The organism is Streptomyces sp. NPDC028298, assembly GCF_055565895.1.
This window is the reverse complement of record NZ_JBVHTL010000001.1, coordinates 1785862-1987966: the sequence shown is the minus strand read 5'-3', so window position 1 is coordinate 1987966 and position 202105 is coordinate 1785862. Positions and strand designations below refer to the sequence as shown.

The 202105-nt window shown below is 71.4% G+C and carries 163 protein-coding genes, 1 tRNA gene, 1 rRNA gene, 2 pseudogenes and 1 riboswitch (1 of these 168 cut by a window edge); of the genes and pseudogenes, 109 read left to right on the top strand and 58 right to left on the bottom strand.

What is annotated here, in order from left to right; genetic code table 11:
• Window positions 1-163 precede the first annotated feature (163 nt).
• The 3 genes from rrf to ACZ4TO_RS08535 all read left to right on the top strand — a co-directional run bounded on the left by rrf (window position 164) and on the right by ACZ4TO_RS08535 (window position 1212).
• A 5S ribosomal RNA gene (gene rrf, locus ACZ4TO_RS08545) occupies window positions 164-280 on the top strand.
• A 113-nt stretch (window positions 281-393) separates the two neighbouring features.
• A complete protein-coding gene (locus ACZ4TO_RS08540) occupies window positions 394-1056 on the top strand; it encodes a DegT/DnrJ/EryC1/StrS family aminotransferase (protein WP_382794384.1) in 663 nt (220 codons plus the stop codon).
• 83 nt (window positions 1057-1139) lie between these two features.
• A tRNA-Thr gene (locus tag ACZ4TO_RS08535) sits at window positions 1140-1212 on the top strand.
• A gap of 119 nt (window positions 1213-1331) precedes the next feature.
• Here ACZ4TO_RS08535 and ACZ4TO_RS08530 read toward each other — a convergent pair.
• Window positions 1332-4082 (bottom strand): SpoIIE family protein phosphatase, encoded by a 2751-nt coding sequence (locus ACZ4TO_RS08530; RefSeq protein ID WP_382794365.1) that lies wholly within the window; start codon window positions 4080-4082, stop codon window positions 1332-1334.
• A 387-nt stretch (window positions 4083-4469) separates the two neighbouring features.
• Here ACZ4TO_RS08530 and ACZ4TO_RS08525 point away from each other — a divergent pair, with 387 nt between their 5' ends.
• The 10 genes from ACZ4TO_RS08525 to ACZ4TO_RS08480 all read left to right on the top strand — a co-directional run bounded on the left by ACZ4TO_RS08525 (window position 4470) and on the right by ACZ4TO_RS08480 (window position 19663).
• The gene (locus tag ACZ4TO_RS08525) at window positions 4470-9965 is read left to right on the top strand and encodes a HAMP domain-containing protein (protein WP_468023758.1); all 5496 of its coding nucleotides are present in this window, start codon (window positions 4470-4472) and stop codon (window positions 9963-9965) included.
• Between the two features lie 333 nt (window positions 9966-10298).
• Window positions 10299-10982, top strand: coding sequence for a response regulator (locus ACZ4TO_RS08520; RefSeq protein ID WP_365869116.1), 684 nt, complete (start codon window positions 10299-10301; stop codon window positions 10980-10982).
• Between the two features lie 178 nt (window positions 10983-11160).
• Window positions 11161-13914: a DNA translocase FtsK gene (locus ACZ4TO_RS08515; protein ID WP_382794357.1), complete on the top strand. Its 2754-nt coding sequence runs from the start codon at window positions 11161-11163 to the stop codon at window positions 13912-13914.
• A 371-nt stretch (window positions 13915-14285) separates the two neighbouring features.
• Window positions 14286-15143: a helix-turn-helix domain-containing protein gene (locus ACZ4TO_RS08510; protein ID WP_382794354.1), complete on the top strand. Its 858-nt coding sequence runs from the start codon at window positions 14286-14288 to the stop codon at window positions 15141-15143.
• Between the two features lie 92 nt (window positions 15144-15235).
• Complete coding sequence (gene rimO / locus ACZ4TO_RS08505) at window positions 15236-16714, top strand: 30S ribosomal protein S12 methylthiotransferase RimO (protein WP_382794351.1); 1479 nt, start codon at window positions 15236-15238, stop codon at window positions 16712-16714.
• Window positions 16711-17514 (top strand): CDP-diacylglycerol--glycerol-3-phosphate 3-phosphatidyltransferase, encoded by an 804-nt coding sequence (gene pgsA / locus ACZ4TO_RS08500; protein WP_382794348.1) that lies wholly within the window; start codon window positions 16711-16713, stop codon window positions 17512-17514. The genes rimO and pgsA overlap by 4 nt, the downstream gene beginning before the upstream one ends.
• Window positions 17511-18056: a CinA family protein gene (locus tag ACZ4TO_RS08495; protein WP_382794345.1), complete on the top strand. Its 546-nt coding sequence runs from the start codon at window positions 17511-17513 to the stop codon at window positions 18054-18056. Before pgsA ends, ACZ4TO_RS08495 begins: the two co-directional genes overlap by 4 nt.
• Before the next feature lie 109 nt (window positions 18057-18165).
• Window positions 18166-18543 carry a helix-turn-helix domain-containing protein gene (locus tag ACZ4TO_RS08490; protein WP_037620346.1) on the top strand — a complete coding sequence of 126 codons (378 nt, stop codon included), beginning with the start codon at window positions 18166-18168 and terminating at the stop codon, window positions 18541-18543.
• A gap of 244 nt (window positions 18544-18787) precedes the next feature.
• On the top strand, window positions 18788-19258 hold the full coding sequence (locus ACZ4TO_RS08485; RefSeq protein ID WP_382794341.1) for a Dps family protein: 471 nt from the start codon (window positions 18788-18790) through the stop codon (window positions 19256-19258).
• Window positions 19259-19351: 93 nt separating this feature from the next.
• On the top strand, window positions 19352-19663 hold the full coding sequence (locus ACZ4TO_RS08480; RefSeq protein ID WP_468023757.1) for a hypothetical protein: 312 nt from the start codon (window positions 19352-19354) through the stop codon (window positions 19661-19663).
• Here the strand turns inward: ACZ4TO_RS08480 and ACZ4TO_RS08475 are convergent.
• The 3 genes from ACZ4TO_RS08475 to ACZ4TO_RS08465 are packed head-to-tail and all read right to left on the bottom strand — an operon-like array spanning window position 19611 to window position 26334.
• Complete coding sequence (locus tag ACZ4TO_RS08475; RefSeq protein ID WP_382794335.1) at window positions 19611-20372, bottom strand: SDR family NAD(P)-dependent oxidoreductase; 762 nt, start codon at window positions 20370-20372, stop codon at window positions 19611-19613. The genes ACZ4TO_RS08480 and ACZ4TO_RS08475 overlap by 53 nt on opposite strands.
• A gap of 32 nt (window positions 20373-20404) precedes the next feature.
• On the bottom strand, window positions 20405-21238 hold the full coding sequence (locus ACZ4TO_RS08470) for an Fpg/Nei family DNA glycosylase (protein WP_468023756.1): 834 nt from the start codon (window positions 21236-21238) through the stop codon (window positions 20405-20407).
• A 32-nt stretch (window positions 21239-21270) separates the two neighbouring features.
• Window positions 21271-26334, bottom strand: a complete 5064-nt coding sequence (locus ACZ4TO_RS08465; protein WP_468023755.1) for an ATP-dependent helicase — start codon at window positions 26332-26334, stop codon at window positions 21271-21273.
• A 402-nt stretch (window positions 26335-26736) separates the two neighbouring features.
• On the opposite strand from ACZ4TO_RS08465, the pseudogene ACZ4TO_RS08460 reads away from it, so the two are divergent.
• The 3 genes and pseudogenes from ACZ4TO_RS08460 to ACZ4TO_RS08450 form a co-directional block, all read left to right on the top strand.
• Window positions 26737-27698, top strand: a pseudogene (locus ACZ4TO_RS08460) (AraC family transcriptional regulator); the annotation flags it as partial.
• Window positions 27602-28438, top strand: coding sequence for an AzlC family ABC transporter permease (locus ACZ4TO_RS08455; RefSeq protein WP_468023754.1), 837 nt, complete (start codon window positions 27602-27604; stop codon window positions 28436-28438). The pseudogene ACZ4TO_RS08460 and the gene ACZ4TO_RS08455, both read left to right, overlap by 97 nt.
• Window positions 28439-28672: 234 nt before the next feature.
• Window positions 28673-28981, top strand: a complete 309-nt coding sequence (locus tag ACZ4TO_RS08450; protein ID WP_326785127.1) for an AzlD domain-containing protein — start codon at window positions 28673-28675, stop codon at window positions 28979-28981.
• A 42-nt stretch (window positions 28982-29023) separates the two neighbouring features.
• On the opposite strand, the gene ACZ4TO_RS08445 is transcribed toward ACZ4TO_RS08450, so the two are convergent.
• The gene (locus ACZ4TO_RS08445) at window positions 29024-29968 is read right to left on the bottom strand and encodes a hypothetical protein (RefSeq protein ID WP_467848073.1); all 945 of its coding nucleotides are present in this window, start codon (window positions 29966-29968) and stop codon (window positions 29024-29026) included.
• Between the two features lie 80 nt (window positions 29969-30048).
• Here ACZ4TO_RS08445 and ACZ4TO_RS08440 point away from each other — a divergent pair, with 80 nt between their 5' ends.
• Both ACZ4TO_RS08440 and ACZ4TO_RS08435 read left to right on the top strand, forming a co-directional pair.
• On the top strand, window positions 30049-30243 hold the full coding sequence (locus ACZ4TO_RS08440; protein WP_382794316.1) for a DUF3046 domain-containing protein: 195 nt from the start codon (window positions 30049-30051) through the stop codon (window positions 30241-30243).
• Between the two features lie 71 nt (window positions 30244-30314).
• Window positions 30315-31526 (top strand): AI-2E family transporter, encoded by a 1212-nt coding sequence (locus ACZ4TO_RS08435; RefSeq protein WP_468023753.1) that lies wholly within the window; start codon window positions 30315-30317, stop codon window positions 31524-31526.
• Window positions 31527-31529: 3 nt separating this feature from the next.
• Here the strand turns inward: ACZ4TO_RS08435 and ACZ4TO_RS08430 are convergent, their stop codons facing one another.
• A complete protein-coding gene (locus ACZ4TO_RS08430) occupies window positions 31530-32321 on the bottom strand; it encodes a hypothetical protein (protein WP_468023752.1) in 792 nt (263 codons plus the stop codon).
• A gap of 390 nt (window positions 32322-32711) precedes the next feature.
• On the opposite strand from ACZ4TO_RS08430, the gene recA reads away from it, so the two are divergent.
• Together recA and recX are read left to right on the top strand one after the other, a co-directional pair.
• Entirely contained in the window at window positions 32712-33833 is a 1122-nt protein-coding gene (gene recA / locus ACZ4TO_RS08425; protein WP_382794307.1) for a recombinase RecA, read from the top strand.
• A 3-nt stretch (window positions 33834-33836) separates the two neighbouring features.
• Window positions 33837-34811: a recombination regulator RecX gene (recX, locus tag ACZ4TO_RS08420; protein WP_468023751.1), complete on the top strand. Its 975-nt coding sequence runs from the start codon at window positions 33837-33839 to the stop codon at window positions 34809-34811.
• 309 nt (window positions 34812-35120) lie between these two features.
• Here recX and ACZ4TO_RS08415 read toward each other — a convergent pair whose 3' ends face one another.
• From ACZ4TO_RS08415 to ACZ4TO_RS08380, 8 genes are all read right to left on the bottom strand, one after another.
• Complete coding sequence (locus ACZ4TO_RS08415; RefSeq protein ID WP_468023807.1) at window positions 35121-35540, bottom strand: rhodanese-like domain-containing protein; 420 nt, start codon at window positions 35538-35540, stop codon at window positions 35121-35123.
• Window positions 35531-36052, bottom strand: coding sequence for a cupin domain-containing protein (locus tag ACZ4TO_RS08410; protein WP_468023750.1), 522 nt, complete (start codon window positions 36050-36052; stop codon window positions 35531-35533). Before ACZ4TO_RS08410 ends, ACZ4TO_RS08415 begins: the two co-directional genes overlap by 10 nt.
• A 141-nt stretch (window positions 36053-36193) precedes the next feature.
• Window positions 36194-36265 carry a putative leader peptide gene (locus tag ACZ4TO_RS08405; protein ID WP_318658241.1) on the bottom strand — a complete coding sequence of 24 codons (72 nt, stop codon included), beginning with the start codon at window positions 36263-36265 and terminating at the stop codon, window positions 36194-36196.
• Between the two features lie 121 nt (window positions 36266-36386).
• Complete coding sequence (locus ACZ4TO_RS08400) at window positions 36387-38135, bottom strand: FAD-dependent monooxygenase (protein ID WP_385040573.1); 1749 nt, start codon at window positions 38133-38135, stop codon at window positions 36387-36389.
• A gap of 268 nt (window positions 38136-38403) precedes the next feature.
• Complete coding sequence (locus tag ACZ4TO_RS08395) at window positions 38404-39303, bottom strand: amino acid ABC transporter permease (protein WP_468023749.1); 900 nt, start codon at window positions 39301-39303, stop codon at window positions 38404-38406.
• The gene (locus ACZ4TO_RS08390) at window positions 39300-39965 is read right to left on the bottom strand and encodes an amino acid ABC transporter permease (protein ID WP_382794379.1); all 666 of its coding nucleotides are present in this window, start codon (window positions 39963-39965) and stop codon (window positions 39300-39302) included. The genes ACZ4TO_RS08395 and ACZ4TO_RS08390 overlap by 4 nt, the downstream gene beginning before the upstream one ends.
• Window positions 39966-40144: 179 nt before the next feature.
• Window positions 40145-40987 (bottom strand): glutamate ABC transporter substrate-binding protein, encoded by an 843-nt coding sequence (locus ACZ4TO_RS08385; RefSeq protein ID WP_382794293.1) that lies wholly within the window; start codon window positions 40985-40987, stop codon window positions 40145-40147.
• Window positions 40988-41107: 120 nt separating this feature from the next.
• Window positions 41108-41884 carry an amino acid ABC transporter ATP-binding protein gene (locus tag ACZ4TO_RS08380; protein WP_382794291.1) on the bottom strand — a complete coding sequence of 259 codons (777 nt, stop codon included), beginning with the start codon at window positions 41882-41884 and terminating at the stop codon, window positions 41108-41110.
• A gap of 350 nt (window positions 41885-42234) precedes the next feature.
• Between ACZ4TO_RS08380 and ACZ4TO_RS08375 the strand changes: the two genes are divergently transcribed.
• Window positions 42235-42921: a response regulator transcription factor gene (locus ACZ4TO_RS08375; protein ID WP_382794288.1), complete on the top strand. Its 687-nt coding sequence runs from the start codon at window positions 42235-42237 to the stop codon at window positions 42919-42921.
• A gap of 9 nt (window positions 42922-42930) precedes the next feature.
• Complete coding sequence (locus ACZ4TO_RS08370; RefSeq protein WP_468023748.1) at window positions 42931-44337, top strand: sensor histidine kinase; 1407 nt, start codon at window positions 42931-42933, stop codon at window positions 44335-44337.
• Window positions 44338-44420: 83 nt separating this feature from the next.
• Here ACZ4TO_RS08370 and ACZ4TO_RS08365 read toward each other — a convergent pair whose 3' ends face one another.
• Window positions 44421-45419, bottom strand: coding sequence for a TAXI family TRAP transporter solute-binding subunit (locus tag ACZ4TO_RS08365; protein WP_468023747.1), 999 nt, complete (start codon window positions 45417-45419; stop codon window positions 44421-44423).
• Between the two features lie 83 nt (window positions 45420-45502).
• Here ACZ4TO_RS08365 and ACZ4TO_RS08360 point away from each other — a divergent pair, with 83 nt between their 5' ends.
• From ACZ4TO_RS08360 to ACZ4TO_RS08345, 4 genes are all read left to right on the top strand, one after another.
• Window positions 45503-45967: a pyrophosphohydrolase domain-containing protein gene (locus tag ACZ4TO_RS08360; RefSeq protein ID WP_382794280.1), complete on the top strand. Its 465-nt coding sequence runs from the start codon at window positions 45503-45505 to the stop codon at window positions 45965-45967.
• Window positions 45968-46167: 200 nt separating this feature from the next.
• Window positions 46168-47061 (top strand): alpha/beta hydrolase, encoded by an 894-nt coding sequence (locus ACZ4TO_RS08355; protein ID WP_468023746.1) that lies wholly within the window; start codon window positions 46168-46170, stop codon window positions 47059-47061.
• A gap of 115 nt (window positions 47062-47176) precedes the next feature.
• On the top strand, window positions 47177-48703 hold the full coding sequence (miaB, locus tag ACZ4TO_RS08350) for a tRNA (N6-isopentenyl adenosine(37)-C2)-methylthiotransferase MiaB (RefSeq protein WP_382794274.1): 1527 nt from the start codon (window positions 47177-47179) through the stop codon (window positions 48701-48703).
• 138 nt (window positions 48704-48841) lie between these two features.
• Window positions 48842-49591 carry a class III extradiol dioxygenase subunit B-like domain-containing protein gene (locus ACZ4TO_RS08345; protein ID WP_385040589.1) on the top strand — a complete coding sequence of 250 codons (750 nt, stop codon included), beginning with the start codon at window positions 48842-48844 and terminating at the stop codon, window positions 49589-49591.
• Window positions 49592-49657: 66 nt separating this feature from the next.
• Here the strand turns inward: ACZ4TO_RS08345 and ACZ4TO_RS08340 are convergent, their stop codons facing one another.
• Both ACZ4TO_RS08340 and ACZ4TO_RS08335 read right to left on the bottom strand, forming a co-directional pair.
• Entirely contained in the window at window positions 49658-49921 is a 264-nt protein-coding gene (locus ACZ4TO_RS08340; protein ID WP_382794269.1) for an antitoxin, read from the bottom strand.
• A 24-nt stretch (window positions 49922-49945) separates the two neighbouring features.
• Complete coding sequence (locus tag ACZ4TO_RS08335; RefSeq protein ID WP_382794267.1) at window positions 49946-50167, bottom strand: hypothetical protein; 222 nt, start codon at window positions 50165-50167, stop codon at window positions 49946-49948.
• Window positions 50168-50349: 182 nt separating this feature from the next.
• Here ACZ4TO_RS08335 and miaA point away from each other — a divergent pair, with 182 nt between their 5' ends.
• The 6 genes from miaA to hflX all read left to right on the top strand — a co-directional run bounded on the left by miaA (window position 50350) and on the right by hflX (window position 59046).
• On the top strand, window positions 50350-51288 hold the full coding sequence (gene miaA / locus ACZ4TO_RS08330; RefSeq protein ID WP_382794264.1) for a tRNA (adenosine(37)-N6)-dimethylallyltransferase MiaA: 939 nt from the start codon (window positions 50350-50352) through the stop codon (window positions 51286-51288).
• A 108-nt stretch (window positions 51289-51396) separates the two neighbouring features.
• Window positions 51397-51936 carry a hypothetical protein gene (locus ACZ4TO_RS08325; protein WP_468023806.1) on the top strand — a complete coding sequence of 180 codons (540 nt, stop codon included), beginning with the start codon at window positions 51397-51399 and terminating at the stop codon, window positions 51934-51936.
• Between the two features lie 70 nt (window positions 51937-52006).
• Window positions 52007-52876 (top strand): diaminopimelate epimerase, encoded by an 870-nt coding sequence (gene dapF / locus ACZ4TO_RS08320; protein WP_382794262.1) that lies wholly within the window; start codon window positions 52007-52009, stop codon window positions 52874-52876.
• Between the two features lie 326 nt (window positions 52877-53202).
• Complete coding sequence (locus tag ACZ4TO_RS08315) at window positions 53203-55422, top strand: RelA/SpoT family protein (RefSeq protein WP_385040597.1); 2220 nt, start codon at window positions 53203-53205, stop codon at window positions 55420-55422.
• A 244-nt stretch (window positions 55423-55666) separates the two neighbouring features.
• Window positions 55667-57163 carry a M1 family metallopeptidase gene (locus ACZ4TO_RS08310; RefSeq protein ID WP_468023745.1) on the top strand — a complete coding sequence of 499 codons (1497 nt, stop codon included), beginning with the start codon at window positions 55667-55669 and terminating at the stop codon, window positions 57161-57163.
• A gap of 386 nt (window positions 57164-57549) precedes the next feature.
• A complete protein-coding gene (gene hflX, locus ACZ4TO_RS08305) occupies window positions 57550-59046 on the top strand; it encodes a GTPase HflX (RefSeq protein WP_382794253.1) in 1497 nt (498 codons plus the stop codon).
• A 217-nt stretch (window positions 59047-59263) separates the two neighbouring features.
• On the opposite strand, the gene ACZ4TO_RS08300 is transcribed toward hflX, so the two are convergent.
• Both ACZ4TO_RS08300 and ACZ4TO_RS08295 read right to left on the bottom strand, forming a co-directional pair.
• On the bottom strand, window positions 59264-60445 hold the full coding sequence (locus ACZ4TO_RS08300; RefSeq protein ID WP_468023744.1) for a trypsin-like serine peptidase: 1182 nt from the start codon (window positions 60443-60445) through the stop codon (window positions 59264-59266).
• A gap of 118 nt (window positions 60446-60563) precedes the next feature.
• Complete coding sequence (locus tag ACZ4TO_RS08295; protein WP_385040606.1) at window positions 60564-61793, bottom strand: trypsin-like serine peptidase; 1230 nt, start codon at window positions 61791-61793, stop codon at window positions 60564-60566.
• A gap of 340 nt (window positions 61794-62133) precedes the next feature.
• Between ACZ4TO_RS08295 and ACZ4TO_RS08290 the strand changes: the two genes are divergently transcribed.
• The 4 genes from ACZ4TO_RS08290 to ACZ4TO_RS08275 all read left to right on the top strand — a co-directional run bounded on the left by ACZ4TO_RS08290 (window position 62134) and on the right by ACZ4TO_RS08275 (window position 68892).
• Complete coding sequence (locus ACZ4TO_RS08290) at window positions 62134-63600, top strand: diaminobutyrate--2-oxoglutarate transaminase family protein (RefSeq protein WP_468023743.1); 1467 nt, start codon at window positions 62134-62136, stop codon at window positions 63598-63600.
• A gap of 135 nt (window positions 63601-63735) precedes the next feature.
• Window positions 63736-65835, top strand: coding sequence for an IucA/IucC family protein (locus ACZ4TO_RS08285; protein WP_468023742.1), 2100 nt, complete (start codon window positions 63736-63738; stop codon window positions 65833-65835).
• A 62-nt stretch (window positions 65836-65897) separates the two neighbouring features.
• Window positions 65898-66665: a GNAT family N-acetyltransferase gene (locus tag ACZ4TO_RS08280; RefSeq protein WP_468023741.1), complete on the top strand. Its 768-nt coding sequence runs from the start codon at window positions 65898-65900 to the stop codon at window positions 66663-66665.
• A 220-nt stretch (window positions 66666-66885) separates the two neighbouring features.
• On the top strand, window positions 66886-68892 hold the full coding sequence (locus ACZ4TO_RS08275; RefSeq protein WP_468023740.1) for an ATP-dependent DNA helicase: 2007 nt from the start codon (window positions 66886-66888) through the stop codon (window positions 68890-68892).
• A gap of 702 nt (window positions 68893-69594) precedes the next feature.
• Here ACZ4TO_RS08275 and lexA read toward each other — a convergent pair.
• Entirely contained in the window at window positions 69595-70371 is a 777-nt protein-coding gene (gene lexA / locus ACZ4TO_RS08270) for a transcriptional repressor LexA (RefSeq protein ID WP_103549644.1), read from the bottom strand.
• 517 nt (window positions 70372-70888) lie between these two features.
• On the opposite strand from lexA, the gene nrdR reads away from it, so the two are divergent.
• The 3 genes from nrdR (at window position 70889) to ACZ4TO_RS08255 (ending at window position 75403) form a co-directional block, all read left to right on the top strand.
• A complete protein-coding gene (nrdR, locus tag ACZ4TO_RS08265; protein ID WP_467313061.1) occupies window positions 70889-71440 on the top strand; it encodes a transcriptional regulator NrdR in 552 nt (183 codons plus the stop codon).
• A gap of 162 nt (window positions 71441-71602) precedes the next feature.
• A complete protein-coding gene (locus ACZ4TO_RS08260; protein ID WP_382794232.1) occupies window positions 71603-74500 on the top strand; it encodes a vitamin B12-dependent ribonucleotide reductase in 2898 nt (965 codons plus the stop codon).
• A 219-nt stretch (window positions 74501-74719) separates the two neighbouring features.
• Window positions 74720-75403, top strand: coding sequence for a DUF6215 domain-containing protein (locus tag ACZ4TO_RS08255; protein ID WP_468023739.1), 684 nt, complete (start codon window positions 74720-74722; stop codon window positions 75401-75403).
• Between the two features lie 186 nt (window positions 75404-75589).
• On the opposite strand, the gene ACZ4TO_RS08250 is transcribed toward ACZ4TO_RS08255, so the two are convergent.
• On the bottom strand, window positions 75590-76123 hold the full coding sequence (locus ACZ4TO_RS08250; RefSeq protein ID WP_382794225.1) for a TerD family protein: 534 nt from the start codon (window positions 76121-76123) through the stop codon (window positions 75590-75592).
• A 154-nt stretch (window positions 76124-76277) separates the two neighbouring features.
• On the opposite strand from ACZ4TO_RS08250, the gene ACZ4TO_RS08245 reads away from it, so the two are divergent.
• From ACZ4TO_RS08245 to ACZ4TO_RS08235, 3 genes are all read left to right on the top strand, one after another.
• Entirely contained in the window at window positions 76278-76883 is a 606-nt protein-coding gene (locus ACZ4TO_RS08245; protein ID WP_382794222.1) for a YdbC family protein, read from the top strand.
• A gap of 128 nt (window positions 76884-77011) precedes the next feature.
• A complete protein-coding gene (locus tag ACZ4TO_RS08240) occupies window positions 77012-77695 on the top strand; it encodes a histidine phosphatase family protein (RefSeq protein WP_382794220.1) in 684 nt (227 codons plus the stop codon).
• Window positions 77685-78599: an ADP-ribosylglycohydrolase family protein gene (locus tag ACZ4TO_RS08235; protein WP_468023738.1), complete on the top strand. Its 915-nt coding sequence runs from the start codon at window positions 77685-77687 to the stop codon at window positions 78597-78599. Before ACZ4TO_RS08240 ends, ACZ4TO_RS08235 begins: the two co-directional genes overlap by 11 nt.
• 704 nt (window positions 78600-79303) lie before the next feature.
• On the opposite strand, the gene ACZ4TO_RS08230 is transcribed toward ACZ4TO_RS08235, so the two are convergent.
• Window positions 79304-79453: a hypothetical protein gene (locus tag ACZ4TO_RS08230; RefSeq protein WP_468023808.1), complete on the bottom strand. Its 150-nt coding sequence runs from the start codon at window positions 79451-79453 to the stop codon at window positions 79304-79306.
• Here ACZ4TO_RS08230 and ACZ4TO_RS08225 point away from each other — a divergent pair.
• On the top strand, window positions 79419-80843 hold the full coding sequence (locus tag ACZ4TO_RS08225; protein WP_468023805.1) for a DUF4153 domain-containing protein: 1425 nt from the start codon (window positions 79419-79421) through the stop codon (window positions 80841-80843). The genes ACZ4TO_RS08230 and ACZ4TO_RS08225 overlap by 35 nt on opposite strands.
• Window positions 80844-81209: 366 nt before the next feature.
• Here ACZ4TO_RS08225 and ACZ4TO_RS08220 read toward each other — a convergent pair whose 3' ends face one another.
• Window positions 81210-82757: an MFS transporter gene (locus ACZ4TO_RS08220; RefSeq protein ID WP_382794215.1), complete on the bottom strand. Its 1548-nt coding sequence runs from the start codon at window positions 82755-82757 to the stop codon at window positions 81210-81212.
• Between the two features lie 221 nt (window positions 82758-82978).
• On the opposite strand from ACZ4TO_RS08220, the gene ACZ4TO_RS08215 reads away from it, so the two are divergent.
• The 3 genes from ACZ4TO_RS08215 (at window position 82979) to ACZ4TO_RS08205 (ending at window position 85375) form a co-directional block, all read left to right on the top strand.
• A complete protein-coding gene (locus ACZ4TO_RS08215) occupies window positions 82979-83602 on the top strand; it encodes a TetR/AcrR family transcriptional regulator (protein ID WP_382794212.1) in 624 nt (207 codons plus the stop codon).
• 376 nt (window positions 83603-83978) lie between these two features.
• Complete coding sequence (locus ACZ4TO_RS08210; protein WP_468023737.1) at window positions 83979-84680, top strand: ribonuclease HII; 702 nt, start codon at window positions 83979-83981, stop codon at window positions 84678-84680.
• A 68-nt stretch (window positions 84681-84748) separates the two neighbouring features.
• The gene (locus tag ACZ4TO_RS08205) at window positions 84749-85375 is read left to right on the top strand and encodes a hypothetical protein (RefSeq protein ID WP_382794207.1); all 627 of its coding nucleotides are present in this window, start codon (window positions 84749-84751) and stop codon (window positions 85373-85375) included.
• Window positions 85376-85997: 622 nt separating this feature from the next.
• Here the strand turns inward: ACZ4TO_RS08205 and ACZ4TO_RS08200 are convergent.
• Together ACZ4TO_RS08200 and ACZ4TO_RS08195 are read right to left on the bottom strand one after the other, a co-directional pair.
• Entirely contained in the window at window positions 85998-86624 is a 627-nt protein-coding gene (locus ACZ4TO_RS08200; RefSeq protein WP_385040647.1) for a hypothetical protein, read from the bottom strand.
• 224 nt (window positions 86625-86848) lie between these two features.
• Window positions 86849-89053: a RecQ family ATP-dependent DNA helicase gene (locus ACZ4TO_RS08195; protein ID WP_468023736.1), complete on the bottom strand. Its 2205-nt coding sequence runs from the start codon at window positions 89051-89053 to the stop codon at window positions 86849-86851.
• A gap of 132 nt (window positions 89054-89185) precedes the next feature.
• Between ACZ4TO_RS08195 and ACZ4TO_RS08190 the strand changes: the two genes are divergently transcribed.
• From ACZ4TO_RS08190 to ACZ4TO_RS08160, 7 genes are all read left to right on the top strand, one after another.
• Window positions 89186-91462 (top strand): DUF4192 domain-containing protein, encoded by a 2277-nt coding sequence (locus ACZ4TO_RS08190; protein ID WP_468023735.1) that lies wholly within the window; start codon window positions 89186-89188, stop codon window positions 91460-91462.
• 290 nt (window positions 91463-91752) lie between these two features.
• Entirely contained in the window at window positions 91753-93882 is a 2130-nt protein-coding gene (locus ACZ4TO_RS08185; protein WP_468023804.1) for a glycogen debranching N-terminal domain-containing protein, read from the top strand.
• Between the two features lie 126 nt (window positions 93883-94008).
• A complete protein-coding gene (locus ACZ4TO_RS08180) occupies window positions 94009-94767 on the top strand; it encodes an NUDIX hydrolase (RefSeq protein WP_468023734.1) in 759 nt (252 codons plus the stop codon).
• Window positions 94768-94900: 133 nt separating this feature from the next.
• A complete protein-coding gene (locus ACZ4TO_RS08175; RefSeq protein WP_468023733.1) occupies window positions 94901-96754 on the top strand; it encodes an ABC transporter ATP-binding protein in 1854 nt (617 codons plus the stop codon).
• Window positions 96755-96916: 162 nt separating this feature from the next.
• On the top strand, window positions 96917-97804 hold the full coding sequence (locus ACZ4TO_RS08170) for a FadR/GntR family transcriptional regulator (RefSeq protein ID WP_385040655.1): 888 nt from the start codon (window positions 96917-96919) through the stop codon (window positions 97802-97804).
• A gap of 408 nt (window positions 97805-98212) precedes the next feature.
• Window positions 98213-99748 carry an RNA polymerase sigma factor gene (locus ACZ4TO_RS08165; RefSeq protein WP_382794189.1) on the top strand — a complete coding sequence of 512 codons (1536 nt, stop codon included), beginning with the start codon at window positions 98213-98215 and terminating at the stop codon, window positions 99746-99748.
• Window positions 99749-99880: 132 nt separating this feature from the next.
• Window positions 99881-100699, top strand: coding sequence for a serine protease (locus ACZ4TO_RS08160; RefSeq protein ID WP_468023732.1), 819 nt, complete (start codon window positions 99881-99883; stop codon window positions 100697-100699).
• 108 nt (window positions 100700-100807) lie between these two features.
• Here ACZ4TO_RS08160 and ACZ4TO_RS08155 read toward each other — a convergent pair whose 3' ends face one another.
• Window positions 100808-101038, bottom strand: a complete 231-nt coding sequence (locus ACZ4TO_RS08155) for a DUF7455 domain-containing protein (protein ID WP_121406526.1) — start codon at window positions 101036-101038, stop codon at window positions 100808-100810.
• Between the two features lie 441 nt (window positions 101039-101479).
• On the opposite strand from ACZ4TO_RS08155, the gene ACZ4TO_RS08150 reads away from it, so the two are divergent.
• The 6 genes from ACZ4TO_RS08150 to ACZ4TO_RS08125 all read left to right on the top strand — a co-directional run bounded on the left by ACZ4TO_RS08150 (window position 101480) and on the right by ACZ4TO_RS08125 (window position 108734).
• Window positions 101480-103603 carry a DNA gyrase/topoisomerase IV subunit B gene (locus tag ACZ4TO_RS08150; RefSeq protein WP_382794183.1) on the top strand — a complete coding sequence of 708 codons (2124 nt, stop codon included), beginning with the start codon at window positions 101480-101482 and terminating at the stop codon, window positions 103601-103603.
• 568 nt (window positions 103604-104171) lie between these two features.
• Window positions 104172-104723, top strand: a complete 552-nt coding sequence (locus tag ACZ4TO_RS08145; protein WP_468023731.1) for a DUF1453 domain-containing protein — start codon at window positions 104172-104174, stop codon at window positions 104721-104723.
• Complete coding sequence (locus ACZ4TO_RS08140; RefSeq protein WP_468023730.1) at window positions 104720-105871, top strand: sensor histidine kinase; 1152 nt, start codon at window positions 104720-104722, stop codon at window positions 105869-105871. The genes ACZ4TO_RS08145 and ACZ4TO_RS08140 overlap by 4 nt, the downstream gene beginning before the upstream one ends.
• The gene (locus ACZ4TO_RS08135; protein WP_468023729.1) at window positions 105868-106551 is read left to right on the top strand and encodes a response regulator transcription factor; all 684 of its coding nucleotides are present in this window, start codon (window positions 105868-105870) and stop codon (window positions 106549-106551) included. Before ACZ4TO_RS08140 ends, ACZ4TO_RS08135 begins: the two co-directional genes overlap by 4 nt.
• Window positions 106552-106656: 105 nt before the next feature.
• On the top strand, window positions 106657-107145 hold the full coding sequence (locus tag ACZ4TO_RS08130) for a DUF485 domain-containing protein (RefSeq protein ID WP_382794172.1): 489 nt from the start codon (window positions 106657-106659) through the stop codon (window positions 107143-107145).
• Complete coding sequence (locus ACZ4TO_RS08125) at window positions 107142-108734, top strand: solute symporter family protein (protein ID WP_468023728.1); 1593 nt, start codon at window positions 107142-107144, stop codon at window positions 108732-108734. Before ACZ4TO_RS08130 ends, ACZ4TO_RS08125 begins: the two co-directional genes overlap by 4 nt.
• Window positions 108735-108809: 75 nt before the next feature.
• Here the strand turns inward: ACZ4TO_RS08125 and ACZ4TO_RS08120 are convergent, their stop codons facing one another.
• On the bottom strand, window positions 108810-109502 hold the full coding sequence (locus ACZ4TO_RS08120) for a response regulator (RefSeq protein ID WP_468023727.1): 693 nt from the start codon (window positions 109500-109502) through the stop codon (window positions 108810-108812).
• 163 nt (window positions 109503-109665) lie between these two features.
• Here ACZ4TO_RS08120 and ACZ4TO_RS08115 point away from each other — a divergent pair, with 163 nt between their 5' ends.
• The 3 genes from ACZ4TO_RS08115 to ACZ4TO_RS08105 all read left to right on the top strand — a co-directional run bounded on the left by ACZ4TO_RS08115 (window position 109666) and on the right by ACZ4TO_RS08105 (window position 112538).
• A complete protein-coding gene (locus ACZ4TO_RS08115; RefSeq protein ID WP_382794165.1) occupies window positions 109666-110481 on the top strand; it encodes an ABC transporter ATP-binding protein in 816 nt (271 codons plus the stop codon).
• Window positions 110471-111334 (top strand): ABC transporter permease, encoded by an 864-nt coding sequence (locus ACZ4TO_RS08110; RefSeq protein WP_382794161.1) that lies wholly within the window; start codon window positions 110471-110473, stop codon window positions 111332-111334. Before ACZ4TO_RS08115 ends, ACZ4TO_RS08110 begins: the two co-directional genes overlap by 11 nt.
• A gap of 145 nt (window positions 111335-111479) precedes the next feature.
• The gene (locus ACZ4TO_RS08105; RefSeq protein ID WP_468023726.1) at window positions 111480-112538 is read left to right on the top strand and encodes an ABC transporter substrate-binding protein; all 1059 of its coding nucleotides are present in this window, start codon (window positions 111480-111482) and stop codon (window positions 112536-112538) included.
• A 103-nt stretch (window positions 112539-112641) separates the two neighbouring features.
• Here the strand turns inward: ACZ4TO_RS08105 and ACZ4TO_RS08100 are convergent, their stop codons facing one another.
• From ACZ4TO_RS08100 to ACZ4TO_RS08085, 4 genes are all read right to left on the bottom strand, one after another.
• Window positions 112642-113322, bottom strand: coding sequence for a response regulator (locus ACZ4TO_RS08100; RefSeq protein WP_468023725.1), 681 nt, complete (start codon window positions 113320-113322; stop codon window positions 112642-112644).
• Window positions 113319-115034: an ATP-binding protein gene (locus ACZ4TO_RS08095; protein WP_382794152.1), complete on the bottom strand. Its 1716-nt coding sequence runs from the start codon at window positions 115032-115034 to the stop codon at window positions 113319-113321. Before ACZ4TO_RS08095 ends, ACZ4TO_RS08100 begins: the two co-directional genes overlap by 4 nt.
• A 202-nt stretch (window positions 115035-115236) precedes the next feature.
• Window positions 115237-116181 (bottom strand): sucrase ferredoxin, encoded by a 945-nt coding sequence (locus ACZ4TO_RS08090; protein WP_468023724.1) that lies wholly within the window; start codon window positions 116179-116181, stop codon window positions 115237-115239.
• A gap of 163 nt (window positions 116182-116344) precedes the next feature.
• Window positions 116345-117604, bottom strand: coding sequence for a citrate synthase (locus tag ACZ4TO_RS08085; protein WP_385040690.1), 1260 nt, complete (start codon window positions 117602-117604; stop codon window positions 116345-116347).
• A gap of 97 nt (window positions 117605-117701) precedes the next feature.
• Between ACZ4TO_RS08085 and ACZ4TO_RS08080 the strand changes: the two genes are divergently transcribed.
• Complete coding sequence (locus ACZ4TO_RS08080) at window positions 117702-118892, top strand: citrate synthase (protein ID WP_468023723.1); 1191 nt, start codon at window positions 117702-117704, stop codon at window positions 118890-118892.
• 88 nt (window positions 118893-118980) lie between these two features.
• Here the strand turns inward: ACZ4TO_RS08080 and ACZ4TO_RS08075 are convergent, their stop codons facing one another.
• From ACZ4TO_RS08075 to ACZ4TO_RS08065, 3 genes are all read right to left on the bottom strand, one after another.
• Window positions 118981-119220: a hypothetical protein gene (locus ACZ4TO_RS08075; RefSeq protein ID WP_385040696.1), complete on the bottom strand. Its 240-nt coding sequence runs from the start codon at window positions 119218-119220 to the stop codon at window positions 118981-118983.
• Window positions 119221-119380: 160 nt separating this feature from the next.
• On the bottom strand, window positions 119381-119620 hold the full coding sequence (locus tag ACZ4TO_RS08070; RefSeq protein WP_385040699.1) for a hypothetical protein: 240 nt from the start codon (window positions 119618-119620) through the stop codon (window positions 119381-119383).
• 274 nt (window positions 119621-119894) lie between these two features.
• The gene (locus ACZ4TO_RS08065) at window positions 119895-120452 is read right to left on the bottom strand and encodes a DUF6082 family protein (RefSeq protein ID WP_468023722.1); all 558 of its coding nucleotides are present in this window, start codon (window positions 120450-120452) and stop codon (window positions 119895-119897) included.
• A gap of 320 nt (window positions 120453-120772) precedes the next feature.
• Here ACZ4TO_RS08065 and ACZ4TO_RS08060 point away from each other — a divergent pair, with 320 nt between their 5' ends.
• Window positions 120773-121846 carry a CobW family GTP-binding protein gene (locus ACZ4TO_RS08060; protein ID WP_468023721.1) on the top strand — a complete coding sequence of 358 codons (1074 nt, stop codon included), beginning with the start codon at window positions 120773-120775 and terminating at the stop codon, window positions 121844-121846.
• Between the two features lie 60 nt (window positions 121847-121906).
• Here ACZ4TO_RS08060 and ACZ4TO_RS08055 read toward each other — a convergent pair whose 3' ends face one another.
• Window positions 121907-124366, bottom strand: coding sequence for a DNA gyrase/topoisomerase IV subunit A (locus tag ACZ4TO_RS08055; RefSeq protein ID WP_385040707.1), 2460 nt, complete (start codon window positions 124364-124366; stop codon window positions 121907-121909).
• A 381-nt stretch (window positions 124367-124747) separates the two neighbouring features.
• Between ACZ4TO_RS08055 and ACZ4TO_RS08050 the strand changes: the two genes are divergently transcribed.
• From ACZ4TO_RS08050 to ACZ4TO_RS08035, 4 genes are all read left to right on the top strand, one after another.
• Window positions 124748-126109, top strand: a complete 1362-nt coding sequence (locus ACZ4TO_RS08050) for a M16 family metallopeptidase (RefSeq protein ID WP_382794130.1) — start codon at window positions 124748-124750, stop codon at window positions 126107-126109.
• The gene (locus ACZ4TO_RS08045) at window positions 126106-127494 is read left to right on the top strand and encodes a M16 family metallopeptidase (RefSeq protein ID WP_382794128.1); all 1389 of its coding nucleotides are present in this window, start codon (window positions 126106-126108) and stop codon (window positions 127492-127494) included. The genes ACZ4TO_RS08050 and ACZ4TO_RS08045 overlap by 4 nt, the downstream gene beginning before the upstream one ends.
• Before the next feature lie 215 nt (window positions 127495-127709).
• A riboswitch (cyclic di-AMP (ydaO/yuaA leader) is annotated at window positions 127710-127866 on the top strand.
• 12 nt (window positions 127867-127878) lie between these two features.
• Window positions 127879-128646, top strand: coding sequence for a M23 family metallopeptidase (locus ACZ4TO_RS08040; RefSeq protein ID WP_382794124.1), 768 nt, complete (start codon window positions 127879-127881; stop codon window positions 128644-128646).
• A 196-nt stretch (window positions 128647-128842) separates the two neighbouring features.
• A complete protein-coding gene (locus ACZ4TO_RS08035; RefSeq protein ID WP_382794122.1) occupies window positions 128843-129535 on the top strand; it encodes a GntR family transcriptional regulator in 693 nt (230 codons plus the stop codon).
• Window positions 129536-129761: 226 nt separating this feature from the next.
• Here ACZ4TO_RS08035 and ACZ4TO_RS08030 read toward each other — a convergent pair whose 3' ends face one another.
• Window positions 129762-130043 (bottom strand): HPr family phosphocarrier protein, encoded by a 282-nt coding sequence (locus ACZ4TO_RS08030; protein WP_382794119.1) that lies wholly within the window; start codon window positions 130041-130043, stop codon window positions 129762-129764.
• Between the two features lie 175 nt (window positions 130044-130218).
• On the opposite strand from ACZ4TO_RS08030, the gene ACZ4TO_RS08025 reads away from it, so the two are divergent.
• From ACZ4TO_RS08025 to ACZ4TO_RS08010, 4 genes are all read left to right on the top strand, one after another.
• Entirely contained in the window at window positions 130219-133047 is a 2829-nt protein-coding gene (locus tag ACZ4TO_RS08025; RefSeq protein WP_468023720.1) for a bifunctional acetate--CoA ligase family protein/GNAT family N-acetyltransferase, read from the top strand.
• Window positions 133048-133366: 319 nt separating this feature from the next.
• Window positions 133367-133954 carry a DUF5998 family protein gene (locus tag ACZ4TO_RS08020; protein ID WP_206300944.1) on the top strand — a complete coding sequence of 196 codons (588 nt, stop codon included), beginning with the start codon at window positions 133367-133369 and terminating at the stop codon, window positions 133952-133954.
• Entirely contained in the window at window positions 133954-135141 is a 1188-nt protein-coding gene (locus ACZ4TO_RS08015) for an alkaline phosphatase family protein (RefSeq protein WP_382794111.1), read from the top strand. Before ACZ4TO_RS08020 ends, ACZ4TO_RS08015 begins: the two co-directional genes overlap by 1 nt.
• 43 nt (window positions 135142-135184) lie before the next feature.
• Window positions 135185-135832, top strand: coding sequence for a thymidine kinase (locus ACZ4TO_RS08010; RefSeq protein WP_382794108.1), 648 nt, complete (start codon window positions 135185-135187; stop codon window positions 135830-135832).
• Between the two features lie 122 nt (window positions 135833-135954).
• Here ACZ4TO_RS08010 and ACZ4TO_RS08005 read toward each other — a convergent pair whose 3' ends face one another.
• The gene (locus ACZ4TO_RS08005; protein WP_468023719.1) at window positions 135955-136758 is read right to left on the bottom strand and encodes a VOC family protein; all 804 of its coding nucleotides are present in this window, start codon (window positions 136756-136758) and stop codon (window positions 135955-135957) included.
• A gap of 322 nt (window positions 136759-137080) precedes the next feature.
• On the opposite strand from ACZ4TO_RS08005, the gene ACZ4TO_RS08000 reads away from it, so the two are divergent.
• Entirely contained in the window at window positions 137081-137908 is an 828-nt protein-coding gene (locus ACZ4TO_RS08000) for a sulfurtransferase (protein ID WP_468023718.1), read from the top strand.
• 97 nt (window positions 137909-138005) lie between these two features.
• Here ACZ4TO_RS08000 and sepH read toward each other — a convergent pair whose 3' ends face one another.
• A complete protein-coding gene (gene sepH / locus ACZ4TO_RS07995; protein ID WP_382794100.1) occupies window positions 138006-139058 on the bottom strand; it encodes a septation protein SepH in 1053 nt (350 codons plus the stop codon).
• A 473-nt stretch (window positions 139059-139531) separates the two neighbouring features.
• Here sepH and ACZ4TO_RS07990 point away from each other — a divergent pair, with 473 nt between their 5' ends.
• On the top strand, window positions 139532-140317 hold the full coding sequence (locus ACZ4TO_RS07990; protein WP_468023717.1) for a hypothetical protein: 786 nt from the start codon (window positions 139532-139534) through the stop codon (window positions 140315-140317).
• Here the strand turns inward: ACZ4TO_RS07990 and ACZ4TO_RS07985 are convergent.
• Together ACZ4TO_RS07985 and ACZ4TO_RS07980 are read right to left on the bottom strand one after the other, a co-directional pair.
• Window positions 140241-141560: a D-arabinono-1,4-lactone oxidase gene (locus ACZ4TO_RS07985; protein WP_385040725.1), complete on the bottom strand. Its 1320-nt coding sequence runs from the start codon at window positions 141558-141560 to the stop codon at window positions 140241-140243. The two genes, ACZ4TO_RS07990 and ACZ4TO_RS07985, sit on opposite strands and share 77 nt — an antisense overlap.
• The gene (locus tag ACZ4TO_RS07980; protein ID WP_382794090.1) at window positions 141520-142758 is read right to left on the bottom strand and encodes an MFS transporter; all 1239 of its coding nucleotides are present in this window, start codon (window positions 142756-142758) and stop codon (window positions 141520-141522) included. The genes ACZ4TO_RS07985 and ACZ4TO_RS07980 overlap by 41 nt, the downstream gene beginning before the upstream one ends.
• 322 nt (window positions 142759-143080) lie before the next feature.
• On the opposite strand from ACZ4TO_RS07980, the gene ACZ4TO_RS07975 reads away from it, so the two are divergent.
• Together ACZ4TO_RS07975 and ACZ4TO_RS07970 are read left to right on the top strand one after the other, a co-directional pair.
• Window positions 143081-144208, top strand: a complete 1128-nt coding sequence (locus tag ACZ4TO_RS07975) for a ferrochelatase (protein ID WP_468023716.1) — start codon at window positions 143081-143083, stop codon at window positions 144206-144208.
• An 8-nt stretch (window positions 144209-144216) separates the two neighbouring features.
• Window positions 144217-145032, top strand: coding sequence for an inositol monophosphatase family protein (locus ACZ4TO_RS07970; RefSeq protein ID WP_382794084.1), 816 nt, complete (start codon window positions 144217-144219; stop codon window positions 145030-145032).
• Between the two features lie 88 nt (window positions 145033-145120).
• Here the strand turns inward: ACZ4TO_RS07970 and ACZ4TO_RS07965 are convergent, their stop codons facing one another.
• On the bottom strand, window positions 145121-145294 hold the full coding sequence (locus ACZ4TO_RS07965) for a hypothetical protein (protein ID WP_382794082.1): 174 nt from the start codon (window positions 145292-145294) through the stop codon (window positions 145121-145123).
• A gap of 415 nt (window positions 145295-145709) precedes the next feature.
• Between ACZ4TO_RS07965 and ACZ4TO_RS07960 the strand changes: the two genes are divergently transcribed.
• The 4 genes from ACZ4TO_RS07960 (at window position 145710) to ACZ4TO_RS07945 (ending at window position 149218) form a co-directional block, all read left to right on the top strand.
• The gene (locus ACZ4TO_RS07960) at window positions 145710-146363 is read left to right on the top strand and encodes a response regulator transcription factor (RefSeq protein ID WP_355766483.1); all 654 of its coding nucleotides are present in this window, start codon (window positions 145710-145712) and stop codon (window positions 146361-146363) included.
• A gap of 6 nt (window positions 146364-146369) precedes the next feature.
• Window positions 146370-147602, top strand: coding sequence for a sensor histidine kinase (locus tag ACZ4TO_RS07955; protein WP_382794079.1), 1233 nt, complete (start codon window positions 146370-146372; stop codon window positions 147600-147602).
• Between the two features lie 394 nt (window positions 147603-147996).
• A complete protein-coding gene (locus ACZ4TO_RS07950; protein ID WP_003997302.1) occupies window positions 147997-148293 on the top strand; it encodes a DUF4193 domain-containing protein in 297 nt (98 codons plus the stop codon).
• A gap of 13 nt (window positions 148294-148306) precedes the next feature.
• A complete protein-coding gene (locus ACZ4TO_RS07945; protein WP_382794076.1) occupies window positions 148307-149218 on the top strand; it encodes a hypothetical protein in 912 nt (303 codons plus the stop codon).
• Between the two features lie 102 nt (window positions 149219-149320).
• Here ACZ4TO_RS07945 and ACZ4TO_RS07940 read toward each other — a convergent pair whose 3' ends face one another.
• A complete protein-coding gene (locus ACZ4TO_RS07940; protein WP_385040737.1) occupies window positions 149321-149797 on the bottom strand; it encodes a DUF3093 domain-containing protein in 477 nt (158 codons plus the stop codon).
• A 58-nt stretch (window positions 149798-149855) separates the two neighbouring features.
• Here ACZ4TO_RS07940 and ACZ4TO_RS07935 point away from each other — a divergent pair, with 58 nt between their 5' ends.
• The 8 genes from ACZ4TO_RS07935 to ACZ4TO_RS07900 all read left to right on the top strand — a co-directional run bounded on the left by ACZ4TO_RS07935 (window position 149856) and on the right by ACZ4TO_RS07900 (window position 158054).
• Window positions 149856-150440: a PaaI family thioesterase gene (locus ACZ4TO_RS07935; protein WP_382794070.1), complete on the top strand. Its 585-nt coding sequence runs from the start codon at window positions 149856-149858 to the stop codon at window positions 150438-150440.
• A 44-nt stretch (window positions 150441-150484) separates the two neighbouring features.
• Window positions 150485-150976, top strand: a complete 492-nt coding sequence (dut, locus tag ACZ4TO_RS07930; protein WP_382794367.1) for a dUTP diphosphatase — start codon at window positions 150485-150487, stop codon at window positions 150974-150976.
• A gap of 1 nt (window position 150977) precedes the next feature.
• On the top strand, window positions 150978-151742 hold the full coding sequence (locus ACZ4TO_RS07925) for a DUF3710 domain-containing protein (RefSeq protein ID WP_382794068.1): 765 nt from the start codon (window positions 150978-150980) through the stop codon (window positions 151740-151742).
• Between the two features lie 269 nt (window positions 151743-152011).
• Complete coding sequence (locus ACZ4TO_RS07920; RefSeq protein WP_468023715.1) at window positions 152012-153232, top strand: alginate lyase family protein; 1221 nt, start codon at window positions 152012-152014, stop codon at window positions 153230-153232.
• A 301-nt stretch (window positions 153233-153533) separates the two neighbouring features.
• Complete coding sequence (locus tag ACZ4TO_RS07915) at window positions 153534-156077, top strand: sensor histidine kinase (RefSeq protein ID WP_385040744.1); 2544 nt, start codon at window positions 153534-153536, stop codon at window positions 156075-156077.
• Entirely contained in the window at window positions 156074-156757 is a 684-nt protein-coding gene (locus ACZ4TO_RS07910; RefSeq protein WP_382794056.1) for a response regulator, read from the top strand. The genes ACZ4TO_RS07915 and ACZ4TO_RS07910 overlap by 4 nt, the downstream gene beginning before the upstream one ends.
• A gap of 127 nt (window positions 156758-156884) precedes the next feature.
• On the top strand, window positions 156885-157283 hold the full coding sequence (locus ACZ4TO_RS07905) for an OB-fold nucleic acid binding domain-containing protein (RefSeq protein ID WP_078943188.1): 399 nt from the start codon (window positions 156885-156887) through the stop codon (window positions 157281-157283).
• A gap of 3 nt (window positions 157284-157286) precedes the next feature.
• Window positions 157287-158054 (top strand): DUF3159 domain-containing protein, encoded by a 768-nt coding sequence (locus ACZ4TO_RS07900; RefSeq protein WP_382794052.1) that lies wholly within the window; start codon window positions 157287-157289, stop codon window positions 158052-158054.
• A 182-nt stretch (window positions 158055-158236) separates the two neighbouring features.
• Here ACZ4TO_RS07900 and ACZ4TO_RS07895 read toward each other — a convergent pair whose 3' ends face one another.
• Window positions 158237-158917, bottom strand: a complete 681-nt coding sequence (locus ACZ4TO_RS07895; protein WP_037620032.1) for a potassium channel family protein — start codon at window positions 158915-158917, stop codon at window positions 158237-158239.
• Window positions 158917-159588, bottom strand: a complete 672-nt coding sequence (locus tag ACZ4TO_RS07890; RefSeq protein ID WP_326785032.1) for a potassium channel family protein — start codon at window positions 159586-159588, stop codon at window positions 158917-158919. Before ACZ4TO_RS07890 ends, ACZ4TO_RS07895 begins: the two co-directional genes overlap by 1 nt.
• 434 nt (window positions 159589-160022) lie before the next feature.
• Between ACZ4TO_RS07890 and ACZ4TO_RS07885 the strand changes: the two genes are divergently transcribed.
• On the top strand, window positions 160023-162071 hold the full coding sequence (locus ACZ4TO_RS07885; RefSeq protein WP_382797234.1) for an APC family permease: 2049 nt from the start codon (window positions 160023-160025) through the stop codon (window positions 162069-162071).
• Window positions 162072-162367: 296 nt separating this feature from the next.
• Window positions 162368-163696, top strand: coding sequence for a class I SAM-dependent RNA methyltransferase (locus ACZ4TO_RS07880; protein WP_468023714.1), 1329 nt, complete (start codon window positions 162368-162370; stop codon window positions 163694-163696).
• A 98-nt stretch (window positions 163697-163794) separates the two neighbouring features.
• Here ACZ4TO_RS07880 and ACZ4TO_RS07875 read toward each other — a convergent pair whose 3' ends face one another.
• From ACZ4TO_RS07875 to ACZ4TO_RS07860, 4 genes are all read right to left on the bottom strand, one after another.
• Window positions 163795-165687, bottom strand: a complete 1893-nt coding sequence (locus ACZ4TO_RS07875) for a DNA/RNA helicase domain-containing protein (RefSeq protein ID WP_468023713.1) — start codon at window positions 165685-165687, stop codon at window positions 163795-163797.
• A 304-nt stretch (window positions 165688-165991) separates the two neighbouring features.
• Window positions 165992-167068 (bottom strand): hypothetical protein, encoded by a 1077-nt coding sequence (locus tag ACZ4TO_RS07870; RefSeq protein ID WP_468023712.1) that lies wholly within the window; start codon window positions 167066-167068, stop codon window positions 165992-165994.
• Window positions 167068-167724, bottom strand: coding sequence for a hypothetical protein (locus ACZ4TO_RS07865; protein ID WP_468023711.1), 657 nt, complete (start codon window positions 167722-167724; stop codon window positions 167068-167070). The genes ACZ4TO_RS07870 and ACZ4TO_RS07865 overlap by 1 nt, the downstream gene beginning before the upstream one ends.
• A 195-nt stretch (window positions 167725-167919) precedes the next feature.
• Complete coding sequence (locus ACZ4TO_RS07860) at window positions 167920-168663, bottom strand: hypothetical protein (RefSeq protein ID WP_468023710.1); 744 nt, start codon at window positions 168661-168663, stop codon at window positions 167920-167922.
• Window positions 168664-168754: 91 nt separating this feature from the next.
• Here ACZ4TO_RS07860 and ACZ4TO_RS07855 point away from each other — a divergent pair, with 91 nt between their 5' ends.
• The 8 genes from ACZ4TO_RS07855 to ACZ4TO_RS07820 all read left to right on the top strand — a co-directional run bounded on the left by ACZ4TO_RS07855 (window position 168755) and on the right by ACZ4TO_RS07820 (window position 177572).
• On the top strand, window positions 168755-169252 hold the full coding sequence (locus tag ACZ4TO_RS07855) for a winged helix-turn-helix transcriptional regulator (RefSeq protein WP_468023709.1): 498 nt from the start codon (window positions 168755-168757) through the stop codon (window positions 169250-169252).
• A gap of 187 nt (window positions 169253-169439) precedes the next feature.
• Window positions 169440-169964, top strand: coding sequence for an SRPBCC family protein (locus ACZ4TO_RS07850; protein WP_382797228.1), 525 nt, complete (start codon window positions 169440-169442; stop codon window positions 169962-169964).
• Window positions 169965-169978: 14 nt separating this feature from the next.
• The gene (locus ACZ4TO_RS07845; protein ID WP_382797237.1) at window positions 169979-171040 is read left to right on the top strand and encodes an LLM class flavin-dependent oxidoreductase; all 1062 of its coding nucleotides are present in this window, start codon (window positions 169979-169981) and stop codon (window positions 171038-171040) included.
• Between the two features lie 269 nt (window positions 171041-171309).
• Window positions 171310-171768 carry a DUF7144 family membrane protein gene (locus ACZ4TO_RS07840; RefSeq protein ID WP_382797227.1) on the top strand — a complete coding sequence of 153 codons (459 nt, stop codon included), beginning with the start codon at window positions 171310-171312 and terminating at the stop codon, window positions 171766-171768.
• 114 nt (window positions 171769-171882) lie between these two features.
• The gene (locus ACZ4TO_RS07835) at window positions 171883-173232 is read left to right on the top strand and encodes a hypothetical protein (protein ID WP_382797226.1); all 1350 of its coding nucleotides are present in this window, start codon (window positions 171883-171885) and stop codon (window positions 173230-173232) included.
• Between the two features lie 211 nt (window positions 173233-173443).
• Window positions 173444-174949 (top strand): hypothetical protein, encoded by a 1506-nt coding sequence (locus ACZ4TO_RS07830; protein ID WP_468023708.1) that lies wholly within the window; start codon window positions 173444-173446, stop codon window positions 174947-174949.
• 95 nt (window positions 174950-175044) lie between these two features.
• Entirely contained in the window at window positions 175045-176331 is a 1287-nt protein-coding gene (locus tag ACZ4TO_RS07825; RefSeq protein ID WP_385040768.1) for an AAA family ATPase, read from the top strand.
• A complete protein-coding gene (locus ACZ4TO_RS07820) occupies window positions 176328-177572 on the top strand; it encodes a vWA domain-containing protein (RefSeq protein WP_468023707.1) in 1245 nt (414 codons plus the stop codon). Before ACZ4TO_RS07825 ends, ACZ4TO_RS07820 begins: the two co-directional genes overlap by 4 nt.
• A 27-nt stretch (window positions 177573-177599) precedes the next feature.
• Here ACZ4TO_RS07820 and ACZ4TO_RS07815 read toward each other — a convergent pair whose 3' ends face one another.
• From ACZ4TO_RS07815 to ACZ4TO_RS07805, 3 genes are all read right to left on the bottom strand, one after another.
• Complete coding sequence (locus tag ACZ4TO_RS07815; protein ID WP_468023706.1) at window positions 177600-178427, bottom strand: SDR family NAD(P)-dependent oxidoreductase; 828 nt, start codon at window positions 178425-178427, stop codon at window positions 177600-177602.
• A gap of 118 nt (window positions 178428-178545) precedes the next feature.
• A complete protein-coding gene (locus tag ACZ4TO_RS07810) occupies window positions 178546-180168 on the bottom strand; it encodes a hypothetical protein (protein ID WP_385041324.1) in 1623 nt (540 codons plus the stop codon).
• Between the two features lie 219 nt (window positions 180169-180387).
• Window positions 180388-180807 (bottom strand): TOBE domain-containing protein, encoded by a 420-nt coding sequence (locus tag ACZ4TO_RS07805; protein WP_382797219.1) that lies wholly within the window; start codon window positions 180805-180807, stop codon window positions 180388-180390.
• A 176-nt stretch (window positions 180808-180983) separates the two neighbouring features.
• On the opposite strand from ACZ4TO_RS07805, the gene ACZ4TO_RS07800 reads away from it, so the two are divergent.
• The 4 genes from ACZ4TO_RS07800 to ACZ4TO_RS07785 all read left to right on the top strand — a co-directional run bounded on the left by ACZ4TO_RS07800 (window position 180984) and on the right by ACZ4TO_RS07785 (window position 183736).
• Complete coding sequence (locus ACZ4TO_RS07800) at window positions 180984-181373, top strand: cell division protein SepF (RefSeq protein WP_382797217.1); 390 nt, start codon at window positions 180984-180986, stop codon at window positions 181371-181373.
• Window positions 181374-181576: 203 nt separating this feature from the next.
• Entirely contained in the window at window positions 181577-182734 is a 1158-nt protein-coding gene (locus ACZ4TO_RS07795) for an AAA family ATPase (protein WP_468023705.1), read from the top strand.
• Complete coding sequence (locus tag ACZ4TO_RS07790; RefSeq protein ID WP_468023704.1) at window positions 182731-183063, top strand: nucleotide pyrophosphohydrolase; 333 nt, start codon at window positions 182731-182733, stop codon at window positions 183061-183063. The genes ACZ4TO_RS07795 and ACZ4TO_RS07790 overlap by 4 nt, the downstream gene beginning before the upstream one ends.
• Before the next feature lie 193 nt (window positions 183064-183256).
• Complete coding sequence (locus ACZ4TO_RS07785) at window positions 183257-183736, top strand: DUF6099 family protein (RefSeq protein WP_382797211.1); 480 nt, start codon at window positions 183257-183259, stop codon at window positions 183734-183736.
• A 79-nt stretch (window positions 183737-183815) separates the two neighbouring features.
• On the opposite strand, the gene ACZ4TO_RS07780 is transcribed toward ACZ4TO_RS07785, so the two are convergent.
• Window positions 183816-184739, bottom strand: coding sequence for an LLM class F420-dependent oxidoreductase (locus ACZ4TO_RS07780; protein ID WP_468023703.1), 924 nt, complete (start codon window positions 184737-184739; stop codon window positions 183816-183818).
• Window positions 184740-184813: 74 nt separating this feature from the next.
• Window positions 184814-185530: an SDR family oxidoreductase gene (locus ACZ4TO_RS07775; RefSeq protein WP_468023702.1), complete on the bottom strand. Its 717-nt coding sequence runs from the start codon at window positions 185528-185530 to the stop codon at window positions 184814-184816.
• Window positions 185531-185751: 221 nt separating this feature from the next.
• On the opposite strand from ACZ4TO_RS07775, the pseudogene ACZ4TO_RS07770 reads away from it, so the two are divergent.
• The 3 genes and pseudogenes from ACZ4TO_RS07770 to ACZ4TO_RS07760 all read left to right on the top strand — a co-directional run.
• Window positions 185752-186327: pseudogene (locus tag ACZ4TO_RS07770) on the top strand (TetR/AcrR family transcriptional regulator); the annotation flags it as partial.
• A gap of 825 nt (window positions 186328-187152) precedes the next feature.
• Complete coding sequence (locus ACZ4TO_RS07765; RefSeq protein ID WP_382797205.1) at window positions 187153-188646, top strand: 3' terminal RNA ribose 2'-O-methyltransferase Hen1; 1494 nt, start codon at window positions 187153-187155, stop codon at window positions 188644-188646.
• Window positions 188643-191186 carry a polynucleotide kinase-phosphatase gene (locus tag ACZ4TO_RS07760; protein ID WP_468023701.1) on the top strand — a complete coding sequence of 848 codons (2544 nt, stop codon included), beginning with the start codon at window positions 188643-188645 and terminating at the stop codon, window positions 191184-191186. The genes ACZ4TO_RS07765 and ACZ4TO_RS07760 overlap by 4 nt, the downstream gene beginning before the upstream one ends.
• A 537-nt stretch (window positions 191187-191723) precedes the next feature.
• Here ACZ4TO_RS07760 and ACZ4TO_RS07755 read toward each other — a convergent pair.
• Window positions 191724-192617: a hypothetical protein gene (locus tag ACZ4TO_RS07755; protein ID WP_382797201.1), complete on the bottom strand. Its 894-nt coding sequence runs from the start codon at window positions 192615-192617 to the stop codon at window positions 191724-191726.
• Complete coding sequence (locus tag ACZ4TO_RS07750) at window positions 192614-193693, bottom strand: SPFH domain-containing protein (RefSeq protein ID WP_382797199.1); 1080 nt, start codon at window positions 193691-193693, stop codon at window positions 192614-192616. Before ACZ4TO_RS07750 ends, ACZ4TO_RS07755 begins: the two co-directional genes overlap by 4 nt.
• A gap of 161 nt (window positions 193694-193854) precedes the next feature.
• Between ACZ4TO_RS07750 and ACZ4TO_RS07745 the strand changes: the two genes are divergently transcribed.
• Window positions 193855-195078 (top strand): arginine deiminase, encoded by a 1224-nt coding sequence (locus ACZ4TO_RS07745; protein ID WP_468023700.1) that lies wholly within the window; start codon window positions 193855-193857, stop codon window positions 195076-195078.
• Window positions 195079-195278: 200 nt separating this feature from the next.
• On the top strand, window positions 195279-196286 hold the full coding sequence (gene argF, locus ACZ4TO_RS07740) for an ornithine carbamoyltransferase (protein ID WP_468023699.1): 1008 nt from the start codon (window positions 195279-195281) through the stop codon (window positions 196284-196286).
• 97 nt (window positions 196287-196383) lie between these two features.
• Here argF and ACZ4TO_RS07735 read toward each other — a convergent pair whose 3' ends face one another.
• Window positions 196384-196839, bottom strand: a complete 456-nt coding sequence (locus tag ACZ4TO_RS07735) for an ATP-binding protein (RefSeq protein ID WP_382797193.1) — start codon at window positions 196837-196839, stop codon at window positions 196384-196386.
• 441 nt (window positions 196840-197280) lie between these two features.
• Here ACZ4TO_RS07735 and ACZ4TO_RS07730 point away from each other — a divergent pair, with 441 nt between their 5' ends.
• Window positions 197281-198108: an enoyl-CoA hydratase family protein gene (locus ACZ4TO_RS07730; RefSeq protein ID WP_468023698.1), complete on the top strand. Its 828-nt coding sequence runs from the start codon at window positions 197281-197283 to the stop codon at window positions 198106-198108.
• A 7-nt stretch (window positions 198109-198115) separates the two neighbouring features.
• On the top strand, window positions 198116-200407 hold the full coding sequence (locus ACZ4TO_RS07725; RefSeq protein WP_468023697.1) for a bifunctional salicylyl-CoA 5-hydroxylase/oxidoreductase: 2292 nt from the start codon (window positions 198116-198118) through the stop codon (window positions 200405-200407).
• Here ACZ4TO_RS07725 and ACZ4TO_RS07720 read toward each other — a convergent pair.
• Window positions 200388-201242 (bottom strand): PaaX family transcriptional regulator, encoded by an 855-nt coding sequence (locus tag ACZ4TO_RS07720; RefSeq protein WP_468023696.1) that lies wholly within the window; start codon window positions 201240-201242, stop codon window positions 200388-200390. The genes ACZ4TO_RS07725 and ACZ4TO_RS07720 overlap by 20 nt on opposite strands.
• 15 nt (window positions 201243-201257) lie before the next feature.
• Window positions 201258-202105: the 3' portion of an AMP-binding protein gene (locus ACZ4TO_RS07715; RefSeq protein ID WP_468023695.1), read on the bottom strand. 889 nt of this gene lie beyond the right edge of the window; the window shows 848 of its 1737 coding nt (coding positions 890-1737); the start codon falls outside the window, past its right edge; the stop codon is at window positions 201258-201260.

Here is a 202105-nt window from a genome sequence, read left to right as displayed (position 1 = left end):
GGTTGATAGGCCAGATCTGGAAGCCCGGTAACGGGTGGAGGTGACTGGTACTAATAGGCCGAGGGCTTGTCCTCAGTTGCTCGCGTCCACTGTGTTGGTTCTGAAACCACGAACAACCGTCGTAGCCGTTTGGCCACGGCTCCGGTTGACAGTTTCATAGTGTTTCGGTGGTCATAGCGTGAGGGAAACGCCCGGTTACATTCCGAACCCGGAAGCTAAGCCTCACAGCGCCGATGGTACTGCAGGGGGGACCCTGTGGGAGAGTAGGACGCCGCCGAACTAAATTTAGAGAGCTGGTCCCCGAACTTCGGTTCGGGGACCAGCTCTTTTTTGTTTGACGTCACTTGAAGTTCACGTTACGCGACCAATATCCCCATCATGAGTACTGCTGCCATGCTCACCGCCGCGGGCGTCGGTGCCGGTGACGAGGTCGTCGTCCCGGCCTTCGGGAACGTGGAGGTCGCCGACGCCGTCATCCAGGCCGGCGCCACCGTCGTCTTCGCCGACATAGACCCGGTGACGTACTGCCTCGCCCCCGACGCGGTGGAGGCCGTCATAACCCCGCGGACGGCGGCGCTCGTCGTCGTGCACCGCTTCGGGCGGACCGCCGACCTGACGCGGCTGCGGGAGCTGGGGCAGCGGCACGAGGTGCTGGTGCTGGAACAGGGCGAGTCCGAGGCGCCGTACGACGAGATCGCGCAGCGCAGGGAGCGGGCCGCCTACCTCGACGGCCGGCTGAGGGGCGTCCGCACGCCGGTCAGCGGTGACGGACACACCTACCAGCAGTACGTGGTGCGGGTCCCCGGCAACGGACGTCCGGACCGTGACGCCTTCGCAGCGGCCGTACGGGCCAGGGGAGTCGAGTGCCGCGTGCCGGTCAAGACACCGGTGCACCGCCTCCCCGGGTTCCGCAGGGACGTACACCTCCCCGAGACCGAGCGGGCCGCCGACGAGACCCTCTCGCTGCCTGTGGACGGGACGTTGACGAAGCGGGAGATGCAGCGGATCGTCTCCGCGTGCAACGCGCTCGGCGGACTGCTGCAACCGGCCTTCTGATCAGGGCCGCACTGGTTGGGAGCACGGCCCAATTCAGGGTATGATCTCTCTTGTTGCCGCGAGGGAAACCTCAAAAGCGACAGGCCCCCCTAGCTCAGTCGGCAGAGCGTCTCCATGGTAAGGAGAAGGTCAACGGTTCGATTCCGTTGGGGGGCTCAAGAAGAAAAGGCCTCCGCCCTTGTGGGCGGGGGCCTTTCGCGTTTCCGGTATATCCGGCCGACGGACCTCGGCTCCCGGGACCCGGGTCCCAGGAGCGTCCGTCCCTCCCGGGGTACTCAGTCCGTGGGGAGGCCGGGGACACGCATCGCCAGGATCGCCATGTCGTCCGACGGGGCGTCGGAGGCGAAGCGCTCGACCGCGCGCATGATGCGCGCGGCGACCGCGCCGGCCGTCAGCCCCGTGCACGTGGTGAGGACGTCCGCCAGGCCGTCGTCACCGAGCATGCGGGTGCCCTCGCGCCGCTCCGTGACACCGTCCGTGACACACAGCAGGACATCGCCCGGATCGAGCGTGACCCTCTGCTCGTACAGCTCCAGGTCCTCCATGACACCCAGCAACGGCTGCGGTTCGGCGGCCGGTTCGACCGTTCCGTCCTGGCGCAGGCGCAGCGGGAGCGGATGGCCGGCGCAGACGACCTTCAGGACGGCGCTGCCGTCCTCCTGGGGCCACAACTCGCCGTAGAGGAGGGTCAGGAAGCGGCTGCGGGCGCCCTCGTCGAGGATCGCGGAGTTCAGCCGCTCCAGGACCGCGGGGCCGCCGTAGCCCTCGCGGGCCAGCAGGCGCAGTGCGTGCCGGGCCAGGCCCGTGACCGCCGCCGCCTCCGGGCCCGTACCGCAGACGTCGCCGATGGCGAAGCCGTACGCGCCGTCACGGATGGGGAAGAGGTCGTAGAAGTCGCCGCCGACCTCGTTGCCCTCGCCGGCCGCCCGGTAGATGACCTCGACCTCGACGCCCTCGATCTGGGGGAGTTCGGGGGGCAGGAGGCTGCGCTGGAGGGACTGGCTGATGGCCGTGCGCTCCGAGTACAGGCGTGCGTTGTCCAGGGCGAGAGCCGCCCGTCGGGAGAGGTCCTCGGCCAACTCCAGGATCTCCTGGCGGAAATGCTCGTCCGAGGGCTTGCCGAGGGTCAGCATGCCGATGACACGGTTGCGGGCGACCAGGGGCAGGACGACGGTCTCGCCGCCGACCGCCGCGGCCGTCGCCAGGGTCGGGCCGATGCCGGAGCTCACCGAGGTCTGCCCGCCGAGGCCGAGGCTGCGCATCGAGGTGCGGAGGGCGGCGTCGTGGGCGGCCGCGGCCGGAGCCGACCAGACCCGGGCGCCCGGGGTGGGCACCGGGTCCGGCGGGGCGACCTTGGAGAGCAACGCCTTGAGGCCGTCGATGAGTTCCTCGTCCTCGTGCAGGACGTACGAGAGGTACGGATCGGAGGCCTGGTCGGCGATCGTGTACACGGCGCACCAGGTGGCCAGGGTCGGGACCGTCATCTGGGCCATGAGGGCGAGCGTCTGGTCGCGGTCCAGGGTGCCGGCGAGCAGGTCCGAGGCCTCGACGAGGAAGGACAGCGAGCCGCGGCGCAGGCGTTCCAGCTCGCCGAGGCGGGCCGATTCCACCGCCAGGGCGATGCGGTCGGCGGCGAACTGGAGGCGCAGGGCCTCTTCGTTGGAGTAGCGTCCCGGCGATTCGGCGGCGACACCGAGGGAGCCGGTCAGCCGGCCTTCGACCTTGAGCGGGACGGTGACGACCGAGCGCATGCCGGTGCCGCCGAGGAGCGGTACGGCGCCGGGGACGAGGGTGAGGTCCTCGTGGACGGCGGGCATCCGGGCCGAGCCGTAGCGTCCTGGGCCCGCCTCGACCGGGACGCGGGCGAAGCGCTGGCGGGCGGAGGGCAGGCCCGTGGAGGCGCGCACCTCCAACTCCGTCTCGTCGTCGGTGGCGAGGAGCAGGAAGGCGGAGTCGCCGTCGAGCATGTCGCGGGCGCGTTCCACCGTGCGCTGGAGGAGACCGTCGAGGTCGTCCGGGGCCGGCGATCCGATGAAGACCTCGAACGGATCCGTGGCCTGGCCCTCGGTGTGGGAGCCCGAGTCGGAGGCGGGTCCGCGCAACGGGGTCTGCAGGACGGCGCGTTCGTGGTCGCGTACGAGGAGGCAGACGGTGGAGGGCTCGCCGCTGGTGTCGCGGACGCGCAGGTGCGAGGCGTACACGGGGGTGACGCGGCCGTCGGCGCAGCGGACGCCGTAACTGCCTTCCCAGCGGGAGAGTTGGAGGGCCTCGACGATGCCGGTGCCGGTGCCGGGGGTGTGCGGCCAGGCCGCGAAGTCGGTGAGCGGTTTGCCGGTGACCTGCTCGGCCGCGTAGCCGAAGAGTTCCTCGGCGTCCTCGTTCCAGGCGTTGATGGCGCCGGTGCGGTCGATCTGGACGACCGCCACGCGGACGCGGCCGTCGGCCAGGGGGAGCAGGTCGGCGGGCAGCGAGGGGCCGGCGGCGCGGGTGCCGATCGCGCGCTCGGGGAGGTCGAGCTGGAACCAGACCTGCTTGTGGGTGGGCGTGTAGTCGACGCCCCAGCGGCGGGCCAGGGCCGCGCAGAGCTGGAGGCCGCGGCCGCCCTCGCGGTCCGGGCTTCCCATGTTGATGGCCGCGGCCTGGAGTGGAATCTCACGTTCCGGGTAGCGGTCCGCCACCTCGATGCGCACGCCGTCGTCGCTGCGCAGACACAGGACATCGGCGGAGGTGCCCGCGTGCACGACGGCATTGGTGACCAGCTCGCTGGTCAGAACGACGGCGTCGTCGACGATGTCGGCGAAGCCCCAGCCCTGGAGAGTGTCCCGGACGAACGAGCGGGCGGTCGCGACGGACCGTCCCACGGGTTCGAAACTGGCGGCCGCGCGCGCGGTGATCACAGAACTCCTTGTCCGGTCGTCGGTGGCGTGCGGGGTTCCGTGGCCGGCCCGCTCCTGCGTGGGCAGAGCGTGGTGCCCTGTCTGCCGGGGATCCTGGGGTGTCTCCCCGGGATGCAGTCCGGTGGTCATGGTGCGGTGCCCCTCCGATGCCTGCCCGCTCGTACTCGTGCCACCGCCCAGGCCGGACGGGACCGGCACGGCTGGACAGCCGCTTGCAAGGTTACTTACCTCTGCGGCCCCTGCGGATGCCGGTCACGGGTGTTTCCGTCTTGAAGAGTGCGGTGTTCCGTTCGGACAGGTGCGTGTGATTGCCTCCGACCGGGGCCGAAGGATTGTCCCGCGGGTGTGCGGACGATGTGCGAAGCTGCCGAACTGTTATGGCCTGGTTCGGCCGGGGTGAAACACTGGGCAGGCTCCAGGAGAAGGTCCGGGCAGGTCGCATGCCTCCCGCGCACCACGAAAAGAAGTACCCGAGTACGCCGAGCAGTATTGGTCGACCCTTGCGGGAGGGACACAGTGGAGTCTGGCGCAGCGACGCGGGGCGGTAGGACGCGCGCGAAAGGCGGACAGTCCCTGAAGAGCGGGCGCACACCGCGCACCGGCACCACCGAGGTGGACACGGCGGCCCTGAACCGGCTGCTGACGGCCCTGGTGGCGATGAGGGACGGCAACTTCCGCAAGCGGCTCACTGTTTCCGGTGACGGCGTGATGTCCGAGATCTCGGCTGTCTTCAACGAGGTCGCGGACCGGAATCTGCATCTGACGGGTGAGCTGTCGCGGGTACGGCGCGTGGTGGGCCGTGAGGGCAAGCTCACGGAGCGGCTGGAGGCGGGCGCGGGCGAAGGCGCCTGGGCGGCCGCCATCGACGCGTCGAACGCGCTGGTGGACGATCTCGTACGACCCGTCTCCGAGGTCGGCCGGGTACTGTCCGCTGTCGCGGAGGGCGATCTGTCGCCGCGCATGGACCTGCGCGCGCAGGCGGCGGACGGGAACGGGCATCCGCTGCGCGGTGAGTTCCTGAAGGTCGGCCGGACCGTCAACAATCTGGTGGACCAGCTCTCGACGTTCACCGACGAGGTCACCCGCGTGGCCAGCGAGGTGGGCACCGAGGGCAAGCTGGGCGGTCAGGCGCGGGTCCGTGGCATGTCCGGTTCGTGGAAGGACCTCACGGACTCGGTCAACACGATGGCGTACCGGCTCACCGCCCAGGTGCGTGACATCGCTCTCGTGACCACGGCCGTCGCCAAGGGCGACCTGTCGCGGAAGGTCACCGTTCATGTGGCCGGCGAGATGCTGGAGCTGAAGAACACCGTCAACACGATGGTGGACCAGTTGTCCTCCTTCTCCTCCGAGGTGACACGCGTCGCTCGCGAGGTGGGCACGGAGGGTGAGCTCGGCGGTCAGGCGCAGGTGCCCGGTGTGGCCGGCGTGTGGAAGGACCTCACCGATTCGGTGAACCTGATGGCCGGCAACCTGACGGCGCAGGTGCGCGGGATCGCGCAGGTGACCACGGCGGTCGCGAGCGGTGACCTGTCGCAGAAGGTGACCGTCTCCGCGCGCGGTGAGGTCGCCCAGCTCGCCGAGACGATCAACCAGATGACCGAGACGCTGCGGACGTTCGCGGACGAGGTCACCCGTGTCGCCAACGAGGTCGGCGGCGAGGGCCGGCTCGGCGGTCAGGCGAACGTGCCGGGGGCGGCGGGAACGTGGAAGGACCTCACGGACTCGGTCAACACCGTCTTCCGCAATCTGACGACCCAGGTGCGCGACATCGCCGCCGTGACGACCGCCGTGGCCAACGGTGACCTGTCGCAGAAGGTCAGTGTCCAGGTCGCCGGCGAGATGCTGGAGCTGAAGAACACCGTCAACACGATGGTCGACCAGCTCTCGTCGTTCGGTGTCGAGGTCACGCGCGTGGCGCGCGAGGTCGGTGTCGAGGGTGAGCTGGGCGGCCAGGCCCAGGTCCCGGGAGTGGCCGGCACCTGGAAGGACCTGACCGACTCCGTCAACACGGCGTTCCAGAACCTGACCGGTCAGGTGCGCAACATCGCCCAGGTGACCACGGCGGTCGCCAACGGTGATCTGTCGCAGAAGGTCACCGTCGAGGTGGCCGGCGAGATGCTGGAGCTGAAGGTCACCGTGAACACCATGGTGGACCAGCTTTCGAGCTTCGCCGACCAGGTGACGCGGATGGCCCGTGACGTGGGCACGGAGGGCCGGCTCGGCGGCCAGGCCCGGGTGGACGGCGTTTCCGGTACCTGGAAGGAACTCACGGACTCCGTCAACTTCATGGCGGGGAACCTGACTTCGCAGGTGCGGCAGATCGCGCAGGTGACGACCGCGGTGGCTCGTGGTGACCTGTCGCAGAAGATCGACGTGGACGCGCGCGGCGAGATCCTGGAGCTGAAGAACACCATCAACACGATGGTCGACCAGCTCTCCGCGTTCGCGGACCAGGTGACGCGGGTGGCCCGTGACGTGGGTACGGAGGGCCGGCTGGGCGGTCAGGCGCAGGTGCCCGGCGTCGCCGGTGTGTGGCGCGATCTGACCGATTCGGTGAACGGCATGGCCGGCAACCTCACCGCCCAGGTGCGCAACATCGCGCAGGTCGCGACCGCGGTGGCTCGTGGTGACCTGTCGCAGAAGATCGACGTGGACGCGCGCGGCGAGATCCTGGAGCTGAAGAACACCCTCAACACGATGGTGGACCAGCTCTCGAACTTCGCCGAGCAGGTGACGCGGGTGGCCCGCGAGGTGGGCACCGAGGGCATCCTCGGCGGGCAGGCCGAGGTGCAGGGTGTCTCGGGCACCTGGAAGGACCTCACCCAGTCCGTGAACTTCATGGCCAACAACCTGACCATCCAGGTGCGCAACATCGCCGAGGTCACGACCGCGGTCGCCATGGGCGACCTGTCCAAGAAGATCACCGTCGACGCCAGGGGCGAGATCCTCGAACTGGTCACGACCGTCAACACGATGGTCGACCAGCTCTCGTCGTTCGCGGAGCAGGTGACTCGGGTGGCCCGCGAGGTGGGCACCGAGGGCCAGTTGGGCGGTCAGGCGCGGGTGCCCGGTGTCACGGGCATCTGGAAGGACCTGAGCGACAACGTCAACCTGATGGCCTACAACCTGACCATGCAGGTGCGGAACATCTCGCAGGTCGCGGCGGCCGTCGCCAACGGCGACCTGACCCGCACGGTGACGATCGAGGCGCGCGGTGAGGTCGCGCAGCTCGCCGACACCTTCAACACCATGGTCAAGACGCTGAGTTCGTTCGCCGAGCAGGTCACCAAGGTGGCCCGCGAGGTGGGTACGGACGGCATCCTCGGCGGTCAGGCGCACGTCCCGGGAGTCGCGGGGACGTGGAAGGACCTCACCGAGTCGGTGAACGGCATGGCGTCCAACCTGACCGGCCAGGTGCGCAACATCGCGATGGTCACCACGGCCATCGCCAAGGGCGATCTGACCAAGAAGATCGACATCGACGCCCGCGGCGAGATCCTGGAGCTCAAGACCACCATCAACACGATGGTCGACCAGCTCTCGTCGTTCGCGGAGGAGGTCACCCGGGTGGCCCGCGAGGTGGGCACCGAGGGGCAGTTGGGCGGTCAGGCGCGGGTCCGGGACGTCGACGGCACGTGGCGTGACCTCACCGAGTCGGTGAACGAGATGGCCGGGAACCTGACCCGGCAGGTGCGCGCCATCGCGCGCGTGGCGACCGCGGTGACCCGCGGTGACCTGAACCTGAAGATCGACGTGGACGCCTCCGGCGAGATCCAGGAGCTCCAGGACTACATCAACAAGATGATCGCCAACCTGCGCGACACCACGATCGCGAACAAGGAGCAGGACTGGCTGAAGGGCAACCTCGCCCGCATCTCGGCGCTGATGCAGGGCCGCCGTGATCTCGACGACGTGGCCTCGCTGATCATGAGCGAGCTGACGCCGGTCGTCTCCGCCCAGCACGGCGCGTTCTTCCTGTCGATGCCGCTGGTCGACGGCGCGGACGCGGGTACGGAGGACGAGGAGGCGTACGAGCTGCGGATGCTGGGGTCGTACGGCTACTCGATGGGTTCCATGCCCACCTCGTTCCGCCCGGGTGAGGCGCTGATCGGGACGGCGGCGCAGGAGAAGCGCACGATCCTCGTGGAGAACGCGCCGAGCGGCTACCTGAAGATCTCCTCCGGGCTGGGGGAGGCGCCTCCGGCGCAGGTCATCGTGCTCCCGGTGCTCTTCGAGGGAACCGTGCTCGGTGTCATCGAGCTGGCGTCGTTCACGCCCTTCACGCAGATCCAGAAGGACTTCCTGAACCAGATCGCGGAGATGATCGCGACGAGCGTCAACACCATCTCGGTCAACACCAAGACGGAGGTGCTGCTGCGGCAGTCGCAGGAGCTCACCGAGCAACTGCGGGAGCGTTCGGCGGAGTTGGAGAACCGGCAGAAGGCGCTCCAGGACTCGAACGCGGAGCTGGAGGACAAGGCCGAGCTGCTGGCCCAGCAGAACCGCGACATCGAGGTCAAGAACACCGAGATCGAGGAGGCGCGGCAGGTCCTGGAGGAGCGCGCCGAACAGCTCGCGGTCTCCATGCGCTACAAGAGCGAGTTCCTGGCGAACATGTCGCACGAACTGCGCACGCCGCTCAACTCGCTGCTGATCCTGGCCAAGCTGCTCGCCGACAACGCGGACACGAACCTCACGCCCAAGCAGGTCGAGTTCGCCGAGACGATCCACGGCGCGGGCTCCGACCTGCTCCAGCTCATCAACGACATCCTCGACCTGTCCAAGGTCGAGGCGGGCAAGATGGACGTGTCGCCGACCCGCATCGCGCTGGTCCAGCTCGTCGACTACGTGGAGGCGACCTTCCGTCCGCTGACCGCGGAGAAGGGGCTCGACTTCTCCGTACGGGTCTCGCCGGAGCTGCCCGCCACGCTGCACACCGACGAGCAGCGCCTTCTCCAGGTGCTGCGCAACCTCCTGTCGAACGCGGTGAAGTTCACCGATTCCGGGGCGGTCGAGCTGGTGATCAGGCCCGCGGGGGCCGACGTGCCGGTGGCCATCCGGGAGCAGCTCCTGGAGTCGGGGTCGCTGCGGGACGCGGACGCGGACCTCATCGCGTTCTCCGTGACCGACACCGGTATCGGGATCGCGGCGAGCAAGATGCGGGTGATCTTCGAGGCCTTCAAGCAGGCGGACGGCACGACGAGCCGCAAGTACGGCGGTACGGGCCTCGGGCTGTCCATCTCGAGGGAGATCGCGCGGCTGCTCGGCGGCGAGATCTACGCCCAGAGCGAGCCGGGACGCGGCTCCACCTTCACGCTGTACCTGCCGCTGCACCCCAGCGAACTGCCGCCTCAGGGGTACGGGCAGCTCGCCCCGGCGCTGGAGGCGGGGGAGTTGCTGGCCTCGGAGGGTGAACTGCACAGCATCGGGATGCCGGCCGAGGTGAAGTCGTACCAGGACGCCCAGAACGGGCCCGCCGCGCTGTTCAGGAGGCGCCGCAGGGCGCTGCCCGCGGCCGAGCAGCGCGCGGACGTCTCCGGGCAGCAGGACGGTGCCGCGGGCGCCGCTCAGGAGCCCTGGGCGGCCGCGGGGCAGCAGGACGCGGGAGCGCAGCGGGGCAGGGGCATCCGCTTCGAGGGCGAGAAGGTGCTGATCGTCGACGACGACATCCGCAACGTCTTCGCGCTGACCAGCGTCCTCGAACAGCACGGACTGTCGGTGCTGTACGCGGAGAACGGCCGCGAGGGCATCGAGGTCCTCGAGCAGCACGACGATGTGACGGTCGTTCTGATGGACATCATGATGCCCGAGATGGACGGCTATGCCACGACCACGGCGATCCGGCGGATGCCGCAGTTCGCGGGCCTGCCGATCATCGCGCTGACGGCGAAGGCCATGAAGGGCGACCGGGAGAAGGCGATCGAGTCGGGTGCCTCCGACTACGTGACCAAGCCGGTCGATCCCGATCACCTGCTGTCGGTGATGGCGCAGTGGATGCGCGAGGGGTGACACACTCGAAGGAGCGACGCGGGTCGTCACGGTGTGCCGGGCACCGGTACACCGTGCGGCACGGCCGTTTCCGGCGGCCCGGCGTCGGATGACGGACTGTGCCCGAAGCCGTGTAGAAGCACGGGATACGGGGAACCTTCTGGTCCCCTGCCGCGTTTCTGCTACGTGCACAGTGACATCACGGTGACAGGGTGTGGCGACGGGCGGGGTGCGGCTAGCATGACCGGCACAAGGACGGACGGCGCAAGGGAGTCGTCCCCAGGGGCGGCGCCCGGCGCTTCCCCTAGTCCTGCGGACAGGGGAGGCCCCATGCCGGGGCGAGGAGGGCGGGCCATGGTGCAGAAGGCCAAGATCCTCCTGGTCGATGACCGGCCGGAGAATCTGTTGGCGCTGGAGGCGATCCTCTCCGCGCTCGATCAGACACTGGTTCGGGCATCGTCCGGGGAGGAAGCGCTCAAAGCGCTGCTCACGGACGACTTCGCGGTCATTCTGCTGGATGTTCAGATGCCCGGCATGGACGGATTCGAGACGGCCGCGCACATCAAGCGGCGGGAGCGGACCCGGGACATCCCGATCATCTTCCTCACCGCCATCAACCACGGCCCCCACCACACCTTCCGGGGGTACGCGGCCGGTGCCGTGGACTACATCTCCAAGCCCTTCGACCCGTGGGTGCTGCGCGCGAAGGTCTCGGTGTTCGTCGAGCTGTACATGAAGAACTGCCAACTTCGTGAGCAGGCGGCCCTGTTGCGGCTCCAGCTCGAGGGTGGCGGCAAGGCGGCGCTCGGTGAGGCCAAGGAGCCCGCCGGACTTCTCGCCGAACTCTCCGCGCGGCTCGCGGCCGTCGAGGAGCAGGCCGAGGCGCTGTCCAAGCAACTCGACGACGACTCCGCCGACGCGGCGGCCGTGGCGACCGCGGCGCATCTCGAGCGCAAACTCACCGGACTGCGCAGGGCGCTGGACGCGCTGGAGCCGGGCACCGGCAGCGGGGCACCCTCGCTGCCCTCGCAGAGCTGAGGTCCGCACGGGCGTGCCGGACGGCGCGTCAGACAGCCAGAGGACTTCCGCCGCGGCGTGAGGGAACGCCCGCGGCGCTTTGAGGAAGCGTCAGTTCCGCTCCCCGCAACGGCGACACGATCGGGTGAAGCACTGGGCACACGTGTCCGCTGTCGTCTCCACCGGTAACCTCACACACATGGCCTCACGTCAGTCCGCAGCCAAGAAGCCGCCCGCGAAGAAGGCGGCCGCTCCGACGAAGGCTCCGGTGAAGAAGGCCCCGGCGAAAAAGGCCCCCGCGAAGAAGGCGGCCGCCGGCAAGGCGCCCGCCAAGAGGGCCGCCGTGAAGAAGCCCGCCCCCGCGCCGGCGCCCAACCCGACCGCGGGCGTGTACAGACTCGTACGCGCCCTGTGGCTGGGCCTCGCCCATGCCGTCGGAGCCGCCTTCCGCGGGATAGGGCGCGGCGCCAAGGGGCTCGACCCGGCGCACCGCAAGGACGGGCTCGCGCTCCTGCTCATCGGCCTCGGGCTGATCGTCGCGGCGGGTACGTGGTCCAATCTGCGCGGTCCGGTCGGCGATCTCGTCGAGATGCTGGTGACCGGCGCCTTCGGCCGCCTCGACCTCCTCGTCCCGATACTCCTCGCCGTGATCGCGGCGCGGCTCATCCGGCACCCCGAGCAGCCCGACGCGAACGGACGGATCGTGATCGGTCTGTCGGCGCTCGTGATCGGCGTGCTCGGGCAGGTGCACATCGCATGCGGTTCGCCGGCGCGGAGCGAGGGGATGCAGGCGATAAGGGACGCCGGCGGACTCATCGGCTGGGGGTCGGCCACCCCGCTGACGTACACGATGGGCGACGTCCTGGCCGTACCGCTCCTGGTGCTGCTCACGATCTTCGGACTGCTCGTCGTCACCGCGACCCCGGTCAACGCTATTCCGCAGCGGCTGCGGCTGCTCGGCCAGAAGCTCGGCATCGTCCAGGCCGACTTCGACGAGGACGCGTTCCGCGAGGACGAGGAGCGCTACGACGAGCAGTGGCGCGACGGGATCGCCGGGCGCCCCGGCGGGCGCTCGCGCGCCCCCGAGGCGTACGACCCCGACAGCGCCGAGCAGGAGGCGCTCACCCGGCGCCGTAGCCGCCCCAGGCGGCCCGGTGCGCAGCAGCCCGACATGAACCGTCCGATGGACGCCGTGGACGTCGCGGCGGCCGCCGCCGCGGCGCTGGACGGTGCCGTGCTGCACGGGATGCCGCCCTCGCCCCTGGTCGCCGATCTGACGCAGGGCGTCAGCGTCGAACGCGACGGGTACGAGGAGACGACGCCGGTACCGGCGGCCCGCGCCAAGGCCGTCCCGGGCGCCAAGCGGCCCAAGCAGGAGACCCTGCCGGCCGAGCAGGTCGTGCCCGACCTCACCAAGGCCGCGCCCGATGCGCCGCGCGAACTGCCCCCGCGCGCGGAGCAGCTCCAGCTCTCCGGGGACATCACCTACTCCCTGCCCTCCCTCGACCTGCTGGAGCGCGGTGGCCCGGGCAAGACCCGCAGCGCCGCCAACGACGCGGTCGTCGCCTCCCTGCAGAACGTCTTCCGGGAGTTCAAGGTCGACGCCGCCGTCACCGGCTTCACGCGCGGGCCGACGGTCACCCGCTACGAGGTCGAGCTCGGCCCCGCCGTGAAGGTCGAGCGGATCACCGCGCTGACCAAGAACATCGCGTACGCGGTCGCCAGCCCCGATGTGCGGATCATCAGCCCGATCCCCGGCAAGTCCGCGGTCGGCATCGAGATCCCCAACACCGACCGCGAGATGGTCAACCTCGGTGACGTGCTGCGGCTCGCGGACGCGGCGGAGGACGACCATCCGATGCTGGTCGCGCTCGGCAAGGACGTCGAGGGCGGCTACGTGATGGCCAACCTGGCGAAGATGCCGCACGTCCTGGTCGCCGGAGCCACCGGTTCCGGCAAGTCGTCCTGCATCAACTGCCTGATCACCTCGGTCATGGTCCGGGCGACCCCCGAGGACGTGCGGATGGTCCTCGTGGACCCCAAGCGCGTCGAGCTGACCGCGTACGAGGGCATCCCGCACCTCATCACGCCGATCATCACCAACCCGAAGCGGGCCGCCGAGGCGCTGCAGTGGGTCGTCCGGGAGATGGACCTGCGCTACGACGACCTCGCGGCGTTCGGGTTCCGGCACATCGACGACTTCAACGAGGCCATCAGGAACGGCAAGGTCAAGCTGCCCGAGGGCAGTGAGCGCGAGCTGACCCCGTACCCGTACCTCCTGGTGATCGTGGACGAGCTCGCCGACCTGATGATGGTCGCGCCGCGCGACGTCGAGGACTCGATCGTGCGCATCACGCAGCTCGCGCGCGCGGCCGGCATCCATCTGGTGCTCGCCACCCAGCGGCCGTCCGTGGACGTGGTCACCGGTCTGATCAAGGCGAACGTCCCCTCCCGGCTGGCGTTCGCCACGTCCTCCCTCGCGGACTCGCGGGTCATCCTCGACCAGCCCGGTGCCGAGAAGCTCATCGGCAAGGGCGACGGACTCTTCCTGCCGATGGGGGCCAACAAGCCCACGCGTATGCAGGGCGCCTTCGTCACCGAGGACGAGGTCGCGGCGATCGTGCAGCACTGCAAGGATCAGATGGCGCCCGTCTTCCGGGACGACGTCACCGTGGGCACCAAGCAGAAGAAGGAGATCGACGAGGACATCGGCGACGACCTCGATCTGCTGTGCGCGGCCGCGGAGCTGGTCGTCTCCACGCAGTTCGGGTCCACCTCGATGCTCCAGCGCAAGCTGCGCGTCGGCTTCGCCAAGGCCGGCCGGCTCATGGACCTCATGGAGTCGCGCGGGATCGTCGGGCCCAGCGAGGGTTCCAAGGCGCGTGACGTCCTCGTGAAGGCCGACGAGCTGGACGGGGTGTTGGCCGTGATGCGCGGGGAAGCAGAAGCCTAGGCGGTGCCGTTCGGACCGGTCCGGGTCGACACCGCCCGGAACCCCGGCGAGGGGGGACGGGCAGCCGGCAACGGCGCGGAGGGCGCGTGGCGGTCGCTCAGGGAGCGGCGGTGGTGTCGGGCGGATGGCGGAACGTCATGTTCCGCACCCGGCTGATATGTGAACGTGACTCACCCGTAAGGAGTCGGTGGGCAACCGTTTCGCCTTGTCGCACGTCAAGTTGAGCGAAGGGACGCCACCATGTCCCTATATCAGGATGACCGGCCATTCTGATGGCGTACAAAGTCCCACCGTCCGGTTGCCCCACCCTTTCGTACCCCCCCTAGACTGTACTTCCAGCACAGGTGGCTACACGCTCGAAAGGCGCCCCCGTGTCCATCGTCAACTCACCTGACGGCAACTCCCCCGAAGACGAGCGTCCGTTCGAAGACGACCCTGCGGCCGAACGGCTCTCGATCGGACGTGCCCTTCAGAAGGCACGCATCGAGGCCCATCTGACCGTCGACGACGTCAGCAACGCCACCCGCGTCCGTATCACGATCATCCACGCCATCGAACAGAACGACTTCGCCCCTTGTGGTGGCGACGTCTACGCGCGCGGGCACATCCGCACCCTGGCCCGCGCCGTCCGGCTCGATCCGGCTCCGCTGCTCGCGCAGTACGACGCCGAGCACGGCGGCCGTCCCGCGCCGACGCCCGCCGCCCCGCTGTTCGAGGCGGAACGTATCCGCCCCGAGCGCCGTGGGCCGAACTGGACGGCCGCCATGGTCGCCGCGATCGTCGCGGTGATCGGCTTCGTCGGGTTCACCATGGTCAAGGGCGGCGGCGCCGGCGACGACTCCAAGACCCAGGTCGCCGAGGGGTCCACGCCGACCACCAAGAAGTCCGCCGCGCCGTCCGCGACCGCCACCAAGCCCGCCGACCCGAAGCCCGAACCCTCCGACAGCGCCATCGCGGCCGCTCCGCAGGACAAGGTGACCGTCCAGGTCAGCGCCGCGGACGGACGGAGCTGGATCTCCGCCAAGGACCACAACGGGCGGATGCTCTTCGACGGGCTGCTCAAGCAGGGCGAGTCGAAGACCTTCCAGGACAGCTCCAAGATCAACCTCATCCTCGGTGACGCCGGAGCCATCCAGCTCTTCGTCAACGGCAAGAAGATCGAGGATCAGTTCCAGCCGGGCGCCGTGGAGCGTCTGACGTACACGAAGGGCGACCCGCAGGTCGGATAGGGGGCCCCGGTAGCACACCGTCGACGGGGTCGGCCAAGATCGGCCAACCCCGTCGACGTGGGGTGTCGGCCAGACAAAGTAGTCTTGAGCCCATGCCTGAACGCCGTACCGTCGCACTCGTCACCCTTGGCTGCGCCCGTAACGAGGTGGACTCGGAGGAGCTCGCAGGCCGCTTGGAGGCGGACGGCTGGCAACTCGTGGAGGACGCCGAGCAAGCGGACGTCGCCGTCGTCAACACCTGTGGGTTCGTCGAAGCCGCCAAGAAGGACTCCGTCGACGCCCTCCTCGAAGCCAATGACCTCAAGGGGCACGGCAGAACCCAGGCCGTGGTCGCGGTCGGCTGCATGGCCGAGCGGTACGGCAAGGAACTCGCCGAAGCGCTCCCCGAGGCCGACGGCGTGCTCGGCTTCGACGACTACGCCGACATCTCCGACCGCCTCCAGACCATCCTGAACGGCGGCATCCACGCCTCCCACACCCCGCGCGACCGGCGCAAGCTGCTGCCGATCAGCCCGGCCGAGCGGCAGAGCGCCGGCGAGGAAGTGGCCCTTCCCGGCCACGGCGCCCCCACCGACCTCCCCGAAGGCGTCGCCCCGGTCTCCGGCCCCCGCGCGCCCCTGCGCCGCCGGCTGGACGGATCCCCGGTCGCCTCGGTGAAGCTCGCCTCCGGCTGCGACCGCCGCTGCACGTTCTGCGCCATCCCCTCCTTCCGCGGCTCGTTCATCTCGCGCCGCCCCAGCGACGTCCTGAACGAGGCCCGCTGGCTCGCCGAACAGGGCGTCAAGGAGGTGATGCTCGTCTCCGAGAACAACACCTCGTACGGCAAGGACCTGGGTGACATCCGTCTCCTGGAGACGATGCTCCCCGAGCTCGCGGAGATCGACGGCATCGAGCGCGTGCGGGTCAGCTACCTCCAGCCCGCCGAGATGCGCCCCGGGCTCATCGACGTGCTGACCTCCACGCCGAACGTCGCCCCGTACTTCGACCTGTCCTTCCAACACTCCGCGCCCGACGTGCTGCGCTCGATGCGCCGCTTCGGCGACACAGACCGCTTCCTGGAACTGCTCGACACCATCCGCGCCAAGGCCCCGCAGGCCGGCGTGCGCTCCAACTTCATCGTCGGCTTCCCCGGCGAGAGCGAGGCCGACCTCGCGGAGCTGGAGCGCTTCCTCACCGGAGCCCGCCTCGACGCGATCGGCGTCTTCGGCTACTCCGACGAGGAGGGCACCGAAGCGGCGACGTACGAGAACAAGCTGGACGAGGACGTCGTCGCCGAGCGTCTGGCGCGGGTGTCCCGGCTCGCCGAGGAACTGGTCGCCCAGCGCGCGGAGGAGCGCGTGGGCGAGACCGTGCACGTGCTGGTCGAGGGCATCGACGACGAGGACGGCGCGTACGGCCGCGCCGCGCACCAGGCGCCCGAGACGGACGGCCAGGTCCTGTTCACGAGCGGCGAGGGTCTGACCGTCGGCCGTATCGTCGAGGCCAAGGTGGTCGGCACGGAAGGTGTCGACCTGGTGGCCGAGCCGCTTCTCCTCGGCTCGCTCGCATGTACTGAGGAGGCGGCCAGATGACCGGAGCCCCGGCATCCGCGGCAGGCGGCTCCCCGGGCGCCAAAGGCGCGACGGGCGCCCCCGGCGCATCCGGTGCTCCGGGCGCATCCCACGGCTCCGGCGCCTCCGGCTCGTCGAGCGCTCCCGGCACCTCCGGTGCCCCGGGGGCGTCCGACGCTCCCGGAGGCCCGAAGACGCCTCGCGGCGGGAAACTGGGCGCCGCGGCCGTCAACCAGGCCAGCCTCTGGAACATCGCCAACATCCTGACCATGATCCGGCTCGTCCTCGTGCCGGGTTTCGTGGCGCTGATGCTGGCCGACGGCGGCTACGACCCCGCCATGCGGGCCTGGGCCTGGGCGGCCTTCGCCGTCGCCATGATCACGGACATCTTCGACGGTCACCTGGCGCGCACGTACAACCTCGTCACGGACTTCGGGAAGATCGCCGACCCCATCGCCGACAAGGCGATCATGGGCGCGGCGCTGGTCTGCCTGTCGGCCCTCGACGACCTCCCCTGGTGGGTCACCTTCGTGATCCTGGGGCGTGAACTCGGGGTCACCCTGCTGCGCTTCGTCGTGATCCGCTACGGCGTCATCCCGGCGAGCCGGGGCGGCAAGCTGAAGACCCTGGCCCAGGGCACCGCGGTCGGGATGTACATCCTGCCGCTGACCGGGGCGCTGGCCAGTCTGAGGTTCTGGGTGATGGGCGTCGCGATCGTGCTGACCGTGGTCACCGGGCTCGACTACGTGCGCCAGGCCGTCGTGCTGCGGCGTCGCGGAATCGCCGAGCGGCGTGCGGCCGCCGCGGAGGCCGAGCGGTGAGTCCCACGGCCACCGAAGTGGTGCGACTACTCACGGTGAGGGGCGAGACGCTCGCCGTCGCCGAGTCGCTCACCGGTGGCCTGGTGGCCGCGGAGATCACCGCGGTGCCCGGCGCCTCGAAGGCGTTCCGCGGCTCCGTGACCGCGTACGCCACCGAACTGAAGCACGAGCTGCTCGGTGTCGACGTCACTCTTCTGGCCGAACGCGGCGCGGTGGACGCGCAGGTCGCGGCGCAGATGGCGGCCGGGGTACGGGCGGCGCTCGGAGCCGACTGGGGGATCGCGACGACGGGCGTCGCCGGTCCCGATCCACAGGACGGACAGCCGGTCGGTACGGTCTACGTGGCCGTCGACGGACCCTTCGAAGGCCCCTCCGACACCGTTCGCGGCGGGAAAGTGGTGCCGCTGCGGTTGAACGGCGACCGGGCGGAAATCCGTATGGAGAGTGTACGCAGCGTACTCGCGGTGCTCCTTCAGGAGCTCGCGGGCGAACAGACCGGGAATGAGCGGGCACAGGATACGGAACAGAACGGGGGGTTTTGATGTTTGCAGCCCTGAGTGAACACGACATCGCTCCCCGCACGGCCGCGGCGCAAGGCGGTACGGTGGGGCGTGAAGGATGCGGCTACGCGGTCCGAGGAGGGAGCCACCGATGATTCTGCTCCGTCGCCTGCTGGGTGACGTGCTGCGTCGGCAGCGCCAGCGCCAGGGCCGTACTCTGCGCGAAGTCTCCTCGTCCGCCCGAGTCTCACTCGGCTATCTCTCCGAGGTGGAGCGGGGGCAGAAGGAGGCATCCTCCGAACTGCTCTCCGCGATCTGCGACGCGCTGGACGTACGGATGTCCGAGCTCATGCGGGAAGTGAGCGACGAGCTCGCCCTCGCGGAGCTGGCACAGTCGGCTGCGGCCACCGAACCGGTGCCCGCACCGGTGCGTCGCCCGATGCTCAATTCCGTATCGGTGACCGGTGTGCCACCGGAACGGGTCACGATCAAGGCGCCTGCCGAAGCGGTCGACGTCGTCGCCGCCTGACGCTCACCAGCTCGCGCAACCCGAGCTGAGAGACGTATCACCGAAGCCCCGGCCAGGGCTTCCCCGGGGAGATCCGGAGAAGCCGGGCCGGGGCTTTCGTGTGCCACGAAGTCCCTCATGGGCCCGTTTGCCGGTATCCGGCGCGGCCTCCATGGTGGAGGGACCCGGCGAAGCCGATGCCGGCCGTCGTGAGCCCGCGGCAGCCGGACCGGCCACCGGAGTCGTCGTCGATCGGAGGATGCGGATGTACGTCGTGAAGAGCTCCCTGCCGGAGGCGGACCTGAAGACCGTCTCCGAGGCGCTCCAGGGTGCCCTGGTCGATCTCGTGGACCTCTCCCTGGTGGCCAAGCAGGTCCACTGGAACGTGGTGGGGCCCCGCTTCCGGTCCGTCCACCTCCAGCTCGACGAGGTCGTGGACGTCGCGCGACTGCATTCGGACACCGTGGCGGAGCGCGCCTCGACGCTGGGCGTCCCGCCGGACGGGCGGGCCGCGACCGTGGCGTCGAGCAGCGGCGTCGGACACACCCCCGACGGCTGGATCAAGGACACCGACGCCGTACGGACGCTCGTGGAGGCGCTCGGCGCGGTGATCACGCGGATGCGGGAACGGGTGGCCGTCACCGCGGACCCGGATCCGGTGAGCCAGGACATCCTCATCGCCATCACGGCCGACCTGGAGAAGCACCACTGGATGTTCCAGGCGGAGAACGGCTGAGCGCCCCCCGCCCGGCCCCGGCCCGTGCATCCCGCCGGTGTGCCCTGCTCGCGCGTGAGATCGGCGGCCCGGTGCCGCGCCGGAGGAGGTGTCATGGCGGGGCGGACGTTGCGCAGGGGGGCTTGTCTGGTGCTCGGTGCGCTGTGGTGGTTCAGCGTGCTCCGGCTCGCTCTGGCACCCGACGCGGGGGTTCTCGAAGGGGCGATAGCCGCCGGCGGATGGGGACTCAGCCTGCTGCCCGTGCACTGCGTGCCGAAGTCCCGGGCCGGCGGCGCCGTCGGATCGGACCGGTGGCGTGAGCACTGGCGGGGGCGCTGGCGGGAGATCCGGCGCCGGCGGGCCGCCGGGCGGCCTACCAGGGCATCGCGACCCCGCCGTTGGGACGGAGGATCTGACCCGTGGTGAAGACCGAGGCGTCCGAGGCCAGGTACAGCACGGCGTGGGCGATGTCCTCGGGTTCCCCGACGCGGCCCAGCGGCGACAGGCGCGCCATGAACGCCTCGGTGTGAGCCTGGCGCTCACCGTGACGGTCGGTCATCGGGGTGCGGATCCAGCCGGGCGCCACGGCGTTGACGCGAATGCCGTGCGGACCGACCTCCGTCGCCAGCGTCTTCGTGAGCTGTACGACCGCCGCCTTCGCGGCGCTGTAGCACAGCAGGCCCGGACCGCCGGAGTCGATCGCGCCCGACGCCATGGTGACGACGCTGCCGCGGACACCGTTCGCGATCATGGAGCGCGCGGCCTCCTGACAGGCGTACAGGACCCCTTTGAAGTTGACGTTCAGGACCCGGTCCAGATCCTCGTCCAGGGTCTCCAGGACCGGGCTGCTGTGCATGATCCCGGCGATCGCCGCCATGACGTCGAGGCGGCCGCACGCGGCCACGGCCCGCTGGAGCCCGGCCCGGTCGGTGACGTCGAGCGGGTGGAGGAGCGCCGTGCCGCCCTGGCCCTCGATCAGCTTCGCCGTCTCGCGCAGGCCCGGCTCGTCGAGGTCCGCGCAGTGCACGGTGGCACCCGCGTCCGCGAGCAGGACCGCCGTCGCGCGGCCGATGCCTCCGGCCGCGCCGGTGACGAAAGCGGTGCGTCCGGTGAGGTCGTACGCGGCGAGGCCCATGAAGGGACGGTACGAAGGAATCTGACGGGTCGTCAATTGGTCGTGCGCACATTGCCGCGCGGACGGGCGGGCGGCGGGGTGGGGCCCGTCTGACAGCGGGGGCACCAGTACGTGGGGCGCTCGCGGGATCCGTCGCCCTGGTTCCCCGAGCGGACCGGCGTCCCGCAGCGCAGACACGGGCGAGGGGTGCGCCCGTACACGAACAGGTTCTGTTCGCGGCGTCCGGTCGTGACACGGATCGGACGGTCGCGGTTGAACTCCAGCAGCCTCTGGGCGAGGACCGGCAGGTGGACGGCGCGGTCGGCGGGCAGCGCTCCGACGGGGAGCCAGGGCGTGACGCCGAGCAGGAAACACAGCTCGCTCTTGTACACGTTCCCGATCCCGGCGAGGTTGCGCTGGTCCAGGAGGGCTTCGCCGAGGGGGCGCTCGGGGTCGCGCAGGAGATTCTCCAGGGCCCTGTCCGGGTCCCAGTCCGGGCCCAGGAGGTCGGGTCCGAGGTGGCCGACCGCCCGGGCCTCGTCGGCGGTGCGCAGCAGTTCCAGGACGGGCAGGCGGTAGCCGACCGCGGTGCGGTCCGGGGTGCCGAGGATGGCCCGGATCTGATGGGAGGGGCCCCCGCTCCAGCGCCGGCCCGGCTCGTACACCTTCCACGATCCGTCCATCCGCAGATGCGAGTGCAGGGTCAGGCCGCCCTCGATCCGGGTGAGGAGGTGCTTGCCCCGCGGGGTGACGTCCAGGACGGTGCGACCGGTGAGGTCGGCCGTGGCGTACCGCGGCACCCGCAGGTCGGAACGGGTCAGGACCTTGCCCGCGAGGGCGACGTGCAGGCGCCTCGCGGCCTGCCAGACGGTGTCTCCTTCGGGCATGACTCCAGGGTGGCACGGTGGGGGTCGGCCGGTCAGGCGCGCAGGCGCAGCCCGCGCGGGGTGGCGATGAAGCCCGCTCCCTCCAGGAGCGTGCCGAGGGGGGAAGTCAGGGCCGAGACGCCGTTGACGCGCTCGACGGTGACGGTGCCGAGCGAGCCCGCGCGGGCCGCTGCGGCGAGCGCCTCCGCGGCGGCGCCCAGACGGGTGTCCTGCGCGAGAGAGGCGTCCGGGTCGGCCGGCCAGGCCAGCAGTGTCTTGCCACCGCGTTCCATGTACAGAGCCAGTTCGCCGTCGACCAGGACGACCAGGGAACCCGCCTTGCGGCCCGGCTTGTGGCCCGCTTCGGTCGGGGACTCGGGCCAGGGGAGGGCCGCGCCGTAGGCGTTCGCGGGGTCGGCGGCGGCCAGCACGACCGCGGGGGAGGCGGTACGGGAACGGGGCCGGGCGCCGGGGAAACCCGTGCCGGGATGGCCGGAGCCGTTCGACGGGTACCCCGGGCCGCCGCGGCCGGAGCGGTCGTTCCGGCTGTGGGACGCGTAGGGGTCGGGTGCGTCGGGGTGGGGGGCACCGGCCGCGAGGGCGGAATCGGCGGAGAACGTGTGGTCGTCCTCGGCGTCGAAGTCGAAGTCGAGGGCGGAGCCGGGCCCGAGCGGGGAGCCGGGGCCGAGGTCGAGACCGCGGGTGAGGTCGTTCAGGGAGTCCGGGCCGTCCGCGATGCCGTCCCGGTCGACGTGGTTCCCGCCGTGGCCCTTGCCGTCGAAGCCCGGGCCGGGGGGCGGGAAGACCGGAGTGTCCGGGAAGCCGTGGGCGGCGGGGGAGTTGTCCGGGACGGCGGGTTCGAGGAGGGCGGCGCCCCGGTCGCGCGCGTTCGCCGCGGCCCGGAGTCGGTCCACCGCGCCGTCCATGGCGAACTGGGCCGCGCCGAGCCCCTCGACCACGTAACCCCGCCGCGCCTGACCGCTGTCCTCGAAGGCCGACAGGATGCGGTACACCGCCGAGAAGCCTCCCTCGACGCCCTCCGCCGCGACGGCTCCCCGGGTCACCACGCCGTGCCGGTCGAGCAGGGTGCGGGCCAGGGCGTGCGCGCGGACGGTGGCGTCGGGCTCGCGCTCGGGCAGCAGCGACCAGCGGCCCGCCACGGTGGGTGGACCCGTACGCGACTGGGGGCGGGCCCCGCCCGTCAGGGAGCCGTAGCGCCCGCGGGGGACCGAGCGCTTGGCGCGGTGGGCCGTCGAGCCCGCGGTGCGGCCCGACCCCAGCAGGGAACGCATCGGCGCGAGCGTGTCGTTCGTCAGCCGCCCGGACCAGGCCAGCTCCCAGATCGCGTCGGCGAGCTGCGGATCCGTCGCGTCGGGGTGCGTCGTGGCGCGGACCTGGTCGGCGATCTGGCGGAAGAACAGGCCATAGCCCCCGGAGAGGGTGCCGAGAACCGACTCGTGCAGCGCCGTCGGCTCCAGGGGGTGCGCGGCCGGAAGGAGCAGGGGGGCGGCGTCCGCGAGATACAGCGACACCCAGCCGTCCTTGCCCGGCAGGGAACCCGCCCCGGCCCAGACCACCTCGCCGGCGGCCGTGAGCTCGTCGAGCAGGGCGGGGGTGTAACCGGCGACCCGGGACGGCAGCACGAGCTTCTCCAGCGCGGACGCCGGCACCGAGGCGCCCTGCAACTGCTCGACGGCGCGCACCAGTCCGTCGATGCCGCGCAGCCCGTGACCGCTGCCCACGTGCTGCCACTGCGGCAGGAACTGGGCGAGCGCGGCGGGCGGGACCGGCTCGAGTTCATGGCGCAGCGCCGCGAGCGAACGGCGGCGCAGCCGGCGCAGGACCGCGGCGTCGCACCACTCCTGGCCGATGCCCGCGGGGTGGAACTCGCCCTGGACGACCCGGCCGTTCGCGGCGAGGCGATGCAGCGCGCCGTCGGTGACGGCCGTGCCGAGACCGAACCGGGCGGCGGCCGTCGCCGAGGTGAACGGCCCGTGGGTGCGGGCGTACCGGGCGAGGAGGTCGCCGAGCGGGTCCTTGACCGGCTCGGTGAAGGCCTCCGGGACACCGACGGGCAAGGCCGTGCCGAGCGCGTCGCGCAGCCGGCCCGCGTCCTCGACGGCCGCCCAGTGGTCCGCTCCCGCGATCCTGACCCGGATGGCGCGGCGGGCGGCCGCCAGTTCCTTCGCCCACCGCGGTTCCGCGCCCCGCTCGGCCAACTCGGCCTCCGTGAGCGGTCCCAGCAGACGCAGCAGGTCGGCGACACCCTCCACGTCCTTGACGCGCCGGTCCTCGGTGAGCCATTGGAGCTCGCGCTCCAGCTCGGTCAGGACGTCCGCGTCCAGGAGCTCGCGCAGCTCGGCCTGGCCCAGCAGCTCGGCGAGCAGCCGGGAGTCCAGCGACAGCGCGGCGGCCCGCCGCTCGGCGAGCGGCGAGTCGCCTTCGTACAGGAACTGGGCGACGTATCCGAAGAGCAGGGAACGGGCGAAGGGGGAGGGCTCGGGCGTGGTGACCTCGACGAGCCGCACTTTGCGGGACTCGATGTCGCCCATCAGTTCCGTGAGCCCCGGCACGTCGAAGACGTCCTGGAGGCATTCGCGCACCGCTTCCAGGACGATCGGGAAGGAACCGAACTCGCTCGCCACCTGGAGCAGTTGTGCGGCCCGCTGCCGCTGCTGCCACAGCGGGGTGCGCTTGCCGGGGTTGCGGCGCGGCAGGAGCAGGGCGCGGGCGGCGCATTCGCGGAAGCGGGCGGCGAACAGGGCCGAACTGCCGACCTGGTCCGTGACGATCTGGTTGACCTCGCCCTTGTCGAAGGCGACGTCCGCCGCGCCGACCGGGGCCTGCTCCGCGTCGTACTCCGTGCCCGGCTTCGTCGGTGCCTGGTCCAGCAGGTCCAGGCCCATCAGATCGGCGTCGGGCAGCCGCAGCACGATGCCGTCGTCCGCGTGCATGACCTGGGCGTCCATGCCGTAGCGCTCGGAGAGCTTGGCGCCCAGGGCGAGGGCCCAGGGAGCGTGCACCTGGGCGCCGAAGGGCGAGTGCACGACCACACGCCAGTCGCCCAGCTCGTCGCGGAAGCGCTCGACGACGATCGTGCGGTCGTCCGGGACGTGCCCGCACGCCTCACGCTGCTCGGTGAGGTACGCGATGACGTTGTCGGCGGCCCAGGCGTCCAGGCCCGCCGCCAGCAGCCGCAGCCGGGCGTCGCCCTCGGAGAGCGATCCGACCTCGCGGAGGAACGCGCCCACCGCGCGGCCCAGTTCGAGCGGACGCCCGAGCTGGTCGCCCTTCCAGAAGGGCAGCCTGCCGGGGACGCCGGGCGCCGGGGAGACCAGGACCCGGTCCCTGGTGATGTCCTCGATGCGCCAGGAGCTGGTGCCGAGGGTGAACACGTCGCCCACCCGGGATTCGTAGACCATCTCCTCGTCGAGCTCGCCGACCCGGCCGCCGCCCTTCTTGGGGTCGGCCCCAGCGAGGAACACCCCGAAGAGACCGCGGTCGGGGATGGTGCCCCCGGAGGTCACGGCGAGACGCTGGGCGCCGGGGCGGCCCGTCACCGTGCCCGCGACGCGGTCCCACACCACGCGGGGCCTCAGCTCGGCGAAGGCGTCCGAGGGGTAACGGCCCGCGAGCATGTCCAGGACGGCGGTGAACGCCGACTCCGGGAGCGAGGCGAAGGGGGCCGCCCGGCGGACCGTGGTGAGCAGATCGTCGACCTGCCAGGTGTCGAGCGCCGTCATGGCGACGAGCTGCTGGGCCAGCACGTCCAGCGGGTTGGCCGGCACCCGGAGCGACTCGATGGAGCCGGTGCGCATCCGCTCGGTGACCACCGCCGCCTGCACCAGGTCGCCCCGGTACTTCGGGAAGACGACACCGGTGGACACCGCCCCGACCTGGTGACCCGCGCGGCCCACCCGCTGCAGTCCCGAGGCCACCGACGGCGGCGACTCCACCTGGACGACGAGGTCGACCGCGCCCATGTCGATGCCCAGTTCGAGGCTGGAGGTGGCGACCACCGCGGGCAGCCGCCCGGCCTTCAGATCCTCCTCGACCTGCGCCCGCTGCTCCTTGGAGACCGAGCCGTGGTGAGCGCGGGCGATGACCGGCGGCGCCCCCTGCGCCGCGCCCGAGCCGCCCATCAGTTCGGCCGGCGCGTGCGCCTCCTCCAGGGGCTCGCCCGTCGCCCTCTCGTAGGCGATCTCGTTCAGCCGGTTGCACAGCCGCTCGGCGAGGCGGCGTGAATTGGCGAACACGATCGTCGAGCGGTGGGACTGGACGAGGTCGGCGATCCGCTCCTCGACGTGCGGCCAGATGGAGGGCTTCTCCGCTCCCTCCTTGCCGTCGGCGGCGGGGGACCCGCCCAGCTCGCCCAGGTCCTCCACCGGGACCACCACGGACAGGTCGAACTCCTTGCCGGACGGCGGCTGGACGATCTCCGCCTTGCGGCGCGGCGAGAGATAGCGCGCCACCTCGTCCACCGGACGCACCGTCGCGGAGAGGCCGATCCGCCGGGCCGGCTTCGGCAGCAGTTCGTCGAGGCGCTCCAGGGTGAGCGCGAGGTGGGCGCCGCGCTTGGTGCCCGCGACCGCGTGCACCTCGTCCAGGATCACCGTCTCGATGCCCGTCAGCGCGTCGCGTGTGGCCGAGGTCAGCATCAGGAACAGCGACTCGGGGGTCGTGATCAGGATGTCCGGCGGGCGGGTGGCCAGCGCCCGGCGCTCGGCGGGAGGGGTGTCGCCGGAACGGATGCCGACCTTCACCTCCGGCTCCGGCAGCCCGAGCCGCACCGACTCCTGCCGGATGCCGGTCAGCGGGCTGCGCAGATTGCGCTCCACGTCGACCGCGAGCGCCTTGAGCGGTGACACGTACAGCACCCGGCAGCGTTTGCGGGGGTCCGCCGGGGGCGGCGTCGAGGCCAGTTGGTCGAGCGCGGCGAGGAACGCGGCGAGCGTCTTGCCGGAGCCGGTCGGGGCGACGACCAGCACGTCCGAACCCGCGCCGATGGCCGCCCACGCCCCGGCCTGGGCCGCGGTGGGCGCGGAAAAGGCCCCCGTGAACCAGCCGCGGGTCGCGGGGGAGAAGCCGTCGAGCGCAGGGTGCGCGGAGCTGACCATGCGTCCATCCTGCACCCGCCCACTGACAATCGCGCTGACCTGCGAGAACGCGCTGACCGGGCGCGGTGGGGGAGATCGGTGCCGTGCCGGACCGGGGCAGATGCGGGCGAAGGGGGCGGGTGGGGCGGTCGGTGGCGGTCGGCCGCGATGCGGTGGCGCCCCGGTCGGCGAGCCGGTGCTGCCAGGTGGTCGGCGCGGCGGGGTGGCGTGGTGAGCCGATGCGGCCGGGTGACAGGGCGAGGCCGTCGGTGAGGTGCCGTGGCGGGGTGGCAGGGCGAGCCGGTCGGCGGGGTGGCGCCGCGGCGTTGCAGGGCGAGCGGCGTGGCAGGGCGGCGTTGCAGGGCGAGCGGGGCGCCGAGGTGCCGCGGTGAGGTGGTTCGGCGGGTGGCGGACAATGAGGGTGTGGCAGGTTCGGGGCAGGAGCGGGCACGGCACTGGCAGTACGCGGAGCTGCCCGGTGTCGATCTGCTGCGCGCCCGCTACGTCGAGAAGATCTTCGTGCGGCACACCCACGAGAACTTCGTCATCGCCGCCGTCGCCGAGGGCGTCGAGGTCTTCCACCACGGCGGTGCCGACCAGTACGCGGGCCCTGGGTCACTTGCCCTGGTCAACCCCGACACCCCGCACACCGGGCGCGCCGGCGTTCCCGAGGGCTGGAAGTACGGGGCCGTGTACCCCTCGCCGGAGACGGTCGCCGAGATCGCCGCCGAGACCACCACCCTCCGCGGCACCCCCGGATTCAGCCGCCCGGTCCTCGACGACCCCTACGCGGCCGGCCTGGTCCACCAGGTGCTGAGGGCCGCGGAGGAGGGCAACGCGCTGGCCGCCGACACCCTGCTGAGGGTCGCCGTCACCCGGCTGCTGCGCCTGAACGGAGGCACGCTGCCGCAGCGGGCCGTACGCACCGCCGGCGGCCGGCTCGCGGCACGCGCGCGTGGCGTGCTGGACGAGAGGATGGCCGAGCCGCCGACCCTGGAGCGGCTCGCGGCGGATCTCGGCACCAGCTCGTTCGCGCTGCTGCGCGCCTTCCGGGACGCCTACGGCATGCCGCCCCACACCTGGCTGACCGACGCCCGGGTACGCCGGGCCCGCCACCTCCTGGACGCCGGGTCCACACCCGCGGAGGCGGCCGTCGCCGTCGGCTTCACCGACCAGCCGCACCTCAACCGCCACTTCAGCCGGATCGTGGGCGTCCCTCCGGGCGCCTACCAGCGAGAGCGCAAGAACGTACAAGACGCCGGCGGGCGACTCCTCGTACCGTCCGAGCGTGGCACAACAGACAGCTCTCCCAGACATACGCAGTGAAGAAGGCGGAAAACCCGACGCGGCCGTCGTCCGCGACGCCCTGGGCGTCGGGGTGGCCGTCGGCCTGTCCGGGTTCGCCTTCGGGGTGACCTCGGCCGGCAGCGGGCTCAGCCTGCTCCAGACCTGCGCCCTCAGCCTCCTGGTGTTCACCGGGGCCTCGCAGTTCGCGCTCGTGGGCGCGCTCGCGGCCGGCGGCAATCCGCTCACCGCGGCCGCCGGCGCGTTCTTCCTCGGGGTCCGAAACGCGTTCTACGGGCTGCGGCTGTCCCAGCTCCTGGCCCTCCCGCGCGCGGTGCGCCCGTTCGCCGCCCAGTGGGTGATCGACGAGACCACGGCCGTGGCGCTCGCCCAGCCCGACCGCCGCAGCGTCCGGATCGGCTTCACCGTCACCGGCCTGTCCCTCTACCTGCTGTGGAACCTCACCACCCTGCTCGGCGCGGCCGGGGCCGAGGCCATCGGCGACACCGACGCGTGGGGCCTGGACGCGGCCGGTCCCGCGGTGTTCCTGGCGCTGCTCGCGCCGATGCTGAAGACCACCACGGAACGCGCCGTCGCGGGAATCGCCGTCCTTCTGGGACTCGGCCTGCTGCCCGTGCTGCCCGCCGGAGTCCCCGTGCTGGTGGCCGCCCTGGCCGCCCCCGCCGTGCTCTGGGCGACGGGGCGCCGCCGCGCGGACACCGCCCGAGACGCCTCCTCCGGCGCGGGGGGGGGGGGGGGGGGGGGGGGGGGGGGTGGGGGGTGGGGGGGGGGGGGGGGGGGGGGGGGGGGGGGGGGGGGGGGGGGAGGGGGGGGGGGGTGAGGCGGGGGATGGGNNTACGTACGACCCCCCCCCCCCCCCCCCCCCCCCCCCCCCCCCCCCCCCCCCCCCCCCCCCCCCCCCCCCCCCCCCCCCCCCCCCCCCCCCCCCCCCGCTGCCGGCCGATGCGGGCGACGGGCCGCCGTCCGAGGTGGAGAACCGTTCGCGAGCCCGCGCGGAGCACGGCTCACCGGCCGGTACACACGACGACGGGCCGGACGCGTCAGGAGAGGTACGTTGAACATCTGGATCGCCATCGGCGTCACCGCCGTCGGCTGCTACGCCGTCAAGCTCATCGGTCTGCTGATCCCCGCGGGCGTGCTGGAGCGACCGCTCGTCCAGCGCCTCGCCGCCCTGCTGCCCGTCGCGCTCCTGGCCGCTCTCACGGCCCAGCAGACGTTCGCCGACGGACGGGTCCTCGTCCTCGACGCCAAGGCCGCCGGGCTCGCCGCGGCGGCCGTCGCGCTGATCCTGCGAGCCCCGTTCCTGGTGGTCGTCGCCGCCGCCGTGGTGGTGACGGCAGGGGTCCGCGCGCTGACCGGCTGACACGGACACCGCCCGAGCACCGCACCGCCGGACCCGTGGGTCTCAGTTGACGGCCCTGCCGTACGCCCGGAGCGTGCGCAGGGCCTCGACGGTCACCATGGGGCGGCACTCCAGGGCGGTGCCCGGCGCCCACTGACGCCAGTGGATCGGCCACCCGCCGTCCTCCTGCTGCTCGGCCGCGAGGTGGTCCAGCGAGCGGGCCATCTCCTCGTCGGTGAACCACGCGCGCGCGAGCGAGTCCGGCGTCCGCGCGTAGTCGTGCGGGAAGTGGTGCTCGCCCGGCGCGTAGCCGGGCGCGACGGGGTAGGCCTCCAGGCGTCCGGCGTCCAGCACGGCGAGCCGCTGCTCACGGACGAGCCGGCCCAGCCGGTCGGCGCTCGCCTCCGCGCGCGGGCGGTCGGCCGCCGAGTCCAGGAAGGCGACGGCCGCCTCGATCTCGTACGGATGCGACTTCTCCAGGGACTCCACCGCCTGCCAGCAGAAGTCCGTGGCCCGGAACAACCAGGCGTTCCACACCTCGTTGCGGTGCAGCAGCCCCACGATCGGGCCGGTGGCGAGGAGTTCGCTCGGCGGATCGTCGACGACCGGCACGAACGGAGCCGCCGGATAGCCGCGCTGGCTGGGATGGACGGCCGGCAGCGCGCCGTCCGCGGTCGACACTGAGGTCAGATAGCGGCACACCCGTTCCACGCGCTGCCCGCCGCAGCGCCCGATCGAGTCGAGCACGCGCAGCGCGTGCCCCGTGTGCAGCGGCTGGCTGACCGGGCCGCGCAGATCGGGTTCGAGCGCGTGACCGTACCCTTCGTCGTCGTTGCGGTAGGCGGCCAGTGCCGTCTCCACCGCGTCGGCGTCGCCACCGAGGAAGTGATAGGCGAAGCGGCGCTGTTCCAGCACGCGCGCGGTGAGCCAGACGAAGTGCTCGGCGCGGGCGAGGGCGGACTGCGCGGGGGGCGTCTGGGGGAGTCGGGATGCTCCGGTTTCGGCCATGCGTCAGACCGTAGGGCGGAAAGCGGTCTCGCCACGCGGCCCCGGGCCGGGGCCACTCTCAGGGGCGGGATACTGGTGTCATGCGGTTGACGGTCTTCTGGCAGCGAATGGCTGATCACTTCGGCGCGGGGTACGCCGAGACGTTCGCGCGCGATCATGTGATGACGGAACTGGGCGGGCGCACGGTCCACGAGGCGCTGGACGCGGGCTGGGAGGCCAAGGACGTGTGGCGCGTGGTGTGCGCGACCATGAACGTTCCGCACGAAAACCACTGAACCGGACCGAAGACCGGGAAAGTCCGGGGGGACGTGGATCCGGTGTCGGTGGCGTGGGCCAGACTTGGCGCGTGGCCCCGACAGACGAGAACACGCAGGTCGATCAGCAGTCATCACCGCTCGGCACGACGCCGCCCGGTCCGCCCGCCGCCGACGCGGCAGAGGCGGGTCCGCGCATGCCGCGCTGGCTGCCCCGCGCCATGGTGCTCGCCCTGGCGCTGGTCGCCGTGTTCCAGCTCGGCAGTTGGGCGTTCCACCAGCTCACCGGCCTGCTGATCAACATCCTGATCGCGTTCTTCCTCGCGCTCGCGATAGAACCCGCGGTGAGCTGGATGGCCTCCCGGGGCATGCGCAGGGGGCTCGCCACGTTCCTCGTCTTCCTGGGCTCGTTGATCATGATCGCCGGGTTCGTCACGTTGCTCGGCTCGATGCTCGCGGGCCAGATCATCAAGATGATCGAGGGCTTCCCGGACTACCTCGACTCGGTCATCAACTGGATCAACACGCACTTCCACACCGACCTCAGACGGGTCGACATCCAGGAGGGCCTGCTCCACTCCGACTGGCTGCGCAAGTACGTCCAGAACAGCGCCACCGGCGTCCTGGACGTGTCCGGCCAGGTCCTCGGCGGTCTCTTCCAGCTCCTGACGGTCGCGCTGTTCTCGTTCTACTTCGCCGCCGACGGACCCCGGCTGCGGCGCGCCCTGTGCTCGGTGCTGCCGCCGGCCCGGCAGGCCGAGGTGCTGCGCGCCTGGGAGATAGCCGTCGACAAGACCGGCGGCTATCTGTACTCACGCGGCCTGATGGCACTGATCTCGGGCATCGCCCACTACATCCTGCTGGAGGCGCTGGGCGTGCCCTACGCGCCCGTGCTCGGTGTGTGGGTCGGCCTGGTCTCGCAGTTCATCCCGACCATCGGCACCTATCTCGCGGGTGCCCTGCCGATGCTGATCGCGTTCACGATCGACCCCTGGTACGCGCTGTGGGTGCTCGTCTTCGTCGTGGTCTACCAGCAGTTCGAGAACTACGTGCTCCAGCCCAAGCTGACCTCCAGGACGGTGGACATCCACCCCGCGGTCGCCTTCGGGTCCGTGATCGCGGGGACCGCGCTCCTCGGAGCCGTCGGCGCGCTGATCGCCATCCCCGCCGTCGCGACCCTCCAGGCGTTCCTCGGCGCGTACGTGAAGCGCTACGACGTCACGGACGACCCGCGGGTGCACGGGCACCGCGTCCGCAGCTCGGCGGGCCTCCTCGCGCGGGTGCGACGGCAGCTCGGCCGGTGACGGTCACCAGGTGAGGACCGCCTGGACGCCGGTGCCGACGACGGCCGCCGCGTAGAGACCGACCGCCGCCCACACGATCCGCTGCCGGGTCTCCTCGCCCCAGCCGGTGCGGGAGAGCAGCCAGGCCAGCGCGGGCAGCACCAGCACGGCGTGCAGGCTCACACCGTGCAGCGGCTTGAGCGGAGCCGTCGAGTGGTACGCGGCCTCCTGGTGGCCGGTCCTGGTGAGGACGACCCCGCGCGCGATCATCGCCGCGCCCGAGGCCAGCGCTACGAGCAGGATCGCGAACCCCGAACGCACGGCGAGCGGCATGCCCACGGGCCCCGAGGGCCTACGGCGGAACGAGGCGACCGCGAACGCGGTGAGCACCACGACCAGAATCCCGCCGCCCACCGCGAGCATCATGGAGACCGCGGTGTCGAAGCCGGTCTCCATGTCGAGGTGCGACGGAACCCGGCGCCACGCCTGAAGGGTGATCCCGCCGACCTCCAGCACGCAGTCCGCGGCGAACACGACGAGCAGCACGCTGCGCCGCCTCGCCTCCATCCGCACGTACGAGGTGACCCACGTGACCGCGATCAGGGTCAGCCCGAAGGAGACTCCGAAGGTGACGGGCTTGCGCCAGGAGACGGGGCCGTCCCACGGGCCGCCGTCGACGGCGAAGACCAGCAGATGCAGGAGGCCCGAGAGGACGAGCAGGGCGCCCGTGGCCCGGCAGAGCCGCTCGGCCGGCCGGAGCGAGGACGGCGGTGTCGGCAGGGGGCGCGGTGTCGGGGGGCGCGTCGTCGTCGGCATGGCCCACAGCCTGCCGGGCGTTCCCGCCGGTGTCGTCGTCCGCCCGGAGGCACCGGTCCTGCGCCCCGGGGAGTAGCCGGAGTCCGGGGCGGGTACCGGGCTTCGGGAGATGTGTCGGGGCGGCCGCGGGGCCCGAGGGCGCCGGATCCCCCGTCGTTGTCGGAGGGCGACCGTAGTCTCGGAAGTGCCGCGTGGTGCGCTTGACACAAAAATCGAACATCCATTCTTATGGAGGTTCCGGCAGAGCTCGCGACGGGTGATTCGGCATGGTTTCGGCAGGGATGTGCCCGAGTTATCCACAGGCCGGACGGGCGTCGGGGCGCATTGTCAGTGGCAGGCGTTAGCGTCTTTGACGTGAAGCGATCGACTCAAGCAAACCGGGTGGAACCCATGGCAGGAACCGACCGCGAGAAGGCGCTCGACGCCGCGCTCGCGCAGATTGAACGGCAGTTCGGCAAGGGCGCCGTGATGCGCCTGGGCGAGCGGCCGAATGAGCCCATCGAGGTCATCCCCACCGGGTCGACCGCGCTCGACGTCGCCCTCGGTGTCGGCGGCCTGCCGCGCGGCCGCGTGGTGGAGGTGTACGGCCCGGAGTCCTCCGGAAAGACGACCCTCACCCTGCACGCGGTGGCGAACGCGCAGAAGGCCGGCGGCCAGGTGGCGTTCATCGACGCCGAGCACGCCCTCGACCCCGAGTACGCGAAGAAGCTCGGCGTCGACATCGACAACCTGATCCTGTCCCAGCCGGACAACGGCGAGCAGGCCCTGGAGATCGTGGACATGCTGGTCCGCTCCGGTGCGCTCGACCTCATCGTCATCGACTCCGTCGCCGCTCTGGTGCCGCGGGCCGAGATCGAGGGTGAGATGGGCGACTCGCACGTGGGTCTCCAGGCCCGGCTGATGAGCCAGGCCCTGCGCAAGATCACCAGCGCGCTCAACCAGTCGAAGACGACGGCGATCTTCATCAACCAGCTCCGCGAGAAGATCGGCGTCATGTTCGGCTCTCCGGAGACGACGACGGGTGGCCGGGCGCTGAAGTTCTACGCCTCGGTGCGTCTCGACATCCGGCGCATCGAGACACTGAAGGACGGCACCGACGCGGTCGGCAACCGCACCCGCGTCAAGGTCGTCAAGAACAAGGTCGCGCCGCCGTTCAAGCAGGCCGAGTTCGACATCCTCTACGGCCAGGGCATCAGCCGCGAGGGCGGCCTGATCGACATGGGCGTGGAGAACGGCTTCGTCCGCAAGGCCGGCGCCTGGTACACGTACGAGGGCGACCAGCTCGGCCAGGGCAAGGAGAACGCCCGCAACTTCCTGAAGGACAACCCCGACCTCGCCAACGAGATCGAGAAGAAGATCAAGGAGAAGCTGGGCGTCGGTGTGAAGCCCGAGCAGCCCGCCGCCGAGCCGGGCGCGGACGCAGCGGTCTCGGCCCCGGACGACGCCGCGAAGACGGTGCCCGCTCCGGCTGCCAAGGCCACCAAGTCCAGGGCCGCGGCGGCCAAGAGCTAGTCCATGACACGACGAACCGACTGGGCCGAGTACGCCCGTCCCCAGACCCCCGACACGCGGCCGGGGCAGGGGTACGGCGGGGGACACGGCGGTCCGGCCGGAGACGGTGACGGGTCGTACGACGGTGCCGGGGGGTACGGCAGCCGGTCGTACGGCACCGACGACGGGCTCCACGAAGCCGACGGTGGGCTGTACGGCACCGGCGGCGGGTTCTACGGAGCCGATGGTTTCCACGGTGGCGGTCCGGACGACGGGGATCCGGACGGCGGAGGTTCGACGGGCGGTGACGCACGGCACGGTGACGGCCCGCCGCGCGGTCACGGTTCGCCGGACGCGGTCTCCCGACGCGGTGGACGTGCCGCTGGCGGACCGCGTGGTGGAAGAGGTCGTCGACGGGGCGGCGGTTTCGGCGAACCGTCCGACGGCCGGCGGGACGGAGACACCCCCTCCTCGTCGAGGGCCGAGAAGGGGGAGTCCCCGGGGGACCCGGCTGAGCGGGCGCGAGCGATCTGTCTGCGCCTGCTCACCGGGACCCCGCGTACGCGCAAGCAACTGGCGGACGCCTTGCGCAAGCGCGAGATCCCGGACGAGGTGGCGGACGAGGTGCTGTCACGGTTCGAGGAGGTCGGGCTGATCAACGACAGCGCCTTCGCGGACGCCTGGGTAGAGTCACGGCACCACGGGCGGGGGCTGGCCCGGCGCGCGCTCGTCCAGGAACTGCGGACCAAGGGCGTGGAGTCGACGCTGATCGACGAGGCCGTCGGACAGCTCGACTCCGAGCAGGAGGAGGCGACCGCTCGTGAGCTGGTCGCGCGCAAACTGCGCTCCACCCGCGGACTGGACCGGGACAAGCGGCTGAGACGCCTCGCCGGCATGCTCGCCCGCAAGGGCTACTCCCAGGGCATGGCCCTGCGCGTGGTCCGTCAGGCGCTGGAGGAAGAGGGCGAGGACACGGAAGGGCTCGACGAGGGATTCTGATCCCACGGTCGTCCGTCACCGTGCCCTCGCGGGCCCCCGTACGAGGGCGGCTCGTCCGGGGGGCCGGGCCCCGTGAGGCGGAGACGGTCGGCTTTTCGTGCAGGTCTCCGCCAGGCGGAAGCGGCCGGCCTTCCGCGTCGGTCTCGGCGAGACGCAAGCGGCCGGCTTTCCGCGTCGGTCTCGGCGGGGCGCAAGCGGTCGGCTTTCCGCGCGGGGCTCCGCGAGGCGCAAGCGGTCGGCTTTCCACCCCGGGCTCCGCGAGGCGCAAGCGGTCTGCTTTCCACGCCGCGCTCCGCGAGACGAAAGCCGTCAGCTCTCCGTGTCCGCAGCCCTCACCGGGAGGCCCGCGTTCTTCCAGGCCTGGAAGCCGCCGATCAGATCGGTGGCCCTGTGGAGTCCCAGACGGCGCAGGGACTCGGCGGCCAGGCTGGAGGCGTACCCCTCGTTGCAGAACAGCACGACCCGCAGGTCGTGACTCGTGGCCTCCGGCACGCGGTGACTGCCCGTGGGGTCCAGCCGCCACTCCAGTTCGTTGCGCTCGACGACGAGAGCGCCAGGGATCAGGCCGTCCCGGTCCCGCAGGGCGGCGTACCGGGTGTCGACCAGAAGCGCCTCCCCTCGCCGCACCGCCTCGAAGGCCTCCTCGGCCTCCACCCGGTCCAGGCCCGCGCGGACCTGTTCCAGCAGGGCGTCGATACCGATGGGCTGCCCGGTGCCGCTCACTGCCAGTCCTCCGGACGCTCGACGTGCTCCAGGCGCAGGATCTGCCCCGTACGGCTGTAGCGGCGGATCTGCGGGAGCGGTGGGTAGTAGGCGTGGACCGAGATGGCGTGCTCCTCGGCGGACTCGTTGAGCACCTCGTGCACGTGATGCCGGCCGAAGGCGCGGCCGGTGCCCGCGGGCAGCTTCCGCTGCCGGTCGATCTCTTCGGCGAGTTCCAGGGTCTTCCAGCCGTCGGCGGGCAGCCGCGCGGCGAGGGAATGCTCCTTGAGCTCGCCGGCCGCGGTGAGGAAGGCGCCCACCGATTCGGCGTGGTCGTGCCAGCCGGTCCCGGTCCCGGGCGGCCAGCCGATCAGCCAGGCCTCACTGCCGGCGGGGCCTTCGAGCCGCACCCAGGTACGGCCCTCGGGGTCGAGGGGGAGCGAGGCGATCAGCTCGGCGTCGGCCGCCGTACGGCGTACGAAGTCCAGGAGGTCGGCCTGGGTGGGGATCCGGGGGGCGCCGGAGACGGCGGAAGGCACGGCAGCGGCGACGGGGGCGGCGGCGGAGAGGGGGACAGACGTGGAGACAGAGGGTGGCACAGACACTCGGACCGTCCTGAGAGTTCGCGAGAGGAGCGCGCGGGGGCACGGCGGCGACGCGCGGAAGAAGAGGATGCGAAGTCAGAAGGACGGGCGACACACGCAGCCCGCATAGCGGACGAGGTCCATATGGACCCTCCGCCACAGGCGCACACAGGTGTCGGTCACGATCCGGAGTAGACCATGGTGGCGCAGACCGGTCAACTCACCGTCACTATATGGACCATGAAGGCCCGGGAAGCCGGGAGACCCGGGCCGTACGGTCACGGAGCGTTCAGCGCCTGCCCGCGGTCGCCTCCGCGGCGCTCTCCGCGTCCACCCGTGCCGGCCCGCCGAGGGCCGCCTCGGCCGCCTCGTACAGGTCGGCCGGCCGGACCCCGCCGAACGCGGCGACGAGGTGTCCGTCGGGGCGGACCAGCAGCACGGTGTGCGCCGCCGCACCCGGGTAGCTCTCTGCGACGAGGAGCTCGGCGGGGTGGGGAAGCGCGGTCACGGCGGCGGCGAGCCGCGGCATGACGCCGGCCGTCACCCAGTGTTTGCGCTCCCACACCCCCGTACCCGGAGCGATCAGCACGACGAGCAGCACCCCGCGCCCGAGCCGCTCGCGCAGCGGTACGAACGAGCCGTCCTCCGCGGTCACCCGCACGTCGACGACCGGCGCGCCGGGCTCGGTGTCGACGACGGCGTGCGACTCGGCGGGCGGGGGCATGAGCGGGGATCCGGTGTACGCCCCCGGCGCGCCGAGCGGGCCGCGGCCCAGATGGCCGTCCGTCAGCAGCGCGTCGTGTCCGCGGGCGGTCCCGGGGACGTAGGCGCGCAGGCCGCCGCCGCTCCGCAGCAGGGGCAGCGCCTGGTCCGCGGCGCGCAGCCGGGCGGCGACCACCGCTCGCCGCTCCGTCTGGTAGCTGTCGAGGAGCGCGGCGTGCGGACCGTGGTGCCAGCCGAGCGCCAGCTTCCAGGCGAGGTTGTCGGCGTCGCGCAGCCCTTCGTCCAGGCCCTGGGTTCCGAGGGCGCCGAGCAGGTGGGCCGCGTCCCCGGCGAGGAAGACCCGGCCGGCGCGCCAGCGGCGGGCCAGTCGGTGGTGGACGGTGTGGACTCCGGTGTCGAGCAGTTCGTACGCGGGTGTGGCGCCGCCGCTCCAGCCCGCGAGGGTCTCCCGGACGCGTGCCACCAGCAGGTCGGGCGTGACGAGGTCCTTGCCCGGGGGCAGCAGCCAGTCCAGCCGCCAGACGTCCTCGGCGAGCGGACGGGCGCTCACCTCGCCGGCCGAGGGTCCGGAGGAGCGCCACGGCGTCATCCGGTGCAGCAACGCTTCGCCGGGCCAGGGGAGTTCCGTGCGCAGGGCCGCCACGGCGTGCCGTTCGACGGCGGTGCGCCCGGGGAAGCGGATGTCCTGGAGCTTGCGCACCGTCGAGCGCGGTCCGTCGCAGCCGACCAGATAACTGCCGCGCCACCAGGTGCCGTCGGGGCCCCGGGTGTGCGCCGTGACGCCGGAGGCGTCCTGTTCGACGGAGTCGAGGCGGCTGAGCACGGCGACCTTGATGAGCCGCTCGTGGATGATGGCCTCGCGCAGCGCGCCGGTCAGCGCGTGCTGGGCGATGTGCAGCGGAGCGGTGAACTCCGTGCCGTCCACCGGGTCTTCCAGGAGCCGGGAAGCGGCGGTGCCGCGCGCGGCGACGGTCCCCCGAGGAGCGTCGCCCCGCACGGCCTCGCCGCCGAGAGGATCGGAGGCGCCGTTCGCCCCCGCGGACCCCTGCCCGTCGAACACGATCTCGCGCATCACCTGCCTGCGCCGCATCGACCGCCATCCGGCCCAACGGAAGCCTGCGTCGTCGAGCGGCAGGCCCGTCAGCCGTTCGACGAGCGCGACCGTGTCCTCGCGCAGCACCACGGTCCGCGCGAGCCGCTGTTCGTCCTTGCCGGGGCCCTCGTCGAGGACGATGGAGGGGACCTCCTGGCGGGCCAGCGCAAGGGCGAGGGTGAGCCCCACGGGCCCGGCTCCGACGATGATCACCGGGTCCACGGCGCGGTGCCCCCTGCACGGAGCTGTGTCCTGAGGGACGTACGGGAACAGGCAGGTGGAGCAGGGTGCACGATCACAGAACGTATGCAACCCATTGCCGCTGCTTGCGTCAAGTGACGGGGTCAGTGGCGGTCCCGTCACTGACCCCTTCGGTCACACTGATCGACCGATGTTCGGACGATCCGTCAGATCGTGCCCCCGATCGGTCGGATCGCGCCCCAGCTCGTCGGATCGCGCCCCGGCTCGTCGGACCACGCGCCCGGGCGCGTCACTCCATACCCCCGCCCCCGCCCGCGCCCGTCGCCGCGGTACCCGCGATGGTCGCGTCGTTCGCGGAGAGCACCGCGCCGGTCGACTTCTTGCCGCGGCGCAGCCGGCCCTCCAGCCAGGAGGCGAAGCTGGTGATCGTGAAGTTCACGACGATGAAGATGACGGCGACCACGATGAAGCTCGGGATGACGTTCGCGTAGTTGGCCGCGAGGGTGCTGCGCGCGGCGAGGAGCTCCTGATAGCTGATCATCACACCGCCCAGCGCGGTGTCCTTCACGATGACCACGAGCTGGCTGACGATCGCCGGGAGCATCACGGTGACCGACTGCGGCAGCAGGATGCTGGTCATGGTCTGGCCCTTGCGCAGGCCGATCGCGTACGCGGCCTCCGTCTGGCCCTTGGGGAGCGCGAGGATGCCGGCGCGGACGACCTCGGCGAGGACCGAGGAGTTGTAGAGCACCAGACCCGTGACGACCGCGTAGAACGGGCGGTCCTCGCTGGCGACGTTCGCCGACTGGGCGTACAGCTCGTTCGCGAACAGCATGAGCAGCAGGACCGGGATGGACCGGAAGAACTCGACCACGGCGCCGACCGGGACGCGCACCCAGCGGTGGTCGGAGAGGCGCGCGATACCGAGGACGGCACCCAGCGGGAGGGCGATCACCATGCTCAGCCCGGCGGCCTTCAGGGTGCCCCAGAGGCCCGGCAGCAGATAGGTGTTCCAGGCGTCCGCCGTGGTGAACGGCTCCCACAGGTCCCACTTGAGCTGGCCCTTGTCGTCCATCGCCGTCCAGATCCACCACAGCAGCAGCGCGACCAGGCCGGAGAAGAGGACCGAGAGGAGCAGATTGCGGCGCTTGGCCCGGGGACCGGGGGCGTCGTAGAGGACGGAGGTCATCGCTTCACCGCCAGTCGCTTGCCCAGCCAGCCGAGGAAGAGGCCGGTGGGGAGGGTCAGGACCACGAATCCGAAAGCGAAGACCGAGGCGATGAGGACCGTCTGGGCCTCGTTCTCGATCATCGTCTTCATCAGGGTCGCGGCCTCGGCCACGCCGATGGCGGCGGCCACGGTCGTGTTCTTGGTCAGCGCGATCAGTACGTTCGCCAGCGGGACGACGGCGGAGCGGAACGCCTGCGGCAGGACGATCAGCCGCAGCGTCTGCCCGAAGCCGAGCCCGATCGCGCGGGCCGCCTCGGCCTGGCCGACCGGCACGGTGTTGATGCCGGAGCGAAGCGCCTCGCACACGAAGGCCGCGTGGTAGACGACGAGGCTGAGCACCGCGAGCCGGAAGCCCTGGACCTTGAAGTCGTCGGACCCCATCGTCACACCGAAGATGTCCGCGAGACCGAGCGAACTGAACACGATGATGACCGTCAGCGGGATGTTCCGGACGATGTTCACGTAGGCGGTGCCGAATCCGCGCATGAGCGGGACCGGGCTGACCCGCATCGCGGCCAGCAGTGTGCCCAGGATCAGGGAGCCGAGGGCGGAGTAGACGGTGAGTTGCACCGTCGTCCAGAACGCCCCCAGGACGTCATAACCTTGAAGAAAGTCGAACACGATCTCCCGCGCTTCCGGGTGGTGGCGTACGTGGCGGACGGGGTGGGCGCGGTGTGCCGCCGCCGTGATCGCGACGGGCGGCGGCACACCTGCGAAGCCCCGTGTGAACCGCGGTCTCCCGCGTTGCCCGAGGGCCCCGAGTTACCCGGTGATCCCCCTGCTGCTGGGCTGTGCCCGCGTTACTTGACGATGACGCCGATCTTCGGGGCCTGCTCGTACTGGTAGTTCGCGGGGCCGAAGTTCTTCTCGACCGCCTTCTTCCAGGAGCCGTCGCTGACCATCTTCGCCAGTGCGGCGTTGATCTTCTTCTCCAGCTCGGCGTCGCCCTTCTTGATGCCGACGCCGTAGTTCTCGTTGCTCAGCTTGAGGCCGGCGAGCTTGAACTGGCCCTTGTACTTGTCCTGCGCCGCGAAGCCCGCGAGGATCGAGTCGTCGGTGGTCACCGCGTCGACGGCGCCGCTCTGGAGGGCGGCGATGCACTCCGAGTAGCCGCTGTACTGCTTCAGGTTGGCCTTCGGGGCGATCGTCTTCTGGACGTTCTGCGCCGAGGTCGAACCGGTCACGGAGCACAGCTTCTTGCCGTTGAGGTCCGTGCCCTTGGCGATGGTCGAGTCCTTCTTCACGAGAAGGTCCTGGTGGGCCAGCAGGTACGGGCCCGCGAAGTCGACCTTCTGCTTGCGCTCGTCGGTGATCGAGTAGGTGGCCGCGATGAACTTCACGTCACCACGGGCCAGCGCGTTCTCACGGTCGGCGCTCTTCGTCTCGATGAACTCGATCTGGCCGGGCTTGTACCCGAGCTGGCCGGCGACATAGGTCGCGACGTCCACGTCGAAACCGGCGAAGGATCCGTCCGGCTGCTTCAGGCCGAGACCGGGCTGGTCGTACTTGATGCCGACCTTGATCTTGCCGCCGCCCGAGGACGAGGAGCCGCTGTCGTTGTTGTCGCTCGAACCGCACGCGGTGGCGGACACGGCGAGCGCGAGTACGGCGGCCGAGACGGCGGCTGCCTTGCGGAGCTTCATGATGAACATCCTTTGAGTAAGAGCGGAGTACGGCCGTCGACGGGCGGTGGCGCGCGTGGGCCCTCGGAAGGGGGGCGCGTGATCCCCCTGGGCGGGGCGCGTGGCCCCTGGACGGGAACGTCAGTGGTGAAGGATCTTCGAGAGGAAGTCCTTGGCGCGGTCGCTGCGCGGATTGCTGAAGAACTGGTCCGGCACAGCCTCTTCGACGATGCGGCCGTCGGCCATGAAGACGACCCGGTTGGCGGCCGAACGGGCGAAGCCCATCTCATGGGTGACGACGATCATGGTCATGCCGTCCCGGGCGAGCTGCTGCATGACCTCGAGCACCTCGTTGATCATCTCGGGGTCCAGCGCCGAGGTCGGCTCGTCGAAGAGCATGACCTTGGGGTCCATCGCCAACGCTCGTGCGATGGCGACGCGTTGCTGCTGGCCGCCCGACAACTGGGCCGGGTACTTGTCGGCCTGCGTGCCCACGCCGACGCGGTCGAGCAGGGCGCGGGCCTTCTCCTCCGCCGCCTGCCTGCCGGTCTTGCGGACCTTGATCTGCCCCAGCATCACGTTCTCGAGCACGGTCTTGTGCGCGAAGAGGTTGAAGGACTGGAAGACCATGCCCACGTCGGCCCGGAGCCGGGCGAGCGCCTTGCCCTCCTGGGGCAGCGGCTTGCCGTCGATCGAGATCTCGCCCGAATCGATCGTCTCCAGACGGTTGATGGTGCGGCACAGGGTGGACTTCCCGGACCCAGAGGGCCCGATGACCACGACGACCTCACCACGGGTGATCGTCAGGTCGATGTCCTGGAGCACGTGCAAGGCCCCGAAGTGCTTGTCGACGCTCTTCAGGACGACCAGTTCGTCGGTCCCGGCCATGGCGTCCTTGGCCACCGATGCATCGGTCATCGCTTGGGGGCTCCGTCCTCCTCGGTTTCCGAGGACAGTAGTGACCCCTTACGACCAGCGTCATTACATCTGAGGGGAATCTGAGCATCACGATCCGATAGCAATCGGACACGTGTCGTAGCGATCGCGCGCATGCGCGTACCGGCTGGATAACGGAAGCCCCGGGCAACCCGAAGCCCCTTGACGCCGTCCTTGTCCATCGGCGTGACTTCCTTGGTGCACGCGCGCGTGCACCACTTTGTTGAAACGGGGACCGTTCGACCGATGAGACCCGAGACCGTACGACCGAGACGGTACGACCGAGACCGTACGACCAGGACGGTACGACCGATGAGCCGGAGGGGGCCGGGATGAGACTGCTCCTCGTCGAGGACGACAACCACGTCGCCGCCGCCCTGTCCGCGGTGCTGGCACGGCACGGCTTCGAGGTCACCCATGCCCGCAGCGGCGAGGAGGCCCTCCAGGCCCTCGTCCCGGAGAGCGACGGCTTCGGCGTCGTGCTGCTCGACCTCGGACTGCCCGACCAGGACGGCTACGAGGTCTGCGGCAAGATCCGCAAGCGGACCGCCACACCGGTGATCATGGTCACCGCGCGCGCGGACGTCCGCTCCCGCATCCACGGCCTCAACCTGGGCGCCGACGACTACGTGGTGAAGCCGTACGACACCGGGGAACTGCTCGCCCGGATCCACGCCGTCAGCAGGCGCACCGCCCACGACGACGGGTCGGCGCCCGGCGAGGACCTGGTGCTCCTGGGGCCCGTGCGCATCGAACTCCCCAACCGCCAGGTCACGGTGGACGGTTCGGCGGTCCAGCTCACGCGCAAGGAGTTCGACCTGCTCGCGCTGCTGGCCCAGCGCCCCGGAGTGGTCTTCCGCCGGGAACAGATCATCAGCGAGGTGTGGCGCACGAGCTGGGAAGGAACCGGCCGCACGCTGGAGGTGCACGTGGCGTCGCTGCGTTCCAAACTGCGCATGCCGGCGCTGATCGAGACCGTGCGCGGCGTCGGGTACCGGCTCGTCGCCCCGGCCGCGTAGCGGGCACCGGTGCGTACCCGACTGCTGCCGCTGCTCATCGTCCTGATGGCGGCCGTGCTGCTCGCGCTCGGCGTCCCGCTCGCGGCGAGCGTCGCCGCGCAGCAGCAGCAGCGCGTCGTCGTCGACCGCATCGACGACACCGCGCGGTTCGCGGCCCTCGCCCAGTACGTCACCGACTCCCCGAGCCGCTCCCGGGCCGGCTTCCCGGACGAGCGCGGCGAGACCCTGCGCACCGAACTCGCCCGCTACTACGAGGTGTACGGCATCCGGGTCGGCGTCTTCTACCGCGACGACGAGCCGATGGCCAACGCCCCGGAGAGCTGGCTCCTGCCCAAGACCGGACCGGCCCGCGACGCCTTCAACGAGGCGCTCGTCAGCCGTCGCAGCCACGATCCGGAACAGGTCTGGCCCTGGCAGCACCACCGTCTCGTCGTGGCCTCCCCGGTCATCAGGGACGGCGACGTCATCGGGGTCGTCGTCACCGACTCGCCCACCGGGCAGATGCGTTCGGCGGCCCTGCACGGCTGGCTGATCATCGGCGCGGGCGAGATCGCCGCGATGCTCCTCGCGCTCGGCGCCGCGCTGCGCCTCACCGGCTGGGTGCTCAGGCCCGTACGCGTCCTCGACGCCACCACCCACGACATCGCGACCGGCCGGCTGAAGTCCCGGGTCGCGCCCGCCGGCGGGCCGCCCGAACTCCAGCGGCTGGCACGGTCGTTCAACGAGATGGCGGACAACGTCGAGAGCGTGCTGGAACAGCAGCGCGCCTTCGTCGCCGACGCCTCGCACCAACTGCGCAACCCGCTCTCGGCGCTGCTGCTGCGGATCGAGCTGCTGGCCCTCGAACTCCCCGAGGGCAACGAGGAGATCGCGTCCGTACGCACCGAGGGCAAGCGGCTGACCCAGGTGCTCGACGATCTGCTCGACCTGGCACTGGCCGAGCACGCCGAAGCCGATGTGCGCCTGACCGACATCGGCGCCCTGACCGCCGAGCGCGTGGCGTCCTGGCAGCCGGTCGCCGACAGCAGGGGCGTCCGGCTGGCGGGGAACTGCCCGCCCACGACCGCGTGGGCCGACCCCGTCACCCTGTCCAGCGCCCTGGACGCGGTCATAGACAACGCGGTCAAGTTCACGCCGGAGGGGGAGAGCGTCGAGGTGACCGTCGCCTCGAACGGGGCGTCCTCCACCGTCGTGGTCACCGACGGCGGACCCGGCCTCGGCGACGAGGACCTGGCCCGCATCGGCGACCGCTTCTGGCGCAGCGCCGCCCACCAGAACATCAAGGGCTCGGGCCTCGGCCTCTCCATCTCCCGGGCCCTGCTCGCCGCGGGCGGCGGTTCCATCGCGTACGGCCACCACGAACCGCACGGTCTTCGGGTGACGGTGACCGTGCCCAGGTCGGAGCCGGCGATCTGACGGATTCCCGGCGTGCCCGGATCCCCCGGCGTGCCCCACCGCGGCGACGCCGGTCCGGGCGGAGGGGAAAGGTCGGACAGGCCCTACGGCTTGATCGACCGGTAGTACCGCCGGGCGCCCTCGTGCAGCGGCAGCGGGTCCGTGTAGATCGCCGTGCGCAGGTCCACGAGCTGGGCCGCGTGCACCACGGCGCCGATGCGGTCGCGGCTCGCGATCACCGTGCGGGTGAGCTCCTCGGTGAGATCCGCGTCCGCGTCCTCCCGGGTGATCAGGAAGTTCGCCACGGCCAGCGTCGGCACGGCGGAACCGCGCTGCGACGCGGGATAGGCGTCGGCGGGCATCACGGCCGAACGGTAGTAGCTGGAGGCGCCGCCCTGCTCGTGCAGCTTCTCGACGAGGTCGCTGCCGATCGGCACCAGCCGGATGTCGTAGGACCTGGAGAGCTTCTGGACGGCGTTCGTCGGCAGACCGCCCGACCAGAAGAACGCGTCGATCTTGTGCTGTTCGAGCAGTCCCGGCATGGTCGCGATGCCCTCGTCGAGGGGTGTTATGTCCTTCTTGGGGTCCAGGCCCGCCGCCTCGAGGACGTGGTTCGCGATCAGCCGCACCCCGGATCCGCCCGGCCCCACGGCGACCTTCATGCCCTTGAGGTCCTCGACGGACTGCACGGGCGAGGAGCGCGGGACGACCAGGTGCACATAGTCGTCGTAGAGCCGCGAGCAGCCGCGCAGCCGCTTCGCGCCCGGCTTGTGCTGGTGGAGGTATGTCTCCACGGCGTCGGCCGCCGCGATGGTGAAGTCGGCCTTGCCGGTGGCCACCCGGCTGATGTTCTCCTGCGATCCGTCGCTGTTGAGCAGCCGCACGTCCAGGTCGGGCATGTCCTTGGCGATGGCGCTCTGCAGGAGCTTGCCGTACATCTGGTAGACCCCGGTCGGGGTGCCCGTGCTGAAGGTGATCGTCCCGCTCGGGGACTCCTCGCCCAGCGGCAGCAGCCACCACAGCAGCAGCCCGGCGAGCGCGCAGACGGCCGCCGAGCCGAACAGGGCGCGACGCCGGCCGATACGGGTGAGTGCCTGGAACATGCGCGCGATCCTGCCAGCCCGGGCCCGGTCCTGGCCAGGGCCGGACCCGGGAGCGGGCCCCCGCGGCTGGGTAGGCTCGCCGAATGCAGCCGTCCCCGCCGTCGCACGTCCCGCCGTCCGGATCCGCCGCGTCCCAGCTCGCGCCGGGGCCCTCACCGGCCTCCTTGGTCCGTGAGTTCCACCTCGCCTTCGGCCTCGACGTCCGCGGCACGCCGACCGAGGTCTCCCCGCAGCTCGCCGCCCACCGGGGCGAGCTGCTGGCGGAGGAGGCCGCCGAGGTCGCCGAGGTCGCGGTCGGCGGCCCGCTCGACCGGCTCGCGCACGAGCTCGCCGATGTCGTGTACGTGGCGTACGGCACCGCGCTCGTCCACGGAATCGACCTCGACGCGGTGATCGCCGAGATCCACCGGGCCAACATGACGAAGCTCGGCCCCGACGGGCACGTCGCCCGCAGGGCCGACGGCAAGGTCCTCAAGGGGGAGCACTACCGGGCACCGGACGTGTCGGAGGTGCTGCGGCGGCAGGGGTGGAGCGCACCGGACGCGTGACATCCGGAGCGGGGGACAGGGGAAGGCCCTCCCCGGGCGTTGCCATCGGCGCCGCCATGGGGAGGCCATGGGGAGGCCATACCCGGGGCGCCGCCATGGGGAGGCCGCATCGGCCCGCCCCCGGCAGGAAGGCCGCCCTCTGCCGGGAGGCCACGCGGGCGCGGCCACCGTAAGGGCACCAGCGACGAGCAGGAGAGCGCATGAACGAGCCGGCCGAACTCGATCTGCCCGTCGAGGGCGGAACCCTCCGGGTCCTGAGGTTCGGAAAGGGCCCGCGGACCGCCCTCGCGGCCCACGGCATCACCGGATCCGGGATGTCCTTCCGCGCCGTGGCCCGTCATCTCCCCGACGAGTGGAGTCTGTTCGCGCCCGACCTGCGCGGGCGCGGCGGAAGCGCGGACACCCCCGGCCCGTACGGCCTCGACCGGCACGCCGGGGACCTGTGCCGCCTGGCCGAGGACCTGGGCGAGGGCCGGCCGGTCGCCCTGACCGGGCACTCGATGGGCGCCTACACCGCGCTGCGGGCGGCCACGCGCCGACCCGGACTGTTCGACCGGCTGCTGCTCGTCGACGGCGGCCTGCCGCTGCCCGTCCCGCCCGGAACGGACCCCGACACCGTCCTCGACACCACGCTCGGACCCGCGCTGGCCCGCCTCGGCCGGACGTACGAGAGCGACGAGGCCTACGTCGACTTCTTCCGCGCGCACCCGGCACTCGGACCGCACTGGAACGCGGACATCGAGGCGTACGTGCGCTACGACGTCACGGGGACCGGCGGCGCCAGGCGGTCGAAGGTGCGGGAGGAGGCCGTGCGGCACGACGGACGCGACCTGCTGACGTCCGCCGGCCCCGTCGCCGCCGCCCTCACCGGCCTGAGCGTCCCGGCCCTGCTGCTGCACGCGCCGCTGGGACTGCTCGGCCAGGAGCCGCCCATGCTCGCTCCGTCCGTCGTCGAGGACTGGACCGGCGGCCCCGGCCGTCTGCCCGCCGAACTGATCGAGGGCTCCAACCACTACACGATCCTGCTCGGCACCGCCGCGAGGACCGTCGCCGAGCGGTTCGTCGCCGAACCGTTCGCCGCACCGGGCGGCTGACCGGCGGCGGTGCGACCGCACGCCGGGTACCGGAAACCGCACGTCGTGTGACGGACGACGGCCGGCGCCCGCTCCGGCGTCCGGACGCACTCCCGGCACCGCCTACCCTTGTCCCATGAGCAGCGGCGACCGGAGTCAGGCAGTGGACGTTCAGGAATCCAAGACGTACGAAGTGCGCACCTACGGGTGTCAGATGAACGTCCATGACTCCGAACGGCTCTCCGGGCTCCTCGAGGACGCCGGTTACGTGCGGGCTCCCGAGGGCGCGGACGGCGACGCGGACGTCGTGGTCTTCAACACCTGCGCCGTCCGCGAGAACGCCGACAACAAGCTCTACGGCAACCTCGGCCGCCTCGCCCCGATGAAGACGAAGCGCCCCGGCATGCAGATCGCCGTCGGCGGCTGCCTCGCCCAGAAGGACCGCGACACCATCGTCAAGCGGGCACCCTGGGTGGACGTCGTCTTCGGCACGCACAACATCGGCAAGCTGCCGGTCCTCCTGGAGCGCGCCCGCGTCCAGGAAGAGGCGCAGATCGAGATCGCCGAGTCCCTGGAAGCCTTCCCCTCCACGCTGCCGACCCGCCGCGAGAGCGCGTACGCGGCCTGGGTGTCGATCTCCGTCGGCTGCAACAACACCTGCACCTTCTGCATCGTCCCCGCGCTGCGCGGCAAGGAGAAGGACCGCAGGACCGGCGACATCCTGGCCGAGATCGAGGCACTGGTCGGCGAGGGCGTCTCCGAGATCACCCTCCTCGGCCAGAACGTCAACGCGTACGGCAGCGACATCGGCGACCGCGAGGCCTTCAGCAAGCTGCTGCGCGCCTGCGGGAAGATCGAGGGCCTGGAGCGCGTGCGCTTCACCTCGCCGCACCCGCGCGACTTCACCGACGACGTGATCGCCGCCATGGCCGAGACGCCGAACGTCATGCCGCAGCTCCACATGCCGATGCAGTCCGGCTCGGACACCGTCCTGAAGGCGATGCGCCGCTCCTACCGCCAGGAGCGCTTCCTCGGGATCATCGAGAAGGTCCGCGCCGCCATCCCGCACGCGGCGATCACCACCGACATCATCGTGGGCTTCCCCGGCGAGACGGAGGAGGACTTCGAGCAGACCCTCCACGCCGTCCGCGAGGCCCGCTTCTCGGCGGCCTTCACGTTCCAGTACTCCAAGCGCCCCGGCACCCCGGCGGCCACCATGGAGGGCCAGATCCCCAAGGAGGTCGTCCAGGCGCGCTACGAGCGTCTCGTCGCCCTCCAGGAGGAGATCTCCTGGGACGAGAACAAGAAGCAGGTCGGCCGCGTCCTGGAGCTGATGGTCGCCGAGGGCGAGGGCCGCAAGGACGGTGCCACCCACCGCCTCTCGGGCCGCGCCCCCGACAACCGGCTGGTCCACTTCACCAAGCCCGACGTGGAGGTCCGCCCCGGTGACGTGGTGACCGTCGAGATCACGTACGCCGCCCCGCACCACCTGCTTGCCGAGGGCGCCGTCCTCGACGTGCGCCGCACCCGCGCGGGTGACGCCTGGGAGAAGCGCAACGCCGCGGAGGCCGCCAAGCCGGCCGGCGTCATGCTGGGCCTGCCGAGGATCGGCGCCCCGGAACCGCTTCCGGTCGCGACGGGCAGCGGCTGCGGCTGCGACTGACCGGGACCGCCACGGGGCCCGCTGCCGTCCCGGCGGCGGGCCGTTGCTCGGTGCGACCGGCCCGACGACGGTCGGCGCGCTCGTGCGGGGCCGTCGCGCCGGAGCGTGCCGGTGGTGTGCGGCGATACGCTGCGGGTCATGCTCGTAGCCGCCGCAGTCTGCCCCTGCCCTCCGCTGCTCGTCCCCGATGTCGCCGCCGGAGCGGCCCCCGAACTGGACGCCGCGCGCGCCGCGTGCACGGACGCGCTGGGTGTGCTCGCCGCGTCGCGTCCCGACCTGCTGGTGGTCGTCGGCCCGGCCGACGAGAACGCTCGCGGGCTCCATCCGGAGGGCACCCGGGGCTCGTTCAGCGGCTTCGGGGTCGACCTCGACGTGTGCCTCGGCCGTCCGAAGGCGGACGCCTCCCTCCCGGACCCGGACGGCGCCGACTCAGCGGCCCCGGAACGTGAGCTGCCGCCCTCCCTCGCCGTCGCCGCCTGGCTGCTGGAGCGCACCGGCTGGTCCGACGCCCCCGTGGAGGGACTCGGGGTCGGCGAGCCGCTGGAGGCCGAGCGGTGCGTCCGGACCGGGGAGCAGATCGGCGGGCGGGCCGGACGGGTCGCCCTGCTGGTGATGGGGGACGCCAGCGCGTGCAGGACCCTCAAAGCGCCCGGCTATCTCGACGAGCGCGCGGAGGGATTCGACGCGGAGGTCGCGCGGGCGCTCGGGACGGCGGACGTCGCGGCCCTCAAGGCGCTGGACACGTCTCTGGCGTACGAACTGAAGGCCGCGGGCCGAGCCCCCTGGCAGGTCCTCGCGGGCGCGGCCGAGGGCGCGGGACTGGGCGGCGCCCTGCTCTACGAGGACGCGCCCTACGGGGTGGGTTACATGGTGGCGGCCTGGTCGTAGGTCAGACGCGGCGGACGGCCGGGAGGAGCCTCGGCTCTTCGCGGCCGTCCGCCGCGTCCGGGCCGTTCAGGATGCCGGAGGCGGGGTCTGCGCGTCCGGCGGACTCGCGTCCGGGCCGCCGTCCTTGTGCGCGAGGCGGTCCACGGCGTCCTTCGCCTTGCCCGTGCCCGTGTGGATCTTGTCGCTGTACTTGTGCTTGGTCTTGTCGTCGACCACCTTGGCGGCCTTGTCGAGGCCGTGAGCGACCTTGTGCCCGTGCTGCTGCGCGAGCCCGGAGACCTTGTCCTTGGCGGGCTCCAGCTTGGCTTTCAGATTGTCCATCAGACCCATGGTTCGCCTTCCCTGGCGGGACAGTTACGTGCGGGAGCCCTTGCCGGCCTCGTGGTCGGCCGCCTGTTCCGGCGTCTGCTGCCTGGGGATGCCGACGTCCTCCGCGGTGGCGGTCCCGGCGTCGCCCGCCGTCGCCCCGCCCTCGTCCTCGGACGAACCCTCGGCCTCCACGGCCACCCGCGCCTCGACGGCCGGTGCCTCCTCGGTGGCCTTCGACCTCCGGAGAAGCCGTTCAAAAACGCCCATATCAGCTCCTTACGTTACTCGTGAGGGCGAAGTTCCGCGTCGCCCGGTGCGGCCCGTTGCGTCACCCGGGTCACCGGTCCTCGGGACCGGCGGCCGGAACCCCGCATGAGGGAACGAACCCGGAACCCCCGCGTCACGCGGCTCGTTGCGGGGGAGGTCCCAGGGTTTGCGAGACTGGGACCGTGAGCAGCGCACCTCCCGCACCCCGGGTCATCGCCGTCGTCGGACCTACCGCCGCAGGAAAGTCCGATCTGGGCGTTTTCCTCGCCAGGCGTCTCGGCGGCGAGGTCATCAACGCCGACTCGATGCAGCTCTACCGCGGGATGGACATCGGCACCGCCAAGCTGACGCCCGCCGAGCGCGGCGGCGTCCCGCACCACCTCCTGGACATCTGGGACGTGACGGTCGCCGCCAGCGTCGCCGAGTACCAGCGCCTCGCCCGCGCCCGGATCGACGCGCTGCTCGCCGAGGGGCGCTGGCCCGTCCTGGTGGGCGGCTCCGGGCTGTACGTCCGCGGGGCCGTGGACAAGATGGAGTTCCCCGGCACCGACCCGGCCGTACGCGCCCGCCTGGAGGAGGAGCTCACCCTGCGCGGCTCCGGAGCCCTGCACGCGCGGCTCGCCATGGCCGACCCCGGGGCCGCCCAGGCGATCCTGCCCAGCAACGGCCGCCGGATCGTCCGCGCGCTGGAGGTCATCGAGATCACCGGCAAGCCCTTCACCGCCAACCTGCCCGGCCACGAATCCGTCTACGACACCCTCCAGATCGGCGTCGACGTGGCCCGCCCCGAGCTCGACGAGCGCATCGCCCGGCGGGTCGACCGCATGTGGGAGGCCGGCCTCGTGGACGAAGTGCGCACGCTGGAGGCGCAGGGCCTGCGCGCCGGGCGCACCGCCTCCCGCGCGCTCGGATACCAGCAGGTCCTCGCGGCGCTCGCCGGGGAGTGCACCGAGGACGAGGCCCGGGCCGAGACCGTTCGCGCCACCAAGCGCTTCGCGCGCCGTCAGGATTCATGGTTCCGGCGGGACCCCAGGGTGCATTGGCTCAGTGGGGCTGCGGCGGATCTCACAGAACTCCCGGAACTCGCACTGACGTTGCTCGAACGACCGGTCACAGCCTGATCACGTCATGGCATCGGGACGCTCCGGCCGTCATCCGGGCCTCCGGCGCCGTGCCATCATCGAGCTTCGATCGACCAGTGAAGTCCGAGTTTGGGAGGGCGCGTGGCGATGGAGGCCGGCCCTCGCGACACTGCACGCGGCACCGAGTACGGTGCCGATCGGGACGGAGTTCGTCTGAGCATCGATCCGGACGCCAACCACGGCGTCGAGCCGGAGCTGGGTGAAGAGCGCCTGAGCTCCGACGGCCCCGAGGACACCCCCGGCGGAGTGATCGCCGACGGTCCGGGCCCCGGCGAGATGTCCCCGGAGCCTGAGGTCGAGGTCGAGCTGCGCCCGCAGCGTCTGCTGCGCATCTGGCAGCTCGCGCCGATCGTGGCGCTGGGCGCGACGGGCTCCCTGATGTTCGCCTTCCCGCTCGCCTTCGAGTTCGGTGACGGCGGTGCCGTGGTCGCCATGCTCGGGCTGCTGATCTGCCTGTGCGCCGCGGGCTGGGGCATGATGGCGGCCCGCCGGGTCGGCTACACGCTGCCCGGCTTCCCGTCGCGCGGCTCCGGCCGACGCCCGGACTGGCGTGTGGTCCTCGCGTACGTCGTGATCGTCGCCGCGGTGGCCGTGCTGGCCGTGGGACGCGTGGCCCGACTGCGCTGACCCCCGGGTGCCGTCCCGGCACCCGCACCGCGCGGACGGGGCTGTCGGCGCGACCCCTTACGATCGAGGAATGAGCACGCGGATCGCCTTCCTCAAGGGGCACGGGACCGAGAACGACTTCGTGATCATCCCGGACCCGGAGAACGTCATCGACCTTCCTCCCGCCGCCGTCGCCGCTCTGTGCGACCGCCGCGCGGGCATCGGCGGCGACGGTCTGCTGCACGTCGTGCGGTCCGCCGCGCACCCCGAGGCCGCCGGGATGGCGGCCGAGGCGGAGTGGTTCATGGACTACCGCAACGGCGACGGCTCCGTCGCCGAGATGTGCGGCAACGGCGTGCGCGTGTTCGCCCACCACCTCCACCGCGCCGGCCTCGTCCCCGAGGGCGACACCGCGATCGCCACGCGCGGAGGCGTGAAGCCCGTCCACATCGCCAAGGACGGAGACGTCACCGTCGGCATGGGCAAGGCGCTCCTGCCCGAGGGGGAGGTCACGGTCAGCGTCGGCGGCCGGAGCTGGCCCGCGCGCAACGTGAACATGGGCAACCCGCACGCGGTCGCCTTCGTGGACGACCTCGCGCACGCCGGTGACCTGTTCACCCCGCCGCCGTTCGCCCCGGCGTCGGCCTACCCGGACGGGGTCAACGTCGAGTTCGTCGTCGACCGGGGACCGCGTCATGTGGCCCTGCGGGTCCACGAACGCGGCTCGGGCGAGACCCGTTCCTGCGGCACGGGCGCCTGCGCCGTGGCCGTCGCCACCGCCCGCCGCGACGGCGCCGACCCCGCCGTGACCGGCACCCCGGTGACGTACACCGTCGACGTGCCCGGCGGACGCCTCGTCATCACCGAGCACGCCGACGGCGAGATCGAGATGACCGGCCCCGCCGTCATCGTCGCCGAGGGCGAGATCGACGCGGACTGGCTGGACGGCGCGCTGCGCTGAGCCACGCGGGGCATGCCGGAGCCGCACCGCGCCGGGCGCTCTGACGAGCCGGCGCCGGGCGCTGTGTCGAGCCGGCGCCGGGCGCGCCGCGTCGTGCAGGACGGACGTCGTACGTCCTTGCCGTCCATTCCAGAAATTCGAAACCGTAAACCCCAAAACCTTCGCTCGAATGGGTGATCCGTTTCACGCTCGGCGAGAGGCGGTCAGCCGGGCGTGGTGGGGTCGGTAGCATCAAGCACCGGCCCGGACGGGGGATCGACACCATCCCCTGAGCCGAGTTCGCCATGGGGCACCCGTCCGCCGGTCTGACGCAGCCGGAGGTGCCCATGAGTGCGGAGGCGACGAATCCCGCGACGCCAGGCCCCGTTACGCCCGCCAGCCGGCGTTCGGCGTCCCTGGAGCCGGAGGTGCCCCCGGCGCACCGCAAGAAGTCCCGGCCCCGGATCGACCTGCGCCGGCTGGGGCGGGCCGCACTGCTCGGGCCTGCGGCCCGGGACCGGCTGCCGGACGCCATCGGGCACGTGGCCGAGGCCCACCGCGCCCACCACCCCGACGCCAAACTGGAGCCCCTGCGCCGGGCCTGGGTCCTCGCGGAGTCCTCGCACCGCGGCCAGATGCGCAAGAGCGGCGAGCCGTACATCACCCACCCGCTCGCCGTGACCCTGATCCTCGCCGAACTCGGCGCCGAGACCACGACGTTGACCGCCTCCCTGCTCCACGACACCGTCGAGGACACGGAAGTGACGCTCGATCAGGTCCGTGAGGAGTTCGGCGACGAGGTCTGCTACCTGGTCGACGGAGTGACCAAGCTGGAGAAGGTCGACTACGGCGCCGCCGCCGAACCGGAGACCTTCCGCAAGATGCTGGTCGCCACCGGCAACGACGTCCGGGTCATGTCGATCAAACTGGCGGACCGGCTCCACAACATGCGGACCCTCGGGGTCATGCGCCCCGAGAAACAGGCGCGCATCGCCAAGGTGACCCGGGACGTGCTCATCCCGCTCGCCGAGCGTCTCGGCGTCCAGGCGCTCAAGACCGAACTGGAAGACCTCGTCTTCGCGATCCTGCACCCCGAGGAGTACGAGCACACCCGCGAGCTCATCTCCGAGAACGCGAACCGCGAGGACGACCCCCTCGCGGAGATCGCCGAGGAGGTACGCGCGGTCCTGCGCGACGCCGGGATCCAGGCCGAAGTCCTCATAAGGCCGAGGCACTTCGTGTCCGTGCACCGGGTGTCGCGCAAACGCGGCCCCATGCGCGGCGCCGACTTCGGCCGCCTCCTGGTCCTCGTGAACGAGGACGCCGACTGTTACGGGGTCCTCGGCGAACTCCACACCTGTCTCACCCCGGTGGTCTCGGAGTTCAAGGACTTCATCGCCGTCCCCAAGTTCAACCTCTACCAGTCGCTCCACACGGCCGTCACCCGCGGCGACGGCCAGGTCGCCGAAGTCCTCATCCGCACCCACCAGATGCACAAGGTCGCCGAGGCAGGAGTCATCGCGCTCGGCAATCCCTACACGGCACCGTCGGAGGACCAGTCGGACGGCGCGGGCGAGCGCCCCTTCGACGGCGAGCGCGCCGACCCCACCCGCCCCGGCTGGCTGTCCCGGCTGCTCGACTGGCAGCAGGGCGCGCCCGACCCGGACACCTTCTGGTCGACGCTGCGCGAAGACCTGGCCCAGGACCGGGAGATCACCGTCTTCCGCGCCGACGGAGGCTCGCTCGGCCTTCCGGAGGGCGCCAGTTGCGTCGACGCGGCGTACGCGCAGTACGGCGAGGACGCGCACGCCTGCATCGGCGCCCGCGTCAACGGCCGCCTGGCGACGCTGAGTACGGTCCTGAGGGACGGCGACACCGTTCAGCTCCTGATGGGTCAGGACCCCGCCTCCGAGCCGTCCAGGGAGTGGCTGGAGCACGCGCACACGCCCGCCGCGCGGATCGCCATCCAGCGCTGGATGGCCACCCACCCCGCCCCCGGCCACGAGGACGCGGCCACCGCCTCCGCCACCGGACCCCGGCAGCCCGTCGCGGCCCCGGCCCGGCCCGCCGAGGCGGGGGCCGCCCGCGGCGCCGAGACGCAGGCCGCCCGCCCCGCGAGCGCCGTCGCCGACCTCCCCGGCGCGTCCGTCCGCATGGCCGGCTGCTGCACACCCGTGTCTCCCGACGAAGTGACCGGCTTCGCCGTCCGCGGGGGAGTGGTCACCGTGCACCGCGTCGAGTGCGCCGGAGCGGCCCGCATGAAGAGCGCGGGGCGCCCGGAGGTGGGAGTGCGCTGGGGCGACACCACCGAGTGCCGCGTCACCCTGGTCGCCGAGTCGTTCGGACGTCCGCACCTGCTCGCCGACCTCACCGAGGCCATCGCCGCGGAGGGGGTCGCCATCGTCTCCGCGACGGTCGAACCCCCGAGCCAGCAGCGCGTGCGCCACACGTACACGCTCCAACTCCCGGACGCGGCCGACCTCCCCGCCCTGATGCGCGCGATGCGCAACGTACCCGGCGTGTACGACGTGAGCCGCCCGCAGCACCCGACCCCGACGCCCCAGTAGGGGCAAGGCGCCCCGGACGCACCGGGGGAAGGTGTCCCGGCCGACCGGACAGCGGGAGCGCGGTCGAGCGGGCGTCGGTGTCCGGTCGGGCCGATGCCCGTGGAGCGGGCGTCCGCGGCCCGGTGGGCACGGCTCGGAGCCGCGGGTTCCGTGCTGGCCCCAATGAGTCCCGGGATCGACCCGTTCGGGTGGGACGGATGCGAGTCGGCGGCGCCGAGGGGGTGCGCGCTGGTAGCCGTGGTCCATGTCGCACAACCCCACCCCCACGCCCGCACGCCCGAGGAGCCGCCGTGTCACGGCGGCCCTGCTCGCCTCGGCCGTCTCCGTCTGCCTGATCGCCGCGAGCGCCCCGGACCCGGCCGTGCCCCTGGGGGTCGGCGACCGTCTCTTCCCCACCCTCGGCAACCCCGGGTACGACGTCGAGTCGTACGACCTCCACTTCACCTACCCCGGCAGCAACGACAAGCCGCTCACGGCCGTCACCACCATCGACGCCGTGACCACCGAGACGCTCGACCGCGTCAACCTCGACTTCGCGCACGGCAGCGTCCGGTCGGTCCTGATCGACGGCACCCCCGCCCGCTTCACCCAGGCCGGTGAGGACCTGGTCGTGACGCCGGACGAACCCCTGCCCGCCGGGAGCCCGCTGCGCATCACCGTGCGGCACACCAGCGACCCGGTGAGCGCCAAGGGCCAGGACGGCGGCTGGGTACGGACCAAGGACGGGCTCGCGATGGCCGGCCAGGCCGACGCCGCCCACCTGGTCTACCCGTGCAACGACCACCCCTCCGACAAGGCCCTGTTCACCATCAGCGTCACGGCCCCCGACCGGTACACGGTCGTCGCCAACGGTCTCCCCGAGGGCACCCGCCGTGCCCGCGGGGCCACGACCTGGACGTACCGGACCGAGCACCCCATGGCCACCGAGCTGACCCAGGTGTCCATCGGCCGCTCCGCCGTGCTGCACCGGGAGGGCCCGCACGGTCTGCCCGTACGGGACGTGGTCCCCAGCGCCGACCGCGCCGCGCTGGAGCCGTGGCTGCGCAAGACCCCCGGGCAGATCGCCTGGATGGAGAGCAAGGTCGGACGGTACCCCTTCGAGACCTACGGGCTGCTGATGGCCCAGGCCCAGACCGGCTTCGAGCTGGAGACGCAGACGCTGTCGCTCTTCGAGAAGGAACTCTTCACCCAGCCCGCCTACCCGAAGTGGTACGTCGACTCGATCATGGTGCACGAGCTGTCGCACCAGTGGTTCGGCGACAGCGTCACCCCCCGCACCTGGTCCGACGTGTGGCTGAACGAAGGGCACGCCACCTGGTACGAGGCCCTGTACGCCGAGGAGAAGGCGCACCAGCCCATGGAGAAGCGGATGAAGGCCGCCTACCGGCTGTCCGACTCCTGGCGTGCCACGGGCGGCCCGCCCGCGCGGCCCAAGGGACCCAAGCCCGGCCAGAAGATCAGCATCTTCCGGCCGAACGTCTACGACGGCGCGGCCCTGGCCCTGTACGCGCTGCGCCAGGAGATCGGGCGCAGGGCCTTCGAGCGCCTGGAGCGCACGTGGGTGGGCGTCAACCGTGACGGCGTGGCCTCGACGGCCGACTTCGTGGACCTCGCGTCCGCCGTCGCCGCAAGGGACCTGACCGGCTTCTTCAGGCAGTGGCTCTACGCCGCGAAGACGCCCCCCATGCCGGGTCACCCGGACTGGAAGAGCGACGCCCCGAAGGCACGCAAGCACACGTGAGCGGCTCGCCCGGCCGGGCCGTCGGAGCGGCTGAAGCGTCCCGGAGCACCGGGGCCAGGGCCGGGGCCGGGGCCGGGCGTGCGCGGCGTCCCGCGGGCAGCGATGTCCGCGGGATGCCCGGTGCTCTCCGGTGGTCCCCGGTGGTCTTCGGTGGTCTTCGGTGGTGTCCGTGCGTGTCCGTGCGTGTCCGAGGGGTGGCCGGCGGGTCACGATAAGTCGCGTGACGCGCCGTACAGTGCCGTGCGACCATCTTCGAGCCGGCGGCGCGGCCCCTTCGGAGGGTTGCCCCGGCCGGATCCGGGAATCTCCCGGTGGTCGCACACGTTGTGCACTGTGACGGGCGGCGTACGTCGGCCCGCAGCTGACCCCATCTACGTAAGGATCCAATGACCTCCTCTTCTTCCCCTTCCCAGGACGCGCAGACCTCCGCGCAGAACTACCCCGAAGGTCTTCGGGCCGATGCCCTGATGGAAGAGGACGTCGCCTGGAGCCACGAGATCGACGGAGACCGGGACGGCGAGCAGTTCGAACGCTCCGAGCGCGCGGCCCTGCGCCGCGTGGTGGGCCTCTCCACCGAGCTCGAGGACGTCACCGAGGTCGAGTACCGACAGCTCCGCCTGGAGCGCGTCGTCCTCGTCGGTGTCTGGACCTCGGGAACCATCCAGGACGCGGACAACTCGCTGGCCGAGCTGGCCGCCCTCGCGGAGACCGCGGGAGCGCTCGTGCTCGACGGCGTCGTCCAGCGCCGCGACAAGCCCGACGCGGCCACGTACATCGGTTCCGGCAAGGCCAACGAACTCCGGGACATCGTCATCGAGACCGGCGCCGACACCGTCATCTGTGACGGTGAACTGAGCCCCGGCCAGCTCATCCACCTCGAGGACGTCGTCAAGGTCAAGGTCATCGACCGTACGGCCCTGATCCTCGACATCTTCGCCCAGCACGCCAAGTCCCGCGAGGGCAAGGCGCAGGTGGCGCTCGCGCAGATGCAGTACATGCTGCCGAGGCTGCGAGGCTGGGGTCAGTCGCTGTCCCGTCAGATGGGCGGCGGCAAGGGCGGCGGCCTCGCCACCCGTGGTCCCGGTGAGACGAAGATCGAGACGGACCGGCGCCGCATCCGCGAGAAGATGGCGAAGATGCGCCGGGAGATCGCGGAGATGAAGACCGGCCGCGAGATCAAGCGCCAGGAGCGCCGCCGCAACAAGGTGCCCTCGGTCGCCATCGCCGGTTACACCAACGCCGGCAAGTCGTCGCTGCTCAACCGCCTCACGGGCGCGGGCGTCCTCGTCGAGAACGCGCTGTTCGCGACTCTCGACCCGACCGTGCGCCGGGCCGAGACCCCGAGCGGGCGGCTGTACACGCTGGCCGACACGGTCGGTTTCGTCCGCCACCTGCCGCACCACCTGGTCGAGGCGTTCCGCTCCACGATGGAGGAGGTCGGCGACTCCGACCTGATCCTGCACGTCGTGGACGGTTCGCACCCGGCACCGGAGGAGCAGCTCGCCGCGGTCCGCGAGGTCATCACCGACGTCGGCGCGACCAAGGTCCCCGAGATCGTGGTGATCAACAAGGCGGACGCGGCGGACCCGCTGGTGCTCCAGCGCCTGCTGCGCATCGAGAAGCGCTCCATCGCGGTCTCGGCGCGCACGGGCCAGGGCATGGCGGAACTGCTCGCGCTGATCGACAACGAGCTGCCGCGCCCCTCGGTCGAGGTCGAGGCGCTCGTTCCGTACACGCACGGCAAGCTGGTCGCCCGCGCCCACACCGAGGGCGAGGTGATCTCCGAGGAGCACACCGGGGAGGGCACCCTGCTCAAGGTGCGGGTCCACGAGGAACTGGCGGCGGACCTCGCTCCGTACGTGGCGGCGCCGGCACTCCGCTAGGTGAGCGGTCCGGCACGCCGGCGCCGCGTCGGGCAACCGGTCCGGCACGCCGGCGCCGCGTCGGGCAACCGGTTCGGCACGCTGGCGCTCCGTCGGGCAACCGGTTCGGCACGCTGGCAGGCGATGGCTCAGGACGCACGAAGGCCCGCCCCCTCTCGAGGGGGCGGGCCTTCGCCGTGCACGCGTGCGCGAGGTCGCGATCGGCGGACGGAGCCGGCTACCGGCCGCCGTACTCCTCGCTCATCTGCCGGTAGAGCGCCTGGGCCTCCCCGCCCAACTGCGGTCCCGCCAGCCAGGTGTGCGCGGCCGGGCCGATCGAGGTGTTGGAGACGAGTTCGGTCCGGCCGTCGACGACCCGGAACCAGCCGCCGCCGGACGAACCGCCGGTCATGGTGCAGCCGATGCGGTACATCGTGGGCATGGCCGGGCTCAGGGACAGGCGGCCGGGCGTGTCGACGCACTTGAACATGCTCAGTCCGTCGTAGGGCGGCGCGGCCGGGTAGCCCCAGGCGCCCACCGTCCCGGCGTCCCGGGCCGACGGCGCGGAGAAGTCCACGTCCAGCGCGTTGCCGACGGTCTCCTCCAGTGACCTGCCGCCCTGCTCCGGCCGCACATGCAGCACGGCGTAGTCGTACGGGGCGCCCGCACCGCCCGTCTCGTCACCGCCCGAGATCCACTCGTCGGAGGTCGAGGCCCAGTCCGCCCACCACTGGCCGTACGGCGCGATCTCCGAGGCGGCGGCACCGGCGAGCTGCGCCTCGGACCTGCCCTGGTCGTTGTAGGAGGGCACGAAGGCGATGTTGCGGTACCAGCCGCCGTTCCTTCCGGCGTGCACGCAGTGGCCCGCGGTCCACACGAGGTTGGACTTTCCGGGGTGGTTCACGTCCTTGACGACCGTGCCCGAGCAGACCATCGAGCCCTCGGGGGAGTCGAAGAAGACCTTCCCGACCGGTGCGGCGTGCTCGTGGTACGGAGTCTGCTCGGCCCGCGCGTCGACGGGAGCCGGCTCGGGGTCGCTGACGCCTTGGTCCGCCGCCGCGTCCTGCACGGAGACCGTCTTGGCCGGGTCCTTGGCGGACTTCATCCGCTCGGGCTTCCACAGCCCGTGGATCACCGGATTGACGAAGTCCTCGGCCTCACCGAGCCACTTGTCCTTGTCCCAGTTCTTCCAGTCGCCGTTCTTCCACCGGTCGACATCGATCCCGTGCTCCTTGAGCCGGTCCTTGATGCCGTCCGGGACGTCGATCTTGTCGTCGCCGCTCGCCGACCCCCGCGAAGCGGAGGCGGTGGACCCGCCGTCCGCCCGGTCGTCACCGGTGCCGCAGGCGGTCGCGGCCAGTGCCAGGGCGGCCATGAGGCCGGCGGCGAGGGCCCTGCGTCGCGGTCCTGAGAATCTCATCGGTTTTCGTACCCCCCGGTCGAATCCCTGTCTCCGTGCCGGCCGGGCGCGGGCGGCTCCGCGGGGAATCCCCCGCCCCGGCCTCCCGCGCCCGCCCGGACGTGTCACGTCACGCGTGTCACCGCCCGGCGAACTTCGCGCTCACCGAGTCGTACACGCCCTTGGCCACATCGCCCAGCCGCGGACCCGCCAGCCAGCCGAACTTGACCGGTCCGATCGAGGTGTTGGACACCAGGGCCGGCTTGCCGTCCGACCCCGTGGCCACCCAGCCGCCGCCCGAGGAACCACCGGTCATCGTGCAGCCGATGCGGTACATCGTCGGGTCGGACCGGGTGACCGACAGCCGGCCCGGCTTGTCCGTGCACTGGTACAGCTTCTGGCCGTCGAACGGCGCCGCCGCCGGATATCCGGTGGCCGTGATGGCGGACACCTTGGGCACGGCCGGAGCGTTGAAGTTCACCGGCAGCGCCGAACCCACCGTCTCCTCGAGGGACTTGCCGCCGCTGCCCTTCTCCGGCGTCACGTGCAGCACCGCGTAGTCGTACGACGCCCCCTGGCCGCCCGTGGAACCGCCCTGCTCGATCCACTGGTCCGAGGTCTGCGCCCAGTCGCTCCACCAGACACCGTAGGGAGCGACCTCCTCGCGCGGGGCGCTCTCCAACTGCGCCTCCGTCTTGCCCTGGTCGTTGTAGGAGGGCACGAAGGCGATGTTGCGGTACCAGCCGCCCTTCTTGCCGGCGTGCACGCAGTGGCCCGCGGTCCACACGAGGTTGGACTTGCCCGGGTGCGCCGGGTCCTCGACCACCGTCGCCGAACAGACCATCGTGCCCTCGGGGGCGTCGAAGAACACCTTGCCCGCCACCGGCACGCTTGCGTGGTAGGACGGATTCACCGCCCGCGCCGTCACCGGGGCCGGCTCCGGGTCGGTGACCCCCTGGTCACCGCTCAGGTCGGCGTCGTCCACGCCCTTGTTCTTGTCCGGGTCGTCGGCGCCGCGCATACGGGACGGGTCCCAGAGCCCCTTGATGATCGGGTTGATGAAGTCGTCGGCCTGGCGCAGCCACTCGTCCCTGTCCCAGTTCTTCCAGGCGCCCTTCTTCCACTTGTCGACATCGATGCCGTGCTCTTTGAGCTTGTTCTTGATGTCGTCCGGGATCTGGATCTTTCCGTCGCCGCCCTGGGACGCGGAGGCGGTCGGCTCGCCGCTCGCCGTGTCGCTGCCCGAGTCGCAGGCGGTGGCCGTCAGCGTCAGGGCCGCGGCCAGACCGAGAGCCGCCAGGACGGGGGACGGTCTGCGGCGCGCGCTCCTGCCTCGACGGGCGGCGAAGGGCGGGCGTATGGATCGCATGGTGGGTAACTCCCCCTGAACGTATGGGAACTGTGCGGTGCGTCTGCGGGCGCCTGAGCGGCACGGCCGAACGGCATCACAGACTATGCGGTCGCTGTGCGGGACGCCCGACGGAACGGCAACGGTTCAGCTACGGGGGCGTGCGTCCGCCGCTCCCGCCGCTTCCTGACGGAAGGTCACCGCGCGGGCCGCCGTTCCGTCCCGGCAAAGAACCGGTAAGGAACCCCGAATCCACCCGCTTCCCAAAGCGACCGGCGTCGTTGGTACGTACGGGGGGCCTGCCGCCTGCGTCCGGACCCTCCTGCCAACTCGCCTCTGAACAGCGGGAGGACCTGAAGTCGTGGCCGTGACCGAGTCAGCGGTGGTGCCGGTGGGGGCGCCAGGGGAACCCGAGGGGGCGCGGGACGCCGGCGCCGGAGCGGCCGAGCGGGCGCGCGCCGCGCACGAGGGCATTCTGCGGCGCCAGTCGGCGCGCGAGTCGGCGGCTCGTACGTACGCGCGCGCCCTGCCGATCGTCCCCGTACGGGCTCGCGGGCTGACGATCGAGGGCGCCGACGGGCGCCGCTATCTCGACTGCCTCTCCGGAGCAGGGACCCTGGCCCTCGGGCACAACCACCCCGTCGTCCTCGAAGCGATCAGAAAGGTCCTCGACTCGGGGGCGCCGCTGCACGTCCTGGACCTCGCGACACCGGTCAAGGACGCCTTCACCACCGAGCTGTTCCGCAGCCTCCCCCCGCGGTTCGCCGAGCGCGCGCGGGTCCAGTTCTGCGGACCGGCCGGGACGGACGCCGTGGAGGCCGCCTTCAAGCTGGTGCGCGCCGCGACCGGCCGTACGGGCATGTTCGCCTTCACCGGCGCCTACCACGGGATGACCGCGGGGGCGCTCGAAGCGTCCGGGGGCGCGACCGACGTACGGGTCGCGCGCCTGCCCTATCCGCAGGACTACCGCTGTCCGTTCGGCATCGGTGGTGAGCACGGCGCCGAACTCGCCGCGCGCTGGACGGAGTCCCTGCTCGACGACAGCAAGTCGGGGGTGCCGCTCCCCGCCGGGATGATCCTCGAACCCGTCCAGGGCGAGGGCGGGGTCATTCCCGCGCCGGACGCCTGGACCCGGCGGATGCGCGAGATCACCGAGGCCCGGTCCATCCCGCTGATCGTGGACGAGGTCCAGACGGGAGTGGGCCGGACCGGCGCGTTCTGGGCCGTGGAACACAGCGGGATCACCCCGGACGTGATGGTGCTGTCCAAGGCCATCGGCGGCAGCCTGCCCCTGGCCGTCGTCGTCTACCGCGACGACCTCGACGTCTGGGAGCCCGGCGCCCACGCCGGCACCTTCCGCGGCAACCAACTGGCCATGGCCGCCGGCACGGCCACCCTGGCCTACGTCCGTGAGCACCGCCTCGCCGAACGCGCGGCGACGGTCGGGGCCCGCATGCTGGAGCGGTTGGGCTCGCTCGCCTCGGAGTTCCCGTGCGTCGGGGACGTACGCGGCCGGGGTCTGATGATCGGCCTCGAACTCGTCGACCCCGAAGGACCGCCGCACCCCACCCCCGACGGCCCCCGTCCCGCCTCCCCCGAACTCGCCGCCGCCGTCCAGCGGGAGTGCCTGCGCCGAGGTCTGATCGTGGAGCTCGGAGGCCGCCGATCGAGCGTCGTTCGGCTCCTTCCACCCCTGACGATCAGCGACGAACAGGCCTCCGCCGTGCTCGACCGCCTGGCGGACGCGGTGAGCGCGGTGAGCGCGGCGGCCCTGGGGGAGCGGAGACCGGGCAGGGACGGGGTGCCGGGGGCCGCCGGTCCCGAGTGACGGCCCGGCCCCTCGGTATTCCCCGCCCCACCGCCGCTCCACGGACCGACCAGGAACGCCAAGAGCCCCGGCGCACTCCGGCTCAGGCCCGGTCACGTCGCCGCACGAGCCCGAACGACCCGCAAGGAACCTCTCGTGAACACCACCCCCGCACCCGACAGCCCTGCTTCCCCGTACGAGCGAACGGCCGTTCCCGTACCGGCCCCGCACCTGCCCGCACCCGAGTCCGTTCCCCGGCAGACGGACGCGGCCCGGGTGCCCCGAAGGCCGGGCCGGGCCACCGTGGACCCGCTGGACCTGTTGGACCTGCTCGACCACCCCGACACCCGGACCGCGGCGCAGGCGGCGGCCGTCGAGAATCTGCTGCGCTGCTGGGTACGGGAGAACGACCTGGCCGCCCCCGACGACGGAACGCTGCGCATCGCACTGCCGGCCAGCGGAGTGACCCTGCTCGTACCCGTCCACCACTGGTCCCGCTCCGGCTGGCACCGCTTCGGGCTTCCCCGTCTGGCCGGAACGCCCGAACAGGCACCGGCCGTCGACGCGGTGACCGTGGCGGCCCTTCTCGCTCGCCAGACGGCTCCCGGGACTCCGGCCGCGGACACGGTGCATCCGGCACCGGCCGACGACCCAGCGGCAGCGGCAGCGGCAGCGGCAGCGGCAACGAGAACGGGACCGGGCGCGGCAGCTTCGGGGGTTTGGGCTGGGGCTGGAGCTGAGGCGTCGGGTGAGGCCGGCGCCGGGCACACGGACAGCCCGGCCGGTGAGGGCACCGACCTCGTCGGCCGCGTCGCCGACTCGGTGCGGCGCACCGCCGTGTTCATCAGGGACCGCAGGGAGCACCCCGCCGACCCGCCCGACCACTTCCTCGCCGCGGAACAGGCGCTCCTCCTCGGCCACCCCCTGCACCCGACGCCCAAGGGGCGCGACGGCCTCTCCGACACCGAAGGCAGGCTCTACTCACCCGAGTTGCGCGGCTCCTTCCCCCTGCACTGGATGGCGGTCGCCCCCTCGGTCCTCGCGTCCGACTCGGCCTGGACGGAACGCGGCCGCCCCGTGTCGGCGGAGCAGCTCACCCTGCGGCTGGCCGGGCCCGGCCTGTCCCTCCCCGAGGGCTTCTCCGCCGTACTGCCCCTGCACCCCTGGCAGATGCGTGAGGTCCGGAGGCGTCCGGGGACCGCGGCCCTGCTGGACGCCGGGCTGCTCCGCGACCTCGGCCCGCACGGCACGCCCTGGCACCCCACCTCCTCCGTCCGCACCGTCTACCGCTCCGGTGCCCCAGCGATGCTGAAACTGTCGCTGGGACTGCGCATCACCAACTCCCGCCGCGAGAACCTCCGCAAGGAACTCCACCGCGGCGCCGAGGTCCACCGTCTGCTGCGCGGCGGCCTGTCCGAGCAGTGGCAGTCTGTCCACCCCGGCTTCGACATCGTCCGCGACCCGTCCTGGCTCGCCGTCGACGACCGGGACGGCGACCCGCTCCCCGGGCTCGACGTGATGATCCGGCACAACCCGTTCACGCCCACCGACGACGTCGGCTGCGTCGCGGGACTGGTCTCACCCCGGCCGTACGCCCGCCTGGGCACGCAGACCCCGGCCGAGCGCGGCCCCTTCATGCGGTCCCGGCTCACCGAGGTCGTCACCGGGCTCGCGGGCCGGACCGGCCGTCCGCGCGGCGCCGTCGCCACCGAATGGTTCCTGCGTTATCTCGAACAGGTCGTCCGCCCCGTGCTCTGGCTGGACAGCGAGGCGGGCATCGCCCTGGAGGCCCACCAGCAGAACACCCTGCTCGTGCTGGACGCCGACGGCTGGCCCACGGGCGGCCGCTACCGGGACAACCAGGGCTACTACTTCCGCGAGTCCCGGCGAGCCGAACTCGACCGGCGGCTGCCCGGCATCGGCGCGCACAGCGACACCTTCGTCCCCGACGAGGTCACCGACGAACGCTTCGCGTACTACCTGGCCATCAACAACGTGTTCGGGCTCATCGGCGCCTTCGGCTCCCAACGGCTCGCCGACGAGGCCCTGTTGCTCGCCGCGTTCCGGCGCTTCCTCGGCGGCGTGATCACCGGCCCGGCCCGGCTGCGGACTCCGCTGCCCGCCCTGCTGCTCGACTCGCCCGTCCTGCGCTGCAAGGCCAACCTGCTGACCCGGTTGCACGGCCTCGACGAACTCGTCGGCCCCGTGGACACCCAGTCCGTCTACGTCACCATCGCCAACCCCCTCCATTCCTGATCTCCGACTCCCCTCATCCCTGGGGAGCATGACCCACCCCGTCTCCCGAGAGGAGCGCCGTCGTGCCCCCCACCGATGAGAGCACCGACCCCGGCACCGGCACGGACTGCGAGGACACGCTCGACCTGCGCCTTTCCGACGAACTGATCGCCCTGTTCGCGCAGGGCGCCGGATCGGGGGACGAGACCGGGGAAGGGGCTCCGGACGGAGTCCCGGGCGGATCCCGGGACCAGACCGCGGACAGGAGGCCGGACGGGGGCGATCTGCTCGACCGGGTCGGCGGCTGGGGGCCGGCGAAGACACCCGCGGGCGTCCTCCAGCTCGTCCCGGTGCGTCCGGGCCGCGACCTGGCGCTCGTCCACCGCTGGATGAACGACCCCGCCGTCGCGGAGTTCTGGGAGCTGGCGGGTTCCGTGTCCGTGGTCGAGGAGCACGTGCTCCGGCAGCTCGACGGCGACGGACGCAGCGTCCCGTGTCTCGGCGTGCTCGACGGCACCCCGATGAGCTACTGGGAGATCTACCGCGCGGACCTCGATCCCCTGGCCCGCCACTACCCCGCCCGGCCCCACGACACCGGCATCCACCTCCTCATCGGCGGGGTCGCCGACCGCGGGCGCGGGCTCGGGTCCACCCTGCTCAGGGCCGTCGCCGACCACGTACTGGACCAGCGCGCCTCCTGCGCCCGTGTCGTCGCGGAACCCGACCTCCGCAACACGCCCTCCGTGTCCGCGTTCCTGAGCGCGGGCTTCCGCTTCTCCGCGGAGGTCGATCTGCCGGACAAGAGGGCGGCCCTCATGATCCGGGACCGGGCCCTGCGCGATCTGCTGTAGAGCCGTCGTTCCCGGTCCACCGGCCGATCACCCCCGACCCGGTTCCCCGCCGAGGAGTCCCCGTGTCCCATCTCTCCGCCGCCCCGGACGCCCGGGAGACACCCGCCGCGCGCGGCCCTTCACCAGCCGTGATCCCCCGGCGCGCGTCCGGCGCGATCACGCCCTCGGTTCCGGCCTTGATCGCTCGGTTGTCAGTGGCGCCCCGTAGGCTGGCAACGCTATGACGAAGCCCTCACTCCCCGAACTCCTGCATGCTGCCGTCACCGCTGTCGGCGGCACGGAGCGCCCCGGCCAGGTGACGATGGCCGAAGCCGTCGCGGCTGCCATCGACGACAGCTCCCACCTGCTGATCCAGGCGGGCACCGGCACCGGAAAGTCCCTCGGGTACCTGGTTCCCGCGCTCGCGCATGGCGAGCGGGTGGTCGTGGCGACGGCCACCCTGGCGCTCCAGCGCCAGCTCGTGGAGCGGGACCTGCCGCGCACCGTCGACGCGCTGCATCCGCTGCTGCGCCGCCGCCCCGAGTTCGCGATGCTGAAGGGCCGGTCGAACTACCTATGCCTGCACCGCCTGCACGAGGGCGTGCCGCAGGACGAGGAGGAGGGCCTCTTCGACCCGTTCGAGGCGGCCGCGCCCACCAGCAAGCTGGGACAGGACCTGCTGCGGCTGCGCGACTGGTCGGACGAGACCGAGACGGGTGACCGGGACGACCTCACCCCCGGGGTCTCCGACCGGGCCTGGGGCCAGGTGTCGGTGTCCTCCCGGGAGTGCCTCGGCGCCACGAAGTGCGCCTACGGAGCCGAGTGCTTCGCCGAGATGGCCCGCGAGCGGGCCAAGCTCGCCGAGGTCGTCGTCACCAACCACGCGCTGCTCGCGATCGACGCCATCGAGGGCGCGCCGGTCCTGCCGCAGCATGAGGTGCTGATCGTCGACGAGGCCCATGAGCTGGTCTCCCGGGTCACCGGCGTCGCCACCGGTGAGCTCACCCCGGGGCAGGTCAACCGCGCCGTGCGCCGCTCCGCGAAGCTCGTCAACGAAAAGGCCGCCGACCAGCTCCAGACCGCCGCCGAGGGCTTCGAACGGCTGATGGAGCTGGCGCTGCCGGGCCGCCTGGAGGAGATCCCGGAGGACCTCGGGTACGCGCTGATGGCGCTGCGCGACGCCGCCCGTACGGTGATCACCGCCCTCGGCTCCACCCGCGACAAGTCCGTCCAGGACGAGGACGCCGTCCGCAAGCAGGCACTGGCGTCCGTCGAGTCCGTGCATTCCGTGGCGGAGCGCATCGCCAACGGCTCCGAGTACGACGTCGTCTGGTACGAGCGGCACGACCGCTTCGGAGCCTCGCTCCGGGTCGCTCCGATGAACGTGTCCGGTCTCTTGAGGGAGAAGCTGTTCGCCGACCGCTCGGTCGTCCTGACGTCCGCCACGCTCAAGCTCGGTGGTGACTTCAACGGCGTGGGAGCCTCGATGGGGCTCGCGCCCGAGGGCACGGAGGGCGAGGACGTCCCGCCGTGGAAGGGCGTCGACGTCGGCTCGCCGTTCGACTACCCCCGGCAGGGCATCCTGTACGTCGCCCGGCATCTGTCGCGCCCCGCGCGGGACGCCGACCGCGGGGACATGCTCGACGAACTCACAGAGCTGATCCAGGCCGCCGGCGGTCGCACGCTCGGTCTGTTCTCCTCGATGCGCGCGGCCCAGCTCGCGGCGGAGGAGCTGCGGACCCGAATCCCCGAGTTCCCGATCCTGCTCCAGGGCGAGGAGACGCTCGGCGAGCTGATCAAGAACTTCGCGGCCGACCCGAAGACCTGCCTGTTCGGCACCCTCTCGCTCTGGCAGGGCGTCGATGTGCCGGGGCCCAGTTGTCAGCTCGTCGTCATGGACAAGATCCCCTTCCCGCGCCCGGACGACCCGCTGATGAGCGCCCGCCAGAAAGCGGTCGAGGAGAACGGGGGGAACGGCTTCATGGCCGTCGCCGCCACCCATGCCGCGCTCCTCATGGCCCAGGGCGCCGGCCGTCTGGTCCGGGCCACGGGTGACCGGGGTGTGGTGGCCGTGCTGGACCAGCGTCTGGCCACGGCCCGCTACGGCAGCTATCTGAAGGCCTCGCTCCCGGACTTCTGGTACACCACGGACCCGAACCAGGTGCGCAGATCCCTGGCAGCGATCGACGAAAAAGCCAGAACGACAGAACTCCCCACGGCCCCGTCCCCGACCCCGGACCCCGGGTAACCCAACCCGGCCCCGGCCAACCGCCGCCCGGTCGCCCGCCCCGCCCCGGGTCCGGCTCGACGCCCCCGCGCGGGGTCGTCCGGCACCTGGCCATGGCTGAAGGCCAGTTCGCGAACCCGTACCGCTCAACGAGGCCTGGCGCCTACCCAGCCGTCCAGCACCCCGGCGGAGCCCCCGGCCTCCGGGGGTCCGCCCGGCAGCCCGAGATCCCGGGGCTTCGCCCGACCTCCGGGACAGCCCTGGGGTTCACCCGACCACCGGGACCTCCCCGGGTTCCCCGGGCCTCCGAATCCCGCCGGGTGTCCCGACTTCCGGGACCGCTCCCGGGCTTCGCCCGACCTCCGGGACATCCCGGGGTCCCCGGCCTCCGGACCCCGCCGGGCCCCCTGATCTCCGGGACCTCTCCCCGGGATCTCCCCGGGACGCCGAAACCTGCCGAAGTCGCCTGATCTCCGGGACCCCCAGGGTTCGTCCGCCCCCCCCGGGACCCCTCCCGGGGTTCGCCCGACCTCGGGACCCGCCGGGGTCACGAGGCCTCCGGGACCCGGGGTCACGAGGCCTCCGGGACCCGGGGTCGCCCGGAGACCCCGGACCAGTCACCCCTGGTCAAGGCCCCCGGCCAGAACGCGCAGGGCCCCGGAACCGGCGCAGTGGTTCCGGGGCCCGGTCAGGGGCGGGGGCGGTGGACCGCCCGTCGCGGTGTCACACCCGGCGCAGTACGGCGACGACCTTTCCGAGGATGGTCGCCTCGTCACCGGGGATCGGCTGGTACGCCGAGTTGTGCGGCAGCAGCCACACGTGGCCGTCCTCCCGCTTGAAGCGCTTCACCGTGGCCTCGCCGTCCAGCATCGCGGCGACGATGTCACCGTTCTCGGCGACCGGCTGACGGCGGACCGTCACCCAGTCCCCGTCGCAGATCGCGGCCTCGATCATCGAGTCACCGACGACCTTCAGGACGAACAGCTCCCCGTCGCCCACGAGCTGGCGGGGGAGAGGGAAGACGTCCTCGACCGACTCCTCGGCGAGGATCGGGCCACCGGCGGCGATCCGGCCGACGAGCGGTACGTACGACGCGGCCGGCTTGCCCGCCGTGTCCGTCGGCTGCACCGACGACTGGTCCGAGCCCCGCACCTCGTAGGCACGAGGGCGGTGCGGGTCGCGCCGCAGGAAGCCCTTGCGCTCCAGCGCCATGAGCTGGTGCGCGACGGAGGAGGTGCTGGAGAGGCCGACGGCCTGCCCGATCTCCCGCATCGACGGCGGGTAGCCGCGGCGCTGCACGGAGTCCCGGATCACCTCGATCACCCGGCGTTGCCGGTCCGTGAGTCCCGAGCTGTCGGCCCGGATGCCTGGAGGTCGGCCAGGCAGGGAGCGCTTTGGCCCCTCATGATTCGCGGCTTCGTTCATCACATGCACCGGCTCGAGTCGGCCCTGGGAGCGGTCCTGGGCGGTGATGGTGGCGCTGTCTGCGGTGGTGGTCACGTCGGCCCCTCTCGATGGTCTCCCTGCTGGACAACGGTAGTTGCTTTCGAAAGGTTGCGCCAAACACACGTTCGAGTGAAAAACCGCGAATTGCCTGACGTGAGCATGTGTCCGGGTGTATGGCTGTCGACGCGCCTGGCGGACAAAAGGGCTCATTGCTGTACCCTTCAGCGCCGGAGGCGGCAGCCGTGTCGGCTGACCTGGGCCGTCGCCCAGTCTGCCATCCGATGGCCGACCGGCCGGGAACCGGCCCCTTCCGTGCGTCGACCACGCTATCCCCGTGTGTCCGGGATGGGTATGCCTGTGCGGCACGTGCCCTTACGTGTACGACACGCGCGGCGTGGGCGGTTTCACGAGCTGATCCCCACATCTAGTGGTTGGATTGCGGAGGCATCCCAGAAGTTGTGGTCCCCCGGGTCTCCTGACCCTCGGGCATCGCCTATGCTGGAGCCTGCTTCGAGGGGCCCGTGAGGTCCCGCGAGGTTTCTGAGTCGTGCTGTGAAGGAGGGTTGGAGCCATGCACTGCCCCTTCTGCAGGCACCCGGACAGCCGCGTCGTCGACAGTCGTACGACCGACGACGGCACGTCGATCCGCAGGCGCCGCCAGTGCCCCGACTGCTCCCGTCGTTTCACGACCGTGGAGACGTGCTCCCTGATGGTGGTGAAGCGCTCCGGTGTGACCGAGCCCTTCAGCCGCATCAAGGTCATCAACGGCGTGCGCAAGGCGTGCCAGGGACGGCCTGTCACCGAGGACGCGCTCGCCCAGCTCGGGCAGCGGGTCGAGGAGGCCGTGCGAGCCACCGGAAGCGCCGAGCTGACCACCCACGACGTGGGGCTGGCCATACTCGGACCTTTGCAGGAACTCGACCTCGTGGCCTACATGAGGTTCGCGTCCGTGTACCGGGCCTTCGACTCGCTCGACGACTTCGAAGCCGCCATCGCGGAACTCAGGCAGGTGAATCAGCGCCCCGCCGAGGACGACGACGTCCCGGACGCGGTGCGCCAGGAGACCGATCACGGGCAGGGCGGAACCGTCGAGGTTCCCGTGCCCGCCACCGCCGCCGACTGACCGAGGCCCGGACCCCTCGGGTCCTCCGGGCCCGCCGGCGGGCGGCGACCACAGACTTGCAGCGCACGGCCGTACCAACGGCGCGCGCGGCATCAGACACACACCGTGCCACGGGAAGTTCGCGGCACTTGAGCGCGTTTTAGCCTGTTACAGGGAGGCGGCATGACAGAGACGGCGAGCGGTCCGGCACGAGGTTCCCGCGCGAAGGGCGGAGCCAAGGCCAGCAAGGGACTGCGCATCGAGCGCATCCACACCACCCCCGGCGTGCACCCGTACGACGAGGTGGAATGGGAGCGCCGTGACGTCGTCATGACCAACTGGCGCGACGGCTCGGTCAACTTCGAGCAGCGTGGCGTCGAGTTCCCCGGCTTCTGGTCGGTGAACGCGGTCAACATCGTCACCAGCAAGTACTTCCGAGGTGCCGTCGGCACCCCGCAGCGCGAGGTGAGCCTCAAGCAGCTCATCGACCGCATCGTGAAGACGTACCGGAAGGCCGGCGAGGACTTCAAGTACTTCGCCTCGCCCGCCGACGCCGAGATCTTCGAGCACGAGCTGGCGTACGCCCTCCTGCACCAGATCTTCAGCTTCAACAGCCCGGTCTGGTTCAACGTCGGGACCCCCCAGCCCCAGCAGGTCTCCGCCTGCTTCATCCTGGCCGTCGACGACTCCATGGAGTCGATCCTCGACTGGTACAAGGAAGAGGGCATGATCTTCAAGGGCGGCTCCGGCGCCGGCCTGAACCTCTCCCGCATCCGCTCCTCCAAGGAGCTCCTCTCCTCGGGCGGCAACGCCTCGGGTCCCGTCTCCTTCATGCGCGGTGCCGACGCCTCCGCAGGAACGATCAAGTCGGGCGGCGCCACCCGCCGCGCGGCCAAGATGGTCATCCTGGACGTCGACCACCCCGACATCGAGGACTTCATCCAGACCAAGGTCAAGGAAGAGGAGAAGATCCGCGCCCTGCGCGACGCGGGCTTCGACATGGACCTGGGCGGCGACGACATCACGTCCGTCCAGTACCAGAACGCCAACAACTCGGTCCGCGTGAACGACACGTTCATGAAGGCCGTCGAGACCGGCGGCAAGTTCGGTCTCACCTCGCGCATGACCGGTGAGGTCATCGAGGAGGTCGACGCCAAGTCCCTCTTCCGCAAGATGGCCGAGGCCGCCTGGGCCTGCGCCGACCCGGGCATCCAGTACGACGACACGATCAACCACTGGCACACGTGCCCGGAGTCCGGTCGTATCAACGGCTCGAACCCGTGCAGCGAGTACATGCACCTGGACAACACGTCCTGCAACCTCGCCTCCCTGAACCTGATGAAGTTCCTGAAGGACGACGGCAAGGGCCACCAGTCCTTCGACGTCGAGCGCTTCTCCCAGGTCGTCGAGCTGGTCATCACCGCGATGGACATCTCCATCTGCTTCGCCGACTTCCCGACCGAGAAGATCGGCGAGAACACCCGCGCCTTCCGCCAGCTCGGCATCGGCTACGCCAACCTCGGCGCCCTGCTGATGGCGACCGGCCACGCGTACGACTCCGACGGCGGCCGCGCGCTCGCCGGCGCCATCACCTCCCTGATGACCGGTACGTCGTACAAGCGTTCCGCCGAACTCGCCGCGGTCGTCGGCGCGTACGACGGTTACGCCCGCAACGCGCAGCCCCACCAGCGCGTCATGAAGCAGCACGCCGACGCCAACACCTCGGCCGTCCGCGTGGACGACCTGGACACCCCGATCTGGGCCGCCGCCACGGAGGCCTGGCAGGACGTGATCCGCCTCGGCGAGAAGAACGGCTTCCGCAACGCGCAGGCCTCCGTCATCGCCCCGACCGGCACCATCGGTCTCGCGATGTCCTGCGACACCACCGGCCTCGAGCCCGACCTCGCGCTGGTCAAGTTCAAGAAGCTCGTCGGCGGCGGCTCGATGCAGATCGTCAACGGCACCGTCCCGCAGGCCCTGCGCCGCCTGGGCTACCAGGAGGAGCAGATCGAGGCGGTCGTCGCCCACATCGCCGAGCACGGCAACGTGATCGACGCCCCGGGTCTCAAGCACGAGCACTACGAGGTGTTCGACTGCGCCATGGGCGAGCGCTCCATCTCCGCGATGGGCCACGTCCGCATGATGGCCGCGATCCAGCCGTGGATCTCCGGCGCGCTCTCCAAGACGGTCAACCTGCCGGAGACGGCGACCGTCGAGGACGTCGAAGAGGTCTACTTCGAGGCGTGGAAGATGGGCGTCAAGGCGCTCGCGATCTACCGCGACAACTGCAAGGTCGGCCAGCCCCTCTCCGCCAAGACCAAGGAGAAGGAGAAGGCCGAGGTCACGGCCAAGGCCGAGGACACCATCCGTACCGCGGTCGAGAAGGTCGTCGAGTACCGCCCGGTCCGCAAGCGCCTGCCCAAGGGCCGTCCCGGCATCACGACGTCCTTCACGGTCGGCGGCGCCGAGGGTTACATGACCGCCAACTCCTACCCCGACGACGGTCTCGGCGAGGTCTTCCTCAAGATGTCGAAGCAGGGCTCGACCCTCGCGGGCATGATGGACGCCTTCTCGATCGCCGTCTCGGTGGGTCTGCAGTACGGCGTGCCGCTGGAGACGTACGTCTCGAAGTTCACGAACATGCGCTTCGAGCCGGCCGGCATGACGGACGACCCGGACGTGCGGATGGCGCAGTCGATCGTCGACTACATCTTCCGCCGCCTGGCGCTCGACTTCCTGCCGTTCGAGACGCGCTCCGCGCTCGGCATCCACTCCGCCGAGGAGCGTCAGCGTCACCTGGAGACGGGTTCCTACGAGCCCTCCGAGGACGAGCTCGACGTCGAGGGTCTGGCCCAGTCCGCGCCCCTCGCCCAGGAGCTGAAGGCCGTCGCCGCCCCGAAGACCGAGGCGGTCGTGGCCGAGCCCGCTCCCAAGCAGGTCCGCACCAGCGCCGAGCTGGTGGAGATGCAGCTCGGCATCCAGGCCGACGCCCCGCTCTGCTTCTCCTGCGGTACGAAGATGCAGCGGGCCGGTTCCTGCTACATCTGCGAGGGCTGCGGTTCGACGAGCGGTTGCAGCTGACACGGGCCGGACGGGCGCCGCGGCTGACGTCGCGCGCCCGCCGGGCGTAAGAGGCTGATCAGGGCGGTGGAGCGAGCAGTCGGCTCCACCGCCCTCGGCGTTGCCGGAGGCCGCCGCCGGGTCCGGCGGCGGACCGGGACGAATTCGCCTTTCCCATGAAACGATCAACGGCTAGTCTCCCTCCGCGCGCACGGAGCGTGCAGGGGGAGGGCGGGGGACATGGCCGACAAGGTGGTCGGATCGAGGAGAGGCCTGAACGCGGGGGTTCAGGCCGTGGCTGCGGTGGTGCTCGTCGCGGGCGTCTCGGGGGGCATATGGGGGATTTCGCGGATCCTTCCGAACAGCGGCGGCGGCGCCGACGACCCGGTCAGGTGTTCCGACCGGCTCAGCACCCCGCCGCCGAAGCGCGTCTCCGGTGTGCAGTTGTGCCAGGCGCTCAACCGCGCGGATCTGCCGGTTCTGCTCGGGACGCCGGACGAGCGCGCGCGGACGGCCGACGGCGACGACAGTTGGATCACCCTCGACGGCGGTACCAAGATCGCCAGCCCTGAGGCGAACGTGACCCTGAAGACGTACTCCGTGAAGCTGTCGGCCTCGGACGACCGGCTCTCCGTCTCACAGGGCCTGGATCTGCTGCCTAAGGCGGAGCCGAGACAGATCCTGGGCCACCCGGCGGTCCTCTACTCGGACCGGACGATCGCCCTCAGTCTCGGTTCGGGCAAGGCCGAGAGCGGCCCCGGTGGCGTCGCCCGCAGCCTGCTGGTCGCCAAGGACCCCAAGGGGGGCGGCGGTTCGTTCGAGATCTCCGTCTGGCGTCAGGACGGCGTGGCACCCGACGACGCGGCGCTGTTCCGCGTCGCCGAGCTGGTGCTGCCGACGGTTCCGGGCTGGAAGAGCGGCTGAACGCCCGCCGTCATACCCGCCGTCATCGGGCGGGCCCGCGGCGGCTCGGCACCGACGGCCGACGCGGCTCGGTACCGACGGCCGACGCGGTGCGGACCGACCGCCGACGCGGCGCGGACCGGACGGCCGGCGCCATGCGGACAGCGCGGTCGGCGCGGCGCGGGCAGAAGGTCGCCGGGCTGGGCCTCACGCCTCCTGCGGGTTGCCCATGACCCTCGCGAAGGTCGCCGGGTCGGTGTCGTAGCCGTGGATGCCCGCGTGGAACGTCCATTCACCGGAGTGGTCGCGCACGAACTCCCCGATGGTCGCGGCCGTCGAACCCAGGACGTCGCCGAAGTCGCCTTCCGTCAGCACGGTGTAGCCCTCGCGCAGACGGAAGGCGGGGTTCAGGACGCCGACGAACGTCCGCGCCTCGGTGCGCTGCTGGATGAGGACCCCGACGACCACGCGCGCGTACCGGCTGTCCAGGCGGTCGAGTTCCAGGGTCATGACCTCGTCCCAGCCGAAGCCTTTGCCGTCTTTGCTGTCGCGGTTCAGATAGATGGTGCCGTCCGGCGAGCGGCTGCCGAAGTACACCACGTAGTCCGGGTTGCCGTTCGGCGCGGACGCCAGAAACGTCGCCGCCACGATGTCGAGATCGGTCGCGGGCTCGCCCACGGGACTGGGATCCCACTTGATCGCCAACTCGGCCTTGCGGATTCCCTTGTTGAGACCGTTCACCGGATGTCCCCTCCCCGTTCCTCAACAGTCGCCGGTCCAACTCCCCTGAGAGCAGGGCCGGTTGCCCATCGTGCCATGGGCGCCGGGGCGTGCGCCCGGATCCACTCCGCCGGAGCGTGACCGGCGCCACGTTCCGGGGCCTTACGATGGCGCGGTGCTGGTCAAGTGGATTCGCTGCACCGTGGTCGACCGCCGCGGTTTCGAACGCGGGCAGCGAAAGTGGGCGGGGCTTCTGGGGGAGCCGGGATTCCGGGGACAGGGGGGAGGGTGGAGTGTGGGACGGTCCGGTGTCGCGCACATCTTCTCCTTCTGGGAGAGCCGCGCCTTCTACGACTCCTTCATGGCCCGGTCCCACGACCGGCTCGCCGCGTCGCAGTCCGGCACCTTCAAGGATTCCCAGGTCAAGCTGTTCGACTACCGCTTCGACGTGAAGACCGGGTTCGAACCGCGTTTCACGGACTCCGACGTGGTCCGGGTCGCGCACTGCCGTGTCCACGAGGAACGCGCGGAACACTTCGCCCTGATGCAGGAGAAGGTCTGGAACCCCGCGATGGCCGGTTCGCCCGGCATGATCAGGGGCATGTTCGGCGAGGCGCCCGGCAGTGAGTTCCTGGTCCTGTCCATGTGGCAGTCGGCGGCCGAGCACGGGAAGTACCGCGCCGAGCGGCTGGAGCGGCTGGCGCTGCGCGCCCAGCTCGAGGCCGACATAGCGGCTCTCGCGGGAGACGTCGTGCAGCTCGAACCCGGCTGGATCGTCTGACGGCATCCCTCCCGTCGGGCGAACTGATGTGCGGGAAAGTGTGACCTGTACTGCCGGAACGGTGTGACCTGCGCCTTATGAGACCGTACGACCGCTCGAACGGAGCCGACACGATCTAGGGTTTTGGCATGGCACGACCACGGCGCATCGTCCTTGTCCGGCACGGCGAGTCGGTGGGCAATGCCGATGACACCGTGTATGAACGCGAGCCCGACCACGCACTGGCGCTCACGGAGACGGGGTGGCAACAGGCGGAGGACACCGGCAAACGGCTGCGCGAGCTCTTCGGAAGGGAGCGCGTAAGCGTTTACGTCTCCCCCTACCGTCGTACCCACGAGACCTTCCGCGCCTTCCATCTGGACCCCGAGCTCGTGCGGGTGCGCGAGGAGCCTCGACTGCGCGAGCAGGACTGGGGCAACTGGCAGGACCGTGACGACGTACGCCTCCAGAAGGCCTATCGCGACGCGTACGGGCACTTCTTCTACCGGTTCGCGCAAGGAGAGTCCGGCGCCGACGTGTACGACCGGGTCGGCGGCTTCCTGGAGAGCCTCTACCGCAGCTTCGAGGCACCGGACCACCCGCCGAACGTACTGCTGGTGACCCATGGCCTGGCCATGCGGCTGTTCTGCATGCGCTGGTTCCACTGGACGGTCGCCGAGTTCGAATCGCTCTCCAACCCGGGGAACGCGGAGGTGAGGATGCTCGTTCTGGGGGAGGACGGCCGGTACACCCTCGACCGTCCCTTCGAGCAGTGGCGTGATCCGGAAGTCGTTCGGAGCCACCGGATAGAGTGGCAGGGCGATGATCGCTGACACCTCTCCCGACGGGCGCTTCGAGCGCGCCCTCGCCAGCCTGCGCGGACTCGCGGTGGGAGACGCGCTGGGCTCGCAGTTCTTCGTGCCCGCGAACTACCCCCTCCTCAAGCGCCGAGAGCTGCCGCCCCGCCCCTGGCAGTGGACCGACGACACCGAGATGGCCTGTTCCGTGGTCGCCGTCCTGGCCACGCACCACCGCGTCGACCAGGACGCACTGGCCCACTCCTTCGCCGACCACCACGACTTCGACCGCGGCTACGGCCCCGCGGTCAACCGGCTGCTGCGGCTGATCCGGGAGGGCGGAGACTGGCGCGAGCTCGCGTCGGCCCTCTTCAAGGGACAGGGCTCCTGGGGCAACGGCGCCGCGATGAGGATCGCTCCGCTGGGCGCCTGGTACGCAGACGACCCGGAGCAGGCGACCCACCAGGCGGAGATCTCCGCCTATCCGACCCACCAGCACCGCGAGGCCGTGGTCGGCGCCATGGCCGTCGCCGCGGCCGCCGCCCTGGCCGCCGACCCCGCGGGCCCGCCCACCGCCGAGGCCCTGCTGGACGGCGTCATCGCGCTCGTGCCCCGCAGTGCCGTGGGCGCCGGGCTGCGCCGCGCCCGCGACATGCTCGACTACGGCGACGCAGCGACGGTGGCCGCCGTGCTGGGCTGCGGACGGCGTACGTCGGCACACGACACCGTCCCCTTCGCCCTCTGGTCCGCGGCCCGCGCCCTGGGCGACTACGAGGAGGGCTTCTGGGCCACCGCCCAGGTCGGCGGCGACGTGGACACGAACTGCTCCATCGTCGGCGGCGTCATCGCCTCCGGAAAGGCCGGCGCGCCCCCCGGGCCGTGGCTGAAGGCGACGGAGACGCTGCCGGGTTGGATGCCGGGGGGCGTGTCCGGCGGGTAAGCGGGCGGCTCGTGGGGTGTCCGGGGGATCCGTCGGTTGGCGTGTTTCGGTGCGGGTGCCGTTCCTCGTACGGCTGCCGCGCGGAGCCCTTGGGATTCGTACTGCTTCCGAGGATTCGTCGGGGACGCCTACGAAGGTCCCTGGATGCCGCGTGAAGCGGCCTCTGGGGCGCTCTGGGGAGGGCGGGCACGGGTTGGACCTCGGAGGGCGCCGGGCTGTGTCACAGGCTTGCTACAGCCCCGTAGTGCCGTGGTGAGCCGCATGGCCCCTGGATACCCTGTGCGCCACGCCGCCCGTTGATCATGACGGGTGTGTGCCGACGAAACACCGGCTGACAGCCTCTCCGCCCCCGTGGCGTGATCCGGGCTGCCCGGTGACCGGCTGGGAGGGGATCCCTTGTCCGACATACCGTCCACGCCTGAGCGAGGAGACGAGGCATCGGAGCAGCGGAAGAGACCGGAGGCAGGCGAAGCGATTCCGGAGGCCGAGCCCCGGCCCACGGAGACACAGGAGCCCACGGACTCCACGGATCCTGCCGCGTCGGGGGGCGCGGAGGAGTCCGGGGGTGCGGGTGGCTCCGAGGGCACGGAGGAGTCCGGGGGCGCAGGTGGCTCCAAGGGAGCGGATGAGTCCGACGGTGCGGATGCGCCTGGGGCCGCCCGTGCCGGGGCCACCGGTGCCGGGGCCGTGGGCGGGGCGCGGGCTCAGGCCGCCCGGCCGCCGCAGGCGAGGACCGGCAAGGCGGGCTCAGCGTCCGCCCCGGACGTGTGGTCGTCGGGGCTGTGGGTCACGTCGCCCGCCCCGGTACGCACGCCCACGTTGTGGGCCGTGCTCGCGACCGGCGTGCTGAGCATGCTGCTCCTCGACGGCGGTCTCGGGATCAACCTCCTGCTGGCGGCGATCCCCGCCGGGCTCGCCGCGTACTTCGCCGGCCGGGCCGCCGGGCGCCGCCCGCGCGCGTGGAGCCTCGTCTGGGGCATCGGCGGCCTCGGCCTGCTGGCGGTGCCGGCTCTGCGGGACGCGGACTGGCCCTCGTTCCTGGCCGTCACGGCGGCCATCGGGCTCGGCTCGCTCGCGCTGAACGGCGGCCGCACCTGGCCCGCGATCCTGCTCGGCCCCATCAGCGTGATCAACTCGGTCGTCACCGGGGTCACCTGGGGCTGGCTCGGACTGCGGGAACGATTCGGCGGTGCCCGTCGCGGCGTCGGCGTCGGCCTGCGCTCGCTCGTAGTGAGCGTGCTCCTGCTGCTGGTCTTCGGCGCCCTGTTCGCCGGAGCCGACGCCGCCTTCGCCGATCTGCTCGGCGACCTGGTGCCGGACACCTCGGTCACCGGCGGACCCGTGCGCGTGGTGCTCCTGGTGTCGGGCCTGGTCGTGGCGCTGGCCGCGGCCCACACGGCGGCCGCGCCGGTGCGACTCGACCGGGTCGTGGTGCGCCCCGGGACCCCGCGCAACCGTGTCGAGTGGGCCCTCCCGCTGATCGTGCTCACGGTGCTCTTCGCGGCCTTCAACGCGGTCCAACTCGTCGTCCTCTTCGGCGGTTACGACGCCGTGCTGAAGAAGACCGGCCAGACGTACGCGGAGTACGCGCGCCAGGGTTTCTGGCAGCTCCTGATCGTCACGCTGCTGACCCTGCTCGTCGTGGTGTTCGCGCTGCGCTGGGCCCCGCGGGACGGCGCCGGCGACCGCAAGCTGGTGCGGGGTGTGCTGGGAACTCTCTGCGCCCTGGCGCTCGTTGTCGTGGCATCCGCCGTGCGGCGTATGGACATGTACGTGGAGGCCTACGGGCTGACGCGGCTCAGGATCTCGGTGCTGGCCGGGGAGTTGTGGCTGGGCCTGGTCATCGTGCTCATCATGGCGGCCGGTGTCTGGGGTGCCCGCTGGCTGCCCCGCGTCGTCGCGGCCAGCGCGGCGGTCGGCGTCCTCGCGTTCGGGCTGATGTCGCCGGACGGCCTGATCGCCGAGAACAACGTCCAGCGGTACGAGGACACGGGCAAGTTCGACATCCTGTACGCCCGCGATCTGTCGGCCGACGCCGTACCGGCCCTCGACAAGCTCAAGGAGCCGGCGCGTTCCTGTGTGCTGAGTGCGATCGCCGACGAACTGGGCGAGGACGACACGCCCTGGTACGCGATGAGTTGGGGTGAGGCCCGGGCCCGGGACATCCTCCGTGACGACCCGCCTGCCGCGTCGGTCGACGAGAGCGTGTGCAACTCGCTGACAGAGGTCCCCGAGTACCGCTGACGCCGTCGGCCGATGCTCGGCGTGGCCGGTCTTCGGCGTCAACAGCGCGACCGGCGTCACCGGCGCGAGCCGGGTCATCGGGACGACCGGCGTCACCGGTCGCCGATCGCCGGTGCGACCAGCCGGCGGTGCAACCGGCTTCACCGGCGGCCGGCCTGACCGGCCCGTACCGCCATGACCGGCTGCGTACCGGCTCCGTACGGGCTGAGACCGGTTGCGTACTGCGCATGCCTGGGCCCGTACCGCGTATCACTGGACCGCGATCTCGGTCCGGGAAGGGCGCTCTCGCCGCACCGGCGGGAGCGCCCTTGGGCTCACGGCGCCCTAGGGCCCACCGCAGGTGTCCCGGCGGTGCGGCGCGCGCCCTCAGCCCGCTGCCGGAGCCGCCGTCCCCGCGAGAGCCTCCATGTCGCTCTTGCGCACCCTGATCACCAGTGCGGCGGTGGTCAGGGCGAGCAGGGCCATGCCCACCGCCGGGATGAAGGCGGTCGAGATGCCGTGGGCGAGTACGTCATGCCCCCAAGGCGCGGGCAGTTGGTGGGTCTTGGCGAAGGCCGCCTTCTGCTCGGCCGAGCCGTCCGCCAGGAACTTCGGCATCTGCTTCTGGGCCTCGTCGCGGCTGGCCGACCCGAAGACCGTGGTGAGGATGGAGAGGCCGAGCGAACCGCCCACCTGCTGGGTGACGTTGAGCAGACCGGAGGCCGCGCCCGCCTCGTGCTGGGCGACGCCGGAGACCGCGGTCACCGTCAGCGTCACGAAGTTCAGGCCCATGCCGAAGCCGAACAGCAGCATCGGTCCGAGAACTCCACCGGCGTACGAGTCGTCGGGGCTGATGAAGGTCAGCCAGCCGAGCCCGAGGGCGACGAGCGACGAGCCGGTGACCATGAACGGCTTGGGGCCGAGCACCGGCAGGAACCGCTGCGAGAGTCCCGCGCCGACCGCGATCGCGACCGTCACCGGCAGGAACGCCACACCGGCCGAGATCGGCGTGTACCCCAGCACGTTCTGCACGAAGAGCACGATGTAGAAGAACATGCCGAACATCGCGGCGGCGAGGCTCAGCATGATCAGATACGTGCCCGAACGGTTCCGGTCGGCGAACATCCTCAACGGGGTGATGGGTTCCTTCGCCCGCGTCTCGATGATCCCGAAGGCCAGCAACAGCACCGCGGCCGCGCCGAACGACCCGATCGTGAGACCGTCCCGCCAGCCGTTCTCCGCCGCGCGGATGAAGCCGTACACCAGGGACGCCATACCGGCCGTCGAGGTGAGCGCGCCCGCGACGTCGAAGCGTCCCGGGTGGCGCCGGGACTCGTTGATGTACATCGGCGCGAGAACGGCGATCAGGATGCCGATGGGCACGTTGACGAAGAGGACCCAGCGCCAGTCCAGCCACTCCGTGAGCATGCCTCCGGCGAGCAGGCCGATGGCGCCGCCACCTGCCGACACCGTCGCGAAGACGGCGAACGCCCGGTTCCGCTCCGGGCCTTCGGGGAAGGTCGTCGTGATCAGGGCCAGCGATGTCGGGGAGGCGATCGCGCCACCCACGCCCTGCAGGGCCCGTGCCGCCAGCAACTGCCAGGGCTCCTGCGCCAGTCCGCCGAGCAGCGAGGCGAAGGTGAACAGCAGGATGCCGGTCATGAAGACCCGGCGCCGGCCGAGGATGTCACCTGCCCGTGCGCCGAGAAGCAGCAGGCCACCGAAGGTGAGGGTGTACGAACTGACCACCCATGTCAGGTCTGTCGTGCTGAAGTCGAGTGCGTCTTGAATGTGCGGGAGCGCGATGTTCACAATCGTCGCGTCGAGTACCACCATGAGTTGGCAGGCCGCGATGACGGTGAGCGCGATGCCGGGATGTCCCTCCCGGCGTGCCGCACCTGGATTGCTGTCCTTAATCAACTGAGAGGTTGTCACTATGCTTCCCCCACAAGTGAGTTAGTGAACGCGCGCGTTCACTTGCGCGTCAACGGTAGTGACTCCCCGTCAGTGAACGCAAGCGTTCACTGAAGCCGCTGCCCGACGCGGACGACCCGGTCGCGCACACCCCTCGTCCGAAAGTCCGAACTCCCTGAAGTCCGAACTCCCTGAAGTCTGAACTCCCTGAATACCGCTCCCTGTACGACGGAGACACTCTGATGGTTACTTCGCGTTGGACGGCCGCCCCCGCTCAGGCGCCCGCCTCGCGCCGTCGCGGCGCCGTTCTCGAGCGCGCGATCCTGGAAGCCGCCCTGGAGCAGCTCGGCGCGGTCGGCTGGAACGGCCTCACCATGGAGGGCGTGGCCGCCGGCGCGCAGACCGGCAAGGCCGCGGTCTACCGCCGGTGGCCCTCGAAGGTCGACCTGGTCGCGGACGCCCTCCAGGCCGGACTGCCGGACCTGACGCGAGCCCCCGACCTCGGCAGCGTCCGCGAGGATCTGCTCCAGGTGTGCCGCCGGGTGCGCGAGGCCATGTTCTCGCCGCCGGGAATCGCGCTTCGCTCGGTGCTTCACGAATGCGATGTCAGGCAGGCCGAGCGCTTCAATCTGGTCATCCGTGGCCGGGTTGTCGAACCCACGCTGCATCTGCTCCGCGAGGTCGTCCAGCGCGGTATCGACCGGGGCGAGGTGCGCCCCGAGGCCGCGAACTCGTACGTCTTCGACGCCGTCCCGGCGATGATGATGTACCGCGCCAAGGTGTGCGCGAGCGAATGGAGCGAGCGGGATCTCCAGGAGATGATCGACCAGATGATGGTCCCGTTGCTGTGCGTGCGGGTGGGCTGATCTTGCTGTGAGGGTCGTCCCATCGGGCTGATCTTGTCGGCGTCATGGGTGGATGGGGGATTGGTCGACTTGTCGGTGTGGGGCGGTTGGCCGACCGCCGACCGCCGACCGCCGACCGCCGACCGCCGACCGCCGACCGGCCGGCCGGCCGGTGGGAGTGCGTGGGGTGACGGGCGCGCCTCGGCCGGCCCCGCCGGTGTCTGCGAGGCGGCTTCGCCGGTCCGTGCGGGGTTGGCTCTGGGGTGGCTCCGCCGGTGCGCGCCGGGTGGCACTGGGCAGCGTGACGGTCGACTCCGCCGGTGCAGGCGAGGGCTTTCCCGCGGCCCGGGGACCTGGGTGTCGCGCGGGGCTCCGGGCGGCGTAGTCTGAGGGCGCCATGCCGTACGAACCCCCCACTCATACCGTCGAGCGCTCCCTCCGCGCCACGACCGGAGCGAAGGTCATTGCCGGTGTCGACGAGGTGGGGCGCGGTGCCTGGGCAGGCCCCGTCACCGTCTGCGCCGCCGTCACCGGACTGCGCCGTCCGCCCGACGGGCTCACCGACTCCAAGCTCCTGACCGTCAAGCGCCGGACCGTGCTCGCCGTGGAGTTGGAGAAATGGGTGACGGCGTACGCCCTCGGGCACGCCTCCCCGGACGAGATCGACCGACTCGGCATGACGGCTGCGCTGCGCCTCGCGGCCGTACGCGCCCTTGATGCCTTGCCGGTCCGCCCCGACGCGGTCATCCTCGACGGGAAGCACGACTATCTCGGGGCTCCCTGGAAGGTCCGTACGGTGATCAAGGGCGACCAGTCCTGTATCGCCGTCGCGGCGGCCTCGGTGATCGCCAAGGTGCAGCGCGACAAAATGATGGCCGAACTGGGCATCGACCATGCAGACTTCGGCTTTGCGGCCAACGCCGGGTACCCGTCGCCGGTCCACAAAGCCGCGCTGGAGGAGCGGGGCCCCACCCCGTACCACCGGCTGTCGTGGGCGTATCTTGATGCGCTGCCCCAGTGGCGGCACCTCAAGAAGGCCCGCAGCTTGACGGACGGAAACGTCCCGGAGATCGAAGGCCAGCTCGGCTTCGACTTCTGACGACTCCGTTCGCACTCATGTGCCACCCGCCGGGGCGCGTCGCACCGGCGTTTGATAGATATCAGCTCATGCCTCTCATTCCCGAGGAGCCTCAGATTCACGAGAGTGCCCAGGGTCCCCGCGTCACTCCGGCCAGTGGCCGCACCGCGCCGACCCCCCGCCCTGTACCCGGTCCCCGTCCCGCGGCCCCGCCGCGTCCCGGCCGTCCGGGTCCTGTCCGGCCGATGCCGGCCCAACGCACCCCGCGCGAGCCGGTCGTGGCCGCACCGGGGCCGTCCGCCAAGCCGGCCGCACCCGCGGCCGTCACCCCGCAGATCCAGCTCGTCCCGGCCTCGGCCGACGGTGCGCTGGACGCCGCGGAAGAAGCCGTCGACCTGCTGCTGGAGTCGGGCCGCGCCCCCGGTGAGGTGCTGGTGATCACTACCGGCGATCCCCACCCGTGGGCCGCGCACGAGCTCTCCTTCGGCGAGGCCGCCTACTGGGCGCAGCACGACGCCGGCGACGACGTCTTCTACGCCGACGCCGCTGCCGCGCCCCGCGCCGCTTCCCGTCCCGTGGTCGTGGTCGCGGTCAACGGTGGTTCCGGCGAGGTCGCCGCGACCGCCCTGCCCCTGGCCCTCGGCCGGGCCGGTGCCCTGCTGATCGTCTGCGGAGACCCGCAGCAGATCAACTCGGTCCTGGCCGCAGGCGTCTGAGCGCGTTCCGGACCCGGTCCGGAACGCGCCCGGCGGGACGCTGAGGGTGCCGCCACGGCGGCACCTGCACGGCGGTCCCTTCGGCGTACCCACACACGTCGAGTCCGCCGCGCACCTGCGGACCTGCTCAGCATCCCGTCCGATGCCGCAGGTCGGCATCCGAATGCCGCAGGTCGGCACCCGAGCCGATGTCAGAGGGTGGCATCCCGGCCGGTGCCGCAGCCCGGAGCCCGACCGCTCCGCATGCGCGCCTTCCTGTTCACCGCTGCCGCCCTCTGACGTGCTTGGTCCGGCATGTGCACGGTCACCTTGCGTGAACCGCGGCGCACCGCTGGGTTCGGCCTGCACGCCGACGACGGCAGGTGTTCGGTGCAAGCCCTCTCGATCGCCGAGCTTCGGCGTGCTCCGGATCGGGCCGCGCGCTCGTGCCGCATCGGTGCGCGAGTTGCACGGCCGTGGGTTCACCCGGCCGAGAGGGGCGAGGCACTACGGTTCGCCCGGCGCGTGCTGAAGCCCCCGTCGTACCGTCCGGCCGCGTGTGTGTACGGCCCAGCGAATCGTCCGGCCGCCGTGTGCGGCCCGCCTTCCCCCAGGCGGGCCACCGGCCGTGACGGACCGGTTCTCAGCGGGCGGCCGCCCGGCGCATCACCTCGGAGGCGACGCCGCCCGTGCGGGGCAGGGGCGGCAGCACCTCACCCACGTAGAACTCCGGGGCCGACTCCGAGTTGGGGCGGCGTCCGCCGCGGCCCTCGCCGAGGACCTGCCAGCCGTCACGTGTCAGCGTGATGTACGCGCCGCACCGCAGCCCGTGGAGCGTGCAGGCGTCGCGCAGCCCCCACATCCAGGCCCCGTCCTCCTCCGTCCAGCGTGCGTCGCCGTCCCGGCAGTACAGCAGGACGGCCGTGCGCGCCGGAGTGCGGCGCCGCAGGTCGTGCGGGATGACCCGGCGAAGCTGTGCGAGCAGCGCGTTACGGAACATCCAGCCGTCGGCGGGTGCCGAACGCCGGGTGAAGGAGGCGCTCGCCATCAGCCGCTCGTCCTGGTCGAGCACCGCGACGACCGCGGTCGTCGGTCTGGGCCGGTGCCGGGCGTGAAGGCCGCTCACGACCTCACGGGGATCGCGCAGAAGCGGAATTCCGGCCGAGGCCCATTCGGCGGGTTCCAGCATGCGGGTCAGTGGGTTGGTGGAAGCGGCGGACAGGTCGGGAGACATGGTTGCCGCCGAGGACGGAGCGAATCCGAAGGTCACGGTCCTCCCTTCGGCTACGTGCCCGGACAGCGGGCGGGGTCGGACTTGGGGGAATGGCACGCCGCAGCAGAGCCCTACCGGACCACGGGCAAACCGTGCGGGGAGCGGAGCTCAATTCTTCCTGTCGAACTGGGTTGCGGCAACGAGCAATTGGGGCCACCGACCGTTTTCGGGCGATTAGCGTCCTATATACCTGCCCGGTGTTTCGAATAGCGACACACGAGTCACGCCTGTACGGCGAGGACCAGCGGCAACACTGCCTGGGCTCCCGCTCTGCGAAGCATCCGTGATGCCACCGCCAGCGTCCAGCCCGTGTCCGTGGCATCGTCCACCAGCAATACCGGACCCTCCGCTTCTCTCAGGACGTCGGCCAGCCGCGGCGGCACTGTCAGGGAGCCGTCCAGCGCCTTGAGCCGCTGCGCGCTGTTGCTGCGGGAGATCTGGGACGCCTCGCCGACGTACTCCACAGACCCCAGCAGCGGCAGCCGGCCGATCTCCGCGATCCGCGCGCCGAGCGAGTTGATCAGTTGCGGCCGCGAGCGCGAGGCGATGGTCACCACGCCCACCGGGCGCGGCGTCGCGTCGGGCTGCCCGGAGGCCCAGCCACCAGGGCCCTTCGCCCAGTCGGCCAGGACACCGACCACGGCCTGGGCGACATCGTCCGGAACAGGCCCGTCCGGGGCCTGCGGGGCGAGCATGGGCCGCAGCCGGTTGCCCCAGCCGATGTCCGAGAGTCGCCCCAGGGCGCGGCCCGGAGCGGCTTGTTCGCCCGCCGGGATGCGGCCCTTCAGGTCGACGCCGACCGCCGCCAGCCCGGTCGGCCACATCTTCCGGGGTTCGACCTCGACACCCGCGCGGTCCAGCTCGCCGTTCGCCGCGTCCAGCGCTGCCGCGGACACGGACTCCTGGAACCGCCCGCCGGCGCAGTTGTCACAGCGCCCGCACGGCGCGGCGCCCTCGTCGTCGAGCTGCCGCCGGAGGAACTCCATGCGGCAACCGGCCGTCGACACGTAGTCCCGCATCGCCTGCTGCTCGGTCGCCCGCTGCTTGGCGACCCAGGCATAGCGCTCGGTGTCGTACGTCCAGGGCATACCGGTGGAGATCCAGCCGCCCTTGACCCGGTGCACGGCCCCGTCCACGTCGAGCACCTTGAGCATGGTCTCCAGGCGGGATCTGCGCAGCTCGACCAGCGGTTCCAGCGCGGGCAGGGAGAGCGGACGGTCGGCCCTGGCCAGGACGTCCAGAGTGCGCCGTACCTGCTCCTCCGGGGGGAAGGCGATCGAGGCGAAGTACTCCCAGATCGCCTGGTCCTCCTTGCCCGGCAGGAGCAGGACCTCGGCGTGCTCCACACCGCGGCCCGCGCGTCCCACCTGCTGGTAGTAGGCGATCGGTGAGGAGGGTGAGCCCAGGTGCACCACGAAGCCGAGGTCGGGTTTGTCGAAGCCCATGCCCAGCGCCGACGTGGCGACCAGTGCCTTGACGCGGTTGGCGAGCAGGTCCTCCTCGGCCTGCTGACGGTCGGCGTTCTCCGTCTTCCCGGTGTACGAGGCCACGGTGTACCCGCTCTGACGCAGGAACGCGGTGACCTCCTCCGCCGCGGCCACGGTCAGCGTGTAGATGATTCCCGAGCCCGGCAGGTCGTTCAGATGCTCGGCGAGCCAGGCCATCCGGTGCGCGGCGTCCGGCAGTCGCAGCACGTTGAGGCTCAGGCTCTCCCGGTCCAGGGGGCCGCGCAGTACCAGCGCGTCCGTGCTCGCGCCGGTGCCGAGCTGCTCGGCGACGTCGGCCGTCACGCGCGCGTTGGCCGTCGCGGTGGTGGCCAGCACCGGGGTGTCGGGCGGGAGGTCGGCGAGCATGGTGCGCAGGCGGCGGTAGTCCGGGCGGAAATCGTGACCCCAGTCGGAGATGCAGTGCGCCTCGTCCACCACCAGCAGGCCCGTGGCCGCGGCCAGCTTGGGCAGCACCTGGTCACGGAAGTCGGGATTGTTCAGTCGTTCCGGACTCACCAGGAGGACGTCGACCTCGCTCGCCGCCACCTCGGCCTGGATGGTCTCCCACTCCTCCGTGTTGGAGGAGTTGATCGTCCGTGCGCGGATTCCGGCACGGGCCGCCGCCTCCACCTGGTTGCGCATCAGCGCGAGAAGCGGCGAGACGATCACCGTGGGACCGGCGCCCTGCTCGCGCAGTAGCGCGGTCGCGACGAAGTAGACCGCGGACTTGCCCCAGCCGGTGCGCTGCACGACCAGCGCTCTGCGCTTGTCGGCCACCAGCGCCTCGATGGCGCGCCACTGGTCCTCGCGCAGCCGCGCCTCGCCCGCCGGCGCGCCGACGAGGCGGGCCAGGACGGCGTCGGCCGTTGCCCGGAGTTCTGCGCGGGTGGTGTCGTGTGCGTTGTCGGGGTCTGTGGGTCGCGGGTCTGCGTTGGTCATGGCTCCATGCAACCGGATGGGTCGGACAAAGCGCGAACGAGACGTCGAGCTGTGGACAACTTCTGTCGTGATCATGGTGACGGTTATCCACAGGCCCAACCGGAATCTCGCGATCCGCGGGATGGTCACCGCATGACGAATCGCGACGAATCGACCGGCACGTCCGGCGACAAGAACATCGGCTCGGTCGGCGGATACGGCTGGAACCCCGAGCGCAATCGATCCGGTGAGGAAGGCCTCGTAGGTGGCGAGGGCAGCGGGCGCACCGAATGCGGTCCGGGTGGCCGGAGCGGGCCGGGCGGCCTCGGCGCCGACGTGTGGAACGATCCGGACGGACGGTCCGGCGATGGGTTGGAGGGCTTGGACGGCCGCTCCCGCGAAGGGCTGGAGGGGCTGGACGGCCGCTCCCGCTCCCGTGAAGGACTGGAGGGGCTGGACAGCCACTCCCGCGCAGGCGCGGACGGTCTGGACAGCCGCTCCCGCGAGGGGCTGGACGGCTCGGGCGGCCGGACCGTCGACCGTCGGGACGGTCCAGCCGGTCGGCCCGGCCACGAGAGCCGGGCCCGGCCGGTCGGTCAGATCGGCCCGGTGATCCACGGCGGTCCGGCCATTCCCCGCGGGCTGCGCCACGGCGGCGACGCGGAGCAGACCCGCGACGATCATCACTCGGGCGGCGTGGGCCTTCCGGGCGGAGAGCATCAGGTGACTCTCCGCACCCCGGCGGAGCTGGCCGACGCGCTGCCCTATCTCCTCGGATACCGCCCCGACGACAGCATCGTGCTGGTAGCCCTGCACGACAGGGAGCGGCGGGGCCGGTTCGGGGGCCGGGCCCGGCTCGGCATCCCGGCCCAAGCCGACGACTGGTCGGCGGCCTCCGATCAGCTCGCCCAGGGGCTGGTGAAGGGGAGCGAGCGCCGGGGCAACCGTCCCGAGAGCATGGTGGTGTACCTGTGCCAGGAACCCGGGCGCGGTGAATCGGGCCGGGACGTCATGGAACGTCTGCGCCCGCTCGCACAGATGCTGCGGACGGCATGCGGGCGTCTCGACGTTCCGGTGATCGAGGCACTCTGCATCTCCGACGGACGCTTCTGGACCTACACCTGCCCGGGGCAGGGATGCTGCCCGCCGGAGGGCACGTCGATGGGGCTGCCGGGGACGTCCGTCCTCGCCGCCGCCGCGACGTACGCGGGCCTTCAGGTGCGCGGATCACTGAAGGACCTGACAGCCAGGTTCCAACCCTGGGAGTCCACGGCCGCGCTGGGGCAGGAACTCGCGCTCGACACAGCAAGCATCGCGCTCGTGCCGAGGATCCTCATGGACGACAGCCGGGCCGAGGTGGCCGAGGAAACCCTCGCCTTGGCCCGGCGGATCAGGGACCGGTTCGCCGCGGCCTTTCCCGTGTCGGGCACACGCCCGTCGGACCTGCGCGACGACGGACTCCTCGAGAACGACGAGGCCGCCACACTGATCCTCGGCCTCCAGGACCGCACGACCCGCGACCGCGCCGCCCAGTGGATGGAGGGCGACGAGGCCGCCCCGGCGCTGCGCCTGTGGCGGGCCCTGGCCCGTCGCTGCGTCGGCCCCTACCGCGAGCACGCCGCGGCACCACTCACCCTCGCGGGATGGGTCGCCTGGTCCATGGGCGATGAGCTGGAAGCGCGCGAGGCACTCGCCATGGCGCTCGGTGCCGACCCCGAGTATCTCTTCGCCCGCCTCCTCCACCAGGCCTGCAATGAGGGCCTCGACCCGGAATCCGTCCGCCGCTGCCTGCGCGCGGAACGCACGCACAGTGACCCGAGCGAGGTGGAAGGGCCGAGCGAGGTGGAAGGGCCGACCGAGGCGGTGGCGCCGACCGAGGCGGAGCGGTCCACCGAGGCCATGCGGTCGATCGGCACGGAACCGCCGACCGACACGGAACGGCCAACCGAAGAGGAACGCCCGGTCGACTCCCGCCCGCCCCTGCCGTCCGCCGACTCCACGCCGCTCGGTTCCCCCACACCCGCCGACCCGTCCACGAGTCCAGCCGCCGCACTGCCGACGGCCACCACCCCAAGTACATCGGCCGGCCCGCCCTCGACGGCCACTCCGTCGAGGACGTCAGCCACCTCACCCGCGACGGCCACCCCGCCCACAACACCGGCCATCCCCACCTCTACGGCTGCCGCGCCGACGTCGGCCACCCCCCTCTCGACGCCCGCCGCACCGCGCCGCCGCCGGCCTCGTTCGGCGGCGAGCGGCGGCGGCCGGGCGACCCGGCGCGGCCCTGGGGCCTCGACCCCCCAGGGGCGCCGCCCGGCGGGCGACGCCTCCCCAACCGGAAACCGGCCCCGGCGAGCTGCGGACCGGGCCGACGGCCAACGGCGAGGGCCGGAGAACGGCGAGCGACATGGTGCCGGGGAGGAAGAGTGAGCTTCCGGGGCACGCCACTGCCCGACGGCGGGTCCCCCGACGGGCCGGGGCAGGACCCGCACTGCCGGCCACCGTCCCACCGACGCTGGAGCGACCGGTGCCCGGCCCCACCGCCATTCGGTCGGCTTCCTGGTCAAACGCGTGACCCGGGACCGGGCTGGCCCGTTCACCTGAGTGGCGGAATCCGTGGCCGGATTGCGCCGCCCCAACGCCGCCAACCCCGCGGAGCCCCCACCCGGAGCCCAGCGCACTCCAGGCGCATCGAGCGCGGAGGAAGCAAGCCCATGTCCATGCCCCATCCGTCCTCGGCGCCCGACGGCGGTCGCCCGTCCGGTCCCGAGCCGGCACAGCCCGCCGGACGCGGGGGCGCTCCGGCGGCCCCACGACCGGGCCGCGAACCCGGCGCGCCCTTGCTCCCGGCAGGGCGCGGTCCCGGTGCTCCGCGGACGCCCCTTCCCGTGCCGGGCCGGCCGGCGGATCTGCCCCCGGCCCACACCACCCTGATCTGTGCCGCCCTGCCTGGACTGGTGATCTCGACGGAGGAAGGACAGCTCACCGGCCGTGGCCTCGAGGGCTTCTACATGGCGGGCCGACGGACTCTGTCCCGTTGCCTCGTGCGGGTCGCGGGCCGGGAGCCGCTGGCCATGCAGGCCCGGATGCTCGCGGCCGACCGCGCCCGCTTCGTGGGTACGTTGCGCGCCTGCCCCGACACCGGTCCGGACCCGGACGTGATCGTCGAAAGAACCCGCCAGGCGGACGGCGTCGAAAGGATCACCCTGCGCAGCTCGGCTCTTCGGGCCCTGCGCCTGCCCGTCGAGGTCGCCCTCGGGACGGACCTCGCGGAACTGGGCGACGTCGCCTCGGGCCGGGCCGGAGCCGAGCTGCCCGCGAGTGTCCACGCCGCCGGTCTGCGCTGGTCGAGCCCCACGGGCCATGTGATCGTCTCCGCCGATCCGCCGCCCACCGACGCCCTGGCTTCGGCGGGACTGCTGCGCTGGGAAGTCGAACTGGCGCCGGGCGGCTCGCTCACGCTGGAACTGCGTGTCAGACCGGACGGCCAGGGGCCGCTCAGAGCGGCGGGCCGGGGCGCGGCGAGCCCGTTCGCCGAGGCCCGGGTGGTGAGCGACGAGCCCGGAGCCGAATCGCTTCTGAGAACCAGCGTCGACGACCTTCGAGCCCTGCTGCTGCGCGACTCCCGGCACCCGGCCGACACCCACCTCGCGGCGGGAGCGCCCTGGCGCTGTGGGCTGGCTCCGGCCGAGGCGCTGGCAGCGGCCCGGATGACCCTGCCGCTGGGCACCCGTCTCGCCGCCGGCACGCTGCGCACTCTGGCCCGCACCCAACTCGCCGGTCCGGGACCGCACGCCGGACTGATCCCGGGACCGCTCCGGGACAGCGGGCCGCACCTACCGCCCGGTTGCACGGCGACCGAGGCCACCCTGCTCTTCCCCGTGCTTCTCGCCGAGGCCTGGCGCTGGGGGCTGCCCGAGCGGGAGGTGGAGGAGTTGCTGCCCGCGGCCGAGCGGTGCCTGGAGTGGCTGCGGACCACGATCGGCGACGGCACCTATCTGCCCGACCCCCAGCCGGGCGGACCGTTCCGCTGCGAGACACAGGCACACGCCCATCGCGCCGCGCTGCTGGGCGCCGATCTGCTCGACGCGCACGGACGGACCGGCGGCACGGGGCTGCGGCAATGGGCCCGGGCGATGCGGGGGGCGTTCCGCGACGACTTCTGGATCGAGGACCCGGGCGGCGGCCGACCGGCCGCCGCCCGCACCAAGGACGGACGCCCCGTGCCTCAGCTCGGCTCGGGCGCCGCCCATCTCCTCGACACAGGCCTGTCGGGCGCGGGTGAGCACGCCCCCGGTCTGCTCGACAAGGCGCGGACCGAGCAGCTCGCGCGGCTGCTCGGCGGTCCGGCCATGGACTCGGGCTGGGGGCTGCGCAGCCTCGGGGCGAAGGAGGCGGCGTACAACCCGTTCGGTCATCGCAGCGGGGCGGTAAGGGTCCACGAGACGGCCGTCGCCGTCACGGGGCTCGCCGCCGCGGGCCACGAGAAGGAGGCCGGCTCCCTCTTGCGTGGCGTACTGGCGGCGGCCGAGTCCTTCGGCGGCAGACTGCCCGAGATGTACGCGGGGGAGCAGCGCGCGCGGGGGAGTGCACCGGTTCCTCATCCGGCCGCCTCCCGGCCCGCGGCCACCTCGGCCGCCGCAGGGGTACTGCTGCTCTGCGCCCTGGCAGGGATCCGCCCCGATGCGCCCGCGGGCACAGTGACCCTGCGCCCGTTCCGGGCCGCGCCTCTGGGAGAGATCGTGTTGACGGGCCTGCGGATCTCGGGCGCTCCCTTCTCCGTGCGCGTCAGCAGACTCGGGCTCGCCATGGTCGAGGAAGCGGGTGACGGACTGCAGTTGGGGGTGTGACGCCGCGGGAGGCGTCGTCGACCGGCTTCCGGGCGACGGTGCGCCGTACGGGACCGAAGTCGATCAACCTTGTACCGGGCTTCCGAAGGAGGTGTTTATCGTCAGGCAGACGACTATGATCGCGGCATGCCCTACGACCCGTCAGCCTTTCCGCCCTTCGCCGTGACCGTGGACCTGGTCGTGCTGACCGTGCGCCGCCATGCCCTGTGCGCGCTGGCGGTACGGCGGGGCGAGCAGCCGTTCCAGGGGCGATGGGCGCTGCCCGGCGGATTCGTGCGGACCGACGAGGACCTGGCGCAGGCCGCGGCCCGTGAGCTGGCCGAGGAGACGGGACTGTGCGCCCACGACCCGTCGGTGCCCGCACAGGACAACGGCGCGCACCTCGAACAGCTCGCGACCTACGGTGACCCGAAGCGCGACCCCCGGATGCGGGTGGTGAGCGTCGCGCACCTGGCCCTCGCTCCCGACCTGCCCGCTCCGCGCGCGGGCGGTGACGCGAACAGCGCGCGCTGGGCGCTGGTCGAGGAACTGCTGCAGCAGGGCGGATACGGGCGGGACGGGGAGCAGGCGGCACCGCTCGCCTTCGATCACGCGCAGATCCTCTCGGACGGTGTGGAGCGCGCCCGGTCCAAGATCGAGTACTCGTCGCTGGCGACCGCCTTCTGCCCGACGGAGTTCACCGTGGGCGAGCTGCGTCGTGTCTACGAGGCCGTGTGGGGCGTGGCGCTCGACCCGCGCAACTTCCACCGCAAGGTGACCGGCACACCGGGCTTCCTCGTGCCCACCGGAGGCACGACCACGCGGCAGGGCGGCCGCCCCGCCCAGTTGTTCCGTGCGGGCGGCGCCACGCTGCTCAACCCGCCGATGCTGCGCCCCGAGGTCTGAGGAAGGCCGCGAACGCGGTTCCGGGCGCCGGGACCTCGGTGCTCTCGTCGGAGCCGCGAGGCCTGCAGGAGGCGAGCCGCATGGTGTCGCATGGTGCCCGGAAAATCCGGAATGTCGCGCTATCTTGCTTTGAGTGATCCAGGCCATCGGACTGACCAGCAACTCCCGCAAGGCGGGTCCGCCCGCTGTCGACGACCTGTCCTTCGAGGCGCACGCGGGACACGTCACGGCGCTCCTCGGAGCCCCGGGCGCGGGCAAGACGACGGCCCTGAGACTCATGCTCGAACTCCAACAGGGCCGCGGAATCACCTACTTCCGGGGCAGGCCGTTGCATCGGATCGCCCATCCCGCCCGTGAGGTCGGCGTGCTCCTGGGCGAGGTGCCGGGTCATCCGGCACGCACGGTCCGAGGTCAGCTCCGTATGCTCTGCGCCGCCGCCGGGGTACCCGCGCGCCGTGCGGACGAAGTCCTCGAAGTGGTCGGGCTCGTCAGCCTGCGGGACGAGAGTCTGGGCACGCTCTCCCGCGGCATGGACCGCCGGCTCGGGCTCGCCTGCGCGCTCCTGCCCGATCCCCACACCCTCGTGCTCGACGCCCCTGCGGGCGGACTGTCCATCAGGGAAGGCCGATGGCTGCACGGGATGCTGCGCGCGCACGCGAACCAGGGCGGCACCGTGCTGTTCACCACGGACGACCCCAAGGAGGCCGCACGGACCGCCGACCGGGTCGTGACGCTGGAGCGGGGTCGCCTCGTCGCCGACCAAGAGGCCGCCGAGTTCGCCCGCACCCGGCTCCGGCCGCGCGTCGCCGTCCGCAGCCCGCATGCCGCCCGGCTGGGCTCCCTGCTGACCAAGGAAGCCCGAACGGCGCAGCGCTCGGTGGAAGTCGTGCGCGAGGAGGGCAACCGGCTCTCGGTGTACGGCAGCACCTGCGCCGACGTCGGCGAGACGGCCTTCCGGCACGGCATCCTCGTACACCAACTCGCCGACGAGACAGGAGACATGGGGCCCTCGTCGGCCAAGGCGCCGTCGGAGGAGGGTGAGCGACCCGCCGAGGAGCCGGGCTCCAAGGACGAGCCAGGCTCCGCGGACGAGCCAGGCTCCGCGGACGAGCCAGGCTCCGCGGACGAGCCGGGGTCCGCGGACGAGCCGGGCCTCGCCGAGACCCCGGCCTCGGACGACGCCTCCGCCCTTCCGCCGCCCATCGCCGTACGCCAGGCCCGGAGCCCGCTGCGCCCCCTGCGCTACGAACTGCGCAGGGCGGCCGGTGTCGGTACCGGCTACTTCACGGCGGCCGCCGTTCTCGTCACCTCGGTCCTCCTGTCCCTCCTGCTGGCCAGAATCGGTCACACGCCGCAGCCGCGTCTGCTTGCCGCGTGGCCGCGGGAACTCCCGCTCCCGCCCGCCGCGCTTGGCGCCGGACTGCTGGGAGCCGTCTCCTTCGGCGAGGAGTTCCGCCACCCCGCCCTGGCCGCGGACCGCGGCACCGTCCCGCGCCGGCTGGGACTGCTGACCGCCAAGCTCCTCTTCGCCTCGGCCACCGCGCTGACACTGGCGTTCCTCACCGTGGGATGCGACCTCGAAATGCTCTACCTCGTCTACGGACGGGAGCTCGCTGGAGTTCCGTCGGACTGGCTTTCGCTGAGCGCGAGTTGGTTCGGTCTCGTGGTGGGCTGCGCGTGGGCGGGCGTGCTGGCGGCCGGCGTCTTCCGGTCCACCGCCGCCGGGCTCGCGGCGGTCCTCGCCGTGCCGGTCGTCGTCGTACCGCTCGTACAAAAGGCCTTTCAGGGACCGTCTGTGCGGTCGGCGGCCGGGTTCCCGGAGCGGCTCCGGGAACTGGTCCTCATGCAGTGGCCGTTCGGCGGGGAGCGCTACCTGACGGCCGTCGTGCGGGTACTCGCCCAACCCGTGGGCGGAGCACTGCTGTTGTCGCTCACCGCACTGCTCTGCACATATCTGCTCACGACCCTGCGGAGCCGGGCCCGATGACGACCGTCCGCACCCTTCCGTTCCCCCTGTGCGCACAACTCCCCGGAGAACGCCCATTTCTTTCCGATAAGGCGTCAATTGCGACGGTGTGAGCGATCACCCTTTCGTGTGCTTTTCACCAAAGACCTCAAGGCAGTTGGAACCGGCGCCGACAAAAGACCCGTGAGTACCCTTGCGCAGACCATGATGACCGCCGCCCGTTCCTCAGACTCCGGCCTCGCCGGACCGGGCGAACTCGACCGTTACCCCTATGCCGACGCGCCCGGTGCCGACCGCGTCGGTCCCCCTGTGTGGGAGAGCGCCGAGCCGGAGCTCGGCCGCGTCGGCCGACGCGCCGCCGGCAGCCGCGGCCGCGGACTGCACGGCCAACTCGTCCAACAGCTCGGCCAGATGATCGTCTCCGGAGACCTCGGCGCGGACCGTCCGCTCGTGCCGGAGGAGATCGGCCAGCGATTCGAGGTCTCCCGGACCGTCGTCCGTGAGTCGCTCCGCGTCCTGGAGGCCAAAGGGCTGGTCAGTGCCCGCCCGAACGTCGGCACGCGCGTGCGCCCCGTCAGCGACTGGAACCTCCTCGACCCGGACATCATCGAGTGGCGGGCCTTCGGTCCGCAGCGGGACGACCAGCGGCGCGAGCTGAGCGAGCTCCGCTGGACGATCGAGCCGCTCGCCGCGCGCCTCGCGGCCGGACACGGGCGCGAGGAGGTCCAGCAGCGCCTCGGCGACATGGTCGAGATCATGGGCCACGCCATGTCGCAGGGTGACGCCCTGACCTTCTCGCGGGCCGACACCGAGTTCCACTCGCTGCTCATCCAGCTCGCGGGCAACCGGATGCTCGAGCACCTCTCGGGGATCGTGTCGGCGGCCCTCCAGGTCTCCGGGAGCCCGGTCACCGGCTGTGACCGGCCGAACGAGGCCTCGCTGGGTCACCACGCGCGCATCGTCGACGCCCTGGCGGCGGCGGACGGCGCGGCGGCCGAGACGGCCATGCGGCAGCTCCTCACCGTCCACCCCGAGGTGGAGCGTGTCGTGCCCGCGCCGCGCGAGCACTGATCGCGCGGCGGGGGTGACGCGGTCCGGAGCGTGTGCGCTTCCGTGGCGGCGTCGGACCCGAGAGTCATCACCCGTCGGGACCTCACCGAATCCTTCCCGGATGAGGTGAGGTCCCGACGGTGCGACCGGGCGGCGGATCATGAACTAACCTGGATTGACAGGATCTGTCATCTTTTGGGCACTTACGGGGTGTGACTCGGGCCACGCAGATTGGGCGTAACGCTCTTCGGGGCAGCGCGATGACCTAAGAGGTGATAGCCGAGGAAGGAATACAGACGCCGTGTGTGGCGCTGTGCATCTTCCCGGTCCCCGCCCGCGCCGTCGGCCCATCCCCAGTCGGCGGTCGTCGGTTCCTGTCCACAGCGGACGGGGCCGGAAGCCGTTTTCCAACGTTCCGAGAGGTTGTTCGTGTCGGCCAGCACATCCCGTACGCTCCCGCCGGAGATCGCCGAGTCCGTCTCTGTCATGGCGCTCATCGAGCGGGGAAAGGCTGAGGGGCAGATCGCCGGCGATGACGTGCGTCGGGCCTTCGAAGCTGACCAGATTCCGGCCACTCAGTGGAAGAACGTACTGCGCAGCCTCAACCAGATCCTCGAGGAAGAGGGTGTGACGCTGATGGTCAGTGCCGCGGAGCCCAAGCGCACCCGAAAGAGCGTCGCAGCGAAGAGTCCGGCCAAGCGCACCGCCACCAAGACCGTGGCGGCCAAGACGGTGACTGCCAAGAAGGCCACCGCCACCGCGGCTCCGGCTGCCCTCGCCGACGATTCGGCCGAGGACGCCTCCGCAGGCAAGCCCACCGCAGCCAAGAAGACGACGGCGAAGAAGGCCGTCGCCAAGAAGACGGTCGCCAAGAAGACGGCGGCCAAGAAGACGAGCGCCAAGAAGGACGACGCCGAGCTCGTCGACGAGGAGACGGTCGAGGAGACCCCCGGCAAGCCCGGTGCGGAGGAGCCCACCGAGGACGGCGCCCAGGGCTTCGTCCTGTCCGACGAGGACGAGGACGACGCGCCCGCGCAGCAGGTCGCGGCCGCCGGTGCCACCGCCGACCCGGTCAAGGACTACCTCAAGCAGATCGGCAAGGTCCCGCTGCTCAACGCCGAGCAGGAGGTCGAGCTCGCCAAGCGCATCGAGGCCGGTCTGTTCGCCGAGGACAAGCTGGCCAACGCCGACAAGCTCGCCCCCAAGCTCAAGCGTGAGCTCGAGATCATCGCCGAGGACGGCCGCCGCGCCAAGAACCACCTCCTGGAGGCCAACCTCCGTCTGGTGGTTTCTCTGGCCAAGCGCTACACCGGTCGCGGCATGCTCTTCCTGGACCTCATCCAGGAGGGCAACCTCGGTCTGATCCGCGCGGTCGAGAAGTTCGACTACACCAAGGGCTACAAGTTCTCCACGTACGCCACCTGGTGGATCCGTCAGGCGATCACCCGCGCCATGGCGGACCAGGCCCGCACCATCCGTATCCCGGTGCACATGGTCGAGGTCATCAACAAGCTCGCGCGCGTCCAGCGCCAGATGCTCCAGGACCTGGGCCGTGAGCCCACCCCGGAGGAGCTGGCCAAGGAACTCGACATGACCCCCGAGAAGGTCATCGAGGTCCAGAAGTACGGCCGTGAGCCCATCTCCCTGCACACCCCCCTGGGCGAGGACGGCGACAGCGAGTTCGGTGACCTCATCGAGGACTCCGAGGCCGTCGTCCCGGCCGACGCGGTCAGCTTCACGCTCCTCCAGGAGCAGCTGCACTCGGTCCTCGACACCCTGTCCGAGCGCGAGGCGGGCGTCGTCTCGATGCGCTTCGGTCTCACCGACGGTCAGCCGAAGACCCTCGACGAGATCGGCAAGGTGTACGGCGTGACCCGTGAGCGGATCCGCCAGATCGAGTCGAAGACGATGTCGAAGCTGCGTCACCCGTCGCGTTCGCAGGTGCTGCGCGACTACCTCGACTAGGCCTCGGCCGCACGTCGACCAGGGCCCGGCCTCCTCTTGGAGGCCGGGCCCTCGCCGTGCGCGCGGAATGCGTGTGATCGCCTGCTGGATCACTCTGGGTGTTCCACGACCCTCCCAGTGTGAGGAGCGCGCATGCGCCGTCCCTACGCCCCGACGCTGGCCCTTGCGGCCGCCACCGCGGTGATATCACTGACCACCCCCGCCCTGGCGTCCTCCGACAGCGTTGTCATAGGAAGCCGTCCGGTCCAGATCTCCGACAGTCCGTGGACGGTCGCCCTGTCCAGCCGTGACCGGTTCGGGGGTACGCGTGCGGGACAGTTCTGCGGAGGAGTGGTCGTCGGTCCGACCACCGTCCTGACCGCGGCCCACTGCCTCGGCGAGGACGTGCTGGGGGCGCCACCACGCGACGACCGCGATCTGAAGGTCATCGCGGGCCGCGGGGACCTGATGTCCCGCGACGGCAAGGAGATCGCCGTGACCGACATCTGGGTCAACCCGCACTACGACAGTGATACGAACGCCGGGGACTTCGGCGTGCTGACCCTCGCCGAGCCGCTGCCGGCCGCCTCCGTGATCCGTATGGCCCCCTCGGGGGATCCGGCGTACGAGCCGGGGACCGCCGCCACCGTCTACGGCTGGGGCGATCTGACGGGCGGCGGTGACTATGCGAGCAGCCTGCGGGCCGCGGATGTGCACGTGCTCTCCGACACGGCCTGCGAGCGGGCCTATCCCGGCGACGAGTCCGGCACCTACGACGCCGCGTCCATGGTCTGCGCCGGAGAGCCCGCCGGCGGCCGTGACGCCTGCCAGGGGGACAGCGGCGGGCCGCTGGTCGCCCAGGGCCGTCTCATCGGCCTGGTGTCCTGGGGGAGCGGCTGTGGGCGCCCGGGGAGCCCAGGGGTCTACACACGGGTCTCAGAGGCCGTCCAGGCACTGAAGGCAGGCCGCTGAGAACTCTCGACGATGCGGTACGAGTGTGGGCGGTCACTCCCTGTCTCCAGGGTGTGACCGCCCACTCACCGGCCTGTCGCCGGTACCCGCTCGTCGTTGATGCGAAGGTCAGCGTTCTTCGTCGTTGACGCTCTCGGGAACGGACGTCAGCCGCTCCGTCTCGTCCTGTATCTCAGCGGCGATCTTCTTGAGTTCCGGCTCGAACTTGCGACCGTGGTGGGCGCAGAAGAGCAGTTCTCCGCCGCTCAGGAGGACGACGCGCAGATATGCCTGGGCGCCGCAACGGTCGCAGCGGTCAGCGGCCGTCAGCGGGCTCGCGGGGGTCAGAACAGTAGTCACGTCGCCTCTTCTCTAGCTCGACGAGCTGTCGTACCAGGGTCAACATCCAACCAGGCCGAAAACGTTCCCGCTCGCGGCTTTTCCTCGAAATTTTCTTTCGAGGCGGCTGTCTGCTGCCGGGTGGCGGCGAATGAGCCGTATTGCGTGTCTTTGTGTCTGTACGGGTTCGCGCTGTCTGTCAGGTGTCGGTCCTCCCGGCTGGATTGCCGGTTGTTCATGAGGACGTGCCCGGAGCCTAAATGGTTCATGCCTCGAAGGGAACGTGATATGTACTTCACTCCATCGAGGGATCGAACACCCATGCGATCCTGGACTAGGGTGAGTTCGTGCGAGGGTGGTGCTACAACGGCTCTACCAGGCCTCGGTACCCTCTGAACGGCGACCGAAGCCGGGCCCTTACCCCAAAGGGTCTCCCATGAAATTCAGCGAGGAGCGAACCGCGTGACCGCCGATACGTCCGTGCCGTCCACAGCGCTGCTGACCGGAGCAGACCGGGACGGCTCCAACTACACCGCGCGGCACCTGCTCGTCCTTGAAGGGCTCGAGGCAGTGCGGAAGCGCCCGGGCATGTACATCGGGTCGACCGACAGCCGCGGCCTGATGCACTGCCTCTGGGAGATCATCGACAACTCCGTGGACGAGGCCCTCGGGGGCTACTGCGACCACATCGAGGTCATCCTGCACGACGACGGCTCCGTCGAGGTGCGCGACAACGGCCGCGGCATCCCCGTCGACGTGGAGCCCAAGACCGGCCTCTCCGGCGTCGAGGTCGTCATGACCAAGCTGCACGCCGGCGGCAAGTTCGGCGGCGGCTCCTACGCGGCCTCCGGCGGTCTGCACGGCGTGGGCGCCTCGGTCGTGAACGCGCTCTCCGCCCGCCTGGACGTCGAGGTGGACCGCAGCGGCCAGACCCACGCCGTGAGCTTCCGCCGCGGCACCCCCGGAGCCTTCAAGGCCGACGGTCCCGATGCCGCCTTCGACGCGAGCAGCGGCCTGCGCAAGCTCAAGCGGATCCCGAAGACCCGCACCGGCACCCGCGTGCGCTACTGGGCCGACCGCCAGATCTTCCTCAAGGACGCCCGCCTCTCCCTGGAGCACCTCCACCAGCGTGCCCGCCAGACCGCCTTCCTGGTGCCGGGCCTGACCCTCGTCGTCCGTGACGAATTTGGACTCGGCGAAGGCGGCAGCAAGGGCGAGGAATCCTTCCGCTTCGACGGCGGAATCAGCGAGTTCTGCGAGTTCCTGGCCTCCGACAAGCCGGTCTGCGACGTCCTCCGCTTCACCGGCCAGGGGACCTTCAAGGAGACCGTCCCGGTCCTCGACGAGCACGGCCAGATGACGCCGACCGAAGTCACCCGCGAACTCGGTGTCGACGTCGCGATGCGCTGGGGCACCGGCTACGACACGACCCTGAAGTCGTTCGTGAACATCATCGCCACGCCCAAGGGCGGCACCCACGTCGCCGGCTTCGAGCAGGCCGTCGCCAAGACGATGAACGAGGTCCTGCGCACCAAGAAGCTGCTGCGCGTCGCAGAGGACGACATCGTCAAGGACGATGCGCTCGAGGGCCTCACCGCCGTCGTCACCGTGCGTCTCGCCGAGCCGCAGTTCGAGGGGCAGACGAAGGAAGTCCTCGGCACCTCGGCCGCCCGCCGCATCGTGACGAACGTGGTGAACAAGGAACTCAAGGCGTTCCTGACCTCCACCAAGCGGGACGAGGCCGCGCAGGCGCGGGTCGTCATGGAGAAGGCCGTCGCCGCCGCGCGCACGAGGATCGCGGCCCGTCAGCACAAGGACGCACAGCGCCGGAAGACGGCTCTGGAGTCCTCCTCGCTGCCCGCCAAGCTCGCCGACTGCCGCAGTGACGACGTCGAGCGCAGCGAGCTCTTCATCGTCGAGGGCGACTCCGCGCTCGGTACGGCGAAGCTGGCCCGCAACTCCGAGTTCCAGGCGCTCCTGCCGATCCGCGGCAAGATCCTCAACGTTCAGAAGGCGTCCGTGACGGACATGCTGAAGAACGCCGAGTGCGGTGCGATCATCCAGGTCATAGGAGCCGGCTCCGGGCGGACCTTCGACATCGACGCCGCGCGCTACGGGAAGATCATTCTTCTCGTCGACGCCGATGTCGACGGCGCGCACATCCGGATCCTGCTGTTGACGCTCTTCCAGCGCTACATGCGGCCGATGGTCGAGGCGGGGCGCGTGTTCGCCGCGGTCCCGCCGCTGCACCGCATCGAACTCAGCCAGCCCAAGAAGGGGCAGGACAAGTACGTGTACACGTACTCGGACCGTGAGCTGCGGGAGACGGTGCTGGAGCTGCAGCGTAAGGGCGTGCGCTACAAGGACTCGATCCAGCGGTACAAGGGTCTCGGAGAGATGGACGCCGATCAGCTCGCCGAGACGACGATGGACCCGCGCTTCCGGACACTGCGCCGCATCAACATCTCCGACCTGGAGGCGTCCGAGCAGGTGTTCGACCTCCTGATGGGGAACGACGTGGCACCACGCAAGGAGTTCATCTCCAGCTCGGCAGCGACGCTGGACCGCTCACGCATCGACGCGTAACCCTCCGGGGCGCCACCGGGTGTGGTGCCGCCTCAGTGGAGGGGTAGGGGCCGTGTTGGTACATCGGACATGCGATGTACCAACACGGCCCCTTTCCATGCCTGGCGGACCGCGGGTTGCGTCGCTCGGCCACAGCCACCTTCTGATTGTCTCTGGCTGCGGGCGCGTGGTGGTCTGGGCGCAGCCCCACGGGCCTGAGTTTTCCCCGCCCTCGCTTCTCAGGTGCGGGAGAACTTCAGCCCCTCCGGCGTTTGAGGAGCGGGGTCTGGGGCGGAGCCCCAGGTACGGGACGGGTAGGGGCGGAGGGGGCGAAACAAGCCTGTGGGCCGCCGCATCAGAGCTCGGGCCACTTGGTCGGGGCCCGCCTCACAGGGTTGAGGCCTGGCCCGTACGGCCAGGGCCTGGTGCGTGGGATCTGGGGTCCACCCGTGGGTGGAGAGACGCGGGTCCGGGGGATCCACCCAGGGTCCACCCCGGCGCCGATCTGCCGAGGCCGAGATATCCGTAGCGTCGATGGTGTCGGCAGCACTCGCTGCGGACACCCACTCCCCGCTCACGGAGGCCACGCATGTCCGGGCTCATGAATGCCGCTCTGATCCTGGCGATCGCCGCAGTGGTGATCACGCGCCAGTTCAGCGCCCGCCGAATCGCCTCGGACCGCCGCTGGTGGATCGTGCCGGCCGTCCTGGCCGTCATGGCCCTGCGCGAGCCCGGCATGGTCGACCCGCACCACCAGATCGAGTCGTCCCTCCTGCTCGGCACGGAACTGGTGACGGCGGTGGCCATCGGAGCCGGATGGGCGTGGACGACGCGGATATGGACAGAGCCGGACGGCGCCGCGTGGAGCAGGAGCACCAAGGCCAGCGGAGCCGTCTGGGCCGCGGGCATCTGTCTGCGACTGGGCCTGTTCGGCATAGGGATCCTGCTCGGTGTGCACCAGACCTCCTCGGCCCTGATGCTCGGCCTCGCGGCCACTCTGCTGGTCCGCTCCGGGCTGCTGACCTGGCGCGCACAGGCACTGGAGCCGACGGCGACGGGGCAGAACCAGGGACAGAATCAGGGACAGAGCCCGGCGTACGGTGACGGTGTCGGCCGCGTCCTGCGGAAGGAGCGCCTGTGACGGACAACGCCTGGATGCGCTGGCCCTCTCGTGAGGCACTCTCGCGCGTGGGTGTGCACAAGGCCCGCCGCGTACTCTCCCTGGCCACGCGCGCCGTCGTCCTCGCCACCCTCCTCGCCACGACACTGACGAACCCGGAGCTCGGTGGCTGGGCCCTGGCCGGAGGCATCACGGGGATCGTGGTGTGCGGCATCCTCGCTTGGGGCTTCTGGCGGACCACACTGGAACATCGGCTGCTGCCCTCCCTGGTGCTGCTCGCCCTGTTGCTGGCGGTCGCGTCCGTGGGGCACCACGCGGGCTTCCGGATCCCGGCGCTCGTCCTGCTCTGCGGATGCGGCGTCGCCGCCATCGAACGGCTGCCTCTCGTCGCGGCCCTGCCGGCCACGGCGGTCGCGCTCGGCGTCTACGGCGTGTTCGACGACGACGCCTGGCTGACCACCGCGGCCACCACCGCGGGCCTGGCGCTGGCTGGATACGTGCTGCGCCTGGACGCGGAAGCCCGGGGCGGTGCCCAGCGGCTGCTGGTCCAGGAGCGCGCCGCGCGCGCGGCCGAGGCGGAGTCGGCGGCACTCGCGGAGCGGGCGCGGATAGCCAGGGAGATCCACGACGTCCTGGCCCACAGCCTGTCGGCGCAGCTCGTGCATCTTGAGGCGGCACGCCTGCTCATCGAGAGAGGAGCGGACCGGGAGGTCATTCTCGAACGGGTCGTGGCGGCACGGGGAATGGCCCGCGAAGGGCTCGCGGAGACCCGGCAGGCACTGTCCGCGCTCCGGGGCGAGATGACTCCGCTGGAGGACTTCCTCGGCGAACTCGTGGCGACCGCCGAACGCGCCGGTGTCACGGTGACCGGCGAGCGCCAGCCGCTGCCGGCGGAGGCGTCCCAAGCGGTGCGCCGCGTCGCGCAGGAGGCGCTGACGAACGTACGCAAGCACGCTCCGGGGGCCGCGGTGCACATCCGGCTGGACTACGGAGAGCATGAAGTGACGCTTGATGTACGGGATTCGGGTGGAAAACCGGGCGAACTCAGCGGTTCGGGAGCCGGGTACGGTCTGCTGGGCATGAGGGAGCGCGCGGAGCTGCTCGGCGGCTCGCTGGATGCCGGACCGGGCGAGGAGGGGTTCGTGGTGACGTTGAAGGTGCCCGTATGACCGAGCGGGAGGAGCGCAGGCCGGCGCGGGTCGTGGTCGCGGACGATCAGACCGTCGTGCGCGAGGGCATTGTGATGCTGCTGGGGCTGCTGCCCGGGATCGAGGTCGTCGGGGCGGCCGGTGACGGCGCCGAGGCGGTGGAGCTGGTGGCCGAACTCGCTCCGGACGTCGTGCTGATGGATCTGCGCATGCCCCGCTGTGACGGAGTCGAGGCGACCCGGCGTATCCGTACCGAGTATCCCGGGACCCAGGTCGTCGTGCTCACGACGTTCGCTGACGACGAGTCCCTGTTCCCCGCACTGCGTGCCGGGGCCCGCGGCTATCTGACCAAGGACGCGGGGGGTGACGAGATCGTGCGGGCCGTGGAGAGCGTGCTCTCCGGGGACGCGGGGCTCTCGCCGAGCATCCAGCGACGGTTGCTGGAGCGGCTGTCGGCCCCAGAGCCCGAGCCCGGCCCGCCACCGGAGGCCCCGGACGGGCTCACCTCGCGCGAGACGGAGGTTCTCCTGCTGATCGCCGAGGGTCTCAGCAACCATGAGATCGCCCGCAAGCTCCATGTCTCCACGGCCACCGTGAAGACCCACATCAACAATCTTTTCGCCAAAGCGGGCCTCAAGGACCGTGCTCAAGCAGTCCGTTACGCCTATGGGAAAGGTCTCGTACGGCCGCCCGCGGGTTGACGTCACCTGATGGGGTGAAGAGCGCGGAGACCGGGGTCAGGGAGCCCTCCGATCTGCACATCCTTGGGCACGCGGCAGAAACGGGTCGCGGACAAGGAGAGTTCGGTGGAGAAGCACGACGGCGGCGACACGGGGGAGGTGCGGTTCGACGACCCCTGGTACGACGCGCTCGCTTCCGGCTGGGGCGAGTTGGACGGCACGGGTGCGCTCGCACCCGCCGTGCCGGCCGCCCGCTCGGAGCACGAAGGAGGCGCGGGCGACGCCGCCCGCGTCTACCTGGAGGTGCAGCGCAGCGCCGCCTTCCAGGAAGTGCGCGGCCGGTACCGCAGGTTCGTGATTCCGGCCGTCGCCGTCTTCTTCCCCTGGTACGTCGGGTATGTGGTGGCCGCGACCACCGCGCCGGGGTTCATGGCGACTCCCGTCGTCGGCGCGGTCAACGTGGCGCTCCTCGCGGGACTCGGACAGTTCCTCACGACGTTCCTGTTCGCCTGGGCGTACGCACGGCACGCTCGGCTGCGCCGGGACCGGGCCGCGCTCGAACTGCGCTGGGACACCCAGGAGATGACGCGCAACGCCAGGGGTGGTGAGCGGTGAGCGGCCACCATCAGACCCTCGCGCTCCTGCTGTTCAGCGCGTTCGTCGCGGTGACGCTGGCGATCACGACATGGGTCAGTCGCAACCGGCACGGCTCGGCCGAGGAGTTCTACGCGGGCGGGCGATTGTTCTCGCCGATGGAGAATGGTTTTGCCCTCTCCGGGGACTACATGTCGGCGGCTTCCTTCCTCGGTGTCACCGGACTCATCTCCCTGTACGGCTACGACGGCCTGCTGTACGCCGTGGGATTCCTGGTCGCCTGGCTGGTCGTTCTCTTCCTCGTCGCCGAACTGGTGCGCAACTGCGGGCGGTTCACGCTCGCCGACGTCGTCGCGGCCCGGATGGACGTGCGGCCGGTACGGATCGCGGCCGGGGCGTCCTCCGTAGTGGTGTCCGTGCTGTATCTGGTGGCGCAGATGGTGGGCGCGGGCAGTCTGGTCTCGCTGCTGCTGGGCGGCACGAGCGACGCGGCGCGCAACTGGACGGTGATCGGTGTCGGCGCGCTCATGGTGATCTACGTGTCGATGGGCGGGATGCGGGCGACCACCTGGATCCAGATCGTCAAGGCGGTTCTGCTGATCGGCGGGGCCATCGCCCTCACCGTGCTGGTCCTGATGCGATTCCACGGAGACATCAACGACCTGCTGCGTACGGCCGCCCGGCGCAGCGGCCACGGCGAGGACTTTCTCGCACCCGGGCTGAAGTACGGCGCCGACTGGACGGCGCGCTTCGACTTCATGAGCCTCGGGCTCGCGCTCGTGCTCGGCACCGCCGGATTGCCGCACATCCTGTCGCGCTTCTACACCGTGCCGACCGCGCGAGCCGCCCGGCGCTCCGTGCTGTGGTCGATCGGGCTCATCGGCGGCTTCTACTTGATGACGATCGTGCTCGGCTTCGGCGCGGCCGCCGTCGTCGGTCCTGAGGCGGTGCGCGGATCGAACGCGGCCGGGAACACCGCCGTTCCGCTGCTTGCCCTGGATCTCGGCGGCGGGGCCAACTCCACGGGCGGAACGGTCCTGTTCGCGATCGTCGCCGCCATCGCCTTCGCCACCATCCTCGCGGTCGTCGCCGGGGTCACCCTCGCGTCCTCCGCGGCCGTGGCCCACGACCTGTACGGCTCGCTGCGCCGCCGCCGGGCGAAGCCGCGCGGCGAGGTGACGGTGGCGCGCGCCGCGTCGGTCGGCATCGGCGTGATCGGCATCGGCCTGAGCCTGCTCGCCCGCGATCTCAACGTGGCCTTCCTGGTCGGGCTCGCCTTCGCCGTCGCCGCGTCGGCGAACCTGCCGGTGCTGCTGTACTCGCTGTTCTGGGGGTCCTTCACGACGCGCGGTGCCGTGTGGGCCGTATACGGCGGTCTGGTGCCCGCGCTGCTGCTCGTACTGCTGTCGCCGGTGGTCTCGGGCAGTCCCGAATCACTCTTCCCGGGTGTGGACTTCCAGTACTTCCCGCTGCAGAACCCAGGCCTCGTCTCCATCCCCCTGGGCTTCGTCGCCGGCTGGCTCGGCACCGTCACCTCCACGGAACCGCCGGACGCGGCCAAGCACGCCGAGATCGAGGTCCGCGCGCTCACGGGGGCCGGGGCCGTCTGACGGCCTTCTGAGGGTCGTGTACGACCGCCCTGCGGCGGCAGGACCCCGGCAGCCTGTCGCCGGGGGAGCGCCGGCTCAGGGCGCCACCCAGGCGTAGCGGTGTTCCGGGCGTCCGGTGTCGCCGTACTTGAGGGAGAGGCGCAGCCGTCCCGCTTGTTCCAGGTGCCGCAGATACCGCTGGGCGGTGGATCGGCTCAGGCCGGTCTCGGAGGCCACCTCGTGAGCCGACAGGGGCTGGTTCGCCTGGTGCAGCACATCACAGATCAGGTCCGTGGTCGGCTCGGAGTGGCCGCTGGGGAGCCCGGGGGAGGACGGGGCGGGGGCGGTGCGCAGGGCTCCGAAGATCCGGTCGACCTGCTCCTGGCCGGTCACCCCATGGCCGCCCACGCGGTCGACGGTGCGGCGCAGGGCGGCGTAGGAGTCGAGGCGTGTGCGCAGGGCGGTGAACGTGAACGGCTTGATCAGGTAGTGCAGGGCACCCAGACGCATCGCCGCCCGCACGGTGGCGACATCGGCGGCCGCGGTGATCATGATGACGTCGGTGCCGTGACCGTTCTCCCGCATCCGGTGGACGAGTTCGAGTCCCGTCCGGTCGGGCAGGTAGTGGTCGAGCAGCACCAGGTCGACGGGGGTGCGCTCGATCGCGGCCAGAGCCTGGGCGGCACTGTGCGCGCGGGCGGCCACCCGGAATCCGGGAACCTTGCCCACGTACTTCGCGTTGATCTCGGCGACGCGGAAGTCGTCGTCCACGACCAGGACGTCAATCATCGGGCCTCTTTCTCTTCAAGGCCTGGGCGTATGTTGCGCCCGTGTTTCGGCTCCGCTGTTGTAGCGCGAGCAAAATGAGCACAACAGACCCTTGCGAGCAGAAGAACGGCTTGCGCCCAGAAGACTGATGGTGTGGCCCGCCCCACATCTACGGTCCCGGGCCATGAGCACAGACACCAGCCCCGCCATCGAGCTACGGGGCGCGAGCAAGATCTTCAAGACCCCGTCGGGGGGTTTGCACACGGCCGTCAGGGAGTTGGACCTGACCGTCGGCCGGGGCGAGTTCGTGGCCGTCGTCGGACCGACCGGCTGCGGGAAGTCCACCACGCTGACCTTGGTCAGCGGTCTTGAGGAGCCCACCGAGGGCGAGGTCCTGGTCGCCGGGGAGCCTGTCGCGGGCGTCGGGGACAAGGTCGGCTTCGTCTTTCAGCAGGACGCCACCTTCCCGTGGCGCACGGTGCTGTCCAACGTGATGGCCGGACCCAGGTTCCGTGGCGTGCCCAAGGCCGAGGCGAAGGAACGGGCCCGGGAATGGCTCGCGAGGGTCGGGCTCGCGGCCTTCGAGGACCGGTATCCGCACCAGCTCTCCGGTGGCCAGCGCAAGCGTGTCGCTCTCGCCGCGACCTTCGTCAACGACCCCGAGATCCTGCTGATGGACGAGCCCTTCTCCGCGCTCGACGTGCAGACCAGGGCGCTGATGTCCGACGAACTGCTCGAACTGTGGGAGGGCACGGGCGCCTCGGTCGTCTTCGTCACCCACGACCTGGAGGAGTCGATCGCGCTCGCCGACAAGGTCGTCGTGATGACGGCGGGGCCCGCCACCGTGAAGCAGGTCTTCGACATCGATCTGCCGCGGCCGCGGAAGGTCGAATCGGTGCGCCTGGAGCCGCGGTTCATCGAGATCTACCGCGAGATCTGGGAGTCGCTCGGCGAAGAGGTCCGCATCACCCGTGAAAGGGGCGCCGCCAATGTCGCCTGAGGTTCTCAGCGCTCCGGTCGTCGACACGGCCAAGACTCCGGGCCGCGCGCACTCCCGCGCCCGTGCCGCCCGTAGACGCAAGATCGTGGTGGCGGCCGCCCGGGTGCTGCTCCTGGTCGCCGTGCTGGGTCTGTGGGAGATGCTCTCGCGCGCCAAGGTCATCGACCCGTTCAACTTCTCCATGCCGTCGAAGATCTGGGAGCAGATCCAGACCTGGGTGATGCACGGGACCGCGCTCGGTCCTCTCGGCGAGCAGATCTGGTACACGCTCCACGAGGCGCTGCTCGGCTGGGTCATCGGTGTGGTCGCCGGCGTGCTCTGCGGCATCGCGCTGGGGCGCATCGCCTTGCTCGCGGACATTCTTGGTCCATACATCAAGGTGCTCAACTCCATACCGAGGATCGTCCTCGCGCCGATCTTCGTGATCTGGTTCGGGCTCGGACCGGCGTCCAAGGTCGCCTCGGCCGTGGTGCTCGTCTTCTTCCCGGTGTTCTTCAACGCCTTCCAGGGCGCCCGGGAGGTCGACCGGAACCTGGTGGCCAACGCCCGGATCCTCGGCGCGAGCGACCGCAGGGTGACGCTGCAGGTCGTCATACCGTCCGCCACCTCGTGGATCTTCACGAGTCTTCATGTCAGTTTCGGGTTCGCCCTCATCGGCGCGATCGTCGGCGAGTACATCGGCGCCACCAAGGGCATCGGCCTGCTCGTCGCGCAGTCGCAGGGCACCTTCAACGCGGCAGGCGTGTACGCCGCGATGGTCATCCTCGCCGTCGTCGCCCTGCTCGCCGAGGGACTGCTGACCTTCGGTGAGCGCCGCATCTTCCGCTGGAAGCCGTCGGATTCCGACCGCTGACCGGCGCCCGCACGTCGGCACAGCTTCTCCCTCTCGCCCGTACGGATCCGCCCGTACGAGTCCGCTCGCAAGCACCACGCCCGTACGCACGATCCCGCCGTACGCAGGCACAGCCTCCCCTCCACTCACAAGGACGTGAACCACCATGCGCAAGACCGCCAGATACTCCGCGCTGGCAGCCGCCGGTCTGCTCGCTCTCTCCTCGCTCACCGCCTGCGCCAACGACGCGGCGAGCACCACGGCCAGCTCCGGCAACGGCGGGAGCGGCAAGGGGGAGCACGTCAAGATCATGGTCGGTGGGCTGGACAAGGTCATCTACCTGCCGGCGATGCTCACCCAGCGACTCGGCTACTTCGAGGACGCGGGTCTGAACGTCGAGCTCCTCAGCGAGCCGGCCGGTGTCCAGGCCGAGACCGCCCTCGTCTCCGGACAGGTGCAGGGGGCGGTCGGCTTCTACGACCACACGCTCGACCTGCAGACCAAGGGGAAGTCGGTCGAGTCCGTCGTGCAGTTCTCGCACGCTCCGGGTGAGGTGGAGATCGTCTCCAACAAGCGCGCGGGCGACATCACTTCGCCCAAGGACTTCAAGGGCAGGAAGCTCGGTGTCACCGGGCTGGGTTCCTCGACCGACTTCCTGACGAAGTACCTCGCCGTCAAGAACGGTGTGCAGGTCAGCGAGTTCACCCCGGTCGCCGTCGGCGCCGGACCGACCTTCGTCTCCGCCCTCCAGAAGGGCGCCATCGACGGCGGCATGACGACGGACCCCACCGTCGCCACGGTCATGGAGAAGAACCTCGGCAAGGTCCTCGTCGACATGCGCACGCCCGAGGGCTCGCAGAAGGCGCTCGGCGGACCGTACCCGTCGTCAAGTCTGTACATGCAGACGGACTGGGTCAACGGTCACAAGGCGACGGTCCAGAAGCTGGCCAACGCCTTCGTGAAGACCCTTCGGTGGATGGCCGGGCACAGCGCCTCCGAGATCGCCGCCAAGATGCCCGCCGACTACTCCCAGGGCAACCAGACGCTGTACGCCGGGGCGATCAAGAGCACGCTGCCGATGTTCACCGAGGACGGCGTGATGCCCGAGAACGGTCCCGAGACCGTCGAGAAGGTCCTCAAGGCGTTCAACCCGAACATCAAGAACGCCGACGTGGACCTCAGCAAGACGTACACCACGGAGTTCGTGAAGAAGGCGACCGGCTGACCACCCTCCGGCTGAGAACGCGCCGAGCCGCCCCGTCGCCCCTACGACCGTGTTCCTCCGGTCGTACGGGCGAGGGGCGGCCGTTCCCGTTTCGGGCATGCCCTCAGTCGGGGGTGGCCCACCCGTACCGGTGCTCGGGGCGGCCCGCGTCGCCGTAGCGGAGGGTCAGACGCGCCTTCCCGGTGCGCTCCAGGAGCTTCAGATACCGCTGCGCGGTCTGCCGGCTCAGTCCCGTCTCCTCCGCGACCTCCTGGGCGGACAGGGAGCCCTCGGCGTTCAGCAGGGCGCGCCGTACGAGGTCGGCCGTCGCGGGGGAGTGGCCCTTGGGCAGGTCGGGCACGACGCCCGAAGAGGGCGCCCCGAAGATCAGGTCCACATCGGACTGCTCGGCCGTGCCGCCGCGGTCGAGCGTGCGTCGCAGGTCGGCGTACGCCTCCAGCTTGGCCCGCAGCCCGGCGAAAGAGAATGGCTTGACCAGGTACTGCAGTACACCTTGCCGCAACGCCGCCCGTACGGTCGTGAGGTCACGCGCGGCCGTCACCATGATCACGTCGGTCTGATGGCCCCGCCGGCGCATCTCCTCGACGACCGCGAGACCTGACTCGTCGGGCAGGTGGTGGTCCATGAGGACGAGGTCCGGGTGCGGCAGCTCCTCCATCCGGCACAGCGCCTCGGCCGCGCTGTGCGCCTGCCCCGCGACACGGAAGCCCGGCACCCTCTCCACGTAGGCGGCGTTGACGCGCGCGACCCGTGTGTCGTCGTCCACGACCAGAACCTCGATCATCCCGACTCTCCATCGGGGCTCCCGGCGTTCCAGCCGGTTCCGGCGTGCTCGGCATTCCAGGGGCTCCTGGCATCCCCGGGGGCGGCCTTCGTGGCCAGCGACGAGTCCGTCAGCGCCTCCGGCAGGACGACCGTGAACTCCGCGCCACCGCCCTCCGCGTCGGCCACCTCCGCGCTGCCTCCCTGCCGCTCCGCGAGACGCCGTACCAGCGAGAGTCCGATTCCGCGCTTGCCGTGCGCCGGTGGCTGCTTCGTGCTCCAGCCATCCGTGAAGACCAACTCCCGCCGCTCCTCGGGAATGCCGGGGCCGGTGTCCCGTATCCGCAGCACGGCCGTTCGCCCCTCGGCCCGCAACTCGACCTCCACGCGCGCGTGCGGTGTACCCGCGACGGCGTCCAGCGCGTTGTCCACGAGATTCCCGACGACCGTGACGAGCCCCCGCGGATCGACCAGCCGGTCCGGGAGCAGCGTCCGGTCCGAGATCCACAGCGCCACGCCCCGCTCCGTCGCCACGGTCGCCTTGCCGACAAGCAGCGCGGCGAGCAGCGGATCGTGGATCTTCTCGGTGACCTGTTCCGCGGTGACCCTGTGGTCGCCGACCACCTCGCCGATGAACTCCACGGCGTCGTCGTACATCTCCAGTTCGAGCAGCCCCAGGAGTGTGTGCATCCGGTTGGCGTGCTCATGGTCCTGCGCGCGCAAGGCGTCGATCAGACCGTGCGTGGAGTCGAGCTCACGGCCGAGCTGCTCCAGTTCGGTCCGGTCGCGCAAGGTGGCGACGGCGCCGCCGTCCTCGGTGGGCATCCGGTTGGCGACCAGGACGCGCTGGCCGCGGACCGTGAGCAGGTCGGTGCCGGTGACGCGTCCCGCCAGCACATCCGTCGTACGGCCCGGACCCAGCGCGTCGTCGAGCGGTCGCCCGACGGCCTCGGCGCCCACTCCGAGCAGCCGCTGGGCCTCGTCGTTCAGCAGACGTACGCGACCGACCCGGTCCAGGGCGACCACGCCCTCACGGATGCCGTGCAGCATCGCCTCACGCTCCGCCAGTAGCGCCGAGATGTCGGAGAAGGCCAGGTCACGGGTCTGTCGCTGGACTCTGCGGGAGATCAGATACGCGGCCAGTGCGCCGACGGCCATGGCCCCGCCCGCGTACGCGAACAGGCCCGGGATCGCGTCGATCAGCCGCGCTCGCACGCTGTCGTACTTGATACCCACCGACACCGCGCCGACGATCTGATCGGAGGCGTCGCGCAGCGGCACCTTTCCGCGTGCGGAGCGCCCCAGGGTTCCGGTGTCGATGTCCATGACGTCCTGGCCGGCCAGGGCCTGGTCCGGGCTCGTCGAGACCGGTTCGCCGATCCGTGCGGGGTTCGTGTGCGACCAGCGGATGCCCCGCATGTCCATCACGACGACGTACTCGGCGTCGCTCGCCTGGCGTATCCGCTCGGCCTCGGCCTGCACGGGTCCGGTCCTGGAGGGGGCCGTATTCCGGAGGTCCACGGCGATCTGCGGCTGGGCCGCCGTCGTCTGCGCGATCGCGAGAGCGCGCCGCATGGCCTGGTCGTCCAACTGGGCGCTCAGCGGTGCCAGGAACAGCCCGGTGGCGAGTGTCGCGACTCCCGCCGCGATCGCGATCTGCATCAACAGCACCTGGGCGAAAACTCGCCGTGGCAGACCGAGGCGCAGTCGTCGTGCGAGGGGAGTGGGGCTCATGCCCACGACCGTACGGCGGTGCCCGCGCCTCTCCACAGAGAGTGTGGTGTGGATCTCTTGATCAATGGATCGGACGGCCGGGAGGCGACCACAGCCACGGGGGCCGGCGGTGGGGGCCTGCCACGGCTTGAGGGCGCTTCGTGCGACCCAACCAGTTTCCGCGTCACGCGTCCGGCCCGGTCGAATCCATAGGCAGCGGGCGTCAGCAGGCCACGGCCACAGCCGTCGCCTCGAGCTGTCGTACGGCCACCACGTCCATCCGCGCGGGTGAACCGAGCGCCGAGCCGCAGCTCTCCGGGCGGGGCGGCAGCGAGGCACCTCGCGCGACGACGACCCGCCACAGCCGGCCGTCGGAGTGGGCGACGGTGACCTCCCAGCGCGGCGCGCTGCCGTCCGTGCGGATCACCGTCAGGACATCGGCGGCGTGCTCCCCCGAAGCCGTCCGCACGGCCAGCTCGGCCGCCTGGCCTGGGCGTTCCCAGGCGGAGTTCCCACGGCATCCCTCGGTGACGACACGGCCCTCCCGGACGCCTTGGAGGATCTCCTTGACGGTATGGGCCTCGGCACGGCCGTACGCGTACCCGTACGGCAGGACCAGCACGGTGGGAGAGAAGCGATGACCACCCAGATGGGTGACCTCCCAGACACCTCCGACACCCGAAGCGGCCAGTTCCGCCGCCAGCGGTCGCCCGAGCAGGGCGCAGCAGCGGTCGCGCTTGCCGTTGGTGCAGACGAGGGCCAGCGGATCGCCCGTGTGGGGCCGTCCTTGGAGCACCTCGTCGAAGGACCCCGGATCGCCCGCTCCGAGCGCCGCGAAGTCGAGGCCGAGCAGCTCTTCGGGATCGCGCGTCATGGCGCTGTGCACCCAGGCGTTTCCCGGGGTGGTGTGGGCCACGTACACATGGCGCTCCGCGAGCGACCCGCAGTCGGCATGACGCCCGGGGCGCCGGACGAGCGCGACGCGCACCCCGGTGTCCTGCGCCGCCGCTTCGAGGGCGCGGCCGAGCGCGGGGTCCAGGTGGCTCGAAGTGAGCGCCTTGGCACCCCAGGGTCCGGGCTGCTCGATGAGCAGCCATGTCCTCGCGGTGGCCGCGGTCCCGGTAAACGGCTCGTCGAGCTGCCGCGACACAGTCGTGCACGTACTCACAGAGGTGAGCCTAACCTGACTTCACCCGGGGCGACTTCCCGCCGTCCACGGGGGGCGCGGGAGGGGGCGTCCAGGCGCGTGGCCGGGCGTGCGGGAGCGCAGGTGGGGAGACGGTGCCTGGGGGGTGCGCACAGGACCCTTTCGCACGCCCAGCGCGCGCCCTCTATCGCGGGAGCGGCTGGGGTGGCCGCTCGCCGACGTAATGGCCGCTCGGCCGCATCCGCAGGGGGCGCTCCGCGTACTCCTCCAGGGTGTGGGCGATCCAGCCCGCCGTCCGGGCGACGGCGAAGATCGTCTCTCCCGCCGAGGCCGGCATGCCGGACGAGACCGTGAGGACGGCCAGGGCGAGGTCGACATTGGCGTGCAGCGGGGCGTGCCTCGCCGTGGTGGTCACCACATCGCGGGCCGCCGCCAGAGCGGGCGCCGCACCGGGCACCTCCTCCAGGAGGGCGAACAGGGCACGCGCGCGTGGATCCTCGCCGGGGTAGAGCCGGTGGCCCAGTCCCGGGACGCGGCGCCCGGCGCGCAGTTCGTCGGCGACCACGGGGGCGGCGGTGCCCTGGTCCAGAACGTCCAGCAGCAGCCGGTGCGCGAGCCCGCTGGCCGCCCCGTGCAGGGGCCCTTCGAGGACGCCGAGGCCCGCCGACACGGCCGCGTACGCGTGTGCGCGGGCCGAGGCCGCGACGCGGACCGCCAGTGTCGAGGCGGCGAGGTCGTGGTCGACGAGCAGGCCGAGTGCCGTGTCCAGTACGCGCACTGACGCCTCGTCGGGTGCGCGTCCGCTGAGCCGTGTCCAGAGCCGTCGGGCCAGCGGGCCTTCGTCGCTGTGGTCGTGCCGCACGGTCGGAAGGGCGGCGACGAGGGTGGGGATGAGGGTGCGTCCGGTGCCGAGCACGGCGCTCTCGGAGAGGTCGAAGCGCAGCGGGTCGGAGGCCGCCGCGGCGATCGCCGCGACCCGCAGCCGGTCGGTCGGGCCGCTGTGCTCCGGCAGTGCGTCGACGCTGCGCCGGGCCGCCGCCACGGTGGCCTCGGGTGCCGTGAAGGTGACTCCGTGGCGCAGTTCGCCGGTCCACAGCCACTCGGCGATCTCCTCGTAGGAGTACCGGGCGGCGAGCTCTGTGGCGTCGACGCCACGGAAGTAGTACCGATCCTTGTCGATCAACGTGATGCGGGTACGGACGGATAGCTCGCCGCCACTGCTCGAACTGCCGCCGCCCTCACGCCTGTTGCGCCGCGCGAGGGCCTCGACCTCCTTGGTGTCGAACGTGCTCCCGCGCCCTCCCGGCTCCCGCCTGCTGCTGAGCTGACCGCGGCTCACGTACGCGTACACGGTCTCCGGCTTCACGCCGAGCAGCTCCGCGGTCTCCTTGGTGCTGAGCCGTCGGCCCTCGTGGGCGGGTGCTGCCGCTTCTCGATCCCTCATGAGCGCCACCGTATCTGTGGATCGGCATATTGATTCAATCAATATTGACAGTTACTGAGTCAAGCATGGACAGTCGAATCAAGTCCAGGGAGGAAACATGCCGATCAACCAAGCCGCGTCCACCTCTGCCGGCGCAGCCGCGGACGTACTCGCCGATGTCCCGCGCGGTCTCGCCGGAGTCGTCGTCACCGACACCGAACTGGGTGACGTCAGAGGGCTGGAAGGCTTCTACCACTACCGCCAGTACTCGGCCGTCGACCTCGCCCGGGCCTGCGGCTTCGAGGAGGTCTGGCATCTGCTGGCCCACGGCGAGCTGCCCGACGAGGCCCGCCGTGCCGCCTTCGCCGAGCGGACCGCGCGGCTGCGGCGACTGCCGGACGACGTACGGGCCGCACTGCCGGCGATCGCGACGGCGACCGGCCCTTCGGGACCCCTCGCCGGGCTGCGGACCGCGTTGTCGCTGCTGGGGGCGTCGCTGGGGTTCCGTCCCGTGTACGACATCGACGCCGGACGCCGCCGCGACGACGGCCTCGCGGCGACGGCGGCCGTGCCGACCCTGCTCACCGCGCTGTACCGGCTCGGGCAGGGACTGGACCCTGTGGAGCCGCGCGAGGACCTGGGGTACGCCGCCAACTACCTGTACATGTTGACGGGTTCGGAGCCGGACCCTGTCCGCGCCCGTGCGGTCGAGCAATACCTCATCTCAACCATTGACCACGGATTCAATGCATCAACGTTCACGGCACGGGTGATCGCTTCCACCGGTGCGGACGTGGCCGCCTGCCTCGTGGGCGCGGTCGGAGCGCTCTCCGGGCCGCTCCACGGAGGCGCTCCCAGTCGCGCTCTGGACACCCTCGACGCGATCGGGACCCCTGACCGCATCGACTCCTGGATCCGCGAACGCGTTCTCGCCGGCGAGCGCATCATGGGCTTCGGGCATCCCGTCTACCGCACCGAGGACCCGCGCTCACGGATGCTCCGCGAGTTGGCTCAGGGGTTCGGGGGCCCGCTCGTGGAGTTCGCGGTCGAGGTGGAACGGCAGGTGGAGGCGATCCTGGCCGAGCTCAAGCCGGGCCGGGAGCTGCACACCAACGTGGAGTTCTACGCCGGCGTGGTCATGGAACTCTGCGGGCTGCCCAGGGAGATGTTCACACCCACCTTCGCCGCCGCACGCGTGGTCGGCTGGAGCGCGAACATCATGGAACAGGCCCAGGACTCAAAGATCATCCGCCCGGCGGCTCGCTATGTCGGCCCGGTTCCGCCGGTGGCGGTGCCTGCTCGCGGCTGACCGGCGACCGAGCCGACCGGAGACCGAAACGGGCTCGGCAACAAGTCGTTGCCGAGCCCGGGTGGGGATCGTTCCGGAGACGCTGCCGCTAGACGGGGGGAATGTCGTCCTTGGCCCGCAGGAGTGTCTCGCGCGTGATGATCACGATCCGCTCGTAGTCGGCACGTGCGGCATCGGACGGGAGCAGTGGATCGATCTGGTCGGTGGCCTCGCGCCCGATGACGGCGAAAGTGCCGTCACTCAGCTCGAAGATGTCGGGACAGGACTGGCCGGTGGCACTGCCTCGTTCACTGGGAGAGGCGCCAATCCGACGGATGACAGTAGTCATTGTCTCTGCCTTTCGTGCGGTGACCGTGAGAGGTGTAGTTCGTCCCGTGACCGCACACCGAACAGGGGCGGCATGCGGAACGGGGCTACCGACGGCAAGGCGAACGCACGACGGTGTGCTGATCTGCCGACGCTCGAGTGAGTATGGAGCGTTCAGGGGCCTATGCGTCGGGAATATCCGACTTCGCATGGATGAGCGTCTCGCGGGACACTACGACGATTCTCTCGTAGTCGGCTCGGGAGGCGTCGGGCGGAAGTTCGGCGTCCAGCTTCTCGGTGACATCTGTTCCGATCACAGCGAACCTTCCGTCGGACAGTTCGAAAATGTCTGGGCAATTGGCACCGGTCGTGCTTCCCCGCAAACGGGGAGGAGTGCCAATCCGACGGATGATGTGGCTCACTGTTCTTGATTCCCTTTGGTCTCGAGGTGGGATTGGCCAGCGCGCTGTTGCTGCGCGGCGCGATGGAGCCCTGTGGGGCTGTGACCTCGGACCGGGCGGCGTGGAGCGACGGTTCGGTGGGGATCGACCCAAACGTGATTGCGCAGCAGTCAACCCTGTTGGCAACTGAGGAAACGCGCCGGTTTACTGGTTCGTTATCGCCCGACCGTGTGATCCGTCCGCCGACATGGCGCAGATGAACCGGCCCGCGCCGGAGCGTGGCAGGTGGAAGGCGCTACTCGCTCGGCGGTTCACCCACCACCCACCACTCGTCCGTGTCTGTTTCCTCCAGTTGTGCGAGGAGATCTTCGACCATAAGTCCGATTTGAGCTTCGTCCGACGTGCTGATGAGAGTCGCCCGATGAGGGCGGGTCGCGTACCAGTACTCCCGGAAGATGGGGTGCTGGAGCATCCCGCGGGCAAAGCCGAAGAATTCCTCGCGGGTCATGTTGCCCATGCGGTAGTAGCAGAGGGCGTTGGTGTACAAGGCGTTGGTGAAGAGGAACTGGCGCTGCTTCTTCGGGGACACGGTCCCGTCGTACGCGTCCAGGACCTCCGCCAGCTCGGGGTCGTCCATGGCCTTGCTCAGCAGTTCCCAGTGGAGCCGCTGCTGATGGGCGAGATTGGCCTGACGCTGGGTCTGGGCGGCCTGCTCCAGCAGCTCGATCCGCGCGTGCAGCGCGTCAAGGGTGGATCGCTGCGCGGCGAGGGTGACGGCCGCCCCTGCCAACAGACCGAACGCCGCGGCGGCGGCGGAGCGCAACCCACGAACCTTGACTTTCATTGTGGCCATGTCAACCCCCGAATCAGGCGACCGTCCGCCGGTCGTCGGTTGTGGGGCGACAGGGAGCGGACCGGCGAGCGGTGGGCGGCGCGCTTGCCGCCTCCCAGTGTTGCCGAGCGGCTCTGATCGGCGGGGAGGCGGAGAGGAGGCGCACGGAGGGATGTGCGGGTCGCATCCACCGGCGCCATGTCCAACGTGTGCCCCGCGAGCGCCGCTAACAATCGTTCACTTCGGGGCGTTTCCTCCCGCTCGTATGCTTGGTCTGCATTCATTCCCCGCGTGAGCGCCGGTCCCGTGAGCCGGTGCGCGCACAGGTTCAGAGAGGGCGCGTGGTGAGTTCGTCGAGTACGCGGCAGATCCCGGTCATCGTTCTCGCCGGCTTCCTCGGCTCAGGCAAGACCACACTGCTCAATCACCTCCTGCACCGCAGTGGTGGCAGCCGGATCGGAGCCGTGGTCAACGACTTCGGCGCGATCGAGATCGACGCGATGGCCGTGGCCGGGGCGCTCGGCGACTCCACCGTCTCCCTCGGCAACGGATGTCTGTGCTGTGCGGTCGACGTCAGCGAACTTGATCAATATCTTGACCGGCTCGCTCAACCCTCCGCCCGCATCGACGTCATCGTCATCGAGGCGAGCGGGCTCGCCGAGCCCCAGGAACTCGTACGCATGGTGCTCGCCAGTGAACTTCCGGGGATCGTGTACGGAGGGCTCGTCGAGGTCGTCGACGCCGCCGAGTTCGCGGGCACGCGCGAGAAGCATCCCGAGATCGACCGGCATCTCGCCCTCGCCGATCTCGTCGTCGTCAACAAGATCGACCGGGCCGAGGACGCCGGACGCGTGCTGGGTGTCGTCCGGGAGCTCGCGGGCGGGGCCGCGGTCGTCCCCGCCACCTACGGCCGGGTCGACCCGGAGTTCCTCTTCGACTGCCGGCCCAGCGAGGAACGCATCGGACAACTGTCCTTCGACGATCTCCATCGGCACGACGACGGCGGCGATGACGTTCCGCAGGAAGGCGGCCACCTCGGCCACCTTCACTCCGCCTACGACTCCCTCTCCTTCAGCTCCGAAGTCCCGCTCGGCCCACGGCAGTTGATGGCCTTCCTCGACAGCCGGCCCGAAGGGCTCTACCGGATCAAGGGGTACGTCGACTTCGGCGTGCAGGACCTCCGCAACCGGTACGCGGTGCATGCCGTCGGGCGGTTCCTGCGCTTCTATCCGGAGCCCTGGACCGCAGCGGACGAGCGGCTCACCCAGCTCGTCCTCATCGGCTCCGGGATCGACACGGTGGCGCTGGCCAAGGAACTGGAGGCATGCAAAGAGGACGCCCCGCACGCCGATGAACACAGCATGTGGGGCGTCCTCCGCTACGTACAGGAGCCGGAGCCCAGCCCGGAGGCCTGACCGCAAGCCCCTCCGGGCCTACGGGCTCCTCCGGGCCGACGGGCCCCTCCGGCCGCCCGGCTACACCGGCCCGGCCACCACCGACACCGGCCTGCCCAGCGACACGCCCGAGCCGTCACGGCGCGGGTCGATATCCGGCAGGTCGACCGGCATGCCGGTCTTCTGCGCGGCGCGCCCCGGCACCGGACCGGCCCAGGCCAGCGACAGGCAGTCCTCGCCCTTCAGGAACCGCTGGCAGCGCACACCGCCCGTGGCGCGGCCCTTGCGCGGATACTGGTCGAACGGGGTCAGCTTGGCCGTGGTCTGGACGGAGTCGTCCAGCGTCCCGCGCGAACCCGCCACCGTGAAGACCACCGCGTCCACCGCAGGGTCGACCGCGGTGAACGAGATCACCTTCGCGCCGTCCGTCAGCTTGATGCCCGCCATGCCACCCGCGGCACGGCCCTGCGGGCGCACCTGCGAGGCCTGGTAGCGAAGGAGCTGGGCGTCGTCCGTGATGAAGACCAGGTCCTCCTCGCCGGTGCGCAGTTCGACGGCACCGACGATCCGGTCGCCGTCCTTGAGGGTGATGACCTCCAACTCCTCCTTGTTCGAGGGGTAGTCGGGCACCACACGCTTGACGACACCCTGCTCCGTGCCGATCGCGAGGCCGGGGGACGTCTCGTCGAGGGTCGCCAGACAGACCACGGTCTCGTCCGGCTCGAGGGAGGACAGGAACTCCGAGATCGGAGCGCCCCCGGAGAGGTTGGGCGCGGACGCCGTCTCGGGGAGCTGCGGGAGGTCGATCACGTTCAGGCGCAGGAGGCGGCCCAGGGACGTGACCGCGCCGACCTCGCCCCGTGCCGTCGCCGGCACGGCGGAGATGATCACGTCGTGCTTGGTGCGCTTGGCGTCCGGGTCCTGCCCGAAGGGCTCATCGGTCGCCGTACGCGCCAGCAGCCCGGTGGAGGACAGCAGGACGCGGCACGGGTCGTCGGCGACCTGGAGCGAGACGGTCGCGGCCGGGGAGCCCGCGGACTCCAGGAGCACCGTGCGCCGGTCGGTGCCGAACTTCTTGGCGACCGCGGCCAGTTCGCCGGACACCAGCTTGCGCAGCTCCGCGTCCGAATCCAGGATGCCGGTCAGCTCGTCGATCTCGCCGTTGAGACGGTCGCGCTCCGACTCCAGCTCGATGCGGTCGAACCGGGTGAGGCGGCGCAGCGGCGTGTCGAGGATGTACTGCGTCTGGATCTCGGAGAGGGAGAAGCGCTCGATCAGCCGCTCCTTGGCCTGCGCCGAGTTGTCACTGGAGCGGATGAGGCGGATGACCTCGTCGATGTCCAGGAGGGCGACGAGGAGACCCTCGACCAGGTGCAGGCGGTCGCGCTTCTTGCCGCGGCGGAACTCGCTGCGGCGGCGCACGACGTCGAAGCGGTGGTCGAGATAGACCTCCAGCAGTTCCTTGAGGCCCAGGGTGAGCGGCTGGCCGTCCACCAGTGCCACGTTGTTGATGCCGAAGGACTCCTCCATCGGCGTCAGCTTGTAGAGCTGTTCGAGGACCGCCTCCGGCACGAAGCCGTTCTTGATCTCGATGACCAGGCGCAGGCCGTGCGCACGGTCGGTGAGGTCCTTGACGTCGGCGATGCCCTGGAGCTTCTTCGAGCCGACCAGGTCCTTGATCTTGGAGATCACCTTCTCCGGACCCACGGTGAAGGGCAGTTCGGTGACGACGAGGCCCTTGCGGCGCGCCGTGACGTCCTCCACCGACACCGTGGCGCGGATCTTGAAGGTGCCGCGGCCCGACTCGTAGGCGTCCCTGATGCCGGAGAGGCCGACGATCCGGCCGCCGGTGGGCAGGTCGGGGCCCGGGACGTGCTTCATCAGCGTCTCGAGGTCGGCCCCCGGGTAGCGGATGAGGTGCCGGGCGGCGGCGATGACCTCGCCGAGGTTGTGCGGCGGCATGTTCGTGGCCATGCCGACGGCGATGCCCGACGAGCCGTTGACCAGCAGGTTCGGGAAGGCGGCCGGGAGGGCAACCGGCTCCCGCTCCTGACCGTCGTAGTTGGGCGTGAAGTCGACGGTGTCCTCGTCGATCGACTCCGTCATCAGCGACGTCGCGTCGGCCATCCGGGCCTCGGTGTAACGCATCGCCGCCGGCGGGTCGTCGTTGCCGAGGGAGCCGAAGTTGCCGTGGCCGTCGACCAGGGGCAGCCGCATGGAGAAGGGCTGCGCCAGACGCACCAGGGCGTCGTAGATCGACGCGTCGCCGTGCGGGTGCAGCTTACCCATGACCTCGCCGACGACACGGGCACACTTCACATAGCCGCGTTCGGGACGCAGGCCCATCTCGTTCATCTGGTAGACGATGCGACGGTGAACCGGCTTCAGGCCGTCGCGGGCGTCCGGCAGGGCTCGCGAGTAGATGACCGAGTACGCGTATTCGAGGAAGGAGCCCTGCATCTCGTCCACGACGTCGATGTCGAGGATCTTCTCCTCGTACGAGTCGTCGGGCGGCGGGGTCTTCGTGCTGCGGCGGGCCATCGCTGCTGCGGCTCCTTCACAGTCTCTGCCGGGGCATGAACGGGTTCTGACGCGCACCATTGTGGACCGCCCCACTGACAACCCCGACCGCGACCCGTCCGTAGCGCCCCTCGGGCGGGCCCCGCGGGCGTCGCCGGGACCACTTCCGAGCGGCGGTCTCGGCCCGGCGCGCGGACGGACCGCGAGCCCCTTCGGCCGGTGCGCAGAGGGGCCGGAGGGCGTTCGCGGCGGATCCCGGAGGCCTTCCCAGGGCGCGCCGGGGACACGCACGAGTCTCGCTCTCGGCGTACGAGGTGCGGGAACTTCGCCAGCCGTCCGCGCGCTTGCATACAGTGGCAGGACCGACAGGAATGACGCAGTTCCGCGATCGAAGGGACGTACATGCCCATGGGTCACACGGCCACAGCTGAGGCAGGCTCCGGCGGCCTGACAGCGACCGAGCACCGCCTGGCCAACGGCCTGCGCGTGGTGCTCTCCGAGGACCATCTGACCCCGGTCGCCGCGGTGTGCCTCTGGTACGACGTCGGCTCGCGCCACGAGGTCAAGGGCCGGACCGGACTCGCCCACCTCTTCGAGCACCTGATGTTCCAGGGTTCCAAGCAGGTTCATGGCAACGGTCACTTCGAACTCGTCCAGGGCGCCGGCGGCTCGCTCAACGGCACGACGAGCTTCGAGCGCACCAACTACTTCGAGACCATGCCCGCCCACCAGCTCGAGCTCGCGCTCTGGCTGGAGGCCGACCGCATGGGATCACTGCTCGAGGCGCTGGACGACGAGTCCATGGAGAACCAGCGCGACGTTGTGAAGAACGAGCGCCGCCAGCGCTACGACAACGTCCCGTACGGCACCGCCTTCGAGAAGCTCACCGCGCTCTCGTACCCCGAGGGCCACCCGTACCACCACACCCCGATCGGGTCGATGGCGGACCTGGACGCGGCCACCCTGGAGGACGCCCGCGCGTTCTTCCGCACCAACTACGCGCCCAACAACGCTGTCCTGTCGGTCGTCGGCGACATCGACCCGGAGCAGACGCTCGCCTGGGTCGAGAAGTACTTCGGCTCCATCCCCGGGCACGACGGCAAGCCCGCCCCGCGGGACGGCTCGCTGCCCGACGTCATCGGCGAGCAGATCCGCGAGGTCGTCGAGGAGGACGTCCCGGCGCGCGCCCTGATGGCCGCCTACCGCCTCCCGGAGGACGGCACGCGCGCGTGCGACGCGGCCGACCTGGCGCTCACCGTCCTCGGCGGCGGCGAGTCCTCCCGGCTCTACAACCGGCTCGTACGCCGTGACCGCACCGCCGTCGCCGCGGGGTTCGGCCTGCTGCGGCTCGCCGGAGCGCCCTCCCTGGGATGGCTGGACGTGAAGACGTCCGGAGACGTCGAGGTCCCGGTCATCGAGGCCGCCGTCGACGAGGAGCTCGCCCGGTTCGCCGAGGAGGGCCCCACGGCAGAGGAAATGGAGCGCGCCCAGGCCCAGTTGGAGCGCGAGTGGCTCGACCGGCTCGGTACCGTCGCAGGCCGCGCCGACGAACTGTGCCGGTACGCCGTCCTGTTCGGCGACCCGCAGCTCGCCCTGACCGCCGTGCAGCGCGTCCTGGACGTCACGGCGGAAGAGGTCCAGGAGGCCGCCAAGGCCCGCCTGCGCCCCGACAACCGCGCGGTGCTCGTCTACGAACCCACCACAGCCGAAGCCGCCGAGGCGGCCGACTCCGCCGACGAGACCGACGAGGAGGCGGCGAAGTGACCGAGCTCGCCACCATGGACTTCCACCCGCGGCCCCAGGCCGGACAGCCGAAGCCGTGGGCGTTCCCCGCCCCCGAGCGCGGCGCCCTGGACAACGGTCTGACCGTGCTGCGCTGCCACCGCCCCGGCCAGCAGGTCGTCGCCGTCGAGGTGATCCTCGCCGCGCCGCTGGACGCCGAGCCGGCGGGCCTGGACGGCATCGCCACGATCATGGCGCGCGCCTTCTCCGAGGGCACCGACAAGCACTCGGCCGAGGACTTCGCCGCCGAGCTGGAGCGCTGCGGCGCCACGCTCGACGCGCACGCCGACCACCCCGGCGTACGCCTGTCCCTCGAAGTGCCCGTCTCGCGTCTGGCCAAGGCCCTCGGCCTGCTCGCCGACGCCCTGCGGGCCCCCGCGTTCGCGGACAGCGAGGTCGAGCGGCTGGTGACCAACCGGCTGGACGAGATCCCGCACGAGACGGCCAACCCGGCCCGTCGTGCGGCCAAGGAGCTCTCCAAGGAACTGTTCCCGGCGACCGCGCGGATGTCGCGCCCCCGCCAGGGCACCGAGGAGACCGTCCGCAACATCGACGCTTCGGGTGTGCGCGCCTTCTACGAGAGGCACGTCCGCCCCGCCACGGCCACCGCGGTCGTCGTCGGCGACCTGACCGGGCTCGACCTCGACGAACTGCTCGCCGACACCCTCGGCTCCTGGACCGGCTCGTCCGCCGAACCGCGTCCCGTGCCGCCGGTGAGCGCCGACGACACCGGCCGCGTGATCATCGTCGACCGCCCCGGAGCCGTCCAGACGCAGCTCCTCATCGGCCGGGTCGGCGCCGACCGGCACGACCGCGTGTGGCCCGCCCAGGTCCTCGGCACCTACTGCCTCGGCGGCACCCTCACCTCGCGCCTGGACCGCGTCCTGCGCGAGGAGAAGGGCTACACCTACGGTGTGCGGGCGTTCGGACAGGTCCTTCGCTCCGCGCCGGACGGCACGGGCGCCGCGATGCTCGCCATCAGCGGTTCGGTCGACACCCCCAACACCGGCCCGGCGCTCGACGACCTGTGGAAGGTGCTGCGCACCCTCGCGGCCGAGGGTCTGACGGACACCGAGCGCGACGTCGCCGTGCAGAACCTGGTGGGTGTCGCGCCCCTGAAGTTCGAGACCGCTGCGGCCGTCGCGAGCACCCTCGCGGACCAGGTCGAGCAGCACCTGCCGGACGACTACCAGGCGACGCTCTACCGGCAACTGGCCGCCACCGGCACCGTGGAGGCCACCGCGGCGGCCGTGAGCGCCTTCCCGACGGACCGTCTGGTGACCGTCCTGGTCGGCGACGCGGCACAGATCGCGGACCCGGTCAGGGCCCTCGGAATCGGTGAAGTCACCGTGGTGGCAGCCGAGTAGGACCCGTGGGACGGAAGAGGGCCCTGACGGCTGAAGAGCCGTCAGGGCCCTTCTCTTTCCGGACTCCGGTCCCAAGATGTCCGTATTCGTACGGCGGTTGCCCTTCTGCCCTGTGGGATGCGTTACAAAAATCGTGATCCGTTTGTTGTTCGAAAGACACCCCGTTTAGCGTCGGGGCGGCTGTTCGTCACGCAGTGCGCCGCGCCCGCGGCACCGGACAGCCATCGCCGAGTCCCCGAGACGCGAGTCAGGGGAGCCGGGGACCCACGCAGTCCCTGGGGTGAATCGGACGCCCTCTTCGGAGGGGGCCCGTAGGAGACCTTCCTGCTCCGAACCCGTCAGCTAACCCGGTAGGCGAGAGGGAAGGAAAGGATCAGCCCCTACATGGCGTTCACCTGTGGCACCGGCAAGCATCGTCGTACGAGCAGCCGGGTGCACAGCACCACCACGACCGCCGTCGGGGTCGCGGCGCTCACCACCACCGGCGTGATCGGAACCCTGGCCGCCCCCGCGTTCGCTGCGGAAGCCTCCGTCGAGCAGACCGGGCTCACCCAGGCCGTCACCCTGAACGACACGGTCGCCGACCAGATCGACGCCCAGGCCTTCGCGCAGCAGCGCGCCGCCGACGAGGCCGCCGCGCGCAAGCAGGCCGAGCAGACCGCGCGCAAGCAGGCCGCGGAGCAGGCATCCAAGCTCCGTGAGGCCAAGGAGCGCGCCGCCCGTGAGGCCGAGCGCAAGCGCCTGAACACGTTCGTCATGCCGATCACGGGTTCGTACGTTTCCACCGGCTACCAGGCCAGCAGCGCCCTCTGGTCCTCCGGCAGCCACACTGGCGTCGACTTCCACGCCGCCTCCGGCACCTCGGTCCACGCCGTCGGCTCCGGCACAGTGGTCACGGCCGGCTGGGGCGGCGCCTACGGCAATCAAGTCGTGATCAAGATGCACGACGGCACGTACACCATGTACGGCCACCTGTCGTCCATCGGGGTGTCCGTGGGGCAGGCCGTCACCCCGGGGCAGCAGATCGGCCTCTCCGGGGACACCGGCAACACCACGGGACCGCACCTCCACTTCGAGGCCCGTACGACCGCCGAGTACGGCTCGGACATCGACCCGGTCGCCTACCTGCGCTCGCACGGCGTCAACGTCTGACGAACGCTTTGCGGCTTCCCCGCCGTTTTCGATGCCCCGGCTCACCGAGCCGGGGCATCGTCGTTTCCGGACGTCGTCTGTCCAAAAAATATCCATGGATTCAGGCCCGCCATCGGAAATTCAGGCTTCCTGCAATAGAGTCACTGAACAAGCGTCAATCGACGGCGTTTCACGGGGATTAAAGCGGAGGTCGGTCATGCGTATTCCGGCACACTCGGTGTGCACGGCGATCCGTGACGACATCGTCGCGGGTGTCTACGAGCGCGGCGGCCGGCTCACCGAGGAACTGCTCGCGCGCCGTTACGGCGTCTCGCGCGTCCCCGTGCGCGAGGCCCTGCGCACGCTGGAGGCCGAGGGCTTCGTGGTCACCCGCCGGCACGCGGGCGCCTGTGTCGCGGAGCCCACGGAGCTGGAGGCGGCGGACCTCCTGGAGATGCGCATGCTGCTGGAGCCGCTGGGGGCCGCGCGGGCCGCACAGCGGCGCACGGAGGCCCATCTCAAGGTGCTGCGGGGTCTGGTCAGGCTGGGGCAGGAGCGCTCCAGGCGAGGCCACAGCGAGGATCTGCGCTCGCTGGGCGGCTGGTTCCACGAGACGCTGGCGCAGGCGTCCGGCAGCCCCGCGCTGACCTCGACGCTCGCCCAGCTCCGCCACAAGATCGCCTGGATGTACTCGGTGGAGGCGCCGGCCGACCCCGCGGAGTCCTGGGCGGAGCACGGCGGCATCGTGGACGCGGTGGCCCGCGGGGACAGTGAGCGGGCCCGCGCGATCACGGCCCTGCACACCGAGCGCGCCAGCGCCGCGCACCGGCTCCGATTCCCCGGAGGCGAGCGGGCGGACCGTGTGAGAACTTCGCAACATCCCGTAAACATGACGGGCCCGCGTCTTTAACACAGGCGCCGTATACAAAGAGGGATATTCGGTGGGGGCTCATTTCTGATGCCCTTTTATTCGCGTGCCCTGAATTCCGGTGCGCGTCATTCCCGTGGTCGCGGTGCGAGGCGGGCGTGACACCTGGGGAATGTGCGGGGGAGCCCACGGAAAACGGCCGAGCCGCGCCACCCGAAGAAAGGGTGACGCGGCTCGGCCGTGCGTGTCCGACTGCCCGGGGGCGGTCTCAGACGGTCTCGGGGAGCTCGTCGAGCCCCTCGGCGACCAGCTTCGCCAGACGGTCGAGGGCGACCTCCGCACCATCGGCGTCCGACGTGAGGACGATCTCCTCGCCGCCCTGGGCGCCCAGGCCGAGGACCGCGAGCATGGAGGCCGCGTTGACGGGGTCGCCGTCGGCCTTGGCGATCGTCACGGGGATGCCGGAAGCCGTGGCGGCCCGGACGAAGATGGAGGCGGGCCGGGCGTGGAGGCCCTCGGTCCAGCCGACGTTGACGCGGCGCTCAGCCATGAGATGCTGCCCTTCGGGTGTTCAGGGTTGTCTAGACCATTGTTCCATATCGCGAGGTGTGCCCGGACGGACCCGGGAGCCACCCGCCGCGGTGCCGGCCGAAGACCCGCTCCGAGGCCCGTCACCCTCAGACTGCCCCGCGCCGTTGTCGTACGCGAGCCGTACTCTGGGGCCCATGCAGACCTCGTCGGACCGGCACGAGTACCCAGCCCACTGGGAGGCCGACGTGGTGCTGCGCGACGGCGGCACCGCACGCATCAGGCCCATCACCGTCGACGACGCCGAGCGCCTGGTCAGCTTCTACGAGCAGGTCTCGGACGAGTCGAAGTACTACCGCTTCTTCGCGCCCTATCCCCGCCTGTCCGCCAAGGACGTCCGCCGCTTCACCCACCACGACTTCGTGGACCGCGTCGGCCTCGCGGCCACGGTGGGCGGCGAGTTCATCGCCACCGTGCGCTACGACCGGATCAACGCGGACGGCATGCCCGCCTCCGCCCCCGCCGACGAGGCCGAGGTCGCCTTCCTCGTACAGGACGCCCACCAGGGCCGGGGTGTCGCCTCCGCGCTGCTCGAACACATCGGAGCGGTGGCCCGCGAGCGTGACATCCGTCGCTTCGCCGCCGAGGTGCTGCCCGCCAACAACAAGATGATCAAGGTCTTCACGGACGCCGGGTACACCCAGAAGCGCAGCTTCGAGGACGGTGTCGTACGCCTGGAGTTCGACCTCGAACCCACCGACCGGTCCCTGGCCGTGCAGCGCGCGCGGGAACAGCGCGCCGAGGCCCGCTCCGTCCAGCGGCTGCTCGCCCCCGGCTCGGTCGCCGTCATCGGCGCCGGACGCACCCCCGGAGGGGTCGGCCGCAGCGTCCTCGACAACCTCCGCCAGGCCGGTTTCACCGGACGCCTGTACGCGGTGAACGCGGCACTCGAGGAGAAGGAGATCGACGGGGTCCCGGCCCACCGCTCCATCAGGGACATCACCGACCCAGTCGACCTCGCCGTCGTCGCCGTGCCCGCCGAACACGTCCCCCAGGTCGTCACCGAATGCGGTGAACACGGCGTGCAGGGACTCGTGGTGGTCTCCGCCGGCTACGCCGAGAGCGGCCCCGAGGGACGCGAGCGCCAGCGGGAACTCGTACGGCACGCGCGCACGTACGGGATGCGCATCATCGGACCCAATGCCTTCGGCGTCATCAACACGGCGCCCGACGTGCGGCTGAACGCCTCGCTCGCCCCCCAGATGCCCCGCCCCGGACGCATCGGCCTGTTCGCGCAGTCCGGCGCCATCGGCATCGCCCTGCTGTCCCGGCTGCACCGGCGCGGCGGCGGCGTCACCGGCGTGACCGGAGTGTCGACCTTCGTCTCCTCGGGGAACCGCGCGGACGTCTCCGGCAACGACGTCCTGCAGTACTGGTACGAGGACCCGGACACCGACGTCGCCCTGATGTACCTCGAATCCATCGGCAACCCGCGCAAGTTCACCCGCCTCGCGCGGCGGACCGCGGCCGCGAAACCGCTGGTCGTCGTCCAGGGAGCACGACACGGCGGGGCCGCACCCCAGGGCCACGCCATCCGGGCCACACGGCTGCCGCACGCCACCGTGTCCGCGCTCCTGCGCCAGGCCGGGGTGATCCGGGTGGACACGATCACCGAACTCGTCGACGCGGGACTCCTGCTGGCCCGTCAGCCGCTTCCCCGGGGACCCCGCGTGGCGATCCTCGGGAACTCCGAGTCCCTGGGGCTGCTGACGTACGACGCCTGTCTCGCCGAAGGACTCAGGCCGCTGCCGCCCCGGGACCTCACCACGGCGGCCTCCGCCGAGGACTTCCACAAGGCCCTGTCGCAGGCGCTCGCCGACGATGGCTGCGACGCCGTCGTCGTGACGGCCATACCGGCCGTGGGGGAGACCTCGGCCGCCGACGCCGCGCTCGCCGAGGCACTCCGGTCCTCCGCCATGGAGGCTCCGGCGAAGCCCGTGCTCGTGGTGCACGTCGAGCTCGGCGGACTCGCCGAAGCCCTGTCCGCCGCCGCGAGCACCGCCCCGCAGGCCCCCGAGGGCGCCCCCGGAGCGTCCCCCGGCGCCCGATTCCACCCCTCGGACCGGTCGCCCGCCGCGCCGCCTGCCGAGTCCGCGCCGGACTCCCGGCTCATCCCCGCCTACCCCGCCGCCGAACGGGCCGTCCGCGCCCTGGCCGAAGCCGTCAAGTACGCCCAGTGGCGCACGGACGCCCGTGAGCCCGGCAAGGTGCCCGAGTACGAGGACATCGACGAGAAGGGGGCCGCCCGGCTGATCGACGACCTCCTCGCGCGTGGGGAGGGTCTCACCCTGGGGGGCGAACAGACGGCCGAGCTCCTAGGGCGCTATGGCATCGACGTGCACCGGGCCCTGCCCGCCCCCACCCCGGACGACGCGGTGGCGGCCGCGCGCGCCATCGGATACCCCGTCGCCCTCAAGACCACAGCCCCGCACCTGCGGCACCGCGCGGACCTCGGCGGCGTCCGCCTGGACGTGACGGACGAGGAGCAGTTGCGCCGGGCGTACGCGGAGCTGACCGAGGCGTTCGGGCCGCCGACGGTGCTGCGCCCTGTCGTACAGGGGATGGCGCCGCGCGGTGTCGACACGGTCGTCCGCGCGGTGATCGACCCGGCGGCCGGGGCGGTGCTCTCCTTCGGGCTCGCGGGAGCCGCCTCCGAACTGCTCGGGGACACCGCGCACCGGCTGGTCCCGGTCACCGACCGGGAAGCGGCCTCGCTGGTCCGGTCGATCCGGACGGCGCCGCTCCTGTTCGGCTGGCGGGGCTCCGCGCCGGTCGACACGGCGGCCCTCGAAGAGCTCATGCTGCGGGTCTCCCGGCTCGTCGACGACCACCCGGAGGTCGTCGCGGTCTCGCTGGAGCCGGTGGTGGTGGCCCCGGCCGGCCTGAGCGTCCTGGGCGCCACGGTCCGGCTGGCCCGCGCCCCGATCCGGGACGACCACGGCCCCCGGACCCTGCCGGTCGTCTGAGTCGTACGGGCCGCACGGCTTGTCCGTGGAGCTCGTGCCGTCCGGGGATCCGGGCTGTCCGGAGGTGCGGATCCCGGAGCCGTTCGGGAAGGCCCGGTCGGGCCGAGTCGCCCGAGCCGTCCTCGTCGACCGGACAGTTCCGGCCAGTCCGAGTCGTCCGGGGTCCCTGAGGGCGGTCCCCGTGACGGCAGGCGCCCCGCCCGGACGTCCGCCGCGGCCGTGTCCCGCCCGCCACCCTGCGCGATCCGGTCTGATCCGTCCACGACAGACCCACGCGAGCGGTGCCTCGCAGTCAGTGGGCCCCCGTAGGATGGACGGCATGGCCAAGACCAGTACGACGACCCAGGGGCTGCGAGCGGCGATCGAGCGCAGCGGCTACTACCCGGCCCTCGTGGCCGAGGCGGTGGAGGCCGCGATCGGCGGCGACACCATCCGGTCGTACCTGGTCCACCAGGAGACGACGTTCGACGCGAACGAGGTGCGGCGGCACGTCACCGTGCTGGTCCTCACCGGCAACCGTTTCATCGTGAGCCACACCGACGAGCAGAACGCGGACACGACCTCCCCGACGCCGTACGCCACGACCTCGACGGAGTCGGTCAAGCTCGGCCGGATCTCGTCGGTCGTCGTCAGCCGCGTCGTCGCGAACCCCGAGTCGTACACGCCCGGCACGCTGCCCCGCGAAGTGGTCCTCACCATCGGCTGGGGCGCCGTCTCCCGCATCGACCTGGAGCCGGCCGCCTGCGGTGACCCCAACTGCGAGGCCGATCACGGCTACACCGGCAATTCGACGGCGGACGACCTGAGCCTGCGGGTGAGCGAGGCGGGCGACGGTCCGGAGACCGTCCGCCAGGCCCTCGCCTTCGCGCAGTCCCTCTCCGAGGCGACCGCGGACGTCGCCCGCTGATGGCCCTGCCCACCTGGGACCACCCGGAGCCGCTCGCCGTCGACTCCGCGCCCGTTCCCGAGTACGGCGCCGGTTCCCTGGCCGATCTGCTCCCCACGCTCGCCGCCGGCATGTCCGTGCCCGGTGCGACCGCCGCCATACCCGAGCTGACCGCGGCCGACCGGAACTGCGTGTTCCTGATCGACGGTCTCGGCTGGGAGCAGCTCAAGGCCCACCCGGACGAGGCCCCCTTCATGACGTCGCTGCTGGCGTCCTCGCGGGGCGGCACCGGACGTCCGATCACCGCCGGCTACCCGGCCACCACCGCGACCTCCCTCGCCTCTGTCGGCACCGGCCTGCCCCCGGGCGCGCACGGCCTGCCCGGCTACACCGCGCGCAACCCCGCCACCGGCGAGCTGATGAACCAGCTCCGCTGGAACCCGTGGACCGAACCGCGCGCCTGGCAGCCCTACCCCACGATCTTCCAGCAGGCCGACGCGGCGGGTGTGCACACCGCCCAGGTCTCCTCGCCGACCTTCCAGAACACCCCGCTGACGAAGATCGCGCTGAGCGGGGGCACGTTCCACGGCCGGCTGTCGGGCGAGGAGCGGATGGACTTCGCGGCCGAGCAACTGGCCGCCGGTGACCGTTCCCTGGTCTACACGTACTACGCGGAGGTGGACGGCAAGGGACACCGCTTCGGTGTCGACTCCGACCCCTGGCGCGGCCAGCTCATGTACGTCGACCGGCTGGTGCAGCGTCTCGCGGAGCAGTTGCCGCCGCGCTCGGCGCTGTACGTCACGGCCGATCACGGCATGATCGACATCCCGTTCGACGAGCAGCACCGCATCGACTTCGACGAGGACTGGGAACTGCGCGCCGGAGTCGCCCTGCTGGGCGGCGAGGGCCGTGCCCGCCACGTGTACGCGGTCCCGGGCGCCGAGGCGGATGTGCTGACCTGCTGGCGCGAGGTCCTGGGCGAACAGTTCTGGGTCGCTTCCCGTGACGAGGCGATCGAGGCGGGCTGGTTCGGCCCCCGGGTCGATGAGCGGGTCTACGCCCGGCTCGGTGACGTCATCGCCGCCGCCCGGGACGACGTCCTGATCACCGCGTCCGAACGGGAGCCGAAGGAGTCCCTGATGGTCGGCAACCACGGCTCGATGACCCCGGCCGAGCAACTGGTGCCCCTCCTCCAAGTACGCTCCTGACGTCCTTCCCTCTTCCCTGTTGCCGAAAGGTGCTCAACTCCCCATGCCCGAGCTGGTGTTCTTCTCCGGAACGATGGACTGCGGGAAGTCCACGCTGGCTCTCCAGATCGAGCACAACCGCTCGGCGCGGGGTCTGCAGGGCATGATCTTCACGCGCGACGACCGCGCGGGCGAGGGCAAGCTCTCCTCGCGCCTCGGGCTGGTCACCGACGCGGTCGAAGTGGCGGACGACCAGGATCTGTACGCGTATCTGGTGAACCACCTCTCCAAGGGCGGCCGCGCGGACTACGTGATCGCGGACGAGGCCCAGTTCCTGGCCCCCGCGCAGATCGACCAACTGGCGCGCGTGGTGGACGACCTGGACGTCGACGTCTTCGCCTTCGGGATCACCACCGACTTCCGGTCCAAGCTTTTCCCCGGCTCCCAGCGCCTCGTCGAACTCGCCGACCGGGTCGAGGTCCTCCAGGTCGAGGCCCTGTGCTGGTGCGGCGCCCGCGCCACGCACAACGCCCGCACCGTGGGCGGCGAGATGGTCGTCGAGGGCGCCCAGGTCGTCGTCGGTGACGTCAACCAGCACGAGAACATCGGCTACGAGGTCCTGTGCCGCCGGCACCACCGACGTCGTATGACGGCCGCCACGGCCCGCGCGAGCGCCCTGTCCCCCGACGTCCTGCCGATCGCCCAGGTCTGAGGCTGACGCCTCGCCCCGGTCTGAGGCCCAGGCCTCGCCCGGGTCTGGGGCCTGACGCCTGTTCCTGAGGTCCCTCTCCGGGTGATCTGTCCCCGGAGACGGGTCTCCGGAGATCCGCGGGGTCAGGTGACGGCGTGGATCAGGGAGAAGACCGCACCCTCCGGATCCGCCACGGTCGCCACCCGGCCGAACGGGGAGTCGTGGGCCGGCCGCAGAACACGCCCGCCGAGTTCCGTGACGAGGCTGACGGTGTCGTCCAGGTCGGCGGCCTCGAAGTACGTCAGCCAGTGCGGGCCCCGGTCGCGCGGCAGGGCGTTCCCGACACCGTGGATGCCGGCCACCGGCCGTCCGTCGATGTGCAGGGTCACGTAGTCGAAGTCGGCGGAACCGGCCGCCCGCGTCTCGTAGCCGAAGACCCCCGTGTAGAACTTCACGACGCTCTCGGTGTCGCGCGTCACGAGTTCGTTCCACGCCGGGGTGCCCGGCACGCCGGTGATCTCCGTGCCGAGATGGGCGACCCTCTGCCAGATCCCGAAGACGGCGCCCGACGGGTCGGAGGCGATCGCCAGGCGGCCGGCCTCGGCGGCGTCCAGCGGGCCCACGCCGACGGTTCCGCCGCTGTGCCGCACGGTCTCCGCGGTGTGGTCCACGTCGTCCGAGGCGAAGTAGGGCGTCCAGGCGACCGGCAGGTGCCTGTCGGGCGGCAACTGGCCGATCCCGGCCACCTCCTGGCCGTCCAGCAACGCCCGCGCGTAGGGGCCGAGCTGCGGCGGGCCGGGCTGGAACTCCCAGCCGAACAGCGCTCCGTAGAAGTCCTGGGTCGCGGCCGTCTCGTGCGCCATCAGGCTCACCCAGCAGGGTGTCCCGGGCGTGTTCCGAGCGTGCGTGGTGCCGTTCGCCCCGGCCGATTCCCGTGCCTCGGTCATCGTCACTCTCTTCTCGGCCCCTTGCGGTGGCCGGTCACCTTCCGCTTGCGGACACGCGTACCCCGTCGCGTGCGTGCACGCCCCGTGCCGATGGTCGCACCACCGGCCGCGCCGGACGCTCCTCCCGCGCCGCCGTCGGGCGGTGTGGGAACGGGGACGTCCGATCCGCCGTCTCCCGTCGGTCGCGGAGCGATTGCCGTGTGGTGTCCATCGGTTGTACAGCATGTGCCCGATCCCGTACGCCGGGTGATCGGACCTGCCCGGCGGAGCAGAGTAGCGGGACATGGACGAAGCGGCCACCCCGTGCGCAAGGATGGGGGCCATGAACGCCATCATCACGGCACCCGAACTCGCCAGTGACCTGGCGGGGCCGAACCCGCCGGTCCTCCTCGACGTCCGCTGGCAGTTGGGCGGTCCCAACCTGCGCCCCGAGTACGAGAACGCGCACATCCCCGGTGCCGTCTTCGTCGACCTGGATTCCGAACTCGCTGGTCCGGCCGGTGCGGCGGGCCGGCATCCGCTCCCCGACCCCGAGCTCTTCGGTGCGGCGATGCGGGCCGCGGGAGTGTCGGAGGACCGCGATGTCGTCGTGTACGACGGGGGGCAGGGCTGGGCCGCCGCGCGCGCCTGGTGGCTGCTGGGCTATTCGGGTCATCCGTCGGTACGCGTGCTTGACGGCGGGTTCGCCGCCTGGAGCGGACCGGTGTCCTCGGAGGTCCCCTCGCCGACGCCCGGAACGTTCGTACCGGCGCCCGGTGCCCGGCCGGCGCTCGACGCGGACGGGGCGGCCGCGCTCGCCCGCACCGGGCTGCTGCTGGACGCCCGCGCGGGGGAGCGGTACCGGGGCGAGGTCGAGCCGATCGACCGGGTCGGCGGTCACATCCCTGGCGCCGTCTCCGCGCCGACCACCGGGAACGTCACGGAGGACGGGCGGTTCCTGCCGCGAGCCGAACTCGCCGACCGTTTCAAGTCCTTCGGTGTGACACCGGAGGCGGAGGTCGGCGTCTACTGCGGCTCCGGCGTCTCGGGTGCCCATGAGGTGCTGGCCCTCGCCGTGGCCGGCGTTCCCGCGGCGCTGTACGTGGGTTCGTGGTCGGAGTGGTCCCAGGACGCGGACCGCCCCGTCGCGGTGGGGCCCGACCCGCAGTGACACACGTACCGACGCGCGCCATCCGTGCCTGACGGCGCGACGGGGCCCGCACCGATCCGGTGCGGGCCCCGTCGTCGTCGTTCTGACGTGGATCCGGCTATTCCTGCTTCTTGCGGCGCGTGCCGAAGACGATCTCGTCCCAGCTCGGGACCGCCGCCCTGCGGCCGGGGCGGACGCCGTCGGCTTCGGCCTGGCGGTCCGTCGCGCCGACGAGCCGGTCACGATGGCTGCCCACCGAGCGGGGCATGAGCACGTCCGCGTACGCGGAACCGGCACCCGCCGAGGCGGCGGGAGCCGGGGGCTCCTCCTCCTCGGGCTCGGGATCGGGCTCCTCGGCGGCGGGGCGCTCGGCGGGGGCGGGCCGTTCGGGCACCACCATGTCGCCCCGGAAGCTGGGCACCGCTTCCAGAAGGCTGGTCAGCGAGTCCCGGTCCTCGGCCTCCTCGCCGGGTTCCGGAGAGGACGGGGGCAGGCTCGGCCGCTCCGTCTGGCGTTCCAGGGCGCGGTCCAGCGGGCGGTCGCGGGGCAGCCGGGCGATCCGCGGCACGAACGGGAAGCTCGGCTCGGGAGCGGCGAGGTCGTCCGACTCGCCGATCAGCGAGCGCGCCTCGTCGTCGACGGCCTGGACGAGCCGCCGGGGCGGGTCGTAGGTCCAGCTCGCGGCGTGCGGTTCGCCCGCGACGCGGTACACCAGCATGACTTCCCAGGTGCCGTCGTCGCGGCGCCAGGAGTCCCACTGGACGGTGTCCTTCTCGGCGCCCCGGATCAGCAGCCGCTCCTGGACGGCCTCACCGAGCTGGGGACCGGCGTTCTCGCCGGGACGGCGGACGGGGGTCTTCCTGGCACGCTCGGCCATGAAGGCGCGCTCGGCCAGCACGGGTCCCTCGAAACGGCGTACACGATCGACCGGGATGCCGGCGAGCTGGGCGACTTCCTCCGCGGACGCTCCGGCGCGTATACGTGCCTGGATGTCGCGGGGGCGGAGGTGGCTCTCCACCTCGATCTCGATCTGGCCGAGGCGGGGACGGTCGCCGCGTACGGCGGCACGCAGCCGCTCGTCAATCGGAAGCGTGTATTCCGTACTGTCCGCAGCCTTCAGCACCAGCCGTGTGCCGTCGTTAGAGACGGCCACGACACGCAGTTCGGGCATGGGGACCTCCCGGGTGGTGCCTGCCGACGTCACGTGCGTCGCTGCTTCCGCTAGTCGAGTGTGGCCTGCCCGGGTGCAGCCTGCCACAACCTTGCCGAGTTGCCCGGCGTGTCGGGCACGGGCCCGGGGTCGCCGTTATGGCACGGTTACCTGTTTTGCAACGCTAAGTGACGAACTCCATCACCCTGTGCAACGAGCCCCCTCCCGGTGGTCCTGCAAGGCCCCGGACACCCTGGCGGGAGTCCGGACCCAGGGCTCGCAACAGTACTCCATTCGGGCCACTTGCGTGGATCGGCACGCCGCCCAACTTCGAGCGGGGGGTGCTAGTTGGCCGATCCCGGCGCCCTTTCGGCGGTCGGCGGACGTGGCGCACTTCACGTAATCGGCAGAAACGGAACTTATCGTTTCGCCTGTACGTCCCTTTCTCGTACGATCGGTCGATCAAGTACGGGAAAGGCAGGCAGAGTCCGGGAATGCGTGAGAAGCCGGAAGTCGGCGGCGAGCAGCCGGGTGCCGACGTGGAACCGAGGAAGAGGCGGCTGGACCTGAGCGTCCCCCAGGTGGCGGGGAGCGCGGTCGCCGCGGTGGTGGCGGCGAAACTCGCGTCCTACTTCGGTGTCTACGGGACGATCCTGGGCGCCGGACTGGTCAGCGTCGTCGCCACCTGCGGGGGAACGGTCTTCCAGCACTTTTTCAAGCGCACCGGTGAACAGCTCCGTGACGCGAAGGTGCAGCCGAAACCGAGGTCCCGGCCGCTGCCCGGTCACCCCGGCGAGTTCACCGAGGGGACCCTCTACCGCGCGCGGGTCAGGAGCTGGAAGAGGCCGCTGGTCGCGACCGCTCTCGTGTTCGGCGTCACGATGGCCGGAATCACCACGTACGAAATGGTCTCGGGCCAGAGCTTCAGCGGCGACGGCACCAGCACGACGGTCGGCGACGCCTTCAAGGGGCACTCGTCCGGCTCGGGGAACGGCGAGCCGGACCCGGCACCTTCGACCGGGTCCTCGCCGTCCTCGCCGGCGGACTCCCCGGACGCGCCGGCACCGTCCGCGGACGGTGGCGGATCGGGTGACACGGGCGGCGACGGCACCGGCCCGTCCACGGCGCCGACCCCGGGCGACGGCACGTCGGCCGAACCGGAGACGGGGAACGGCACCCCGACCCCCGCACCGAGCGCGACCGCTACGACCCCAGAACCCTCCGCAAGTAGTCGTTCGCAAAGCGCCGGTCCGGATCGAGTCGATCCCTCAACGCCGTGAACTCGCCGAAGCGGGGGTAGGCCTGGGAGAAGTACTCCGCGTCGCGCGTGTGCACCTTGCCCCAGTGCGGCCGCCCCTCGTGCGCGGTGAAGATCCGCTCGGCCGCGGTGAAGTACGCCTGGTACGGGGTGCCCCTGAACATGTGGACGGCGATGTACGCGCTGTCCCGGCCGGACGCCGTGGAGAGCGTGATGTCGTCTGCGGGCGCCGTCCGCACCTCCACGGGGAAGCTCACCCGCAGGTCCGAGGCGTCGACCATCGCCTTCAGCTCACGCAGCGTCTCGACCAGGGCCTCGCGCGGCACCGCGTACTCCATCTCCACGAACCGCACGCGGCGCGGCGAGGTGAAGACCTTGTACGGGATGTCGGTGTAGGTCCGCGCGGACAGCACGCGGCTGGAGAATCCGGCGATCGAGGGGATGGCCGCGGGGACGGCCCGGCCGAGCAGATTGGCCACCTGGAAGGCGCCGTTGGAGAGGAACTCGTCCTCGATCCAGCCGCGGACGGGGCCGACCGGGTTCTCGGGGCCCGCGCTGCGGTTGTTGCGCTTGGTGTTGCAGTTGCCGGTGTGCGGGAACCAGTAGAACTCGAAGTGCTCGTTCTCGGCGAAGAGTTCGTCGAAATCGGCGGTGACCTTGTCGAAGGTCATCGGCTCCTCGCGGGCCGTGAGCAGGAAGATGGGCTCCACGGCGAAGGTGATCGCGGTGACGATGCCCAGGGCGCCGATCCCGACGCGGGCCGACGCGAAGATCTCCGGGTTCTCGCTCGCGGAGCAGGACAGCACGGAGCCGTCCGCCGTCACCAGCTCCAGGCCCGTGATCTGGGCGGCGATCGAGGCCGAGTCGCGCCCGGTGCCGTGCGTTCCGGTGCTGGTCGCCCCCGACACCGTCTGCTCCATGATGTCGCCCATGTTGGTGAGCGACAGACCCTCACGCGCCAGGGCCATGTTGAGCCTCTTGAGCGGGGTGCCCGCCTCGACCGTGACCGTCATGGCCGCACGGTCGATCTTGCGTATCCCGGTCAACAGTTGAGGGCGGATCAATACGCCGTCGGTCGCGGCGGCGGCCGTGAAGGAGTGCCCGGTGCCCACGGCCTTCACCGTCAGACCGTCCTCGGCCGCCTTCCGTACGGCGGCGGAGAGTTCGTCCACCGAGGCAGGGGTGACCTCCCGGGCGGGAAGGGCGGTGACGTTGCCCGCCCAGTTACGCCACGTGCCGCTCTTCTCGCTCACTGCGGTGCTCATGAGACCCTCCCCGCTGCAGAACCGGCCTGCTGAGCCGGCGGTACCCGAGGAAACCGACCGCGACCGCGACGGCCCCGGACACGGCCGGAACCCCGTACCCGGCTTTCGCGCCGGCGGAGTCGATCACCCAGCCGGCCACGGAGGAACCGAGCGCGACCCCGACAGCGAGTCCTGTACTCACCCAGGTCATGCCTTCGGTCAGTTTCGCGCGAGGTACGTGCTGTTCGATGAGGGACATCGTCGTGATCATCGTGGGAGCGATGGACAGGCCCGCAACGAACAGCGCCACGGCCAGGAACGGCAAGTTTCCGACCAGTAGGAGGGGGATCATACTCACGGCCATCGCGCATATGCCCAGCAGCCACCTGCGTTCCGCCGCCCCCTTGAACTGCAGCAGCCCGAAGACGGCTCCGGCGAGGCAGGAGCCTGCCGCGTAGAGGGCCAGGACGATGCTCGCGGCACCCTTGTGACCCTGCTCCTCGGCGAAGGCGACGGTGACGACGTCGACGGCTCCGAAGATCGTCCCGGTCGCCACGAACGTGGCCACGAGGACCTGGAGCCCCGCCGAGCGGAGCGCCGAGCCGCCGCCGTGCTGTCCGCGCGGATGCGGCTGGGGCTCGGTGGCGCGCTGGGAGGTCAGCCAGAAGACCCCGGCCGAGAGGAAACAGGCGGCGAGCAGCGGTCCGGCCTCCGGGAACCACACCGTGGACAGGCCGATGGAGATGATCGGTCCGAAGATGAAGCAGATCTCGTCCACCACGGACTCCAGCGAGTACGCGGTGTGCAGTTGCGGGGTGCCTCCGTAGAGGGCCGCCCAGCGGGCGCGGATCATCGCGCCGATGCTCGGGACGCAGCCGATGCCGGCCGCGCACACGAACAGGACCCAGTCCGGCCATCCGTAGTGCGCGGCGGCCAGCAGGCCGCCGGCCGCCACGAGCGCGAAGAGCGTCACCGGGCGCAGGACCCGCCGCTGGCCGTGCCGGTCCACCATGCGCGAGACCTGCGGTCCCATCGCCGCGGCCGCCAGCGCGATGGTCGCCGAGAGGGCGCCCGCGAGGCCGTAGCGCCCGGTGAGCTGGGAGATCATCGTGACGACGCCGATGCCCATCATGGACAGCGGCATCCGGCCGAGCAGGCCCGCGGCGGAGAAGCTCTTCGAGCCGGGGGCGGCGAACAGGGCGCGGTACGGGCTGGGCACGAAGATCTCCGTCGGCTCGGCGCGGCGCCTCCCGGTCACCACGGGCGGTCCACGCTCGGTAAGGCATGAAGATGGTCGATACAACTTACTGGTTAGGTAACCCTAACGCAGCCCCGCGTACCCGTCCGACCGTTTGTCCGGGCAGACAGCCGCCCGGAGACGCGCTCCCGCCGTCCGCGCCGCCGCCGCCCGCCCGAGGACGCGCTCCTGACGTCCGCGCCCCGGTCGCCCACCCGGCACGCGCCCACCCGCTCCGCCGCCGTCGCCCGCTCGTCACCCCGCCGGTTATCGCCCGTCAGGGACGGGTGGCAGGATCGGACCCATGCCAGACGTGCTCGATGCCACCCCCTACGACGCCCTGCTCCTGCTCTCGTTCGGCGGTCCGGAGGGCCCGGACGACGTGGTCCCCTTCCTGGAGAACGTGACACGGGGCAGAGGCATCCCCAAGGAACGCCTCAAGGAGGTCGGGCAGCACTACTTCCTGTTCGACGGGATCAGCCCCATCAACGACCAGAACCGCGCGCTCCTCGACGCACTGCGCAAGGACTTCGCGGAGCACGGTCTTGATCTGCCGGTCTACTGGGGCAACCGCAACTGGGCGCCGTACCTGACCGACACGCTGCGCGAGATGACCGCGGACGGGCGGCGCCGGATCCTGGTGCTGGCCACCAGCGCGTACGCCTCGTACTCGGGCTGCCGGCAGTACCGCGAGGATCTGGCGGGCGCGCTGGCCGTCCTGGAGGGGGAGGGTCTGGAGCTCCCGAGGGTCGACAAGTTGCGGCACTACTTCAACCATCCCGGGTTCGTCGAGCCGATGACCGAGGGTGTCCTCAGGTCGCTCGCGGAGCTGCCCGCGGACGTCCGTCAGGACGCGCACCTGGTGTTCACCACGCATTCGATCCCGGTCGCCGCCGCGGACACCTCCGGCCCGGTGGAGGGCCACGGCGACGGCGGCGCCTACGTCCGCCAGCACCTGGACGTGGCCCGGCTGATCGCGGACGCGGTGCGCGAGGAGACCGGCACCGACCACCCGTGGAAGCTCGTGTACCAGTCGCGCTCCGGGGCCCCGCACATCCCGTGGCTGGAGCCGGACATCTGCGACCACCTGGAGGAGCTGCACGGGGCGGGAGCCCCGGCGGCGGTGATGGTGCCGATCGGGTTCGTCTCGGACCACATGGAGGTCCTGTACGACCTGGACACCGAGGCACGGGCGAAGGCCCTGGAGCTGGGGCTGCCGGTGAGCCGTTCCGCCACGGTGGGCTCCGATCCCCGCTTCGCCGCGGCGGTCCGGGAACTGGTGCTGGAGCGCGCCGCGGCCGAGAGCGGCCGCCAGGTGACACGGTGTGCCCTGGGCACGCTGGGCGCCGGTCACGACCTGTGCCCGGTGGGCTGCTGTCCGGCCCGTACGCCCAAGCCCGCCGCCGCGGGCGCCGACAGCCCCTACGCATGAGGAGCCACGTGACCGACCCCCTGCACACCGAACTCCTCCAGCTCGCGCACGAGGCCGCACGCCGCGCGGGTGAACTGCTGCGCGACGGCCGCCCGGCGGACCTCGCCGTCGCCGCCACGAAGTCCAGCCCGATCGACGTCGTCACCGAGATGGACATCGCCGCCGAGAAGCTGATCACCAAGCTGATCGCCGAGCACCGCCCCGAGGACGGCTTCCTCGGCGAGGAGGGCGCCGCCACCGAGGGCACCAGCGGCGTCCGCTGGATCGTGGACCCGCTCGACGGCACGGTCAACTACCTGTACGGGCTGCCGACCTGGGCGGTGTCCATCGCGGCCGAGCAGGACGGCGAGACCGTCGTCGGCGTGGTGGCGGCACCCATGCGCGGCGAGACGTACCACGCGGTACGCGGCCGGGGCGCCCGGGCGTCCGGGGCCTGGGTCGGCGAACGCCGGCTGGCCTGCCGCCCGTCCCCGCCACTGGACCAGGCACTCGTCTCGACCGGCTTCAACTACGTGACCGAGGTCAAGACCCATCAGGCCGACGTGGCCCAGCGGCTCATCCCGCTGGTGCGCGACATCCGGCGCTCCGGTTCGGCGGCGGTCGACCTGTGCGACGTCGCGGCCGGCCGCCTCGACGGCTACTACGAACGCGGTCTGCACCCCTGGGACCTCGCGGCGGGGGACCTGATCGCCCGGGAGGCGGGCGCGGTGACCGGTGGACGCCCCGGAGAGCGCCCCGCGGGCCATCTCGCGGTGGCGGCCTCCCCTGGCGTCTTCGAGCCCCTCCAGCGGCTCCTGGAGGACTTCGGGGCCTGGCACGACTGACCCCACCCCTCGGGACGGCCGAGCGCGGGAACGGGAGCGGGGCCCCGGCACTGGATCGATACCGGGGCCCCGCTCTCGTACGTGCTGATCAGACGCGTGTGGCGCCGACCTCCACACCGTGCTCGGCGGCAAGGCGGTGCAGGTCGTCCAGCTCGGCCTGCTCGACCTCCGCGAGGAAGTCGTCGCCCGTCTCGCGAGCGCGGGTCAGGTCGGTCTCGGTCGCCCTTATGCGCTGCAGAAGTCCTGTGGTGAATGCGTCCATGCTGCGCCCCCTCGTCCTGGGTCGTGGGTCGGGTGGCACGGGGGTGTGCCGATGGGAAGGGGCGATCACGTCTCCGAATGGGGTGCCCAGCGCTGCCCGCTCTGGGCGGCGACAGTGCCGGACACCCACGCCCGCTCTGCGGAAGCGGTTGGACGTACCACAATGTGGCTTGCCACATGCAGAGCGTGATCGCGGGGTGTAAAGCCGTCCTCCCCCCGCTCTCTTCCGTGGAAACCTCAACCCGACGAGAAAATCTCGCATTCCCGGTCCGCCGGACGCGCTTCTCTGGCGCCTCCCCCGCCTTACAGCCGGTTTATGGCCGAAACGGGCAGGATGGAGCCCTCATCCGTGACGGACCTGCCCGCGTGGTGCGCCGAGACGTGCCCCGCCGGTGGACAGAGGAAGGACAAGCGACGTGCGTGTACTCGTCGTCGAGGACGAGCAGTTGCTCGCCGATGCGGTGGCCACCGGACTGCGCCGGGAGGCCATGGCCGTCGACGTCGTGTACGACGGCGCGGCCGCGCTGGAGCGCATCGGGGTCAACGACTACGACGTGGTCGTCCTGGACCGCGACCTCCCGCTCGTGCACGGCGACGACGTCTGCCGGAAGATCGTCGAGCTCGGCATGCCCACGCGCGTGCTGATGCTGACCGCGTCCGGCGACGTCAGCGACCGCGTCGAGGGCCTGGAGATCGGTGCCGACGACTACCTCCCCAAGCCGTTCGCGTTCAGCGAGCTGACCGCACGCGTGCGTGCCCTCGGGCGCCGTACGAGCGTGCCGCTGCCGCCCGTCCTGGAGCGCGCCGGGATCAAGCTCGACCCCAACCGCCGCGAGGTCTTCCGCGACGGCAGGGAGGTCCAGCTCGCTCCCAAGGAGTTCGCCGTCCTGGAGGTGCTGCTGCGCAGCGAGGGCGCCGTCGTCTCCGCGGAGCAGCTCCTGGAGAAGGCCTGGGACGAGAACACGGACCCGTTCACCAACGTCGTGCGCGTAACCGTCATGACGCTGCGGCGCAAGCTTGGCGAGCCCGCCGTGATCGTCACCGTGCCCGGCTCCGGGTACAGGATCTGATCGAAGGTGGCCACCACACCCGCGCCGCCCGCGGCGCCTCCGAAACCCACCTGGGACCCCAGAAGGGCGGAACCGCCCTTCCCGTGGCTGCGCCCGACGATCCGTATACGCCTCACGCTGCTGTACGGCGGCATGTTCCTGATCGCCGGCATCATGCTGCTGTCGATCATCTACCTACTCGCGGCGCAGGCGCTGAACGTCGGCAGCGAACTCCCCTTCAAGATCATTTCCGGCCAGGTCGGCAGCAGCACCTGCAACCTGCCTTCGGCCCCCACCGCGGACCAGCTCAACCGCGCGATGGCCGACTGCGTGAACCAGCAGCGCCAGCACGCCCTCGACGACCTGCTCAGCCGCTCCCTGCTCGCCCTGCTCGGCCTCGCGGTCATCGCCTTCGCGTTCGGCTACGCGATGGCGGGCCGAGTCCTCTCGCCGCTCGGCCACATCACCCGCACCGCGCGCGCGGTGGCCGGCTCCGACCTGTCCCGGCGGATCGAGCTGGACGGCCCGGACGACGAGCTCAAGGAGCTCGCGGACACCTTCGACGACATGCTGGAGCGGCTGCAGCGGGCCTTCACCGCCCAGCAGCGGTTCGTCGGGAACGCCTCCCACGAACTGCGCACCCCCCTCGCGATCAACCGCACGCTCCTGGAGGTGCACCTCTCGGGACCCGGGGTGCCCACCGAGATGCAGCAGCTCGGCAAGACGCTGCTTGCCACGAACGAGCGCAGCGAACAGCTCGTCGAGGGCCTGCTGCTGCTCGCCCGCAGCGACAACCAGATCATCGAGCGCAAGCCGGTCGACCTGGCCGAGGTCGCCTCCCAGGCCATCGACCAGGTGCACGCCGAGGCGGAGGCCAAGGGCGTGGAGATCCGCGGTCGGTGCGCCCCGGTGGTTGTCCAGGGCAACGGCGTCCTGCTGGAGCGGATCGCCCTGAACCTCGTCCAGAACGCCGTCCGGTACAACGTGCCGCAGGACGGCTGGGTCGAGGTCACGACCGCCACGGAACACGGCCGGGCGGTCCTGGAGGTGTCGAACACGGGACCGGTCGTTCCCGCGTACGAGGTCGACAATCTTTTCGAACCCTTCCGGCGGCTGCGCACGGAGCGCACGGGCAGCGACAAGGGAGTGGGCCTTGGCCTGTCGATCGTCCGGTCGGTGGCCCGTGCACACGGTGGTCACATCGTCGCCCGGCCCCGGGAAGGGGGTGGCCTCGTGATGCGCGTCACGCTCCCCATCTGAGACCATGTCGCGGACACGCGGCGATGTTCGCTTTGCGCGGAATTTTCGGGTCACCCACCCGAGTGACCCGTGTGTGATCGATCACAAGGGCGATTTTAGGTCCATCTACTCTCCGTGATCATGCGGACTGCCGGAAAGCCGGGAAAATCCGGGTTTTCGGGGGTCCTGATCACGGGAAGTACACGGTGGGGCGCCTTTGAAGTGCGACCTTGGGACCGTGTACGGTCCGCATCGCCATCCAAGCCGATCACTCTTGATGAGTCCGGTTGGGTGTCGATTGAGTAACAGACCTTGATGTGAGGCAAAATCTCCGCCTCGGGTCGGGCACAAGTCCGGCCTCTCACGCGTTACGTGCGCTGGAGACACCGCAGACACCCAGAGGGGGAGAGCGACAATGGCAACGGATTACGACACCCCGCGCAAGACCGACGACGACGTCGACTCGGACAGCCTTGAAGAACTGAAGGCTCGCCGGAACGACAAGTCGACCTCGTCCGTCGACGTAGATGAGTTCGAGGCCGCCGAAGGCCTGGAACTGCCCGGTGCGGACCTCTCGAACGAGGAGCTGGCCGTCCGGGTGCTGCCGAAGCAGCAGGACGAGTTCACCTGCATGAGCTGCTTCCTTGTGCACCACCGCAGCCAGCTGGCCCGCGAGAAGAACGGTCAGCCGATCTGCCGCGACTGCGACTGAGGCAGGGTCGGCCGTGAAAGGCTCGACCCCACCTTGGAAGCGCCGCCTCCCCTCCAGGGCGGCGGACGAAGGGCCCCTCAAGGGCCCTGAAGGCGTGCGTGACGACGAGCGGGGCTCTTCCGAACAGGGATCAGCCTCGCTCGACCGAGCGGCCGCCACAGACGGCCTGACGGCCCCCACGGACGATCCCTCGCCCGTGGCCAGGGGTCGCGTCGAGGCCGTCCGGAACGGGGTCAAGAGGGGCGTCACGAGAAGTGGCGTCCGGGCCAGGGCGGGCCTCGCGTATGTCACCGACCGCATCATCGACATCGCCCCACGGGTTCCCGTGAGGGACCTGGCCACCCTCCGCGGACAGTTCCCGGGCCTCGGCCCCGAGGAGATCGCGGACAAGCTCGTCGCGGGCGCCGCCGCCGCGACGTCCACCGTCGGCGCCGGCATCGGCGCCGCCGCCATGCTGCCGGTGCCGCCCGCCATGCCCACGGAGCTGGCCGCCGAGATCACCGCCGTGGCCGCGATCGAGCTCAAGCTGATCGCCGAACTCCACGAGGTCTACGGCCTGCGTCCGCAGGGCAACCTCAAAGAGCGCAGCACGGCCTACCTGCACTCCTGGTCGGGCGAGCGCGGTATCGACGTGGCCAAGCCCATGACGATCAACGCCGCGCTGGGCGGCCAGATGAAGCGCGAGCTGCGCCAGCAGATCATGAAGCGGACGGTCCGGGACCTGCCCAACCTGATGCCGTTCATGGTCGGAGCGGCCGTGGGCGCGGTCATGAACCGCCGCGACACCAAGCGCGTGGCCGGCCACATCCGCAAGGACCTGCGCAAGATGCAGGTGCCGTGGGACGCCCTCCCGCAACTGCCGCCGCTGGAGAAGCCGACGGACCCGGTGCCGATCGGAGAGATCCCGACAGACCTGGGGGAGTGACGCCATCTCGCGCGGGCGCAGGCGCCCGCGCGTCCGTCCGCGCGCCCGCTCGCACCCGCCCGGCGGACCATGCCGCCGGCTCGGGTGCCCGCCGCGGCCGGCTCAGCTCTCGGCGGTCCGGACCGACTCGCGCGCCGTCTCCAGGGCGGCGGCCAGACGCTCCGGCTCCCGGGTGGACAGATACAGGTAGGGCGTCGGGTCCGCCGGGTCCGTGACCTGGACGCGCAGCGCGGTGGGGATGTACGAGCGCAGGAGCATGAAGGCACGCGTGTCGGCCTTGTACGTGCGCCAGGCGCGCGCTTCCTCCGGGTCCATGATCTCCGCGTCCCCGAGGGCCGACACCGGGATCCGGGCGTCCCCGGCGATCAGCGCGTCGCCGACCACGCGGATGCGGATCGAGCCGTACGCGCTGGCCGCGACCGCCGCGACGGCGGTGCCGCCGACGAGCGCTCCGAGCATCGGCAGGGTGCCGAACGGGAGGAAGATCAGGGCCATCGCGAGCCCGACCAGGAAGCTGATCACCCACCACGACCGGGGTGCGGTGAGGCGTTCTTCGTACGGGGATGCCGAGAGCTGCATGACGTCAAGCTTGGCACGGTGCGAAGACTCGGTGGACGCGCGGGTAAGGTCTGCGGCTGTGAGTGGTACTTCCGCAGCTCTGACGCCTCCCGCCGACGCCGTGGCGCCGGTGCGGCACCCCGACGCGCCCGCCCCCGGAGAGCTCCTCGGAGCACACTACGAACACTGTTTCGGGTGTGGTGGAGCGCAGCCCCACGGGCTCCATCTGGAGGCCCGCGCGGGGGAGGGCGTCACGATCACGGCGGAGTTCACCGTGCGCCCCGTCCACCAGGGCGCCCCGGGCCTCGCGCACGGTGGTGTCCTCGCCACCGCGCTCGACGAGACGCTCGGCTCGCTGAACTGGCTGCTGCGGACGATCGCCGTGACGGGACGCCTGGAGACCGACTTCCTTCGCCCCGTCCCCGTCGACACGGTCCTGTATCTGGAGGCCGAGGTCACCGCGGTGGCCGGCCGGAAGATCTACTGCACCGCCACCGGGCGGATCGGCGGCCCCGAGGGCCCCGTCGCCGTCCGCGCGGACGCCCTTTTCGTCGAGGTGAAGGTTGACCACTTCATCGACAACGGCCGCCCGGAGGAGATCCGTGCGGCGATGAGCGACCCGGACCAGATCCGGCGAGCCCGTGCCTTCGAGGTGAACCCGTGACCCGTAGCCCGGGGGCCGACGAGCCCCGCCCGGACGTCCCTGTGATGATCAGGCGCGTCGATCCGGAAGTCCCGCTTCCCGAGTACGCGCACCCCGGTGACGCCGGAGCCGATCTGCGCACCACCGAGAGCCGCGAGCTGAAGCCCGGTGAACGGGCGGTGCTGCCGACGGGCGTGGCCATCGCGCTGCCCGAGGGGTACGCGGCCTTCGTGCACCCGCGCTCGGGCCTCGCCGCCCGCTGCGGCGTCGCCCTCGTGAATGCCCCGGGGACGGTTGATGCCGGGTACCGTGGGGAGATCAAGGTGATCGTGGTGAATCTCGATCCGCGCGAGTCGGTGCGGTTCGAGCGCTTCGACCGGATTGCTCAACTGGTCGTCCAGCAGGTCGAGAAGGTCCGCTTCCAGGAGGTCGCGGAACTTCCCGACTCGGCGCGGGCCGCAGGGGGCTTCGGGTCCACCGGCGGTCATGCCGCCGTGGACAGCACAACGGGTGGGAATCGATACGCTTCGGTCGTATCCGACCGGGAAGGACAGTGACGTGTTCGGACGTCGCAAGAAGGGCAGTGCCGCCGAGGACGCGGCGGGCGAGGCCGAGCAGGTCGTCGACAGCGTCGACACTGAGGCGGACGAGGACGTGGAGCGCGGGCGTGTGAGGCTCGAACCCGAGCCGCGCCCCGACGGGCCCTGGGACAGTGCGGAGGTCCGTGACCCGGCCGAGGGCCGGGTGGACCTCGGTGGTCTGTTCGTGCCCGGGGTCGACGGCATGGAACTGCGGGTCGAGGTCGCGGGCGACGCGATCGTCGCCGCGACCGTCGTCGTCAACGACAGCGCCGTGCAGCTCCAGGCCTTCGCCGCTCCCAAGCGCGAGGGCATCTGGGGCGAGGTGCGCGAGGAGATCGCCTCCGGGATCACCCAGCAGGGCGGTGTCATCGACGAGGTCGAGGGCCCGCTGGGCTGGGAGCTGCGGGCACAGGTGCCGGTCCAGCTCCCGGACGGCACGGGTGGTTTCCAGGTCGTGCGGTTCGTCGGCGTGGACGGTCCCCGCTGGTTCCTGCGTGGAGTGATCTCCGGGCAGGGCGCGGTGCAGCCGCAGGCCGCGGGCCTGCTGGAGCAGATCTTCCGGGACACGGTCGTCGTCCGCGGTGAGGGCCCGATGGCTCCCCGCGACCCGATCGTCCTGAAGCTGCCGAACGACGCGCAGATGGTCCCCGAGGGTGTTCAGCAGGAGGACCAGGGCGGCTCCCGCTTCTCCGGCGGCATGGGACAGCTCCAGCGTGGACCGGAGATCACGGAAGTCCGCTAGACGGACACGGGCCCACCGAGGGCCGCAGGAAGAGCCGAGCAGACAGAAAAGGGCCGCATCCCCCGGGATGCGGCCCTTTCCCGTGCCCGGACGATCTCAGGGGTGCCCGTGCGCACCGGTCCACCCGCGTTCTCGTACGTGAACTGCGGTTGAGCAGCGGCTCTTTCTTCAGGTCTTGACGGAAGTCTGGTCCATACCTATGGTCACCGGCCAGCGCACCATGTTCAGCATCCCGTGTGTAGTTCACATACAAGAATGGATGGCTCTGCATGTCCGACACCCCCACTCGGCATCACCGCCGACGGCGTCCGGCCTTCCTCCTCACCGTCGCCGCCGCGACCGCCGCACTCGTCGGCACCCTCCTGGCCTGGCCGGGCGCCCACCCGGCCGACGCGGCGCCCGCCGCCTTCGTCCACCCCGGAGTCGCCGTCTCCAAGGGACAGCTCGACTTCGCCCGGACCCAGGTCCTGGCCGGCGCCCAGCCCTGGAAGGGCGCCTACGACCAGATGATGGCGAGCAAGTACGCCTCGCTCACGCGCACCCCCGCGCCCCGCGCGACCGTCGAGTGCGGCTCGTACTCCAACCCCAACTACGGCTGCACGGACGAGCGCGAGGACGCGATCGCCGCGTACACCGACGCCCTCGCCTGGTACATCACCCGCGACGACCGGTACGCCAAGAAGTCCATCGAGCTGATGGACGCCTGGTCGGCGGTGATCAAGTCCCACACGAACAGCAACGCACCCCTGCAGACGGGCTGGGCGGGCTCCTCCTGGCCCAAGGCCGCCGAGATCATCAAGTACACGTACACCGGCACCTGGGCCAACTCCGGCCGCTTCGCGAACATGTTCCGCGACGTCTACCTGCCCGAGATCATCAACGGCTCCAACTCCAACGGGAACTGGGAGCTGTCGATGATGGAGGCCGCCGTCGGCATCTCCGTCTTCCTGGACGACAAGACGTCGTACGACAAGGCCATGGCGAAGTTCCGGACGCGCACCGCGGCCTACGTCTACCTCTCCACCGACGGCGCCGTGCCGAAGACCGTGCCCAGCCAGAACCTCGACACCACCGCGAAGATCGTCGGCTACTGGCAGGGGCAGTCCACCTTCGTCACCGGCCTCACCCAGGAGACCTGCCGCGACTTCACCCACACCGGGTACGGCATCTCGGCCATCTCGCACGTCGCCGAGACCAGCCGCATCCAGGGGCAGGACCTGTACGGCACCGACGTCGGCGAGCGGCTGCGCCAGGCGCTCGGCTTCCAGTCGAAGTACCAGCTCGGTACGGCCGTGCCGAGCTGGCTGTGCGGCGGCTCGCTGAACCTCGGGCTCGGCCCGGTCACCGAGGTCGGCTACAACGCCCTGCACAACCGCCTGGGCATCGCTATGACCAACACCCAGGCACTCACCCAGCAGAACCGCCCGGCCGGCAGCAACAACCTCTTCGTGGCGTGGGAGACGCTCACGCACGGCGACAATCCCGCGTGAACCGATTCCGGGGTCCCGTCCGATGAGGGGATGAAGGACCGGGCGTCCGGCCGGGACACCGGCGCCCGGTCCACGGAGATCACGGGAATCACAGGGATCGCAGGGATCACGGGGAGAGAACATGAGCCAGACCGAGACCGAGACCGAGACCGGCACCACATCCGTCACCACCGCCATCGCTCGCGGGGCATCAGAGTTGCGTCAAGGACGTTCCCCGGCGGGCCGCTCGTCCCCTTTGCCGGGAATCCTGGCCGTAAGGTCGACGCTGCGTACACAGCGGTGACAGGAAGACAATGGGCTCATGGGACGCGGCAAGCTTCGGATCTACCTCGGTGCGGCTCCGGGCGTGGGCAAGACCTACGCGATGCTGTCCGAGGCACACCGCCGCATCGAACGCGGGACGGACTGCGTCGTGGCGTTCGTCGAGCACCATCACCGGCCCCGCACCGAGGTGATGCTGCACGGCTTGGAGCAGGTGCCGCGCAAGGAGCTGGAATACCGGGGCGCCGTCTTCGGTGAGATGGACGTGGACGCCGTGCTCCGCCGCGCCCCGGCCGTCGCCCTGGTGGACGAACTGGCGCACACGAACGTGCCCGGCTCCCGCAACGCCAAGCGCTGGCAGGACGTGGAGGAACTGCTCGCCGCCGGCATCGACGTCGTCTCCACCGTCAACATCCAGCACCTGGAGTCACTGGGTGACGTCGTCGAGTCGATAACGGGTGTGCGGCAGCGCGAGACGGTGCCGGACGAGGTGGTGCGGCGGGCGGACCAGATCGAGCTGGTCGACATGTCGCCGCCCGCGCTGCGCCGCCGCATGGCCCACGGCAACATCTACAAACCCGACAAGGTCGACGCGGCTCTGTCCAACTACTTCCGTCCGGGCAACCTCACGGCCCTGCGCGAACTCGCGCTGCTGTGGGTCGCCGACCGGGTCGACGAATACCTGACCGAGTACCGCAGCGAACACCAGGTCTCCAAGATCTGGGGATCGCGGGAGCGGATCGTCGTCGGGCTGACCGGTGGCCCGGAAGGGCGGACGCTGATCCGGCGTGCGGCGCGACTGGCCGAGAAGGGCGCGGGCGGCGAGGTCATGGCCGTCTACATCGCCCGCAGCGACGGTCTCACCTCCGCCTCGCCCAAGGAGCTGGCCGTCCAGCGCACCCTGGTCGAGGACCTCGGCGGCACCTTCCATCACGTGGTCGGCGACGACATCCCCGCATCCCTGCTGGACTTCGCGCGCGGGGTCAACGCCACCCAGATCGTGCTCGGCTCCTCCCGCCGCAAGACCTGGCAGTACGTCTTCGGTCCGGGCGTCGGCACCACGGTGGCCCGGGAGTCGGGACCCGACCTGGACGTCCACATCGTCACCCACGAAGAGGTCGCCAAGGGGCGCGGTCTGCCCGTGGCGCGCGGAGCCCGGCTCGGGCGCGCCCGGATCATCTGGGGCTGGGCGGTCGGCATCGGCGGCCCCGTGGTCATGGCCCTGCTGCTCAACACCATCGACCTCGGGCTCGCCAACGACATGCTGCTGTTCCTGGCGGTCACCGTCGCGGCCGCCCTGCTCGGCGGACTGCTCCCGGCCCTGGCCTCGGCCGCCTTCGGCTCGCTGCTGCTGAACTACTTCTACACACCGCCCCTGCACCGGCTGACCGTCGCCGACCCGAAGAACATCGTCGCCATCGTGATCTTCGTCGGCGTCGCCGTCTCCGTGGCGTCGGTGGTGGACCTGGCGGCCCGGCGTACGCACCAGGCGGCACGGCTCCGGGCCGAGTCGGAGATCCTCTCCTTCCTCGCGGGCAGCGTGCTGCGCGGCGAGACCAGCCTGGAAGCCCTGCTGGAGCGCGTCCGCGAGACCTTCGGGATGGAGTCGGTCGCCCTGCTGGAGCGCGCCGGCGACGTCGAGCCGTGGACGTGCGCGGGCAGCGCGGGACCGGCGCCCGCCAGCCGCCCCGAGGACGCCGACGTCGACATGCCGGTCGGCGACCACATGGCGCTCGCCCTGTCCGGACGGGTGCTGCCCGCCTCCGACCGCCGGGTGCTGGCCGCCTTCGCCGCGCAGGCCGTGGTGGTGCTCGACCGCCAGCGCCTTCAGTTCGAGGCGGACCAGGCCAAGGAGCTGGCCGAGGGCAACCGCATCCGCACCGCCCTGCTGGCCGCGGTGAGCCACGACCTGCGCACCCCGCTCGCCGCGATCAAGGCGGCGGTCTCGTCCCTGCGCTCCGACGACGTGGCCTGGTCCGAGGAGGACCAGGCCGAGCTCCTCGAAGGCATCGAGGACGGCGCCGACCGCCTCGACCACCTCGTGGGCAACCTGCTGGACATGTCCCGGCTCCAGACCGGCACGGTCACTCCGCTGATCCGGGAGATCGACCTGGACGAGGTGGTCCCCATGGCGCTCGGCGGCGTCCCCGAGGACAGCGTGACCCTGGAGATACCGGAGAGCCTGCCGATGGTCGCCGTCGACGCCGGACTCCTGGAGCGGGCCGTCGCCAACCTCGTCGAGAACGCCGTCAAGTACAGCCCCGTCGACGAGCGGGTCCTGGTCGCCGCGAGCGCCATGGCCGACCGCGTGGAGGTCCGCGTCGTGGACCGCGGACCCGGCGTCCCGGACGAGGCCAAGGACCGGATATTCGCGCCCTTCCAGCGCTACGGTGACGCCCCGCGCGGTACCGGAGTGGGCCTCGGCCTCGCGGTCGCCCGCGGCTTCGCCGAGGCGATGGGCGGCACTCTCAACGCCGAGGACACCCCCGGCGGCGGACTCACCATGGTGCTCACGGTGCGGGCGGTGGAACGCCGTCCCGACCTGGCAGCCCGAACAGCAGTCGCGGAAAGGCAGGCTTCATGACCCGGGTCCTCGTGGTCGACGACGAGCCCCAGATCACCCGAGCCCTCGTGATCAACCTGAAGGCACGCAAGTACGAGGTCGACGCGGCCCCCGACGGAGCCACCGCGCTCCAGCTCGCCGCCGCCCGCCACCCCGACGTCGTCGTGCTCGACCTCGGCCTGCCCGACATGGACGGCGTCGAGGTGATCAAGGGGCTGCGCGGCTGGACCCGGGTGCCGATCCTGGTGCTGTCCGCCCGCCACTCCTCGGACGAGAAGGTCGAGGCCCTCGACGCGGGCGCCGACGACTACGTCACCAAGCCCTTCGGCATGGACGAACTGCTCGCCCGGCTGCGCGCCGCCGTCCGCCGCGCGGAGCCCACCGGGGGCGGCGAGGACGACGTGATCGTGGAGACCGAGGGGTTCACCGTCGATCTGGCGGCGAAGAAGGTGCACCGCGACGGGCGGGACGTCCGGCTCACCCCCACCGAGTGGCATCTGCTGGACGTGCTGGTCCGCAACTCCGGCCGGCTCGTCGGCCAGAAGCAACTGCTCCAGGAGGTCTGGGGTCCGTCCTACGGGACGGAGACGAACTATCTGCGGGTCTACATGGCCCAGCTCCGCCGCAAGCTGGAGGTCGATCCCTCGCACCCGAAGCACTTCATCACCGAGCCGGGGATGGGCTACAGGTTCGAACGATGACGCGGACGTCCCCCGTCGATCATCTGTGCGAGCCGCGGTGGTCGTCCGATCGAGCGCGCTCCGCGGCCGGTTCGGGCGGCCGTGCCGCGGGTACGAAGCTGTCGGTGCCCCCCGGTACGCTTTCGGTATGAGTGCTGTTCCTCGTTCCGAAAAGCCGGCGGGCCGGTTCCGGCGCATGATGGACCGCCTCTCCTCGTCCCAGGAGGACCTGGAGTCCGAGGAGCTGCGGGAGGACACGGCGACCGCGGGCTGTACCCGTATCGGCGACTGCCACGACCGGCAGATAGTCACCGTTACTGGTACCTTGCGCACGGTCACTCTGCGGCCGAGAGCCGGTGTCCCGGCTCTGGAGGCCGAGCTGTTCGACGGCTCGGCCGCCCTGGACGTGGTCTGGCTCGGCCGCCGTTCCATCGTCGGCATCGAGCCCGGACGCAAGTTGATCGCCTCGGGCCGTATCTCGATGAGCCGGGGCCGTAGGGTGTTGTTCAATCCGAAGTACGAACTCAGACCCCTCGGACGGGAGTAGCCGGTGACGTCGCTCGACAAGCCGACCGAAGACGCCCAGGACGCCCAGCAGGATGCACGGGCGGTGACCGAGGCCGCACTCTTCGAGGCGTTCGGCGGCGTGCGCGGCATGGTCGAGACCGTGGTGCCCGGCCTGCTCTTCGTCACCATCTTCACGATCAACAAGGACCTGCACTGGTCGGCGATCGCCGCCCTCGCGGTGTCCCTGCTGCTCGTCGTGGTCCGCCTCGTGCGGCGCGACACCGTGAAGCACGCCTTCAGCGGGGTCTTCGGCGTCGCCTTCGGCGTGGTCTTCGCGATGATGACGGGCAACGCGAAGGACTTCTACCTGCCGGGCATGCTCTACACGCTCGGTCTCGCCATCGCCTACATCGTGACCACCCTCGCGGGTGTCCCGCTGATCGGACTGATCCTCGGCCCGGTCTTCAAGGAGAACCTCTCCTGGCGCACCCGCAACCCCGGCCGCAAGAAGGCGTACGCGAAGGCCAGTTGGGCCTGGGGCCTGATCCTGCTCGCCAAGTGCGCCGTCCTCTTCCCGCTCTACTGGTGGGGCGACACCACCCAGTTCGGCTGGGTGCTCATCGCCCTGAAGATCCCGCCGTTCCTGCTCGCCGTCTGGCTCACCTGGGTCTTCCTGGCCAAGGCGCCGCCGCCCATCGACGTGTTCGCGGAGATGGAGGCCGAGGAGCAGGCGGAGAAGGAGCGCAAGGCCGCCCTCGCCCAGGAGCGCGGCGACGCTCCGGCCCCGGCCAGGCACCGCCGCCAGGCGTGAGCCCGGCCGCACCGAGGACGCCTCCGGGCGACTGAACACGACCAAGCGGTACGACGATGGGGGCGGCCGGAGAATTCTCCGGCCGCCCCCATCGTCGTACCGCCTGGTCGTACCGCTTCGTCGTATCGCGGCGCGAGCCCTCGTCCCGTCGGCGGACGCCGTACCGCCGACGGGACGGACGGCTACTTCGTCGTGCTCGGGTCGCGGCGCACCGACAGCAGGTCCTCGAGCTGCTCCTCGCGGGCCTGGGCGGCCACGAAGAGGAGTTCGTCGCCCGCTTCCAGGGAGTCCTCCCGGGAGGGGGTCAGGACGCGGGTGCCGCGGATGATGGTCACCAGCGAGGTGTCCTCCGGCCACGCGACGTCGCCGACGGTCGTGCCGGCGAGGGCGGACTCCGGCGGCAGGGTCAGCTCGACGAGGTTGGCGTCGCCGTGGCTGAAGCGGAGCAGCCGCACGAGGTCGCCGACGCTCACCGCCTCCTCCACGAGCGCCGACATCAGACGCGGGGTGGAGACGGCGACGTCCACGCCCCAGGACTCGTTGAACAGCCACTCGTTCTTGGGGTTGTTCACCCGGGCGACGACGCGCGGGACGCCGTACTCGGTCTTCGCGAGCAGCGAGACGACGAGGTTGACCTTGTCGTCGCCGGTGGCCGCGATGACCACGTTGCAGCGCTGCAGCGCCGCCTCGTCCAGGGAGGTGATCTCGCAGGCGTCGGCGAGCAGCCACTCCGCCTGCGGGACGCGCTCGACCGAGATGGCGGTCGGCGCCTTGTCGATCAGCAGGATCTCGTGGCCGTTCTCCAGCAGTTCGCCCGCGATCGAGCGGCCCACGGCACCGGCACCGGCAATGGCGACTCTCATCAGTGCCCCGCCTCCTCTTCAGGACCCTTGGCGAACGCCGCCTCGACCTTGTCCACCTCGTCGGTGCGCATCATCACGTGCACCAGGTCGCCCTCCTGCAGCACCGTCTGCGAGCTGGGCAGGACCGCCTCGCCGAGCCGGGTCAGGAAGGCGACGCGTACGCCCGTCTCGTCCTGGAGGCGGCTGATCTTGTGGCCCACCCAGGCGACGGAGGTGTGCACCTCGGCGAGCTGCACACCGCCCGTGGGATCGCGCCACAGCGGCTCGGCCCCCGAGGGCAGCAGCCGGCGGAGCATCTGGTCGGCCGTCCAGCGGACGGTGGCGACGGTCGGGATGCCCAGGCGCTGGTAGACCTCGGCGCGACGCGGGTCGTAGATGCGGGCGGCGACGTTCTCGATGCCGAACATCTCGCGGGCCACGCGGGCGGCGATGATGTTGGAGTTGTCACCGCTGGAGACCGCCGCGAAGGCGCCGGCCTCCTCGATGCCCGCCTCGCGAAGGGTGTCCTGGTCGAAGCCGACTCCGGTGACACGACGGCCGCCGAACCCGGAGCCCAGCCGCCGGAAGGCGGTGGGGTCCTGGTCGATCACGGCGACCGTGTGCCCCTGTTGCTCCAGGTTCTGGGCAAGAGCGGAACCTACTCTTCCGCAGCCCATGATGACGATGTGCACGACCGTCCTTCCGCATGAATGGTTACGGCTCAGGCTAAACAGGGTCTCAGACCGCCGCCCAAGCTACACACGCACGGTCGACCAGGGGCTTCGTTGCGCAGGTTCGCCTGTGCCTTTTTCGCGGAGCGTTCGGGGGACGGGCGTGAACGGCGGCGAACGCCGGGCGGTTCAGCGCCGTGTGATGCTCCGAACACTCGCCAGGGTGAGGATTCCGAGGCCGACCAGCGCCACGGCCGCTCCGATGAGCTCAGGGGGCAGATGCATGGATCCTCCAGGGCGGTCGGGAGCGGGGTTTTGTCATATAGACACGTGGATCTCCGGTGCTGCGGAATCCGCAGCGGAAGCCACCCCGTTTTCACCCGGAGAGCAGATGACGTGCCGAAGAGGGACGGCGGGTGGGCGACAGCCAGTTCGAACCCTTACGATTCCCTGTTGTGTCCAAACTGACCGACGTGCCCAAGCGGATCCTCATCGGGCGTGCATTGCGCAGCGACCGGCTGGGGGAAACGCTTCTGCCGAAGCGCATCGCCCTCCCCGTCTTCGCATCCGACCCGCTCTCCTCCGTGGCGTACGCGCCCGGAGAAGTCCTGCTGGTCCTTTCCATCGCGGGCGTGTCGGCCTACCACTTCAGCCCCTGGATCGCGGTCGCGGTCGTCGTGCTGATGTTCACGGTGGTCGCCTCCTACCGCCAGAACGTGCACGCGTACCCGAGCGGAGGCGGCGACTACGAGGTCGCCACCACCAACCTCGGACCGCGGGCCGGCCTCACCGTCGCCAGCGCGCTGCTCGTCGACTACGTCCTCACCGTCGCCGTCTCCATCGCCTCCGGCATCGAGAACCTCGGCTCGGCGGTGCCGTTCGTGGTGGAGCACAAGGTCTTCTGCGCGGTCGCCGTCATCGTGCTGCTCACGTTGATGAACCTGCGCGGGGTCAAGGAGTCCGGAAAGCTCTTCGCGATCCCGACGTACGTCTTCGTCGCCGGCGTCTTCATCATGATCGCCTGGGGTGCCTTCCGCGGGCTCGTGCTCGGCGACACCATGCACGCGCCGACCGCCGAGTACCACATCAAGGCCGAGCACCAGGGGCTCGCGGGCTTCGCCCTCGTCTTCCTGCTGCTGCGCGCCTTCTCGTCCGGCTGTGCGGCACTGACCGGTGTCGAGGCGATCTCCAACGGAGTGCCCGCGTTCCGCAAGCCGAAGTCGAAGAACGCGGCGACCACGCTGGCGGCGATGGGCCTCCTCGCCGTCACCATGTTCTGCGGCATCATCGCGCTGGCCATGACCACCAAGGTGCGCATGGCCGAGAACCCCGCCACGGACCTGATCCACAACGGCGTGGCCGTCGGCACCGGCTACGTGCAGAACCCGGTGATCTCCCAGGTCGCCGAGGCCGTGTTCGGCAAGGGCAGCTTCCTGTTCATCCTGCTCGCCGCCGCCACCGCCCTCGTCCTGTTCCTGGCCGCGAACACCGCGTACAACGGCTTCCCGCTCCTCGGCTCGATCCTCGCCCAGGACCGCTACCTGCCGCGTCAGCTCCACACCCGCGGCGACCGCCTCGCCTTCTCCAACGGCATCGTGCTCCTGGCCGGCGCCGCGAGCATGCTCGTGATCATCTACGGGGCCGACTCGACGCGCCTGATCCAGCTCTACATCGTCGGCGTGTTCGTCTCCTTCACTCTCAGCCAGACCGGCATGGTCCGCCACTGGAACCGCCATCTGGCGAGTGAGACCGACCCGGCCAAGCGCACCCACATGATCCGCTCCCGCGCGATCAACGCCTTCGGTGCCTTCTTCACCGGCCTGGTCCTGGTCGTCGTCCTCGTCACCAAGTTCACCCACGGCGCCTGGGTCGCCCTGCTCGGCATGGTGATCTTCTACGCGACGATGACCGCGATCCGTAAGCACTACGACCGCGTCGCGGAGGAGCTCGCCGCCCCTGAGGGGCCCACCGACGACAGCGTCCGCCCCTCCCGCGTCCACTCCGTCGTCCTGGTCTCCAAGATCCACCGGCCCGCGCTGCGCGCCCTCGCCTACGCCAAGCTGCTGCGCTCCGACACCCTCGAAGCGCTCAGCGTCAACGTGGACCCGGCCGAGACCAAGACCCTGCGCGACGAGTGGGAGCGGCGCGGCATCGACGTACCGCTGAAGGTCCTCGACTCGCCCTACCGCGAGATCACCCGGCCGGTCATCGAGTACGTGAAGGGCCTGCGCAAGGAGTCGCCGCGCGACGCGGTCTCCGTGATCATCCCCGAGTACGTGGTCGGCCACTGGTACGAGCACCTGCTGCACAACCAGAGCGCCCTGCGCCTCAAGGGCCGTCTGCTCTTCACCCCGGGCGTCATGGTCACCTCCGTGCCCTACCAGCTCGAGTCCTCCGAGGCCGCCAAGCTGCGCGCCCGCAAGCGCCAGGACTGGAACGCTCCGGGCGCGGTGCGCCGGGGCCCGGCCCAGGTACGGCCCAAGGAGCCCACCCAGAAGAGCTGAGCCGACGGGGCGGGAGGCGGGTCGCGAGCCCACCGGCGAGGATGGGAAGCGCGGCGCGAGCACGTCGACCGGTACGGGAGGCTCGACGCGACCACGTCCACCGGGACGGCAGGTGCGTCGCGAACCACGTCCACCGGGACGGGAAGCGCGTCGCGAACCACGTCCACCGGGACGGGAAGCTCGAGGCGTGCTCACGGACGAGGCGGGAAGCGGTGCCGTGAGCACGTAGACTGGACGGCTGTTGTCCGGCCGCGCAGTCAGGCCGTTTCCCCCCTCTCAACTGGAGTCACCCCACCATGCAGGCAGAACCGAAGAAGTCGCTGGTGGGGGACGAGTACGAGGTCGAGATCGGCCCCGTGGCCCACGGAGGGCACTGCATCGCCCGTACGGACGAGGGCCAGGTCCTCTTCGTCCGGCACGCGCTGCCCGGCGAGCGGGTCGTCGCCCGGGTGACCGAGGGCGAGGAGGGCGCGCGGTTCCTGCGCGCCGACGCCGTGCGGATCATCGACGCCTCCAAGGACCGCGTCGAGGCGCCCTGCCCGTACGCGGGCCCCGGACGCTGCGGTGGCTGCGACTGGCAGCACGCCAAGCCCGGCGCCCAGCGCCGTCTCAAGGGCGAGGTCATCGCCGAGCAGTTGCAGCGCCTCGCGGGCCTCACGCCAGAGGAGGCCGGCTGGGACGGCACGGTGATGCCCGCCGAGGGCGACAAGCTGCCCGCGGGCGAGGTGCCGCAGTGGCGCACCCGCGTCCAGTACGCCGTCGACCCCGACGGCAACGCCGGACTGCGCCGCCACCGCTCGCACGAGGTCGAGCCCATCGAGCGCTGCATGATCGCCGCCCCGGGGATCACCGAACTCGGCATCGAGGAGCGCGACTGGTCCGGTATGGAGGCCGTCGAGGCGATCGCCGCGACCGGTTCCCAGGACCGCATGGTGATCCTGGAGCCGCGCCCCGGCGCCCGCCTCCCGCTGGTCGAACTCGACAAGCCGGTCTCCGTGATGCGGGTCGCCGAACAGGACGGCGGCATCCACCGCGTCCACGGCCGCGCGTTCGTGCGCGAGCGCGCCGACGGCCGCACCCACCGGGTCGGCAGCGGCGGTTTCTGGCAGGTCCACCCGATGGCCGCCGACACCCTCGTCAAGGCCGTCATGCAGGGCCTGCTGCCCCGCAAGGGCGACATGGCCCTCGACCTCTACTGCGGTGTCGGCCTCTTCGCGGGCGCCCTCGCGGACCGCCTGGGCGACCAGGGCGCGGTCCTCGGCATCGAGTCGGGCAAGCGCGCGGTGGAGGACGCCCGGCACAACCTCGCCGGCTTCGACCGCGTCCGCATCGAGCAGGGCAAGGTCGAGGCGGTCCTGCCGCGCACCGGCATCACCGAGGTCGACATCATCGTCCTCGACCCGCCCCGCGCGGGCGCCGGCAAGAAGACGGTCGAGCACCTGTCGTCGCTGGGCGCCCGAAAGATCGCCTACGTGGCCTGCGACCCGGCGGCCCTCGCCCGCGACCTGGCGTACTTCCGCGACGGCGGCTACAAGGTACGCACGCTGCGCGCGTTCGACCTGTTCCCGATGACGCATCACGTGGAGTGCGTGGCGATCCTGGAGCCGGTGAAGAAGTCCGGCTGAGGTCGGCTTCCCGTCGGGGAGCGGCTCAGGGCCCACCGGCGGCCGTCGACGCCTCGCCCGGGCGATGACGGTCCGTCCGGGCCTACCACTTGATGGGTCTACACCAGGACCGGCGACTCGGCCCCCGACGCCGGACGCACCAGGGAGCGCAGCTTGTCGCGGGTCTCCGGGTCCGTGGAGTAGATGATCGTGCCGATCATGCCCCGGGTCAGCAGCACCTTGTACGTGTTGCGGATCAGGCGGTCGATGTCGCTGTCCGGCGTCGCCTTCGTGAAGATCGGGTCCTTGGACGCCGCCCGGTCCACGACCCAGCGATCCGTACGCCACACCAGGTCGGGGCCGATGATCACGCCCGACCAGTCGTACTCGAAGCCTTGCGCGGTGTAGACGCAGCCGACCTGGCCGAAGCCGGCCGGGTCGGTGGCCCACAAGGGTGCGGGCGGCGCGCCGAGAAGTGACCGGTCGCCGTACACGTTCCAGGGCCGCGCCCAGTCGCCGATGACGACGTCGGCCGGAAGGGCCGTCATGTCCGCCGTGACCTTGGTGGTCCACTTCCAGCAGTAGCCGGCCGACAGCCGCGCCCCGTAGCCCGCCTCGCGGCGCGCGACGAGGAAGTCCTCGAGTTCCTGCGGGCTCTCGGCGGTCAGCAGTTCGAGCTTGCCGTCCGGCTCCCACACGCCAGGTGTGCCGCCATCAAGACCGAGGAGATCGACGACCCACTTCTCGTACGCGTCACTTCCGCCGCACCGGAACTGGCCGTCCAGCTCTACGACCGTGCAGTCGAGGCCCTGTTCGGCGGCGGCGCGCATGATCTCCTCCTTCGTTCCCATCTCGCCAGGCCGCACCACCTGGTGCTGGTCGAGCAGGAACACCGGCACCCGGGCCGCGTCGATCAGCTCGGCCACCTGGGGACGGCCGGTGCGCAGTTCCGCCTTGGTGTAGCGGTTGGCGGATGTCTTCCGTAGCCGGTGCGCCTCGTCGCAGATCAGTACGTCGAGGTCGTTCGGCTCAGCCGACATGAAGCTGTTGAAGTACATGAACAGCTTCTGCACGACAGGCTTTTGCGCCCCGGCGACCTTGCGCATGGTCTTCGTGAACGAGGCGGAGCCGGTCGCGTGCAGGGCGGTGTCTCCGCGCCGGTACAGCTCGCCGAGGAGCGACAGGGCGACGACACTCTTGCCGGAGCCGGGACCACCGGTCACCACGACGACCTGCTTGTGGTTGGACCGCTTCGCCTTGCGTACGGCGGACATCACCTGCTCGTAGGCGACCCGCTGTTCGGCGAGGAGAACGAACTGTTCGCGGTCGCGGATCTCCGCGGCCGCGACGGCCATGAGCTGCTTCGACGGCCGGATCCTGCCGCCGAGCAGGACGTCGGCAGCCTCGGCGCCGGGCTTCGCGGCGAGTCGAGAGCGTAGGAAGTCCAGGAAGGCGCCGCGCTCTTGGCCGGTGTACATCCGCCCGTGCTGGTCCTCCTCGACGCTCCGCAGCCCCGCGACGCCGAACTCGGTCGCGTTGTGCAGGAACGCCACCCCGGCCAGGGACTTCGGCATCCGTTCCAGTGCTCCGTTGAACGACAGCAGGTATTCGCAGTAGCCGCGGACCTGCTCGATCGGGTTGAGGACGGGGTGGGTGTACGCGTCGATCCGGCAGAGCAGCGGCTCGTCCTCCTCCGGGTGGGCCTCGCTCCACTGCTTCAATTCGACCACGACGTACGACGGTTCACCCGTAGTGGGGTGCACGCCCGCGAGCACGGCGTCCGCGCGCTTGCTGGTGAGGGGCAGGCTGTACTCGATGAGCACCTCGACGTCGCCGAGTCCGGCATCCATGAGGGCGTTGACGAGAGCCGGGAGGCTGCGTTCCCAGGACCTGACCTCCGCCTGACCGGCACGTCGGCCGTGCTGGTGGCGGAAGTTCTCGGTCAGATGCAGCGCCAGCGACCCTTCGAGGATGCGGGCGGCCACGGACGTCGCGGACTCACGGAACAGCAAGAAAATGCCCCCAGGCAGCACGAAGAAGACTCGTGCGGGTGGGGGCATGTCCTTCGATGTCCGCGTCGCGCTCTCGCGAGGCGGATCCAGGAAGCCCGTCGGGCCGCTGAGATGGTTCTCGCCATCCTAGGTGAGGGTGTCGATCAGGGGAGGGGATCGGGCAAGGAGTCGGCTTGGTCGGGGGACCGGTGCCTGGAGGTCGGCTTCGGATGGCCGGCGCATCGTTTTCGGGCGTGGGCCGTCCGGTCGTCTGCGCTGTCTGCTCCGGTGTGTGTCCTCGATGCCGCCGCGGAATGCCCTGTGATCAGCGGTTGATGGACTGGATCTCCTGCACGTCCATGTCCTGGGTCGTCTCGAACGTGCCGTCCGGCAGGTCGCCCGCCGCGCCGCCGCTTCCCTGCCAGGAGATCTGCCAGGTGATGGACGCGCTCAGCCGGTAGGGCTTTCCGTCCGTGGCGCGCCGGTAGGTGATGCCGCACGGTGGGGTCCTGCCGGCGTCGCCCTTGGTGTACGGGGTGCCGATGGAGCCGTCGTCGTTGATCGCGCAGTCACCGGAGGCGGGGGAGGTCTCGGCGTCGCCCGTGCCCGGGTTCAGGTGGAGGGCGACCGGCCTCGCCGTCGTCTCCGCCCACACTCCCGCGGCCGCCAGCTCGGCGCGGACCTTGACCGGCTTGAAGGTGCCCTTGTCCAGCCACACCCAGGTCGGCACGTTGACCGTGGACCTGGCGGCCGGCTTCAGCTCGATCTCGGTCCCGGGAACCTTGATCTTGTCGTAGGCGTAGGCGGCGAGCACGTCAGGGGTGGGGGCGTGCTGGTTGGCGGGGAGCGTCCTGGCGTTCTGCCAGAACAGGGTGTCCTCGCAGTCGTACGACGCGGGGTCGTCGGCCCTGTCCTGATTGATCACCCCGCGCCAGAACATGCCGTCCTTGCCGAGGTTGTAGTTCTCGTAGCCGTCCCCGCTGCCGTTCTCGGCCTTGCCCTTCTCGTAGTGGTCGACCATCAGGTCCTCGCCCCAGCTCAGCGTGGGCGTGACGGGTACCAGGTCCGTGTTGGGGTTCTTCTTGAGTCGGTCCACCGCCGCCTTCAGTGCCTGCGGCGTGGCCACCGGTTCGTACCAGCACGCCGGGGGCTTCCAGTTGGGGTCCGCGGGGGCGAGGGCCTTGGGCGACGTGTGTGAGCGGCCACCGCTGATCTGTGTGACCTTGATCTGGGTGGACGTGGCCTTGGCCCCCAGCGTGTTGCCGGACACGCCGCCGGAAGGTGTCGAGGACGGGGGCTTGTTGTCCTGGTCTCCGATGGCGCCGTAAGCCGCTGTGGAGGAGAGGACCACCGCGTAGACCGACGTGGCCAACAGCGTGCACGTCTTCGCTGCGAAGCTCATCAGCCGCAGGCTCCCGGAACCACCGTCGAGGACGTGGTCTTCCAAACGCCTTGGGGGTTCTTGTCCAGTCTGTTGCGGTACTGGATCACGTTCTCGGGCTTGTCGGGCGTGGTGGTGATCTTCGCGGTCCTGCGGTTCTTCGTGGACGCCTTGCGTTCGTCGACGCAGTAGAAGAGCACGCCCGAGCCGGTGTCGTTGATGTGGACCTGGGGGTCGAAGGCCGTGACGCTGCCGATCAGACTCTCGTCGTCGTCGACGAACTGCTTGATCCACTTGTGGGCTGTGATCAAGGTGGCATCCGAGTTGTAGAACGCCACCGCGTCGGAATTCACGTTCGCCTCGATGACCGCGGCGTACTCCGAGCGCAGTTCCTCCCGACCGTCGTCAAGGATCGCCTGGAGTTTCGGATCGCTGTTCGTCCAGCCCTGGAAGTTCGCCTGAAAGTCCTTGGAGAGGGTGATCTTCGGCCGCCCGGCACCGTCCTGCGCCGTCGGAGAGGAAGCGGGCGCGCTCGCCGAGGCCTTCTTGCCGTCGGCGTCCGCCCCCTTGATCTTGTCCGAGGACGAGTCGTCGCCCCCTCCCGAGCCGCAGGCGGTCAGCAGCAGGGCCGTGGATGCGGTGAGCGCGGCTACGACGAGCCGGGCGGGGCGGTTCACTGGGGACTCCCGTTGAGGTAGGGGTTGCTCAAGCGAACCACGCTATCCCTGGGGCCCGTGGTGACACCAGTCGGGGTTCCGCCAGGACGGGACAACTGTGGCTCACCCAGGGCGGTTTAGACGGTCCGGCTGACCGACGCGGCGTCAGCGGCCGCGGCCAGGAGGCATGTCGGGGTTCGCCGGGAGTTGCGGACGCTACGTGCCAGGTGTGCGCTGCTCCTGCGGAGGGACGGGCGGTGCGGCGTCCTGCGGTGGGGGTGGGGGCGTCGGGTTCTCCGTCCGGAGGGGGTTCCTTGCTCGGTCCCGCATCCTGCGGCGGTGGCCGGCGCGGTCGGGGCGGCCCTTGTAGCCCGCGGGCTGCCATTTCCTGCCGTGCCAGAGGTCTGGTGGAACCCAGCGGGAGCAGGCCTGTTCGACGTCCGGCGTCACGTTGACCATGGTGGTGAGCCCGACGCGGTAGCGCAGCCTCGGGAGACCGTCGGCGGGCGGGTCGGCGTCCCGTGCGTGGCGCCACAGCACGGGGTGATCGCGGTCGAAGTCCTCGCGGGGGAAGAGTTCGAGCGTCGCGGTGCCACCCTCGGCCGCCGCGTCACCGGTGGAGCAGATGCACACCCCGGCCAGTGAATCCCAGGTCAGCAGGGCGTCACCGTCCATGCTGAACGACCACCAGCCCGTCGCGTCGAAGACGAACCTGTCGTCCGACGTGGCCGCGGTCCCGATCAGCAGGAACAGGCCGCACAGCGCGCACAGGCCGCCGGCCGAGGCCAGGAGCCACCGGATCACGTCGTCGTCGAGCAGTGCCGCCGCCGACAGCCCGAGAGCGGCGATCGACCATATGAAGGCTGTGGCGATCAGGCCGGGTGTGATCTCCCGCTGCCCGTACCGCACGACGGTCGCGTCGTCGGACGGCTGTTCCGGCAAGCTCCCCCCGGTGCTCATGGGCGTCACGGTACCGGCCCCCGCCGAGCCGCGGCACCCCCTCCGTTCCGGGCTGCCGGGTCCGTTTGCGGGACCTTCGTATGCTGGGCCTGTGAGGCGGACTTCTTTTGCGAACTGGCCCTGTTCCATCGCGCGCACGATGGACCTGCTCGGCGACTGGTGGACGCCCCTGGTCCTGCGGGAGGCGTTCTACGGGATCAAGCGGTTCGACGCCTTCCAGCAGGAGCTCGGCATCGCGCGCAACACGCTGACCGACCGGCTCCGTCGGCTGGTCGACGAGGGGCTCATGGAGAAGCAGGCGTATCAGACCGACCCGGTCCGCTACGACTACGTCCTCACCGAGATGGGCCGGGACTTCTTCGGGGTGCTGGCCGCCATGAACAGGTGGGGCAACCGCTGGCTCAGCGGTGAGCAGGGCCCGCCGGTCGTCTTCCACCACGAGCGTTGCGGGCACGAGGCCGAGGCCGCCGTGGTGTGCGCCGAGTGCGGTGAGCCGATGACGGCCGAGGACACCCGTCCGCGGCTCGGCCCCGGCTATCCGCCGCACCTCGCGGAACGGCCCGACATCCAGAAGCGTTTCACCGCCTGACCACGCCGCGGCTTAAGCGTTCGTCCTGGCGCCCCTTCTCCGCTCTCTTCGAGCTCTTCCCGCTCCCCGCTTCCGGTCCCGCGCCGGGAGCGGTTTTCCTTGACATGACAGTCTATCTACGCAACTCTCAAGGTCAGAGCCCTGGGATGGGTGAGGTCCTGGGGGACGAGAGGAAGGCCGGAGACTCATGGAGTGGACGGGCGCCCGCTACGCGGACCAGCCGACCGTCGATGTGCGGACACGGATCGACGCGCCACCGCGACGGGTGTGGGACCTCGTCTCCGACATCCGGCTGATGCCGGACCTGAGCGCGGAGCTCCAGTCGGTCGAGTGGCTCGACGGCGTGACGGCGCCGCGCGTCGGTGCCCGCTTCGTGGGGCGCAGCAGGCACGAGTCGCTGGGGGAGTGGGAGACCACCTCGTACGTCGTGGAGTGCGAGCCCTGCCGGGTCTTCGCCTGGGCCGTGGCCGACCCCGAACACCCCAGCGCCGTATGGCGGTTCACCCTGGCTGAGGTGGACGACGGTACGGAGCTGACCCAGTGGATGCGGATGGGGCCGGGCCGTTCGGGGCTGTCCTTCGCGATCGACCGGATGCCGGAGAAGGAGCAGAAGATCGTGTTCGTACGGCTGCGGGAGTTCGAACGGAGCATGACGGACACCGTCGCGGCGATCAGGAAGCTGGCCGAGAGCGCGGAAGGGGCGGGGGCGTGATGGGCGGGGGCGTGATGCGGACCTCCACGACGATCGAGGCGTCGGCGGGCGACTGGCGGGAGACCGTCGACTTCGTGGTCGAGGCCGAGAAGCTCGGCATGGACATCTGCTGGGTCGCGGAGGCCTGGGGATCCGAAGCCCCCTCCCCTCTGGGCTACTTGGCGGCGAGGACCGAGCGGCTGCTGCTCGGCTCCGGGATCATCCAGCTCGGCACGCGCACCCCGTCGGCCATCGCCCGCGCCGCGATCACGCTCTCCAACCTGTCCGACGGGCGCTTCCTCCTCGGCCTCGGGCCGTCCGGGCCCCAGGTGATCGAGGGGCTGCACGGAGTTCCGTTCGCCCGTCCGCTGTCCCGGATGCGGGAGACCGTGGAGATCGTCCGGCAGGCCGCCGCGGGGGAGAAACTCTCGTACGAGGGAAGGGAGTTCACGATCCCGCTGCCCGGTGGTGAGGCCCGGCCCATGCGGATGTCGATGCGGGCCGAGCACGACCTGCCCGTCTACCTCGCCACGCTGTCGCCGAAGATGCTGCACCTGACGGGCGAGATCGCCGACGGCTGGCTCGGCACCAGCTTCGTGCCCGAGGGCGCCAAGGAGGCGTACTTCGATCACCTGGACGCGGGCCTCGCCGCGTCCGGCCGCGACCGCGCCGACCTCGACATCTGCCAGGGCGCCGAAGTGGCCTTCGCGGAGGACGAGGACGCGCTGCGCGCCATGGTCGCGGGCCGGAAGAAGGAACTCGCCTTCAGCCTCGGCGGAATGGGCTCCGCCACCACCAACTTCTACAACGCCGCCTACAGCAGGCAGGGCTGGGCGGAGATCGCCGCCGAGATCCACGCGCGCTGGCAGGCCGGGGACCGGGACGGCGCCGCCGGGCTCGTGACCGACGAGATGGTCCTCGGCACCACCTTGATCGGCACCGAGGACATGGTCCGCGAGCGGCTCCGGGTCTGGCGCGCCGCGGGTGTCGACACGGTCCGCTTCTATCCCGCCGGCGCGACTCTGGACGAGCGGCTGACGACGCTGGGGCGCGCGCTGGATCTCGTGGCGGAGCAGAACGGGGCGCCTGTCGCCTAGCTCGCCGGTTTCCGCCCCGGGGCAGCGCGGGGCGGAAACCGCCGTCGGGACCGTCACCCGATCAGTGGAGCCCCCGTGGCGGGGGAAGCGTGGCGGGCGGACGCTCGAACTCCCCGGTGCTTCCGGCACGGGGACGGCCGGCGGCCGACAGCGCAGCGAGGTGGTCGAGCATGAGCCAGGATTCTTCGAGACCTCCGGGCCCCCCGCCCGGTGGTGGCACGGGATCCCCGCCCGGCGGCGGCACGGGATCCCAGCCCAGCGGCGGAGACATGCCGCTGTGGGGAGACCAGTGGTCCGGTGCCGCTCCCGCCGCGGGAGGCATGGGACCGCCGCCCTCCGGCAGCAGCGGCTGGGCGGCCGGCGGAGTCACCTTCGCCGGTGTCCTCATGCTGGTGAACGGGGGCCTCAACATCCTCCAGGGCATCTCCGCGCTCGCCAAGGACGACGTCTACACGCGCGTGAACGACTACGTCTACCGGATCAACCTCACCGGCTGGGGCTGGATCCTGCTGATCCTCGGCGCGATCGCCGCCGTCACCGGCTGGGGGATCCTCAAGGACGCCGCGTGGGCCCGGGTCACCGGCATCGTGCTGGCCTCGCTGAGCATGCTCTTCCAGTTCATGTTCCTGCCGTACGCGCCGATCTGGTCGGTCATCCTGCTGGCCATCGACGTCTTCGTCATCTGGGCGCTGGCCACCTACCGGCCCGACAGCCGACAGCCGCGCTGACGCGGCCCCTCCGCCGAGTGGAGCGAGACACGCCATGGATGACGTGACCGACCGGACGCGAGCAGGTGGGTCCGCGCGAGGCGCCGCCGGCTCCCTCGACGACCCGGAGACGACGTGAGCACCGGAGACGTGAGCGGCGGTGCCGGGGCGAACGGCGGCGCCGCGGACGCGCGCGAGCTGGCCGAACTGCGGGCCCGCGTCGCCGAACTGGAGAAGCGTCCGCCGAGAGCCGAGCACCACCGCGTCCGGTCGACCTTCGCGGTCGTCCTGATCCTTCTCGCGGCCCTGCTCACCCCGCTGAGCGCGGTGGCTGCCTGGTCGAGCGACCTGATCGGGAACACCGACCGCTACGTGGCGACCATGAAGCCGCTCGCCTCCGACAAGGACGTCCAGGACGCCGTCGCCAACCGGGTGACCAAAGCGGTCATGCAGCACGTCGACGTCAAGACGCTGCTCGAATCCGCCGCCCCGGCCGACCGGCCCGCACTGACCAAGGCGATCGGGCCACTGAGCGGTCCGATCACCAGCGGCCTCACCGACTTCGTGCACACCGTGGCCCTCAAGTTCGTCAGCAGCGACGCGTTCGCCACCCTGTGGACCGAGCTGAACCGCAAAGCCCATGCCGCCGTCGACAAGGCGCTGACCGGCAAGGGCGGCGGGGCGGTGAAACTGACCAACGACGCCGTCGTCATCGACCTCGCCCCCGTCATCGACCAGGTCAAGCAGTCCCTCGTCGACCAGGGGCTCGGCGTCGCCGCGAAGATCCCCCAGGTGCACACCAACTTCACGGTGATGACCTCCGACTCCATCGGCAAGGCCAAGAAGATCTACCGGCTGCTCGAACTCGTCGGATTCTGGCTGCCGGTGCTGACGCTCCTGCTGGCGGCGGCCGGTGTGCTGCTCGCCGTCCGCAGACGCCGCGCCCTCGTCACGGCGGCGCTCCTGGTGGCGGCCGGGGCCGCGGTCCTCGGCATTGCGCTGTGGATCTTCCGGGAGATCTATCTGGACGGACTGCCGTCGGACGTCTCCCAGCCCGCCGCCGGATCGGTCTTCGACACCCTGGTGCGCTATCTGCGGACGTCGGTACGGCTCGTCATCACCATCGGCGTCGTCGTGGCGCTGGCGGCCTGGCTGACCGGCAGCGGCCGGGCGGCCTCGCGGGTCCTCGCCGCCTGGAAGGGTGGCATCGGTGCCGTGCGGACGGCCAGCGGGGCCGAACTGGGCGCGGTCGGCGCCTGGGTGCACCGGGCCAAGACCTGGCTGAACTGGACCGTCGTCGCGGTCGCCGCCGCCGTCCTGCTCGTCTGGAACTACCCCACGGCCGCCGTCACCATCTGGATCGCCCTGCTGGCGCTGCTGGCCCTGGCGATCGTCGAGTTCCTCGACGACGACGGCACCCCGCACCTGATCGGCTCCGGCGACGGACCTGTGGCGGGGCCCCCGGAAGCCAGGAGTCCGGCCTGATCCATCGGTTTCCGGCGCGGCCGCACTCCGCGGACGCCGAGCTCCGCGAACGTTCTCCGACGTCCTCCGGCGTCCGTCGACCCCCGTCGGCGGGCGCCGGAGGACGTCCGGGACGAAAGCACCTGACAGATCGTCGGCGTCGGGTTACGCTCCCCGCGATGACTTCCTCCCTGATCAGATTGGGGGACCCGTCCGCGCAAGGTGAGTGCTGATGCTCACTTCGACCGCGTACGAGGATTCCCTCCTCTCCTTCTGGCCGCGCGTGCGTGACTTCGCCGTGCCGCCCACCATGATCGAGACCGCGACCGTCCGCCGCCGTCAGGGGGACTGGGCGGGGGCGTGTGCCGCCGCCGGTGTCGATATCGACCTCGATCTGCGTTCGCTGGCACGTACGCACGGCCGCGAACTGACCTCCCGAATCCGCCGCGATCTGCGTCATCTGGCTCCCGACCTGCTGCGCTGGCACATGCCGAGAGTGGCCCCCGACGGGCTGCTGCGGCCGGGCCTCACCATGACCCTGGCCCGGTACGAGCGTGACCCCGGGCGGGACGACACCGATCCCGTACGACCCGTGCACCTCGTGGTCCGTACGCCGCCGGCCTGGGCGGACGGCGGCCAGCGGATGAGCCTGGCGCTCTGGGACGGAGCTCCCGGCGCGTCCCGCGAGCGGTTCTCCTTCGACACCGGCGCCCGCCGCCATCCGCACCCCCGTCCCAGCCGCCGGTACCGCCTGGACCTGCACCGGCACCTGTGGGACACCCGCAGGACCGACGAGCTGCGCGTCCGTTCCGGAGCCGACCTGACCGCGGGCGACGACCGTTCGGGGAGAGGGGACCCGCCGGGGCCGGCCCCCAGGGACCTCGGCCACGACGCGGTGCCCTGGCCGGTGCTCCAGGACCTCGGCTGCGCCGTCGCCCGATGGGCCGACGAGGCGGCGATCGTGCTGCGCGACCAGGGGCGTACGGCCGGCTCCGTCACCGTGCGGCTCGGAACCGGCCGGTGGCTGCTCCTGGAGCTGGTCGCGGACCCGGCACGCGTCGGGCCGCCCGCCCTGCGGATCACGGACGCGCCCGACCGCGCGGGCGGTGGCGATCTCGCGGTCCCGGCCCTGCCCGACGCCGCGACCTGGATACCGCCCGACCTGGCACTGCTCCGCGCCGGCGCCGTCGAACCCGGGCGACTGCATCCGCTGGTCGCCTCCGCGCTGGCACCGGAACACGGCGACTCCGGAGCCGACGGGCACGCGCGCCCCGCGGGACCCGACGGGCCCGTGGCGGCGGGCGCGGCGCGCTTCGTGGAATGCCGGGGAGCCCGGCACCGGATCGGCCTCGTGGACGGCATGCTCGCGCCGCTCGACCACGATCCGGCCGAGATCCGCAGGGAGGAGCTGCTGGTCGCCCTGACCGGCACCCCCCTTCCCTGCCTCCGGGCGATCGACGAGGCGCACCGGCGGCCGCAGTGTCTCTCCGGTGTCCGAGAACGGCTGCGGCACGGCGACACCGCCGGCGCGCTGGCCGTCGTCGAGGGACTCCTCGGCCCCGACGCGGTGCTGCGCGGCGGCGCCCTGCGGGACGAACTCCAGGCGGCCGCGCGGCGACGTCTCACCTACGGACTGTTCAGGGCCGGACTCACCGGGCCCGGACCCGACCGACTCACTCCGGGGCCCGCCCGGCCTCGCGGTCATCGCTCCCACCCGCGTGACACGACGGTCCGCTGACCGCCCGTCCATCGCTCACCGAAAGCCAGTTGACCGCCCCCGGGGCCAAGCCCCGTGTCCGGGCGGCCCGTTCACGAACCCAAAGGTGATCAGACATGCCCACCAGCACCCCGCTCGCCCCGGCCGAGGCCCACGCGCACGGCGAAGCCGACACCCTCGCGGCCCCGGCCGGACCCACTCAACTCGACGTGGCCGACGCCCTGTCGGCCCTGCTCCGCGCCACCGGGACCGAGCCGCGCCCGGACAGCCAGCTCGAAGCGCTGACCCTCGCCGTCGCCGCCGATCTGCCCGTACTCCTGTGGGGCGAACCCGGGATCGGCAAGACCGCGGCCCTGACCCAGCTCGCCGAGACCCTGGACCTGCCCCTGACCACGGTGATCGCCAGCGTCCACGAACCCTCCGACTTCTCGGGACTGCCCGTCCTCGGCGACGACCCCGCCGAGCAGGGCGTGCCCATGGCCCCGCCGGACTGGGCGGTGCGGCTCGTACGGGCCGGCCGCGGGCTGCTGTTCCTGGACGAACTGTCCACCGCGCCCCCGGCGGTTCAGGCCGCGTTGCTCCGACTCGTCCTGGAGCGGCGCATCGGGGCCCTTCGACTGCCGCCCGGAGTGAGGATCGTGGCCGCCGCGAACCCGCGCTCCTCGGCGGCCGACGGCTGGGAACTGAGTCCGCCGCTGGCCAACCGGTTCGTCCATCTCCAGTGGGCCCACGACCACGAGGTCGTCGTACGCGGACTCGGTGGCACCTGGCCGCGGGCGACCCTGCCACGGCTCGACCCCGACCGGCTCCCGGAGGCCGTGGACTTCGCCCGGCGCGCGGTGTGCGGGCTCCTCGCCGCACGTCCCGCACTCGTCCACCGGCTGCCCGGCGGCGAGACCCGGCGCGGCGGTGCCTGGCCCTCACCCAGGAGCTGGGAGACGACCGTGCGGCTCGTCGCTTTCGCCCACGCCGCGGGTTCCTCCCGGGAGGTGCTCTCCCTGCTGGTCAGAGGTGCCGTCGGTGACGGCCCCGGACTGGAACTGCTGGCGTGCGTGGACCGCATGGACCTGCCCGACCCCGAGACCCTGCTCGCCGACCCGGCGGCCGCCGTCCTGCCCGAGCGGGGGGACCTGCGCCAGGCCGTCCTCGACGGCGTCGTGGCCGCGGTCCGCGAGCGGCCCGACCGGGCCCGCTGGGACGCCGCCTGGGCGCTCCTCGTACGGGCCCTGGACACCGGCGCCCCGGACCTGGTGGTCGTTCCCGCGACGACCCTCGCGACGCTGCGCCGGGAGGACTGGGACGTCCCGGCGTCCATCGAGCGGCTGGCCGGGGCGGTGGCCCTGTCCCGGCGCGCGGACGAAGCGGCGGCCCGCGTCGCGGTCGCCGCCGAGGCGCGCCGATGACCGCGACGACCGGGACCGCACCCGGGACCCTCGACCTGGACAAGCTCTACGCCGCCCGGCTGCACGCGGTGCGGGCCCGGCCCTATCTGGCGACGGCGCTGTTCGCCCTCCACACCGTCGAGTCGCGGTGGGTGCCGACGATGGCCGTCGACCGGCACTGGCGGTGCTACGTCTCGCCCGCCTTCGTGGACCGCACTCCCGTCGAGGACCTGGCCGGGGTCTGGGTGCACGAGGTGTCGCACCTGCTGCGCGACCACCACGGGCGCAGCGAGCGGTTCGCCCGCCGACACGGGCTCACCGGCCCGGCGGAGCGCCTGCGGATGAACATCGCCGCCGACTGCGAGATCAACGACGACGCATTCGGGACCGGGCTCGTCCGGCCCGAGGGCGCCGTCACCCCGCAGTTCCTGAACCTTCCCCCCGGGGAGCTGATGGAGGACTACCTCCGCCAGTTCCGGCTCGGGCCGAGCACACAGAGCCTGGCCTGGCTGGACTGCGGCAGTGGCGCCGACGGACGCGAACGCGAGTGGGACCTCGGACCCGACGGCGCGCACGGCCTCAGCGCGCAGGAACGCGACGCGGTCCGCTTTCGGGTCGCGCAGGGCATCAAGGCGCGGCCCGGGCGCAGTCCGGCCGGCTGGGAACGCTGGGCGGAGGAGGCCTTCCACCAGCCGCAGCCGTGGCGGGAGTTGCTGGGGGCCGCCGTGCGCTCGGCGGCCTCCGGGCCCGGTGCCGGGGAGGACTACACCTACGGCCGGCCGTCGCGCCGCTCGGTCTCGTTGCCCGGTGTCGTCCTGCCGAGTCTGCGCCGCAGACCGCCGAGGGTGTCGGTCGTCATCGACACCTCCGGATCGGTCAGCGACGCCGAACTGGGCAGCGCCCTTCTGGAGGTCGCCGCGATCTCCCGTGCCGTGGGCGGCCGCCGCGACCTGGTCACGGTGGTCTCGTGCGACGCGGCGGCGGGGGTCGCGCACCCCCTGTGCCGGGCCGAGGGGATCCCGCTCCTGGGCGGCGGCGGTACGGATCTGCGCTCGGGTTTCACCGCGGCGCTACGGGCCCGGCCCTGCCCCGACGTCGTGGTGGTCCTGACCGACGGACAGACCCCGTGGCCGGAATCGCGGCCCCCGTGCCGTACGATCGTCGGCCTGTTCCCGCGCGGGGACGGCTCCTGGGACGAGGACGATCCCGACTACGTGCCCGACGCGCCGCCCGCATGGGCCCGGGTGGTCGAGATCGGCTAGGCCCGTCCGGGCGTGATCCGGCGTCCCTCACACGCTGTACCCGCCGTCCACCCCCAGCGCCTGCCCGGTGATGAAGCCCGCGCTGTCCGAGGCCAGGAACGCGACGGCCTCCGCTACGTCCCACGCGGTGCCGAAGCGGCGCAGCGGGGTGTTGCGGCGGGTGATCTCCAGTGCCGCGTCGTCGAGTTCGCCGGAACCGATCAGCCGGGCCGCGATGCCGTCGGTCAGCATGCCGGGTCCGACGCAGTTCACCCGGACGCCGTAGCGCCCTTCCTCGGCGGCCAGGGCGCGGGCGACCGCCTCGACCGCTCCCTTGGGCCCCGAGGAGAGCCCGTCGCGCACCGGATACCGGCGGGTGGCCACGGTGGTGACGGCGACGACGCTGCCCCGGCTCTCCCGCAGCGGCGGCAGGGCGGGATGCACCAGGTTGAAGAACGCGCCCGCGTCCGCGTCGAGCTGGGCACGGAACGCGCTCGGCGTGACCCTGCTCAGGTGCACCATCGGCACGTGCGGGCCCGCCGCGTGGACGAGGGTGTGCAGTCCGCCGAGCGCGGCGGCCGTCTCGGTCACGGCGGCGGCGACGGCCCGCTCCTCGCTCAAGTCGAGCCGCAGCGCGCGTACTCGGCGTCCCCGCTGAGCGAACTCCTCCTCGGTCCGCGCGGCGAGCGTGTCGGCGGCCGCCCGGTCGGAGCGGTACGTGAACACGACGTCGCTGCCCCGCTCGGCGAGTGTCCGCACGATCGCCGCGCCGATCCCGCCGGTGCCGCCGGAGACGAACGCGACCCCTTTGAGGTGCGCGAAGTCCGGTCGATGCGCGAAGTCCGAGCGTGGTGGGAGGTCCGACGGTTCCGGCATGGGGCTTCACCGTCCCAGGGAGTCGGGAGTCGGGAGTCGTGAGCCGGGTCATTCCAGCACGTCCGCCTCGCATGCACCAGAAGGCGGGCGGGGCCGGCGAGAGAAGCGTGCGCGGCGCTCAGGGCCGGGTCGTCGGCAGATGGAGGTCCGTGCTCGACAGGGTCATCGGGGACGCCGAGACGGCGCGCAGGCGCATGCGGACGCCGGCACGCGGGAGTGTGAACCTGCCGTCGGGGGGCCGGAGTTCGTAGCGGCCGAAGGCGTGGCCGGCCAGGGTGGCGGGGCCGGAGATCACCGACCAGTAGCGGCTCATGCCCTGGCCCGTGGTCAGCGTGAAGTGCGGACTCAGCGCCTCGGCACCGAGGTTGGTGACGCCGACCGTGAGTCCGGTCAGGGAATGGGCGGCGCGGCGGGCCTCGGTGACCCGCATGCGCAGCGGCGGTGACCCGGTGGCCGCCAGGCTCACCGCGATCACCGACGGGGCCAGCAGCAGGGCGACCGCGGCCACCCGGACCCCGCGTCGGTGCGGACCGCGCAGAAAGGCCGGACGGGGCTGCCACGCGGTGCGGAAGGACTGCCAGGGCGCGGTGATCACGGCGGCCACCCACAGCGGTGTCATCAGCAGGTAGTAGCCGTCCTGTGAACGGGTCGCCGCGTAGAAGGCGCACCAGGGCAGCACCGTCGCCGCCGGCCCCAGCCGCCGTACGAACAGCACGAACAGCGCCAGCAGACCCGCGGCCAGCAGCAGGCTCGCGTGCGCGTACCAGGCGAGGCGGTCGCTGCCGTCGGTGAGATACAGCGAGATGCCGACCAGGCCCTGTCCGTGGATGTCCGCGTCCTGGGTGAGGGGCAGGGCGATCCCGGAGAGCCAGGCCCGCGGCTCGCTCACGACGAAGTACGCGTTGATCAGCAGCCAGGTGGTGGCGGCGACGCCCACGATCCGGCCCACCGCCATCGCCGCCGCCCGCGCGCCCAGGTCGCCGCGGCGCAGCGCGTACACCCCGGCCAGCAGGAACGGCGCGAGGAACCAGGGAAGTTGCTGCGCGGCGCAGGCCGCCCCGAGGCAGACCGCCCGCAGGATGTCGGCCCGGCCTCCGCGGCCCGTGCGCGGCCATCCGATCACCACCGGGACGAGCAGGGCGCAGGCGAGGACCGCCGGGTAGCCGAGCCGCGCGTACGTCGGCAGCAGACCGAAGCCGAGGCAGGACAGCGTCGCGGCGGACCGCCACGGCACCGGCAGCATCCGCCACATGACGGCGGCGCCCGCGATCAGGGCGCCGGTGCCGACCATCGTGGCGGCGGCCGAACCGTGTCCGACCCACAGCAGCGGAGCGGTGAGCATGAGCGCGAGCGGCGGATAGCCGTACGTGTAGTCGTAGCCGCCGTTCATCGTCGCGGTGAGCGCGACGCCGTGGCCGAAGAGCCAGGGCCACGGACGGCCGTAGACCTGGTGGCCGGCGACGAACTCGTGGGCGGCCCGGGTGGTGAGGACCGACTCGTCGCTGCCCTGGTGGTTCATCACCAGTCCGCACACCACGAGCGTCACCGCGGTCACCAGGACGACGAGGTCGAGCCGGGCCAGCGAGCGGCCCCGGCGCACGACGAGGGTCAGTACGCCGGTCGCCAGGATCGAGGCGTAGCAGAGCGAGACGACCGCGGCCACGAGGAGCCGGTGGCTCGCGGCCTGCGCCCACAGCGGGCGCGTACCGATGAACAGGCTGATGTCGGCCAGGAGGGTCAGGGCGCGGTGCCATTGCGCGGGCGCCTCGTCCGGGTTCCATCGCGCGGCCGGCCCGCCGGGCGAGACCTTCGCGGGGGTCTGCCGACGGACGGGCGTCGTCGTGATTTCTGCCGAGTACACGGCCCGAAACGCTAATTCTCGCCGGTGAGCGGGGCGCGGCGGGACGTGAAGAGTCGGGTGTGAGGCCAGTAAGAGCATGTCCGCCCCTGCTGGGGAGCGTCAGGCGTTGGACAGCGACACCTCGGTGGACTTGATCAGCGCGACGACCTCGGAGCCCTCCGCGAGGCCCAGGTCCGCGACGGCGTCCTTGGTGATCGCGGAGGTCAGCTCGCCGCCGGCGACCCGGACCTTGACGCGGGCCATGGCGCCGCCGGAGGTGACGTCGGTGACGGTGCCCGGCAGTTGGTTGCGGATGCTCAGCCCGTCCACCGGGCCGGTCGCGAGGGAGACCTCCGTGGACTTGACGAGGGCCCGCACGGTGGAGCCGGAGGCCAGGCCGAGTTCCTGTACGGCTTCCAGGGTGACGGCCGCGGTGATCTCCTGTCCGGCGTCGAGCCGGACCTTGACCGTCGCCATCACCTCACCGGGGGTGACGGACGTGACGGTGCCGGGGAGTTGGTTGCGGATGCTCAGGCTCATGCGGAGGCCTCGCTTGCCGGGCTGCGGGATGGATAGGGGCGTATATGCGTAGCTTGCCGCACGCGTCGGCTCCCGGTCCGGGTTCGCGGACCGTGTCGCTGTTGGGCCGAACGGGTGACCATGCGTAAGAATTGCCCGGTGCAGACAACGAGTGCGAGCCAGGACGGGGTGGATCGATGACCGGCCACGACGTCACCGATGAACAGTGGGAAGGGCTCGCCCAGGTCGTTCCGTTGCGCGGCCGGGACGCCTGGCCGTCCGCGGTCCGTCACCGGTCGATCCCCGAGGCCGCGACCGAGACGCGGCGCCGCTTCGTGGTCCTGCGGGTGAACGTCTTCGCGGACGCCCGCGACGTCGCCGAGACGCTCATGTCCGGCGTCCCGGTGCTCCTCGACCTGACCGGCGCGGAGACCGAAGTCGCCAAGCGGGTCCTGGACTTCAGCACGGGCGTGGTCTTCGGTCTGGCCAGCGGGATGCACCGGGTGGACCGGAACGTGTTCCTGCTGACGCCCCCGGGGACCGAGGTGCGGGGTCTGATGGAAGGGGTCGCCGTTCCCGGCCTCTGAGGGGGCCGGCGTTCCGGGCTCCTGAGAGGGTTGCCGGTCCCGGCCTCCGATGAGGGTCGCCGTTCCCGTCCTCTGGACGGGGCGGCGTTCCGGCCTCCGGCCTCCGACCGTGCCCGACCTCGATCGGGGGCCGCGTCCCCCGATCGTAGGAAGGTCCCCCGGGCGTAACGGTTCGCCCCGCCGCGGAGGCCTACCGTCCGCATATGACTCTGTCCTCGCCGGAAGCTCCCACGGCGGTGGCGGCGCGCCCGGTCCGTCCGGGCGTCACCGAGCTGCGGCTCGCCGCCTTCGCCGCCCACCGCCGCGTCCGGTTCCCGCTCGGACCGTTCACCCTGGTCGCCGGCCCGAGCGGCAGCGGCAAGACGACCGTCCTGCGGGCCTACGAGGCACTGGCGCGGCTCGGTTCCGGAGCCGGGCTCGCCGAGGTGTTCCCGGACCCGGCCGCGTGCGTGCCCGAGCGGTCCCGGCCCGACGCCCAGCTCCGCCGGGGCTTCCGCATCGGCTGCACGGTCGACGGCCCCGAGGGCCCGGTGCGGCTCGACGTCGCCGTCCAGGCCGAACCCGAACTGCGCGTCGTGGGCGAGCGGTTGTCGGCGGGCGGGCGGACCCTGCTGGAGACGGCGCTGCGCGACCCGGGCCGCCCGTCCGTCCAGGCGGCCTGGCACACCGGCGGGTCCTCGGCGGTGACCCGGGTCCCGCTCCCCGACGACCGCCTCGGCACCGCGCTGCTGCCCCTGCGCGTCGCGGGCCGCACCGCCGGGGAACGCCATGTCCTGGCCGCGGCCGAGCAGATGGTGCTCGCCCTGCGGTCCGTCTACGTCTGCGATCCGGACCCGGACTCCATGCGGGCCCCCGTCCCGCTCGGCCCGGGGCGGCTGCTGCGCGGCTGCGGCAACCTCGCCGAAGTGCTGTGGCGCACCCGGTCGGAGTGCGGCCACCGGTACGCCCACCTGGTCACGGCGGTGCGCGCCGGATGCGCCGGCCCGGTCACGGACGTCCTGGCCGACGTGCTCGGCGACGGCACGGTCCGTGCGCTGCTCGACCGCGGCGACGGAGTCCGTACGCCGCTGGGGCTGCTCGGGGACGGCGAGCTGCGGTATCTCGCGCTCGCCCTCGTGCTGCTCACCGGCCCCGGCGTCCTGGAGGTCGACCCGGCGGGCGAGGTGCCGGCCGCGCTCCAGACGCTGACGGTCCTGGCCGACGGCCTCGACCGGGGACTCGACGCCCGGCAGGCCGGGGAACTGGTACGGCTGGCGGGCCGCATGTGCGAGCGGGGGCACATCCGGCTGATGGGCGCGGTGGGCGACGGGGTCCGCGCGCTCGGAACGGCCGGGGCCACGGTGGTAGACCTGACGCCGTGAGTGAACTGGACGTAGCGACGCTGCAGCGCAGACTGGCCGAGTTCGCGGCCGCGCGGAACTGGCAGCCGTACCACACCCCCAAGAACCTGGTCGCCGCCCTCAGCGTGGAGGCGTCCGAACTCGTCGAGATCTTCCAGTGGTTGACGCCGGACGAGTCGGCCCGCGTGATGGCGGACCCCGACACCGCGCACCGCGTCAACGACGAGGTCGCGGACGTCCTCGCGTATCTCCTCCAGTTCTGCGAGGTGCTGGGCATCGACCCGCTCGCCGCCCTCGCCGCGAAGATCGACCGCAACGAGGAGCGCTTCCCTGCGCCGGGAGAGCCCTGACGGGCCGGTCGTTCCGCGGCGCACAAAACGGAATCTGACACTCTCCGTAGTTGTCGTGGCGCTCCGATGCGATTCCGTGTCCGCAGATTTCGGGCTTCCTCTGGCTTTTCGTCTCAACGGACTTCACTCTGGGTAGTGAACAAGGGAGTTCGGGTGGACGTGCGAGAGCGCGTCGGACAGACGGGGGCAGCGCATGGAAGCGGTGCGGCTCATCGTGGCGAGCAGACGCGCCCTGGCGGAGAGCGGTGAGACTCCGGAGGTGATGGCGGAGGCGTGGCAGGCGCATTCCCTGGCGCAGGCGATCGGGAGCCGCCTCGCCGTGTCCGGGCCCCCCGAACTCCGGGGAGAGGCCCTGGGGTTGACCGAGCTGGCGGGCCGCGGCTGCGGGGTGCTCGGCGATCACGCGCTCGGGGTCGGCGCCTTACGGGCCGCCCAGCTCACGGAGCTGGGCGACGCGCGCGAGGCACTGCTCTGTCTCGGCAGCCTCCTCGCCGAGGTCGGCATAGCCCTGGTCGGCATCGCCTGCGCGGCGGACGACGAGGGGAGGTACTGGCAGTGCATGGAGGCGATCGACGCGGCGGACGAGTCCCGGGACCGTGTCCTGGAGATGCTGAGACGTCTCGCGGTGCGGGACGAGAAACGCGTGGTGGAGCGGGATCCGGCCACCGGGTAGCAACGAGGCCTGCGCTCCCTGGGGAACCGGTCCCGGTCATGGCGGGGCGCCCGACCGGAACCGCTCGTGGTCCTCGCGGTCAGGCGAGCTGCGGCGCCACCGCGGAGGCGATCAGGTCCAGGTGGTCGAGGTCGGTGAGGTCCAGCATCTGGAGGTACATCCGCTGCGAACCGACCGCCTGATACCGGGCGATCCGTTCGACGACCTCCGCCGGCGAGCCCGCGAGCCCGTTGGCCTTCAGCTCGTCGACATCGCGGCCGATGGCGTCAGCCCGCCGCCTCACCTCGCTGTCGGTGCGGCCGACGCACACCACCAGGGCGTTGGAGTAGACGAGTTCGTCGGCCTTGCGTCCGGCCTGCTGCAACGCCGCGCGGACCCGGCCGAACTGCTGCTCCGTGTCCGCGACCGAGGCGAAGGGGATGTTGAACTCGTCGGCGTAGCGTGCGGCGAGCGCGGGGGTCCGCCTGGCGCCGTGGCCGCCGATCAGGACGGGCACCTTCGCCTGCGCGGGCTTGGGCAGCGCGGGGGAGTCCTTGAGCTGGTAGTACGTTCCGTCGAAGGTGAAGCGCTCGCCGACCGGCGTGCCCCACAACCCCGTGACGACGGCGAGTTGCTCCTCCAGCCGGCCGAACTTCTCCTTCGGGAACGGAATGCCGTACGCCGTGTGCTCGGCCTCGTACCAGCCGGCGCCCAGGCCGAGTTCGACACGGCCGCCCGACATCTGGTCCACCTGCGCGACCTGGATGGCGAGGACGCCGGGGAGGCGAAAGGTTCCGGCGGTCATCAACGTACCCAGGCGGATGCGGCTCGTCTCGCGCGCGATGCCGGCCAGGGTGATCCACGCGTCGGTGGGACCGGGGAGTCCGTCGACGGATCCCATGTGCACATAGTGATCAGAGCGGAAGAAGGCTCCGTAATGAAGGTCTTCGGCGGCCTTGGCGACGCGGAGCAGCGTCTCGTAGGTCGCGCCTTGCTGCGGTTCGGTGAAGACTCGAAGATCCATGTATCCATCATGCACCGGTCACAACAGCCGTCCCGTGCCGAACCGCTGGCGCATCGCGCACCGTCTGCGCGGGGCTACCACCTCTGCACGGCGAGCTGCGGGTACAGGTCGCTCACTTCGCCGGAGAGGGTGGCCTTGACCTGACGGGTGAGGGCGTCCGCGAGGACCTCGTGCGCGTCGGTCTCGATCCCGTCGAGGGCCTGTCCGGCGACGCTGTCGGCGGAGACCTTGGGTACGTCGAGGCTCGCGGTCAGGTCCGTGTCGACGTAACCGACGTGCAGCCCGGTGACCTTGACGCCGCGCGGCTGGAGCTCCAGTCGCAGGGCGTTGCTCTGGGACCACAGGGCGGCCTTGGCGGCGCTGTAGCCGTCGGCGCCGGGCACCGTGACCCAGGAGAGCACCGAGTGGACCGTGAGGATGTGCCCGTCGCCGTTGCGCTCCAGGACCGGGACGAAGGCCCGGGTGGTGAGGAGCGGCCCGAAGAAGTTGATGTCGAACTCGCGCCGTATGTCCTCGACGGGGGAGTCCAGGAACGACGTGGGGGTCGTCGCGCCCGCGTTGTTGATCAGGATGGTGACGTCCTGGGCCCGCGCGGCGGCGGCCGCGACGGACGCGGGGTCGGTGACCTCCAGGGCCAGCGGTACCGCGTCGGGGTGCGCCACGGTCCGCGGGTCGCGGGCCGTCGCGTAGACCTTCTTGGCGCCGCGTTCGTAGAGGGCGTCCACGAAGGCCTTGCCGATGCCGCGGCTGCCGCCCGTCACGAGTGCCACCGAGCCGTCGATGCTGGTCATGATCTTCTCCTTCTGAGGGCCGCCGGGAATCGGGGGTGCGGGGTGACCGGGGGCGGGGCGTGACGGTGTGCTCGAAGGGCGGTCGGTCGTGCCGTCCGCCGTGTCGTCCGGCGGTCCCGTCCGCCGTGTCGGCCCCATCGTAAACCGATCGGTTTTCCGTGCTGTCCGCACTGTAAACCGATCGGTTTCCGAGAAGCAAGCGGAGAACGTAAGCTGGGCTCATGACTCAGGCGACCCCGACCGCGACCGCCGGTTCACCGACCCGCGACCGACTGCTCGACGCCGCGGCCGAGCTCTTCTACCGCGAGGGTGTCGGCGTCGGTGTCGAGGCGCTGTGCCGGGTGGCGGGGGTGTCCAAGCGCTCGATGTACCAGCTCTTCGACAGCAAGGACGGCGTGCTGGCGGCGAGCCTGGAGCGCAGCGCGCCCGCGTACCTGGCGTTCCTGCTGCCCCCCGACGACGGCCGGGCGCCGCGTGATCGCGTCCTGCACGTCTTCGAACGGCTGGAGGAGATGGCCGCGCGTCCGGACTACCGCGGCTGCCCCTTCGTGGCCGTGAGCGCCGAGCTCAAGGCGCCGGACCATCCCGCGAGCCTGGTGGCCCGCCGCTGCAAGGACGAGCTGACCGCGTTCTTCCGGCAGGAGGCGGAGCGCGGCGGAGCCGGGGATCCCGAACTCCTCGCGCGCCAACTGACCGTCGCCTTCGACGGATCGGGCGTCCGGGCCGTCATGCAGGGCCAGGGCCTCGACGGCCTCGCCCTCGCGACCGCGGCCGCCCTGCTCACGGGCGCGGGCGTGAACGGCCCCGAGGCCGGGGCGGACGTCGGCTCCGGCCCCGCCACCGGCCCCGACTCCGGCACAGACGACGCCGGGACCGGCACCGGCTCCGGCTCCGACTCCGGCACAGACGACGCCGGGACCGGCACCGCCACCGGCCCAGACTCCGGCACAGACGGCCCCGACGCCGCCCTCGACGCAGACACACCCCGGCCCTGACCCCGCTCCGGAAGCCGACGCGGGCCCTGGCGCCGGCTCGGGCCGTGACACCAGCCCGAGTCCCGACGGCAACCCGCGCCCACCCCCGGCCCTGACGGCGGCCTCGCGCCCAGTCTCGGCCGCGACGGCGGCCCCGCGCCCAGTCTCGGCCCCGACGGCGACCCCGCGCTCAGTCCCGGCCTCGACGGCGGCCCCGCGCTCGGTTCCGGCCTCGACGGCGATCCCGCGCTCTGTCCCGGCCTCGACGGCGCCCCTCGCCCAACCCCGGCCCCGCCGGCGGGGCCGTGCGACCCAGCCCGGAAACCTCCGGCTGACCTGCCCGGACGTCACGGCCGGCGTCCTCGAACCCTTCGGCCGTGGCCCCGGCCCCCGGCGAAAAACCCCGGGTCCACCTGCGGTTTCCGCTGTACGTTGTGGGGGCGCGCCGAGGGCAGGCGTCGCCCCCGCGGTCGGCCGCGGCGCGGCGTGGCCACGGGCCGCGCGGGCCGCGGAGCAGCGGGGCCGGCGACGGCACAGGCGTGCTCGCCCACGCTGTGACCCGACGGCGTCCGGAGGACGCGCACGCGCGCCGGCCGGACGCGTCGCCGGGTCCCCACAGCTCAGAAGACGTATCGAGGCAGACACACCGTGTTCCTGACGATCAGTACCACCGGTACCCCAGAGCGGCCCGCGACCGACCTCGGCTTTCTGCTGCACAAGCATCCTGACAACGCGCAGAAGTTCTCGACCTCGTACGGGACGGCGCACGTGCTGTACCCCGAGGCGACCCCCGAGCGCTGCACGGCCGCCCTGCTCCTCGAGGTCGACCCGGTGGCGCTGGTCAGGCGCGGCAAGGGGAAGGGGCGCGGTGGCGCGCCCGACGCGGCACTCGCGCAGTACGTCAACGACCGCCCGTACGCCGCCTCCTCGCTGCTCGCCGTGGCGCTGAGCGCCGTGTTCTCCAGCGCGATGAAGGGCCAGTGCAACGCCCGGCCCGAGCTGCCCGCCGAGCCGAGGCCGCTGCGCGTCGAGGTGCCCGCGCTGCCCGCCCGAGGCGGAGCCGACCTGGTGCGCGGGCTCTTCGAGCCGCTGGGCTGGACGGTGACGGCCGAGGCCGTGCCGCTCGACGAGCGCTTCCCGGAGTGGGGCGACTCCCGCTACGTACGCCTGGAGCTGGCGTCGAGGGAGCTGACGGTCGCCGAGGCCCTGCGGCACCTGTACGTGCTGCTCCCGGTCCTCGACGACGCCAAGCACTACTGGGTGGCGTCCGACGAGGTCGACAAGCTGCTGCGGGCGGGCGAGGGCTGGCTGCACGACCACCCGGAGCAGAAGCTGATCACCAGCCGCTATCTCTCCCGGCGCTGGTCGCTGACCCGGGAGGCCCTGGAGCGGCTCGAACTCGCCCGGCTCGCCGAGGCCGACGACATCGCGGTCGAGGAGATCGACAACGCCGTCGACGAGGAGACCGACACCGAGGAGAAGCCGATACCGCTCGCCGTGCAGCGCCGGGACGCGATCCTCGCCGCGCTGCACGCGTCCGGCGCGAGCCGCGTCCTCGATCTCGGCTGCGGACAGGGCCAGTTGGTGCAGGCCATGCTCAAGGACACACGCTTCACCGAGATCGTCGGGGTCGACGTGTCGATGCGGGCGCTCACCATCGCCTCGCGCCGCCTCAAGCTCGACCGCATGGGCGAGCGGCAGGCCGCACGCGTCCAGCTCCTCCAGGGCTCGCTCGCCTACACCGACCGCCGTCTGAAGGGGTACGACGCCGCCGTGCTCAGCGAGGTGATCGAGCACCTCGACCTGCCCCGGCTGCCCGCCCTGGAGTACGCGGTGTTCGGCTCCGCCCGCCCGCGGACCGTCCTCGTGACGACCCCGAACGTCGAGTACAACGTCCGCTGGGAGACCCTGCCGGCCGGCCACTCCCGGCACGGCGACCACCGGTTCGAGTGGACCCGCGAGGAGTTCCGCTCCTGGGCCCGCACGGTGGCCGGACGGCACGGGTACGACGTGGAGTTCACCCCCGTCGGCCTCGACGACCCCGAGGTCGGCCCGCCCACCCAGATGGCCGTCTTCACCCTGGCCACGAACCCGGCCGGCACCACCGGCACCCCGAACGCGAAGGAGGAGAAGGCCGCATGAGCGAGCAGACCGAACAGGGGCGCGTCCTGCCCGTCACCGACCTCTCCCTCGTCGTGCTCATCGGCGCCTCGGGCTCCGGCAAGTCCACGTTCGCCCGGCGGCACTTCAAGCCGACGGAGATCATCTCCAGCGACTTCTGCCGCGGTCTGGTCGCCGACGACGAGAACGACCAGAGCGCCAGCGGCGACGCCTTCGACGTCCTGCACTACATCGCGGGCAAGCGGCTCGCGGCCGGCCGCCGGACCGTCGTCGACGCCACCAGCGTCCAGCAGGACAGCCGCCGCCAGCTGATCGAGCTGGCCAGGAAGTACGACGTCCTGCCCATCGCCATCGTGCTCGACGTGCCCGAGGAGGTGTGCGCCGCACGCAACGCGGCGCGCACCGACCGCGCCGACATGCCGCGCCGCGTGATCCAGCGCCACATCCGCGAACTGCGGCGCTCGCTGCGCTCCTTGGAGCGCGAGGGCTTCCGCAAGGTGCACGTCCTGCGCGGGGTGGCGGACGCCGAGAACGCGTCGGTCGTGACCGAGAAGCGGTTCAACGACCTGACCCACCTCACCGGCCCGTTCGACATCGTCGGCGACATCCACGGCTGCGCCTCGGAGCTGGAGACCCTGCTCGGCAAGCTCGGCTACGTCGACGGTGTGCACCCCGAGGGCCGTACGGCCGTGTTCGTGGGCGACCTCGTCGACCGCGGCCCGGACTCGCCCGGCGTGCTGCGCCGCGTGATGTCCATGGTCGGCTCCGGCGACGCCCTGTGCGTGCCCGGCAACCACGAGAACAAGCTCGGCCGCTACCTCAAGGGGCGCCAGGTCCAGCACACCCACGGACTCGCCGAGACCATCGAGCAGATGGACCGGGAGAGCGAGGAATTCCGGGCTGCCGTACGGGAGTTCGTCGACGGACTGGTCAGTCACTACGTCCTCGACGGCGGACGTCTCGTCGTCTGTCACGCCGGTCTGCCCGAGAAGTACCACGGCCGCACTTCGGGCCGGGTGCGCTCGCACGCGCTGTACGGCGACACCACGGGGGAGACCGACGAGTTCGGGCTGCCCGTGCGCTATCCGTGGGCGGAGGACTACCGGGGCCGCGCGGCGGTGGTCTACGGACACACCCCGGTCCCCAACGCCACCTGGCTCAACAACACCATCTGCCTGGACACCGGTGCCGTGTTCGGCGGCAAGCTCAGCGCCCTGCGCTGGCCGGAGCGCGAGCTCGTCGACGTACCCGCCGAGCGGGTCTGGTACGAGCCGGCCAAGCCGCTGGCCACCGAGGCGCCCGGCGGTCACGAGGGCCGTCCGCTGGACCTGGCGGACGTGCACGGCCGCAGGGCCGTCGAGACCCGGCACGCCGGGCGGGTGGCCGTCCGTGAGGAGAACGCGGCCGCGGCGCTGGAGGTCATGAGCCGTTTCGCGGTGGACCCGCGGCTGCTGCCGTACCTCCCGCCGACCATGGCGCCGACCGCGACGTCGCACCTCGAGGGCTATCTGGAGCACCCCGCCGAGGCCTTCGCGCAGTACCGGGAGGACGGGGTCGCGCGGGTCGTGTGCGAGGAGAAGCACATGGGATCGCGGGCGGTGGCCCTGGTGTGCCGGGACGCGGACGTGGCGCGCGAGCGGTTCGGCGTCGACGGTCCCACCGGGTCGCTGTACACCCGTACCGGCCGGCCCTTCTTCGACGACTCCGCCGTCACCGAGGAGATCCTCGGCCGGGTGCGCGCCGCCGCGACCGAGGCCGGTCTGTGGGAGGAGCTGGGCACCGACTGGGTGCTGCTGGACGCCGAGTTGATGCCGTGGTCGCTGAAGGCGTCCGGGCTGCTGCGCAGTCAGTACGCCGCTGTCGGCGCCGCGTCCGGGGCGGTGTTCCCCGGGGTGCTGACCGCGCTCGAAGGGGTCGCGGCGAGGGGTGTCGACGTCACGGACCTGCTGGCGCGCCAGCGCGAACGGGCCGCTGACGCGCGGGCGTTCACCGACGCGTACCGCCGCTACTGCTGGACCACGGACGGCCTCGACGGCGTCCGCCTCGCGCCGTTCCAGATCCTGGCCGTCCAGGGCCGGAGCCTCGCCGCGCTGCCGCACGACGAGCAACTCGCCCTGATCGACCGGCTCGTGGAGAACGACGGGAGCGGACTGCTGCACACCACCCGGCGGCTCTTCGTCGACACCGGGGACCCGGAGTCCGTGCGGGCCGGTGTCGACTGGTGGCTGGAGATGACCGGCCGCGGCGGCGAGGGCATGGTCGTGAAGCCGGTCGGAGCGGTGGTGCGCGGCGGGCACGGGCGCCTGGTGCAGCCCGGCATCAAGTGCCGGGGCCGTGAGTACCTGCGGATCATCTACGGCCCTGAGTACACCCGTCCGGAGAACCTCGCCCGGCTGCGCGGCCGCTTCCTGAACCACAAGCGGTCCCTGGCCCTCCGCGAGTACGCACTCGGCCTGGAGGCCCTGGACCGCCTGGCCGAGGGCGAGCCCCTGTGGCGCGTCCACGAGGCGGTGTTCGGAGTCCTCTCCCTGGAATCCGAACCGGTCGACCCCCGCCTGTAGCGGGTCCACCCTCGGACCCGGACCGGCCCCGCCAGGGGCGCGGTGAACGGCGCGCCCGGCCCCCACCGGACCGGCAGCCGAACGGCGAACCCACCCGGGCTGGGCGTTGAGTCCCGGGTGGGGAGAGCCCCGCAAGGGGGCGCGGGGAACGGCGCGCCCAGCCCCCACCGGGCGGACAGATGAACCGCGCACCCACCGGGCTCGGCAATCGCCGGGCTGGTGGGAGCCCCGTCAGGGGCGCGCCCAGCCCCCACCGGGGCCGCAGCCGAAATCGCGGTCCCACCGGGACCGGTAGTCACCACCCCGGTGGGAGCCCCGCAAGGGGCGCGGGGAACGGCGCGCCCAGCCCCCACCGGGCGGACAGCCGAACCGCGCACCCACCGGACCCGCAGCCGAACCACGCCCCCACCGGGGCCGCACCCGAACCCGCCCCACCGGGGCACACGCAACAGACCCCGCCCGGGGAGAGACCCGGTCCGGGGCGACGGGGCCCGGCGGGGTTCGGCGCGGCCGGGCGGCGAGGGAGCGAAGCGAGCCTCAGCCGACCAGGCGGAGCCGAACCCCGGCCACCCCCACCTGCACGGTCTGGCCCCACACCAACTCCACCGCATCCCCCTCCATCCCGTCCCCGAACACGATGAGCCGGTCCGACTCCACCGTCAGGGACAGCCGCCCGGACCCGGTGAGCTCACCGGCCACGAGCGAGGTGCCCGTGGCCGGCGAGGGCCAGGCCTCGCGGACGAACCAGAGCAGGCGCTCGTCCGTGGGCCCGGGCAGCGGCAACTGCTCCCCCCGCTCCTGCCACACCGAGCGCAGCCAGCCGGTGGCCCCGGTCCCGGTCCCCACCAGCACCCCGGAGGACGCCTGGGGCTCGACGGCACCCCCGTACTCGTCGAGCCCCAGCCGATAGCGGGCCGTCTGATGGCCCGCGGCTCCCAGATAGATCTCGTTCAGGGCGACCAGCCGCTGGGTGTCGTCCGCCACCGCCTCGACCATGGTCAGTTCGTCGGCGGCACCGCCCCGCGCCGAGGCGAGCAGCGCGCCCGCGTCCCCGGGCCGGTGCCGCACGAGCACGCCCGGATTGCGCCCGGGGTCGGCGTCGATCCCCACGACCGGCTGACCGGCCAGGTACTTGGCGACGTTCGCGACCAGCCCGTCCTGGCCGACGACGACGACCACGTCCTCCGGCGCGAACAGGAAGCGGTCCAGATCGGCCCGCTCCACGCGCGCCTGACGCCAGGTCAGCGGAATGGCCGCCACCACCGCGGCGAGCGCCTCGCGGGCCCGCCGGTGCCGCTCGGCGACCTCCGCGATGTCCCGGCCGCGCGAGGACAGGAAGAACGCCGCCTGCCCGTGCGTGCCGTGCCGGGCCGTCAACTCCTCGTACTCCGTGGTCCGGTGGACGATGACGACCCGGGGCGCGAGACTCACGCCGAGTCCCCGGCGCTGCCGTTGCCCAGCTTGGCGAGCAGCCCGGTGAGCACGTCGGGCGAGAGCGTGAGGTTCTCGATCCGCGGCAGGTTCTCGGCGAGCCGGCTGCCGGTCAGGGCGTGCAGCGTCGCGACATCCACGTCGCCGTGGACCCGCAGCCAGGCCGCCTGCGCCTCGGCCCGTGCCGCGCCGACCTCGCGCTCCGCCTGCGCCTCGGCCCCCGCGAGCCGCACCTTGCGGGTGGCCTCCGCCTCGGCGAGCCGCAGCGACCGGGTGGCCTCGGCCTCGGCCAGCCGGACCGTGCGGGCCGCCTCCGCCCCGGCGCGCACCGCGTCCGCCGCCGCGAGCTCCTCGGCCTCGCGGCGCGCGTTCGTACCGCGCTGGTCGACCAACTGCTCCTCGCGCCGGGCGAGTTCGATCTGGCTGTGGAGTTCGTTCTCGGCGATGGCGCGCTCCCGCTCGACGGCGACCGCCCGGCGTTCGTACGTGGCCTTGTCCGCGTCCTGCTGGATCTGCTCGCGGGCGGGGGTGCGCAGCGCCCGTTCCACCTCGGGCTCCGGCCGCAGCGCGACGACCCGCACCGCGACGACTTCGAGGCCGGTGGCGGGCAGCCGGGGTTCGCCGGCGAGGCCGTCCGCGATCCGCTCCCGTACCGAAGCGACACCGTCGACCAGGGCGGACGCCAGTGTCGTACGGGCCAGGACGTCGAGCGCGTGCTGCTGGGCCGTCTCGGTCAGCAGTGAGCCGAGCTGCTCCAGCGGGGTGCCGCGCCAGGCGCCGGAGTCGGGGTCTATGGAGAAGTCGATGCGGGAGGCGGCGACCGCGGGGTCGCTGACCCGGTAGGTGACGGTCGCCTGCACCGCGACGTCCTGGAAGTCGGACGTACGGGCGTGGAAGGTCATCGCCAGCTCGCGGTCGTCGACGGGGACCTCGGAGAGCGCCGCCGTCAGCGAGCGGTACCAGAAGCTGAGCCCGGGGCCGTCGTGGACCAGTTGCCCCGACTTGTGGTGCCGGACGTGGGCGGTGGGCGCCCCCCGCAGATGGCGCCAGCCGAGGCGTCGCGTGATGTCGGCCATGAGTACCCCCTCGACGCCGGGTCGGCCCGGCGGTTCCGCTCTTCGTTGTCGTCATTGAGACGATAATGAGTTCACCGCTTATCGTCAAGGGGACGAAATGAATGCGGTGCGGCTGACGCGAACCACGGGTGAACACGCGTCCGGATGGTCAGGATGGAGACATGGGATTCCACGTCGACTCCGAGGCCGGGCGGCTGCGCCGCGTCATCCTTCACCGGCCCGATCTCGAGCTCAAAAGGCTCACCCCCAGCAACAAGGACGCGCTGCTCTTCGACGACGTGCTGTGGGTACGCCGGGCGCGCGCGGAACACGACGGGTTCGCCGACGTCCTGCGCGACCGTGGGGTCACCGTCCACCTCTTCGGCGACCTGCTCACCGAGAGCCTGGCGTTCGCGGAGGCCCGGTCCCTCGTCCTGGACCGGGTCTTCGACGAGAAGGAATACGGGCCGCTCGCCACCGACCACCTCCGGGCCGCCTTCGAGGCCATGCCCGCCCAGGAGCTGGCCTCGGTGCTCGTCGGCGGCATGACCAAGCGCGAGTTCCTGGACGCGCACGCGGAACCCACCTCCGTGCGCTTCCACGTCATGGACCTCGACGACTTCCTCCTGCGGCCGCTGCCCAATCACCTCTTCACCCGTGACACCTCCGCCTGGATCTACGACGGCGTCTCCATCAACGCCATGCGCTGGCCGGCCCGGCAGCGCGAGACCGTGCACTTCGAGGCGATCTACCGGCATCACCCGCTGTTCCGCGAGGAGGGCTTCAACCTCTGGTCGGAGGGACAGGCCGACTACCCCTCCACCATCGAGGGCGGCGACGTCCTGGTGATCGGCAACGGCGCGGTGCTCATCGGCATGAGCGAGCGGACGACGCCCCAGGCCGTCGAGATGCTCGCCCACAAGCTGTTCGCGGCCGGCTCGGCCCGCACCATCGTGGCGCTCGACATGCCCAAGCGGCGCGCGCTCATGCACCTCGACACGGTGATGACGATGGTCGACGGCGACATCTTCACCCAGTACGCCGGGCTCGGCATGCTCCGCTCGTACACCATCGAGCCGGGTGCGGGGGACAAGGAGCTGAAGGTCACCGACCATCCGCCGGAGCACATGCACCGCGCCATCGCCGCGGCGCTCGGCCTCAACGAGATCCGCGTCCTGACCGCCACGCAGGACGTCCACGCGGCCGAGCGGGAGCAGTGGGACGACGGCTGCAACGTCCTCGCCGTCGAGCCGGGCGTCGTCATCGCCTACGAGCGCAACTCCACCACCAACACCCATCTGCGCAAACAGGGCATCGAGGTGATCGAGATCCCGGGCAGCGAGCTGGGCCGCGGCAGGGGTGGCCCCCGCTGCATGAGCTGTCCGGTCGTTCGGGACCCGGTCTGAGGGGCCGGCGCGAGAGGGGGCGTACGAGTCGGGGCACCCTTACGAATGGGAGGGACCCGTGTGAGTCAGGGGCCCGTGTGGGCCGCGAGGCGAGGCCCACACGGGGAGTCGAACGACCGACCGCATATAAATGCTGAGCGTCGTATAGAATTTCAGACGTCCGGCCCCGTCCTCGTCCCCGTCATCCCTGGAGCGCCCCCATGGCGACAGTCCCGACCGCCCTCGCCGGCCGTCACTTCCTCAAGGAGCTGGACTTCACGGAGGAGGAGTTCCTCGGCCTGGTCGAGCTGGCCGCCGGACTCAAGGCGGACAGGAAGCTCGGGGCGGAGACCCGGTATCTCTCGGGCCTGAACATCGCGCTGATCTTCGAGAAGACCTCCACGCGCACCCGCTGCGCCTTCGAGGTCGCGGCCGCGGACCAGGGTGCCTCGACGACGTACCTGGACCCGTCCGGTTCCCAGATCGGACACAAGGAGTCCGTGAAGGACACCGCCCGCGTGCTCGGGCGGATGTTCGACGCGATCGAGTACCGCGGTGACAGCCAGGACGCGGTGGAGGAGCTGGCCGCCCACGCCGGAGTGCCGGTCTACAACGGCCTGACCGACGCGTGGCACCCCACCCAGATGCTGGCCGACGTCCTCACGATGACCGAGCACTGCGCCAAGCCGGTCGGCGAGATGACCTTCGCCTACCTGGGCGACGCCCGTTTCAACATGGGCAACTCTTACGTGGTCACCGGCGCGCTGCTCGGCATGGACGTGCGGATAGTGGCCCCGCGGGCCTACTGGCCGGCCGACGACATCGTCGCGCGGGCCCGCGAACTCGCCGTGAAGAGCGGAGGCACCGTCACCCTCACCGAGGACGTGGCCGAGGGTGTCCGCGGCGCCGACTTCGTCGCCACCGACGTCTGGGTCTCCATGGGGGAGCCCAAGGAGGTGTGGGCCGAGCGCATCGAGGCCCTCGCCCCGTACGCCGTGACCATGGACGTGCTGCGCGCCACCGGGAACCCGGACGTCGGCTTCCTGCACTGCCTGCCGGCCTTCCACGACCTCGGCACCCGGGTCGGCCGCGAGCTGTACGACGTCTACGGGCTCGACTCGCTGGAGGTGACCGACGAGGTCTTCGAGTCGGCGCACTCCGTGGTCTTCGACCAGGCCGAGAACCGGCTTCACACCATCAAGGCGATCATGGTCGCCACGCTGGCCTGATCCTCCGCAGACCCGTAGACCCGTAGACCCGTAGACCCGTAGACCCACAGGTCCGTACGCGGGCGCCTGGATCGAACGTCGTGTCGCGGGCCGGCGCCTAGAGGGCCGGCCGGCGCTGGGCGGGGATCACCGGCAGCCGGAACCAGACCGCCTTGCCGGAGTCGGTGGGACGGTGTCCGCAGGCCGAGCTGAGGGCGCGGAGCAGCAGCAGACCGCGCCCGTGCTCCTGCCAGGGGTCCGGCTCGCCGGGCGGGTGCGGCAGGGTGAGATCGTGCGGCGGCACCGGGTCCGGGTCGTGCACCTCGACCCGGCAGCCGGTCGGCATCAGCTCGACGACCAGCTCTATGGGGCCGTCACCCGCGGTGTGCTCGACGGCATTGGCGACCAGCTCCGCGGTGAGCAGCTCGGCGGTGTCGCTGTCGGCCGCGTGCTCCCGTTCCGCGAGTGCCGTGCGGACCAGGGCGCGCGCCACCGGCACGGCCGCGACGGTGTGCGGCAGCGCGATGCGCCAGGAGGCGGGTGCTGGGGTGTCGGGCAAGGCGAGTCCGTTCATGGAGCAGGCTGTCCTGCTTACAACCTAAGGAATGGTACGGCTCCACCGGCCGAACGCGCGCGGTGGGCTTTCTCGGGACATCGGCCGATGTGTTCCGCGGGAGGGAGGCCTCCTTTCGGGACGTTCGGTCGGATACGGGCTGTCTACCCGGACGAACGGCCCCTCTCCCGTGTTCCCTCCCGCCGTTACACGGCTGTCGAAGGCCCGTGACGGGGTGACGGACCACGGCTCCCCGGCGTCCCTGTGTTCACGGCCTGTCGCGGGTCGCTCACCACCCGCGACCGTTCTTTCATGTCTCGTAGGCATCACGTTTTCGCGGCGTCGCCCCGACATCCCGCCTCCCTATCGCCCTATCGCGCACTCGTGACGACGGTCACGAACAGGTGATAACTTGGTGGGACAGCCGTATCGCGTCGCCCCCGCCCTAGGAGGCCGCCCGCCATGAGTCCCTTCACCGGCTCCGCCGGCCGCACCGCCGACTGGCAGCATCTGAGGTACGAGCTCACCGACGGCGTCGCCACCGTCACCCTGGCCCGCCCCGAGAAGCTGAACGCGCTCACCTTCGGTGCCTACGCCGACCTGCGCGACCTGCTCGCCGAGCTGTCCCGCGAGCGGTCCGTGCGGGCCCTGGTGCTCGCCGGCGAGGGCCGCGGATTCTGCTCCGGCGGCGACGTCGACGAGATCATCGGCGCGACCCTCTCCATGGACACCGCCCAGCTCCTCGACTTCAACCGGATGACCGGGCAGGTCGTCAGGGCCGTACGGGAATGCCCGTTCCCGGTGATCGCGGCGATGCACGGGGTGGCGGCGGGCGCCGGAGCCGTGCTGGCGCTGGCCGCGGACTTCCGGGTGGCCGACCCGAGCGCCCGGTTCGCGTTCCTCTTCACCCGGGTCGGGCTGTCCGGCGGCGACATGGGCGCGGCCTATCTGCTGCCCCGCGTGGTCGGACTCGGCCACGCGACCCGGCTGCTCATGCTCGGCGAACCGGTGCGGGCGCCCGAGGCCGAACGCATCGGGCTGATCAGCGAGCTCACCGACGAGGGGCACGCCGACGAGGGCGCGCAGGCGCTGGCCCGCCGTCTCGCCGACGGTCCGGCCCTGGCGTACGCCCAGACCAAGGCGCTGCTCACCGCCGAACTGGACATGCCGCTCGCCGCCGCCGTCGAACTGGACGCGGCGACCCAGGCCCTGCTGATGAACGGCGAGGACTACGCCGAGTTCCACGCCGCCTTCACGGAGAAGCGGGACCCCAAGTGGCGGGGGAGGTGAGCCCGCGATGCGAGCGAAGGCCGATGTGAGGCGGGTCGCGGTGATCGGCGGCGGCCCCGGCGGACTCTACGCCGCGGCGCTCCTCAAACGCCTCGGCCCGGACCGCGAGATCACCGTCTGGGAACGCAACGCGCCCGACGACACCTTCGGCTTCGGCGTCGTCCTCTCGGACGAGACCCTGGGCGGCATCGAGCACGCCGACCCGGTCGTGTACGCCGCGCTCCAGGCCGAGTTCGTCCGCTGGGACGACATCGACATCGTGCACCGCGGGGTCCGGCACACCTCCGGCGGCCACGGCTTCGCCGCGCTCGGACGGCGCCGGCTCCTGGAGATCCTGCACGAGCGGTGCCGCTCGCTCGGTGTCGGCCTGCGCTTCACCACCGAGGCCCCGCCCGTGGACGAACTCATGGCGGAGTACGACCTCGTGGTCGCCGCCGACGGTGTGCACAGCCTCACCCGCGCGGCCCACGCCGAGGTGTTCGGGCCGTCCGTCGAGGAGCACCGCTGCCGCTACATCTGGCTCGCCGCCGACTTCGCTTTCGACGCCTTCCGCTTCGAGATCGCCGAGACCGAACACGGCGTGATGCAGCTCCACGGCTACCCGTACGCGGCCGACGCCTCCACCGTCATCGTCGAGATGCGCGAAGAGGTCTGGCGCGCCGCGGGGTTCGCGGACCTCGACGAGGCGGAGTCCGTCGAGCGGTGCGGCAAGATCTTCGCGGACGCGCTCGGCGGACGCCCGCTGCGCGCCAACAAGTCGACGTGGACGACCTTCCGCACGATCGTCAACGACCGCTGGTCGCACGGGAACCTGGTCCTGCTCGGCGACGCGGCGCACACCGCGCACTTCTCCATCGGCTCCGGTACGAAGCTCGCCGTCGAGGACGCGCTCGCGCTGGCCGCCTGCCTGGAGGAACGGCCCTCGACGGCGGAGGCGCTGGTGGCCTACGAGGAGGAACGGCGCCCGGTCGTCGCCTCCACCCAGCGCGCCGCCCGCGCCAGCCTCGACTGGTTCGAGGACATCGGCCGCTATCTCGCCCAGCCCACCCGGCAGTTCGCGTTCAACCTCCTCACCCGCAGCCGCCGCGTCACGCACGACAACCTGCGGCTGCGTGACGCGCGCTTCGTGGCCACGGTCGAGCGCGAGTTCCGCTGCCCTCCCGGCACCCCGCCGATGTTCACCCCGTTCCGGCTGCGCGGACTGACCCTGCGCAACCGTGTCGTCGTCTCGCCGATGGACATGTACTCGGCCGTGGACGGCGTGCCCGGCGACTTCCATCTCGTCCATCTGGGCGCCCGGGCCCTGGGCGGCGCGGGACTGGTCATGACCGAGATGGTGTGCGTCAGCGCGGAGGGGCGCATCACGCCCGGATGCGCCGGTCTCTACACCGCCCGGCAGGCCGAGTCCTGGCGGCGGATCGTGGAGTTCACGCACCGTCAGGCCCCGGGCTCCGCGATCGGCCTCCAGCTCGGCCACGCCGGCCGCAAGGGCTCGACCCGGCTGATGTGGGAGGGCATCGACGAACCCCTGCCGGACGGCAACTGGCCCCTCGTGGCCGCCTCCCCGCTCCCGTACCGGCCCGACAGCCAGACCCCCCGCGAGCTCTCGCGCGCCCAGCTCACCGATCTGCGCGAGCAGTTCACCGCGGCCGCCTGCCGCGGGGCCCGCTGCGGCTTCGACCTGCTCGAACTGCACTGCGCCCACGGCTACCTGCTCTCCGGCTTCCTGTCCCCTCTGACCAACCGGCGGACCGACGCGTACGGCGGGTCGCTGGAGAAGCGGCTGCGCTTCCCCCTCGAAGTCTTCGACGCGATGCGGGCGGTGTGGCCCGCCGAGCGCCCGATGACCGTCCGCATCTCCGCCACCGACTGGGCCGAGGGCGGCACCACGGGCGACGACGCCGTCGCGATCGCCCGGGCCTTCGCCGCGCACGGCGCCGACGCGGTGGACGTGTCGACCGGCCAGGTCGTGGCGGACGAGCGCCCCGAGTACGGCCGTTCCTACCAGACGCCGTACGCGGACCGGATCCGGCACGAGACCGGGATCCCGGTGATCGCCGTCGGCGCGATCTCCTCCTGGGACGACGTCAACTCCCTGATCCTGGCCGGGCGGACGGACCTGTGCGCGCTCGCCAGACCGCATCTGTACGACCCGAACTGGACGCTGCACGCGGCCGCCGAACAGGGCTACGAAGGGCCGGGCGCCCACTGGCCGATGCCCTACCGCGCGGGCAGCCGCCGCCCCCAGACCGGCCGCACCGACGCGCCGCGACCCCGGCTCACTCTGGGCGGTCGGTAGCCTCCGGGCGCCCCGGGCGCGGAGGCACTCCGGCGAACTCCGCGCCCGCGTCCCTCAGCCGCTCGTGCAGGGCCCGGAAGACGGTCGCCGAACGGGCGCCGGGCCAGTCCTCGGGGAGCAGGGCCGCGGGCAACCCCGGGTCCGTGTACGGGAGATGGCGCCAGGAGTCGAGGGCGAGCAGATAGTCGCGGTAGGCCTCGTCGGGCGGGGTGTCCGTCCGGTCCTCCCAGGTGTGCAGCACCCGCGCGTGCCGGCCGAGGAACGCCTCGTGCTCCTTGGCGATCGCGGTCAGGTCCCACCAGCGCGCGACCGCGTCGGCCGTGGCGGCGAACCCCAGGTGCTCGCCCCGGAACAGCTCCACGTACCCGTCCAGGCGCAGTCGTTCCAGGGTGTGCCGGGTCTCCTCGTACAGCCGTGCCGGGGCGATCCACACTCCGGGAGCCGCCGTGCCGAAGCCGAGACCGGCCAGCCGCGAGCGCAGGACGTGCCGCTTCTGCCGCTCCGACTCGGGTACGGAGAAGACGGCGAGCACCCAGCCGCCGTCCTCGGGAGGCGTCGTCGCGTACACCCGGCGGTCGCCGTCGTCGAGCAACTGCCGTGCGTCCGGCGACAACGCGTATCCGGCCGCGCCCGCCGCGGTGCGCGCCGGCTCCAGCAGCCCGCGCCGCTTGAGCCGGGACACCGACGAACGCACCGAGGGCGCGTCCACACCGACCGCGGCGAGGAGCCGGATCAACTCGGCCACCGGTACCGGGCCGGGCGCGAAACGGCCGTAGGCGCCGTAGAAGGTGACGATGAGGGACCGGGGGGCGTGGTGCTCTGACACGTTGATCACTCTAGTGCGCGAAGATCACTTGGGATCGCCGTCCGCGGGCAGGACGCCCTCGGGCGCGGAGACCGGCTCGCGCGGAACGGGGGCCGACGGGGCGCCCGCAGCGCCGTCGGAAGCGGTCTCCTCCCGCAGTCTGAACCTCTGGAGCTTGCCCGTGGCGGTCCGTGGCAGCGCGTCCAGGAAGACGATCTCGCGCGGGCATTTGTACGGCGCCAGCTCGGACTTGAGGAAGGCGCGCAGCGCTTCGCCGTCCCTGCGGGCGCCCTCCCTCACCACGGTGTAGGCCACCACGATCTGCCCGCGGGCCTCGTCACTCCGCCCCACGACGGCCGTCTCCACGACGTCCGGGTGCCGCAGCAGCGCGTCCTCGACCTCGGGGCCCGCGATGTTGTACCCGGCCGAGATGATCATGTCGTCGGCGCGGGCCACGTAGCGGAAGTAGCCGTCGGGGTCGCGGACATAGGTGTCACCGGTGATGTTCCAGCCGCCGCGTACGTACTCCCGCTGCCGGGGGTCGGCGAGATACCGGCAGCCGACCGGGCCGCGCACGGCCAGCAGGCCGGGTTCGCCGTCCGGCACCGGCGTCCCGTCGGTGTCGACCACACGCGCCTGCCAGCCCGGCACGGGCCGGCCCGTCGTGCCGGGACGGATGTCCCCGTCGGCCGCGGAGATGAAGATGTGCAGCAGCTCGGTGGCGCCGATGCCGTTGATGACGCCGAGTCCGGTGCGGCCCTGCCAGTCACGCCAGGTCGTGGCGGGCAGGTTCTCGCCGGCGGACACGCAGCGGCGCAGCGACCCGATGTCGTACGCGTCCGCCTCCGCCATCTCCGCCAGCATCGCCCGGTAGGCGGTCGGCGCGGTGAACA

What these genes read in the sequence shown, in the direction of transcription:
- ACZ4TO_RS08540 (WP_382794384.1), top strand. Translation starts at nt 394, where the DNA reads ATGCTCACCGCCGCGGGCGTCGGTGCCGGTGACGAGGTCGTCGTCCCG.
- ACZ4TO_RS08530 (WP_382794365.1), bottom strand. Translation starts at nt 4,082, where the DNA reads ATGACCACCGGACTGCATCCCGGGGAGACACCCCAGGATCCCCGGCAG.
- ACZ4TO_RS08520 (WP_365869116.1), top strand. Translation starts at nt 10,299, where the DNA reads ATGGTGCAGAAGGCCAAGATCCTCCTGGTCGATGACCGGCCGGAGAAT.
- ACZ4TO_RS08515 (WP_382794357.1), top strand. Translation starts at nt 11,161, where the DNA reads ATGGCCTCACGTCAGTCCGCAGCCAAGAAGCCGCCCGCGAAGAAGGCG.
- rimO (WP_382794351.1), top strand. Translation starts at nt 15,236, where the DNA reads ATGCCTGAACGCCGTACCGTCGCACTCGTCACCCTTGGCTGCGCCCGT.
- pgsA (WP_382794348.1), top strand. Translation starts at nt 16,711, where the DNA reads ATGACCGGAGCCCCGGCATCCGCGGCAGGCGGCTCCCCGGGCGCCAAA.
- ACZ4TO_RS08490 (WP_037620346.1), top strand. Translation starts at nt 18,166, where the DNA reads ATGATTCTGCTCCGTCGCCTGCTGGGTGACGTGCTGCGTCGGCAGCGC.
- ACZ4TO_RS08485 (WP_382794341.1), top strand. Translation starts at nt 18,788, where the DNA reads ATGTACGTCGTGAAGAGCTCCCTGCCGGAGGCGGACCTGAAGACCGTC.
- ACZ4TO_RS08480 (WP_468023757.1), top strand. Translation starts at nt 19,352, where the DNA reads ATGGCGGGGCGGACGTTGCGCAGGGGGGCTTGTCTGGTGCTCGGTGCG.
- ACZ4TO_RS08475 (WP_382794335.1), bottom strand. Translation starts at nt 20,372, where the DNA reads ATGGGCCTCGCCGCGTACGACCTCACCGGACGCACCGCTTTCGTCACC.
- ACZ4TO_RS08470 (WP_468023756.1), bottom strand. Translation starts at nt 21,238, where the DNA reads ATGCCCGAAGGAGACACCGTCTGGCAGGCCGCGAGGCGCCTGCACGTC.
- ACZ4TO_RS08465 (WP_468023755.1), bottom strand. Translation starts at nt 26,334, where the DNA reads ATGGTCAGCTCCGCGCACCCTGCGCTCGACGGCTTCTCCCCCGCGACC.
- ACZ4TO_RS08445 (WP_467848073.1), bottom strand. Translation starts at nt 29,968, where the DNA reads ATGGCCGAAACCGGAGCATCCCGACTCCCCCAGACGCCCCCCGCGCAG.
- ACZ4TO_RS08440 (WP_382794316.1), top strand. Translation starts at nt 30,049, where the DNA reads ATGCGGTTGACGGTCTTCTGGCAGCGAATGGCTGATCACTTCGGCGCG.
- ACZ4TO_RS08430 (WP_468023752.1), bottom strand. Translation starts at nt 32,321, where the DNA reads ATGCCGACGACGACGCGCCCCCCGACACCGCGCCCCCTGCCGACACCG.
- recA (WP_382794307.1), top strand. Translation starts at nt 32,712, where the DNA reads ATGGCAGGAACCGACCGCGAGAAGGCGCTCGACGCCGCGCTCGCGCAG.
- recX (WP_468023751.1), top strand. Translation starts at nt 33,837, where the DNA reads ATGACACGACGAACCGACTGGGCCGAGTACGCCCGTCCCCAGACCCCC.
- ACZ4TO_RS08395 (WP_468023749.1), bottom strand. Translation starts at nt 39,303, where the DNA reads ATGACCTCCGTCCTCTACGACGCCCCCGGTCCCCGGGCCAAGCGCCGC.
- ACZ4TO_RS08385 (WP_382794293.1), bottom strand. Translation starts at nt 40,987, where the DNA reads ATGAAGCTCCGCAAGGCAGCCGCCGTCTCGGCCGCCGTACTCGCGCTC.
- ACZ4TO_RS08380 (WP_382794291.1), bottom strand. Translation starts at nt 41,884, where the DNA reads ATGACCGATGCATCGGTGGCCAAGGACGCCATGGCCGGGACCGACGAA.
- ACZ4TO_RS08375 (WP_382794288.1), top strand. Translation starts at nt 42,235, where the DNA reads ATGAGACTGCTCCTCGTCGAGGACGACAACCACGTCGCCGCCGCCCTG.
- ACZ4TO_RS08365 (WP_468023747.1), bottom strand. Translation starts at nt 45,419, where the DNA reads ATGTTCCAGGCACTCACCCGTATCGGCCGGCGTCGCGCCCTGTTCGGC.
- ACZ4TO_RS08360 (WP_382794280.1), top strand. Translation starts at nt 45,503, where the DNA reads ATGCAGCCGTCCCCGCCGTCGCACGTCCCGCCGTCCGGATCCGCCGCG.
- ACZ4TO_RS08355 (WP_468023746.1), top strand. Translation starts at nt 46,168, where the DNA reads ATGAACGAGCCGGCCGAACTCGATCTGCCCGTCGAGGGCGGAACCCTC.
- miaB (WP_382794274.1), top strand. Translation starts at nt 47,177, where the DNA reads ATGAGCAGCGGCGACCGGAGTCAGGCAGTGGACGTTCAGGAATCCAAG.
- ACZ4TO_RS08345 (WP_385040589.1), top strand. Translation starts at nt 48,842, where the DNA reads ATGCTCGTAGCCGCCGCAGTCTGCCCCTGCCCTCCGCTGCTCGTCCCC.
- ACZ4TO_RS08340 (WP_382794269.1), bottom strand. Translation starts at nt 49,921, where the DNA reads ATGGGTCTGATGGACAATCTGAAAGCCAAGCTGGAGCCCGCCAAGGAC.
- ACZ4TO_RS08335 (WP_382794267.1), bottom strand. Translation starts at nt 50,167, where the DNA reads ATGGGCGTTTTTGAACGGCTTCTCCGGAGGTCGAAGGCCACCGAGGAG.
- ACZ4TO_RS08325 (WP_468023806.1), top strand. Translation starts at nt 51,397, where the DNA reads ATGGAGGCCGGCCCTCGCGACACTGCACGCGGCACCGAGTACGGTGCC.
- dapF (WP_382794262.1), top strand. Translation starts at nt 52,007, where the DNA reads ATGAGCACGCGGATCGCCTTCCTCAAGGGGCACGGGACCGAGAACGAC.
- ACZ4TO_RS08315 (WP_385040597.1), top strand. Translation starts at nt 53,203, where the DNA reads ATGAGTGCGGAGGCGACGAATCCCGCGACGCCAGGCCCCGTTACGCCC.
- ACZ4TO_RS08310 (WP_468023745.1), top strand. Translation starts at nt 55,667, where the DNA reads ATGTCGCACAACCCCACCCCCACGCCCGCACGCCCGAGGAGCCGCCGT.
- hflX (WP_382794253.1), top strand. Translation starts at nt 57,550, where the DNA reads ATGACCTCCTCTTCTTCCCCTTCCCAGGACGCGCAGACCTCCGCGCAG.
- ACZ4TO_RS08300 (WP_468023744.1), bottom strand. Translation starts at nt 60,445, where the DNA reads ATGAGATTCTCAGGACCGCGACGCAGGGCCCTCGCCGCCGGCCTCATG.
- ACZ4TO_RS08295 (WP_385040606.1), bottom strand. Translation starts at nt 61,793, where the DNA reads ATGCGATCCATACGCCCGCCCTTCGCCGCCCGTCGAGGCAGGAGCGCG.
- ACZ4TO_RS08275 (WP_468023740.1), top strand. Translation starts at nt 66,886, where the DNA reads ATGACGAAGCCCTCACTCCCCGAACTCCTGCATGCTGCCGTCACCGCT.
- nrdR (WP_467313061.1), top strand. Translation starts at nt 70,889, where the DNA reads ATGCACTGCCCCTTCTGCAGGCACCCGGACAGCCGCGTCGTCGACAGT.
- ACZ4TO_RS08260 (WP_382794232.1), top strand. Translation starts at nt 71,603, where the DNA reads ATGACAGAGACGGCGAGCGGTCCGGCACGAGGTTCCCGCGCGAAGGGC.
- ACZ4TO_RS08255 (WP_468023739.1), top strand. Translation starts at nt 74,720, where the DNA reads ATGGCCGACAAGGTGGTCGGATCGAGGAGAGGCCTGAACGCGGGGGTT.
- ACZ4TO_RS08240 (WP_382794220.1), top strand. Translation starts at nt 77,012, where the DNA reads ATGGCACGACCACGGCGCATCGTCCTTGTCCGGCACGGCGAGTCGGTG.
- ACZ4TO_RS08235 (WP_468023738.1), top strand. Translation starts at nt 77,685, where the DNA reads ATGATCGCTGACACCTCTCCCGACGGGCGCTTCGAGCGCGCCCTCGCC.
- ACZ4TO_RS08230 (WP_468023808.1), bottom strand. Translation starts at nt 79,453, where the DNA reads ATGCTCAGCACGCCGGTCGCGAGCACGGCCCACAACGTGGGCGTGCGT.
- ACZ4TO_RS08215 (WP_382794212.1), top strand. Translation starts at nt 82,979, where the DNA reads ATGGTTACTTCGCGTTGGACGGCCGCCCCCGCTCAGGCGCCCGCCTCG.
- ACZ4TO_RS08210 (WP_468023737.1), top strand. Translation starts at nt 83,979, where the DNA reads ATGCCGTACGAACCCCCCACTCATACCGTCGAGCGCTCCCTCCGCGCC.
- ACZ4TO_RS08205 (WP_382794207.1), top strand. Translation starts at nt 84,749, where the DNA reads ATGCCTCTCATTCCCGAGGAGCCTCAGATTCACGAGAGTGCCCAGGGT.
- ACZ4TO_RS08195 (WP_468023736.1), bottom strand. Translation starts at nt 89,053, where the DNA reads ATGACCAACGCAGACCCGCGACCCACAGACCCCGACAACGCACACGAC.
- ACZ4TO_RS08190 (WP_468023735.1), top strand. Translation starts at nt 89,186, where the DNA reads ATGACGAATCGCGACGAATCGACCGGCACGTCCGGCGACAAGAACATC.
- ACZ4TO_RS08185 (WP_468023804.1), top strand. Translation starts at nt 91,753, where the DNA reads ATGCCCCATCCGTCCTCGGCGCCCGACGGCGGTCGCCCGTCCGGTCCC.
- ACZ4TO_RS08180 (WP_468023734.1), top strand. Translation starts at nt 94,009, where the DNA reads ATGCCCTACGACCCGTCAGCCTTTCCGCCCTTCGCCGTGACCGTGGAC.
- ACZ4TO_RS08160 (WP_468023732.1), top strand. Translation starts at nt 99,881, where the DNA reads ATGCGCCGTCCCTACGCCCCGACGCTGGCCCTTGCGGCCGCCACCGCG.
- ACZ4TO_RS08145 (WP_468023731.1), top strand. Translation starts at nt 104,172, where the DNA reads ATGTCCGGGCTCATGAATGCCGCTCTGATCCTGGCGATCGCCGCAGTG.
- ACZ4TO_RS08135 (WP_468023729.1), top strand. Translation starts at nt 105,868, where the DNA reads ATGACCGAGCGGGAGGAGCGCAGGCCGGCGCGGGTCGTGGTCGCGGAC.
- ACZ4TO_RS08120 (WP_468023727.1), bottom strand. Translation starts at nt 109,502, where the DNA reads ATGATTGACGTCCTGGTCGTGGACGACGACTTCCGCGTCGCCGAGATC.
- ACZ4TO_RS08115 (WP_382794165.1), top strand. Translation starts at nt 109,666, where the DNA reads ATGAGCACAGACACCAGCCCCGCCATCGAGCTACGGGGCGCGAGCAAG.
- ACZ4TO_RS08110 (WP_382794161.1), top strand. Translation starts at nt 110,471, where the DNA reads ATGTCGCCTGAGGTTCTCAGCGCTCCGGTCGTCGACACGGCCAAGACT.
- ACZ4TO_RS08105 (WP_468023726.1), top strand. Translation starts at nt 111,480, where the DNA reads ATGCGCAAGACCGCCAGATACTCCGCGCTGGCAGCCGCCGGTCTGCTC.
- ACZ4TO_RS08100 (WP_468023725.1), bottom strand. Translation starts at nt 113,322, where the DNA reads ATGATCGAGGTTCTGGTCGTGGACGACGACACACGGGTCGCGCGCGTC.
- ACZ4TO_RS08095 (WP_382794152.1), bottom strand. Translation starts at nt 115,034, where the DNA reads ATGAGCCCCACTCCCCTCGCACGACGACTGCGCCTCGGTCTGCCACGG.
- ACZ4TO_RS08085 (WP_385040690.1), bottom strand. Translation starts at nt 117,604, where the DNA reads ATGAGGGATCGAGAAGCGGCAGCACCCGCCCACGAGGGCCGACGGCTC.
- ACZ4TO_RS08080 (WP_468023723.1), top strand. Translation starts at nt 117,702, where the DNA reads ATGCCGATCAACCAAGCCGCGTCCACCTCTGCCGGCGCAGCCGCGGAC.
- ACZ4TO_RS08075 (WP_385040696.1), bottom strand. Translation starts at nt 119,220, where the DNA reads ATGACTACTGTCATCCGTCGGATTGGCGCCTCTCCCAGTGAACGAGGC.
- ACZ4TO_RS08065 (WP_468023722.1), bottom strand. Translation starts at nt 120,452, where the DNA reads ATGGCCACAATGAAAGTCAAGGTTCGTGGGTTGCGCTCCGCCGCCGCC.
- ACZ4TO_RS08055 (WP_385040707.1), bottom strand. Translation starts at nt 124,366, where the DNA reads ATGGCCCGCCGCAGCACGAAGACCCCGCCGCCCGACGACTCGTACGAG.
- ACZ4TO_RS08050 (WP_382794130.1), top strand. Translation starts at nt 124,748, where the DNA reads ATGCCCATGGGTCACACGGCCACAGCTGAGGCAGGCTCCGGCGGCCTG.
- ACZ4TO_RS08040 (WP_382794124.1), top strand. Translation starts at nt 127,879, where the DNA reads ATGGCGTTCACCTGTGGCACCGGCAAGCATCGTCGTACGAGCAGCCGG.
- ACZ4TO_RS08035 (WP_382794122.1), top strand. Translation starts at nt 128,843, where the DNA reads ATGCGTATTCCGGCACACTCGGTGTGCACGGCGATCCGTGACGACATC.
- ACZ4TO_RS08030 (WP_382794119.1), bottom strand. Translation starts at nt 130,043, where the DNA reads ATGGCTGAGCGCCGCGTCAACGTCGGCTGGACCGAGGGCCTCCACGCC.
- ACZ4TO_RS08025 (WP_468023720.1), top strand. Translation starts at nt 130,219, where the DNA reads ATGCAGACCTCGTCGGACCGGCACGAGTACCCAGCCCACTGGGAGGCC.
- ACZ4TO_RS08020 (WP_206300944.1), top strand. Translation starts at nt 133,367, where the DNA reads ATGGCCAAGACCAGTACGACGACCCAGGGGCTGCGAGCGGCGATCGAG.
- ACZ4TO_RS08015 (WP_382794111.1), top strand. Translation starts at nt 133,954, where the DNA reads ATGGCCCTGCCCACCTGGGACCACCCGGAGCCGCTCGCCGTCGACTCC.
- ACZ4TO_RS08010 (WP_382794108.1), top strand. Translation starts at nt 135,185, where the DNA reads ATGCCCGAGCTGGTGTTCTTCTCCGGAACGATGGACTGCGGGAAGTCC.
- ACZ4TO_RS08005 (WP_468023719.1), bottom strand. Translation starts at nt 136,758, where the DNA reads ATGACCGAGGCACGGGAATCGGCCGGGGCGAACGGCACCACGCACGCT.
- ACZ4TO_RS08000 (WP_468023718.1), top strand. Translation starts at nt 137,081, where the DNA reads ATGAACGCCATCATCACGGCACCCGAACTCGCCAGTGACCTGGCGGGG.
- sepH (WP_382794100.1), bottom strand. Translation starts at nt 139,058, where the DNA reads ATGCCCGAACTGCGTGTCGTGGCCGTCTCTAACGACGGCACACGGCTG.
- ACZ4TO_RS07990 (WP_468023717.1), top strand. Translation starts at nt 139,532, where the DNA reads ATGCGTGAGAAGCCGGAAGTCGGCGGCGAGCAGCCGGGTGCCGACGTG.
- ACZ4TO_RS07985 (WP_385040725.1), bottom strand. Translation starts at nt 141,560, where the DNA reads ATGAGCACCGCAGTGAGCGAGAAGAGCGGCACGTGGCGTAACTGGGCG.
- ACZ4TO_RS07975 (WP_468023716.1), top strand. Translation starts at nt 143,081, where the DNA reads ATGCCAGACGTGCTCGATGCCACCCCCTACGACGCCCTGCTCCTGCTC.
- ACZ4TO_RS07965 (WP_382794082.1), bottom strand. Translation starts at nt 145,294, where the DNA reads ATGGACGCATTCACCACAGGACTTCTGCAGCGCATAAGGGCGACCGAG.
- ACZ4TO_RS07950 (WP_003997302.1), top strand. Translation starts at nt 147,997, where the DNA reads ATGGCAACGGATTACGACACCCCGCGCAAGACCGACGACGACGTCGAC.
- ACZ4TO_RS07940 (WP_385040737.1), bottom strand. Translation starts at nt 149,797, where the DNA reads ATGCAGCTCTCGGCATCCCCGTACGAAGAACGCCTCACCGCACCCCGG.
- dut (WP_382794367.1), top strand. Translation starts at nt 150,485, where the DNA reads ATGATCAGGCGCGTCGATCCGGAAGTCCCGCTTCCCGAGTACGCGCAC.
- ACZ4TO_RS07920 (WP_468023715.1), top strand. Translation starts at nt 152,012, where the DNA reads ATGTCCGACACCCCCACTCGGCATCACCGCCGACGGCGTCCGGCCTTC.
- ACZ4TO_RS07915 (WP_385040744.1), top strand. Translation starts at nt 153,534, where the DNA reads ATGGGACGCGGCAAGCTTCGGATCTACCTCGGTGCGGCTCCGGGCGTG.
- ACZ4TO_RS07910 (WP_382794056.1), top strand. Translation starts at nt 156,074, where the DNA reads ATGACCCGGGTCCTCGTGGTCGACGACGAGCCCCAGATCACCCGAGCC.
- ACZ4TO_RS07905 (WP_078943188.1), top strand. Translation starts at nt 156,885, where the DNA reads ATGAGTGCTGTTCCTCGTTCCGAAAAGCCGGCGGGCCGGTTCCGGCGC.
- ACZ4TO_RS07895 (WP_037620032.1), bottom strand. Translation starts at nt 158,917, where the DNA reads ATGAGAGTCGCCATTGCCGGTGCCGGTGCCGTGGGCCGCTCGATCGCG.
- ACZ4TO_RS07880 (WP_468023714.1), top strand. Translation starts at nt 162,368, where the DNA reads ATGCAGGCAGAACCGAAGAAGTCGCTGGTGGGGGACGAGTACGAGGTC.
- ACZ4TO_RS07870 (WP_468023712.1), bottom strand. Translation starts at nt 167,068, where the DNA reads ATGAGCTTCGCAGCGAAGACGTGCACGCTGTTGGCCACGTCGGTCTAC.
- ACZ4TO_RS07860 (WP_468023710.1), bottom strand. Translation starts at nt 168,663, where the DNA reads ATGAGCACCGGGGGGAGCTTGCCGGAACAGCCGTCCGACGACGCGACC.
- ACZ4TO_RS07850 (WP_382797228.1), top strand. Translation starts at nt 169,440, where the DNA reads ATGGAGTGGACGGGCGCCCGCTACGCGGACCAGCCGACCGTCGATGTG.
- ACZ4TO_RS07845 (WP_382797237.1), top strand. Translation starts at nt 169,979, where the DNA reads ATGCGGACCTCCACGACGATCGAGGCGTCGGCGGGCGACTGGCGGGAG.
- ACZ4TO_RS07840 (WP_382797227.1), top strand. Translation starts at nt 171,310, where the DNA reads ATGCCGCTGTGGGGAGACCAGTGGTCCGGTGCCGCTCCCGCCGCGGGA.
- ACZ4TO_RS07830 (WP_468023708.1), top strand. Translation starts at nt 173,444, where the DNA reads ATGCTCACTTCGACCGCGTACGAGGATTCCCTCCTCTCCTTCTGGCCG.
- ACZ4TO_RS07825 (WP_385040768.1), top strand. Translation starts at nt 175,045, where the DNA reads ATGCCCACCAGCACCCCGCTCGCCCCGGCCGAGGCCCACGCGCACGGC.
- ACZ4TO_RS07820 (WP_468023707.1), top strand. Translation starts at nt 176,328, where the DNA reads ATGACCGCGACGACCGGGACCGCACCCGGGACCCTCGACCTGGACAAG.
- ACZ4TO_RS07815 (WP_468023706.1), bottom strand. Translation starts at nt 178,427, where the DNA reads ATGCCGGAACCGTCGGACCTCCCACCACGCTCGGACTTCGCGCATCGA.
- ACZ4TO_RS07805 (WP_382797219.1), bottom strand. Translation starts at nt 180,807, where the DNA reads ATGAGCCTGAGCATCCGCAACCAACTCCCCGGCACCGTCACGTCCGTC.
- ACZ4TO_RS07800 (WP_382797217.1), top strand. Translation starts at nt 180,984, where the DNA reads ATGACCGGCCACGACGTCACCGATGAACAGTGGGAAGGGCTCGCCCAG.
- ACZ4TO_RS07795 (WP_468023705.1), top strand. Translation starts at nt 181,577, where the DNA reads ATGACTCTGTCCTCGCCGGAAGCTCCCACGGCGGTGGCGGCGCGCCCG.
- ACZ4TO_RS07785 (WP_382797211.1), top strand. Translation starts at nt 183,257, where the DNA reads ATGGAAGCGGTGCGGCTCATCGTGGCGAGCAGACGCGCCCTGGCGGAG.
- ACZ4TO_RS07780 (WP_468023703.1), bottom strand. Translation starts at nt 184,739, where the DNA reads ATGGATCTTCGAGTCTTCACCGAACCGCAGCAAGGCGCGACCTACGAG.
- ACZ4TO_RS07775 (WP_468023702.1), bottom strand. Translation starts at nt 185,530, where the DNA reads ATGACCAGCATCGACGGCTCGGTGGCACTCGTGACGGGCGGCAGCCGC.
- ACZ4TO_RS07760 (WP_468023701.1), top strand. Translation starts at nt 188,643, where the DNA reads ATGAGCGAGCAGACCGAACAGGGGCGCGTCCTGCCCGTCACCGACCTC.
- ACZ4TO_RS07750 (WP_382797199.1), bottom strand. Translation starts at nt 193,693, where the DNA reads ATGGCCGACATCACGCGACGCCTCGGCTGGCGCCATCTGCGGGGGGCG.
- ACZ4TO_RS07745 (WP_468023700.1), top strand. Translation starts at nt 193,855, where the DNA reads ATGGGATTCCACGTCGACTCCGAGGCCGGGCGGCTGCGCCGCGTCATC.
- argF (WP_468023699.1), top strand. Translation starts at nt 195,279, where the DNA reads ATGGCGACAGTCCCGACCGCCCTCGCCGGCCGTCACTTCCTCAAGGAG.
- ACZ4TO_RS07735 (WP_382797193.1), bottom strand. Translation starts at nt 196,839, where the DNA reads ATGAACGGACTCGCCTTGCCCGACACCCCAGCACCCGCCTCCTGGCGC.
- ACZ4TO_RS07730 (WP_468023698.1), top strand. Translation starts at nt 197,281, where the DNA reads ATGAGTCCCTTCACCGGCTCCGCCGGCCGCACCGCCGACTGGCAGCAT.
- ACZ4TO_RS07725 (WP_468023697.1), top strand. Translation starts at nt 198,116, where the DNA reads ATGCGAGCGAAGGCCGATGTGAGGCGGGTCGCGGTGATCGGCGGCGGC.